This is a genomic window from Sphingopyxis indica, assembly GCF_032879645.1.
Taxonomy (GTDB): Bacteria; Pseudomonadota; Alphaproteobacteria; order Sphingomonadales; family Sphingomonadaceae; genus Sphingopyxis; species Sphingopyxis indica.
Window position 1 is genome coordinate 2,463,766 of sequence record NZ_CP076394.1, and the last position, 228,470, is coordinate 2,692,235.

At 66.6% G+C, this 228,470-nt stretch carries 197 protein-coding genes, 3 tRNA genes, 1 other RNA gene and 1 riboswitch (1 of these 202 running past the window's edge); of the genes, 92 read left to right on the forward strand and 109 right to left on the reverse strand.

Annotated features, from left to right (window positions below):
- Positions 1–98: 98 nt before the first annotated feature.
- The 5 genes from KNJ79_RS11760 to KNJ79_RS11780 all read right to left on the reverse strand — a co-directional run bounded on the left by KNJ79_RS11760 (position 99) and on the right by KNJ79_RS11780 (position 4,340).
- On the reverse strand, positions 99–434 hold the full coding sequence (locus KNJ79_RS11760) for a YbaB/EbfC family nucleoid-associated protein (protein WP_089217494.1): 336 nt from the start codon (positions 432–434) through the stop codon (positions 99–101).
- On the reverse strand, positions 431–2,146 hold the full coding sequence (locus KNJ79_RS11765) for a DNA polymerase III subunit gamma/tau (RefSeq protein ID WP_317151190.1): 1,716 nt from the start codon (positions 2,144–2,146) through the stop codon (positions 431–433). Before KNJ79_RS11765 ends, KNJ79_RS11760 begins: the two co-directional genes overlap by 4 nt.
- A gap of 43 nt (positions 2,147–2,189) precedes the next feature.
- Positions 2,190–2,287, reverse strand: an RNA gene (gene ffs / locus KNJ79_RS11770) — signal recognition particle sRNA small type.
- Between the two features lie 632 nt (positions 2,288–2,919).
- A complete protein-coding gene (locus KNJ79_RS11775) occupies positions 2,920–3,252 on the reverse strand; it encodes a 2Fe-2S iron-sulfur cluster-binding protein (RefSeq protein ID WP_317151191.1) in 333 nt (110 codons plus the stop codon).
- Positions 3,249–4,340, reverse strand: coding sequence for a cysteine desulfurase family protein (locus tag KNJ79_RS11780; RefSeq protein ID WP_317151192.1), 1,092 nt, complete (start codon positions 4,338–4,340; stop codon positions 3,249–3,251). Before KNJ79_RS11780 ends, KNJ79_RS11775 begins: the two co-directional genes overlap by 4 nt.
- Before the next feature lie 278 nt (positions 4,341–4,618).
- On the opposite strand from KNJ79_RS11780, the gene KNJ79_RS11785 reads away from it, so the two are divergent.
- Positions 4,619–5,275, forward strand: a complete 657-nt coding sequence (locus KNJ79_RS11785; protein WP_089217171.1) for an alpha/beta hydrolase — start codon at positions 4,619–4,621, stop codon at positions 5,273–5,275.
- Between the two features lie 136 nt (positions 5,276–5,411).
- Here the strand turns inward: KNJ79_RS11785 and KNJ79_RS11790 are convergent, their stop codons facing one another.
- On the reverse strand, positions 5,412–5,576 hold the full coding sequence (locus tag KNJ79_RS11790; protein WP_170935624.1) for a hypothetical protein: 165 nt from the start codon (positions 5,574–5,576) through the stop codon (positions 5,412–5,414).
- A gap of 148 nt (positions 5,577–5,724) precedes the next feature.
- Between KNJ79_RS11790 and rpiB the strand changes: the two genes are divergently transcribed.
- The 5 genes from rpiB (at position 5,725) to KNJ79_RS11815 (ending at position 9,348) form a co-directional block, all read left to right on the forward strand.
- The gene (rpiB, locus tag KNJ79_RS11795) at positions 5,725–6,177 is read left to right on the forward strand and encodes a ribose 5-phosphate isomerase B (protein WP_089217170.1); all 453 of its coding nucleotides are present in this window, start codon (positions 5,725–5,727) and stop codon (positions 6,175–6,177) included.
- Positions 6,174–7,481 carry a serine hydroxymethyltransferase gene (glyA, locus tag KNJ79_RS11800; protein ID WP_317151193.1) on the forward strand — a complete coding sequence of 436 codons (1,308 nt, stop codon included), beginning with the start codon at positions 6,174–6,176 and terminating at the stop codon, positions 7,479–7,481. Before rpiB ends, glyA begins: the two co-directional genes overlap by 4 nt.
- Before the next feature lies 1 nt (position 7,482).
- Entirely contained in the window at positions 7,483–7,695 is a 213-nt protein-coding gene (locus KNJ79_RS11805; protein ID WP_317151194.1) for a hypothetical protein, read from the forward strand.
- A 3-nt stretch (positions 7,696–7,698) separates the two neighbouring features.
- On the forward strand, positions 7,699–8,178 hold the full coding sequence (nrdR, locus tag KNJ79_RS11810; RefSeq protein WP_317151195.1) for a transcriptional regulator NrdR: 480 nt from the start codon (positions 7,699–7,701) through the stop codon (positions 8,176–8,178).
- Positions 8,179–8,247: 69 nt separating this feature from the next.
- On the forward strand, positions 8,248–9,348 hold the full coding sequence (locus KNJ79_RS11815; RefSeq protein WP_317151196.1) for a TrmH family RNA methyltransferase: 1,101 nt from the start codon (positions 8,248–8,250) through the stop codon (positions 9,346–9,348).
- A gap of 135 nt (positions 9,349–9,483) precedes the next feature.
- Here KNJ79_RS11815 and KNJ79_RS11820 read toward each other — a convergent pair whose 3' ends face one another.
- The gene (locus tag KNJ79_RS11820; RefSeq protein ID WP_089217165.1) at positions 9,484–9,792 is read right to left on the reverse strand and encodes a chorismate mutase; all 309 of its coding nucleotides are present in this window, start codon (positions 9,790–9,792) and stop codon (positions 9,484–9,486) included.
- A gap of 199 nt (positions 9,793–9,991) precedes the next feature.
- Between KNJ79_RS11820 and rpsD the strand changes: the two genes are divergently transcribed.
- The 7 genes from rpsD to KNJ79_RS11855 all read left to right on the forward strand — a co-directional run bounded on the left by rpsD (position 9,992) and on the right by KNJ79_RS11855 (position 15,735).
- Positions 9,992–10,603 carry a 30S ribosomal protein S4 gene (gene rpsD, locus KNJ79_RS11825; protein WP_089217164.1) on the forward strand — a complete coding sequence of 204 codons (612 nt, stop codon included), beginning with the start codon at positions 9,992–9,994 and terminating at the stop codon, positions 10,601–10,603.
- 112 nt (positions 10,604–10,715) lie between these two features.
- Positions 10,716–12,404 carry a M28 family metallopeptidase gene (locus KNJ79_RS11830; RefSeq protein WP_317151197.1) on the forward strand — a complete coding sequence of 563 codons (1,689 nt, stop codon included), beginning with the start codon at positions 10,716–10,718 and terminating at the stop codon, positions 12,402–12,404.
- Positions 12,405–12,414: 10 nt separating this feature from the next.
- A complete protein-coding gene (locus KNJ79_RS11835; RefSeq protein ID WP_317151198.1) occupies positions 12,415–13,398 on the forward strand; it encodes an agmatine deiminase family protein in 984 nt (327 codons plus the stop codon).
- Complete coding sequence (locus KNJ79_RS11840) at positions 13,392–13,748, forward strand: DUF3147 family protein (protein ID WP_245836919.1); 357 nt, start codon at positions 13,392–13,394, stop codon at positions 13,746–13,748. Before KNJ79_RS11835 ends, KNJ79_RS11840 begins: the two co-directional genes overlap by 7 nt.
- 10 nt (positions 13,749–13,758) lie before the next feature.
- Positions 13,759–14,610 carry an N-carbamoylputrescine amidase gene (gene aguB, locus KNJ79_RS11845; RefSeq protein WP_089217161.1) on the forward strand — a complete coding sequence of 284 codons (852 nt, stop codon included), beginning with the start codon at positions 13,759–13,761 and terminating at the stop codon, positions 14,608–14,610.
- A gap of 23 nt (positions 14,611–14,633) precedes the next feature.
- Positions 14,634–15,296, forward strand: coding sequence for an FABP family protein (locus KNJ79_RS11850; protein ID WP_317151199.1), 663 nt, complete (start codon positions 14,634–14,636; stop codon positions 15,294–15,296).
- Between the two features lie 100 nt (positions 15,297–15,396).
- Positions 15,397–15,735, forward strand: coding sequence for a hypothetical protein (locus tag KNJ79_RS11855; protein WP_089217159.1), 339 nt, complete (start codon positions 15,397–15,399; stop codon positions 15,733–15,735).
- 20 nt (positions 15,736–15,755) lie between these two features.
- Here KNJ79_RS11855 and KNJ79_RS11860 read toward each other — a convergent pair whose 3' ends face one another.
- Positions 15,756–16,016, reverse strand: a complete 261-nt coding sequence (locus tag KNJ79_RS11860) for a hypothetical protein (protein ID WP_317151200.1) — start codon at positions 16,014–16,016, stop codon at positions 15,756–15,758.
- A 252-nt stretch (positions 16,017–16,268) separates the two neighbouring features.
- Here KNJ79_RS11860 and KNJ79_RS11865 point away from each other — a divergent pair, with 252 nt between their 5' ends.
- Positions 16,269–17,744 carry an ATP-binding protein gene (locus tag KNJ79_RS11865; protein WP_317151201.1) on the forward strand — a complete coding sequence of 492 codons (1,476 nt, stop codon included), beginning with the start codon at positions 16,269–16,271 and terminating at the stop codon, positions 17,742–17,744.
- 6 nt (positions 17,745–17,750) lie between these two features.
- Here the strand turns inward: KNJ79_RS11865 and KNJ79_RS11870 are convergent, their stop codons facing one another.
- The 5 genes from KNJ79_RS11870 to plsY all read right to left on the reverse strand — a co-directional run bounded on the left by KNJ79_RS11870 (position 17,751) and on the right by plsY (position 22,285).
- Positions 17,751–18,146 (reverse strand): response regulator, encoded by a 396-nt coding sequence (locus KNJ79_RS11870; RefSeq protein WP_317151202.1) that lies wholly within the window; start codon positions 18,144–18,146, stop codon positions 17,751–17,753.
- Between the two features lie 183 nt (positions 18,147–18,329).
- On the reverse strand, positions 18,330–19,319 hold the full coding sequence (locus KNJ79_RS11875) for an acyl-CoA dehydrogenase family protein (RefSeq protein ID WP_317151203.1): 990 nt from the start codon (positions 19,317–19,319) through the stop codon (positions 18,330–18,332).
- On the reverse strand, positions 19,319–20,470 hold the full coding sequence (locus KNJ79_RS11880; protein ID WP_317151204.1) for an acyl-CoA dehydrogenase family protein: 1,152 nt from the start codon (positions 20,468–20,470) through the stop codon (positions 19,319–19,321). The genes KNJ79_RS11875 and KNJ79_RS11880 overlap by 1 nt, the downstream gene beginning before the upstream one ends.
- 130 nt (positions 20,471–20,600) lie before the next feature.
- Positions 20,601–21,686, reverse strand: a complete 1,086-nt coding sequence (dprA, locus tag KNJ79_RS11885) for a DNA-processing protein DprA (RefSeq protein WP_317151205.1) — start codon at positions 21,684–21,686, stop codon at positions 20,601–20,603.
- Positions 21,683–22,285, reverse strand: coding sequence for a glycerol-3-phosphate 1-O-acyltransferase PlsY (gene plsY / locus KNJ79_RS11890; RefSeq protein WP_089217154.1), 603 nt, complete (start codon positions 22,283–22,285; stop codon positions 21,683–21,685). The genes dprA and plsY overlap by 4 nt, the downstream gene beginning before the upstream one ends.
- Before the next feature lie 414 nt (positions 22,286–22,699).
- Between plsY and murI the strand changes: the two genes are divergently transcribed.
- Both murI and hemA read left to right on the forward strand, forming a co-directional pair.
- The gene (murI, locus tag KNJ79_RS11895; RefSeq protein WP_317151206.1) at positions 22,700–23,506 is read left to right on the forward strand and encodes a glutamate racemase; all 807 of its coding nucleotides are present in this window, start codon (positions 22,700–22,702) and stop codon (positions 23,504–23,506) included.
- 114 nt (positions 23,507–23,620) lie between these two features.
- Positions 23,621–24,841: a 5-aminolevulinate synthase gene (gene hemA, locus KNJ79_RS11900; protein WP_089217179.1), complete on the forward strand. Its 1,221-nt coding sequence runs from the start codon at positions 23,621–23,623 to the stop codon at positions 24,839–24,841.
- A 28-nt stretch (positions 24,842–24,869) separates the two neighbouring features.
- Here hemA and KNJ79_RS11905 read toward each other — a convergent pair whose 3' ends face one another.
- The 3 genes from KNJ79_RS11905 to KNJ79_RS11915 are packed head-to-tail and all read right to left on the reverse strand — an operon-like array spanning position 24,870 to position 27,395.
- Positions 24,870–25,469: a GNAT family N-acetyltransferase gene (locus KNJ79_RS11905; RefSeq protein ID WP_317151207.1), complete on the reverse strand. Its 600-nt coding sequence runs from the start codon at positions 25,467–25,469 to the stop codon at positions 24,870–24,872.
- 40 nt (positions 25,470–25,509) lie between these two features.
- Entirely contained in the window at positions 25,510–26,172 is a 663-nt protein-coding gene (locus KNJ79_RS11910) for a class I SAM-dependent methyltransferase (protein WP_317151208.1), read from the reverse strand.
- A 2-nt stretch (positions 26,173–26,174) separates the two neighbouring features.
- Positions 26,175–27,395, reverse strand: coding sequence for a DUF3419 family protein (locus tag KNJ79_RS11915; protein ID WP_317151209.1), 1,221 nt, complete (start codon positions 27,393–27,395; stop codon positions 26,175–26,177).
- Positions 27,396–27,497: 102 nt separating this feature from the next.
- Here KNJ79_RS11915 and KNJ79_RS11920 point away from each other — a divergent pair, with 102 nt between their 5' ends.
- Positions 27,498–27,638, forward strand: a complete 141-nt coding sequence (locus KNJ79_RS11920) for a hypothetical protein (protein WP_317151210.1) — start codon at positions 27,498–27,500, stop codon at positions 27,636–27,638.
- Positions 27,639–27,922: 284 nt separating this feature from the next.
- On the opposite strand, the gene KNJ79_RS11925 is transcribed toward KNJ79_RS11920, so the two are convergent.
- Complete coding sequence (locus tag KNJ79_RS11925; protein ID WP_317151211.1) at positions 27,923–28,387, reverse strand: hypothetical protein; 465 nt, start codon at positions 28,385–28,387, stop codon at positions 27,923–27,925.
- Between the two features lie 46 nt (positions 28,388–28,433).
- Positions 28,434–29,423, reverse strand: a complete 990-nt coding sequence (locus tag KNJ79_RS11930; protein ID WP_317151212.1) for a threonine ammonia-lyase — start codon at positions 29,421–29,423, stop codon at positions 28,434–28,436.
- 64 nt (positions 29,424–29,487) lie between these two features.
- On the opposite strand from KNJ79_RS11930, the gene KNJ79_RS11935 reads away from it, so the two are divergent.
- The 3 genes from KNJ79_RS11935 to KNJ79_RS11945 all read left to right on the forward strand — a co-directional run bounded on the left by KNJ79_RS11935 (position 29,488) and on the right by KNJ79_RS11945 (position 34,461).
- On the forward strand, positions 29,488–30,696 hold the full coding sequence (locus KNJ79_RS11935; RefSeq protein WP_317151213.1) for a saccharopine dehydrogenase family protein: 1,209 nt from the start codon (positions 29,488–29,490) through the stop codon (positions 30,694–30,696).
- A gap of 437 nt (positions 30,697–31,133) precedes the next feature.
- The gene (locus KNJ79_RS11940) at positions 31,134–33,869 is read left to right on the forward strand and encodes an ATP-dependent DNA helicase (RefSeq protein WP_317151214.1); all 2,736 of its coding nucleotides are present in this window, start codon (positions 31,134–31,136) and stop codon (positions 33,867–33,869) included.
- 46 nt (positions 33,870–33,915) lie between these two features.
- The gene (locus tag KNJ79_RS11945) at positions 33,916–34,461 is read left to right on the forward strand and encodes a SixA phosphatase family protein (protein ID WP_089217147.1); all 546 of its coding nucleotides are present in this window, start codon (positions 33,916–33,918) and stop codon (positions 34,459–34,461) included.
- Between the two features lie 186 nt (positions 34,462–34,647).
- On the opposite strand, the gene KNJ79_RS11950 is transcribed toward KNJ79_RS11945, so the two are convergent.
- The 5 genes from KNJ79_RS11950 to rpmF form a co-directional block, all read right to left on the reverse strand.
- A complete protein-coding gene (locus KNJ79_RS11950; RefSeq protein ID WP_317151215.1) occupies positions 34,648–35,034 on the reverse strand; it encodes a MerR family transcriptional regulator in 387 nt (128 codons plus the stop codon).
- 14 nt (positions 35,035–35,048) lie between these two features.
- Positions 35,049–35,342 (reverse strand): integration host factor subunit alpha, encoded by a 294-nt coding sequence (locus KNJ79_RS11955; protein ID WP_089217145.1) that lies wholly within the window; start codon positions 35,340–35,342, stop codon positions 35,049–35,051.
- Positions 35,343–35,524: 182 nt separating this feature from the next.
- Positions 35,525–36,490, reverse strand: a complete 966-nt coding sequence (locus KNJ79_RS11960) for a beta-ketoacyl-ACP synthase III (RefSeq protein ID WP_317151216.1) — start codon at positions 36,488–36,490, stop codon at positions 35,525–35,527.
- Positions 36,487–37,521, reverse strand: a complete 1,035-nt coding sequence (gene plsX, locus KNJ79_RS11965; RefSeq protein WP_089217143.1) for a phosphate acyltransferase PlsX — start codon at positions 37,519–37,521, stop codon at positions 36,487–36,489. Before plsX ends, KNJ79_RS11960 begins: the two co-directional genes overlap by 4 nt.
- A 22-nt stretch (positions 37,522–37,543) precedes the next feature.
- Positions 37,544–37,720, reverse strand: a complete 177-nt coding sequence (gene rpmF, locus KNJ79_RS11970; RefSeq protein ID WP_089217142.1) for a 50S ribosomal protein L32 — start codon at positions 37,718–37,720, stop codon at positions 37,544–37,546.
- 306 nt (positions 37,721–38,026) lie between these two features.
- On the opposite strand from rpmF, the gene KNJ79_RS11975 reads away from it, so the two are divergent.
- Complete coding sequence (locus tag KNJ79_RS11975) at positions 38,027–38,467, forward strand: MAPEG family protein (protein ID WP_317151217.1); 441 nt, start codon at positions 38,027–38,029, stop codon at positions 38,465–38,467.
- A gap of 11 nt (positions 38,468–38,478) precedes the next feature.
- Here KNJ79_RS11975 and KNJ79_RS11980 read toward each other — a convergent pair whose 3' ends face one another.
- From KNJ79_RS11980 to ygfZ, 4 genes are all read right to left on the reverse strand, one after another.
- Positions 38,479–39,141 carry an MBL fold metallo-hydrolase gene (locus KNJ79_RS11980; protein WP_317151218.1) on the reverse strand — a complete coding sequence of 221 codons (663 nt, stop codon included), beginning with the start codon at positions 39,139–39,141 and terminating at the stop codon, positions 38,479–38,481.
- A 234-nt stretch (positions 39,142–39,375) separates the two neighbouring features.
- Positions 39,376–39,936, reverse strand: a complete 561-nt coding sequence (locus KNJ79_RS11985) for a retropepsin-like aspartic protease family protein (protein ID WP_317151219.1) — start codon at positions 39,934–39,936, stop codon at positions 39,376–39,378.
- Positions 39,937–39,971: 35 nt separating this feature from the next.
- Complete coding sequence (locus tag KNJ79_RS11990) at positions 39,972–40,589, reverse strand: hypothetical protein (RefSeq protein ID WP_317151220.1); 618 nt, start codon at positions 40,587–40,589, stop codon at positions 39,972–39,974.
- Between the two features lie 31 nt (positions 40,590–40,620).
- On the reverse strand, positions 40,621–41,349 hold the full coding sequence (gene ygfZ, locus KNJ79_RS11995; protein ID WP_317151221.1) for a CAF17-like 4Fe-4S cluster assembly/insertion protein YgfZ: 729 nt from the start codon (positions 41,347–41,349) through the stop codon (positions 40,621–40,623).
- Between the two features lie 59 nt (positions 41,350–41,408).
- On the opposite strand from ygfZ, the gene pyrC reads away from it, so the two are divergent.
- From pyrC to KNJ79_RS12040, 9 genes are all read left to right on the forward strand, one after another.
- The gene (pyrC, locus tag KNJ79_RS12000; RefSeq protein ID WP_317151222.1) at positions 41,409–42,434 is read left to right on the forward strand and encodes a dihydroorotase; all 1,026 of its coding nucleotides are present in this window, start codon (positions 41,409–41,411) and stop codon (positions 42,432–42,434) included.
- Positions 42,435–42,707: 273 nt separating this feature from the next.
- The gene (gene hslV, locus KNJ79_RS12005; RefSeq protein ID WP_089217135.1) at positions 42,708–43,268 is read left to right on the forward strand and encodes an ATP-dependent protease subunit HslV; all 561 of its coding nucleotides are present in this window, start codon (positions 42,708–42,710) and stop codon (positions 43,266–43,268) included.
- Between the two features lie 5 nt (positions 43,269–43,273).
- Entirely contained in the window at positions 43,274–44,575 is a 1,302-nt protein-coding gene (gene hslU, locus KNJ79_RS12010; protein WP_089217134.1) for an ATP-dependent protease ATPase subunit HslU, read from the forward strand.
- 145 nt (positions 44,576–44,720) lie between these two features.
- Complete coding sequence (locus KNJ79_RS12015; RefSeq protein ID WP_089217133.1) at positions 44,721–45,563, forward strand: helix-turn-helix domain-containing protein; 843 nt, start codon at positions 44,721–44,723, stop codon at positions 45,561–45,563.
- Between the two features lie 115 nt (positions 45,564–45,678).
- Positions 45,679–46,593 (forward strand): tetratricopeptide repeat protein, encoded by a 915-nt coding sequence (locus tag KNJ79_RS12020; RefSeq protein ID WP_317151223.1) that lies wholly within the window; start codon positions 45,679–45,681, stop codon positions 46,591–46,593.
- On the forward strand, positions 46,556–47,554 hold the full coding sequence (gene tilS / locus KNJ79_RS12025) for a tRNA lysidine(34) synthetase TilS (RefSeq protein WP_245836910.1): 999 nt from the start codon (positions 46,556–46,558) through the stop codon (positions 47,552–47,554). Before KNJ79_RS12020 ends, tilS begins: the two co-directional genes overlap by 38 nt.
- 79 nt (positions 47,555–47,633) lie before the next feature.
- Positions 47,634–49,577 carry an ATP-dependent zinc metalloprotease FtsH gene (ftsH, locus tag KNJ79_RS12030; protein WP_317151224.1) on the forward strand — a complete coding sequence of 648 codons (1,944 nt, stop codon included), beginning with the start codon at positions 47,634–47,636 and terminating at the stop codon, positions 49,575–49,577.
- 79 nt (positions 49,578–49,656) lie between these two features.
- Positions 49,657–49,980: a hypothetical protein gene (locus KNJ79_RS12035; RefSeq protein ID WP_317151225.1), complete on the forward strand. Its 324-nt coding sequence runs from the start codon at positions 49,657–49,659 to the stop codon at positions 49,978–49,980.
- A gap of 19 nt (positions 49,981–49,999) precedes the next feature.
- Positions 50,000–50,605, forward strand: coding sequence for a DUF3800 domain-containing protein (locus KNJ79_RS12040; RefSeq protein ID WP_317151226.1), 606 nt, complete (start codon positions 50,000–50,002; stop codon positions 50,603–50,605).
- A 54-nt stretch (positions 50,606–50,659) separates the two neighbouring features.
- Here the strand turns inward: KNJ79_RS12040 and rpoZ are convergent, their stop codons facing one another.
- Positions 50,660–51,004: a DNA-directed RNA polymerase subunit omega gene (gene rpoZ / locus KNJ79_RS12045; protein ID WP_089217127.1), complete on the reverse strand. Its 345-nt coding sequence runs from the start codon at positions 51,002–51,004 to the stop codon at positions 50,660–50,662.
- Positions 51,005–51,138: 134 nt separating this feature from the next.
- On the opposite strand from rpoZ, the gene KNJ79_RS12050 reads away from it, so the two are divergent.
- Positions 51,139–52,332: a phospholipase D-like domain-containing protein gene (locus tag KNJ79_RS12050; protein ID WP_317151227.1), complete on the forward strand. Its 1,194-nt coding sequence runs from the start codon at positions 51,139–51,141 to the stop codon at positions 52,330–52,332.
- Here the strand turns inward: KNJ79_RS12050 and KNJ79_RS12055 are convergent, their stop codons facing one another.
- Positions 52,333–52,971: a class I SAM-dependent methyltransferase gene (locus KNJ79_RS12055; RefSeq protein ID WP_170935620.1), complete on the reverse strand. Its 639-nt coding sequence runs from the start codon at positions 52,969–52,971 to the stop codon at positions 52,333–52,335.
- A gap of 187 nt (positions 52,972–53,158) precedes the next feature.
- Between KNJ79_RS12055 and KNJ79_RS12060 the strand changes: the two genes are divergently transcribed.
- The gene (locus tag KNJ79_RS12060) at positions 53,159–54,421 is read left to right on the forward strand and encodes an MFS transporter (protein ID WP_089217174.1); all 1,263 of its coding nucleotides are present in this window, start codon (positions 53,159–53,161) and stop codon (positions 54,419–54,421) included.
- 148 nt (positions 54,422–54,569) lie between these two features.
- Here the strand turns inward: KNJ79_RS12060 and KNJ79_RS12065 are convergent, their stop codons facing one another.
- Positions 54,570–56,894 carry a CDC48 family AAA ATPase gene (locus KNJ79_RS12065; protein WP_317151228.1) on the reverse strand — a complete coding sequence of 775 codons (2,325 nt, stop codon included), beginning with the start codon at positions 56,892–56,894 and terminating at the stop codon, positions 54,570–54,572.
- 148 nt (positions 56,895–57,042) lie between these two features.
- On the opposite strand from KNJ79_RS12065, the gene KNJ79_RS12070 reads away from it, so the two are divergent.
- Positions 57,043–57,921, forward strand: a complete 879-nt coding sequence (locus tag KNJ79_RS12070) for a LysR substrate-binding domain-containing protein (protein ID WP_317151229.1) — start codon at positions 57,043–57,045, stop codon at positions 57,919–57,921.
- 6 nt (positions 57,922–57,927) lie between these two features.
- On the opposite strand, the gene KNJ79_RS12075 is transcribed toward KNJ79_RS12070, so the two are convergent.
- Together KNJ79_RS12075 and KNJ79_RS12080 are read right to left on the reverse strand one after the other, a co-directional pair.
- The gene (locus KNJ79_RS12075) at positions 57,928–59,016 is read right to left on the reverse strand and encodes an AI-2E family transporter (protein ID WP_089217124.1); all 1,089 of its coding nucleotides are present in this window, start codon (positions 59,014–59,016) and stop codon (positions 57,928–57,930) included.
- A gap of 137 nt (positions 59,017–59,153) precedes the next feature.
- Positions 59,154–59,228 (reverse strand) — tRNA-Thr (locus KNJ79_RS12080).
- A gap of 45 nt (positions 59,229–59,273) precedes the next feature.
- Between KNJ79_RS12080 and KNJ79_RS12085 the strand changes: the two genes are divergently transcribed.
- On the forward strand, positions 59,274–59,474 hold the full coding sequence (locus tag KNJ79_RS12085; RefSeq protein WP_317151230.1) for a hypothetical protein: 201 nt from the start codon (positions 59,274–59,276) through the stop codon (positions 59,472–59,474).
- Here KNJ79_RS12085 and KNJ79_RS12090 read toward each other — a convergent pair.
- Complete coding sequence (locus tag KNJ79_RS12090; protein ID WP_317151231.1) at positions 59,464–59,778, reverse strand: DUF1905 domain-containing protein; 315 nt, start codon at positions 59,776–59,778, stop codon at positions 59,464–59,466. The genes KNJ79_RS12085 and KNJ79_RS12090 overlap by 11 nt on opposite strands.
- Positions 59,778–60,773: a peptidylprolyl isomerase gene (locus KNJ79_RS12095; protein WP_317151232.1), complete on the reverse strand. Its 996-nt coding sequence runs from the start codon at positions 60,771–60,773 to the stop codon at positions 59,778–59,780. Before KNJ79_RS12095 ends, KNJ79_RS12090 begins: the two co-directional genes overlap by 1 nt.
- Before the next feature lie 76 nt (positions 60,774–60,849).
- Here KNJ79_RS12095 and KNJ79_RS12100 point away from each other — a divergent pair.
- Positions 60,850–60,940: transfer RNA gene (locus KNJ79_RS12100), tRNA-Ser, on the forward strand.
- Between the two features lie 126 nt (positions 60,941–61,066).
- Here KNJ79_RS12100 and KNJ79_RS12105 read toward each other — a convergent pair.
- Complete coding sequence (locus tag KNJ79_RS12105; protein ID WP_317151233.1) at positions 61,067–61,810, reverse strand: polysaccharide deacetylase family protein; 744 nt, start codon at positions 61,808–61,810, stop codon at positions 61,067–61,069.
- A 282-nt stretch (positions 61,811–62,092) separates the two neighbouring features.
- Between KNJ79_RS12105 and KNJ79_RS12110 the strand changes: the two genes are divergently transcribed.
- The 4 genes from KNJ79_RS12110 (at position 62,093) to KNJ79_RS12125 (ending at position 66,252) form a co-directional block, all read left to right on the forward strand.
- The gene (locus KNJ79_RS12110) at positions 62,093–63,064 is read left to right on the forward strand and encodes an alpha/beta hydrolase (RefSeq protein WP_317151234.1); all 972 of its coding nucleotides are present in this window, start codon (positions 62,093–62,095) and stop codon (positions 63,062–63,064) included.
- 313 nt (positions 63,065–63,377) lie between these two features.
- On the forward strand, positions 63,378–64,730 hold the full coding sequence (locus KNJ79_RS12115; RefSeq protein ID WP_317151235.1) for a sugar MFS transporter: 1,353 nt from the start codon (positions 63,378–63,380) through the stop codon (positions 64,728–64,730).
- 18 nt (positions 64,731–64,748) lie between these two features.
- Positions 64,749–65,642 carry a 2-dehydro-3-deoxygalactonokinase gene (locus KNJ79_RS12120; RefSeq protein WP_317151236.1) on the forward strand — a complete coding sequence of 298 codons (894 nt, stop codon included), beginning with the start codon at positions 64,749–64,751 and terminating at the stop codon, positions 65,640–65,642.
- Positions 65,629–66,252 (forward strand): 2-dehydro-3-deoxy-6-phosphogalactonate aldolase, encoded by a 624-nt coding sequence (locus tag KNJ79_RS12125; RefSeq protein ID WP_317151237.1) that lies wholly within the window; start codon positions 65,629–65,631, stop codon positions 66,250–66,252. Before KNJ79_RS12120 ends, KNJ79_RS12125 begins: the two co-directional genes overlap by 14 nt.
- Before the next feature lie 274 nt (positions 66,253–66,526).
- Here the strand turns inward: KNJ79_RS12125 and KNJ79_RS12130 are convergent, their stop codons facing one another.
- Positions 66,527–67,279: a FadR/GntR family transcriptional regulator gene (locus tag KNJ79_RS12130; protein WP_317151238.1), complete on the reverse strand. Its 753-nt coding sequence runs from the start codon at positions 67,277–67,279 to the stop codon at positions 66,527–66,529.
- A 630-nt stretch (positions 67,280–67,909) separates the two neighbouring features.
- Between KNJ79_RS12130 and KNJ79_RS12135 the strand changes: the two genes are divergently transcribed.
- Positions 67,910–69,793, forward strand: coding sequence for a glycoside hydrolase family 97 protein (locus KNJ79_RS12135; protein ID WP_317151239.1), 1,884 nt, complete (start codon positions 67,910–67,912; stop codon positions 69,791–69,793).
- 69 nt (positions 69,794–69,862) lie between these two features.
- Here KNJ79_RS12135 and KNJ79_RS12140 read toward each other — a convergent pair whose 3' ends face one another.
- On the reverse strand, positions 69,863–71,998 hold the full coding sequence (locus KNJ79_RS12140; protein WP_317151240.1) for a glycoside hydrolase family 2 protein: 2,136 nt from the start codon (positions 71,996–71,998) through the stop codon (positions 69,863–69,865).
- 472 nt (positions 71,999–72,470) lie between these two features.
- Here KNJ79_RS12140 and KNJ79_RS12145 point away from each other — a divergent pair, with 472 nt between their 5' ends.
- From KNJ79_RS12145 to KNJ79_RS12165, 5 genes are all read left to right on the forward strand, one after another.
- Positions 72,471–73,475, forward strand: coding sequence for a glycoside hydrolase family 5 protein (locus tag KNJ79_RS12145; RefSeq protein ID WP_317151241.1), 1,005 nt, complete (start codon positions 72,471–72,473; stop codon positions 73,473–73,475).
- A 189-nt stretch (positions 73,476–73,664) separates the two neighbouring features.
- Complete coding sequence (locus tag KNJ79_RS12150; RefSeq protein ID WP_394357122.1) at positions 73,665–76,121, forward strand: glycoside hydrolase family 3 protein; 2,457 nt, start codon at positions 73,665–73,667, stop codon at positions 76,119–76,121.
- A 46-nt stretch (positions 76,122–76,167) separates the two neighbouring features.
- The gene (locus KNJ79_RS12155; RefSeq protein ID WP_317151243.1) at positions 76,168–77,790 is read left to right on the forward strand and encodes a DUF5597 domain-containing protein; all 1,623 of its coding nucleotides are present in this window, start codon (positions 76,168–76,170) and stop codon (positions 77,788–77,790) included.
- Positions 77,791–77,807: 17 nt separating this feature from the next.
- On the forward strand, positions 77,808–80,729 hold the full coding sequence (locus KNJ79_RS12160) for a TIM-barrel domain-containing protein (protein WP_317151244.1): 2,922 nt from the start codon (positions 77,808–77,810) through the stop codon (positions 80,727–80,729).
- 124 nt (positions 80,730–80,853) lie between these two features.
- Complete coding sequence (locus KNJ79_RS12165; RefSeq protein ID WP_317151245.1) at positions 80,854–82,191, forward strand: glycoside hydrolase family 27 protein; 1,338 nt, start codon at positions 80,854–80,856, stop codon at positions 82,189–82,191.
- A gap of 18 nt (positions 82,192–82,209) precedes the next feature.
- On the opposite strand, the gene KNJ79_RS12170 is transcribed toward KNJ79_RS12165, so the two are convergent.
- The gene (locus KNJ79_RS12170; RefSeq protein WP_317151246.1) at positions 82,210–83,808 is read right to left on the reverse strand and encodes an alpha-L-fucosidase; all 1,599 of its coding nucleotides are present in this window, start codon (positions 83,806–83,808) and stop codon (positions 82,210–82,212) included.
- Between the two features lie 188 nt (positions 83,809–83,996).
- Between KNJ79_RS12170 and KNJ79_RS12175 the strand changes: the two genes are divergently transcribed.
- The 10 genes from KNJ79_RS12175 (at position 83,997) to KNJ79_RS12220 (ending at position 103,362) form a co-directional block, all read left to right on the forward strand.
- The gene (locus KNJ79_RS12175; protein ID WP_317151247.1) at positions 83,997–85,886 is read left to right on the forward strand and encodes a sialate O-acetylesterase; all 1,890 of its coding nucleotides are present in this window, start codon (positions 83,997–83,999) and stop codon (positions 85,884–85,886) included.
- Between the two features lie 131 nt (positions 85,887–86,017).
- Positions 86,018–88,243, forward strand: coding sequence for a hypothetical protein (locus KNJ79_RS12180; protein WP_317151248.1), 2,226 nt, complete (start codon positions 86,018–86,020; stop codon positions 88,241–88,243).
- Positions 88,244–88,662: 419 nt separating this feature from the next.
- Positions 88,663–92,082: a TonB-dependent receptor gene (locus KNJ79_RS12185; RefSeq protein WP_317151249.1), complete on the forward strand. Its 3,420-nt coding sequence runs from the start codon at positions 88,663–88,665 to the stop codon at positions 92,080–92,082.
- Positions 92,083–92,201: 119 nt separating this feature from the next.
- The gene (locus KNJ79_RS12190; RefSeq protein WP_317151250.1) at positions 92,202–93,713 is read left to right on the forward strand and encodes a tryptophan halogenase family protein; all 1,512 of its coding nucleotides are present in this window, start codon (positions 92,202–92,204) and stop codon (positions 93,711–93,713) included.
- Between the two features lie 87 nt (positions 93,714–93,800).
- Positions 93,801–94,370, forward strand: a complete 570-nt coding sequence (locus KNJ79_RS12195) for a hypothetical protein (RefSeq protein WP_317151251.1) — start codon at positions 93,801–93,803, stop codon at positions 94,368–94,370.
- Between the two features lie 81 nt (positions 94,371–94,451).
- Positions 94,452–97,079, forward strand: coding sequence for a glycoside hydrolase family 2 protein (locus KNJ79_RS12200; protein WP_317151252.1), 2,628 nt, complete (start codon positions 94,452–94,454; stop codon positions 97,077–97,079).
- A gap of 61 nt (positions 97,080–97,140) precedes the next feature.
- Entirely contained in the window at positions 97,141–98,718 is a 1,578-nt protein-coding gene (locus KNJ79_RS12205; RefSeq protein ID WP_317151253.1) for a GH39 family glycosyl hydrolase, read from the forward strand.
- A 231-nt stretch (positions 98,719–98,949) separates the two neighbouring features.
- Positions 98,950–100,377, forward strand: coding sequence for a sugar porter family MFS transporter (locus tag KNJ79_RS12210; RefSeq protein WP_317151254.1), 1,428 nt, complete (start codon positions 98,950–98,952; stop codon positions 100,375–100,377).
- A 10-nt stretch (positions 100,378–100,387) separates the two neighbouring features.
- Positions 100,388–101,905: a tryptophan halogenase family protein gene (locus tag KNJ79_RS12215; protein WP_317151255.1), complete on the forward strand. Its 1,518-nt coding sequence runs from the start codon at positions 100,388–100,390 to the stop codon at positions 101,903–101,905.
- Complete coding sequence (locus tag KNJ79_RS12220) at positions 101,902–103,362, forward strand: tryptophan 7-halogenase (protein ID WP_317151256.1); 1,461 nt, start codon at positions 101,902–101,904, stop codon at positions 103,360–103,362. Before KNJ79_RS12215 ends, KNJ79_RS12220 begins: the two co-directional genes overlap by 4 nt.
- Positions 103,363–103,365: 3 nt before the next feature.
- On the opposite strand, the gene KNJ79_RS12225 is transcribed toward KNJ79_RS12220, so the two are convergent.
- The 3 genes from KNJ79_RS12225 to KNJ79_RS12235 are packed head-to-tail and all read right to left on the reverse strand — an operon-like array spanning position 103,366 to position 107,437.
- The gene (locus tag KNJ79_RS12225) at positions 103,366–104,388 is read right to left on the reverse strand and encodes a cupin-like domain-containing protein (RefSeq protein ID WP_317151257.1); all 1,023 of its coding nucleotides are present in this window, start codon (positions 104,386–104,388) and stop codon (positions 103,366–103,368) included.
- Entirely contained in the window at positions 104,385–105,857 is a 1,473-nt protein-coding gene (locus KNJ79_RS12230) for a tryptophan halogenase family protein (RefSeq protein ID WP_394357179.1), read from the reverse strand. Before KNJ79_RS12230 ends, KNJ79_RS12225 begins: the two co-directional genes overlap by 4 nt.
- A gap of 53 nt (positions 105,858–105,910) precedes the next feature.
- Positions 105,911–107,437 (reverse strand): tryptophan halogenase family protein, encoded by a 1,527-nt coding sequence (locus KNJ79_RS12235; RefSeq protein ID WP_317151259.1) that lies wholly within the window; start codon positions 107,435–107,437, stop codon positions 105,911–105,913.
- A 174-nt stretch (positions 107,438–107,611) separates the two neighbouring features.
- Here KNJ79_RS12235 and KNJ79_RS12240 point away from each other — a divergent pair, with 174 nt between their 5' ends.
- Entirely contained in the window at positions 107,612–110,971 is a 3,360-nt protein-coding gene (locus tag KNJ79_RS12240) for a TonB-dependent receptor (protein ID WP_317151260.1), read from the forward strand.
- A gap of 847 nt (positions 110,972–111,818) precedes the next feature.
- Here KNJ79_RS12240 and KNJ79_RS12245 read toward each other — a convergent pair.
- From KNJ79_RS12245 to KNJ79_RS12260, 4 genes are read right to left on the reverse strand one after another with little or no spacing between them, the layout of a single operon-like run.
- The gene (locus KNJ79_RS12245; RefSeq protein WP_317151261.1) at positions 111,819–112,958 is read right to left on the reverse strand and encodes an endo-1,4-beta-xylanase; all 1,140 of its coding nucleotides are present in this window, start codon (positions 112,956–112,958) and stop codon (positions 111,819–111,821) included.
- Complete coding sequence (locus tag KNJ79_RS12250; RefSeq protein ID WP_317151262.1) at positions 112,955–114,292, reverse strand: MFS transporter; 1,338 nt, start codon at positions 114,290–114,292, stop codon at positions 112,955–112,957. The genes KNJ79_RS12245 and KNJ79_RS12250 overlap by 4 nt, the downstream gene beginning before the upstream one ends.
- Positions 114,282–115,499: a D-mannonate dehydratase ManD gene (manD, locus tag KNJ79_RS12255; RefSeq protein ID WP_317151263.1), complete on the reverse strand. Its 1,218-nt coding sequence runs from the start codon at positions 115,497–115,499 to the stop codon at positions 114,282–114,284. The genes KNJ79_RS12250 and manD overlap by 11 nt, the downstream gene beginning before the upstream one ends.
- 3 nt (positions 115,500–115,502) lie before the next feature.
- On the reverse strand, positions 115,503–117,884 hold the full coding sequence (locus KNJ79_RS12260; RefSeq protein WP_317151264.1) for a glycoside hydrolase family 3 N-terminal domain-containing protein: 2,382 nt from the start codon (positions 117,882–117,884) through the stop codon (positions 115,503–115,505).
- Between the two features lie 97 nt (positions 117,885–117,981).
- On the opposite strand from KNJ79_RS12260, the gene KNJ79_RS12265 reads away from it, so the two are divergent.
- The 3 genes from KNJ79_RS12265 to KNJ79_RS12275 are packed head-to-tail and all read left to right on the forward strand — an operon-like array spanning position 117,982 to position 123,000.
- On the forward strand, positions 117,982–120,063 hold the full coding sequence (locus KNJ79_RS12265; RefSeq protein ID WP_317151265.1) for an alpha-glucuronidase: 2,082 nt from the start codon (positions 117,982–117,984) through the stop codon (positions 120,061–120,063).
- Between the two features lie 58 nt (positions 120,064–120,121).
- Positions 120,122–121,219 (forward strand): LacI family DNA-binding transcriptional regulator, encoded by a 1,098-nt coding sequence (locus tag KNJ79_RS12270; protein ID WP_317151266.1) that lies wholly within the window; start codon positions 120,122–120,124, stop codon positions 121,217–121,219.
- Entirely contained in the window at positions 121,216–123,000 is a 1,785-nt protein-coding gene (locus KNJ79_RS12275; protein ID WP_317151267.1) for an IlvD/Edd family dehydratase, read from the forward strand. Before KNJ79_RS12270 ends, KNJ79_RS12275 begins: the two co-directional genes overlap by 4 nt.
- 152 nt (positions 123,001–123,152) lie before the next feature.
- Here KNJ79_RS12275 and KNJ79_RS12280 read toward each other — a convergent pair whose 3' ends face one another.
- Genes KNJ79_RS12280 through KNJ79_RS12300 form a run of 5 tightly spaced genes read right to left on the reverse strand, consistent with a single transcriptional unit; the run spans position 123,153 to position 129,294 of the window.
- A complete protein-coding gene (locus KNJ79_RS12280; RefSeq protein ID WP_317151268.1) occupies positions 123,153–125,060 on the reverse strand; it encodes a sialate O-acetylesterase in 1,908 nt (635 codons plus the stop codon).
- On the reverse strand, positions 125,057–125,944 hold the full coding sequence (locus tag KNJ79_RS12285; RefSeq protein WP_317151269.1) for an SMP-30/gluconolactonase/LRE family protein: 888 nt from the start codon (positions 125,942–125,944) through the stop codon (positions 125,057–125,059). Before KNJ79_RS12285 ends, KNJ79_RS12280 begins: the two co-directional genes overlap by 4 nt.
- Positions 125,935–126,720 (reverse strand): SDR family NAD(P)-dependent oxidoreductase, encoded by a 786-nt coding sequence (locus KNJ79_RS12290; protein WP_089216448.1) that lies wholly within the window; start codon positions 126,718–126,720, stop codon positions 125,935–125,937. The genes KNJ79_RS12285 and KNJ79_RS12290 overlap by 10 nt, the downstream gene beginning before the upstream one ends.
- A gap of 5 nt (positions 126,721–126,725) precedes the next feature.
- Positions 126,726–128,162: an aldehyde dehydrogenase family protein gene (locus KNJ79_RS12295; RefSeq protein WP_317151270.1), complete on the reverse strand. Its 1,437-nt coding sequence runs from the start codon at positions 128,160–128,162 to the stop codon at positions 126,726–126,728.
- Between the two features lie 7 nt (positions 128,163–128,169).
- The gene (locus KNJ79_RS12300) at positions 128,170–129,294 is read right to left on the reverse strand and encodes a fumarylacetoacetate hydrolase family protein (protein ID WP_317153915.1); all 1,125 of its coding nucleotides are present in this window, start codon (positions 129,292–129,294) and stop codon (positions 128,170–128,172) included.
- Between the two features lie 87 nt (positions 129,295–129,381).
- Here KNJ79_RS12300 and KNJ79_RS12305 point away from each other — a divergent pair, with 87 nt between their 5' ends.
- Positions 129,382–131,034: a glycoside hydrolase family 43 protein gene (locus tag KNJ79_RS12305; protein ID WP_317151271.1), complete on the forward strand. Its 1,653-nt coding sequence runs from the start codon at positions 129,382–129,384 to the stop codon at positions 131,032–131,034.
- 264 nt (positions 131,035–131,298) lie between these two features.
- On the opposite strand, the gene KNJ79_RS12310 is transcribed toward KNJ79_RS12305, so the two are convergent.
- From KNJ79_RS12310 to KNJ79_RS12330, 5 genes are all read right to left on the reverse strand, one after another.
- Positions 131,299–131,751 carry a hypothetical protein gene (locus tag KNJ79_RS12310; RefSeq protein WP_317151272.1) on the reverse strand — a complete coding sequence of 151 codons (453 nt, stop codon included), beginning with the start codon at positions 131,749–131,751 and terminating at the stop codon, positions 131,299–131,301.
- 69 nt (positions 131,752–131,820) lie between these two features.
- Positions 131,821–132,399 (reverse strand): carbohydrate binding domain-containing protein, encoded by a 579-nt coding sequence (locus tag KNJ79_RS12315; protein WP_317151273.1) that lies wholly within the window; start codon positions 132,397–132,399, stop codon positions 131,821–131,823.
- A 19-nt stretch (positions 132,400–132,418) separates the two neighbouring features.
- Positions 132,419–133,414 (reverse strand): glycoside hydrolase family 5 protein, encoded by a 996-nt coding sequence (locus tag KNJ79_RS12320; protein WP_317151274.1) that lies wholly within the window; start codon positions 133,412–133,414, stop codon positions 132,419–132,421.
- A 7-nt stretch (positions 133,415–133,421) separates the two neighbouring features.
- On the reverse strand, positions 133,422–134,429 hold the full coding sequence (locus KNJ79_RS12325; RefSeq protein ID WP_317151275.1) for a cupin-like domain-containing protein: 1,008 nt from the start codon (positions 134,427–134,429) through the stop codon (positions 133,422–133,424).
- 121 nt (positions 134,430–134,550) lie between these two features.
- Positions 134,551–135,015 (reverse strand): Lrp/AsnC family transcriptional regulator, encoded by a 465-nt coding sequence (locus KNJ79_RS12330; RefSeq protein ID WP_317151276.1) that lies wholly within the window; start codon positions 135,013–135,015, stop codon positions 134,551–134,553.
- A gap of 124 nt (positions 135,016–135,139) precedes the next feature.
- On the opposite strand from KNJ79_RS12330, the gene KNJ79_RS12335 reads away from it, so the two are divergent.
- Both KNJ79_RS12335 and KNJ79_RS12340 read left to right on the forward strand, forming a co-directional pair.
- On the forward strand, positions 135,140–136,192 hold the full coding sequence (locus KNJ79_RS12335; RefSeq protein ID WP_317151277.1) for a Leu/Phe/Val dehydrogenase: 1,053 nt from the start codon (positions 135,140–135,142) through the stop codon (positions 136,190–136,192).
- Position 136,193: 1 nt separating this feature from the next.
- The gene (locus tag KNJ79_RS12340; RefSeq protein WP_317151278.1) at positions 136,194–136,439 is read left to right on the forward strand and encodes a hypothetical protein; all 246 of its coding nucleotides are present in this window, start codon (positions 136,194–136,196) and stop codon (positions 136,437–136,439) included.
- A 190-nt stretch (positions 136,440–136,629) separates the two neighbouring features.
- Here KNJ79_RS12340 and KNJ79_RS12345 read toward each other — a convergent pair whose 3' ends face one another.
- The 7 genes from KNJ79_RS12345 to KNJ79_RS12375 all read right to left on the reverse strand — a co-directional run bounded on the left by KNJ79_RS12345 (position 136,630) and on the right by KNJ79_RS12375 (position 146,920).
- Entirely contained in the window at positions 136,630–137,808 is a 1,179-nt protein-coding gene (locus tag KNJ79_RS12345; protein WP_317151279.1) for a dipeptidase, read from the reverse strand.
- Positions 137,805–139,382: a serine hydrolase gene (locus KNJ79_RS12350; protein ID WP_317151280.1), complete on the reverse strand. Its 1,578-nt coding sequence runs from the start codon at positions 139,380–139,382 to the stop codon at positions 137,805–137,807. The genes KNJ79_RS12345 and KNJ79_RS12350 overlap by 4 nt, the downstream gene beginning before the upstream one ends.
- Positions 139,379–140,518 carry a YkvI family membrane protein gene (locus KNJ79_RS12355; protein ID WP_317151281.1) on the reverse strand — a complete coding sequence of 380 codons (1,140 nt, stop codon included), beginning with the start codon at positions 140,516–140,518 and terminating at the stop codon, positions 139,379–139,381. Before KNJ79_RS12355 ends, KNJ79_RS12350 begins: the two co-directional genes overlap by 4 nt.
- Complete coding sequence (locus tag KNJ79_RS12360; RefSeq protein ID WP_317151282.1) at positions 140,515–141,555, reverse strand: DUF1611 domain-containing protein; 1,041 nt, start codon at positions 141,553–141,555, stop codon at positions 140,515–140,517. Before KNJ79_RS12360 ends, KNJ79_RS12355 begins: the two co-directional genes overlap by 4 nt.
- A 21-nt stretch (positions 141,556–141,576) precedes the next feature.
- The gene (locus tag KNJ79_RS12365) at positions 141,577–143,766 is read right to left on the reverse strand and encodes a TonB-dependent receptor (protein WP_317151283.1); all 2,190 of its coding nucleotides are present in this window, start codon (positions 143,764–143,766) and stop codon (positions 141,577–141,579) included.
- Between the two features lie 161 nt (positions 143,767–143,927).
- Positions 143,928–144,935, reverse strand: a complete 1,008-nt coding sequence (locus KNJ79_RS12370) for a dipeptide epimerase (RefSeq protein ID WP_317151284.1) — start codon at positions 144,933–144,935, stop codon at positions 143,928–143,930.
- A complete protein-coding gene (locus KNJ79_RS12375) occupies positions 144,935–146,920 on the reverse strand; it encodes a serine hydrolase domain-containing protein (RefSeq protein ID WP_317151285.1) in 1,986 nt (661 codons plus the stop codon). The genes KNJ79_RS12370 and KNJ79_RS12375 overlap by 1 nt, the downstream gene beginning before the upstream one ends.
- A gap of 143 nt (positions 146,921–147,063) precedes the next feature.
- Between KNJ79_RS12375 and KNJ79_RS12380 the strand changes: the two genes are divergently transcribed.
- Positions 147,064–147,687 (forward strand): helix-turn-helix domain-containing protein, encoded by a 624-nt coding sequence (locus tag KNJ79_RS12380; RefSeq protein WP_317151286.1) that lies wholly within the window; start codon positions 147,064–147,066, stop codon positions 147,685–147,687.
- Positions 147,688–147,696: 9 nt separating this feature from the next.
- On the opposite strand, the gene KNJ79_RS12385 is transcribed toward KNJ79_RS12380, so the two are convergent.
- The 4 genes from KNJ79_RS12385 to KNJ79_RS12400 are packed head-to-tail and all read right to left on the reverse strand — an operon-like array spanning position 147,697 to position 152,517.
- A complete protein-coding gene (locus KNJ79_RS12385) occupies positions 147,697–149,022 on the reverse strand; it encodes a mannitol dehydrogenase family protein (RefSeq protein WP_317151287.1) in 1,326 nt (441 codons plus the stop codon).
- Entirely contained in the window at positions 149,019–150,431 is a 1,413-nt protein-coding gene (gene uxaC, locus KNJ79_RS12390) for a glucuronate isomerase (protein WP_317151288.1), read from the reverse strand. The genes KNJ79_RS12385 and uxaC overlap by 4 nt, the downstream gene beginning before the upstream one ends.
- 10 nt (positions 150,432–150,441) lie before the next feature.
- Entirely contained in the window at positions 150,442–151,731 is a 1,290-nt protein-coding gene (locus KNJ79_RS12395) for an MFS transporter (RefSeq protein WP_317151289.1), read from the reverse strand.
- Between the two features lie 24 nt (positions 151,732–151,755).
- Positions 151,756–152,517: a 2-keto-4-pentenoate hydratase gene (locus KNJ79_RS12400; protein ID WP_317151290.1), complete on the reverse strand. Its 762-nt coding sequence runs from the start codon at positions 152,515–152,517 to the stop codon at positions 151,756–151,758.
- A 204-nt stretch (positions 152,518–152,721) separates the two neighbouring features.
- Between KNJ79_RS12400 and KNJ79_RS12405 the strand changes: the two genes are divergently transcribed.
- Together KNJ79_RS12405 and KNJ79_RS12410 are read left to right on the forward strand one after the other, a co-directional pair.
- On the forward strand, positions 152,722–153,777 hold the full coding sequence (locus tag KNJ79_RS12405; protein WP_089216430.1) for a LacI family DNA-binding transcriptional regulator: 1,056 nt from the start codon (positions 152,722–152,724) through the stop codon (positions 153,775–153,777).
- A 35-nt stretch (positions 153,778–153,812) separates the two neighbouring features.
- Complete coding sequence (locus KNJ79_RS12410) at positions 153,813–155,300, forward strand: UxaA family hydrolase (protein WP_317151291.1); 1,488 nt, start codon at positions 153,813–153,815, stop codon at positions 155,298–155,300.
- A 136-nt stretch (positions 155,301–155,436) separates the two neighbouring features.
- On the opposite strand, the gene KNJ79_RS12415 is transcribed toward KNJ79_RS12410, so the two are convergent.
- Together KNJ79_RS12415 and KNJ79_RS12420 are read right to left on the reverse strand one after the other, a co-directional pair.
- Positions 155,437–157,044 carry a family 43 glycosylhydrolase gene (locus tag KNJ79_RS12415; protein ID WP_317151292.1) on the reverse strand — a complete coding sequence of 536 codons (1,608 nt, stop codon included), beginning with the start codon at positions 157,042–157,044 and terminating at the stop codon, positions 155,437–155,439.
- A gap of 339 nt (positions 157,045–157,383) precedes the next feature.
- On the reverse strand, positions 157,384–160,179 hold the full coding sequence (locus KNJ79_RS12420) for a TonB-dependent receptor (RefSeq protein ID WP_394357180.1): 2,796 nt from the start codon (positions 160,177–160,179) through the stop codon (positions 157,384–157,386).
- Between the two features lie 252 nt (positions 160,180–160,431).
- Between KNJ79_RS12420 and KNJ79_RS12425 the strand changes: the two genes are divergently transcribed.
- Genes KNJ79_RS12425 through KNJ79_RS12435 form a run of 3 tightly spaced genes read left to right on the forward strand, consistent with a single transcriptional unit; the run spans position 160,432 to position 163,192 of the window.
- Complete coding sequence (locus tag KNJ79_RS12425) at positions 160,432–161,811, forward strand: pectate lyase family protein (protein ID WP_317151294.1); 1,380 nt, start codon at positions 160,432–160,434, stop codon at positions 161,809–161,811.
- Positions 161,808–162,221, forward strand: a complete 414-nt coding sequence (locus KNJ79_RS12430) for a cupin domain-containing protein (protein ID WP_089216428.1) — start codon at positions 161,808–161,810, stop codon at positions 162,219–162,221. The genes KNJ79_RS12425 and KNJ79_RS12430 overlap by 4 nt, the downstream gene beginning before the upstream one ends.
- Complete coding sequence (locus KNJ79_RS12435; protein ID WP_317151295.1) at positions 162,218–163,192, forward strand: alpha/beta hydrolase; 975 nt, start codon at positions 162,218–162,220, stop codon at positions 163,190–163,192. Before KNJ79_RS12430 ends, KNJ79_RS12435 begins: the two co-directional genes overlap by 4 nt.
- Positions 163,193–163,298: 106 nt before the next feature.
- On the opposite strand, the gene KNJ79_RS12440 is transcribed toward KNJ79_RS12435, so the two are convergent.
- The 4 genes from KNJ79_RS12440 to kduI form a co-directional block, all read right to left on the reverse strand.
- Positions 163,299–164,744, reverse strand: coding sequence for a carboxylesterase/lipase family protein (locus KNJ79_RS12440; protein WP_317151296.1), 1,446 nt, complete (start codon positions 164,742–164,744; stop codon positions 163,299–163,301).
- Positions 164,731–165,744, reverse strand: a complete 1,014-nt coding sequence (locus KNJ79_RS12445; RefSeq protein ID WP_317151297.1) for a sugar kinase — start codon at positions 165,742–165,744, stop codon at positions 164,731–164,733. The genes KNJ79_RS12440 and KNJ79_RS12445 overlap by 14 nt, the downstream gene beginning before the upstream one ends.
- A gap of 51 nt (positions 165,745–165,795) precedes the next feature.
- Entirely contained in the window at positions 165,796–166,548 is a 753-nt protein-coding gene (gene kduD / locus KNJ79_RS12450; protein ID WP_317151298.1) for a 2-dehydro-3-deoxy-D-gluconate 5-dehydrogenase KduD, read from the reverse strand.
- Positions 166,549–166,642: 94 nt separating this feature from the next.
- Positions 166,643–167,479 (reverse strand): 5-dehydro-4-deoxy-D-glucuronate isomerase, encoded by an 837-nt coding sequence (kduI, locus tag KNJ79_RS12455; protein WP_317151299.1) that lies wholly within the window; start codon positions 167,477–167,479, stop codon positions 166,643–166,645.
- 169 nt (positions 167,480–167,648) lie between these two features.
- Positions 167,649–167,873: riboswitch (cobalamin riboswitch) on the forward strand.
- Positions 167,874–168,052: 179 nt separating this feature from the next.
- Here kduI and KNJ79_RS12460 point away from each other — a divergent pair.
- The 4 genes from KNJ79_RS12460 to KNJ79_RS12475 are packed head-to-tail and all read left to right on the forward strand — an operon-like array spanning position 168,053 to position 172,623.
- Positions 168,053–169,987, forward strand: a complete 1,935-nt coding sequence (locus KNJ79_RS12460) for a TonB-dependent receptor plug domain-containing protein (protein WP_317151300.1) — start codon at positions 168,053–168,055, stop codon at positions 169,985–169,987.
- A gap of 10 nt (positions 169,988–169,997) precedes the next feature.
- The gene (locus tag KNJ79_RS12465) at positions 169,998–170,855 is read left to right on the forward strand and encodes an ABC transporter substrate-binding protein (RefSeq protein WP_317151301.1); all 858 of its coding nucleotides are present in this window, start codon (positions 169,998–170,000) and stop codon (positions 170,853–170,855) included.
- Positions 170,855–171,853 (forward strand): FecCD family ABC transporter permease, encoded by a 999-nt coding sequence (locus KNJ79_RS12470; protein WP_317153916.1) that lies wholly within the window; start codon positions 170,855–170,857, stop codon positions 171,851–171,853. Before KNJ79_RS12465 ends, KNJ79_RS12470 begins: the two co-directional genes overlap by 1 nt.
- Positions 171,847–172,623 (forward strand): ABC transporter ATP-binding protein, encoded by a 777-nt coding sequence (locus KNJ79_RS12475; RefSeq protein ID WP_317151302.1) that lies wholly within the window; start codon positions 171,847–171,849, stop codon positions 172,621–172,623. The genes KNJ79_RS12470 and KNJ79_RS12475 overlap by 7 nt, the downstream gene beginning before the upstream one ends.
- A 4-nt stretch (positions 172,624–172,627) precedes the next feature.
- Here the strand turns inward: KNJ79_RS12475 and KNJ79_RS12480 are convergent, their stop codons facing one another.
- The 4 genes from KNJ79_RS12480 to KNJ79_RS12495 are packed head-to-tail and all read right to left on the reverse strand — an operon-like array spanning position 172,628 to position 177,067.
- Positions 172,628–173,386, reverse strand: coding sequence for a crotonase/enoyl-CoA hydratase family protein (locus tag KNJ79_RS12480; RefSeq protein WP_317151303.1), 759 nt, complete (start codon positions 173,384–173,386; stop codon positions 172,628–172,630).
- Complete coding sequence (locus tag KNJ79_RS12485) at positions 173,383–175,005, reverse strand: acyl-CoA dehydrogenase family protein (RefSeq protein ID WP_317151304.1); 1,623 nt, start codon at positions 175,003–175,005, stop codon at positions 173,383–173,385. The genes KNJ79_RS12480 and KNJ79_RS12485 overlap by 4 nt, the downstream gene beginning before the upstream one ends.
- A gap of 11 nt (positions 175,006–175,016) precedes the next feature.
- Positions 175,017–175,883 (reverse strand): crotonase/enoyl-CoA hydratase family protein, encoded by an 867-nt coding sequence (locus tag KNJ79_RS12490; RefSeq protein WP_089216416.1) that lies wholly within the window; start codon positions 175,881–175,883, stop codon positions 175,017–175,019.
- A complete protein-coding gene (locus KNJ79_RS12495; protein ID WP_317151305.1) occupies positions 175,883–177,067 on the reverse strand; it encodes a CaiB/BaiF CoA transferase family protein in 1,185 nt (394 codons plus the stop codon). Before KNJ79_RS12495 ends, KNJ79_RS12490 begins: the two co-directional genes overlap by 1 nt.
- A 39-nt stretch (positions 177,068–177,106) precedes the next feature.
- On the opposite strand from KNJ79_RS12495, the gene KNJ79_RS12500 reads away from it, so the two are divergent.
- The gene (locus tag KNJ79_RS12500) at positions 177,107–177,922 is read left to right on the forward strand and encodes a hypothetical protein (RefSeq protein ID WP_317151306.1); all 816 of its coding nucleotides are present in this window, start codon (positions 177,107–177,109) and stop codon (positions 177,920–177,922) included.
- 10 nt (positions 177,923–177,932) lie between these two features.
- Here KNJ79_RS12500 and KNJ79_RS12505 read toward each other — a convergent pair whose 3' ends face one another.
- Both KNJ79_RS12505 and KNJ79_RS12510 read right to left on the reverse strand, forming a co-directional pair.
- Positions 177,933–178,475, reverse strand: coding sequence for a hypothetical protein (locus KNJ79_RS12505; protein ID WP_089216414.1), 543 nt, complete (start codon positions 178,473–178,475; stop codon positions 177,933–177,935).
- Between the two features lie 160 nt (positions 178,476–178,635).
- Positions 178,636–181,047 carry a BTAD domain-containing putative transcriptional regulator gene (locus tag KNJ79_RS12510; protein WP_317151307.1) on the reverse strand — a complete coding sequence of 804 codons (2,412 nt, stop codon included), beginning with the start codon at positions 181,045–181,047 and terminating at the stop codon, positions 178,636–178,638.
- Positions 181,048–181,282: 235 nt separating this feature from the next.
- Here KNJ79_RS12510 and KNJ79_RS12515 point away from each other — a divergent pair, with 235 nt between their 5' ends.
- Both KNJ79_RS12515 and KNJ79_RS12520 read left to right on the forward strand, forming a co-directional pair.
- On the forward strand, positions 181,283–181,636 hold the full coding sequence (locus tag KNJ79_RS12515; RefSeq protein ID WP_089216412.1) for a UrcA family protein: 354 nt from the start codon (positions 181,283–181,285) through the stop codon (positions 181,634–181,636).
- A gap of 477 nt (positions 181,637–182,113) precedes the next feature.
- A complete protein-coding gene (locus KNJ79_RS12520) occupies positions 182,114–183,907 on the forward strand; it encodes a glycoside hydrolase family 127 protein (RefSeq protein ID WP_317153917.1) in 1,794 nt (597 codons plus the stop codon).
- Between the two features lie 147 nt (positions 183,908–184,054).
- On the opposite strand, the gene KNJ79_RS12525 is transcribed toward KNJ79_RS12520, so the two are convergent.
- The gene (locus KNJ79_RS12525) at positions 184,055–184,180 is read right to left on the reverse strand and encodes a hypothetical protein (RefSeq protein WP_317151308.1); all 126 of its coding nucleotides are present in this window, start codon (positions 184,178–184,180) and stop codon (positions 184,055–184,057) included.
- 90 nt (positions 184,181–184,270) lie between these two features.
- Between KNJ79_RS12525 and KNJ79_RS12530 the strand changes: the two genes are divergently transcribed.
- Both KNJ79_RS12530 and KNJ79_RS12535 read left to right on the forward strand, forming a co-directional pair.
- The gene (locus tag KNJ79_RS12530; protein WP_317151309.1) at positions 184,271–185,596 is read left to right on the forward strand and encodes a flavin monoamine oxidase family protein; all 1,326 of its coding nucleotides are present in this window, start codon (positions 184,271–184,273) and stop codon (positions 185,594–185,596) included.
- 159 nt (positions 185,597–185,755) lie between these two features.
- A complete protein-coding gene (locus tag KNJ79_RS12535; protein WP_317151310.1) occupies positions 185,756–186,184 on the forward strand; it encodes a hypothetical protein in 429 nt (142 codons plus the stop codon).
- Positions 186,185–186,446: 262 nt separating this feature from the next.
- On the opposite strand, the gene KNJ79_RS12540 is transcribed toward KNJ79_RS12535, so the two are convergent.
- The 4 genes from KNJ79_RS12540 to KNJ79_RS12555 all read right to left on the reverse strand — a co-directional run bounded on the left by KNJ79_RS12540 (position 186,447) and on the right by KNJ79_RS12555 (position 188,149).
- Positions 186,447–186,523: transfer RNA gene (locus tag KNJ79_RS12540), tRNA-Arg, on the reverse strand.
- Between the two features lie 47 nt (positions 186,524–186,570).
- Positions 186,571–187,041 carry a DUF1178 family protein gene (locus KNJ79_RS12545; protein WP_317151311.1) on the reverse strand — a complete coding sequence of 157 codons (471 nt, stop codon included), beginning with the start codon at positions 187,039–187,041 and terminating at the stop codon, positions 186,571–186,573.
- A 3-nt stretch (positions 187,042–187,044) separates the two neighbouring features.
- Positions 187,045–187,305: a glutaredoxin 3 gene (gene grxC / locus KNJ79_RS12550; RefSeq protein WP_089216408.1), complete on the reverse strand. Its 261-nt coding sequence runs from the start codon at positions 187,303–187,305 to the stop codon at positions 187,045–187,047.
- 4 nt (positions 187,306–187,309) lie between these two features.
- Positions 187,310–188,149 (reverse strand): double zinc ribbon domain-containing protein, encoded by an 840-nt coding sequence (locus KNJ79_RS12555; protein WP_089216407.1) that lies wholly within the window; start codon positions 188,147–188,149, stop codon positions 187,310–187,312.
- A gap of 69 nt (positions 188,150–188,218) precedes the next feature.
- Between KNJ79_RS12555 and KNJ79_RS12560 the strand changes: the two genes are divergently transcribed.
- Positions 188,219–189,070, forward strand: coding sequence for a methyltransferase domain-containing protein (locus tag KNJ79_RS12560; protein ID WP_317151312.1), 852 nt, complete (start codon positions 188,219–188,221; stop codon positions 189,068–189,070).
- Between the two features lie 84 nt (positions 189,071–189,154).
- Here the strand turns inward: KNJ79_RS12560 and KNJ79_RS12565 are convergent, their stop codons facing one another.
- Complete coding sequence (locus KNJ79_RS12565) at positions 189,155–189,583, reverse strand: (deoxy)nucleoside triphosphate pyrophosphohydrolase (protein ID WP_317151313.1); 429 nt, start codon at positions 189,581–189,583, stop codon at positions 189,155–189,157.
- 64 nt (positions 189,584–189,647) lie between these two features.
- Between KNJ79_RS12565 and KNJ79_RS12570 the strand changes: the two genes are divergently transcribed.
- Positions 189,648–189,827, forward strand: coding sequence for a Flp family type IVb pilin (locus KNJ79_RS12570; RefSeq protein WP_317151314.1), 180 nt, complete (start codon positions 189,648–189,650; stop codon positions 189,825–189,827).
- Positions 189,828–189,963: 136 nt separating this feature from the next.
- Positions 189,964–190,146 carry a Flp family type IVb pilin gene (locus KNJ79_RS12575; protein ID WP_317151315.1) on the forward strand — a complete coding sequence of 61 codons (183 nt, stop codon included), beginning with the start codon at positions 189,964–189,966 and terminating at the stop codon, positions 190,144–190,146.
- 104 nt (positions 190,147–190,250) lie between these two features.
- Here KNJ79_RS12575 and KNJ79_RS12580 read toward each other — a convergent pair whose 3' ends face one another.
- The 4 genes from KNJ79_RS12580 to KNJ79_RS12595 all read right to left on the reverse strand — a co-directional run bounded on the left by KNJ79_RS12580 (position 190,251) and on the right by KNJ79_RS12595 (position 195,660).
- On the reverse strand, positions 190,251–191,756 hold the full coding sequence (locus tag KNJ79_RS12580) for a M48 family metalloprotease (protein ID WP_394357123.1): 1,506 nt from the start codon (positions 191,754–191,756) through the stop codon (positions 190,251–190,253).
- Between the two features lie 225 nt (positions 191,757–191,981).
- On the reverse strand, positions 191,982–192,929 hold the full coding sequence (locus KNJ79_RS12585; protein ID WP_317151316.1) for an acetyl-CoA carboxylase carboxyltransferase subunit alpha: 948 nt from the start codon (positions 192,927–192,929) through the stop codon (positions 191,982–191,984).
- A gap of 9 nt (positions 192,930–192,938) precedes the next feature.
- On the reverse strand, positions 192,939–193,850 hold the full coding sequence (locus KNJ79_RS12590) for a tyrosine recombinase (RefSeq protein WP_317151317.1): 912 nt from the start codon (positions 193,848–193,850) through the stop codon (positions 192,939–192,941).
- Entirely contained in the window at positions 193,843–195,660 is a 1,818-nt protein-coding gene (locus KNJ79_RS12595; protein WP_317151318.1) for a hypothetical protein, read from the reverse strand. The genes KNJ79_RS12590 and KNJ79_RS12595 overlap by 8 nt, the downstream gene beginning before the upstream one ends.
- A gap of 246 nt (positions 195,661–195,906) precedes the next feature.
- Between KNJ79_RS12595 and KNJ79_RS12600 the strand changes: the two genes are divergently transcribed.
- Together KNJ79_RS12600 and aroB are read left to right on the forward strand one after the other, a co-directional pair.
- A complete protein-coding gene (locus KNJ79_RS12600) occupies positions 195,907–196,485 on the forward strand; it encodes a shikimate kinase (RefSeq protein WP_317151319.1) in 579 nt (192 codons plus the stop codon).
- On the forward strand, positions 196,473–197,573 hold the full coding sequence (aroB, locus tag KNJ79_RS12605) for a 3-dehydroquinate synthase (protein ID WP_317151320.1): 1,101 nt from the start codon (positions 196,473–196,475) through the stop codon (positions 197,571–197,573). Before KNJ79_RS12600 ends, aroB begins: the two co-directional genes overlap by 13 nt.
- A gap of 31 nt (positions 197,574–197,604) precedes the next feature.
- On the opposite strand, the gene KNJ79_RS12610 is transcribed toward aroB, so the two are convergent.
- The 4 genes from KNJ79_RS12610 to radA are packed head-to-tail and all read right to left on the reverse strand — an operon-like array spanning position 197,605 to position 201,844.
- Positions 197,605–199,503: a cation:proton antiporter domain-containing protein gene (locus KNJ79_RS12610; RefSeq protein WP_317151321.1), complete on the reverse strand. Its 1,899-nt coding sequence runs from the start codon at positions 199,501–199,503 to the stop codon at positions 197,605–197,607.
- On the reverse strand, positions 199,500–199,925 hold the full coding sequence (locus tag KNJ79_RS12615; protein ID WP_317151322.1) for an iron-sulfur cluster assembly scaffold protein: 426 nt from the start codon (positions 199,923–199,925) through the stop codon (positions 199,500–199,502). Before KNJ79_RS12615 ends, KNJ79_RS12610 begins: the two co-directional genes overlap by 4 nt.
- Positions 199,922–200,473, reverse strand: a complete 552-nt coding sequence (locus KNJ79_RS12620) for a CvpA family protein (RefSeq protein ID WP_170935550.1) — start codon at positions 200,471–200,473, stop codon at positions 199,922–199,924. Before KNJ79_RS12620 ends, KNJ79_RS12615 begins: the two co-directional genes overlap by 4 nt.
- A 9-nt stretch (positions 200,474–200,482) precedes the next feature.
- On the reverse strand, positions 200,483–201,844 hold the full coding sequence (gene radA, locus KNJ79_RS12625; RefSeq protein ID WP_317151323.1) for a DNA repair protein RadA: 1,362 nt from the start codon (positions 201,842–201,844) through the stop codon (positions 200,483–200,485).
- A 189-nt stretch (positions 201,845–202,033) separates the two neighbouring features.
- Here radA and fsa point away from each other — a divergent pair, with 189 nt between their 5' ends.
- The 4 genes from fsa to acs all read left to right on the forward strand — a co-directional run bounded on the left by fsa (position 202,034) and on the right by acs (position 207,445).
- Entirely contained in the window at positions 202,034–202,684 is a 651-nt protein-coding gene (gene fsa / locus KNJ79_RS12630) for a fructose-6-phosphate aldolase (protein WP_317151324.1), read from the forward strand.
- 146 nt (positions 202,685–202,830) lie between these two features.
- Positions 202,831–203,625 carry an enoyl-CoA hydratase-related protein gene (locus KNJ79_RS12635; protein WP_317151325.1) on the forward strand — a complete coding sequence of 265 codons (795 nt, stop codon included), beginning with the start codon at positions 202,831–202,833 and terminating at the stop codon, positions 203,623–203,625.
- A gap of 114 nt (positions 203,626–203,739) precedes the next feature.
- Complete coding sequence (locus KNJ79_RS12640; RefSeq protein WP_317151326.1) at positions 203,740–205,233, forward strand: acetyl-CoA acetyltransferase; 1,494 nt, start codon at positions 203,740–203,742, stop codon at positions 205,231–205,233.
- Between the two features lie 247 nt (positions 205,234–205,480).
- Positions 205,481–207,445 (forward strand): acetate--CoA ligase, encoded by a 1,965-nt coding sequence (gene acs, locus KNJ79_RS12645; RefSeq protein ID WP_317151327.1) that lies wholly within the window; start codon positions 205,481–205,483, stop codon positions 207,443–207,445.
- Between the two features lie 146 nt (positions 207,446–207,591).
- On the opposite strand, the gene KNJ79_RS12650 is transcribed toward acs, so the two are convergent.
- The 8 genes from KNJ79_RS12650 to KNJ79_RS12685 all read right to left on the reverse strand — a co-directional run bounded on the left by KNJ79_RS12650 (position 207,592) and on the right by KNJ79_RS12685 (position 216,620).
- Positions 207,592–208,323: a peptidase gene (locus KNJ79_RS12650; RefSeq protein WP_317151328.1), complete on the reverse strand. Its 732-nt coding sequence runs from the start codon at positions 208,321–208,323 to the stop codon at positions 207,592–207,594.
- A 32-nt stretch (positions 208,324–208,355) separates the two neighbouring features.
- On the reverse strand, positions 208,356–209,159 hold the full coding sequence (locus KNJ79_RS12655; RefSeq protein WP_317153919.1) for a transglutaminase family protein: 804 nt from the start codon (positions 209,157–209,159) through the stop codon (positions 208,356–208,358).
- Positions 209,160–209,161: 2 nt separating this feature from the next.
- Entirely contained in the window at positions 209,162–210,103 is a 942-nt protein-coding gene (locus KNJ79_RS12660) for an alpha-E domain-containing protein (RefSeq protein ID WP_089216391.1), read from the reverse strand.
- Positions 210,104–210,233: 130 nt separating this feature from the next.
- A complete protein-coding gene (locus KNJ79_RS12665; RefSeq protein ID WP_317151329.1) occupies positions 210,234–211,631 on the reverse strand; it encodes a circularly permuted type 2 ATP-grasp protein in 1,398 nt (465 codons plus the stop codon).
- 266 nt (positions 211,632–211,897) lie between these two features.
- Positions 211,898–214,630, reverse strand: coding sequence for a preprotein translocase subunit SecA (secA, locus tag KNJ79_RS12670; protein WP_317151330.1), 2,733 nt, complete (start codon positions 214,628–214,630; stop codon positions 211,898–211,900).
- Between the two features lie 111 nt (positions 214,631–214,741).
- Positions 214,742–215,008: a hypothetical protein gene (locus KNJ79_RS12675; protein WP_089216388.1), complete on the reverse strand. Its 267-nt coding sequence runs from the start codon at positions 215,006–215,008 to the stop codon at positions 214,742–214,744.
- A gap of 89 nt (positions 215,009–215,097) precedes the next feature.
- The gene (locus KNJ79_RS12680) at positions 215,098–216,096 is read right to left on the reverse strand and encodes a TonB family protein (RefSeq protein WP_170935549.1); all 999 of its coding nucleotides are present in this window, start codon (positions 216,094–216,096) and stop codon (positions 215,098–215,100) included.
- 11 nt (positions 216,097–216,107) lie between these two features.
- Positions 216,108–216,620 carry a hypothetical protein gene (locus KNJ79_RS12685; protein WP_317151331.1) on the reverse strand — a complete coding sequence of 171 codons (513 nt, stop codon included), beginning with the start codon at positions 216,618–216,620 and terminating at the stop codon, positions 216,108–216,110.
- Between the two features lie 111 nt (positions 216,621–216,731).
- Here KNJ79_RS12685 and KNJ79_RS12690 point away from each other — a divergent pair, with 111 nt between their 5' ends.
- Complete coding sequence (locus KNJ79_RS12690; RefSeq protein WP_317151332.1) at positions 216,732–217,535, forward strand: SDR family oxidoreductase; 804 nt, start codon at positions 216,732–216,734, stop codon at positions 217,533–217,535.
- A 149-nt stretch (positions 217,536–217,684) separates the two neighbouring features.
- On the opposite strand, the gene KNJ79_RS12695 is transcribed toward KNJ79_RS12690, so the two are convergent.
- The 4 genes from KNJ79_RS12695 to KNJ79_RS12710 form a co-directional block, all read right to left on the reverse strand.
- Positions 217,685–218,395, reverse strand: a complete 711-nt coding sequence (locus KNJ79_RS12695; RefSeq protein WP_317151333.1) for a head GIN domain-containing protein — start codon at positions 218,393–218,395, stop codon at positions 217,685–217,687.
- Positions 218,396–218,437: 42 nt separating this feature from the next.
- The gene (locus KNJ79_RS12700) at positions 218,438–219,175 is read right to left on the reverse strand and encodes a head GIN domain-containing protein (RefSeq protein WP_317151334.1); all 738 of its coding nucleotides are present in this window, start codon (positions 219,173–219,175) and stop codon (positions 218,438–218,440) included.
- A 64-nt stretch (positions 219,176–219,239) separates the two neighbouring features.
- A complete protein-coding gene (locus KNJ79_RS12705) occupies positions 219,240–219,875 on the reverse strand; it encodes a DUF1109 domain-containing protein (RefSeq protein ID WP_317151335.1) in 636 nt (211 codons plus the stop codon).
- 1 nt (position 219,876) lies between these two features.
- Complete coding sequence (locus tag KNJ79_RS12710; RefSeq protein WP_089216382.1) at positions 219,877–220,398, reverse strand: sigma-70 family RNA polymerase sigma factor; 522 nt, start codon at positions 220,396–220,398, stop codon at positions 219,877–219,879.
- A gap of 160 nt (positions 220,399–220,558) precedes the next feature.
- On the opposite strand from KNJ79_RS12710, the gene KNJ79_RS12715 reads away from it, so the two are divergent.
- From KNJ79_RS12715 to KNJ79_RS12735, 5 genes are all read left to right on the forward strand, one after another.
- Entirely contained in the window at positions 220,559–221,035 is a 477-nt protein-coding gene (locus tag KNJ79_RS12715) for a GreA/GreB family elongation factor (RefSeq protein WP_317151336.1), read from the forward strand.
- Positions 221,032–221,211, forward strand: a complete 180-nt coding sequence (locus KNJ79_RS12720; RefSeq protein ID WP_089216381.1) for a hypothetical protein — start codon at positions 221,032–221,034, stop codon at positions 221,209–221,211. Before KNJ79_RS12715 ends, KNJ79_RS12720 begins: the two co-directional genes overlap by 4 nt.
- A 7-nt stretch (positions 221,212–221,218) precedes the next feature.
- On the forward strand, positions 221,219–222,397 hold the full coding sequence (locus KNJ79_RS12725; protein WP_317151337.1) for a BaiN/RdsA family NAD(P)/FAD-dependent oxidoreductase: 1,179 nt from the start codon (positions 221,219–221,221) through the stop codon (positions 222,395–222,397).
- A 144-nt stretch (positions 222,398–222,541) separates the two neighbouring features.
- Positions 222,542–224,311, forward strand: coding sequence for a DEAD/DEAH box helicase (locus KNJ79_RS12730; RefSeq protein WP_317151338.1), 1,770 nt, complete (start codon positions 222,542–222,544; stop codon positions 224,309–224,311).
- Positions 224,312–224,492: 181 nt separating this feature from the next.
- Positions 224,493–225,470 (forward strand): quinone oxidoreductase family protein, encoded by a 978-nt coding sequence (locus KNJ79_RS12735; RefSeq protein ID WP_317151339.1) that lies wholly within the window; start codon positions 224,493–224,495, stop codon positions 225,468–225,470.
- Positions 225,471–225,603: 133 nt separating this feature from the next.
- On the opposite strand, the gene fghA is transcribed toward KNJ79_RS12735, so the two are convergent.
- The 5 genes in view from fghA to KNJ79_RS12760 are tightly spaced (at most 54 nt apart) and all read right to left on the reverse strand, a layout consistent with a single transcriptional unit that may run on beyond the window.
- On the reverse strand, positions 225,604–226,452 hold the full coding sequence (gene fghA / locus KNJ79_RS12740; protein WP_317151340.1) for an S-formylglutathione hydrolase: 849 nt from the start codon (positions 226,450–226,452) through the stop codon (positions 225,604–225,606).
- Positions 226,449–226,955, reverse strand: coding sequence for a prolyl-tRNA synthetase associated domain-containing protein (locus tag KNJ79_RS12745; RefSeq protein WP_394357124.1), 507 nt, complete (start codon positions 226,953–226,955; stop codon positions 226,449–226,451). The genes fghA and KNJ79_RS12745 overlap by 4 nt, the downstream gene beginning before the upstream one ends.
- Positions 226,956–226,968: 13 nt before the next feature.
- A complete protein-coding gene (locus KNJ79_RS12750; protein ID WP_089216376.1) occupies positions 226,969–227,349 on the reverse strand; it encodes a VOC family protein in 381 nt (126 codons plus the stop codon).
- 54 nt (positions 227,350–227,403) lie between these two features.
- Positions 227,404–228,276, reverse strand: a complete 873-nt coding sequence (purU, locus tag KNJ79_RS12755; RefSeq protein ID WP_317151341.1) for a formyltetrahydrofolate deformylase — start codon at positions 228,274–228,276, stop codon at positions 227,404–227,406.
- A 1-nt stretch (position 228,277) separates the two neighbouring features.
- Positions 228,278–228,470, reverse strand: partial view of a VOC family protein gene (locus tag KNJ79_RS12760; protein ID WP_317151342.1) — the end only. The gene runs 194 nt beyond the window's last position; the window shows 193 of its 387 coding nt (coding positions 195–387); the start codon falls outside the window, past its right edge; the stop codon is at positions 228,278–228,280.

Genomic DNA, 228,470 nt, shown 5'->3' on the forward strand with positions numbered 1-228,470 from the left:
AATCGCCGCCCCGGCAAAAACCGGGGCCGCTACCGGCCTGACACGTCGGCGCTGCGTGACCCTCCAGCGGCCCCGGCTTTCGCTGGGGCGACGAGCATTCAAAACGGCAGCTTGAACCCCGGAGGGAGCGGCAGGCCGCTGGTCATCTTGCCCATTTCCTCGTTGCTGACCCGATCGGCCTTTTCGCGCGCATCGTTGAATGCGGCGGCGAGCAAGTCCTCGAGCATCTGCTTTTCGGACGCAACGATCAGGCTGTCGTCGATGTCGATCGCCTTGATCCGGCCCTTCGCGCTCGCGCGAATCCTGACGAGTCCTCCGCCCGAGACGCCTTCGACCTCGATGCTGTCGAGCTTCGCCTGCGCCTCCTGCATCTGCGCCTGCACCGTTGCGGCGGCTTCCTGCGCCGCCTTCATCATTTCCTCGATCGATTTCATGGATTCGACCTATGCCGGTTGTCGCCCGGCGGTTCAAGCTCGGCATCGGGAAAAGCCGCCAAAGCGGCCCTGACGACGGGCAGCTCGCGGATTCGCGCGTCGTTGTCGGCCAGTTTCGCCGCGCGCATCTGGCCCAGACTCGGCCGGCCTTCGCCCTCGCCGGCGCGCACCTGCCAGCGATTGCCGGTCGCCGCGAGCAGCGCGTCGGCCAGATCGCGCGCGAAACCGTCCGCCAGCCGCGCGGTCGGCGCAAAAACGAGCGTCCCCGGCTCGAGTTCGATCACGCGGAGATGGTCGTAGAGATCGACCGCGAGACGGTGATTTCCGGTCGATTCGAGAAGCTGATGGATTTGCGCGACCGTCAGTGCCGCAACGGGAGGCTCCGCAGCGGCTTCGACCGGAGCCGCTGGCGCCGACGCGGCGCTGGCCCGATCGGCCGCCGGCGCCGGCGAGGATGCGACTTGCGGCACCGCCGGAACCGCACCCGACGCGAGCAGCTTCGCGAGTTCGCCGGGGTCGGGCATCGACGCGGCATAAATCACGCGCAGCAGCAGCATCTCCAGATGCTCGAGCGGATTGTTCGCGCGCAGCACCTCTTCATGCCCCTTGAGCAGCAGCTGCCACAGCCGGTTGAGCGGCGCGAAACCCAGCTTCTGCGCCCAGTCGCCGATGCGCTCGCGGTCGGCTTCGGCGAGCGCGGGGTCTTCGTGCCGCGACACTTTGGCGAGCGTGATCGCGTGGGTCAGGTCCATCAGCCCGCGCACCATCGCGACGGGCTCGATCCCCAGCGCATATTGCGCGCGGGCAAGGTCGATCGCGCCGCCGCTATTGCCTTCGAGGATCGCGCCCATCAACCCGGCGATCGCCGAGCGATCGGACAGGCCCAGCATCGCGCGCACCTGTTCGGCGCTGACCTTGCCGCCGCCATCGAGGTCGGCGTGGGCGATCGCCTGATCGAGGATAGAAAGGCCGTCGCGCACCGACCCTTCGGCGGCGCTCGCGATCAGCCAGATCGCCGGCGCCTCGGCCTCGACGCCTTCCTTTTGCAGGATCGAACTGAAATGCGCGAAGAGCATGTCGGGGGTGATACGGCGCAGGTCGAAGCGCTGGCAGCGCGAGAGTACCGTCACCGGCACCTTGTTCACCTCGGTCGTCGCAAACAGGAATTTGACGTGCGGCGGCGGCTCTTCCAAGGTTTTTAGGAGCGCATTGAAGGCGTTGCGCGACAACATATGCACTTCGTCGACGATGTAGATCTTGTAGCGCGCCGACACCGCGGCATAGCGCACCGCCTCGATGATCTCGCGCACGTCGTCGACGCCGGTGTTCGACGCAGCGTCCATCTCGATCACGTCGATATGGCGCCCCTCGGTGATCGCGCGGCACGGCTCGCACACGCCGCACGGGTCGATCGTCGGCCCGCCCTGCCCGTCGGGGCCGATGCAGTTCAGCGCCTTGGCGATCAGCCGCGCCGTGGAGGTCTTGCCGACCCCGCGCACCCCGGTCATCAGAAAGGCATGGGCCAGCCGGTCGCGCGCGATCGCATTGCCCAGCGTCTTGACCATCGCATCCTGGCCGATCAGTTCGGCAAAGGTCTGCGGGCGATATTTGCGGGCGAGGACGCGGTAGGGACCGCTCGAGGCGGGCGCGGGCGGCGCCTCTGGCAAGTCCATGCCCAGCATCGGCGTATCGTCGTCGGCGGAATCGTCCATGTGCCCGTCTTAGGGACGTGGCGCGATCTTGTCGAAGGGGGAAATGGGTGGGAGCCGGAACGACCCGCAGCGAATTCGTTGCGGCTGCTTCCTTCCGGACCTGACCGGGTTGGCGAAGACTGCGTCCGCCCGACTCCCGGCGCGCATATGGCGGGGGTGGCTGGGAAATGCAAGACCGCCCATGCCGCGAGCGGTGGGCCGGCAACTGGGCGGCGCTGGGGTGGCCAGTTTCCATCGCCGTCTTAGGTAATCAGGGGCTGGGTTCGCCTCGTCGCTTCAAAGTTCAGCAAAGTTCAGCCTTGTGCGGTTGCCACTGGCTCGCGTTAGGCGAACCTGCCGCGCAGGCTCTCGCCCGCATCCGTAAGCCGGGCCGTGACCGCTGTTATCTACCTGTCGAAAGAGCCGAGACGAAGGCTGGCACAGCCGGATAATGTAGGACAGCGGTTTTTTTTGGCGGATGTCCGACTTGGGGTGGGGAGCAGCCGTTCCCGCGGTGGCGTCATAAGGTGATCCCCGGCGAAGGCCGGGGTCCAGCGCGCAAGCGCCGCGCCTGACGCATGGACCCCGGCCTTCGCCGGGGATCACCCAGATATACAGATAGTCCTTTCGTCATCCCGGGCTTGATCCGGGATCCATAGCAGCGCCGAAGTCATGGACCCCGGATCAAGTCCGGGATGACGAGAAGAGGGAGGTCGGCCTCCGGTCGAAAGCCGTCGTGTAGAAGGCCGCCGCCTCCGTAACCGCAGGGCTCCACCACGATTCCGAGACTCCTCCTACCCCTGCATATTCCGGCTCTCGGCGGGAATATGCACCGTCAGCCCGTCCATATCCTCGGTCAGCACGATCTGGCACGACAGGCGGCTCGTCCGGCGCACCCCGGTAGCCAGATCGAGCATATCCTCTTCCTCCTCGCTCGCGGGGGGCAGGCGATCGAAATCCTCTTTCGCGACGATGACGTGGCAGGTCGAGCAGGCCATCTGGCCCTCGCACGTCCCTTCGAGCGGCATCAGGTGCGCCTGCGCGACGTCGAGCAGGATGTCGCCGGGATCGGCCTCGACCTCGGTGCGCCCCTTGCCGTCGGCGTGGATGAAGGTAACGCGCATCAATTGACCCCCTGCAGCCGCGCCGCGGCCTTGATCGCGTTCAGCCCGTCGCGCAATTCCGCTTCGCTCGTATAGCGCCCCCAGCCGAGCCGGATCGAGGCGCGGGCGTCGGCTTCGCTCACGCCCATCGCGCGCAGCACATGGCTGACCTTGCCCGACCCGCTGCCGCACGCGCTGCCGAGCGAGAAGGCTACCTCGCGCGCGTCGGACATCAGGCGCAACCCGTTGACGCCTTCGCGCCGGACGTTGAGATTGCCGTGATAGCGCGCATCCGCCGCGCCGTTGAGCGTCCATTCGGGGAGCATATCCATCGCGAGCGACCAGAGGCGCTCGACATGGCTTGCGTCCTTGTCCATCCGTTCGGCCGCAAGCGCCGCCGCAGCCCCGAAACCTGCGCACAGCGCGGGCGAAACCGTGCCCGAGCGCATCCCCTGTTCCTGCGCGCCGCCGAACATCAGCGGTTCCAGATCGACGCCATCCTTCACCCATAGCGCACCGATCCCCTTGGGTCCGTGGATCTTGTGCGCCGATATGGCGATCAGGTCCGGGCCATCGGGGATCGCGACGCGCCCGAAACCCTGCACCGCGTCGCACAGCAGCAGGCTGTTCTTCGCATGGGCAGCGGCGACGAAATCAGCGACCGGCTGGATCGTCCCGACCTCGTTGTTGACAAGCATCGTCGCGACGATCCCGTCCTCGGGGATCAGCGCGTCGTCGGGCGGCAGCGCGAGCCCGGCGCCATCGACCGGAAGGATCGCGGCATTCAGCCGTTCGAGGCACTGGAGCGAAGCCGCATGTTCGATACTGAGCCCGGCGACGCCGCCCGGTTTCGCCTGCGTGCCGCGAAACAGCGCCCAGTTGAGCGCCTCGGTCGCGCCCGAGGTGAAAAAGACGCGCCCGCCCTTCGGCAGCAGCGCCGCGACCTGATCGCGCGCGACCTCGACCGCGGCGGCGGCAGCGCGCCCCGCCTTGTGCGTGCTGGAGGGGTTCGCGAAACCGTCGCCCCCACCCGGCCCCTCAAGCCAGCGCAGCATCGCCTCGCGCGCCTCGGGAGCGAGCGGGGTGGTGGCCTGGTAATCGAGGTAGATCATTGCGGGCATCTGCCTTCTAATCCTGCCAGTGTCGAGCCGGTTCCATTCCTCGTCACCCCGGACTTGATCCGGGGTCCATTCTTCCGGTGCTGTGTGAATGGACCCCGGATCAAGTCCGGGGTGACGAGGAGAAAAATGGGCTCTCCCAGCTCCTTATTGCGAACCATTCGCAAAAGTTGCAACTTGCTACCCAATTTCTATATAGGCGCCGCTTCCGCTCCGCCACCCCGCCCCTCGGCGAATCACTGGCAAGCCCAAGACATATAGAAGGTGCGCCTATGCCCGACGTCATTTTCCCCGGCCCCGAGGGCCGCATCGAAGGCCGTTTTTCGCCCCCCCCGCGCCCGCGCGCGCCGGTCGCGCTGATCCTGCATCCGCATCCGCAGGGCGGCGGCACGATGAACGATCGCATCACCCAGGCGATGTACAAGAGCTTCGTCGCGCGCGGCTTTGCGACCTTGCGCTTCAACTTCCGCGGCGTCGGGCGCAGCCAGGGCACCTTCGACAACGGCGTCGGCGAGCTGAGCGATGCAGCGTCGGCGCTCGACTGGGTTCAGTCGATCCATCCCGAAGCGCAGACGACGTGGGTTGCCGGCTTCAGCTTCGGCGCGTGGATCGGGATGCAGCTCCTGATGCGCCGCCCCGAGATTCGCGGTTTCCTGTCGGTTGCGCCGCCGGCGAACATGTACGACTTCAGCTTCCTCGCCCCCTGCCCTTCGTCGGGCATCATCGTCGCGGGCGGGCAGGACGAGATCGTCCCGCCGTCGGCGATCCAGAAGCTGGTCGACAAGCTGCGCACGCAAAAGGGCATCACCATCCATCATGACGAGATCCCGCGCGCGAACCATTTCTTCGAGCATGAGCTCGACCAGCTGATGAAGTCGCTCGATAACTATCTGGATATGCGGCTCGCCCCGGACTCGCCGATTCGGTGATGAAAAGATCCTCCCCACTTGTGGGGAGGTGGCAGCGCGCAGCGCTGACGGAGGGGGTTCGCGTCATTGCGCCTCGCGCCAGGCCGATAGCCCCCTCCACCGCCTTCGGCGGTCCCCCTCCCCGTTCCGGGGAGGATTATTTCACCGGCACCAGCCAGATCGCGACATTGGCGAAGAGCACGAGCGCCGCGATCAGCATCAGCAGCGCGCGGCGGCGGTCGCCATTGCGGAACACCAGCACGGCGCCGCCGAGCAGTGCGAGCGCGCCGAGCATCACGATCGAAAGCAGAAGGTCGCCCATGGGCGGGCTCTATGCCGCGCCGCGATGTCCGTCAAACGCGCTTCGTGACAAAATCGCGTCAAAAGCGGCTGCCGCTTATGGCCAATCGCGGCGGCTTGGCTTAAAGCGCGCTCATCGATTCCGTCCAAGCCTTTCCGGGAGACGCGCCATGCGCATCGCCATCGCCTCCGACCACGCCGCCTGGGAGCTGAAGGCCGCGCTCGCCGACTGGCTGCGCGACGCAGGCCATGAGGTCGCCGACCTCGGCACCAACGGGCCCGAGAGCGTCGATTATCCCGACTATGGCTACGCCCTCGCCGAAGCGGTCGCGAACGGCCGAGCCGAGCGCGGGGTCGCGCTCTGCGGCTCGGGCATTGGCATCTCGATTTCGGTCAACCGCAACCCCGCGTGCCGCTGCGCACTCGTTTCCGAACCGCTGTCGGCGAAACTCGCGCGCGAACATAACGACGCCAACGTCGTCGCCATGGGCGCGCGGCTGACCGGCATCGACATGGCAAAGGCGTGTCTCGATGCCTTCCTGACCACCGACTTCGCCGGCGACCGCCACGTTCGCCGCGTCGACAAACTTTCCCACCCTCCCGTTCTGGAGACCAGCCGATGACCACCGAAACGCTCGCCAAACCCATCAAATCGGCCGGCTATTTCACCGACGGCGTCGGCACCGTCGACCCCGCCGTCGCCGCGGCGATGAAGCATGAGCTCGAGCGCGAGCAATATCAGATCGAGCTGATCGCTTCGGAGAATATCGTTTCGAAAGCAGTGCTCGAGGCGCAGGGATCGGTCTTCACGAACAAATATGCCGAGGGCTATCCGGGCCGCCGCTATTATCAGGGCTGCGCGCCGTCGGACGAGGTCGAAAGCCTGGCGATCGACCGGGCCAAGGCGCTGTTCGACTGCGGCTTTGCCAATGTCCAGCCGCATTCGGGCGCACAGGCGAACGGCGCGGTGATGCTCGCGCTGACCAAGCCCGGTGCGACGATCCTGGGCATGAGCCTCGACGCGGGCGGCCACCTGACCCACGGCGCGCCGCCGGCGATGTCGGGGAAATGGTTCAACGCCGTGCAATATGGCGTGCGCGCCGATGACCATCTCGTCGATTTCGACCAGGTCGAGGCGCTGGCGAAGGAGCATCGCCCCGCGCTGATCATCGCGGGCGGTTCGGCCTATCCGCGCACGCTCGATTTCGCACGCTTCCGTGCGATAGCCGACGACGTCGGCGCGCTGCTGATGGTCGATATGGCGCATTTCGCGGGGCTCGTCGCCGGCGGCGCGCATCCCTCGCCGCTTCCGCACGCGCATGTCGTGACCACGACGACGCACAAGACGCTGCGCGGCCCGCGCGGCGGCATGATCCTGACCAATGACGAAGCGATCGCCAAGCGCATCAACTCGGCCGTTTTCCCCGGCCTGCAGGGCGGTCCGCTGATGCACGTCATCGCGGCGAAGGCGGTCGCGTTCGGCGAAGCGCTGCGCCCGGAGTTCAAGGCCTATGCGAAAGCGACGATCGCCAACGCGCAGGCGCTCGCCAACCGGCTGAAGGCGCGCGGCGCCGACATCGTCGCGGGCGGCACCGACACGCACCTCGCGCTGATCGACCTCCGCCCGCTCGGCGTCACCGGGCGCGACGCCGACGAAGCGCTCGAGCGCAGCGCGATCACCTGCAACAAGAATGGCGTGCCCTTCGACCCGCTGCCCCCGGTGAAGACCAGCGGCATCCGCGTCGGATCGCCCGCGGGCACGACGCGCGGTTTCGGCATCGCGGAATTCGAGGAAATCGGCGATATGGTGGCCGATGTGCTCGAAGCGCTGCGCGACAAGGGCGAGCATGGCGACGCCGACGTCGAAGCCGACGTGCGCCGCCGCGTCCGCGTGCTGTGCGAGCGCTTCCCCATCTATGGAGGCTGAGATGACGAAGCCGAAGATCGAAACCCTGCTCGGCGACACGGTCGAGGAAATCAAGGCGATGGGCAAGGAGGGGCTCGACCACCCCTCGACCAAGCCGGTGCTGATCGGCGGCGGCATCGGCGCGGTCGCCGGCGCGGTGCTGCCCGTGATCAGCTGGCCCGTCGGCCTGCTCGCGGGCGCTGCGATCGCGCTTTACAACCGGGTCCGACCCTGACCGATGCGCTGCCCCTATTGCGGCCATGAAGACAGCCAGGTGAAGGACAGTCGTCCCACCGAGGACGGCGCGGCGATCCGGCGGCGGCGGCAATGCGAGGATTGCGGGGCGCGCTTCACGACCTTCGAGCGCATTCAGCTGCGCGAAGTCGGGGTGCTCAAGGCCGACGGCCGCCGCGAGCCGTTCGATCGCGAAAAGCTGATGCGCAGCGTCCAGATCGCGTGCCGCAAGCGGCCGATCGACGGCGCGCGGATCGAGCGGCTCGTTTCGGGCATCCAGCGCCAGCTCGAAACCTCGGGCGACAGCGAGGTGCAGGCGCAGCAGATCGGCGCGATGGTGATGGAGGCGCTGAAGGGCTTCGACAATGTCGCCTATATCCGCTTCGCCAGCGTCTATCGCGACTTCACCGAAGCCAAGGATTTCGAGGAATTCGCCTCGACGATCAACGAGGCGGCGCAGAAGAATGGCTCGCAAGCAAAATAAGGTCCGTATCCCCGAGCGAAGACGAGGGGCCATTTCGAGCGAAGCGAGAAACGCGGTGGCAAACAATATATGACCTTCTGGGCCTACCTTCTCCATTGTGCCGACCGCAGCTATTACACCGGCCACACCGACGACCTCGAAAAACGTATCTATCAGCATCAGGAAGGCATCCTCGGCGGCTACACCTCTACCCGCCGACCCGTCGAGCTGGTCTGGGCCGAAGCCTTCGCTACCCGCGAAGAAGCGAAAGCCGTCGAACTCAAGATCAAGAACTGGTCGCGCGCCAAAAAGGAAGCGTTGATAGCTCAGGATTGGGACCGCCTGAAACGCGCGTCGGTACCGCCAGCCGAACGCCAAGCCCGCGCCTCGACTTCGCTCGGCGGAACCCCTCGTCTTCGCTCGGGGATGCGGAAAGAGGGAGGCGCAGAAGGAGTTAGCAGTGCCCCTCCCCCCGTCATCGTTCTCGTTCGTCCGCAACTGGGTGAAAATATCGGCAAGGCGGCACGCGCCATGCTCAATTTCGGGCTGACCGAGATGCGCCTCGTCGCGCCGCGCGACGGCTGGCCCAATCCCGACGCGGGACCAGCGGCGTCGGGCGCCGACATCGTGCTCGCCAATGCCGAAGTGTTCGAGACGCTCGCCGACGCGGTCACCGATTGCACCACCATCTATGCTACCACGGTCCGCAAGCGCGGGGTGACCAAGCCGGTGCTGACCCCCGAAGCCGCGGCAACCGAGGTCCATGCCAACGCCGGGCGCGCGGCCTATGTCTTCGGCCCCGAACGCTCGGGGCTCGAAACCGACGATGTCGCTCTCGCGCACAAGATCGTCACCGTGCCGATCAACCCCGAATTCGGCTCGCTGAACCTCGCGCAGGCGGTGATCCTGCTCGCCTATGAATGGTCGAAGGGACAGGCGCTCGCCCAGCCGCCCGCGGTCGATCTAGACCCGCCCGCACCGCACGGCGAGATGGAGGAGCTGATCCGCCATCTCGTCCGCGACCTGGACGCCGCGGGCTATTTCTTCCCCGCCGATCGTACTGAAGCGACGCTGCGGACCTTGCGCACCACGCTGACCAAGACCGGCTGGTCCTATAATGATATCAAGATGATGCACGGCATCATTGCGACATTGGGTAAAGTTCGCAAATCGGCGCGCAGCGAAGATTAGGCCAGCCAGTTTGGCTTGTCCGGTCTGGATAGGCTGTAGCCTTGGGCTTGTCGAAGGGCGCCCATCGACGAGAAGCGCCCTTCGACAAGCCCAGGGCTACGGTGAGGAACGCTCTCGCCTGAACGGGCTGGCTCGCTAGGCGCGCAGATCGTCCCAGCGATCCAGTTCGTGCGCGATCGACTGTTCGACCAGCTCGTTCCAGACCGAACGGATGCGCTGCGGATCGAGGCCCGCCGCTTCGGCCGCGCGTGCGGCATTATCGAGCACCTCGGCCTTGCGCGCCTCGTCGCGCACCGCGCCGCGATCGGCCTTGATGCGCGCCGCGGCATCCATATAGCCGAAACGGCGGACGAGCAGCGCGACGAGTTCGCGGTCGACCTGATCGACCCCTTCGCGCACCTCGATCATCGTTTCGCATTGCTCGGGCAGTTTGGCGAACGTCATGCGCGCTGCCTTTAGCGGCTTTTTCGCCGCTGTCGAGCCGCGGGCTTGATGCTTGACTTTCCGCCTCTCCCCGTCTAACCGCGCGCCTTCGCAATGGACCCCGCACCCCGGTGAAGCGGTGGTCGCATATGGACATCTCCATGTGGTGCGACCCGGGAAACGCCGAAATCCCTCGGCACACAGCAAATTGGAGACGATCATGTCGAAGCGCCAGAGCGCCAAGTATAAACTCGACCGCCGGATGGGCGAAAACATCTGGGGTCGCCCGAAGAGCCCGGTCAACCGCCGCGAATATGGCCCCGGCCAGCACGGCCAGCGCCGCAAGGGCAAGATGTCCGACTATGGCATCCAGCTGCGCGCGAAGCAGAAGCTGAAGGGCTATTACGGCGACATCACCGAAAAGCAGTTCAAGAAGAACTATATCGAAGCGTCGCGCATGAAGGGTGACACGAGCCAGAATCTGATCGGCCTGCTCGAACGCCGCCTCGACGCGATCGTCTATCGCTCGAAGTTCGCGCCGACGATCTTCTCGGCACGCCAGCTCGTCAGCCACGGTCACGTCTATGTGAACGGCGTGAAGTGCAACATCGCCAGCCGCCTCGTGAAGCCCGGCGACGAAGTCACGCTTGGCAAGAAGGCGCAGGAAATGGCGCTCGTCGCCGAAGCGCAGAGCCTGCCCGAGCGCGACCTGCCCGAATATGTCGCGGTGGACGGCACCAAGGCGACCTTCGTGCGCGTTCCGACGCTCGACGAAGTCCCCTATCCGGTGAAGATGGAACCCAATCTGGTCGTCGAATTCTATTCGCGCTGATCGGTTCGCACAGCGAAATTATCGGGGGGCGGTCCGCAAGGGCCGCCCTTCTTGCATCTGCCCGGCGTGACTGGCACAAGGCCGCATCCATCACACAAAGCGGGACTAATCGATGTATCGCATCCTGAAAGCTGCGCCGGCCGCGGCGATTCTCCTTTCACTGGCCGCCTGCAACGGCTCTGCCGACAAGTCGGCGGCGGCCGGGGCGACCGCGCTCCCCGACGTCGAGGTGCCCGACCTTTCGCTGGCGACCTTGCAGGACGTGACCAGGGAATTGTCGTCCGATGCCTATGAAGGACGCGCGCCGGGGACGCCGGGCGAACAGAAGACGGTCGATTATCTGATCAAGAAATTCACCGAGGCCGGCCTGAAGCCCGGCAACAACGGCAGCTGGACGCAGGATGTGCCGCTGGTCGAAATTACGGCCAAGAATCCGACGCCGCTGACCTTCACCGGCGGCAAGTCGCCGGTCACGCTGCAATATGCCAAGGATTATGTGGCTTTCAGCTATCGCGTGCAGCCGAAGACCGAAATCAAGGACAGCGACGTCGTCTTTGTCGGCTATGGCATCAACGCGCCCGAAAAGGGCTGGAACGACTATGCCGGCCTCGATGTGAAGGGCAAGACGGTCATCATCCTGGTCAACGACCCCGACTGGCAGACCGCCGAAGCGAAGGGCGAGTTCAACGGCCGCGCGATGACCTATTACGGCCGCTGGACCTATAAATATGAAGAGGCGGCCCGGCAGGGCGCCGCGGCGGCCTTGATCGTCCACGACACCGAACCCGCCGCTTATGGCTGGAACGTCGTCGAATCGAGCAACACCGGCACGCAATACCTCGCCGACAGCGAAAATGGCGGCGCCGACCAGACCAAGGCGAACGGCTGGATCCAGCTCGACAAGGCGAAGCAGCTCTTCGCGAGCGCGGGCAAGGATTTCGACGCGCTGCGTGAAGCGGCGAAGAAAAAGGGCTTCAAGGCGGTGCCGCTGACCGGCGTGAAAGCCTCGCTCAGCTTCGATAACGAGATTTCCAAGAAGATGTCGCGCAACATCGTCGGCGTGCTGCCGGGCGCCAAGCGGCCCGACGAATATGTGCTTTACACCGCACACTGGGATCACCTCGGCCACTGCACGCCGGTCGACGGCGACGACATCTGCAACGGCGCCGTCGACAATGCGAGCGGCGTCGGCGGACTGGTGACGCTGGCGCAGGCCTATCAGCAGGCGGGCGCCCCCGATCGCAGCGTCGTATTTCTCGCCGTGACGGCCGAGGAATCGGGCCTGCTCGGTTCGGAATATTATGCGAAGAACCCCATCTTCCCGCTCGCCAGGACGGTCGGCGGCGTGAACATGGATGCGCTCAACAGCGCCGGCCCGGCCAGGGACATCGTCGTGGTCGGCCGCGGCAAGTCGGATCTCGATGCCTATCTCGAAAAGGTAGCGGCCGCAGAGAAGCGCACGCTGGTCGACGAACCCACTCCCGAAAAGGGCTTCTACTATCGTTCGGATCACTTCAGCCTCGCCAAGCGCGGCGTTCCGATGATCGACTTCGGCAGCGGCCAGGACCTCGTCGAGGGCGGCAAGGAAGCCGGCAAAAAGGCGGCCGAAGATTATGAGGCCAATCGCTATCACGCGCCCGGCGACGAATATGATGCGATCAAGAATTGGGACGGCATGCTCGCCGACCTGCGGCTCTACTATGCCGTCGGGCGGATGATGGCGATGACCGACAAATGGCCGAACTGGTCGGAGGGCGACGAGTTCCGCGCCGCCCGCGACAAGTCGCGCGCCGGCCAATAAGAGAGCGCATATGACGCTGCGCATGGCGGCCGAATGGGCGCCGCACGAGGCCGTGTGGATCGGTTTCCCGCACCTCGCGGAGGAGTGGGCGGGCCGGATCGACGCGGCGCGGCGCGACGTCGCCGCCTTTGCCAACGCCGTCCACGACGGCGGGCGCGGCGAAGAGGTGCGGCTGGTCGTCAACGATGAGGCGCAGGCAGAAATCGCCGCAAAGCTCGTCGATCCGGGCGTACGCATTCTCGTCGAGCCGCTCGGCGACATCTGGCTGCGCGATACCGGGCCGGTCGTCGCGGGCACCGGCGCCGCGCGGCGCGCGCGCAACTTCCGGTTCAACTGGTGGGGCGAAAAATTCGTCATGCCCGGCGATCAGGAGGTCGGCGCGGCGCTGGCTGCTGCAAGCGGGCTCCCGGTCGACGAACAGGATTGGGTGCTCGAAGGCGGCGCGATCGACGTCGACGGCACCGGCCTGTGCGTCACCACCGAGGAATGCCTGCTCAACCGGAACCGCAACCCGTCCCTGACCCGCGAGGACATCGCGGTGCGGCTGCACCAGTCGCTCGGGATCGAGCGTCTGCTGTGGCTCGGCGACGGGCTGGTCGGTGATCATACCGACGGCCATGTCGACAATCTCGCGCGCTTCGTCGGCGAAGGGCGGCTGGCAATTCCCGTCGCGGCGGGCGACGACGACCCCAATGCCGCTATCTATGCCGACGCGCGCGCGCGCGCCGCGGCGTTCGGCGACGTCGAAATCGTCGACCTGCCCTCGCCCGGCCGGGTCGAGATCGACGGCGAGATTGCCGCCGCGAGCTATATGAACTTCTACATCGGCAACAGCACGGTGGTCGTACCGACCTATGGGAGCCCCAACGACGCAGCGGCAGTCGAGGCGCTTGCGGGGCTGTTTCCGGGCCGCCGCGCGGTCGGTATTCCCGCCCGCGCGATCATCGTCGGCGGCGGCAGCTTTCATTGCTCGAGCCAGCAATTGCCGTGCTGACCGCCAGTTTCATCTTTCGCGCGCTCCTGTCGGGCGTAATCATAGCGGCCATCGCCTGGATCGGTCGCCGCAACGCGGCCGCAGCAGCGCTCGTCGCATCACTCCCCCTGGTTTCGTTACTGGGGATCGTCTGGCTTTGGCATGATACGGGCGATCGCGGCCGGCTCGCCGACCATATGCAGGCGACCTTCTGGTATGTCCTGCCCAGCCTGCCGATGTTTCTGGTCACCCCGATGATGCTTCGGAGCGGGGTCAATTTCTGGGTCGCGCTGATGGCGGGTTGCGCACTTACGGTCCTGCTCTATCTCCTTACGATACCGCTCGCCGCGAAGTTCGGCATCAAACTGTAAGAAATCGCCCATGACCCGTACCCTCACCGTCGCCGCGCTGCAGCTTCCCCTGCCCGGCCCCGTTCAGCCGAACATCGACGCGGTGTCGGCACTCGTCGAGGAAGCGGCGGCAAAAGGCGCGCAGATCATCCTGCCGCCCGAACTCTTCGAAGGCCCCTATTTCTGCCAGGTCGAGGAGGAAGAGCTGTTTGCGAATGCGCGGCCGACCGCCGAACATCCGAGCGTCACCGCGATGCAGGCGCTCGCCGCGAAGCACGGGATCGCGATCCCGACGAGCTATTTCGAAAAGGACGGGCCGCATTATTACAACACGCTCGCGATGATCGGCCCCGACGGCGGGATCATGGGCACCTATCGCAAGAGCCACATTCCCGACGGCCCGGGTTATGAAGAGAAATATTATTTCCGCCCCGGCAACAGCGGCTTCAAGGTGTGGGATGTCTTCGGGACGCGGATCGGCGTCGGGGTGTGCTGGGATCAATGGTATCCCGAATGCGCGCGCGCGATGGCGCTGATGGGCGCCGAACTGCTCTTCTACCCCACCGCGATCGGTTCCGAGCCCTATGACGCCGACCTCGACACCAGCCGCATGTGGCGCCGCGCGATGCAGGGCCATGCCGTGTCGAACTGCATGCCGGTGATCGCCGCGAACCGCATCGGTGCCGAGGGCGATGCGACCTTCTATGGCCACAGCTTCATCACCGACGAATGGGGCGACATGACGCAGGCGTTCGGCGGGCATGAAACCGGCGTGCTCGTCGAGACGATCGACCTCGACCGCGCGGCGAAACACCGCGCGGGCATGGGCTTTTTCCGCGACCGCCGTCCGCAGCTTTATGGCCGGCTGGTCGAAGACATCTGACGCACGAAGCAGGGGGCGACGCGATGGATATACCCGACGATATTTTCACCGAACCCGACGACGTCGATCCCGAGACGCTGGGCCGGCTCGGCCCGCTCCGCCGCCTCGCCGGCATCTGGGAGGGGCAGCGCGGCATCGACATCAATCCGAAGGCCGACGGCCCCGAAACGCGCCACTATTACGAACGCATCGAGATGCAGCCGATCGACGCGCAGGCGAACGGTCCGCAGCTCTTTTATGGGCTGCGCTATCACCTCCACATCAACACGCCCGAAGAGGAAATCACCTTCCACGACCAGGTCGGCTATTGGCTCTACGAGCCCGCGACCGGCCTGATCCTCCAGACGCTGGCGATTCCGCGCGGCCAGATCGCGATCGCGGCGGGCCACGCCGAGCCCGACGCCAAGCGGCTGGTGCTGACGGCCGAGCGCGGGCAAACCGAATATGGCATTTGCTCGACCACCTTCCTCGACCTCGCCTTTCGCACCGACAGCTACCAGATCACCGTCGATTTCCACGACGACGGGACGTGGAGCTATGTTTCCGACACCATGCTGATGGTCAAAGGCCGCAACGAACCCTTTCTCCACCGCGATCGCAACCGCCTCACGAAGATCGCCGAGCCCGACCTCAATCCCTGGGCGAAGATCGCGCGCGGGACAGCAAAGCCGCAAAGCGCCGTTTGACAGCGCCCCGCCGCTACCCTTAAACTCCTAAGCACCGACCTGCGGGACACGAGCCGGCCAACCGAGCCGGCGCCGCGGCCGGGTGGTGAGGGAGAGTGATATGAGCAGCATGGAGCAGCGCGCGGCCGGCGCGCGCGAATTGCATCGCACCATTGATTTTCTGGGTCTGCGCGCGCACGCCACTACGGTTGGCCTGATCCAGCTGTGCGAAGAATTGTTGAAGGTCGGCATCCTCGACGCGCCGGCGCTCGAACGGATCAAGGATTCGATCCGCATGGAGTTGACGCTGTCGCAAGCGCGGATTTCGAACCAGACCCTGTTCGACGAGACGCTACGCCGCCGCTTGGATGCTATTTTCCCGCATTGCGGCAGCCCCAAGGAGCCGGTGGGCGAGATCCACGACCTCGAAGAAGCGCTCGATCCCGACGCGACGCACTGAACCAAGCGCGAGTCAGCGCTTCAATCCTTCGCCGCGCGATCGACCATATCCATGAAATCGCGCGCCGCGTCGCGCTCCTCCGCGTCCTCGAATGCGACGTCGAGATCGGGCGCAACGCCGAGCATATACATCAGCGCCCACAGGCCGAAGCGGCGCCCGCGGTTGGTTTCGAGCCCGAAATCGACGAGCATCCGCTCGGTTCCCGCTTCGAAGGCGGCCGGCGGAATCGCGGCGATGTCGGCGGTCCCGAAATAGCGGAAGAGCTGATCGTCGAAATCCATTCCGCTTTCCTAGCGCATGATGACTTTATAGGAACCCGTTTGTCCTGAGGAGCCATTGAGCTTGCCGAAATGGCGTCTCGAAGGGCGGCAAGGCTGCGGTCCTTCGAGACGAGCCCTCGGCAAGCTCGGTCTCTCCTCAGGACGAACGGAACGCGGGTCCGCATAAGGCTATCGCTCCCTGGCCTATCTCCGACCACCTGTTCACGGCCCTGCCGGTTGTCAGCACCGCCCCGCGCCGATAGGGCGGAGGGCGTGAATCACAGCATCGAAATCGGGACCGATACGGCGGGCAAGGCGGTGCGCGTCGATATTCAGGAACTGCTCGCGACCCGCCTGCTCGTGCAGGGCAATTCGGGGTCGGGCAAGTCGCACCTGCTCCGCCGCCTGCTCGAACAGAGTGCGGGCCTCGTCCAGCAGATCGTGATCGACCCCGAAGGCGATTTCGTCACCCTCGCCGACGCCTGCAACCATGTCGTGATCAATGCGGGTGACTATAACGAGCGCGAAATCGCGACGATGGGCGCGCGTATCCGCGAACATCGCGCCTCGGTGATCCTCAGCCTCGACACGCTTGAGATCGAGGCGCAGATGAGCTGCGCCGCCGCCTTCCTGAACGCGCTGTTCGACGCCCCGCGCGAGCATTGGTTTCCCGCGCTCGTCGTCATCGACGAGGCCCAGATGTTCGCGCCGAGCGCCTCGGGCGACGTCACCGACGCGGTGCGCCGCGCGAGCCTGTCGGCGATGACCAATTTGATGTGCCGCGGCCGCAAGCGCGGCCTCGCCGGCGCGATCGCGACGCAGCGGCTCGCCAAGCTCGCGAAGAATGTCGCGGCGGAGGCGAGCAATTTCCTGATGGGCCGCACCTTCCTCGACATCGACATGGCGCGCGCCGCCGACCTGCTCGGCATGGAGCGGCGCCAGGCAGAGCAGATCCGCGACCTCGAGCGTGGCTGTTTCCTCGGCCTCGGCCCCGCGATCGCGCGGCGACCGGTCGCGATCCGTATCGGGGCGACGAGCACCAGCTCGCGCAACGGCTCGCACAGCCTGCTGCCGCTTCCCGACGCCGAACCCGAAGATATGCAATCGGTGCTGTTCGCGACGCTCGACGAGGCCCCGCCGCGCCCGACCTTCGCGCCCGAGCCCGCGCCGCTCGCCGCCGGCGAACTGATGGAGCGCATCGCGGCAAGCGATGCGGACGAAGATGACCACGCCGCTCCCGGCGATATGCCCCCTGCGGAACGCGTCGATGTCCCCGCGATCGACGCCGAGGCAGTGGTCGTCGGTGCGCTGCGTGACATGCTCGCCGATCCCGACACGGCTTTTCAGGCGGAATCGGTGCTCTATCAGGATTTTTCGGTGCGCTGCCGGATGCAGCGGCTTGCGCGCCCGCCGCTCGACCTCACCGCCTTCCGCCGCCGCTTCGCGCTCGCCAAGGGCGGGGTCTTCGATCCCGCCGAGCCGCGCTGGAGGGATTTGCTCGGCGCCGCCGCCGCACTCCCCGACGACATGCTCGCGCCTTTCGTGCTGATCGCGCGCGCCGCGATCGACGGCGAGCCCTGCCCCGACGACGACGCGCTCGGCCGCACCTATGGCACGCGCTCGCCCGGACGCGTCCGCCGGCTGATCGACTATATGGAGCGGCAGGGCGCAATCGTCGTGCGCTCGGATTTCGGCGGTCGCCGGTCGATCGGCATCCCCGAGCTCGGCCTCAGCACCGAAGCCGAATAATAACCTTCATTTGCCGCCAGCGGTCAGGCGGCGGACGGCATCGACCAGCGCATGTTCGCGCAGAGGCTTGTCGAATATCATCGCAAAGCCCGCCGCACGGGCGCGCCGCGACAATTCGGGCGAGGCAAAGGCCGAAATCAGGATCGCCGGCCCACCCCACCCGCCGCGGCGGAGCCTGGCGAGCAAATCGACGCCATCCTCTCCGTACAACCGGTAATCGGCCACCAGACAGTCGGGCGGACGGGCGGCCGCCGCCGCGAGCGCCTGTGGCACTGTCGAATAGGCCACCACATCGAACCCGCGCCCGTTGAGCAGGAGGAGGAGCGAACGGCGAGCGCCGGCATCGTCTTCGACGACCAGCACATGCGGCCGGACGACCGGACTGGAATGACTGCGGCTCATCGACATCCGGTGACATTCGTTGCGACGGAGGGTTCGAACTATCGGGCGCCGCAGTCCTAGAGCAGATCGACCGGGCACAATATGCGCAATCATACGAATGAGAGCCGCGGTCACGGTCGGCACTTACCCGAAGGCGGCGGCTGATGGGCGAGTCTTACCGGGTGCTGGACCGGTCGCCTGTCCTCAAACCGCAGGCCGCTTCGCATCGAGTTCGGCGCGCACGAAGTCGACCGACCCGGCATCGCTGGCCAGCCGCGCCGTGCCGAGCAGGCGGTTCCACCAGCTTTCGGACCCGTCGGCGAGGCGCCATTCGTGGAGGCGGCGGGTGAAAAGTTGCAGGTCGTGCTCCTCACTGATCCCGATCGCGCCGTGAACGGCGTGCGCACTCGCCGCGATCCGCGCGGCCGTGCTGCTCGCCACTGATTTGGCCGTCGCGGCGGCGGCGAGCGGCGGCGGAAAGCCGGCTGCACAACCAAGCTGCGAAGCGATGCGCGCGGCGACGGCGTCCTCTGCCATTACCGCCATATTCTGTTGAAGCGCCTGCTGGCGGCCGATCGGCTTGCCGAACTGCACCCGCTCGTTCGCATAGCTGGCGGTCATCGTCACAACCCGGTCCGCCGCACCCGCGATCAGCGCCGCGCGCAATATGGCGGCGAGAGGACGCAGACCGCCCGGCGGCGCGCCGAACGCCTCGCCCAGCGGCGGGCAGGCGATCCGCGCGGCGAGGCTGGCGGCGACGCCGGTTACGGCGGTCTCGTCGAGCGCGATCTCGACGAGGCCGATCCTGTCCCCCTGCTCGACCAGCGCATGATGCGCAATGCGCCCCAGCGGCACGACCACCGGCCGCCCCGGTTCGGCGACTGTCAGGACGATCGGCCCGCCGGGCGCCGCCACGCCGGCGCCCGCGAGCAGTGCCCGCGCGATCATCGTCTCGCCAACCGGCAGCGGCACCGCATGGCGCCCGAGCGCCTGCCACAGCGGCTGCACTGCTGCTGCGGGAAGGCCGAAGCCGCCCGCCGCCTCCGGCACCAGCGCATCGAGAAAGCCCGACGTGGCGACCGCACCCCACATCGCATCGGCCGCCCCGCCCCGCTCGATCGCGCGCACCGCTTCAGGCGCGGCGATGGCGGCGAGCATCCGGTCGAAGGGTTCGAGAAGATCGCTATGATCCATCACCGCAATCCCATTCCACGCGCGATGATGCCGCGCAGGATTTCGCGTGTGCCCCCGCGCAGCGAAAAACTCGGCGCGATATGCGTGACATAGAGCAAGGTCCGGTAGAGTTCGGGATCGACCGGCTCGTCGGGATGGCTCGCGAGGTCGTCGCCGATGCTGGCCGGCAGCTCCTGCTCGAAACTCGTCCCCAGATCCTTGACCAGCGACGCCTCGACGACCGGGCTTTCGCCGAGCGCGAGCCGCGCGGTGCAGGCGATCGACATCGCGCGCAAGGTTCCGAGCCGCGCGGCGAAATCGCCGACGCGCGCGAGCGTCGCCGGGTCGTCGCGGCCGATGCTGCGCAGATGCGCGATCCACGCGTCGAGCAGCACGACGCTCGAATAGATGCGTTCGGGGCCGCTGCGCTCGAACGCGAGTTCGGCGGTGACCTGTTTCCACCCCTCCCCCTCTTCGCCGATCAGCGCGTCGGCGGGCAGCTCGACATCCTCGAAGAAGACTTCGGCGAAATGGGCATCGCCGGTCAGGTCGACGATCGGCCGCACGGTAACGCCGGGCGCCTTGAGGTCGACGATCAGCTGCGACAGGCCGCGGTGACGGTCCTCGCTGGTGCCCGAGGTGCGGACGAGCGCGATCATATAGTCGCCGTGCGCTGCATTGGTGGTCCATATCTTCTGGCCGCCCACCCGCCAGCCCGCCTCGGTCCGCTCGGCGCGCGTGCGCACGCTCGCAAGGTCCGACCCCGACCCCGGCTCGCTCATCCCGATGCAGAAAACGAGCTCGCCGCGGCAGATGCGCGGGATGAAGCGCTCCTTCTGCTCCTCGGTGCCATAGTTCAGGATCAGCGGCGCGCTCTGACGGTCGGCGATCCAGTGCGCCGCGACCGGCGCCCCCGCCGACAGCAGCTCCTCGACGACGACAAAGCGCGCGAAAGCCCCTTTCTCGCCGCCGCCGTAGCGCCTGGGCAACGTCAGCCCCAGAAAGCCCGCTTCGCCGAGCCGGCGCGAAAAGGCGCGGTCGAAACCCGACCAGGAGCGCGCGCGGACATCGGCGGGCGCGGCGGCTCTCGCCTCATCGGCGATCGCGCGGATCGCAGGCCGCAGCGCCTCGTCCGCAGCGGGAAGCGCCGCAAGGGTCAAGGTATCGAACAAACCGGCTCTCCCTCTCTCGGTCCCGCAATCGCATATTCCCAATGCAATGCCGGCCTCACTTGATCAAATATTCAGGGTCAGGACCCATCAACGGCCTTGCCCGTCCCGAAATCGACCCGCGCACGCCGTTCTAGCGGGTAGAAACCCTTGCCCCCGCATGACGCTCGACGCGACCGGCGAGTTCGAGTTCGAGCAGGACGAGCTGGACGACTGCGGCGGGGCGGCCCGACTGGCGCACCACCTCATCGACGAGAACCGGGGTCGGGCCGAGCAGATCGGCGATACCGGCGCGGTCGCCGTCGGCGGCCTCGATCGGGAGCGGCGCCGGCACCGGAGCCGACGCGGGTTCGCGCAGCATCCGGCGGTCGATCGGCCCGACGGCTTCGAGCACGTCGGCGGCGGTCTGGATCAGCGTTGCGCCTTCGCGGATCAACAGGTTGCAGCCCTGCGCGCGCGGGTCGAGCGGCGACCCCGGCACCGCCATCACCTCGCGCCCATAGTCGCCCGCCCGGCGCGCGGTGATCAGCGAGCCCGACTTGGGCACCGCCTCGATCACCACCGTGCCCGCCGCGAGCCCGGCGATGATGCGGTTGCGCGAGGGGAAATGGCGCGCGAGCGGTTCGGTGCCCGGCGGCTGTTCGGCGATCAGCAGCTGGTCGTTCGCGATCTTTTCCTGCAGCGCGGCATTTTCGGGCGGAAAGGCGATGTCGATGCCGCTCGCGATCACCGCCGCGGTCGCCCCGTCGAGCGCGCCGACATGCGCCGCGGTATCGACCCCGCGCGCGAGCCCGCTCGCCACGGTCATTCCCTCGGCTGCAAGATCGACGGCCAATTGGCGCGCGAAGCGGCACGCCGCCGCCGACGCATTGCGCGCGCCGACGATCGCGACACACGGCCGCTGCAGCATCGCGGTGTCGCCGCGCACGATCAGCACCGGCGGCGCGCCGTCGATTTCGCGCAGCAGCGGCGAATAATCGGCCTCGTCGCTGAAGATATGCCGCGCGCCGAGTTCGGCGACCCGGGCGATTTCACGTTCGGCGAGGTCGGCCGGGGCGATGCGGATTTTTCCCCCGCCGCCGCGACCGGCAAGGTCGGGGAGCGCCGCGAGCGCCGCTTCGCCCGATCCGAAACGCTGCATCAGCTGGTGCCAGCTCACCGGACCGACGCGCGGCGTGCGGAGCAGCCGCAGCCGCGCCAGCCGCTCGGATTGCCTCACGCGGCGTCCTTCCTGGCGCCGATGCGCGGTTCGGTGCCGGCGCGCAGCCGCGCGATATTCTCGCGATGCCGCCACAGGGCGACAAGCGCGAGCCCGGCAAGCCCGAGCGCGTAGACGGGATAGCCGAAGGCGAAGGCTGCGATCGGCGCCGCCACGACGCCCGTCATCCCGCCGAGCGAAGAGATGCGCGTGATCGCGACCATCGCGAGCCAGACGATCGCGAACACCAGCGCGATCGGCCACGCCAGCGCGAGATAAAGGCCGAGCAGCGTCGCGACGCCCTTGCCGCCGCGGAACTTGAGCCACATGGGGTAGCAATGGCCGATCACCGCCGCGGCCCCCGCTGCGATCGCCCCGACGTCGCCTGCCTCGGGAGCGAAATGACGCGCGAGCAGCACCGCAACCGCTCCTTTCGCGCCGTCGAGCAGCACCGTCGCCGCAGCGAGGCCCTTGCGCCCCGTACGCAGCACATTGGTCGCGCCGATGCTGCCCGATCCGATCTGCCGCAGGTCGCCGGCGCCGAAGGCGCGCGTCAGGATCACCCCGAACGGGATCGAGCCGAGCAGATAGCCGGCGGCGATCAACAAAAGGACGGTCATGGCACTCCCCGGCTGGTTCGGCGGCACTGTGGCGATGTTGCGGCGGGCAATCAATGGATTCGGATCAAGTGCCTGCCGAAATGGACAGAAAGCGCGAAACGATCCCGCCTCCTTCATCATACTGAACTCGATTCCGCTTCCATGGCCGGCGCTATGCGGCCAAGCCGGTGCCAGTTGATTTTCGCACGAAGACACGAAGCCACGAAGAAAAGGGCCTGGGCCGACAGGTCCCTTTTTCCTTTCGACGATGCGGTCGCAAAGGAAAACCGCTTCGCGGCCGGCGCGACATCTTCGTGGCTTTGTGGCTTTGTGCGAAACAAAAAGGTGCGGCGCCGAAGAGCAAGTTCAGGCGGACGCGAAAAACCCCTGTCCACCCGGATTGAGCGCCGTGCAATGCCCTGCTAGGCGACGCATATGCAGCCCCCATCGGCCGACGCCCCCATCCTCTTTTTCGACAGCGGCCTCGGCGGGCTGACCGTGCTCGGGCCGACGCGCGCGCTGCTGCCCACGGCTCGAATCGTCTATGCGGCCGACTATGCCGGCCTCCCCTATGGGCAAAAGAGCGATGCCGAACTCGCGGCGCGCGTTCCCGCACTGCTCGGGCGGCTCGTCGAGCGCTATCAGCCACGCCTGGCGGTGATCGCGTGCAATACGGCCTCGACGATCGCGCTCGCGCATGTCCGCGCCGCGCTCGACCTGCCGATCGTCGGCACCGTGCCCGCGATCAAGCCCGCTGCGGCGCTGACGAACAGCGGGGTCATCGGCGTGCTCGGCACCGAAGCGACCGTGCGCCAGCCCTATGTCGACGATCTGAGCGCCAAGTTCGCTGCCGACAAAATCGTCCTGCGCCACGGCAGCCCCGGCCTCGTCACCGGCGCCGAGGCGAAGCTGCGCGGCGAACCGGTCGACCCAGAGGTCATCGAGCGCGCCGTTGCCGGCCTGCGCGATCAGCGCGGCGGCGACGCAATGGACGTGATCGTCCTTGCCTGCACCCACTTCCCCCTGCTTCAGGCCGAACTTCAGGCCGCGGCGGGCCCGGACGTGCGGTTTATCGACGGCGCCGAGGGCATCGCGCGCCGCATCGCCTACCTCACCGAGGGGCAGGACTGGCCCGCCGTGGCATCGCGCGGAACCGCGGTCTTCACGCGCAGCGACGAGCGCCCGCCGCCGCCGCTCGCGGCGCTCGAGCCCTTCGGCATCGGGCGCATTGAGACAATTTGACCTACCCTTGCGAATCGTTCGCACTGGATTCGGGCGGATTTCAGCGTTATGGCCCCGCCAAACATCGTCGCCGAAGGGGCGGCGCGCGCCGGAACAATCCGCGGGGCTGCATACGTGAACTACAACGATATTTTCGCCCGGGCTATCGACCGCCTCCACGAAGAAGGCCGCTACCGCGTCTTCATCGACATTTTGCGCAACAAGGGAAATTTTCCGAATGCGCGCTGCTTTGCGGGGCACAACGGGCCGAAACCGATCACCGTCTGGTGCTCGAACGACTATCTCGCGATGGGCCAGCATCCAAAGGTCATCGCCGCGATGGAAGAGGCACTGCACGACGTCGGCGCCGGATCGGGCGGCACGCGCAACATCGGCGGCAACACGCACTACCACATCGACCTCGAGGCCGAGCTTGCCGACCTGCACGGCAAGGAAGGCGCCTTGCTCTTCACCTCGGGCTATATCTCGAACGAGGCGACGCTCGGCACGCTCGGCAAGCTGCTCCCCAACTGCATCATCTATTCGGACGAATTGAACCACGCCTCGATGATCGCGGGTATCCGCAACTCGGGCTGCGAAAAGCGGGTGTTCCGCCACAACGACCTCGATCATCTCGAAGAGCTGCTCGCCGCCGACGATCCGCAAGCGGCCAAGCTGATCGCGTTCGAGGGCGTCTATTCGATGGACGGCGACGTCGCCCCGATCCACGCGATCTGCGACCTCGCCGACAAATATAACGCGCTCACCTATTGCGACGAGGTCCATGCGGTCGGCATGTACGGCCCGCGCGGCGGCGGCATCACCGAACGCGACGAGGCCGCGCACCGCGTGACGATCATCGAAGGCACGCTGGGCAAGGCGTTCGGCGTGATGGGCGGCTATATCGCCGCCGACAGGAATATCGTCGACGTGATCCGCTCTTACGCGCCGGGCTTCATCTTCACGACCAGCCTGTCGCCGGTGCTCGTCGCGGGCGTGCTCGCGAGCGTCCGCCACCTCAAATCATCGAGCGAGGAACGCGACGCGCAGCAGGCGGCCGCCGCCTATCTCAAGCAATGCTTCCGCGACGCCGGCCTGCCGGTGATGGATTCGGTGACGCACATCGTCCCGCTGATGGTCGGCGATCCGGTGCGCGCCAAGAAGATCAGCGACATATTGCTCGCCGAATATGGCGTCTATGTGCAGCCGATCAATTTCCCCACCGTTCCGCGCGGCACCGAACGCCTGCGCTTCACGCCCGGCCCGGCGCACGACGAGGCGATGATGCGCGAACTGACGCAGGCGCTCGTCGAAATCTGGGACCGGCTCGACCTGCAGCTTCAGAAGGCGGCGTGATCCGGCGCATCGGGGTTCGACTGACGCTTCAACTCGCGACCGGCTCGCGCATCATCCCCCAGAAATGCGGGCCGCCGCCGGGCACGTCCCATTCGACCTGCGCCCGAAAGCCCAGCCGTTCGTAGAGCGGCACATTCGCCGGCGTCGCGGTTTCGAGCCAGCAGGACAGTCCTTCGGCGTCGGCGGCCGCGGTCTGGGCGCGGATGATGCGCCCGCCATGGCCCTTGCCCTGTTCGGCCGGGCGAACGCCGACATAGTGGAGATACCAGAAGCGTCCCTTTGGCCGGTGCGCGTCGATGCTGCCCTGCACCTTCAGCCCGCGCGGCAGGGCGGTGCCGAAGGTCGCGACGAGCGGGAGCACGGTTCGCAGGAACTCGAGGGTTCCGCTTTCCGCCTGCCCGGGAGCACGCCACAGCGAGGCCGCTTCGCCGCCGGCCGAGCGCAGCACCCTGCCCGCGCGCGCATCGGACGGCACGAGCACATGGAACAATCCGCGCAGCGCCCGGGCGCGGTGGGCGGGATCGGGCAATATCCACGACAGGGCGGGGTCGGTCTGGAATGCCTGCGCGAGCGTTTCCATCACCTCGTCGAGCTGGTCGCCCCGCGCCGCCGCTATGCCGTCATTCATGCCCTCTTCCCCCATTCTTCCGGGGCAAGATAACAGCAATTCAGCCGCGCGCGAGACCCCCGCGAATGGCATAGCCGCGATAGAGGCTGCGGCAATAGCCGGCGGTGCCCGTCTCCTTTGCGAGCGCGGCGATCACGCGCCCCAGTTCGGCGCGCGGGGCGACGTGAAAACGGGCGAGCCAGCCGAAGAGCGCGCGGCGCCAAAGCGACGGCAGGCCGTCCTGCTGTCCGAAATCGACGAATTCGAGCCGGCCGCCCGGCGCGACGCAGCGCGCCGCCTGGGCGAGCGCACCCCGCCATTCGGGGATCATCGACAGCGCATAGCTGATGAAGACGCGATCGAAGGCCGCACGCCCGAACAGCGCGGAGGCGTCGAAATCGCATGCGTCGCCCTGCGCGAGCGCCACGCGATGCGCAAGCCCGGCCTTCGCCACCGCGCCGCGCGCGGTTTCGAGCATCGCTTCGGAAATATCGACGCCATAGAGAAAGGCGTCGGGCCACGCCCTGCCGACCGCGACCAGATTGCGTCCCGTCCCGCAGCCGATTTCGAGCACCGCGCCTCCCGGCGGCGGCGCGAGATCGGCGATCAGCCCGTCGCGGCCGAGAAGATAATATTTGCGGCTGAGATCATAGATATGCCGCTGGGTGCGATAGACGCTGTCCATCAGCTCGCCGTGCCCGCCGCCCGCTGCGCCCCGAGCCATGGTCAGGCGTCTTTCAGCACATAGAGATGGACCCCGCCATAGATCGCCGAGCGGTCGCGGCGCGTAAAGCCGCGCGACTCTTCGGCGCGATAGTCCCACCGGCCGAGCAGGTCGTCGGGCAACCGCCCCGGAAGCAGGCTCGGCTCGGCGGCGGTACGGAACAGCACCCGCGCGCCCGGCCGCGCGGTGCGGGTGACCTCGGCCCACAATGCGGTCAGCTGCGCGTCGCTCATCCAGTCCTGCGCGTCGAGGAAGACATAGCGGTCGAAGCTCGCCGCTTCGGACGCCGCGAGCATGTCGGTCATATTCGCATGGAGCATCGAAACGCGCGCGGCGCGATCCCGGACCGCTTCATAATTCGCCGCTTGCAGATAGGGCGGCAGCGGCGCCGCAACGCCCTTGCCATAGCCGCGTCCGAACGCCTGCCATGCGAAATAATTCTCCTCGAGCGGGAAGTCGCACGCGAGCTTTTCGAGCCGCGCGCGCAGCACGTCGGCCATCGGCTTGCCGCCCGCGAGCGCGTCATATTGCGCGGGCGGAATGCCGAGCCCGAACAGCGACGAGCGCTGGTCGGTGATCCAGCGGATAAACTTGCGGTCGAAGAAGGGCGCGAATTTCGCCTCAAAGATCGCGCGCTGTTCCTCGACCGTCGTCGCGGTCAGGAACTGGCGCGGATCGACGCGGTGCAACCGGGCGATCAGATGCGCGAGCCCGATGAAATTTCCGAGCAGCCCGCGCTTGTAGAGACCCCGCGCGAAACCGTTGATACGCCGCCGCCCGACCAGGTCGCGGCCTTCCCAATAGCGGATGCTCAGCTCGTCGAGATGCGGGCGGACATGCGCGCGATAGGCGGCGACGTTGGCCTTGTCGTCGGCGGCGGCGAAAAAGCGGCGGACGCTGTCGTAATCGGGCAGGCGTTCGATCGCGACGCGCTTCAGATTATTGAGCGCGACATGCGCAGTGTTGAGGTCGACCGCGACGATCTCGGCCGGGTCGGCGGTCAGATAGGAAAAGACGTTGCAGCCGCCGCTCGCGATCGTCGCGATTCGGTTACCCGGCGCGATCGCGAGTGCCTCCATGTCGACCACCGGGTCTTCCCAGATCTGGGCATAGACAAGTCCCTTGAACGCCAGCGCAAAGGCGCGATCGAGCAAGCGCTGCTTCTGTTCGGCGTCGTGGCGCACGACGGCGGCGGCGATCTTGTGGTTGGGGCGACTGGCCATGAGCGATGCTTTCCGGACAAGGGAGATCCGGGGTCGCCCATGACAGGCTTTGATGCGATTTCGCGGTCAGATCGGTGACAAAATGAGGACAAGGCAGGAATAATGATGCGCCAGCCCACTCCCCTTCTGGCAGAGCAATCGCCTATTGCTTTGGTCAGCTTGCAAAGCTTCGTCATGCTGGCTGCGGCGATGGCCTCGCTGTTTCAGCATCCATGGCCTGCGCTTGAGGCAGGGGCTGCGTAGCCGGAAAAGGACGGGCCATGGACCCTGAAACAAGTTGGCGATTATCCCTATTGCATCCGTATGCTCCGTCATTGCGAGCGAAGCGAAGCAATCCAGAGTGTGCGTAAACCGCTCTGGATTGCTTCGCTTCGCTCGCAATGACGAAATCCGGAATACGGATGCGAAGGGAATAATCGCCAAACAAGTTCAGGGTGACGAGGAAGAGGGGGCAGGGAGCCAATATGCGATTGCCCTGCCCCGCCATGGGAGAAAGCGAGGCCTCTCACTCAATCCCTGCAATTCGCTCAATCCCGGCAATAGCCCTCGCCGGTCTTGACGATCAGGCACTCTTTCTTGCCCGCGAGATATTTGAGGCCGGTCTCGTCGCCATTGCCGCGATGGAGGCTCAGCTCCTCGCCGCCGCGCCTGAACCTGATGCCATGCTCGCTGTCCCGGCCCTCATAGCTGCCCTTGGTGTCGAGGTCCGATTGCATTTCGAGTGTGTAGTGCCCGGGCTCGGTCGGGGTGATCGTCACATACATGCCCTCGACCCCCGTCCATTTGCCTGCCCAGCTCGCAAAGCGGTGCGGCGCGGTTGCCGGGTTCGCCTCGGCATCGACCGGCGGCGTCATTCCGGTCGGGGCTTCCGCAGCCGGAACTTCGGCCGTCGTGTCCGCGCTGCGGTCGGGCGCCGGCGCTTCGGCCTTTTCGCAGCCGGCGAGCAGCACGAGCGCGGTCGAGGCTGCGAGGATCATGCTCATCTTCATCATGCGTCTCCTTCCTGCGCCAAACGCATCGTCGCGAATAAGTTTCCCCCTATCCCGCGAGAATTTCGGCATAGCGCGCGGCATCGACATTGCCGCCCGACAGGGTAACGAGCGTCGTCTTGCCCGGCGCCACCTTGCCCGCGAGGATCGCCGCGAGCGCCGCCGCGCCGCCGGGTTCGACGACCAGGTGCAGCTTTTCGAACGCGACGCGCATCGCGTGTCGCACCTCCTCGCGCGTCACCGCGACCCCGCGCACGCCGCGCGCCTGCAACACCGCGAAGTTGATCGGCCAGGTCTGCGGCGTCTGGAGCGCGTCGCACTCGGTCGGATAGGACAGATCCTCTACCGTCAGGATTTCGCCCGCCTCGAGGCTGCGCGTCACGTCGTCCCATCCCTCGGGCTCGACCGCGACGATTTCGGCGTCGGGGCAGGCGAGCGCAAGGCCCGCCGACAGGCCGCCACCGCCGCAGCAGGCGACGACCTTGTCGGGGCCGTCGATCCCGCGGACCGCGAGCTGCGCGCGCGCCTCGATCCCCGCGGTCCCCTGCCCCTCGATGATCCACGGATCGCCATAGGCATGAACGAGCGTGCCGCCGCGCTCGTCGAGCAGCTTCGCCGCCACCGCGTCGCGCGACTCGGTGACGCGGTCATAGAGCACCACTTCGGCGCCGAGCGCGCGCGTCGCGGCGAGTTTCATCGCCGGCGCATTGCCCGGCATGACGATCGTCGCCCTGATCCCCAGTCGTCTGGCCGCCCAGGCGACCCCCTGCGCATGGTTGCCGCTCGACACGCCGACAACGCCTGCCGCGGCCTGTTCGGGCGTCAGGTCGGTGAGCCGGTGCCACGCGCCGCGAATCTTGAACGCGCCGACGGGCTGGAGGCATTCGGCCTTGCACCAGAGCGTCGCGCCGTCGATTTCGAGCGGCAACAGCGGTGTCGGCGGAAGCAGGGCAGCGACTTTGGCGGCGGCGCGTTCGACTCCGGCAAGACTCGGCGCGCGGTCGGGGTTCCGAAGGGGATCGGGGCTTTGCTGTGTCATGGCTTCGTCCTATAGGGCGCGGCATAGAGAGCAAGCCGCATAGCTTCGCGGACAGGAGATTTTCATGAGCAAGGTTCTGGTGATCGGCGCAGGCGGCGTCGGTTCGGTCGCGGTGCACAAGATGGCGATGAACCCCGACATCTTCCCCGACATCACCCTCGCGAGCCGCCGCAAGTTCAAATGCGACGCGATCGCCGAATCGGTGAAGGCGCGCACCGGCGTCACGATCAGGACCGCCGAGGTCGATGCCGACCATATCGACGCCACTGCGGCGCTGATCCGCGAAGTCGGCGCGACGCACGTCGTCAACCTCGCCCTGCCCTATCAGGACCTCACGATCATGGAGGCGTGCCTGTCGACCGGCGCGCATTATCTCGACACCGCCAATTACGAACCGCGCGACGAGGCGAAGTTCGAATATCACTGGCAATGGGCCTATGATGATCGCTTCAAGGAGGCCGGGCTGATGGCGCTGCTCGGTTCGGGCTTCGACCCCGGCGTGACGAGCGTCTTCACCACCTGGCTGAAAAAGCATCATTTCGAGCGGATCGACACGCTCGACATCCTCGACTGTAACGGCGGCGACCACGGCCAGCATTTTGCGACCAATTTCAATCCCGAAATCAACATCCGCGAAGTCACCGCGGTCGCGCGGCACTGGGAAAATGGCGAATGGGTCGAAACCCCGCCGATGTCGGTGAAGCAGGCGTTCGACTTCGAGGAAGTCGGGACGAAGAATATGTACCTCATGTATCATGAGGAAATCGAAAGCCTGAAAACGCACCTGCCCGAAATCCGGCGAATCCGTTTCTGGATGACCTTCGGCGATGCCTATATCCAGCATCTGACCGTGCTCCAGAACGTCGGGATGACGCGGATCGACCCGGTGATCTACGAGGGCAAGGAGATCATTCCGCTGCAGTTCCTGAAGGCGGTGCTGCCCGAACCGTCGAGTCTCGGCGAAACGACCAAGGGCAAGACCAATATCGGCGTCATCGCGACGGGGCTTGGCAAGGACAGCACGGAAAAGACGCTCTACCTCTACAATATCTGCGACCATGAAGACGCCTATGCCGAGACGGGCAATCAGGCGGTCAGCTACACCACCGGCGTCCCCGCGATGATCGGCGCGGCGATGATGGTCACGGGCACCTGGGCCGGCAAGGGCGTGTTCAACATGGAACAGATGGACCCCGACCCCTTCATGGACATGCTGATGAAGCACGGCCTGCCGTGGCAGGTGAAGGAACTGGACGGTCCGCTGGATTTTTGACCTTTCGACGCTTCTGCAAAGGCAATCACACGCAGAAGCCGGACGATCCAGTTTGCAACCAAGAACCGATGTGGCCACTTGCGGGTAGAATCCGACGCCCGCCTCTTTCGCCTTCGTCATTTCTGCGAAAGCGGAAATGACGAAGAAGGGAAACGGCGGTTCACCACCCCGGAACGGTCACGGATCTCGGGTCTGCGAATGGATTCCTAGAGCCCGATCATCTTTGAATGAAGCGCTTGAGAAAGCGCGTGTGTCCCCGCGCAGGCGGGGACCCATCTCCGGCGGGTTCAAGATGGAGCGGTCGGGAGATGGGCTCCCGCCTGCGCGGGAGCACACAGCTTATTCAGTCAAAGCTGATCTTGCTCTAGCCAGCGGATCGAGCGAATTTTGGTCGCGCCCGCCTTGCCGCGTTCCTCTTTTGTCCCTAGCGTGGCGCGATGGCGCCCGCCCCCCTCTCCCTGCCCGCCATTCACGCGAGCCATGTCGGCATCTGGCTGTGCGACGCGAACGGCCGCACGCAGCGCGTCGGACGCGGCGAGGCGATCGCCGCGGTGGCGGCAACCCCGCACCTGCTGCTCGGGGCGCCGCTGACTGGCGACCGGCTCGGCTATCCCGAGCTGTCGGGGCTCGACCTGCTCGAACTCTTTGCCTTTCTCTATCCCGCGCGCTTCGCGGTGCCGACCCCGGCGGGCCTTGCCGCCGCGCTCGGGCTCGCGCCGCCACCGACCGAGGACGCGGTCGCCGCCTTTCTGCCGCAGGCCGCCGCCGCGATGCTCGCGAGCCTCGAAGACCCCGGCTGGCCCGAGCGCGAGGGCGCGTGGCACAGCCTTCAGGCGCTCGTGCGCCAGCGCTGGCCGTGGGCGCCGCTGGTCCAGCCGCGGCTCGACGCCCCCGAAAAATCGGACCGCTGGCTTTTCGCGCGGCTCCCCGAATGGGAGGAAGCGCCGCCGCGCCCGCAGCCGCGACAGGTGTGTGTCAATGCGGAAGCGGTCGCCGCGCGGCTCGACCGGTTGACCGGCGACGGCGCCGAGCGGCGGCCCGGGCAGCGCGATTATGCGCGGTCGGCGGCGGCGGTCTTTGCGCCGCGCGAGCGCAAGGATGCGCCGCATCTGCTCGTCGCCGAAGCGGGAACGGGGATCGGCAAGACATTGGGCTATCTGGCGCCCGCCAAGCAATGGATTGACGAGGCGGCGGGCAGCATCTGCATCTCGACCTTCACCAAGGCGCTGCAACGCCAATTGGCGCGCGAGACCGAACGGCTCTATCCCGACCCCGAGGTGCATCGCGAAAAGGTCGTCGTGCGCAAAGGGCGCGAAAATTACCTCTGTCTGCTCAACCTCGAGGATGCGTTGCAGGGCGGATTTTCGGGGCGCGCCGCGATCCTCGCGCAGCTCGTCGCGCGCTGGGCCGCCTATAGCCGCGACGGCGACATGATCGGCGGCGACCTGCCCGGCTGGCTTCCCGCCCTCTTTCGCCGCAACGGCACGACCGCGCTCACCGACCGCCGCGGCGAATGCATCTATGCCGGCTGCCCGCATTTCCGCAAATGCTTCATCGAGCGTTCGACGCGCGCCGCGGCGCAGGCCGACATCGTCATCGCCAACCATGCGCTGACGATGGTGCAGGCGGCGCGCCCGCGTGACGGCGGCGCGCCCGCAACGCGGCTGATCTTCGACGAGGGGCATCATCTGTGGGACGCCGCCGACTCGATGTTCGCCGCCGCGCTGACGGGGCAGGAAGCGATCGAGATCCGCCGCTGGGTGCTCGGTCCCGAGGGCAAGGCGCGCGGGCGGCGGCGCGGGCTCGCGGCGCGGCTCGCCGACGTCGCGAGCTATGATGAAGCGGGCGACAAGGCGATTCAGGCGGCGATACAGGCGGCGGGCGAGCTACCCGGCGACGGTTGGCTCGGCCGCCTTGCCGAGAACCAGCCGTGGGGGGCGATCGAGCGGCTGCTCGCCGCGGCGCGCGCCATGGTCTATGCGCGCGGCGCCGATCCGAAGAGCGCCGACAGCGGCTATGGCCTCGAAACCGAGCTTGCCGATCCCGATCCCGAGCTGGTCGCCGCGGCGGCGGGCGCGAGCGACGCGATCGAGGCGCTGCTGCGCCCGCTGATGGCGCTCGGCAAGCGGCTCGACGCGCTGATCGAGGACCCGCCCGACTGGCTCGACGGTCAGGCGCGCGCGCGCGTCGACGGCGCGCGGCACAGCCTTGGCACGCGGATCGACACGCTCGGCGGCTGGCTGTCGCTGCTCGGGCGCGTCGGCGGCCCCGCCGATCCCGATTTCGTCGACTGGCTCGCGATCGACCGCTACGACGGGCGCGAATTCGACTGCGGGCTGCACCGCCACTGGCTCGACCCCGCGCGCCCCGTCGCCGAAGCTGTCTACCGCCCCGCGCAGGGCGTGCTCGTCACCTCGGCGACATTGCGTAACGGCGCACGCGGTGCGGATGATTGGGAGGATGCCGACATCCGCACCGGCGCGCGCCATATCGGCGCCAGCGTGCGGCATTTCGCGGTGCCGAGCCCCTTCGACTATGCGCGCCAGTCGGAGGTACTGATCGTCACCGACATCGCGCGCGGCGATTTGCCGGCGCTTGCCGGAGCCTATAGCCGGCTGATCGAGGCATCGGGGGGCGGCGCGCTCGGGCTGTTCAGCGCGATCCGGCGGCTGCGCATCGTTCACGCGCGCATCGCCGATCGGCTCGCGCGCGCCGGCTTGCCGCTCTATGCCCAGCATGTCGATCCGCTCGACACCGGCACGCTCGTCGACATCTTCCGCGCCGACCCGCACGCCTCGCTGCTCGGCACCGATGCGTTGCGCGACGGCGTCGACGTGCCCGGCGAATCGCTGCGTCTCGTGGTCATGGAGGGCGTGCCGTGGCCGCGGCCGACGATCCTCCACGCCGCGCGCCGTGCCGCACAGGGCGGCTCGCGCTACGACGATATGGTCATCCGCGGGCGCATCGGCCAGGCTTTCGGCCGCCTGATCCGCCGCGCCGACGATTTCGGCCAGTTCGTGATGCTCTCACCCAGCGTCCCGTCGCGGCTGCTCAGCGCCTTTCCCGAGGGAACCCCGATCCGCCGCCTGCCGCTCGACGAGGCGGTGAACCACGTCGCCGCCGCCAATGTCCGCCACCGCGAAAGCGCATATGCTGCCTTTTCACCGTCATGAGATTACGGCACAAGGCGAGCAATTCAGGGGACGATGGGGAGCGGTTTTGAAGAATTTGTCGATCCTGCGCCATGCGAAATCGGGTTGGGACGCCGCCGTCGAACGCGATTTCGACCGTCCGATCAACAAAAGGGGTGAGCGCGGGGCCGAACTGATCGGCCAATATGCGCGGCGCAAGGGCTATGCGGTCGATCGCATCGTCGCCTCGCCCGCGCTGCGCGTGACCGGGACGCTCGACATTTTCCAGCCGGCTGCGGGGATCGAGGCGATCGAGCCGCATTGGGACCGGCGCATCTACCTTGCCTCGGCGGCGACCCTGCTCGACGTCCTGCGCGATGCCGGCGACGACGCGCAGCATCTGCTGATCTCGGGGCATAATCCGGGGCTCGAGGATCTGATCCTGATGCTGGTTCCCGAGACGACCGACGATCGCTATCGCGCGATGGTCGAGGAGAAATTCCCGACCTCGGCGCTCGCGCGGCTCGAACTCGACATCGCCGACTGGCGCGACCTCGACGCCGGACAGGCGCGCATTGCCGACTTCATCCGCCCGCGCGACCTCGACCCCGCGCTGTCGCCCGCGATGGATTGAGCGCGGTCTTCTTTGATTGAACACGCCGTCAAAAACCGCGTGTCCCCGCGGAGCCGAAGGCGGCACGTAGCGCCAACGCGGGGACCCATCTCCGGCCGGCTCAATATCGCACCGGTCGGAGATGGGCTCCCGCCTTCGCGGGAGCACACTGCTTGTTCTTTGGTGCGCAAGATCGTTTTGTTGCGTTCAGGCGGCGTCGAGCGCGGCCGCCAGACGGCGGCGCAGGGACTCGAGCGCCTGAATCGACACGCCCGCCGGCGCCGCCGCCGGCGGGCTCGCGGTGTCGAGCGGCGGCACCGGGTCGCTCGCTTGCTGCCCGCCGGTCAGCGCCTTGCGCGCGCCCTCGACGGTAAAGCCCTGGACATGCAGAAGATGGTGGATGCGCTCGGCGAGCGCGACGTCGTCGGCGCGATAATAGCGGCGGCGGCCCGAGCGCTGGAGCGGCTTGAGTTGCGGAAAGCGCGTTTCCCAGTAACGCAGGACGTGCGTCGGAACGCCGATGCGATCCGCCAGTTCGCCGATAGCGAGCATCGCTCCCGCCGCCTTGCCGTCACCCTCTCGCGTGCCGGACATGGGCCGCTATCCCGTCAACTGCCGGCCACCCGCGCGCGCATCGCCTGGCTGGCGCGAAAGGTCATCACGCGGCGCGGCAGGATCGGCACTTCGATGCCGGTCTTCGGATTGCGGCCGATCCGCTGCGCCTTGTCGCGCAGCACGAAGGTTCCGAAACCCGAAATCTTCACATTCTCACCCTCGGCCAACGCATTGCACATGTGCGACAGGATCGATTCGACGATCGTTGCCGATTCGTTGCGCGATAGCCCCACCTGCTGGTTGATCCGCGCCGCTATATCGGCGCGGGTAAGCGTTCCGGCAGCCATGATAGTCTCTTCCCCTCCTGAAGCGAAAGCCAAAACCGGGCCGTGGCCGGTCCCCCACCGTCACGAGTCCCTGTTCCATTTGTAACAAAGGCGAAGAAATCCACCAAACTGAAATGGATGGACGGAAGAGTTGAAGCGACGGCCTGCCCGTTACCGCCAAATTGGTGCTATCTTGAGCGGATTCAGACGCGCAAGACCGCCGCGCCCCAGGTGAAACCGCCGCCCATCGCTTCGAGCACGACCAGGTCGCCGCGCTTGATCCGCCCGTCGCGCACCGCAAGATCGAGCGCGAGCGGCACCGATGCTGCCGACGTATTGGCGTGCTGGTCGACGGTCAGCACGACGCGATCGGCGGGCAGGCCCAGCTTCTTTGCGGTCGCGTCGATGATCCGCTTGTTCGCCTGATGCGGAACGACCCAGTCGATGTCGCTCGCCGACAGTCCGACGTCACCCAGCACCTCGCCCAGCACCGCGGCCAGATTGGTGACGGCATGGCGGAACACTTCGCGTCCCTGCATTCGGACATGACCGACGGTGCCCGTGGTCGACGGACCGCCGTCGACATAGAGCATGTCCGAATATTGTCCTTCGGCGTGCAGGCGGGTCGCAAGGATGCCGCGATCGTCCTCGACGTCTTCGGCCGAGAGCACCACCGCACCGGCGCCATCGCCGAACAGCACGCAGGTCGTGCGGTCGTCCCAGTCGAGGATGCGGCTGAAGGTCTCGCTGCCGATCACCAGTGCATGATCCGCAGCGCCGGTGCGGAGCATCGAGTCGGCAACCGAGACCGCATAGAGAAAGCCCGAGCACACCGCCGCGACGTCGAAGGCGATGCAATCGGGTGCGCCGATCAGCGCCTGCACCTTGGTCGCCGTCGCCGGGAACGTATTGTCGGGGGTCGCGGTGGCGACGATGATCAATCCAATGTCTGAAGGTTCGAGCCCCGCAGCCTTTAGCGCTTCCTTCGCCGCCGCCGCGCCGAGGGTGCCGGTCGTCTCGTCGGCCTCGGCGATATGGCGAAAGCGGATGCCCGTGCGCTCGACGATCCATTCGTCGCTGGTATCGACGCGCTCGGCGAGCTCGGCGTTCGACACGCGCTTGCGCGGCAGGGCGGAGCCGGTGCCCTTCAGGATCGCGCGCCGCGTCATGCCGCGTCCTCGTGGCGGAAATTGGCGAGATCCTCGGTCACCTGGCGCGTGATGTCCTTTTCGATCAGTTCGGCGCACAGATGGACGGCGTTGGCGACGCCCTTCGCATCGGCGCTGCCGTGGCTCTTGAGCACCACGCCGTTGAGGCCGAGAAACACCGCGCCATTGTGATTGTTCGGATCGAGATGATGGCGCAGCAGCTCGGTCGCGGGGCGCGAGATCAGAAAGCCGATCTTCGAGCGCGTCGACGAGGTGAAGGCGCGGCGCAACAGGTCGGTCACGAAGCGCGCGGTGCCCTCGATCGTCTTCAAGGCGATATTGCCTGAAAAACCGTCGTGGACGATCACATCGACATGGCCGCGCGACAGCTTGTCGCCTTCGATGAAGCCGGTGAACTCCATCGGCAGCCCTTCGGCGCCGCGGAGCATCGCCGCCGCGTCGCGGATCTGGTCGGTGCCCTTCAATTCCTCGGTGCCGATGTTGAGCAGCGCGACGCGCGGCCGCTCCAGCCCCATTGCGGTGCGCGCATAGGCGGCGCCCATCACCGCGAACTGGACGAGATTGTTGGCATCGCAGTCGGTATTGGCGCCGAGGTCGAGCATCACGACGTCATTGTCGCCGAGCGACGGCAGCAGCGCCGCGAGCGCCGGCCGGTCGATCCCCGGCATCGTGCGCAGCGCGAGCTTCGACATCGCCATCAGCGCGCCGGTGTTGCCCGCCGAGACGGCGCCGCCGGCATCGCCGCGCTTCACTGCGTCGATCGCGAGCCCCATCGAACTGCCGCGTCCGGACCGCAGCGCCTGGCTCGGTTTTGCCTCGCCCGAAACGACCTTGTCGGTGTGGATGATCTCCGACGCCGCGCGCAGGTTCGGGTGATTTTCGAGCGCGGCCTTGATCCGCGTCTCGTCGCCGACGAGCAGGAAGCGAAGGCGCTCGTGCTGGTGACGCGCCATCGCCGCGCCCGCGCACATCACGCGGACGCCGACGTCACCGCCCATCGCATCAATCGCGATTCGCGGTGTCAGGCTCATCGGTACGCCCTCCGGCTAAGGTTCAGGCGACCGACACCACTTCGCGGCCGTTGTAGTGGCCACAGGCATTGCAGAGGTTATGCGGGCGCTTCAGTTCGCCGCAATTCGGGCATTCCTGATAGGCTTCGACCTTCAGGGCGTCGTGGCTGCGACGCATGCCGCGCTTCGAGGGCGATGTTTTTCGCTTGGGGACGGCCATGATATATCCTGTATTCTCAACTGTTTATCACAAATCGGCGAACCCGGACTTGTCATCCCCGCTTGTGGAGAACGACTGGCCCGCCCGCCGCGCCGAAGGCTGTTCCCGCTCATTTTGCAGGAAAATCTTCCGCCGGAAGGTGCCTCAACGCCTGATGGTGTCGGGTGCCGGATCGGGCGCGGCTATAGCGTTTTTGCTCGCAAAGGCAAGCCCCACCGGATCGCTTGCCCTGCCTCGATGACAATGCCACACACGCCGGAGCCCGGCGCCCGTTATAGCGCCGCAGAGCATTGGAGGGGAAGCGAAATGACGATGTTGCCGATCAGCCTGACCATCGCCGCGGGGGCCGCGCTGCTCAACATCTGGCTCGCGATGCGCGTCGGGCGCGTGCGCGGGCAAGAAAAAGTGTCGGTCGGCGACGGCGGCAACGAGCGCGTGATCCGGCGGATGCGCGCGCACAGCAATTATGTCGAAAACACCGCTTTCGTGCTGATCCTGCTCTTCCTCGTCGAACTCGGCCTCGGTTCGTCGATCTGGCTGTGGGCGACGGGCGCAATCTATCTCGTCGCGCGGATTTTCCACGCGATCGGCATGGACGGAAAGACCTGGGCGCGCGCCGCCGGCACGCTCGTGACGATGCTCGTCCAGGCGGGCCTCGCCATCACCGCGTTGCTCGCAGTCTATCTGACCCCGACGACGATCGTCGCGACCGAGGTGCAGGAAACCGAAGTTGTCGCGCCGAAATAGCGGCTACTTCGCTACGCGAGCGCTTCGTCGCTGACGAAGGGATTGGTCTGGCGCTCGGCCCCGAAATTGCTGTGCGGGCCGTGGCCGGGCAGGAAGACCGTATCGTCGCCGAGCGGCCACAGCTTTTGCGTGATCGACGCAAGCAGCTGCCCGTGGTCGCCGCGCGGAAAATCGGTACGCCCGATCGACCCCTGAAACAGCACGTCGCCGACGATCGCGAGCTTCGAGGGCTTGTGATAAAAAACGACGTGCCCCGGCGTGTGGCCCGGGCAATGGATGACGTCGATGCTGAGGTTGCCGACGGTGACCGTGTCGCCGTCGCTCAGCCAGCGGTCGGGCTCGAACACCTCGCCCGACAGGCCGAAGCGCGCGCCATCTTCGCCGAGCCGCTCGATCCAGAAGCGGTCGTCCTCGTGCGGCCCCTCGATCGGCACGCCCAGTTCCTTCGCGAGCACGCCCGCCTGTCCGCAATGGTCCATATGGCCGTGGGTGACGAGGATCTTCTCGACCTCGACCCCGGTCTGCCTGACCGCCTCCTTCAGCTTGTCGAGATCGCCGCCGGGATCGACGAAGGCCGCCTTGTTGGTCTCGGTACACCAGAGCAGCGTGCAATTCTGCTGAAAAGCGGTGACGGGCACGATCGCGGCGCGCAGCGGGGGGTTGGGAGCGTTCATGGCGGGTGATGTGGGGAAAAGCCGCCGGGATGGCAAGGGCGGGTTGGAGGAGGGGCGGTCCGGTGGATGCGGGCGAGCGGCGGGGATCGACCCCGATTGCGGGCCTTCATTTCATCGTCATCCCGGACTTGATCCGGGATCCATAGCAGCGCCGAAGTCATGGATCCCGGATCAAGTCCGGGATGACGAAGATCGGGGGTAGCGACGTCCGCTCCCCACCCCCAATCCAGCCAATCACCGCAGCGTCATCGTATCGCCTTCGACGTTCACTGCATCGAGCTTCGACAAATAGCTCTGCCCGAGCAGCGAAACGCCCATGTCGGCGTCGAGCACCGCCGCCTCCACGCCGCGCACTTCGATGCCCTCGACATCGACGCTGTCGAGCGTCACCGGGCGCACCGGCACCAGCCCGCCCGCGGTGTTCGCGCTGCCCGCGATCGGCAGCGAATCGACGTCGATCCCGATCGCCTCGGCATCGCGGCGGGTGAGCGCGACGATCGAGGCGCCGCTGTCGACCATCATGCGGATATTGGTGCCGTCGACATTGGCGTCGGCATAGAAATGCGAATCGCCCGCCCGCCCGAGCCTTACTTCGCCGGGCGAACCGCGCGCGCCGCGCGGCGATGCCGACCAGCCGCCATGCTGGCGCTTTTCGGTCGTCCAGTTGCCGGTGTCGCCGCCGCCCGCATCGGCGGCTCCGGCCGCATTCATGCTCGTCGTGCGGCCGGCGATCCCCGCCACGCCGACCGATACCACCGCGATCACCGCGGCAAGCCCCAGGAAACGCCCGATCATGGTTGCAGGCTTAGGCGATCAATATTGGCTTTTGGTTAAGCGGGCGCCTCGATGAAGGCGCGCCATTGCGGTGGGCTCTCGCGCACCGAATAGACGATCCGTGCGCAGGCATAGGTGCGGCCGCGCGCATTGTCCGCTTCCACCGCCGTCTGCGGCCAGCTCGCTTCGCCCGGCGGCTGCGCCGACCAGCAGACGAGCGCCTCGGCCTCGGGCCGCGCGGCGATCTCGGCGCGGTCGGCGGGCGAATAGGTGCTCGGCACCGACCAGCCGAATATCCGGCGGGCGGGCGGGCGCGTCGCCTGAACGAGCGGAATGAAGGGGCCGCATTGATCGGCGAGCAAGGCGGAGACCTTGGCGCGGTCGGCCTCGTTCAGCCACGGCCCGCCGAGCAAGGGCTGCCAGCGCGCAGCGTCGCCCGACAGCAGCGCGGGCAGCAATTCGTCGGCCGCCGCGGCGAAGCGCGCGCGCCAGAGCGAATCGGCGGCGAGTTCGACGAGCGGCGACGGCGGCGTTTCGGGGCCGGGCTCATAGCCGGGGACGATCGGCGCACCCTCGCCGCCCTTGGCAGGCGGCGGCGCGCTGTCGCAGGCCGCGTGCGCGGGCACCGCGAGCATCGCGGCGCCTAGCGCGGCAAGGGTGTGAAATCGGCGCATGACCGCACCCTATCACGGCACGCACCGCGCGTCATGACCCCGTTATGGCAAGGCCCTCGCGCAGCCAGGCTGGCGCCTTTGCAGGGTCGATCGCCTCGACGCGGCGGTGCTCGATCGACCAGCCGAGGCCGGTATAGGCGATCACCTGCCGTTTCTCGTCGGCATCGGCAATCGGCACGACGACGAGCCGGCGATTGACCTTCTGCCGCCAGTTCATCCGCGCCGTATTCTCCTGTCCGACATAGCAGCCCTTCGAAAAGCTGACGCCGTTCAGTTCGATCGCATTGCATTCGAGCCACAGCGTCGTGCCGTCGCCGAGTTCGGCGCGGCCTTCGGTCACCCCCTGCTCCAGCCGGTGCGCGCGCCACGCGGCCTCGACGCCCTCGCTTTCATCGGCCGGGGCGAGCCAGCGCTGCCCAAGCGCCGCGAGTCGCGGGTCGGGTTCGCCGAGGTCGCCTTCGGGCGCCCAATGCACGGCAATTCCGTCGTCGCGTGCGATGGTGATCGCGCGGCGCAGCCGATAGAGCGTCAGCCGCTTGACCAGATCGTCGGCGGCCGCCCGCTCGCAGTCGATCAGCAGATCCGCCTCGTCCCCCCAGACGAGGAAGTCGAACAAGACTTTCCCCTGCGCGGTGAGCAGCGCCGCCCATAACGGCAGGTTGCCCGACACATCGTTGGTGACGAGTCCCTGCAGAAAGCCGCGGACGTCCTCGCCCGACAGGCGGACAAGAGCACGATCGTTGAGGGTGGTATTGGCCATGACGATAATCTAGGGACGCCCCAGCCAAAGCCAAGCCACGATCTGCCCAAAGGCCCGCCATGACCGACCGCCTGACCATCCGCCGCCCCGACGACTGGCACGTCCATCTGCGCGACGGCGCGATGCTCACGCATGTCGCACCTTATACGGCACGGCAGTTCGCGCGCGCGATCGTGATGCCGAACCTGTCGCCGCCGGTCACGAGCGTCGCCGAGGGCATCGCCTATCGCGAGCGGATCGTCGCGGCGGTGCCTGCCGAACTCGACTTCACCCCGCTGATCGTCGCCTATCTGACCGACCATAGCGACGCCGACGAGCTGGCGCGCGGGCATCAGGAAGGCGTGTTCACCGCGGCGAAGCTCTATCCCGCGCACGCGACGACGGGCAGCGCGCACGGCGTCACCGACGTCGCGAACATCATGGGCGTGCTCGAGCGCATGGCCGACATCGGCATGCCGCTGTTGATCCACGGCGAAGTCACCGACACGCACGTCGACATCTTCGACCGCGAGGCTGTGTTCATCGACCGCACACTCACGCCGCTCGTCGCGCGCCTCCCCGAACTCAAGATCGTCTTCGAGCATATCACCACGGCGGAGGCCGCGCAGTTCGTCGCCGATGCGCCCGCGACCGTCGCGGCAACGATCACGCCGCAGCATCTGCATATCAACCGCAATGCGATGCTCGTCGGCGGCATCCGCCCGCACGCCTATTGCCTGCCCGTCGCCAAGCGCGAGGAGCACCGTCTGGCGGTCCGCGCCGCCGCGACCTCGGGCTCGCCCAAATATTTCCTCGGCACCGACAGCGCGCCGCACGCGGTCCATACCAAGGAGGCTTCGTGCGGCTGCGCCGGCATCTTCAATGCGCCCTATGCGCTCGAATCCTATGTCGCGGCGTTCGACGCGGACGGCGCGCTCGACAGGTTCGAGGGCTTCGCGAGCGAGCATGGCCCGCGCTTCTATGGCCTGCCGCTCAACGAGGGCACGATCACTCTCGAACGCGGCGAGACGCAGGTTCCCGACCGCATCGGCGAGGTCGTTCCCTTCCACGCGGGCGAAACGCTGGGGTGGAAGCTGGTGATCTAAAGGCGTTCCTGCCCCTTGATACAATCGCACGTGAAATTGCTGCGCGTCGATATTTCCCCTCCCGCTTGCGGGAGGGGTAGCGAGACTTGCGAGCTTGCTCGCTAGTCGCAGCGGGGTGGGCCGTTGCGACGTCGCTGCCCACCCCCAACCCCTCCCGCAAGCGGGAGGGGAGAAGTCCCGTCGCTCGCATATGCGATTGCCCTGCCCCATGAATGGGGAAGGGATGAAGCCCCACCCTTGCGGCGCCAAGCCCCCTGCCCCATATCGCGCGGCATGAGCGAACAGACCAGCGCCGCGCCGTGGCACGGCACCACCATCTTATCCGCCCGCACCGCCGAAAAGGTCGTCGTCATCGGCGACGGACAGGTTTCGATGGGCCAGACCGTGATGAAGGCCAATGCCCGCAAGGTGCGCCGCCTGCACGACGGCAGCGTCATCGGCGGCTTTGCCGGCGCAACCGCCGACGCCTTCACCCTCTTCGAGCGGCTCGAAGCGAAGCTCGAACGCCATGGCGGCCAGCTTTTGCGCGCCGCGGTCGAACTGGCGAAGGACTGGCGCACCGACAAATATCTGCGCAATCTGGAGGCGATGATGATCGTCGCCGACAAGGATGTAACGCTGGTCATCACCGGCAATGGCGACGTGCTCGAACCGCAGGGCGGCATCGCCGCGATCGGATCGGGCGGCAATTATGCGCTGTCGGCGGCGCGCGCGCTCGCCGACTATGAAAAGGACCCCGAGGTGCTGGCGAAGAAGGCGATGGCGATCGCCGCCGACATCTGCGTCTATACCAACGATCAGACCACCCTCGAAACCATCGACATTCAGGCTTGACCCCCATGAACAAGGATTTGACCCCGAAGGCGATCGTCGCCGCGCTCGACACGCATATCATCGGCCAGGACGCGGCGAAGCGCGCGGTCGCGGTCGCACTCCGCAACCGCTGGCGCCGCCAGCAGCTTTCGCCCGATCTGCGCGACGAGGTGAGCCCCAAGAATATTCTGATGATCGGCCCCACGGGCTGCGGCAAGACCGAGATTTCGCGCCGCCTCGCCAAGCTCGCCGACGCGCCCTTCATCAAGGTCGAGGCCACCAAATTCACCGAAGTCGGCTATGTCGGCCGCGACGTCGAACAGATCGCGCGCGACCTGGTCGAAGAGGCGGTGCGCCTCGAAAAGGACCGCCGGCGCGAGGCGGTGCGCGGTGCCGCCGAGGAGGCGGCGATGGACCGCCTGCTCGACGCGCTGACCGGCAAGGGCGCGAGCGAGGCGACCCGCGAGAGCTTTCGCCAGCGCATCCGCGAGGGCCATCTCGACGACAAGGAAGTCGAGATCGAGGTCGCCGACGCGCCGAGCATGAGCTTCGAGCTGCCCGGCCAGCCGGGTCAGATGAGCATGATCAACCTGTCGGACATGCTCGGCAAGGCGATGGGCGGCCCGCCCAGGAAGCGCCGCAAGCTGACCGTCCACGAAGCCGCGACGCGGCTGATCGAGGAGGAACAGGACAAGCGCCTCGACCAGGACGATGTCGCGCGCGTCGCACTCGCCGATGCCGAGGCGAACGGGATCGTCTTCCTCGACGAGATCGACAAGATCGCGGTCAGCGACGTGCGCGGCGGGTCGGTGAGCCGCGAGGGCGTGCAGCGCGACCTGTTGCCGCTGATCGAGGGCACGACCGTTGCGACCAAATATGGCCCGATGAAGACCGATCACGTCCTCTTCATCGCGAGCGGCGCCTTCCACGTCGCCAAGCCCTCCGACCTGCTGCCCGAACTGCAGGGCCGCCTGCCGATCCGCGTCGAATTGGGGGCGCTGACCGAAGAAGATTTCGTGCGCATCCTGACCGAGACGAAGGCGGGGCTTCCCGAACAATATGCCGCGCTGCTCGGCACCGAAGGCGTCACGGTCGACTTCCGGCCCGACGCGATCGCACGCGTCGCGAAGCTAGCGGCCGAGGTCAATGAAACGGTGGAGAATATCGGCGCCCGCCGATTGCAGACGATGATGGAGCGGCTGGTCGAGGACATCAGCTTCACCGCCGAGGATCGCAGCGGCGAAACGCTGACCGTCGATGCCGCCTATGTCGACCGCCAGCTCGCCGACGTCGTGGGCGACACCGACCTCAGCAAATATGTGCTCTGAACGCGCGTCGGACCGTCGCTGGCGATCCGGCACCTTTTCAATCCGTCATTTGCCGAACTTCATTTGACTCGGCCGCACCGTCGGTGCGAAGAATAGTCCGGCACGGTCGCACCAAGGGTTGCACGCGGCTGGTACGGAGACAGGAATGGCAGACGAAGAGGTCGCCGAGCAGGGCGAACTGGCGATTACGCGCACCGGTGACAAATTGCGGCTGGCGCGCGAGGCCGCCGGCTTGTCGCTCGCCGACGTCGCGTCGCGGACACGGATCACCCAGCGCCACCTCGAAGCGATCGAAAAGTCCGATTTCTCCGAATTGCCGGGACGCACCTATGTCACCGGCTTCGCGCGCGCCTATGCCCGCGCGGTCGACCTGCCCGAGGCCGAGATCGGCGCCGCCGTCCGCCGCGAGCTCGAAGAAGACGAATATGCAGCGCGTCCGGCTTATGAAGCCTATGAACCGACCGACCCCGCGCGTCTGCCGACCGCCCGCCTCGCCTGGACGCTGGCGATCGTCGCCGCGCTGCTCGTTTCGGCCTATGGTGTCTGGCGCTTTCTGTCGGTCGAGCCCGACGACGCGCTGATCGCGGCGCAGAACCGCGACGCCGATGCCTCCGAAGCGCCGGCGACCGTTGCGGATGATGCGGCGACCAAGCCCGCGCCCGGCCCGGTGGCGGCGGACGCGCCGGTCGTGCTGACCGGCCTGTCCGAAGTGTGGATCGGCTTCGACGACGCGACGGGCAAGACCGAGAATTGGCGGACGCTCGATCCCGGCGAAACCTATGAAGTGCCGCCCGCCTATATCGAACAGTTCACGCTGCGCACCAGCATCCCGCAGGCGATCAAGGTGACGGTCGGGGGCCGCGACGTCGGTCAGATCGGCCCCGCCGACACGCTGGTCAAGAATATATCGCTGAAGCCCGCCGACCTGCTCGCGCGGGCCGAGGGCAACGACAGCGCCGGCGCCCCGGCGGCAACCCCGGCGCGCTGATCCTTCCACAATCGACCTTTTTGTCGAGGCAAGGCGCCGAAAGGGGTTTGGCTCGCGCCCTCGCCCGCGTTATGAACCGGATATGGTTAATGGGTGGGACTGACAAAGGATAAAGATGCGACAGATTTTGGTGCGGGGAGCCGCCGCGGCGGCATTGATGGCGGTCGCTTCGCCGGCGCAGGCGCAGGATGGCGCGCTCGACAAGCGCGTCGAGCGGCTCGAAAAGGAAATGCGCGCGGTTCAGCGCAGCGTGTTCCCGGGCGGAAACCCGGCCTTTTTCGAAGGCGAGATCGCCCCCGACAACACGCCCGGCGTGCGCGCGCAGGGCACCGCTCCGGTGATCGACCTGACCGCGCGCGTCGATGCGCTCGAAGCGCAGCTTCGGACGCTGACCGGCCAGACCGAGCAGAATGCCTATCAGCTGCGCGAACTCGAAAAGCAGTTCACCGCCTACAAGGCCGAAATGGAGAAGAGATTTGCGCCCGCGGCAACTGGTGCGGAGCCCGCGAGTCTCGCGCCTGCGGTGAAGCCCACCGTCGCCGCCGCGACGCCGGCAAGCAAGCCGGCCGCGAAGCCCGCGGCCTCGGGGAGCGACGCCGACCGGCTCGCGCTCGTCAAGAAGGTCGAGATCCCCTCGACCGGCAACGCGGTCGAGGACGCCTATACCTATGGCTACCGACTGTGGGACGCGAAACTCTATCCCGAGGCCGAAGCGCAGCTCAAGCAGGTCGTCGCCAAATGGCCGAAGGACAATTGGGCGAGCTATGCGCAGAATCTGCTCGGCCGCGCCTATCTGGACGAGGGCAAGCCGAGCCTGGCGGCGGTCGCCTTCTATAATAATTACAAGGACCGGCCGAGCGGGCCGCGTGCTCCGCACAGCCTGATGTATATGGGTGTCGCGCTCGACAGGCTCGGGCGCAAGGCCGACGCGTGCAAGGCCTTCCGCGAGCTCGACGATGTTTACGGCGACAAGGCCCCGCAGGATGTCCGCAATGATGCCGCCGCGGCAAAAGCAAAAGCCGGCTGCTGAGCGCGACGCGGTCGAGCGCTTCGCCGCCGGCCTCGCCGCCGTCGCCGGCCCCGGCTGGCAGCGGGCGCATTACGGCGTTGCGGTGTCGGGCGGTCCCGACAGCATGGCGCTGCTCTGGTTGATGATCTCGCTGCTGCCCGGCCAGGTCCGGGCGGCGACGGTCGATCACGGCCTGCGCGCCGAATCGGCCGATGAAGCGCGCATGGTCGCGGGCTTCTGCGCGCGCGAGCATATTCCGCACAGCATCCTGCATCCCGCCCGGCCAATCTCGGGCTCGCTCCAGGCCGCGGCGCGAACCGAACGCTATCGGCTGCTCGACCAGTGGCGCGCGGCCCATGCGCTCGATCATATCGTCACCGCACACCACGCCGACGACCAGCTCGAAACGATGATCATGCGCCTGAACCGCAGCAGCGGGGTCGGCGGGCTCGCCGGAGTGCGTGCGCGCAACGGCGCGGTGCTCCGCCCCTTGCTCGGCTGGCGGCGCGACGAGCTGGTCGCGCTCGCGCTCGACGCCGACCTGCCGATCGTCGACGATCCGTCGAACAGCGACACCCGCTTCGATCGGGCACGGCTTCGCAAGGCTTTGAAATCGCAGGCGATCATCGACCCGCAAGCCGCCGCGCGGGCGGCCGTCAATCTCGCCGAAGCCGACGCCGCGATCGACTGGGCGGTCGAGGCCGCGATCGCCAGCTGGCCCGACGCGCGCGACCGGGCCGTGATCCGGGACCACGGCTATCCCGCCGAACTCTTCCGCCGCATCGTCGTGCGGCGGCTTCAGGCGAACGATCAGCGGCTCGCACTGCGCGGCCACACGCTCGACGGGGTGATCGCGGCGATGAAGAGCGGGCGGCGCGCGATGGTCGGGGCGCTGCTGATCGACGCGGCGCAAGGCGGCGGAAACGGGTCGATGTGGCGCATTTCGGCCGCACCTCGGCGAAAAAGGGCGCCTGGGCCATAAGGCCTCATTGTCATTTAACCCCGACCCCCTATCTTGAGACTAGGAGTCGCGACTTTGCGCGACGATTGGAAAGATTCGCATGCAGGACGACAAGGAACCGCAGGGCAACCCCTGGATGAAGAGCGTGATGATCTGGAGCGGCATTTTGCTTGCCATGCTCCTCGTCGCCTCGATGTTCGGCGGCGCCGCGCAGCCGGCGGGGAATGCGCTCGCCTATTCCGAGTTCCGGCAAAAGGTCGAGGAAGGCAGCGTCAAGCAGGTCGTGCTTTCCGATGATCGCGTCACCGGCGAGTTGTCCAACGGCGATCATTTCACCGCCAATGTCGTCCGCGATCCCGAGCTTTTGAAGCTGCTCAACGAAAATGGCGTCAAATATGACGGCAAGCCCGCCGAAGTGCCCAATTTCTGGATGTATCTGCTCGTCCAGTCGCTGCCCTTCCTGCTGATCCTCGGTATTGCCTTCTTCGTCTTCCGCCAGGTGCAGAAGAACAATGGTTCGGGCGCGATGGGCTTCGGCAAGTCGCGCGCGAAGATGCTCACCGAAAAGCAGGGCCGCGTGACCTTCGACGATGTCGCGGGTATCGACGAGGCGCGCGAGGAATTGCAGGAAATCGTCGAATTCCTGAAGGACCCCAGCAAATTCTCGAAGCTCGGCGGCCAGATTCCGAAGGGCGCGCTGCTCGTCGGCTCGCCCGGCACCGGCAAGACGTTGCTCGCGCGCGCGATCGCGGGCGAGGCGGGCGTGCCCTTCTTCACCATTTCAGGCTCGGATTTCGTCGAAATGTTCGTCGGTGTCGGCGCCAGCCGCGTCCGCGACATGTTCGAACAGGCGAAGCGCAACGCGCCGTGCATCGTCTTCATCGACGAGATCGACGCGGTCGGCCGTCACCGCGGCGCGGGCCTCGGCAACGGCAACGACGAGCGCGAACAGACGCTCAACCAGCTGCTCGTCGAAATGGACGGGTTCGAGGCCAATGAGGGGATCATCATCGTCGCGGCGACCAACCGCCCCGACGTGCTCGACCCGGCGCTTCTGCGTCCGGGCCGCTTCGACCGCCAGGTCGTCGTGCCGCGCCCCGACATCGAGGGCCGCCAGAAGATCCTCGAGGTGCATACGCGCAAGAAGCCGCTCGCGCCCGACGTCGACCTCCGCCGTATCGCGCGCGGCACGCCGGGCTTCTCGGGCGCCGACCTCGCCAACCTGGCGAACGAGGCGGCGCTGCTCGCCGCGCGCAAGGGCAAGCGCCTGATCGCCTCGAACGAGTTCGAGGAAGCCAAGGACAAGGTGCTGATGGGCGCCGAACGCCGCTCGATGGTGATGACCGAGGACGAGAAGAAGGCGACCGCCTATCACGAAGCCGGCCATGCGCTCGTCTCGCTTCACGTCGAAGGCAACGACCCCTTGCACAAGGTCACGATCATTCCGCGCGGGCGCGCGCTGGGCGTGACGTGGAACCTGCCCGAGCGCGACCGCTATTCGATGAGCATGAAGCAGATGAAGGCGCGGCTCGCGCTCTGCTTCGGCGGCCGCATCGCCGAACAGCTCATCTATGGCCAGGACGAACTCAACACCGGCGCGTCGAACGACATCCAGCAGGCGACCGACATGGCGCGCTCGATGGTCATGGAATATGGCATGTCGGAAAAACTGGGCTGGCTGCGCTATCGCGACAATCAGGACGAGGTGTTTCTCGGCCACAGCGTCTCGCGCGCGCAGAATATGTCCGAAGAGACGGCCAAGCTGATCGACGCCGAGGTCCGCCGCCTCGTCGAGGAAGGCGAAGCGACCGCGCGCAAGGTGCTCACCGACCATCTCGACGAACTGCACCTGCTCGCCGGCGCGCTGCTCGAATATGAGACGCTGTCGGGCGAGGAAGCAAAGCGCGCGATCGCCGGCGAGGACATCGGCCGCGACGACGATCATGGCAAGGCCGCGAACCCCGTTCAGGGCCACGCCGGCGGCCTGCCGCAGATCAAGCGCAAGCCGCGTCCCTTCGGCGGCGCCAACCCGCAGGGCGCCTGACATTTTGCATAGGGGGGCAGGTCCGGGCGGCCGCGCACGGATTGCCCCTGCCCTGCTGGCGGGCCTCCTGCTCTGCGGCATGGCACCCGGCGACATGAGCGTCGCCACCTTTCTTGCGCGCGCGAACAATATCATGCGGCTCGGCCCGCTCGCGGCGGCGACCCCCGAAGCCTATCGGCTGAAGAATGAAGTGATCGCGACCGCGAAACGCTACAAGGCGCGGATCGACGCGCAGCGCAGCGCCGGACGCCCGACGACGAGCTGCCCGCCCGAAACGGGAAGCCTCACTCCCGAGGAATGGCTCGCACATCTCAACAGCTACCCCGCACGCGTCCGCAGCAAATTGTCGCTCTATGCCGCCTTTGATGCGCTGATGAAGAAACGCTATCCCTGCCCGTCCTGATGCCCGATAAGCGCATATAATGACGATCTATTGCGACGAATCGGGCGGACTCAACGCCGGCGCGATGACCTTTGCCGCGGTGATGCTCACGCCGGAGACCGCCGCCTCGATCCACGCGCGATTCCGCGCCGTGACCGGCCTTCGCGGCGAACTCAAGGGCAGCCGGATCAGCTTGACCGAACGCGCCTATCTGCTCGAACTCTTCGATCGCGCCGGCGGCCGCGCCTGGGTGGCAAGCGCCGAGACCGCGAAGCTGATGCCGCCCGCCGACGGTTCGACGATCACCGACCTCGAACTCTATGCTGCGCTGCTCGACAGCGCGGTCGGCCATTGGCTTCCCGAAACCGGAGGTGTGTGCTCGGACGTCGTGATCGACGACGGGCGCTATGATCCGGTGATCCTCGCGCGGGTGCGCGACGCGATCCAGGCCGGGCTCGCGGGCTGGGGCACCGCCTCGCTCGCCGACAGCCGGCGCAGCGAGGGTGTGCAGATCGCCGATGTCGTTGCGAACAGCCTCTACAACATCACCGCCCATTCGCCGCGCGCGCGGCGGATCGGTATCATCCTCGAACCGATGCTCGCGTCGCGCGCGATCCGCGTCGCCGAACTCACCCGGGTCGCCTGACACAAAAAGGGCCGCGGTTTACCACGGCCCTTTGGTGATGACTTGTGCCAGCGATCAGTCGAAATCGGGACCGGCGCTCGCCGGGCTGCGCGGCGGCGCCGCGGCGGTAAGGCGGAGCGCTTCGGCCGAGCGGCTGATCGAGCTGATTTCGTCGGGCGTATCGTCGTCGTCGACGACCACCTTTTGCAGCGAACCAACGAGCGAATCGCCCAGATCCTGCGGCTTCACCGTCTGCTCGGCGATCTCGCGCAGCGCGACGACGGGATTTTTGTCGCGGTCGCGGTCGATCGTCAGCTCCGATCCGCCCGAAATTTCGCGGGCGCGGTGCGCGGACAGCAGGACCAGATCGAAGCGGTTGGGAACTTTGTCGACACAATCTTCGACGGTAACGCGGGCCATGGTAATTCCTTGTTGCGGGAGAGGCCGGCCAAGGCGGCGGCTTGCAAGCGCTGCGCGCTAGCAGCGGAGGCCGGGATTGTCAATGTAAGTGCCACCCTTGCCCCGCGCAAGCCGCGCGGCCTATGCAGGGCGCGATGACGAACCCAGCGGCTTCGGCCTGCCCGCACGACCCGATACAGGCGAGCGTTGCCGGTCACGATCTCGAGCTGATCTTCGACGGCGCCGCCCGGCTCGACCGCCTTCGCGCGCTGATCGACGGCGCGGCACGCAGCATCGACATCGTGATGTATATTTTCGACGACGACAGCGCGGGGCGCGAGATCGTCGCGCGCCTGCTCGCCGCCGCGCAGCGCGGGGTGCGCGTCCGCGCCGTGATCGACAGCTTCGGCTCGTCGGACACGCCCGACGCGCTGTTCGCGCCGCTCCGCTCCGCCGGCGGCGAAATCCTTTTCTTTTCGCGGCGCTGGCGATCGAGCTATCTGATCCGCAATCACCAGAAGCTGGTCCTGATCGACGAGCGGATCGCGATCACGGGCGGCTTCAACATTTCCGAACAATATCTCAGTCCGCCGCGCCGCGACTGCTGGTTCGACCTCGGCCTGATCGTCGAAGGGCCGAGCGTCGCGCAGGCGGTGCGCTGGTTCGCCGAACTTCACGCCTATACGACCGGCGATGACGGCAAACTGTTGATTCTGCGCCGGCTGATCCGCGAATGGCCGGTCGAGAACGGGGCGCTCACCTGGCTCGTCGGCGGCCCGACGCAGCGGCTTTCCCCCTGGGCGCGCGCGGTGCGCCGCGACCTCGACCGCGCGCGCCGGCTCGACATGGCGATGGCTTATTTCTCGCCCGGTCAGGGGATGCTGCGCCGCCTGGGCCGCGTCGCCCGCCGCGGCCGCGCGCGCTTCGTGATGGCGGCGCAGTCGGACAATGCCGCGACGATCGGCGCCTCGCGCCTCCTCTATGGCTATCTGCTCAGGAAACAGGCCGATGTGTGGGAATATCGGCCGTGCAAGCTGCATATGAAGCTGATCGTCATCGACGATGTCACCTATGTCGGCTCGGCCAATTTCGATGCGCGCAGCCTGTTCGTGAACGTCGAGATCATGCTGCGGATCGCCGACGCCGAATTCGCCGCGCGGATGCGCGACTTCGTCGCCAGCCTGGAAGGCGAATGCGAGATCGTGACGAAGGAGTCGCACAAGGCGCGCGCGGGCCTGCTCACCCGGCTGCGCTGGACGCTCGCCTGGTTCGTGGTCGGCGTCGCCGATTATACGGTGTCGCGGCGGCTCAATTTCGGCCTCGCCGAACCCGATCTCGAAGCCGTCTGATCAGTCCTTCCAGCCCCAGAAGAGGAAACAGGGCGGGACGTTGACCCATTCGAACGCATTGTCGATGCGCTTGAAATGCCTGGCGAGGAAATCGCGCGCTCGAGCGCGGAACTGATAGACCAGAAAGGCACCGCCGGGGCGCAGCACGCGGTGCGTCGCGGCGGCGATCGCCGGGCCGACGCCGGCGGGGAGCGTCGAAAAGGGCAGGCCCGACAGCACATAATCGGCATGTTCGAAACCATGTGCGGCGATGATCGATTCGACGTCGGTGGCCGATCCGTGGACCGCGATGAAGCGGCTGTCGCGGATATCCTTGTTCAGATAGTCGATGAAATCCGCGTTGGTGTCGATCGCGATCAGCGTCGCGTCGCCCGGCAGATGTTCGAGCACCGGGCGGCAGAAAGTACCGACGCCGGGGCCATATTCGACGAACAGCTTCGTCCTTTTCCAGTCCACCGGCCCCAGCATGTGGCGGATCAGTGTCGGCGACGAGGGGACGATCGACCCCACCATGACCGGGTGCTTGATAAAGCCGCGGACGAACATGCCCCACGGTCCGAAAAAGCGCTTCAACCGCTCGCGCATCCGGCGGGATGTCGCGATCTTCGATTCTTGGGCCTGCGCCCGCGGATTGGTCATGATGGCTTTCGCGTTGTTGCGGTTCGGGATGGCGTGGCAAAAAGCAGGCTGTCGCGCAAGAAAAGATATGGGCTTGACGCTGGACAGCGGCGCCCCCGGCTGTAGGGAGAGGCAGGTCCGCGATGGCCGGTGGCAAAAGGGGGAAGCGAATTTGTCGACGATATCGCGCTCGATTCCCGCCGACCGCATGGCCGTTCTCTTTGCGATCATGCTGGTCGCCGCGGCGGGCAACACCGCGATGCAGTCGATCCTGCCCGCGATCGGCGCCAAGCTGCACATTCCCGACGTCTGGGTCAGCCTGGCGTTCAGTTGGTCGGCGCTGCTCTGGGTGCTCACCGCGCCGCACTGGGCGCGCCAGTCGGACAAGCGCGGACGCAAGGCGCTGATGGCGCTCGGCATCGTCGGCTTCCTCGCCTCGATGGCCTTGTGCGGATTGACGCTATGGGCCGGCCTGTCGGGATGGGTCGCCGCGGGGCCGACCTTCATCCTCTTCGCGCTTTTCCGCAGCCTCTATGGCTCGCTCGGTTCGGCGGCGCCGCCCGCGGTACAGGCCTATGTCGCCGCGCGCACCGACCCCGACGAGCGCACGCAGGCGCTGTCGCTCGTCTCCTCCTCCTTCGGCCTCGGCACGGTGATCGGTCCCGCGGTCGCGCCCTTTTTCATCCTGCCGATCCTCGGCCTGTCGGGACCGCTGATCGTCTTTGCGCTGATCGGCCTCTTCGTGCTCGTGATGCTGCGCTGGCGGCTGCCCAACGACACGCCGCGCTTTGCCGCGCGCGGCTCGATCGCTCCCTACCCCACCTCGGGCACCACCGACCCGGCGCGCAGCGACGACGAGGAAGAAGCCGACGACGCGCCGCACGCGCCGCTGCGCTGGTCGGACCAGCGCGCGCGGCCGTGGCTGCTAGCCGGCCTCCTCGGCGGCCAGGCGCAGGCGATGATGCTCGGCGTGATCGGCTTTCTGATCCTCGACCGGCTGCACCTCCGATCCAATCCCGACGAGGGCGCCGCGATCACCGGCATCGTGCTGATGGCGGGCGCCTTTGCCACCCTGCTCGCGCAATGGGGCCTCATTCCGCTGCTCAAGCTGACGCCGCGCACGACGGTGCTCGTCGGCGCCGCGCTCGGCGCGATCGGCACGGTGATGACGGGGCTGTCGCAGGACCTGCACGCGATCGTCATCGGCTTTGCCACCGCGTCGCTCGGCTTCGGCCTGTTCCGCCCCGGCTTCACCGCGGGCGCATCGCTGTCGGTGCCGCGGCGCGACCAGGGCGCGGTCGCGGGGATGACCGCCTCGATCAACGGATCGGCCTATATCGTCTCGCCGGCGATCGGAGTGCTGCTCTATAACTGGCACGCGATGGTCGCCTATGGACTGATGGCGGGCTTTTGCGTCTGGCTCGTGCTGTGGGGCTGGTCGGCGCTGCGGCAGAGTCCGCTCGCAAGCTAGAGGCGGAATCAAGCCCCTCCCCTTCAGGGGAGGGGTTGGGGTGGGGCCTCACAGCCAAGCGCAAGGCCGATAGGCCCCAGCCGCTGCGACTAGGCAGCAAGCTGCCAAGTCTCGCTGCCCTCCCCTGACGGGGAGGGATTGGATTCGCTCAGTCCTTCGCCTCATCCTCGCCATGCTTCTGGTCGCGGACGGGTTTGAGCATCCCCGGCGCGAAGAAGCCGATCGGATTGACACTCATCGCGTTCTGCTTGATCTCGCCCTGAATCTTTTCATAGTCGCGCTCCATCGCTTCGGTCACCGAGGCGCGGGTATCCTTCAGCGCGGCTTCGAAATCGGCCATCGTCACACTGTCGCTCTGCATCGAGCGCTTGAGCGCCGCGAGCCCCGCGCGGCGAACCAGATCTTCCAGATCCGCGCCGGTGAAGCGGTCGGTCCGCGTCGCGAGCGCATCGAGATCGACATCCTCCGCCAGCGGCATCTTGCCGGTGTGGATTTCCAAAATGCGCTTGCGCCCGCCCGCGTCGGGCACGGTGACATAGATCAGCTCGTCGAGCCGCCCCGGACGCAGCAGCGCGGGGTCGATCAGATTCGGCCGGTTGGTCGCGCCGATCACCACGACCGACTGCATCTCCTCGATCCCGTCCATCTCGGCGAGAATCGTGTTGACGACGCGCTCGGTCACCTGCGGCTCGCCCGCCGAGCCGCCGCGCGCCGGGACCAGGCTGTCGAGTTCGTCGATGAAGACGATCGTCGGCGCCACCGCCCGTGCCCGCGCGAACAGCCGGGCGATCTGTTGCTCGCTCTCGCCATACCATTTCGAGAGCAGGTCCGACGATTTGATCGCAATGAAATTGGCGTCGGACTCGCGCGCCGCCGCCTTCGCCAGCAGGGTCTTCCCGGTTCCCGGCGGGCCATAGAGCAGAAACCCCTTGGCCGGCCGGATGCCGAGCCGCCGGAACGCCTCGGGATGCTTCAAGGGCAGCTCGATGCCCTCGACCATCTTGTCGCGCGCCGCGTCGAGGCCGCCGATGTCGCTCCAGCGTGTCGTCGGCGCCTGCACCATCACCTCGCGCATCGCCGAAGGCTGGACGCGCTTCAGCGCGTTCAGGAAATCGTCGCGCGTGACGCTCAACTCTTCGAGCACTTCGGGCGGTATCGTTCCCTCTTCGAGGTTGAGCTTGGGCATGATCCGCCGCACCGCCTCGATCGCCGCCTCGCGCGTCAGCGCCGCGACGTCGGCCCCGACGAAGCCGAAGGTCGTCCGCGCAAGTTCGTCCAGATCGACATCGGCGCCGAGCGGCATGCCGCGCGTATGGATGCCGAGTATCTCGCGCCGCCCCTTTTCGTCGGGAACGCCGATCACGATCTCGCGGTCGAAGCGGCCCGGACGCCGCAGCGCCTCGTCAACCGCGTCGGGACGGTTGGTCGCGGCGATGACCACCAGGTTGGTGCGCGGCTCGAGCCCGTCCATCAATGTCAGAAGCTGCGCAACGAGGCGCTTTTCGGCCTCACCCGTCACCTGTCCGCGCTTGGGCGCGATCGAATCGATCTCGTCGATGAACAGGATCGACGGCGCCGCCTTCGCCGCCTGCTCGAAGATTTCGCGCAAGCGCTTTTCGGACTCGCCATAGGCGCTGCCCATGATTTCCGGCCCGTTGATCAGGAAGAATTGCGCGTCGCTTTCGTTCGCGACCGCGCGCGCGAGCCGCGTCTTGCCGGTTCCCGGCGGGCCGTGCAGCAGCACGCCGCGCGGCGGATCGACGCCGAGGCGGCGGAACAGTTCGGGGTAGCGCAGCGGCAACTCGACCATCTCGCGCAGCTGGTCGATCGTCTCGCCGAGCCCGCCGAGATCGTCATAGGTGACGTCGGTGCGCCGCGCGTCGTGCGGTTCCTGATATTCGGAAAGCAGCTCGACCTCGGTATTTTCGTCGATGAAGACGGCACCCTTCGGCGCCGCCGACACGACGATCAGGCGCACTTCGGCGAGCGCATAGGCCGGCGCATTGAGCATCTGGCGGAGCTGCGGCGGCATGTCGCCCGCAGGCAGCCGCTGCTGTCCCGCGGTCGCCACCGTGTCGCCGGCGAGCAGCGGGCGGCCGAAAAAGCTGCGCTTCAATGCCATCGCCGAGCCCTGGAGGCGCAGATTCTGCTGCGCCGGGGCAAAGACGACGCGCGTCGCGGGGCGCGTTTCGACGCGGCTCAGCGCCACCATGTCACCCGCGCCCGCCCCGGCATTGGCGCGCAGCAACCCGTCGAGGCGAACGACGTTCAGCCCCTCATCCTCGGCATAGGGCGCCATCACGCGCGACACGGTCTCGCGCTTGCCGGTGATCTGGATCGCGTCGCCCTCGGTCACGCCGAGTTCGGCCATCGCCGCGCGCGGGATGCGCGCAATGCCGCCGCCGCTTTCCTCGGCCCTGGCATTCGCAACCTGCAGCTTGACTTGCTTTTCTTTCACCGGTGCATCGGCCAAGGCGTGTCTCCCGCAAAATAGTCAGAATGCCGAAGATAGGGAACGCGTTCCCTCTTTTCGAGACCCCGGCGTAAGCGCAATCCATGCCGCACTGCACAAAAGTATCTGGCGCGGCGCGCGGTGTCATGTCATCATTGGCGCAACGATCATGGCACGCCTCCCTCCCCTCAGCAGCATGGAAGCCTTTCTGGAAGTCGCGCGCCACGGTACGGTGAAGGCGGCGGCGAGCGAGCTCGGCCTGTCGATGCCCGCGCTGTCGCGGCGCATCCAGACGCTCGAACATGCCGTCGGGCGCCCGCTGTTCAACCGCCACCACCACGGACTGCGGCTGACCGAAGCGGGACGCGCGCTGCAGGATCAGCTCGCGCCGATCCTCGACGAACTGCGCAGCGTGATCGCCAATGTCGGCAGCCCCGACGCCTCGCTGCGCCTGCATTTGAACGTATTGCCGCTGTTCGCACAGCAGCGGCTCTTCCCGCGTCTGCCTGCGCTGCGGCGCCAGCATCCCGAACTGCATATCGACATCGACACCTTGTCGCACGGCGAGGCGCGGCTCGGCGAAGGGATCGACGCCGCGATCGCGCTCGCGCGCGCGATCGACCCCGCACTCTATGCGGCGCGGCTCGACCAGGACAAGGTCTTCCCGATCGCGTCGAAGGACCTCACCGACGGCGACCGGCCGATTACCGTGCCCGAACAGCTCCAGCGGATGACGATCCTGCTCCACCGCGAGATGCCCGAAACCTTCGCCGAATGGAAAAATGCCGTCGGTATGCCCTATCTCGAGCCCGCGGGGATCGACTTCTTCGATTCGGGGCCGCTGATGCTCGAAGCCGCGGCGCAGGGGATCGGCGTCGCCTTCATGCACGGCCATCATTTCGACGACGCGCAGGACGGCCGCCTCGTCCGCCTGTTCGATTTCGACGTCGACAGCCCGTACAGCTATTGGTTCGTCTGCCGCCCGCGCGCGCTGCGCCAGCCGGCGGTGAAGCTGTTCCACGACTGGCTGCTCGACGCGCGCATCTGACCGGTTTCAGACGGGCGGCGGCGCCCCCAGCGCCTCGCTGCGCATATCGGTCGCAATATCCCACACCGCGATGAACATCGCCGCGACCACCGGGCCGATAACGATGCCGTGAAAGCCGAACAGCTGCAGCCCGCCCAGCGTCGTGATCAGCACCACATAGTCGGGAATACGCGTCTCGCGGCCGACGAGGACCGGGCGCAGCACATTGTCGACCATGCCGATCACGAACAGCCCGCAGAACACGAGCACCGCCCCCTGCCAGAAGCTGCCGGTAAAGAAGAGATAGAGCGCCATCGGCACCCAGACGAGCCCGGTGCCCACCGCCGGGATCAGCGACGCCGCGCCCATCAGCACGCCCCACAGCAGCGGCGCTTCGATACCGAGCGCCCACAGGATGAGGCCTCCGAGCAGGCCCTGCAGAATCGCGACCACGATCGTGCCCTTGATCGTCGCGCGCACGACGACAATGAAGCGCTCGACGAGGCGGTGGAGATGGTCGCTGCGCAGCGGCACCGCGGCCGCGACGCGCCGTTTCAGGCCTTCCCCGTCGCGGATCAGGAAAAAGGCGAGATAGAGCATCACGCTGAGCTTGAGGAGCAGGCCGAACAGGCTCTGCCCGATTTGCAGCGCCTGGCCGAGAACCGCGCGGACGCCGTCTGCAGCGCCTGCGCCGAAGCTCGTGCGGACCTCCGCAAGATTGTCGATGCCCAGATTGTGCAGGAAGCCGGTCACCCACGAAGGCATGGCCGCACGAAAGGTCGCGACGATCTGCGCCGGGTCGATGTCGCCCGACTGGATACGGTCATAGATGGCGGTGGCTTCGCCGACGAGCGCCATGGTCAGGATCGCGGCGGGCACGATCACCAGCGCGACGATCAGCAACAGCGTCAGCAGCGCCGCCGAACTCGGGCGCCGCGGCATTTTTCCGAGCAGCCGCGTATAGATGGGCGTGAAAAGGATCGCGGCGATGACCGCCCACAGGATCGCGGCGAGAAACGGCAGCAAAATCCAGGCGAAGGCTGCCGATACCGCGATCAATATCGCCATGAAGGCCCAGCGATCGTTGGTTACCGGCGGATAGCCGCTGTCCTTCATGCCCCTGCTTTCCCTGCCCGGCGCATGAGGCGCCCGCCCCCGTCCTTAACCCGGCGCGCGGCGCGCCGTAAAGCGCGCAAATCACCGCCGCGAAACGCGCGCCATGCCGGCGCTTTCGAAGGAGGGGTGTGGATAGATGGTGCTGCTGGAGAGGATTGAACTCTCGACCTCACCCTTACCAAGGGTGCGCTCTACCACTGAGCTACAGCAGCGTTCCGGCCGGCCGCAGGCGGATCGCCGCGGGGCAGGCGCGGCCTATGGCGGCGCGCCTTGCCGCTGTCAAGGTGCGAGGCTTGACGAAGCCGAGATTTCGCGAGAATGACGGCGGCGTGAGCAAGCCGCCTTCCCCCGCCGACCTCGAACGCGAACGCCGCCTTGCCGAAGCGCTGCGCGCCAATCTGCGCAAACGCAAAGCGCAGGCGCGCGAAGCCAAGGCCGAGGCGCCGTCTAAAGACTGACGGTTACCGCCACCGCATCGCCCTCGGCCAACCCCTCGGCCTTGCGCACCGCCGCCTTGACCGGCAGCAGCCAGCCGCCGCTCTCGCGATGCGGAAACACCGAGGTCTTCCAAACGGTATCGCCGATCTGCGCCTCGACCCGCGCCGATCCGAAGCCGCGCCGCCCGTCGAGCCATTGCCCGGAGATCGCCGCAAGCCGAATCGCGTCGGCCGCTTCGCCCGCAATGGTCAGGAAATACCACGCCGCCGGGCCAGCGCTGGATGTCCAGCGCCACAGCGGGGTGGTGATGGCGACGCTCTCCACTATTTTCCCCCCACCGCGCGCACCGGCACCGGGATATTGCAGATGTCGGCGCCGCCGGCGGGGCGGATGAAGAAGGGGTCGCGGCGGTTGGCGCGCGCGTCGGCATAGCGCGCGAAGCTGTCGCTCTCGGTCGACAGATATTCGAACGCCGGCCGCCCGACTTCGGGGAGGTCGCTCGCGAGCCGGACCGAGGCGATCGGCACGCGCTGCGCGGGGTCGGCATAGAAGCCGAGCGGACCGGTGCCGCGCGGCAGGCTCGACAGATGTTCGATCCCGCTCACGACGCGCCCGATCAGCGCGATATTGCGGTCGAGATGGCGCGGCGCGTGACCGATGACCGCGTAGAGCTCCGCCCCCGAACCGGTGTCGGGCGACAGGTTGCGGCCGACGCCGACCATGCCGTAGCAGTGGACAGGCCATTCATAGTCTTCATCAGTCGCCAGCGGCCAGCCACGGTCGAACAAATATGCAGCAGCATAATTATCGGGGCCAACATCGGCCGATCGCGGCCCGGTCTCGGCCGATCCGCCTTCACTCCACTTTTCAAGCAACGGCTTCATGGACTTGTCGTATTTCAACTCGATCCATTGTGTCCGATACTCGCTCTCCGGCACCGTCGCCAAGCCGTCCGGCAGCGGCTTCGCTTTCACCGCATCCTCACCATCGGGATCGCCCCATTGCGCGACATAATTGTCCTGCACCCGCGTGATCGCGGTGCCGTCCCACCAATGCGCCGCGGCGAGCTTGCGGATATTGCCGATCCAGCCCTGGCTGAACGGCGGCGGCATCAGCTGGATGACGACGCGCCGCGGCTTGCCCGCCGCGTCGGGGGCGAGATCCATCACCAGCAGGTCCGAAGGCGCGATGCGCACCCACTCCCCCGCCGCTGCGGCTTCGACAATTTCCCCCGGTGACGGCGCGGGCGCCGCCTCTTCGGCATGGACGGGAAGCAAAAGCGCGGCGGCCGCGGTCGCGGCGAGGAGCAGTTGTCTCATCGCGCCTGTCTGCCACGCCCAACCGGCTTGCGAAACCCCCGCCAAGCGATTAGGGCGCCCCTTCCAGAGCAGATGCGGAGCGGTGGCCGAGTGGTCGAAGGCGCTCGCCTGGAAAGTGAGTATACGGCAAAACCGTATCGAGGGTTCGAATCCCTCCCGCTCCGCCACGCTCCAATGCCGCATGGCCCCATCGGTTTTCCGTGACCCGGCGCGCAGCGTGCTTTCTGCACATGAGCACCGGAAGCGCGGAAAGACGCCATTTGCAGGCCGCCAGAGCTGAATGTCGATCCGCCCTAGCCTTCGGGGTGGCTGGTGACGTAATCCATGACCGTCGAAAACGGCGCAACCCAGATGGTGTCGGAATGGTCCTTTAGATAAGCGAGGAGCTGCGCGTGCGCCTCGGCGGATACCTTCAAATAATCGCCGCCGACTCCGTGAAAGCCGAGAACCAACAGGTCGCCGGCCTCTTCGGCACTTTTGACCGCAGCGATCATATCGGCGCCTGTCGCCTTTTCGTCGAACCAGCGGCACGGCACATCCATGGGATCCTCGCCGCCCGGCCAGCCCGCGCTGCGGGTATAGCGCACCAGTCCGCTGGCGCGCAGTTCGGAGAGGTAGTCCACACCGCCAGCCAGATGCTGACCGCAAGGCGTGGCGAAGCTGTGTTGCAACTTCCCGTCGATCGCCGTCAGCATGGTGTTCATCGTCCGGATTTCGGCAAGCATCATCGGGACATCATAGGCCTCGCTGGTGTCGAGCTTCCTCGCCGGCGGATAATTGGTCTGCGGGCAGGCGTGGCGAATAGTGTGGTTTCCAAGCTCGTGGCCTTCGGCCGCAGCGGCCCGCCAGCGCGCGATCTGTTCCGGTAGCAGTGCATTGCCGATCAGGAAAAACGTCCCTTTCAGGCCGGCCGCATCCAGCGCGGGAATGGCAATATCGAGATCGGAGGGCAAGGCATCGTCATAGGTCAGCACCACGGCCGCCCGTCGGCCCTCGGGCCATTGCCGCGCCTCTGCCGGGGCCGCCGTCAGCGCCATCCCGATCAGAATTGAAGCGACCCGCGATAGTAGTGTTGCCGACCGCACCGATGCCTCCCCCGATGTCCTGCTTTGAGAGCCCCTCTAGCGGATGGAAAAAACTAAGACAATATACGCGATCGGTGGCTGCGTTCGGCGCGATTCACGGCTCGGCAAACCCTTGCCGCCGGCCACCGACGCCGATCTATTGACGACCGGCGGGTTCAAGATATACTCATACAAATCATTCGGCCATTGACGAAGCCGACAAAGTCAATGTTTGCAGCGGGAGAATTGGGGGGAATGTCGAACGTCAGCCGTCGTGCGGTCCTGGGGGCCGGACTCGCCATCGCCGCGGCGCCGCGTCCAGCGCTGTCGACGCCGAACGACGAAGTGATCGAATTGTGGCCCGGTACGCCGCCCGGCGCAACCGGCGCGCCCATCGTCCGCAAGATCGACGATCAGTCGCACGACCCGAGCAATCCCGACCGCTGGATCAGGGGGATCGACCGGCCGACGCTGGTGGTCCGGCGGCCCGCGAAGCCCAACGGTGCCGCGGTTCTGCTGATTCCCGGCGGAAGCTATTGGTTCGAGGCCTATGACAATGAGGGAACCAGTCAGGCCGACTGGCTCAACGCGCGCGGCATCACCGCGTTCATTCTCCTCTATCGCCTGCCGCACGAAGGATGGCAGCATCGCGAGGACGTGCCGCTGCAGGACGCCCAGCGCGCGATGCGGCTGATCCGGTCCCGGGCACGCCAGTTCGGGATCCTGCCGGATCGCGTCGCGGTGCTCGGCTTTTCGGCCGGCGGCCATCTGGCCGGGTCGCTGGCGGCGCGTCATGCCGAATCCGTCTATGCGCGGGTTGACGAAGCCGACCGCCTTTCGGCGCGGCCCGATATTGCCGGACTAATCTATCCGGTGGTCAGCCTCGACGCGTCGTTCACCCACGCGGGTTCGCGCGACGCGCTGCTCGGCCCCGGCGCGACGGAGGCGGCCCGGCGGGCACGATCGGTAGAGCTTCGGGTCACGGAGGATATGCCGCCCACATTCCTTGTACATGCGGCCGACGACCAGGTGGTGCCGCCCGCCAACAGCATCGCCTTGTTCGGGGCAATGCAGGCCAAGGCGCGCCCTGTCGCGCTCCACATCTTCGACCGGGGCGGCCACGGCTTCGGTGTACACCCGCCTGCGAGCGAACCCGTATCTGCATGGCCCGGGCTCTTCGCCGCTTTCGGCGCCCGTCACGGAGTTTTTCCGCAATCGCTGGGCTGACCGCCTGACGCGGCGGCAGGTTGGAGCTCGGCGGGATCGTCGGCCGCGCGGAGATGTGGCTCGAATGGCAGGCAGGTCGTGGACGGGCATGGCTGCGGCGAAGCCGCGCGGGACGTTCCCTGCCTGCGGGCAATGCCGAACGGATCATGGCCCTTGGGATGGAAAATGAGCCCGGAAGCCCGGCGGATTGACAGGGTCGGTCGTGGTGACGGATCAACGTGTCGGCTGGTGCAGTCCGCATGGATCGGACACAATCCGAATATTGACCGATCGACACGGGGTATATACTCATACAAATAAGATTCGAGAGAGGATGAGCCGCTTGCCCCCAGTTTCCCACGCAACCCCTGTCGCCGCTCCGCCGCACCGTAAATCCGGCGGCTACGGAAGGCCGCTTGCTCTGCTTGCGAGCCTCTTTTTCATGTGGGGGTTCATCACGGTCATCAACAACACGCTGCTTCCTCATCTGCGCAGCGTGTTCGAGCTTGATTATACACAGACGACGCTGATCGAATCGGTGTGGTTCATCGCTTATGCGGTCGCCTCCATGCCGTCGGCCTTTTTGATCGAGCGCGTCGGCTATAAGAGGGCGATCATCATCGGGCTCCTGATCATGGCGGCCGGTGCGCTGGGCATGGTCCCGGCGGCCCGCATCCCGTCATACGAGATCACCTTGCTCGCGCTGTTCGTGATCGCGTGCGGCATCGCGCTCTTGCAGGTTGCGGCCAACCCCTATGTCGCGGTGATCGGACCGCCGGAATCGTCGGAATCGCGCCTCACGCTGGTGCAGGCGTTCAATTCGATGGGGACCTTCTTCGCGCCCTATTTCGGCGGCTATCTCATTCTCAGCCGGACGACCGGGGGCAATTCGCTCGAGGGCGCGCAGCTCACCGCGGCGGAGCGGCTGGCCGACGCGCAGGCGACGCAGCTGCCCTATGTCATGGTCGCGGCGGTGCTCGTCATCATCGCCCTGGTCTTCTGGCGCGCGAAGCTGCCCGCTCTGGGAGCGGCAACCCGCCGCGCCCATGCCTCCGAGCGCACGACCGTCCCGCTGTGGAAGCTTTGGGCGCACCCGATCTACAAGCATCGCAATCTGGCCTTCGGCATCCCTGCGATCTTCATTTACCTGATCGCCGAAATCGGCGTCGCGAACCTCTTCATCAATTTCGCCATCCTGCCCGAGATCGCGGGCATCACCCCCGCCAAGGCAGCCAATTATCTCGTGCTGCTGTGGGGCGGAATGATGGTCGGCCGCTTTGCCGGGGCCTTCATCATGCGCGCCTTTCCCGCCAACAAGGTGCTCGCCGTCTATGCCTCGGCCGCCTTTCTGGTGATGATCGGCGCCGCCACCCTGCATGGGCCGGTCGCGATGTGGTGCCTGATCCTCGTCGGACTGTGCCATTCCATCATGTTCCCGGCGATCTTCGCAATGGGGATCAAGGGCCTCGGTCCGCTGACCGAGGAAGGATCGGGCCTGCTGATCATGGCGATCGCCGGCGGTGCGCTCGTCGTCGTGCAGGGCTGGCTCGCCGACACCGTCGGCCTCCAGAACAGCTTCTGGCTCACCGTCGCCTGCGAACTCTACGTCCTCTTCTACGCCTTGTGGGGCTCAAAACCCACCAACGCCCTGCCGCCGGAAGAACTGCGTGAACCGGCGCAGCCATAACCGGCCGGGTTTCAGGCGATGACCGGCCTTCGCCTATTGGGGGATTGGGGCAGCACGCGCCTCAGGCTCTGGCGCCTGGAGGACGGCCAGATCACGGACAGACGCGAAGGTCCCGGCGTGATCGGCCTCCAACAACCGGCGGCCGATATTCTGCTGGACGCCATCGCTCCATGGCGCACCGCCGGCGCCAGCCGCGTCACCCTGTGCGGCATGGCGGGCGCGCGCGGCGGCCTGCACGAGGCCGGCTATGCCCCCTGCCCTCTCGACGCCGCGCAATGGACACAGCGGACGGCCGCCTTCGCGCTTGACGGCCTTGCCATCCGTATCGCCGCCGGATGCGCCTGCGACCGCGACGGCGGCCTTCGCGACCTGATGCGCGGAGAAGAAACGCAGCTGTTCGGTGCAATGACGCTGGACCCTGCGCTGGCGGAGGGGCGGCATATGCTGGTGCTTCCGGGCACGCACAGCAAGTGGGCCGTCGTCGAAAGCGGGCGCATCGTGAGCTTTCGCACCTTCCTGACCGGCGAACTGTTCGCCCGGCTAAGGGGGTCGAGCCTTCTGCCGGCCCTTGCCGGTGAAGCCGCCGGTGACGCAGCGGCCTTCGCCGCCGGTGTCGAAGCGGCGCGAGACGGGGGATTGCTCGGAAGCCTGTTTCTCGCCCGTTCTGCGCAGGTCGATGCGGGTCGGTCGGCCGAATGGGCATCGGCGTTTCTCTCCGGCCTTCTGATCGGCAGCGAATGCGCCGAAATGGCCGGCGCGGTCCCTTCCCCGTCACCCGTTCGGATCATTGGCGCGCCCGGTCTTGCCGAGCGCTATGCGGTGGCGCTGACCCGTTTCGGAACCGGTGCCGAGCCGAATGATGCGGAAGCCTGCACCCTTGCTGGATTGAGGATAGTCGATGCCGATGATTGACGAACTGCTGGCGGCGGGCACACCGCCCATTGTCGCAATATTACGAGGAATCCAGCCGGACGAAGCAGTACCGGTGGCCGCGTCGTTGATCGACGCCGGTATCCGCATGATCGAGGTGCCGCTGAACTCGCCCGAGCCGCTGAAGAGCATCGCCGCCATGCAGGCCGGCTTTGGCGAGACGGCCCTTATCGGCGCGGGCACGGTGCTGACGGTCGACGCGGTGAACGCCGTTGCCGAGACGGGCGCGCGCCTGATCGTCGCGCCCAATGTCGATCCCCCGGTGATCGCACGCGCAGTGAAAAGCGGTCTGGAGGTCATGCCTGGCTGCATGACGCCGACCGAAGCCTTCGCGGCTCTTTCGGCAGGGGCAAAGCAGCTCAAGCTGTTTCCCGCCGCGGCTCTCGGCACCGGCCATTTGAAGGCGATGTGCGAAGTGTTGCCGAAATCTGTCGGGATCTGGGCCGTTGGCGGCGTCGACGAGACCAACGCCAGCGCGTGGCTCGGCGCCGGCGCCGCAGGGGTGGCCGCGGGGGGCAGCCTCTACCGTCCGGGCCGGCCGGCCGAGGAGATTGGCCGAATTGCACGGAGGCTGGTTACCGCGCTCTCCTGATCCTGACCCTAGGTCGTAAACTCATAAATGGCGCCGTCGAGGCGCCCAAATGGCGAACAGGTCGGGGGGAAAGACGCGCCGGGAAGGCTGGTTGCCTTTCCAAGCGGCTTTCGCCCCGAGATGGAAGCCATTTGGGCGTCCCGAAGGGATTTGACCAAAATGGCCCATTGCTTCGCCGAGAAGTCTTGAAATATCGACATATTTCTGTGCCTTCTCTTCTCGCACTGGGCCATTTTGCCTCAAACCTCGATGGCGCCATTTACGAGTTTACGACCTAAGGCGTCGGCGTCCCAAGCATGGCGCCCCGCGTGTCGAGGAAAGCCATGTTGACAAGGTCGGTCATGGCGGCACGAGCCGCTTCGACATCCTCCGCCTCCACCGCATCGAATACCCGGCGATGGTCGGGCGTCGGATCGCGCAGAACGGGCGCTTCGCGGAGCTTGTACATCGTCGTCCAGTGGACCGCCGCGCCCACACTGCTCGTCAGGGTGATCAGGAAGGGGTTTCCGGACGCCTCGAGCAGGACGGCATGAAAATCCTGGTCGGCCTGGCGTCCTGCTTCGGTCGCCAGCGTATGCTCCTGCATCGCGTCCAGCGCCCTGCCCATTCGGACAACCTGATCGTCGGTTCGCCGCGTCGCGGCCAGCGCCGCCGCCTCCGGTTCGACGACCCGGCGCAGTTCGAACAGGCTTTCCAGCAGGCAATCATTGGGTTGGAACTCGAAAATCCATTGCAGCACGTCAGGATCGAGCATGTGCCATTTCACGCGGGCACTGACCTTGGTTCCTGTTTTGGGACGCGATTCGACCAATCCTTTTGCAGATAATATCCGCAGCGCCTCACGATAGGCCGTGCGCGAGATGTTCAATCGCTCGCTCGCCTCGATTTCGCCGCGCAGCGAGTCGCCCGGCGCATATCGACCCGATACGATAGCGATACCAAGGTCGCGCGCTACCGAACCGTGGATACGCAGGCGCTTTCCGGCTGTGGCCGAATGAAAATTTTGTGCTGGGGTCGGATCATCCATACGCATAGTTTAGCGCCCTTCCCCCCAGAGGCAATGCACGCGCGGTCCAAACGAAAAGGCTGATAACATTCAAGCGATCAACTTTGTGCGACAAATGGCGAGCCGCTTCCAGGTCAAAGGGTCGGGCCGCCCATCCGGAGGGCCCTTGCGCCGGACCTGATCGAGGGAATCGCACCGCGTTGTTGCAGTCTTCACCGCTGGCGCGCTCCGCCTCAGGCGGCACGTATCGCGCGGCACGGGAATCCCCTTGACAAAAGCCCCTCTCCCGCGAAATGGTAGCGGTATCATAAGGGGGGAGGGAAGAGCAGGTGAACGACGCCGCTGCAACAGCAGATTTGTTGGTCGCCCCTTGGCGGCCGGCGGCATTCGTCGAGCGACTTGTCGTGCTCGCCTCCCCGTCGATCCGCGGCGCAGCCGTCCCGGCGCGCCTTTCACCGATGCCGAAAGCTGCGTTCGGACCGGCATTTCCGACGGCAGAAAAGCCCGTCGCTGCGCCCCTGCGACCGAGTTTCTCGATACGGTGATCTTCCCCGCAACCAATATTTTCAAGACCGCCACCACGCCCCCCGTCAACTGCGTGTTGGCGACACGGCGAAAAATACCCGCCGCATAACCGGAAAGGAATTTGAAATGCTCTCTCTCTTGCTGGCGGCCACCGCACCGGTGACCGTTGTGTCGCCCGACAACAGCATCGTCATCAGTGTGGCCCCCGACGGCCAGTCCTATTCGGTGACCCGCAAGGGCGAAACCATTGTCAAGGATGCACCGCTGGGTCTGGATATCGCGAACGAGTCCGATTTTTCGAAATTGCAGCTTGTCGATGTAAGGACGCAGACGGTCGACCGCACGATCCCCCTCACCGCCACCAAGGCCAGCCAGGCCAAGGATCACTATAATGGCGCCGTCATCCGCTTTCGCGAAGACGGGGCGAGCGGCCGGACCATGTCGATCGAGGCGCGCGCCTATGACGAGGGCGTTGCGTTCCGCTATGTCCTGCCCGGCGGCAAGCCGGTGGAAGTCGCCAGCGAGAAAACCGGATTCCGCCTGGCCGGCGATCCGCAATGCGAAGTCTCGGAATTTACGGCTCCGCATGAAAACGCGTGGCAACTGAAAGCGATCTCGGCGCTGGACGCCTCGAAACTTTACGACCTTCCGATGGTCTGCGCGTCGCCGTCGGGCAAGACGCACTTCGCGCTGACTCAGGCCGGAATCGACGGCTATGCCGGGGCCGCACTGCGGCCTGTCGCCGGCGGCGTCGACGTCCATATATTTCCGCGCAAGGGCCGCCCCTATGTGGCAGTCGAATCGCCCGACGGCCTGCAGAGCGCATGGCGCGTCATCATGGCGGGCGATCGCGCGGGCGATCTGATCGCCTCGCCGCTCGTCGGCAATCTTTCGCGGCAGGCCGCCGGCGACTTCTCGTGGGTCAAGCCCGGCAAGGCGGCGTGGGACTGGTGGTCCGACCCGCTGGAAACCCCGCCTCCGACCATGGAGCGCTACCGCCACTTCATTGATTTCGCCTCTCAATCGGGCTTTCCCTATTTCCTGATCGACGCGGGCTGGGCCTACAAGACCGGCCAATGCTGCGACCTGTGGCCCGATCCCCGGAACGACATCACGCGACCGGAGGCCGGGATCGATATCCCCGCCCTCGTGCAATATGCCAGCGACAAGGGCGTGGGCCTGATCCTCTGGCTGCATTGGCTGCCGCTCGACGCTCGCCTCGACGAGGCGCTCGATCTTTACCAGAGCTGGGGCATCAAGGGCATCAAGGTCGATTTCATGGACCGCGACGATCAGGAAATGATCGACTTCTATGTGCGCGTCGCCGAAGCGACGGCAAAGCGGCACATGCTGCTCGACATGCACGGCGCCTTCCCGCCTTCCGGCCTTCAGCGCACCTATCCCAACTACATTACGCAGGAAGGTGTGATGGGCGCGGAGCATGACAAGTTCCACTGGGGCGCCGTCACGCCCGCCCACAATGTGAAACTTGCCTATACCCGCATGTTGCTGGGCCCGATGGACTATACGCCCGGCGGTTTTCGCAACGGCGCCAAAGCGGCGGGACCGGGCGACGGGTCGCTGCCGACATCGCAGCACACGCGGGGTCAGGCACTGGCGATGTATGTGGTCTATGACAGTCCGCTTCAGATGGTGTCGGACGCGCCGGAAGCCTATGCGGACGCCAGCGGCTTCGACTTCATCAAACAGGTGCCGACCGCGTGGGACGAAACCCGCTTCATCGACGGCACGCCGGAAAGCCACATCGTCCTCGCCCGCCGCAAGGGGAAGGATTGGTATATCGGGGCGATGACCAACGGAACCGCCCGCAAGGTCCGGATTCCGCTCTCCCTGCTCGGATCGGGACGCTTCGAAGCGACGATCTGGCAGGACGGAGCCTCCGGCAACGAGGTGAACCGCACCGTGCGGCAGGTGACAAGCCGCGACAGCCTGTCCATCCAGATGAGCGCCGGCGGCGGCGGCGCGATCCATCTGACGCCGATCAACTAAAGCAATTTTCGAACCCGACAAGGAAGGCCGCCGCGCCCTTGGAGAGCGGCGGCCTTCATTTCGTCTGGTTCATTGCTCGGTCCGAGGTCCGGCACGCCCGGCCGGCCTGCGAACGAGCGGGGCGTTGGGATCATAGGTCCAGACCGCCTCGTCCCGCAGGTCGCCCGAAGACACCGCGATCCGGTTGCGTCCCGGCGTCAGCTGCACCCCGGTCCAGGTCGCCACATGGTCGACCACGGGCATTTCGGGAAGCGCGCGGCCGTTCACCGTCAGGCGAACCGCCGGCTGATTGCTGTAAACGCGGACCGTTACCCGGGCCTGCGTGCGATAATCATGGCGGCGCTCGGTCAGGTGCAGCATCGGCCGGTCGGACCAGTTGGCCTGATACCAATAATAGGCGTCCTTCCGAACGGCCCGGTCATAGGTCACGAGGCCCTTGTCGTTGATGCCGTTGCGGTCCCCTTCGCTCCGCCCATCGGAGGCAAGGTCGAAGGCGACCCAGACGAACGAGCCCCATAGATAGGGAAGGTCCCTGATCCCCCGCCAATTCTGTTCGTGATAGAGCACCTGATATTGTTCGGGATGCCAGGCGCTCGTCGTCACCGGCGGGGCGGGGTTGCTCTCCTGCGCGCGGATGCCGGCGCCCGCGCCATATTCGCCAACCGCGAAGGCGCGCTCTGGGAAGCGCTCGTGAAAGGTCCGCGCCCATTCGCCAAGCGTGCCCTTCTGGTCGGGATACCAGCCGAAATAGCGGTTGAAAGCGCTGAGATCGGCGACGAGCGCCTTGGGGTGATCGTCGTTCTGGCAGCAATGGGCATAGGTGGTGGGACGGCTCGGATCGGCGGCGCGGGCCGTCGCCTGAGCGGTGCGGAGCACGCGCAGCACCTCGTCGCTTGTCTCATAGACCTCATTGCCCAGCCCCCAGACCGCCACCGAGGGATGATTCATATTCTGGGCGATCAATTCGCGCATCTGCCGGGCGACATTGCGCTCGAACGCCTCGCCCGGGTCGATCGCGCCGTTGAGGGGAATTTCCGTCCACACCAGCAAGCCCAGACGATCTGCTTCGTCATAGGCACGCTGCGGATGCTGATAGTGAACGAACCGCACCGCGGTCGCGCCCATGTCGGCGATGATCCGCATGTCTTCGGATATTTCCTCATCGGTCACCGCGGTCCCCCGGCCGGGCCGTTGAGCGTGGAAATAGTTTACGCCGCGCAGGCGATAGGACCGGCCGTTCAGCAGCAGCCCCTTGTCGGCGGTCACTTCGATCGAACGAATGCCCAGCGGCAGTTCGACGCGGTCACGCACCCTTCCCTTGGTGTCGAAGAGCGTCGCGACGACCTTGTAGAGATAGGGATCGGCAATGCCGTTCCACAGGTGCGGGTTCGACAGGGCCAATTCGGCGGTCGCTTCGCTCGTTCCGCCGGAAGCCACGCTGCCCAGCCCCTCGGCCGCGGCGACGGCCTGCCCCGCCGCGTCGTAAAGGTCGATCCGATAGCGCACGCCGGTATCGGCTTTCGTGTCGTTCGAAAAGCGCAGACGGGCGCGAATCGAAGCTGCGTCGGCGGTCGCCTTGGGCGTGGAAACATAGACACCGGGGCCGCCGTCATCCTCCATGTCGAAATGCAGCGCATCCACCGACACCAGCCAGACGCGGCGGTACAGCCCCCCGAAAACCGTGAAATCCCCGCCCAGCGGTGCAATGTCAGGAAGGCGGCTGTTGTCGACGCGGACGGCGACGCTGTTGGGGCCGGCTTGCAAGGCGTCCGTTACATCGAAGCGGAAACGGGCATAGCCTCCTTCGTGGCGGCCGATCTTGCGCCCGTTGACCCACAGATCGGTCGCCAGCGCGGCCCCATCGAATTCCAGAAAATACCGGCGATCGGGCGCCTTTGCCGGCAGCGTTACATGCGTTCGATACCAGGCGGGGCCCCGATAATAGCCTCCGCCGTCGTCGCCGTCGCTGCCATTGAAGCTGTGGGGCAGCGTGACCCGGGGCCATTCTGCATCGTCATAATCGGACGCTCCGGCACCGGGTGGGTCCGCGCGCTTGAAAGTCCACACGCCGTCGATCGGTGTCCTGCCGCGGTCTGTGGCCAGAGCCGGGCCCGCAGCCCATAGCCCGACAATGAGCAGAAAGAGCGACAGCGCGGCTTTGACCTTCCGCTGCATGGAATTGGCGCCGCCGCAGGGCATGGCCATAAATTATCTCCCCCAAAAATCGCTCTCCGGTCCTTCTTCGCCCGGAATCGAGCGACGGCAAAGCGACCGGCGGCCGATCGCCGCATTCCCGTTGACCTTCGCCGAGCCTTTGGTATCGCTATCATCAGACAATTGAAATGTCCACTCGGGCAGGCGGCCGGCCGGGCGGCACCGCTACTGTCCGACAATGCGGACTTCGGGAAGGGGGGAATAGGACATGGCCGACGCAGATAGCGCCCGACAAGCCGGAAGGCTTGTCATCCGGGGCCTGGCGCTACCGATCCTTGGCCTCATGTCGGCTTGCGGCGGCGGGGGCGGCTCATCGCCGGCAGCTCCGTCGGTCGTTTTACCGGCCCCGACACCCGCGCCGGCCCCGACGCCGACACCGGCTCCGTCAATGCCCGCCATCCCCGCACCAACCCCGGCCCCCGCCCCGACAGCAACATCGCCAGCCGTCGCCTTCTCCCAGCACATGTCGCCCGGCATCAATCTCGGCAACACGCTCGAGGCGATCGCCGACTGGATGCCAAGGCCCGCGACCAGCTCCGAAGAAGGGGCGTGGGGACAGCCGGACGTCAATCAGGCGATCATGAACGGCTACAAGGCCGCAGGCTTCAGAAGCGTGCGCATTCCGGTCTCGTGGAGCCAGTATCTCGATGGCAATGGAAGGATCCCCGACTTCTGGATGAACCGCGTGAAGCAGGTCGTTGACTATGCCCGCAACGCCGACCTGTACGTCATCGTCAATATCCATTGGGACGGCGGCTGGATGAATCCGGTCCCCGAGGAAAAGGACGCGGTCAATGCGAAATTGACCAGCCTGTGGACGCAGATTGCCGAAGCGTTCAAGGGCTATGACGATCATCTGCTGTTTGCCGGAACCAACGAGATCGCGCTCGACTGGAGGCAGCCGCCGCCCGAAAACTGCCCGATACAGCACAGCTTCAACCAAAGCTTCGTCAACGCCGTGCGAGCGACGGGGGGCAACAATACCAATCGCTATCTGGTCGTCCAGGCATGGGCGACGAATATCGACGCCAGCCTGACGTGCAACGCCACGATGCCGACCGATACGGTGTCAAACAAGTTGATGATGGAGGTCCACTATTACGATCCCTACAATTTCACGATCAACAGCGACAGCGGCATCTGGCAATGGGGATCGATGATCGAGGACCCGGCCTTTGGCGAAAGCTGGGCGAACGAAGCCTATACCGACACCCAGTTCCAGAAGATGAAAGCGAATTTCTTCGACAAGGGCGTGCCGGTGATCCTCGGCGAATATGGCGCTTATAACAAAGCCGATTTTCCCGGCATGGACCCCTATCGGCTTTACTGGATTCAATATGTGACCGAATCGGCGTTCGAGCACGGGTTGATACCGATATATTGGGATACCGGCGATTTTCTGGACCGGACCACCGGGGCAGTGAAAGACGCCGCGGCGGTCGACCGGATCATGGCGGTGACGAAATGACATGCCGTGCGCGGCCCGCGTGCAGCGAAAGATCGCCTGATGTCGGCAGCGTTCGCGCTCGAAGCCGGGAAGGAGCGCCGGGAGCAACCCTGATGGAGGCCTGGTTCGATTTGGACTTGATAGCGCTCCCATTTGATATGTATGAGTATTGGAAACTGAAGACGAAACGACTGGGGGAGAGCGAGTGAAATGTGGTTGAATCGTGCGCAAACGGCCTTTCTCGGCGCCTCTCTGTCCGCCGCGACTCTCGCGTTCGCGGCCTCTGCGGGCGCAGAACAGACACCGCCGGGAGTGGCCAATCCCGCGCTTTGGCCCACGGCGAAAAGCCAGGGCCTGATCGATTCGAAAACCGAAGCGCGGGTCACCGCCCTGTTGCGGCGAATGTCGATCGAGGAAAAGGTCGGGCAGATGATCCAGGCCGACACGGCGTCGGTCACACCGGAGGACCTGCGCAAATATCCGCTGGGCTCGATCCTTGCGGGGGGCAGTTCGCCGCCGATGGGGGCGCCCGACCGGTCGCCGGCCGGACCCTGGATCGAAACCGCGCGCGCTTTCAATGCCGTCGCGATGGAACGGCGGCCCGGCCATGTCCCGATCCCGATCATGTTCGGGATCGACGCGGTGCATGGCAACAACAATGTCGTCGGCGCGACCCTCTTCCCTCATAACAGCGCGCTTGGTGCGGCTCATGACCCCGACCTGATCCGGCGGATCGGCGAAGCTACCGCACGGGAAACCGCCGCGGCCGGGATCGACTGGGCCTTTGCGCCGACGTTGGCGGTGCCCCGCAACGACCGCTGGGGCCGGACCTACGAAGGCTATTCCGAGGACCCAGAGCTCGTTCGCGCTTATGCCGCGAAGATGATCGAGGGTCTTCAGGGAGCCCCCGGAAAAGGCACGCTGCAGCAAGGTCATGTCTCGGCGAGCGCGAAGCATTTTCTGGGCGACGGCGGCACGACAAACGGCATCGACCAGGGCAATACCGAGATTCCCGAAAGCGAGTTGATCGCCATTCATTCCGCGGGCTACCCACCCGCGATCAACGCCGGGACGCGCACGATCATGGCCAGCTTCAACAGCTGGCAAGGCGTCAAGATGCACGGCAACAAGAGCCTGCTGACCGACGTGCTCAAGGGACGCATGGGGTTTGACGGATTCATCGTCGGCGACTGGAACGGTCATGGACAGGTGCCGGGCTGCACCACCACCGACTGTCCGGTCGCGTTCAACGCCGGTCTCGACATGGCAATGGCACCCGACAGCTGGAAAGGCCTGTTCGAAAACACGGTAAAGCAGGTCCGCGAGGGCGTGATCCCGATGGCGCGGGTGGACGACGCCGTGCGCCGCATTCTGCGCGTGAAATTCAAGGCCGGGCTGTTCGATCCCGCCCGTCCGTTTGAGAGCCGCATTGACGTAATCGGTTCGCCGGCGCACCGGGCCTTGGCACGCGAAGCCGTGCGCAAGTCGCTCGTCCTGCTGAAAAACAACGGCGCTTTGCCCGTGAAGAGTTCGGCGCATATTCTGGTTGCCGGCAACGCGGCCGACAATATTTCGCAGCAGTCGGGCGGTTGGACCCTGTCCTGGCAGGGCGACGGCAACACAAACGCCGATTTTCCGAATGCCCAGTCCATCTACGCAGGCATCGCGGAGGCGATGAAGGCCGGAGGCGGCAGCGCAACCCTGAGCGTCGACGGGAGCTTCACCGAAAAGCCCGACCTCGCCATCGTCGTATTCGGCGAGCAGCCCTATGCCGAGGGCCTCGGCGATCTTCGCACGCTGGAGTTCGAGGCAGGCGACAAGAAATCGCTCGCGCTGCTCAAGAAGCTGAAATCGGCAGGAATCCCGGTCGTGTCGGTATTCCTGTCGGGACGTCCGGTGTGGGTCAATCCCGAGCTCAACCAGTCGGACGCCTTCGTCGCGGCCTGGCTTCCCGGAAGTGAAGGCGGCGGCATTGCCGACGTCCTGATCGGCGACGCGCAGGGCCGGCCCGGAAAGGATTTCACGGGCCGCCTGTCGTTCAGCTGGCCAAAGACCGCCGCCCAGTTCACCCTCAACAAGGGACAGACCGGCTATGACCCGCTCTTCGCGCTCGGCTATGGTCTTGGCTACGCCGCGCCAGGCGTCGTCGGCCGGTTGAGCGAAGTGGCGGGAATCGACGCCACGGCTACCAACAAGAGCCGCTATTTCACCGACGGCCGGATTCAAGCCCCCTTTTCGTTGACGCTCGGTGCGGGCGTCACCCGGCGCCCGGTCGATTCACCGAGCCGTCAGGAAGGCGCGATCCAGCTCGGCTGGACAGCGGGTCAAGCCGCCAAGGCGAGCATCGAGGGCGACAAGGTCGACCTGCGTTTCGAAACCAACGCGGAAATGATGCTGCAAATGACCTATCGTGTCGACACGCCGGCAACCGGCCGCGTGAATCTGTCGATGGGCGGCGGCACGGTCGACGCCACGGACCTCTTCCAGCGCAGCGCAGGCTGGCGGACGGTGCGCATTCCGCTGAAATGCTTTGCCGACAAGGGCGCGGACATGACGGGACTCTATCCGCTATGGACGCTGTCCGCGACCGACTCCTTGACGGTTTCCTTCGCAGACATCGGCCTCGCGACGCAAGCGCCCGGCGGCATCTGTCCGCCCACCCCTTAGCTGCGTCCGTCCGCCCGGACCATCATTGCAGCACTGGAGATTTTCCATGCACCGACTGACTCGCTGGCTACTGCCCATCGCCGCGCTGTGCCTCAGCGGCGTGGCCACCGCCAAGGACACTTCGCTCCCACGCCTCGAAAGCCGCGACGGGCGGCACGCCCTGATCGTCGATGGCGAGCCCTTCCTGATCCTTGGCGGTCAGGCGAACAATTCCAGCAACTATCCCGCGATGCTGCCCGAGGTCTGGCCGACGATCCGCGCCCTGCACGCCAATACCCTCGAAATTCCGGTCGCGTGGGAACAGATAGAGCCGGTGGAGGGCCAGTTCGATTTCTCGTGGGTCGATGCACTGGTCCCCGAGGCGCGCGAGAACGGCGTCCGCCTGGTCCTGCTGTGGTTCGGCACCTGGAAAAACACCGGCCCGAGCTACATGCCCGAATGGGTCAAGCGCGACACCAGGCGCTTCCCGCGGATGATGACAAAGGACGGCAAGACGCATTATGTGCCGAGCCCGCACGGACGCGCCACGCTGGAGGCCGACAAGCGTGCCTTCGTCGCCCTCATGCGTCATCTTCGCGAGATCGACCCGCAGCACACGGTGATCATGGTCCAGCCGGAGAACGAAGTCGGGAGCTACGGCTCGCCGCGCGATTTCTCGCCCGAGGCCAACAGGCTGTTCGCCGGCCCGATCCCGGCAGAGCTTGCCCGCAAAGTCGGCAGGCGCGGCACCTGGAGCGAAGTGTTCGGCCGCAAGGCGGATAGTTCATTCAACGCCTGGTATACCGCGCGCTACATCGACGAGATCGCCGCCGCGGGGCAGGCCGAACTCAACCTGCCGATGTACGTCAATGTCGTCACCAGCGACCCGTTCGATCCCAGGGCAGGCGAAGGCGATGGCGCCAGCGGCGGCGCCGACTGGCCTGTCCTTGACGTGTGGAAGGCAGCTGCGCCGCACATCGCGATCGCCGCGCCCGATCTCTATGATCGTGGCTACAAGATCTATGCCGGCAAGCTCGACAAGATGGCCCGGCCCGATAATCCGCTGTTCGTCCCCGAGACCGGCAACGACCTCGAATTCGCCCGCTATTTCTGGCTTGCGCTCGGCAAGGGCGCGATCGGATGGTCGCCGTTCGGGATGGACACCACCTATGCCAACTTCCCGCTCGGCGCGAAACGGCTCGATGCCGGGACGCTCGGCGCCTTTGCCTCGAAATTCGCGCTGATGCGCCCGATCGCGCGCGATTGGGCGCGGCTCGCCTTCGAACATCCGACGGTCGGCTTCGCCAGGGGCGATGACGCATCCGACCAGTCGGCGGTGAGCGGGCGCTGGAAGATCACCGCACGCTATGGCCTGTGGGCTTTCGGCGAGCCGAGTTGGACCTGGATGGAGATCCCGCCCAATCCCAAGAAGGATCAGCCGATCGGCGGCGCGGCGCTGATCCAACTCGGCCCCGACGAGTTCCTGCTGGCCGGTTCGGACGCGCGAATCGGCTTCGAACTCGCCGCGCCCAAGCCGGGAGAGAATGTCCATTACCTCAGCGTCGAAGAAGGCACTTTCGAAAACGGCCGCTGGATGATGAAGCGTCGCTGGAACGGCGACCAGACCGACTATGGCCTCAACCTCGCCGAGCCGACGCTGCTGCGCGTGCGGCTCGGAACCTACCGCTGATCAGGGGAGCACCCGACGTGTCAATCCGTCATTCTTCAATCCGCCTCGTCCTCGCCGGGTTGCTCGCGTGCAGCGCGACCTCCGCACTGGCCGAAGGAACTTATCGCGCTACCGGCACGGGCGTCATCGTCAACCCCGACCAGGGTTCCGAACGCACGGTGCGGCTGCAGGTCTACGGCGACGGGCTGATCCGGGTCACCGCGGCTCCAACCGAGACGATCGACCTGCCCTCCAGCCTGATGGTGACTGCCGTGCCGCAGACGGACGGTTTTACTCTGAGCGAGGGCCCCGGATCAGTGACGCTGGCAACCGGGAGCGTCTCCGCCGAGGTGCAGCTGTCCGATGGCCAGGTCACTTTCCGCGACTCCGGAGGCAAAATTCTGCTCACCGAAGGCGGTCCGGCGTCGTTCACGCCCGTGACTGTCGAGGGGCAGCGTCAGTACACCGTCAGCCAGCAGTTCAACCGCGGCACCGATGAAGGCCTTTACGGTCTCGGCCAACATCAGAACGGCCAGATGAACTACAATGGCGAGGACGTCGAACTCGCTCAGCACAATATGGACATTGCGGTGCCGTTCGTCGTTTCGACGCGCAACTACGGGCTGCTGTGGGACAACAACTCGATCACCCGCTTCGGCAACCCCAAACCCTATGCTCTTGCGGGCAGCGACGGCGATGGCCTGACTGTCACCGGAAGCGACGGCAAGCCCGGCTGGACCGCGCAATATTATCTGGGCGACAAGCTGGCCGTCACGCAGAACGAACAGGTCATCAACTACCAGTATATTCGCGACAATATGCGCTGGCCCGAAGCGGCAAAGGCGCAGACGGTCGCCTCGACCGCGGGGCAGAACACGGCCGGCAACGCGGTCCAGACGCAGCGCGTGATCTGGACCGGCAAGGTGACGCCGGGCAAAAGCGGATTGCACCGTTTCCGCCTCTATTCGTCGAGCTATGTCAAGGTATTCGTCAACGGGAAAGAGGTGCTGGAGCGCTGGCGTCAGAACTGGAATCCCTGGTATCACAATTTCGACGTGCCGATGAAGGCCGGCAAGGCCACCGATATCCGCATCGAGTGGGAACCCAATGCGGGCTATATCGCGCTCGTCCACAACGCCCCCCTCCCCGATGCGGATCGCCATTCGCTCTCCTTCACCTCCGATCTGGGTCAGGCGGTCGATTATTATGTGACGGTGGGCAAGGACATGGACGGTGCGATCGCCGGCTATCGCAAACTCACCGGCAAGTCGGCGATGCTGCCGCAATGGGCCTATGGATTCTGGCAAAGCCGCCAGCGCTACGACACGCAGGAAGAGCTGCTCGGCGTCGTGCGCGAATATCGCCGTCGCAACCTGCCGCTCGACAATATCGTGCTGGACTGGCGTTATTGGGAGGATGACAGCTGGGGCTGCCATTGTTTCGATGCCAAGCGCTTCCCCGACCCCAAGGGCATGGTGGACGAGGTCCACGCCCTTAATGCGCGGATCATGATTTCGGTCTGGCCCAAATTCTATCCGGCCACCGACAATTACAAGGAGCTCGACAAGGTCGGCGGCATCTATCGTCGCATGGTCGAGCCGCGCCCCGGCGAACCGACGGACCCGCAATATATTTCCAAAATGTACCGCGACTGGGTGGGGCCTGGCTATGCGAACGCCTTTTACGACCCCTATAATCCGAAGGCGCAGGACATCTATTGGCGGCAAATCCGCGAGAATCTGGGCGACCTCGGCATTGATGCCTGGTGGCTCGACGCGGACGAGCCCGATTTCCACTCGAACCTTTCGGTCGAGGAACGCGCCTATCGCATGGGTCCGACGGCGCGCGGTCCCGGCGCGGCCTTCTTCAACAGCTACCCGCTGGTGCATAGCGAAGGCGTGTATCAGCGCCAGCTGGCGACGAAGCCGAATGTCCGCCCCTTCATCCTTTCGCGGTCGGGCTTTGGCGGCACGCAGCGCGCGGGAACGGCGCTCTGGTCCGGCGACGTCGTGTCGCGCTGGGACGACCTCAAGGATCAAATCTCGGCGGGCGTAAATCTTTCCATGTCGGGCATTCCCAACTGGACGCACGATATCGGCGGTTTCGCGCTCGAGGATCGCTACACGAAACAGGACCCCGCGCATATCGACGAATGGCGCGAGCTCAACCTGCGCTGGTTCCAGTTCGGCGCCTTCTCGCCGCTGTTCCGCAGCCATGGCGAGACCCCGAAGCGCGAAATCTATGAGATCGCGCCCGAAGGCTCGCCCATGTACGCCTCGATGGAATGGTATCTGAAGCTGCGGTACCGCCTGATGCCCTATATCTATACGCTGGCGGGCGATACGTGGCAGAAGGACGGCACGATCATGCGCGGCCTGGTTATGGATTTCCCGGCCGATCCCCGCGTCCGCAATGTCAACGACCAATATATGTTCGGCAGCGCCTTCCTCGTGGCTCCGGTCACCGAGTTCAAGGCGCGTAGCCGCAAAGTGTATCTGCCGGCCGGCGCAGGCTGGTATGATTTCAACAACGGCGCATATTACAAGGGCGGCCAGGAGATTGTCGCCGAAGCGCCCTATGAACGCATGCCGCTGTTCGTGCGCTCGGGTTCCATCGTGCCGACGGGGCCGGAGATCGAGCACACCCGCGCGGAGCCCGACGGCCCCATCGTGCTGCATATATTCACCGGCGCCGACGGCAGTTTTTCGCTCTATGAGGACGATGGGACAAGCGAAGGCTATAAGCGCGGCGAATTCGTCCGCATTCCCGTCCAGTGGAATGATGCCAGGGGCGAGCTGACCATCGGCAAGCGCGAAGGCGGCTACGGCGGGATGCCCTTCAAGCGAGCCATCTCCGTTCGCTTCTATGACAAGGACAGCGCGCGCGCGATCGACTTCGCGGAAAATGGTGAGACCTCGATCGTCTATGACGGGACCGCCGTCGCCGTGCGCAAACCCTGACGGAGCCGATTGGCGGGAGGCAGGCGACCGCGCCCGTCCCCCGCCGCGGCCTGACCCGCTGGCGGCGGGTCGCTCTGGTTCGGGTAAGAATGGAGTAAGAGTTTTGGCAAGCAGCAGGCGCGAAATGATGAGCATCGGCGGTGCAGCGGCATTGGCCGCGCTGTGGCCACGCCACCTTGGCGCTGTCGCGCCGGCCGGCAACGGCCCGCTGCTTGCACCAACTCCGCCGATGGGCTGGAACAGCTGGAACAGCTTTGCGACGACGATCACCGAGGCCCAGGCACTCGACGTCGCGCGCATCATGCAGGAAAAGCTGCTGCCCTTCGGCTACGACATCTTCACCGTCGACATTCAGTGGTACGAGCCGGACGCCAAAAGCTATACCTATAATAGCAATCCCGTGCCCGAAATGGACGGCTTTGGCCGTTTGCTTCCCGCGCCGAACCGCTTTCCCTCGGCAGCGGGGGGACGGGGCTTCGCGCCGCTGGCTGCGAAGATTCACGCCATGGGGATGAAATTCGGCATCCATCTGATGCGCGGCATTCCCCGGCTGGCGGTGGAACGGAACCTGCCGGTATTGGGCACGCCTTACCGCGCGCGCGACATTGCCGATACGGGAAGCATTTGCGCCTGGAACCCGGACATGTACGGCGTCGATATGCGAAAGCCCGGCGCGCAGGCCTATTATGACAGCGTCTTCGCCCTCTATGCGTCCTGGGGCATCGACTTCGTCAAGATGGACGACATGAGCCGCCCGTACGACGCGGTTCAACGGCTGGAAATCGAAGCGGCGCATCATGCGATCCAGGCGACGGGCCGGCCGATCATCCTCAGCCTCTCCCCGGGTGAGACGCCTTTGGCGCAGGCCGGGCATGTCGGCCGCTACGCGCAAATGTGGCGGATCAGCGACGATTTCTGGGATTCCTGGGCGTTGCTCCGCGATCAGTTCGCGCGACTGGAGGCGTGGAATCCCCATCGGCGCCCCGGAGCGTGGCCGGATGCGGACATGCTTCCCCTGGGCCGGCTCGCGCTGGGGGAACGGGACTCCCGGTTCACCCCCGACGAGCAGCAGACGCTGATGACGCTCTGGTCGATCGCGCGGTCTCCCCTGATCATGGGCGGCGACCTTCGCCATCTGGACAGCAAGACGCTGACCCTTTTGACCAACAAGGAGGTGATTGCGGTCAACCAGTCCTCGCGCGAAAACCGGCCCCATCAGGCGGGGCAGGATGCGCGCATCTGGTCGGCGCGGACGGCATCGGGAGACGACCGCTATGTCGCGTTGTTCAACATCGGCGACAGCCCGCGCGAGGTGAGTATCGCCTTGCCGGACCTGGGCGTGAAGGGCGCGGTCCGGGTTCGCGACCTTTGGACGGGTACCGACCAGGAAACGCTTACCCGCCGATTGGTGCGTCCCCTCCCCCCGCACGGCTCGGCGCTGCTCCGCCTTCGCGACGCGTGAGGGGACGCGGGTCCGAGATCAGGTCCCGCCGACCAGCCCCGCCCCGTGCAACCGGACGACCGGAACCATCTGGCCCGGCTTTGCGGGCGGCAGCGTCAGCACCAGCGCGTCGTCCTCCTGTTTCCAGGCGAGCTTGCCGCCGCCCACCACTTCAGCCTTGGCGATCGACGCGCCGCCCAGGGCACGGCGTCCCAATGACGCGATGCGCAGCGTGCTCTTGGGCCAGAGCATCAGAACCGTGTAAAGCGCGCCGTCCTTGACGGTGAAGCGCACGTCCTGTTCGGTAAAGTCGCTCGCCTTGTCTTCCTCCATCTTGCCGCCGGGCAGATCGGTCGGCCCTTCGCCGAACATCCGCCAGGGACGGCTGCCGAAAATCGCGGCGTCGCCGTTGACGCGCAGCCAGGCCGCGATGCCGTCAAGAATCCTTTCCTCCTCGCTATCGAGCGTGCCGTCGCCCCGAAGCGGGACCGACAGGAGAAGATTTCCGTTCTTCGACACGATGTCGCAAAGGCGCTGAATGACTTTTTGCGCCGGGACATAATATTTGTGGTCGTAGCGGGCCCGGTTGTAGTGCCAATCGCCGATACAGGTGCAGGTTTGCCAGGGCTGATCGCGCATCACCGGCGAAAAACCGCGCTCGACATCGTTCATCAGCCCGCACTGCATATAGTCGGTCAGCAGCTTCGACGTCAGGACGACATCGGGGCTGCCGTGCCATTCGACCGCGCGGTTGTAATAGTGCGCGATGGCTTCCAACCCGACCGTCCCGAACGGGATTTGCGTGTCATCAAAATAGACGATGTCCGGTCGATATTTGTCGACCAGATCATTCTGGCGGAGGAGCCATTTCCGGACAAACGCCGGATTCCTCGATGCGGCATGTTCCAGCCAGCGCCCATCATGCACCTGATGCCATGCGTCCATCGAATCATTGCCGGCAATTCCATCGGGAGCGACAAAGCTGGGGCCGGTATAAAGTTCTTGCGGATCGAGCCCGTCCCACCATTTGCCGTGCCCCTGCTCGCGGCGCAGCTTGAAGGCGTCATAGCGCTCACCCGCCCTGGCCCCCTCGGGATCATAGCCATAGGCTGTCTGATACCAGTGCCAGGCATGGCTGACATGGTTGCTGACACCGAAAGGCAGCCCCTCGGCCCTGGCCGCCTTTTCCCAACCGGCCACAATGTCGCGCCTGGGTCCCACCCGGGTCGAATTCCAGGGATGATATGCGCTGTCGTACAGATCGAAATTGTCGTGGTGGCCTGCCATGGCCATGAAATATTTCGCGCCGACCTGCTTGTAGCGGTGCAGCAGCGCGGCCGGGTCCCACGCCTCGGCCTTCCATTTGCCGATGATCTCCATGAAGCCGGTATCGGCCGGATGCCCATAGTTGGCGAGGTGGTGCTTGTAGGCATCGCTTCCGGGCACGTACATGAGCCGGCCATACCAGTCGCCCGCTTCGGGCTGGCATTGCGGGCCCCAATGCGCCCAGATGCCGAACTTCGCATCGCGAAACCACTCGGGCGTTTCCCAACCGGCGACGAGCGAGGACCAGTCCGGCGTGAACATCGAGGCGTTCGCCGATGCTGCGCCGCCCATCGCCAGAGCGCCCGCGATCATACCACGGCGACCAATTTTCAACATTCAATCCCCCCCTTTGCATTTCCGCTTGCGCGCGGACGAGCCTTGTTGGTAGCGCTACCAGATACGATTGTGAAGAGGGAAGAGGATGGGGGACGCAAGCGAGCCGTACGGGAACGGCGGGCCGCGCGATCGCCTGCAGACGCTCTCCGGGTGAAAGGCGCGACATGAAAATCATTCCGGCACTTTTTCTGGCGGCGATGCCGGCCGCCGCCGATGCGGCACCGCTTGTTCTGGACCCGGCCTATACCTCCCACGCCGTCCTGCAGCGCGGCCGGGAAATCCCGGTCGGCGGCACTGCGGAACCGGGAAGCATGGTCAGCGTCGTTTTCGACGGCGAATCGCACACCGCCAAAGCCGACAGCAAGGGCCGATGGCAGGTGACCCTGTCCGGCCGCGAAGCCGGTGGCCCCTATGTCATGAAGGTCAGCAGCAGCGGCAAGGAGCAGCAGCTCGAGGATATCATGGTCGGCGACGTCTGGCTCTGCTCGGGCCAGTCGAACATGGAGTTCACGCTGCGCTATGCCACCAATGCCGCCTTCGAGGTTCCCTACTCCACCCATCCGAATCTGCGACTGCTCAATGTTCCCCGCCAGTCGAGCACGACGCCCCGGCAGCGTTTCTCATCGCCGGCCGCGTGGCAGCGTTCGGCGCCGGAAAGCGCGGCGGACTTCTCCGCTGCCTGCTACATCATGGGCCGCGAACTTCAGGCACAGCAGAAAATCCCCATCGGGCTGATCGCGGCAAGCTGGGGCGGATCGCCGATCGAGGAATGGATCAGCCGCGACGCGCTGCAGACGCTGCCGCGCTACGGCAAGGATTTTACGCTGCTGGACGAGTATATCCGCGATCCAGCCGGCGCCTATGCCACCTGGACCAGGCTCTTCCGCCAATGGCTGGGCGCCGACGCCACCGCGCCCGCCGAGGCGGCGTGGCGCACCGTCCCGAACCTGCAACCGTGGGAGCAATGGGGCGACCCGGCGCTCGCGACCTTCGACGGCGTCGGCCATTATCGCGCCCGCGTGAAGCTGACCGCCGCGCAAGCCCGGCAATCCGCGCGTATCGCCATTGGAACCGTGGACGACATGGATGTCACGCGCGTCAACGGCAAGACCGTGGGCTCTGAGCAGGGCTGGCAAAAGAACCGCGTCTATGACGTGCCGGAGGGCGTGCTGAAGGCCGGTGAGAACAGCATCGAAATTACGGTCGTCGACACAGGCGGCGGTGGCGGTCTGTGGGGCGAGGCGGCGCGCACGCTCACCCTCGACGACGGCACGTCCCTGCCGCTTTCCGGCTGGCGCTTCGCCAAGGGACGGACACTGCGGAACGGCGAGGCGCCGCCCAGCTTTCCGTGGACCGGCGGCAGCGGCCGGACCACGCTTTTCAACGGCATGATCGCGCCGCTGCACGGCTATCCCCTGAAGGGCTTCGCCTGGTATCAGGGCGAGGCCAATGCGCATGATGCCAAGGGATATGCCGAACTTATGCCGTTGCTGATCGCCGACTGGCGCAAGCGATTCGGCGCCTCGCCCTTTCTGATGGTCCAGCTTGCCAATTTCGGACCGCTTGCCTCTGCCCCGTCGAACGACTCCTGGGCACAATTGCGCGATGTCCAACGCCGGGTCGCGGATGCCGATCCGCAGGTCGGCATGGCGAGCGCCGTCGACATCGGCCAGGTCGCCGACATACATCCGACCAACAAGCAGGACGTCGGCAAGCGGCTTGCCCTGGCGGCCCGGCACATCGCCCTTGGCGAGGACGTCGAAGACCGCGGACCGGCGCCGGTTTCGGTGACGCGCACGGCAAAGGGCATCGCCGTTCGTTTCACCCATGGCCCGCTCAAGCTGGTCGGCGGCGGGTCCGCGATCGGATTCGAGCTGTGCGACGCGGCGGGCAACTGCCGATTTGTGAACGGCGAACTCAACGGCGAAACCATCCTGTTGCCGGCGGATCCCGGCGCCCGCGAGGTCCGCTATCTGTGGCAGGCGAGCCCGATCGTGAACCTCTATAATGCCGCCGAGCTGCCGGCGACCGGCTTTTCAATGCCGATAGAGTGATCGGCGCGATACTGCGAAGCGTCGAAGGGCGTCCGCGTCGTTGGGGGCCCGCGCCGAGGCGAAGGCTCGACGCCCCGCCAGCATGATGCCGAACGAGCCAAGCGACGATAGAATAAGGGGGGAAGAATGTCATGAATATCCGACGTGCCGGCCGCTGGACCGCCGCCGCTTTGCTGGGATGCGGCCTCCTCTTCGTCGGCCCCGTCTGGACCGCCTCCCCTTCGCTGGCACAGCAGCCCGCCCCCTATGTGTGGCAATCGGTGCCCTTCGGCGGGGGCGGCTATGTCGACGGTTTCGCCTATCACCCCCGCACGCGCGGCATTCTCTATACGCGAACCGACATCGGCGGCCTTTACCGCTATGACTATGAGGCAAAGCGGTGGCTCCCGCTGCTCGATCATCTGAGCCGGCAGGATGGCGATCTCATGGGGGTGCTCGGCATCGCGCTCGATCCCGCAAATCCGGACAGGGTTTATGCCGCGTGCGGCCTCTATCTCAACCCATGGTCGCGGAAGGGCGCGATACTGCGTTCGGACGATCGCGGGCGGAGCTGGCAGGTCACCGAACTGCCCATCCATGTCGGTGGCAACGCCGACGGGCGCGGCAGCGGCGAGCGCCTGATGGTCGACCCGCACAATCCCATGATCCTCTATTATGGCTCGAACGAAGACGGCTTGTGGAAGAGCACGGACGGCGGCCAGAGCTTCGCGCGCACCGGCGCGGCCGAGCGCTCGTTCAGCCTGGTTGCGGCCGATCCTTCCGACGCTTCGTCGCTCTGGGCCGGCGCCGCCGATGGCGGGGGCGGCCTTTTCCTCAGCCGCGATGGCGGCCAGTCCTTCCAGCGCATCGAAGCGCTTCCTGCGATGATACCACAGCGTCTGGCCTTCGCGCCCGACGGGTCGTTGTATGTCACGTTCGCGAAAGGCGATGGAAAAGCCGCCGTCAACCCCAATCATGCGACCAGCGGTGCGGTGTGGAAGCGCGACGCCAAAAGCGGCAAGTGGCGCGATATAACGCCTGCAGGCCCGATCCCCGGCGTGACGGGGGGCTTTTCCGGAGTTGACGTGTCGCGCGACGGGACCGTCGCGGTGTCGACGCTCGATCGCTGGCATCCGGGTGACGACATCTACGTGTCGCGCGACGGCGGCGAGAGCTGGACCGGCTTGCAGGGCAGAGCGCGGCATCTGCCGGGGGCCTATCCTTGGCTCGTCGATTATCTGAAGGGCGAAGACCGGATGGGGCACTGGATTTCAGACCTGAAATTCAATCCGTTCGATCCCGACGAAATGATCTATGGCACGGGTTATGGGGTGTGGATGAGCCGCAACCTCGCCTCCGTGAAGGGTGACCAAAAGGTCGATTTCGACTTTGCTGTCGACAATCTGGAGGAGACGGCGACCTTGCAACTCGTGTCGCCCACCGGCGGCGCCCGCGTGATGGCCGCGATGGGCGATATTGCGGGCGCTGCCTGGGACGATCTGACCCGCTCGCCGTCGGCGGGCCTGTTCACGCCGAACAGCGAGAATAATTTCAGTGTCGACTATGCCGGCCGCAAGCCCGAATTGGTCGTGCGCACCGCCGCCCATTCGCCGAACAACGGATATTATTCGCGCGACGGCGGTGCGAGCTGGGAGCCCTTTGCATCCACGCCGTACCGGAAACCCGCCCAAGGTGAAGGCCGGCGCGGCCCCGGCACGATCGCGATCTCGGCGGCCGGAAGCACGCTCGTCTGGGCACCGGAAAGGGACGGTGCCTATTATTCCGTCGACGGCGGAAAGAGCTGGCAGCGATCGTCCGGATGGCCCGTCGATACCGAGCAGACGCTGCGTCCCGTTTCCGACAAGGCGGACGACCGCATCTTCTATGTATTCGACCGGTCCACCTCGCGCATTCTGGCAAGCGGCGACGGTGGCGCGCAATTCCATGTCCTGGTCGACGGACTGCCAAAGCTGGAGCCGTGGCAGAATGCGCAACTCGCGGTGGTGCCGGGGCGAACGCGCGACCTGTGGCTGGTGACTTCGTTCGGCCTGTTTCATTCGCCCGACAGCAAATCGAAAATGATTCAGATCCGCGGCGTGGACGAGCCTTGGCTCATTTCATTCGGAGCCCCCATGCCAAAGAGTGGCTATCCCGCCATTTTCCTGTGGGGCAAAGTCAGCGGGATCGAAGGATTGTGGCGGTCGGACGACAAGGCCGCAAGTTGGACGCGGATCGACGACGAGGCGCACCGTTACGGCGAACTGCGCGCGATCGCGGGCGATATGGTCGAGGCGGGCACGCTCTATCTTGCGCCGCATGGCCGCGGAGTAATCGTGGGGCGACCGGCGAACCAGGGTCAGAAGGGCGATCCGTTCTGAAGTGATTTCGGGTGAAATGGATCATTTCACGGCCCGGGCATCACGCCAAAACAAGAAACCAGAGTGCAGGTTTCGATTCCACCAAAACCGAACGCACTCTGGCCGCCCCGCGGCAGCCGCCGGGCCGGCCGCCACAGGCATCGGACATCCTTTGTCGAAGGCGACATGAAAGCCGAACTGCGCCGTCCGATAGCGGCAGGCCAAAGGTCTTGCCCACGTCCCTGCCCTGATTCCGAATGTGCCGCGCCTGGATGGTTTCCCCGGCCGATTCGCGCGAGCGTCAAGCATTGCAGCGAGCGAGTCGGCAATTGGATTTGACAACTTGTCCGACAAATATGTGATTGTTCCAATCGTTTAGCGCGCCCCTCTGTTACCGCTATCAGTTTGCCCTTGACTAGTCAGACAAATAGCGGAAAGACATGGTCGTTCCACGCAAAAAGGAACGGATAAGCAACGATCTGGGAGGGGCAGACGCAATGTTTGCAAAGAAATTTTCGACGGGAGTCAGCGGTTTTGCCCTCGTCGTGAGTGGTGCCGGGCTGACGGCGCCCGCTTATGCGCAAGACGCCCAGACCAACACCGCATCCGATGCAGAAAACGAAGCTCAAAATGTCGATGGCGCCATCATCGTCACGGCTCGTCGAAAGGCATTGAAAGATGCGATAAGCATCAAGAGAGACTCCGACACGATCGTCGACTCCGTCGTTGCCGACGAAGCGGGCCAGCTGCCCGACAATTCGATCACCGAAGTTCTTCAGCGCGTGCCGGGCGTCTCGATCTCGCGTTTCGCCGGGGCAAACGGCGGCAGTTCCGCCTTCCAGATCGAGGGCACGGGGATCACCGTGCGCGGCCTTCCCTTCAATTCGAGCATGCTCAACGGCCGGCAGGTGTTCAGCGCCAATGGTGCAAGCTCCATTAGCTGGAACGAAGTCACGCCCGAGTTGATGGCCGGGGTCGACGTTTACAAGGCGTCGCGTGCCGACATGATCGAGGGCGGCACATCCTCGATCAATCTTCGCACGGCTGTGCCGTTTGATTTCAGCGACACCCAGTTCAATGTCACCGTGGGCGGCAGCTATGGTAGCCAGGTCAAAAAGGCTTCACCCAGCGCTTCGGCCATGTTCTCCAAGCGTTTCGATACCGGCATCGGCGAGATCGGCGTCTTGTGGGATCTGGCCTTCAGCCGCCTGTATCAGCAGAGCAGCAATCTGCAGGTCGGCGCCATGTTCGGCCAATATGTGCCGACCTCTGTACGTGATGACGGGCTTGCCTTTGTTCCCGGTTCCTTCAACTGGAACTACAACGAGAGCAAGCGCGACCGCTACGGTGCCTATCAGGCCGTTCAGTGGAGGCCGTCTTCGGACCTCACGCTGACCAGCACCATATTCTTCTCGCAATATATTGCGGACAGCTTCGGGAACAGCGGCACCGTGGGCCGGACCCCGAGCGCATCATCTGCCGTTATGCCCATGGTCGGCAGTCCCGTCGAATATGATGCCGATGGCGCTTTCCAGAAGGGAACTCTCGCGGTCGCATCCACGGGCAAGTCGGTGCCGTTCGAGAACACGACCTCCGGCATCGGCGACTGGTTCCCTTCCTATTATCAGACGGATTGTGGCGCCACCTATGGCACACCTGCGTCGTCGCTCCTGTGGGACTGGACGGTAGATTCGGGGATAGATCCGACGAATCCTCCCGCAGGATGGGATGGTCGCCTTCTCGTTCAATGCACCCCTCCCGCCGCACTGAACCCCAACAGCACCGCGTCTGCATCGCACAGCAAGAATTCCACGCTGGATATTTCGCAGAGCTTCGTCTGGACGCCCAGCGACCGGGTGGCCCTGCGCGGCGCCGTGCAATATGTCGATTCCCGCGCAACCGGGAAGCAGATGGCCATCGGCCTCAACCAGGACAGTACGGCGGTGCGCTCGATGGACGTCGACCTGACGGGGTCGCTACCGGCCGTTTCCGGCTTGTCTCCTGACGCCTTGCTCGATCCATCGACGGCCTATCTTTCCCGGTTGGCCTATCACGAACCGGATAACAAGGGGACGATGCTGGCCGGCAACCTCGACCTTGAATACCGGGCCAGCGACGATGGGTTCCTGCGCAAGATCACGGTCGGCGCCCGTGCCGCCAAGCGCAAGCAACATGACAATTTCGCGGGAACCTGGTATGCGCCGCTGGGTGTGACGTGGCTGCCGAAACCGGCGGGGCCGGAATGGGCCGCGGCGGGGCCGGGGACCATTCAATTTCTGACCAACCCCCATGTCCGGCCGTCGGATTATGAGGTTTCCACCTTCCCCAACTTCTTCGGCGGCGATGTTGCCGTACCCGCGCAGCTGTTTGTCGCAAGTCAGTCTCTCTTGAAGAGTTACGACTGGTATCATGTGCTTCAGACCTATAACGGGCAAATCCCGGACGGGACGGCGGATGAATATTGGGCGGAATATATCGACCAGGGTCTGAACGAAACCCGGACCCGCATCAGCTCGATGGCTGCTTATGTCCAGGCCAGTTTCGCGCACGACCGTATCGGCATTATCCCGCCTTTCTCGGGCAATATCGGCGTTCGTGTGTTCAACGACGAGGTGCGGGCCACCGGTCTGCTGCGCACGCCTACCGCGGAAGATCTTGCTCTGAGTGTTGAAGACAGCAACGCCTATTTCAACGCGGAACAGGGTTTGCCGGGGGCGACATTCCCGACGCTCTATTCGCTTCAGGAAGCCTTCTCTACACAGACCCGCAAATATGAATACACGCGGTTTCTGCCTTCGTTCAACATCAAGTTCGACGTGACGGACGAGTTCATCGTTCGCGGCGCGGCGTCGATCTCGACTGCTCCGCCAAATTTCAATGACGTTCGTGCAGGCGGTACGATCAGCGCCAGGTCGCTCCCCAATCCGACCAATCCCCAGGCGCCCTCGATTCTTACGGGTGTTCGGGTCGACGGCGGTGGCGCAAATCTGAAGCCGACGATGATAACCAGCCAGGATATAACGTTCGAATATTATCCGTCGTCATCCAGCTTCATCTACATTGATCTGTTCGCCAAGCAGATCAAGGACCATCCGCAATTCTATTCGTTCATCGCCGACAATCTTCCCATTCCGGCGATCGCAGTGGATGACGATGGCGTGAATCCCCCAGTGGAGACGGAGACGACCCTCGATCTGCCGTGGCTCTATCTGCAGAACAGAACGGCGACGGAAAAGGCCCATATCAAGGGCTTCGAGATCGGCGGCCGCAAATTCTTCGACAAGTTGCCGGGATGGCTCAGCGGGTTCGGCATCGAAGGCAACCTGACCTTCATCGACAGCAGCAACCCTGCCCAGCAAGCCAACAGCGTGCTTGGCAATGGCCCCGGTGGCGGCCTCAATCCGGACGGCACGATTCCGCAGACCTATCCGAACCTGCCCTATGTCGGATTGTCGAAATGGGCCTACAACATCCAGCTGTTGTACAGCCGCGACAAGGTGAATGTCCGCCTCGCGTACAACTGGCGTGACAAGGCGTTGCTGTCGACCAATGTCAATCCGCTGTCCTATGCGACGAGCGGCGGCAATCCCTACACGCTCAACACCAGCCCGACCAACTTCGACGCGGATCATTCCTATCCGGTATACTGGATGGTTCCGGCGTGGACCGCGGCGGCCGGCTACCTCGATCTGGGCGTGGACTACAAGGTGAGCGAGAAGATTTCCGTCTCGTTCAGGGCGAACAACATTCTCAACACGGTTTCGAAAACATATCAGGAGCCTGTGCCGGGCGTGTTCCAGCCGTACGACTATAACGTCAGCGATCGGCGCTTCGACCTCTCCGTGCGGGCGCGCTTCTGATGAACGGAATGGGCAGGGCGCTTCGTCCAGGAGCGTCCTCCTCATTTTTCGGACGTTCCGACGGCGCCATGGCTGACACCTGGGTGACGGGTGCGGCATCGGGTGGTTCACGGTGAAACATGGTTATGAATAGCGGTCATAGGCAGGATATCGTCATTGTGGGCGGCGGTGCGGCAGGGTGGATAGCAGCCGCGCTGCTGGCCAAGAGGATCGGCCGCCACCAAGCACGCATCACATTGGTCGAATCGGAAGAAATCGGCATCATCGGCGTCGGAGAGGCAACGGTCCCCTTGCTGGCGCAGTGCAATGCCTTGCTCGGCATCGACGAATTCGACTTCATCCGCAAAACGCAGGGCACGTTCAAGCTGGGCATCGAGTTTTGCGACTGGGGAACAGCCGGGAACCGGCATTTCCACGCATTCAGCGACTATGGCCACCCGGTCGAAGGGGTTCAGACCCACCATTATTGGCTAAGATTGCGGCAGTCCGGCGACGATACGCCGATCGACGATTATTCCTTTGCCTATGCCGTCGCGAAAAACAATAATTTCGCACCGAGCGATCCGAACGACGCGCGCTATCACCACGCCTATCATTTCGATGCCGCGCTATACGCCCGCTATCTGCGCGATGTCGCAACCGACCTGGGGGTGCAGCGCATCGAAGGCAAGATGACACACGTCGATCTGGACAGCGAATCCGGTGACATTGCAGCCATTCATCTTGCCGATGGCCAGACGGTTCCCGGCAACCTCTTCCTCGATTGTACCGGTTTCGCGTCCGAATTGCTGGGAAAGGCGCTGGATACGCCTTTCGTCGACTGGTCACACTGGCTCCTTTGCAACCGCGCCATCGCAGCGCCATCGGGACCCGCCGGCGCGCCCGCGCCTTTTACGCGGTCCACGGCGCACGCCGGTGGCTGGCGCTGGACCATCCCGCTGCAACATCGCACCGGCAACGGAATGGTCTATAATTCGGATTTCTGGAGCGACGACGCAGCGCGCGGCGCTTTACTGGACAGTATCGACGGCGAACCGCTGGCCGAGCCGCGGGTATTCCGCTTTACTTCCGGGCATCGCAGGGAATTCTGGAGGCGCAATTGTGTCGGGATCGGTTTTTCGTCCAACTTTCTTGAACCTTTGGAATCAACCGGAATACAATTGATCGTCATGGGGGTTCTGAAGTTGCTCAAATGCTTCCCCCAAGGGACCATCGACCCCGTTCTGCGCGATGAATATAACAGACTTTCCACACGCGAGATCGAACGCATACGCGACTTCATCATTGCGCACTATTATCTTTCGCGCCGTCCCGAGCCATTGTGGTCGGCGTGCCGCAATATGGAGATACCCGACAGCCTTCGGCACAAACTCGATGTCTGGAAGGCAAGTGGGCAAATCGCGCTGGGAGATTCGGAATCCTATATGGAGCCGAGCTGGATCGCCATCCTGCTGGGAAACGGTGTCGTTCCACGGCGCTACGCCGTGTCGGCCGATCTATATCCGCTGGAGCAGATCCGTGACGGCATGAAATTGCGCCGCGAAGAAATCATGCGCTCGGCGCAGGCGGTCACGTCCCATCGGGATTTCATCAATAGCCACTGCAAGGCCGCTCAAATGGCGCTTGCCTGATACAGCCCGTGGCGATGCCTGCCTTGTTGAGCCGTTCAGCAATATTGTCATCGCCCCGCGGGACTCTTCGAACATTATGGAGATGTCGTGAGCCATTACCTGAAAAATCGCCACAGATTTCTTGACTGGAGGTTCCTGGCCTGCGTCGCTGCCTTGAGCTTTCCGTCCGTAGATGCCAATGCCAAAGTATCGGCGCCGCAGACCATCTGGGCGAAAGCCGGCGTCAGCCGGGAGCAATTCGGCGCCGAAGCGCTGGAATGCGGCTTGCAGGGACTGGCGCTGAAAATCGACAATAGCGAGGAAGTGAAGACATTGGCGCGGGCGTCCGAGCAACTTGATGCGCTCGACACGTCGGCCCGGGTTGCCCTGATTCAGGATAATGCGCCGAATGCTGCCGCACGCAACGCGGCCGAACAGCAGACCGTTATCGCGGCAACCCGGCCGGACGAGCAGTATGCGCGGATCAAGGAGAAGATGTTCAAGGTCGTGCGCAAGTGCATGCTCGATCACGGCTATACCAAGATCGTCCTGACCGAGGATCAGCGCAACGAATATAGCGAAATCAAGGGCGGCGCGGAGGCGCGGCGCAGCTTTATCTACGAACTGGCCAGCAATCCCCATCTGATCGAGGCCCAACGGGAAGCGGCCCCCCGGTAACGTCGGTCCAATCCTGCAGAGTGGCGCCCCTTCCCCCTCCCCCGGCGCTGACATGGACAGTTCGAGTGCCCGGAGAAGAGAATGAACCAACTGGTGAAGTGGTTGACGGTGCCGGCAGCAGCGATGCTCGGCATTGCCGCGATCATGCCCGCACAGGCCGGTGCGCGGGCGGGCGAGGAGCGTGCAGCGACGATTGCGCGCGAACGACGCAACTTCAATGCCGATTGGCTGTTCCACCTCGGCGATGCGCCCGGAGCCCAGCAGGCGGCATATGACGACGGCGCGTGGCAGCCGGCTGGTCTGCCGCACAGCTTTGGCATCCCCTATTTTCAGGCATCGCAATTCTACACCGGCTATGGATGGTACAGGAAACGCCTGACCGTGCCCGAAGCATGGCGCGGCCGGCGGATCGCGCTCGAGTTCGAGGGTGCATTCCAGGATGCCGAAATCTTCGTCAACGGCTCCCCCGTCGGGCGCCATCGCGGCGGTTATACGGGTTTCTCCATTGACATTAGCGCGGCCGCCAAGGTGGGCGAGAATGTCATCGCGGTGCGCGTCAACAATCTCTGGGAGCCCGCGCTGGCCCCGCGCGCGGGTGAGCATGTGTTCCAGGGCGGACTCTATCGCGACGTCTGGCTGGTGACGACGGATCAGGTTCACGTCCCCTGGTACGGCACAAGGGCGACGACGCCCGAACTTTCGGAAAGGAGCGGCCGGGTCGCGTTGGAAACCGAGGTCCGCAACGACAGCTCCAAGCCTGTCAGCGTCTCTCTGCGCACGGAAATCCGCGATCCGGCCGGTAAGATCGTCGCCGTGATGGACGACGGCGCCAGGCGGCTCGGGGCGGGTGGCCTGGCGACAATAAGTCAGCTGTCCAACCCGATCGTCAGCCCCTCGCTCTGGAGCCCGGAAACGCCGGTGCTCTACAGGGCTGTGACAACGGTCCTGGCCAACGGGCGAGCCGTCGATCGTTACGAGACACCTTTCGGCTTCCGCTGGTTCGAATGGACCGCCGATCGGGGCTTCTTCCTCAACGGCAAGCATCGCTATTTCAAAGGCGCCAATGTCCATCAGGACCAGGCGGGCTGGGGCGATGCCGTGTCCAATCGCGCGATGGAACGCGACGTGCAGATGATGAAGGACGCGGGCTTCGACTTCATCCGCGGTTCGCACTACCCGCACGATCCGCACTTCGTCGAAGCGACCGACAGGATCGGCATGTTGTTCTGGTCCGAAACGCCCTTCTGGGGGATCGGCGGCTTTGGCCCCGACGGCAGCTGGATGTCGAGCGCCTATCCGGTCGATCCCGCGCACAGGGCCGGTTTCGAGGAGGGCGTCAAGCAGCAGTTGACCGAGATGATCCGCATCGCGCGCAATCATCCTTCGGTCATCGTCTGGAGCATGAGCAACGAACCCTTCTTCTCGGCTGGCGAGGTCATGCCGGAGGTCCGCCGTTTTCTGAAGGAGCTGGTCGAGCTCAGCCACCGGCTCGACCCCACGCGCCCTGCCGCCATCGGCGGCGCACAGCGGGGCGAGATCGACAAGCTCGGCGACATAGCAGGCTATAATGGCGACGGCGCGGCGCTTTTCCCCGATCCCGGCATTCCCAACGTGGTTTCGGAACATGGATCGCCGATGTTCGACCGCCCTGGCCCCTATAAAGCGCCGTGGGGCGACCTGGTGAACACGCCCGGCGCGGAGAAGGGTGTCGATTATTCGTGGCGGCTTCCGTGGCGCTCGGGCGAAGCCGTCTGGGCAGGATTCGATCATGGTTCGATCGTCGGACGGCGGTTCGGGTCGATGGGCATCGTCGACTATGCCCGCCTGCCAAAGCGCAGCTATTACTGGTTCCGCAACGCCTATCGCGGGGTGGCGCCGCCCGAATGGCCAAAGCCGGGCAAGCCGGCCGGACTGCGCCTGACATCGAGCAGCGCGGCGATCGATCGGGCCGACGGGACCGACGACGTGCATCTGGTGGTGACCGTCGTCGATGCCGAGGGCCGCGCGCTGAGCAACAGTCCGCCCGTGACGCTTTCCATCGAATCCGGGCCGGGTGAACTCCCCACCGGCCGGACGATCCGCTTTGCGCCGGACAGCGACATCCCGATCCGCGATGGACAGGCAGCGATTGCGATGCGCAGCTGGCAATCGGGCGAGACCGTCCTGCGCGCCCGTTCGCCCGGCCTGAAAGACGCCGTTCTGGTCATAGAAACGACCAGCGGGCCGGCGTTCGTGCCCGGCGTGACCGCACTCGCGCCCGACCGGCCTTATACCGAGGCCAAGCGAACCGACGCCGAATTCCTATACTTCCCCGACGCCGTTTTCGGGAAAGACAACCCGACGGGCGCGAGTTCGAGCGCGCACGGTCACTCATCCCGACTGGTCAACGACGGTGACCCCGGCACCTGGTGGATGGCCAAGAGTAGCGATGACGCGCCGTGGGTTTCAATCAGCCCGGAGAAGATATTGCAGTTCCGCAGGCTGGAAATCACCTTCCCGCAGTCCGGCAATTATCGCTTTGTCGCCGAAGTAGAAGGCCAGAACGGAAATTGGGCCGTTGTGGCCGATCAATCGGCAACGGCCGACACCGCGCAGACCCGAAACATCGACGTGAAACGCGTGGTCGGGTCGCGCCTGCGGGTCAGGATCGTGGCGCCGGCCGGCGCGCCAGCGGGCGTCGCCGAAATCCGCATCATCGGCGCGATGTGAACCAAATGACAGGAAGTGCGGCCCGCTGCACGGGTTCGAGATGGATGAAAGGCACCTTCAGATGCAATCTCTCACTGGAAAATTGACGGTCGCGGCGATGGCGGCGATCTTCTCGCTGACAACCGTTCAGGCGTCGGCGAAGGATGCGCGCACGATCGCCGCCGACATGAACGCGATCGCGGGCCCCATGAGCAAGGCGTGGCAGGATTGCGTGGGCTCGGGTCATGCCGGCCTGTTGCTGCGCAAGGAAAACCAGGATCAGATGCGGCTGGTGCATGACGAAACGGGATTCAAATATATCCGCTTCCACGGCATTTTCACCGACTATACCGACGCCTATCGGGAGATCGACGGGCGGCCCTATTATAATTTCGACCGGGTGAATCAGGTGTACCGCGAAGTGCTGAAGGCCGGTTTCAAGCCGATGATCGAAGTCAGCTTCATGCCGAAGGATCTGGCATCGACAGACCAGACCATCTTTTACTGGCAGGGCAATGTGTCGCCGCCCAAGGATTGGGCGAAATGGTCCGGTTTCATCACCGCCTTCGTCCAGAATCTGGAGGCCAATTTCGGCAGGGAAGAAGTCGAAAGCTGGCGCTTCGAAATCTGGAACGAGCCCAATCTCGACGGCTTCTGGGTCGATGCGGACCAGCAGGGCTATTTCCGGCTCTATGAGAGCACGGTAAAGGCCATCCGCGGCGTCAATCCGGCGTTGAAGGTCGGCGGCCCCGCCACCGCAGGGGCGGGATGGGTTCCCGAATTCATCGCCTATGCCGAAGCAAACGACCTGCCCGTCGATTTCATCGCCACCCATAGCTATGGCGTGGCCGGAGGCTTTCTCGACGAAAAGGGCCAGGGCGACAACAAGCTGGTGCCTGATCGCGACGCGGTGATCGGCGACATCCGGAAGGTGCGCGGCGAGATCGAGGCGTCGCCCAGGCCGGGCCTTCCGCTCTATATCACGGAATGGAGCACGAGCTACAATCCGCGCGACCCCATTCACGACGCCTATCTGAGCGCCCCTTTCATCCTCAACAAGCTGAAGGGCACCGAAAAGGACGCCCAGTCGATGAGCTATTGGGTCTATTCCGACCTGTTCGAGGAGCCGGGTCCGCCACCCACGCCCTTCCATGGCGGCTTCGGTCTCGTCAACCGGGAAGGCATCCGCAAATCCGCCTTTTTCGCATATAAATATCTGAACGCCCTTGGTTCGCAGGAACTGCGCAACAGCGACGCAGAATCCTGGTTGACGCGCGAGGGGGACAATTTCGTGGGGCTGATCTGGAATTATACGATCCCCGACCAGAATGAGAGCAACCGCCCCTATTTCACCAAAATCCACCCCGCCGCGAAACTGGCGCCGATCGAGTTGAACCTGTCATCGCTCGAGCCAGGCAGCTATCGGCTGCGGGTCTATCGCACCGGCTACAAGGCCAATGATCCCTATACCCGCTATATGGAATGGGGCCGCCCCGAAAAGCTGACACCCGAACAGATCGCCGTCCTGCAGGACCTCACGAGGGACGCGCCGGAACTCGACCGGAACGTGAGGGTCGGCGCCGACGGAAGCTTGCGCCGCGACATCCCGCTTCGGACCAACGATGTGCTGCTGGTCAGGATCGAGAAGATCGCACGATAAGTCGCTCCGTTTCGGGTTCTGGCCGGGTGGCGATCCGCGCTCGCGCGTCCGATGCCGGCGTGCGCGTCGCCTTCCTGGCCTTGATCTCGCCGCCGGAGCGGGAATAGAAGGCAGGATGGAGCGAATTTCCACTTATCGATCGAATATTTGCACTTGCCGGCGCCGCTCCGCCGGATATAGTTAGCGCTAACATCGCTGCCCGGAAAAACGGGCCTTGGTTGGGGAGGATTTATGACGGGTGCGCGCACGAGCGTGAATATGGCGCTGATTTCGGCCATTGTCGCGGTGGCGACGATCGGCGGCCTGCTCTTCGGATATGACAGCGGCGCAGTGAACGGCACGCAGGAGGGGCTCAAGACCGCCTTCGCGCTCGACGACGCCGCGCTCGGCTTCACCGTCGGTTCGCTGCTTCTTGGCTGCGCGGCGGGCGCCTTTTTCGCGGGCCGGCTCGCCGACCTGATGGGGCGGCGCAAGGTGATGCTGATCGCCGCCGCGCTGTTCGTCGTCGGCGCGCTGATCCAGGGACTGACCACGGTGCATGCGCTGTTCGTCGTCGCGCGCTTCGCAGGGGGCATGGCGGTCGGCGCGGCGAGCGTGCTGTCGCCGCTCTACATCTCCGAAGTCGCGCCCGCGAACATCCGCGGGCGGCTGACCACAGTGCAGCAGGTGATGATCATCACCGGCCTGACCGCTGCCTTCGTGGTCAATTATATGCTGCAACAGGCGGCGGGCAGCTCGCTCGGCGACATCGCCGGCCGCCCCGCGTGGCGCTGGATGTATCTCGCGCAGGCGATCCCCGCGGTCGTCTTTCTGGTCGCGCTCTTCTTCATTCCCGAAAGCCCGCGCCACCTCGTCGGCACCGGCCGCGACGAACAGGCGCGCGGCGTCCTGACCCGCCTGTTCGGTTCCGCCGAGGCCGACCGCAAGATCGGCGAAATCCGTGCCAGCTTCTCGGAAGACCATCGCCCGCGCCTCGCCGACGTCACCGCGCCGGGCACCATCTTCCGGCCGATCGTCTGGGCGGGGCTGCTGCTCGCGACTTTCCAGCAATTCGTCGGGATCAACGTCATCTTCTATTATGGCGAGACGCTGTGGAAGCTCGCGGGCGTCTCCGAAGCGGTAGCGCTCGAACGCAACATCATTTCGGGCGTCGTGTCGATCGCGGCCTGTTTCGTCACGATCCTGGTGATCGACAAGATCGGCCGCAAGCCGCTGCTGCTGATCGGGTCGGTCGGCATGGCGGTGACGCTCGGCGCGATGACCTGGGCCTTTTCGGGCGCGGCGCAGGACGCCGCAGGCAACCTCGCGCTCGCGCCGGGCGCCGGCTGGGTCGCGCTCGTTTCGGCGAACCTCTATGTCATCTTCTTCAACGTCAGCTGGGGGCCGGTGATGTGGGTGATGCTGGGCGAGATGTTCCCGAACCAGATCCGCGGCTCGGCGCTCGCGGTCGCGGGGCTCGCGCAATGGGGCGCCAACTTCCTGGTCGTGCAGAGCTTCCCGCTGATGGCGAGCGGCCTCGGCCTGTCGAACACCTATCTGCTCTATACGATCAGCGCGGTGATCAGCTTCTTCCTCGTCAAGAGCTTCATCAAGGAAACCAAGGGCAAGGAACTCGAAGAGATGGAAGGCTGGACCGCCCCGACGACGCGCGTCGGCTGACCGGCGCGCGATGAGCGGGCGCGACAAAATCCGCATCGTCGTGCTGGGGGGCGGCACGGCGGGGTGGATGAGCGCGAGCGCGCTCGCGAAACTGCTCGGCCCACGCGTCGCGGTCACGCTGATCGAGAGCGAGGACATCGGGATCGTCGGGGTGGGAGAGGCGACGCTGCCGCACATTCGCGGCTTCGTCGAGCGGCTCGGCATCGACGAAGCCGACTTCATGCGCGCGACGCATGCGACCTACAAGCTCGGGATCGACTTTCGCGATTTCGGGCGGATCGGCGAAAGCTATATCCATCCCTTCGGCACCTTCGGCGAAAAGGTCGCGGGCGTCCCCTTTCACCATTATTGGCTCGAACTCGCCGCGCGCGGCATGGCGGGGACGATCGGCGACTATTCGCTTGCCGTGGAAGCCGCAAAAGCGAACCGCTTCGCGCCGCCGGCCGAGGACAACAGCCTGCGCTCGACCTATGGCTATGCCTATCAGTTCGACGCGACCCTGTTCGGTCCCTATCTGCGCGATTTTGCTCTGCCGCTCGGCGTGACGCGCATCGAGGGGCTGGTGACCGAGGTGCTGCAGGATACCGAAAGCGGCGATGTCACCGCGCTCAAGCTCGCCGACGGGCGCGAGATCGCGGGCGACATCTTCGTCGACTGCTCGGGCTTCCGCTCGCTGATGCTGGGACAGGCGCTCGGCGAGGATTGGGAGGACTGGTCGCACTGGCTGCCGTGCGATCGCGCCGCCGCGATGCCCACGGCGCATGTTGACCAGGAAATCGCGCCCTATACCACCGCGGTCGCGATGGCCGCGGGGTGGCGCTGGCGTATCCCGCTCCAGTATCGCATGGGCAATGGCTATGTCTTTGCGAGCGCTTTCGTTTCCGAGGACGAGGCGTGCGAGGCGATCCGCGCCGCGGCGGCGGGGGACCGGCTCGCCGAGCCGCGCGTGCTGCGCTTTCGCCCGGGCCGGCGAAAGCAATCGTGGAGCCGCAACGTCGTCGGCGTCGGGCTGGCGAGCGGTTTCCTCGAACCGCTCGAATCGACCTCGCTCTATCTCGCGCAGATCGCGATCACCTATCTGATCGAACTGTTCCCGGCGGACGGGCGGATCGACGCCCGCGACCGCGACGAATTCAACCGCCTGATCGACATGGAATATGATCGCATCCGCGACTTCCTGATCCTCCATTATCACGCGACGACCCGCGACGACGCGCCCTTCTGGGATCATGTCCGCACGATGACGGTGCCCGATACGCTGGAGCGCAAGCTGGAGCTGTGGCGCGAGGCGGGGCGCGTCGAGCTTTACAGCGAAGGGCTGTTCTACGACGCGAGCTGGATCGCGGTCTATCTGGGCCAGGGCGTCGTGCCCGAACGCCACGATCCGCGCGCGGCGATCCCCGATCCGGGGCGGATGCGCGGCGCAATGGACGCGCTCAAGGCCGCGATTGCCGGCGAGGTCGCGGCGATGCCCGGCCACCGCGCCTATCTGACCGCGCGTGCCGAACGCCTGGCGGCCGCGCCATGAGCGCCGCGCGCGAACCGCTGCGCCGCGTCGCCGTCGTCGGCGCTGGCCAGGTCGGCGTGCTTGCGGCGATCGCAATCAAGCGCGCGAGCCCCGCGACCGACGTGCTGGTCGTCGGCACGCCGATCGACCCCGTCGCCTTTGCCGACCATATCGGCACCGCCCTGCCCTTCACCAACCGGCTGCACGACCGGCTGGGGGTGGGCGAAGAGGCGCTCGTCCGCCGCGCCGGGGCAAGCCACCGCCTCGCGATGCGCTACACCGGCTGGGCGGGGCCCGGAAGCATTGGACTCACCGCTTATGGCGGCGCGGTCGATCCCAAGCTCAACAGCGCCTTCGCGCGCGAATGGGGCGGCGGCGCGCACAAGGCGGCCAGCGGCGCACCCGCGGGCTCGGTCGGCGCCGCGTTGGCCGAAGCCGGCCGCTTCATGCCGCCGGGCGGCGAAGCGCCCTCGCCGCTCGCCGAGGTCGATTACGCGCTGCGCTGGAACGCCCCCGCCTATCGCGACCTGTTGATCGGCATCGCGGCGCAACTCGGCGTGCGCCATCATCCGGGGCCGGTGAGCGCGGTGCAAACGACGCTCGACGGCGGCATCGCCGCGATCCAGCTCGCCGGTTCGGATGCGGTCGCGGCGGACCTGCTCGTCGACGCCTCGGGAACCGCCGCGCTGCTCTCGGCGGCGCAGCCCGACCGGCGCTGGATCGACTGGCGCGGCGCGCTCCCGGCGCGCAGCCTTGCCGTCGCACCGCCAGCAGCGCCGCGGCTCGACCTCGCCGATACGATCGCCTTTACCGACGCGGGCTGGTGCTGGGAGCAAGCCGGGCGCGACGGCGTGACGCGCTTCCTCGCCGTGCCCGACGATATCTCCGACGCAGCGGTCGAGGCGGCGCTCGGCGCGCCGCCCGCCGACCGTTTCCCGATCGACGCGGGGCGGCAGGAACAGCCATGGACGGGCAATGTCGTCGCGATCGGCGACGCGGCGGCGCGTTTCGAGCCGCTTGCCGGGGTCGCGCTCGACCTCGCGCACCGGCAGATCGACCTGCTGCTCGACTTGTTCCCTGGCCGCGCGATCGACCCGCGCGAGCGCGCCGAATATAATCGCCGCTTCGCGCTGATGGCCGATGGCGCGCGCGACTGGATCGCCTCGCACTATGCCGCCCCCGCCGCGGCGCACCGGCTCGCCGCGCTCGAACGGTCGCCGGCGCTCGATCGGATGCTCGACCAGTTCGCGCGGCGCCAGCGGCTGCCGATCACCGAGGAAGCGACGGTATCGACGAGCGAATGGGCGGCGCTGCTCCACGCGCTCGGCGTGCCGGCGCAGCGCAGCGCGCTGTCGCTCGCCGAGGGCGACGCGCCCGGACGCCGCGCGGCGGCGGCGCTCGACCGCAAGGTCGCCGCCGCGCTCGACGCCGCCCCGCCCTATGGCGCGTGGGTTGCGCATGTCCTGCGCGAGGGCTGAAGCCTAACGTTCGCTACCCCCGAAGATCCGCCGCAACATCGTCCGCATCGCGCCAAGACGCTGCGGCGAGGCGGGACCCAATATGCCCTGCGCGTGGGGCGGCAAATGCGCGGCGGGGTCGCCGTTCGCCTCGAACACATAATGGTCGAGCAGGTCGCGCCAGATCGCCCGGTCCGCGGGCGGAAGGTGGCGAAAAGCGAAGAGATTGTGAAGCAGCGCGTCATAGGGCGCCCCCAGCGCCGCATCATGATCGGTCCACCAATAGTTGACGAGGATGCTCACCGCTTCGAGCGATTCGACGCCGTGCCACCACATATAGGGAATATAGAGCGCGTCGCCGGGCTCAAGCGTCGCTTCGCTCGCGCTGTCCCACGCGATTGCGAACTTCGGATAGCGCTCCAGGTCGGGGTCGGCCGGATCGACCATACTGATCGGCGTCCCCGCCGGGGTAAGCTCGAACGGACCGGGATAGAGGTTCGCGAGCTGGTCGGGCGGAAACAGCGTGAAGCGCCGGCGCCCGGCGACGCAGCAGGCGACATTCTCCATCAGATCATAGTGCGGCGCGACGCGGATGCGGTTGCCGATCCAGATGCGCGGGGCGACGTGCGGCAACAGGTCGAGCCGGTTCGCGCGCGCAAAGGGCGGCAGCAGTTCGGCGATCGCCTCCGACTGCACCGCCATCGCGGGCGGTGCCTCGGCTCCGGCGATGCGCAGCAGTTCGCGCAGGAAATCCTCGAGCCGCCCGTTCAGGCGCCGGAAATTGAGGCCGGTCAGGTCGTCGTTGTAAAAGAAGCGCCCGTGCGCCTCGGCGGGCGCCATAATCCCCGAGACGGGGCGCGTCGGCGCGCAATCGACCAGATAGTCGACGATCCCGGCGTCGCCGCGCCGCGCGGCGGCGACCGCGGGCCAGCCAGCGACGAGCCCGCGCAGCACCGCCGGGCGCCGTTCGGCGCGCAGCGCCGCGAAGGATGCGGTATCGCCAGCTTCGACTTCGGCGATGCTCGGGAGCGGGCCCAGCGCGCTCACATCACTGCCTCGGCCGCGATCGCGCTGCCATGATCGCGCAGGAACTGCTCCTGCGTCGGCATCGCCTCGGCCGTTTCGGCGACGATCCGGCGGATATGCGCCAGGCGGCGCAGCGTCTCCGCGTCGGACAGCAGGTCGGCGGCGGGGTGATAGCCGCCCGCTTCGATCCCCTGCCCGACGAGCACCGCGAGCCAGCTCGTTTCGGTGAACAGCTCGTTATGCTCGCGAAACACGCGCCCCGACGAGCGGAACATCGCGATCTTTTCGGCCAGCCCCGCGGGCGGTTCGAGCGTGCGGCAATAGGTCCAGAAGTCCGTGTCGTCGCGCGTCGTCGCCTTGTAGTGGAGGACGAGGAAATCGCGAATATCGACATATTCGCGCACCGTCTCGCGATTGTAGCGCTCGCGCTCGGCGTCGCCAAAGGCGCGCGTCGGGAACAAGGTCATCAGCCGCGCAATCCCCGACTGGACGAGGTGGATCGCGGTCGATTCGAGCGGTTCGAGGAAGCCACCGGCAAGCCCCAGCGCGACGACATTCTTTTCCCACGCGCGCGCGCGGTGCCCGCCGGTGAAGCGCAGCATATTGGGCTCGGCGAGCGGTTCGCCGTCGAGATTGGCGAGCAGCAGCGCCACCGCCTCGTCGTCGCTCATATGGCGCGACGAATAGACATGGCCGTTGCCGATGCGGTGCTGGAGCGGAATGCGCCATTGCCAGCCGGCTGGGCGCGCGGTCGAGCGCGTGATCGGCTGGCGATCGCCGCCGAGCGTGCAGGGAATGGCGACCGCGCGGTCGCACGGCAGCCAGTCGGTCCAGTCGACGAAATCGACCCCGAGGGTCTGCCCGAGCAGCAGCGAACGGAAGCCCGAACAGTCGATGAAGAAATCGCCCTCGACCCGCGCCCCGCTGTCCAGCGTCACGCCGGTGACGAAACCGCTCTCCCCGTCCTGCTCGACCGAGACGATGCGCCCCTCGGTGCGCGTCACCCCCTGCCGCTCGGCGCGGGCACGCAGGTAACGCGCGTAGCGGCCGGCATCGAACTGAAAGGCATAACCGAGCTTCGACAGCGGCGATTTGGGCTGGTCGGGACGCGGGCGCAGGAAGCGGTTCGCCGCCGCAGCGACCGCCGCGATCGCATAATCGTCAAGGCGGCTCGTATCGCCGAGCCGCTGCCCCTTCAGCCAGTGGTGGTGAAATTCGATCCCCATCATGTCGAGCCCGTAAAAGCCGAAGGGATGGACATAGCGATAGCCGATGCGCGTCCAGTCGACGAATTCGATCCCCAGCTTGTAGGTCGCGTGGGTTTCGCGGACGAACTCATCCTCGTCGATGCCGAGCATCGCGTTGAACAGGCAGATTTGCGGGATCGTCGCCTCGCCGACGCCGACCGTGCCGATCGCCTCGCTCTCGATCAGCTCGATTTCGAGCCCCGGCAGCGCGCCCATGATGCGCGAGATGGCGGCGGCCGCCATCCAGCCCGCGGTGCCGCCGCCGACGATGACGATGCGGCGCACGGGATCGGCGATCACGCCGCCGCCTCGGCGGCCCAGGCGCCCGCGACTTTCAGAAACTCGTCTTGCGCCGGCAGCCGTTCGGCGGCGCGGGCGTAGGCGGCGCGCATCTCGGCCATCGCGGCGGCGACCTTCGCCTCGTCGAGCGTGTCGGCGACGGGGTCGTAGCGTTCGGGCCGGATATTCTGGCCGAGCAGCACCGCAACCCAGCTCGTCACGCCGAACAGCTCGGCATTTTCACGAAAGATGCGGCCGTGCAGCCGCCACAACTCGATCTTGCGCGCCAGGCTGTCGGGAATGTCCATGTCGCGGACGTGGCGCCAGAAGGGCGTGTCATCGCGCTGCGTCGCCTTGTAATGGAGGATGATGAAGTCGCGGACATCCTCGTAAAGATCGCGCATCCCGCGATTATATTCGTCGCGCTCGACCGGGCTGACCGGCTTGTCTGGAAAGAGTGCGAGAAGGCGCTGGATACCGTTTTGAATCAGATGGATGCTCGTTGATTCGATCGGTTCCAAGAAGCCCGACGAGAGGCCGAGCGCGATAACATTGTGGCTCCAGCTGAGCTTGCGGCGACCGGTGCGAAAGGGGATGGTGCGCGGATCGGCGAGCGGTTCGCCTTCGAGATTGGCGAGCAGGATGCGACGCGCCTCATCCTCGTCCATGAAAGCGCTCGAAAAGACATGGCCGTTGCCGGTGCGGTGCTGGAGCGGGATGCGCCACTGCCAGCCCGCGCCGTGCGCGGTCGAACGGGTGAAGGGATCGGGCGGCCCGACATTGGCGGTCGGCACCGCGATCGCGCGGTCGGCGGGCAGCCAGCGCGACCAGTCCTCATAGCCCGCGCCAAGCTGTTCCTCGATCAGCAGGCCGCGAAAGCCCGAACAGTCGATGAACAGGTCGCCCGCGATGCGCTCGCCGCTTTCGAGCCGGACCGCGGCGACGTCGCCGCTCTCGCCGTCGCGTTCGACCCCGGTGATCCGCCCTTCGCGCCGGATCGTCCCCTGCCGCTCGGCAAGGCCGCGCAGGAAGCGTGCATAGAGGCTCGCGTCGAAGTGAAAGGCATAGAAAAGCTCAGAGAGCGGCGGCTTCGCCTCGCGCCCCGGCCGGCCGAAGCGCCCGCGCGCGGCGGCGGCGGCGCTCATCGAATAATCGGCGATGTCCCCGGCTTCTCCGCGCACGCGCTCGCGCAGCCAGAGCTGATGAAAGGCGATGCCGTGCAGGTCGTGGCCGAAGCTGCCGAAGGGATGGATATAGCGGTCGCCGGCGCGTCCCCAGTTCACAAATTCGATGCCGAGCTTGAAGGTGCCGCGCGTCGCGCGGAGGAAATCATTCTCGTTGATATCGAGCATGCGGTTGAAGTTCAGGATCGGCGGAATCGTTGCCTCGCCCACCCCGACCGTGCCGATCGCGTCCGATTCGACAAGGGTGATCCGCCGGCGCCCATTGGCGAGGAATCGCGAAAGCGCAGCCGCGGCCATCCATCCCGCGGTGCCGCCGCCGACGATCACGACGTCGGCAATTTCGGTAACGCTATCCTTCATTATCGCTTCAGCCCCTCCCAATGGCCCCGATCCGCGGTTTTTCGCGGTAATCGCACATTCCTTATGCCCGCGTAAAGCGCACTTGCCAATGGATGACAGGCCATATATGACAGCCGGTAACGGGGACGCAAAGATTCCCGTTACATTGTGATAGCGCTACCATGGGAGGGGAGTGTGACCAAATTTTCTGCCGAGTCCGGGCTTGATTCGTCGCGGCGCCGGGGTGCGATGCGCGCGGGAGCCTCGATACTCGCGGTGAGCGCCCTGCTCGCCGCCGCCGCGCCTGCCGCGGCCCAGGACGACACCGCCACCGCCGACGAGGCGCCCGCCTCCGACGAAGCGATCGTCGTCACCGGCATCCGCGCCAGCCTCGCCAATGCGCAGGAGATCAAGCGCAACGCCGACACCGTCGTCGACGCGATCACCGCACAGGACATCGGCGCGCTGCCCGACCGTTCGGTCACCGAAGCGCTGCAGCGCGTTCCGGGCATCTCGATCAACCGCTTCGCCGGCACCAACGACCCCGACCATTTCTCGGTCGAGGGCTCGGGCGTCGTCATCCGCGGCCTCAACTTCGTGCGCTCGGAATTCAACGGCCGCGACGCCTTTTCCGCCGGTGTCGGCGGACAGGCGATCAACTTCGCCGACGTGCCGTCCGAACTGCTCGGCTCGGTCGAGGTCTACAAGAACGCCACCGCCGACCTGATCGAGGGCGGCCTTGCAGGCACGGTCAACCTCAACACGCGCAAGCCCTTCGACAATCGCGGCTTCCACGTCGCTTTCTCGGCCGAGGCCAATTACGGCGATTTCCGCAAGGAATGGACGCCGACTGCTTCCTTCCTGATCAGCAACACCTGGGATACCGGCATCGGCACGATCGGCCTGCTCGGCAGCGTGTCCTATTCGCGGATCAAGAGCCGCGCCGACGGCATCCAGGTCACCAATTTCCAGACCCGCGATAATCAGCAGGTCCGCTTCCAGAACGGCAATGGCGTTCTGGTCTGCCGCAATCCCCTGCCCGGCGACAGCGACACGACGACCGCTCCGCCCGTTGGCGCCGACGGTTTCGGCGCGCCGTGCGGCACCGCCCAGCTCCCCGGCGCCGATGGTCTCGCCGATCCGCTTGGCGTCGCCTATGCGCCGGTCGGCGGTCAGTATCGCAGTCAGGATTTCGACCGCAAGCGCAACGGCATCGCGCTCGCCGCGCAGTGGGAGTCGCTCGACGGCGACACCAAGCTGACCGCGCAATTCCTGCGCTCGCATTCGACCAATGCGTGGGGCGAGCACACGTTCGAAACCGCACCCGATCTGTCGGAATATAACACCTATCCGGTCGGATGCCGCCAGAACACCAACGGTCCGGCCTATAACGGCAACAACACGACGCGCGCCGAATGTCCGGTCGGCAGCTTCACCAACTATCAATATGACGAAAACGGGCTGTTCGAGAGCGGTTATATCACCCTGCCCGGCACCGGTTGGCGCAGCGCGGGTAGCGGCAGCGCCGACAGCTTCGTGCCGACGGGCGGCATGCAGCAGAGCCTGTCGCGCCGCCAGGTCTATGAGCGCAACACGATCGCCGACTATGGGCTGAACCTGCAGCACAAGTTCAGCGATCGCGTCGAGATGGAACTCGACGCCAACTGGACCGATTCGAGCCACGACGTCGACGATATGAGCACCTTCGGCTCGACCTTCGCCGACCAGGAACTCGACATCACCGGCAGCCTGCCGGTGCTGATCTCGCACAAGCCCAATACGCTCAACGCCGACTGGGCGACGCCGAACCCCGATCTGGTGAATGCGACCGACGAGCAATATTTCGCCGACCAGCGCGTCCAGTTCTGGCGCGCGGCGATGGACCATTTCGAGGAGAGCGACGGGCAGGAATTCGCCTTCCGCGGCGACCTGACCTATCATTTCGACGACGACAGCTTCATCCGCAAGATCAAGACCGGCGCGCGCTATGCCGACCGCGACCAAACGATCCGCTACACCACCTACAACTGGGGTGTGCTCAGCGAGGTCTGGTCGGGAAGCGCGCCGGTGTCGCTCGACCAGGCGGGAGGCGACCAGGCCGAGTTCTATACCTTCCCCAACTTCTTCCGCGGCCAGACTCCGGGACCGATCGGCGGCTATTATTACACTGGCGACCTGATCGACGGTTATGACGATGCCGCGGGCTTCCTGACCGGTATCAACGACATCTGGCATACCGAAAATGGTGCCGGCGGCGCGAACGATTGGGAACGCGCGCAGGATCGCCCGCTGACGGTCGAAGGCACGCATTATCTGCCGAGCGAAATCCAGCGCGTGAAGCAGCGCGACTTCAACGCCTATGTCATGCTCAACTTCGAAACGCCAAGCGACAGCGGACTGCGCGCGGCCGGCAATATCGGCGTGCGCTTTGTCGAGACGCGTCTCGCGACGCAGGGTGCGACGCTGATACCGTCGCAATCGGACTTCGGCATCACAGATCCCTATGACGTGCGCTGCGCGCCCAGCATTCCGGCGGGTGCACCCCCCGGCACGCCTGCGCGCCGGCCGGGTGGCGTCTGCAACGGCGGCGCCGAAAATTACGCGCTGCTTCAGCAGTTTGCGGGAACCACCGGCACGGTCGTCCCCAATTCGGCGAAGAATAATTATCGCTATCTGTTGCCAAGCCTGAACCTGCGCTTCGGCGTGACCGACGATCTGCTGTTCCGCCTCGCGATTTCGCGGGTGCTGACGCGGCCCGATACGGCCTATGTCCGGCCCTATCTGACCACCGGCGTCGACGGCAATGGGCAGCTCACCGCATCGGTCGGCAACCCCTATCTCAAGCCCGCGACGGCGTGGCAGTTCGATGCGACCGCCGAATATTATTTCTCACGCGTCGGGTCGATCACCGCGAACATCTTTTTCAAGGATGTGAAGAACTTCTTCTATCAGTCGACGGTCGATCTGCCGATCACCAACAATGGCGTCACCTTCCCCTTCGCGACCCGGGGACCGGCAAATTATGACGGCCACGGCAAGATCAAGGGCTTCGAGCTTGCCTATCAGCAGACGTTCGACTTCCTTCCCGGCTTGTTGAGCGGCTTCGGCGCCAGCGCCAACTACAGCTATATCAAGAGCTCGGGCCTGCCGAACAGCTTCCTCAACACGGGCAGTCCGGTGAACACCTCGACGACCCCGGCGGGGAACCTGCCGCTCGAAGGCCTGTCGAAGCATAATGTCAACGCGACCGCCTTTTACGAAAAGGGCCCGGTGTCGATCCGCGTCGCCTATAACTGGCGCTCGCGCTTCCTGCTCACCGCGGCGGACGTGATCTTCCCCTATACGTCGATCTTCAACGACGACACGGGCCAGCTCGACGCCTCGATCTTCTTCAACATCACCGACAATCTCAAGATCGGCGTGCAGGGCGTGAACCTGACCAACGAGGTCACCAAGACGCTGCAGGCCTATACCAGCGATCCGAAAGCGCTCGTCCCGCGGTCCTATTTCATGAACGACCGGCGCTTCTCCTTCATCCTCCGCGGCAATTTCTAGCACCCTTTCGCAAATTGCCGCCTTCCTGTGCCGCTGCTCGCAAGAGCGGCGGCACCTTGTTTTCGGGGATAACCGGTTTGGGACCAGTTGCCATCGCCGTCTTCGGTTATCGCGGGCTGGGTTCGCCTCGTCGTTCCAAAGTTCAGTAAAGTTCAGCCTTTTGCGGCCGCCGCTGGGTTGTGTTCAGCGATCATGCCGCGCCGACTCCCGCCCGCGTCCGTAAATCGGGCCGTGACCGCCTTTATCCACATATCGAAAGAGCCGAGACGAAGGCTGGCACAGTCGAATGATGTAGGACAGCGGTTTTTTCGCGGCGAATGTCCGGCTTGGGGTCGGGGACGGACGTTCCGGCGGCGGCGTCATAAGGTGATCCCCGGCGAAGGCCGGGGTCCAGCGCGCAAGCGCCGCGCCTGATGCATGGCCCCCGGCCTTCGCCGGGGATCACCCAGATATGCACATATTCCTTTCGTCATCCCGGACTCGATCCGGGATCCATGGCAGCGCCGAAGTCATGGACCCCGGATCGAGTCCGGGGTGACGAGGATGGAAAGGTCCGCAACCGGTCGGATGCCGCCTTTCCAAATATTTCGCGCAGAGACGCAGAGAACGCAGAGATTTTCAAGCTTGCCCTCTGCGTTCTCGGCGTCTCTGCGCGAATCTGGCGATGGCTTGACGGCAGCTTGCGGTCGTTTCCGGACACCTCCATTCCCGTTCGCGTCGAGCGAAGTCGAGACACCCATCTCGATGGCGCGACGCCGAGGGGCATCTCGACTGCGCTCGATGCGAACGGGTCAGGATAGGCCAGAACGTCCCCTTACGGTCGAAAAGCCGCCAGACGCCGGGGTGGTCAGCCCGTCGCGGCGAAGCTCGCCGCGATCGCCGCGCGCATCGGCTTCGCCGCATAGGCGTCGTCATAGGGACAGGCGCGCACCTCGCGCCCGTCGTCGCGCGGCGCAAAACCCTGCAGCCAGCTATATTTGTCGACCATCCCCCAGGCGAGAATGTCGCCGAGCTGCTCGTAACCCAGCATCAGGTCGAAATAGCGCCGCGTATAATCGGCGATTTTCGCGTCGCGCACCGCGACGTCGCTGGGGAGCGCCTTGTCCTTGACGTCGAATTCGGTGATCAGCAGCCGGTATCCCATGCCGACGACCTCGTCGAGGAAGGCGCGCCATTCGCGCTCGCGATAGGGGCCGACGCCGGTCGCGGGATCGAGGCTGAACATTTCGATATGCGACTGGATACCGAGCGCATCGACCGGCGTGCCGCGCTTGCGAAAGCCTTCGAGCAGGCGGAGCACATCGGCGCAATGCTTCGCGTGCGCCGGCTCCCAGCTCATATAGTCGTTATAGACAAGCTCGGCCCCCGGCGCCGCCTCGCGCGCGGTGTGAAAGGCCAGGTCGAGCACCGCCTCGGGGCTGCCCATCGCGCGCGACAGGCTCGTTTCGATCGGCGCATTACGGTCGTGGTCGATCGCCTCGTTCACCACGTCCCAGCTCTTGATGATGGCCCCATAACGCGCGGTCACCGTGCGGATATGGGTGGTCAGCAAGCGCTCGGCCTCGGTCGCCGGGTTCGCGCCAAAATCATATTTGTTGAGCCAGCCGGGAAACCATTTGGGCCGATGCCACAGCAGCGTGTGGCCGCGCACCGCAAGGCCGCTCGCCTTCGCCCAGCCGACGATGCCGTCCATGGCCGAAAAGTCGAAGCTGTCCGGCGATTTGCGCAGCCACTGCCACTTCATCTCATTCTCGGGGACGACGAGGCCGCATTCGCGCCGCACCAGCGCGGCATAGGCGGGGTTCTGGACCGATCCCGAATCCATGCTCCGCGGATTCCACGCGATCGCGCTGCCGAAGCGGCGGCCGCCTTTACGCGCCAGCGCGTCGAGCGAGGCGGGAGCCGGCGGCGCGGCACGCACGGATGCGGGAAGCGCAGCAAGCGCAGCGAGGCCGCCGAGCGTCTGGCGGCGGGTCGGTTCGATCATCGAAAAGGCTCCGGTTGAAGGGGGGTGAGCGGCGCGGGCTCCATGCGCGGGACGAGCAGTTGGATCGCCGCGAGCGCGATCAGATAGGCGAGCCCGGCATAGAGCAGGATCGGCAGATAGGAACCGGTGAGCTGAAGCGTCCAGCCGGTCGCCTGCGCGATCAATATGCCGCCGATCGCCCCCGCCATGCCGCCCATGCCCGCGACCGTCGCGACCGCGCGGCGCGGATAGAGATCCCCGATCATCGCGAAGATATTCGACGAAAAGGCCTGATGCCCGGCGGTGCCGAGTCCGATCAGCGCGACCGCGACCCCCGCGTTCGGCGCATTGGTCACCCCGACGAGCGGCAACGCGCAGAGCGCGGCGACGAGCAAGGTCGTCTTGCGCGCCGCATTGACGCTCCAGCCGCGGTGGATCAACCGCGACGAGAGCCAGCCGCCCGCGACCGAGCCGATGTCGGCGAGCAGATAGACGGCGATGAGCGCCGGGCCGATCGTCGCGAGGATGCCGGTATCGCCCTTCGGAAACAGCTCGAGCCCCTGCGTCTTCGCAAAGAAATCGGGAAGCCAGAAGAGGAAGAGATACCAGACGGGGTCGGTGAAGAATTTGGCGGCGATGAAATACCAGGCCTGGCGCTGGCGGAGCGCCTGCCCCCAGCCGAGCGGCGCGCAATCGGGGTCTTCGCCATCCTGCTCGATATGCGCGCGCTCGGCGGCGGTGAGGCGCGGATGATCGGCGGGGGTGCGATAGAAGCGCAGCCATGCGGCGAGCAGGACGAGGCCGAGCAGCCCGGTGACGAGGAAGGCGGCGCGCCAGCCGAAAGCGCCAGCGACCGCGATGCCGACGATCGGCGTCAGCAGCACGCCGACATTGGCCCCGGCGTTGAGGATGCCGACCCCCAGCGCGCGCTCGCGGCGCGGGAACCATTCGGCGACCGACTTGACCGCGCCGGGATAGGCCGCGCTTTCGGCGATGCCGAGCGCCGCGCGCGCGAGGATGAAGTGGAGCACGCTGCGCGCGCCGGCATGGAAAGCGGCGGCGATGCTCCACAGGGCGATCGCGATCGCCAGCCCGCGCCGCGTCCCGACGCGGTCGAGCCAGCGCCCGACGACCAGCAGCCCGACGCCATAGCTCGCCTGAAAGGCGGTGACGATATTGCCGTAATCGACCTCGCTCCACCCCATGTCACTCTCGATCACCGGCTTGAGCACGCCGATCACCTGGCGGTCGACATAGTTGACCGTGATCACGAAAAAGAGCAGCGCGCAGATCGCCCAGCGGAAGCGGCCGGGCGATGGCGCCGGAGCGGCGGCGGGGGCCGCGCTACCAGTCATGCATCGACCCGTCTTCGAGCCGGTTCACCGGCAGATAGGCGCGGCGATAAGGATGGGTTTCCGCCAGCGCCTCGTCGATGTCGACGCCGAGGCCGGGGGCGTCGCCGGGATGCATCATCCCGCGTTCGAAGCGATAGGCGTGCGGAAAGACCGCATCGGTCGCCTCGGTGTGGCGCATATATTCCTGCACCCCGAAATTGGGGATCGAAAGCCCGAAATGGAGCGCCGCGGCCATGCTCACCGGCGACAGGTCGGTCGCGCCATGGCAGCCGGTGCGGATGCGATAAAGGTCGGCGAGCGCGGTGATGCGGCGCAGATGCGTGATCCCGCCGGCGTGGACGACGGTGGCGCGGATATAGTCGATCAGCTGCTCCTCGATCAGCTGCTTCGCATCCCAGATGCTGTTGAACACCTCGCCGACCGCGATCGGGGTCGTCGTATGCTGGCGGATCAGGCGAAAGCCCTGCTGGTTCTCGGCCGGCACCGGATCCTCGATCCAGAAGGGACGAAAGGGCTCCAGATCCTTGCCGAGCCGCGCCGCCTCGATCGGGGTCAGCCGGTGGTGGACGTCGTGGAGCAGATGGACGTCCCACCCCAGCGCGTCGCGCGCCGCGGCAAAGAGCGGCGCGACGCTCGGCAGATATTTGTGCGTCGCCCAGGCGGCTTCGGACGGCAGGTCGGCGTCGGCGGGCTCGTAGAAATAGCGGTCGGACGACACGCCATAGGTCTTGGCGAGGCCCGGGACGCCGGCCTGGAGGCGGATCGCGCGATAGCCCTGCGCGGCATAGTCGCGCGCCGCCTCGATCGTCTCGTCGATCGTCTCGCCATTGGCGTGGCCATAGACCATGCAGCCCTCGCGCGCCGCGCCGCCGAGCAGCTGATAGAGCGGCATCCCGGCACGCTTCGCCTTGATGTCCCACAGCGCCATGTCGACCGCGGCGATCGCGCTCATCGTCACCGGCCCGCGCCGCCAATAGGCGCCGCGATAGAGATATTGCCAGATATCCTCGATGCGGTGCGCGTCGCGGCCGATCAGGCACGGCGCGACATGGTCGGCGAGATAGGAGGCGACCGCGAGCTCGCGCCCGTTGAGCGTCGCGTCGCCCACGCCATAGGTGCCGTCCTCGCAGACGATCTTGAGCGTGACGAAATTGCGCCCCGGCGAACAGGTGATCGTCCGAATATCGGCAATGGTCGAAGCAGGCATGGGCTATCCGATCGTGAAAGCGGCGCGGCGCAGCTCCGCCGAGCTGGCGCCGGCCCCGACCTCGATGCGGCCGGGCTCGACGCGCTCGCGCATCGCGGCGTCCCAGATCGCGAGTTCGCGCGGGCCGAGGGTGAAGGTCAAGCGCTCGCTGGCGCCGGGCGCCAGCGTCACGCGGCGAAAACCCTTCAATTCGAGGATCGGCTGGGTCACCGACGCCCCGGTGCGCGTGATATAGAGTTGCACCACCTCGTCGCCCGCGCGATCGCCGATATTCTTTACCTCGACCGCGACCTCAACCACCCCGTCGGGCGCGATGCGGGTGGCCGAGAGGCGCGGCGCCGAAATCTCGAAGCGGGTGTAACTGAGCCCATGGCCAAAGGGGAACAGCGGCGCGGCATCGTCGAACAGATAGCCGCGGCGCGCGCTCGGCTTGCGGTTGTAAAAGAGCGGAATCTGCCCCGCGTTGCGCACCACACTCACCGGCAGCTTGGCGCCCGGATTGATGTCGCCGAGCAAAGCTTCGGCGATCGCGGTGCCCCCCTCCTGCCCCGCATACCAGCATTCGAGGATCGCGTCGGCCTTTTGCACGACATTGGGCCAGCTCGGCGGACGGCCGTTGATCGCGCAGACGATCAGCGGCTTGCCGAGCGCCGCGAGCGCATCGACGAGTTCATTCTGTTCGCCGACGATGTCGATGTCGGTGCGATCGCCGAGATGGTTGGCGGCGAAGCCCTCGCGGCTCGTCTGTTCGGTATCGCCGATCGCGAGGATGATGCGGTCGGCGCCGCGCGCGACCTCGACCGCTTCGGCGATCAGCGCGAGATTGCGGTCGCGCGGCGCGAGTTCGACCAGATCGGCCGAGCGATCCTCGCTCGTCGTGATGAACACGCCCTGCGCGGTGACGAAATCGGCCTCGGGCGCGAGCGCGCGCAGCCCGTCGATCAGGCTGACCGCCTGCTTCGGCACGCTCGAATAGCCGCCGAGCCGCGCGATCGCATGATTCGGCCCGATCACCGCGACGCGGCCCATGCGGCGGCGGTCGAGCGGCAGCGCGCCGCCCTTGTTGGTCAGCAGACAGAGCGACTTGCGCGCCGCCTCGAGCGCGAGCGCGCGCGCCTCGGCATTGCCGGTGATCGCGCGCGCCTTCGCCTTGTCGCCATAGGGATTTTCGAACAATCCGGCGCGGAATTTGAAGGTCAGGATGCGCGCGCAGGCGCGGTCGATCAGCGCCATTGGCACCCGCCCCGCCGCGACGCTGTCGGCCAGCGTCGCAAAGGCCTGCCCCTCGGGCAATTCGCTGTCGACCCCGGCTTCGAGCGCGAGGCGCGCCGCCTCGGCCTCGTCGGCGGCCAGATGGTGGAGCGTCGCAAGCTCGTGGACGCCGCCATAATCGCTGACGATCAGCCCGTCGAAGCCCCATTCGCCGCGCAGCACGTCGCCGAGCAGCCATGTGTTCGCGTGGCTCGGCACGCCGTCGATCTCGTTATAGCTCGGCATCACCGCGCCGACCGAGGTGCGGCGGACGACCTCGCGGAAGGGCGGAAAGAAATTCTCGCGCAGCTCGCGCTCCGCAATCGGCGCGGGGCCGATATTATTGCCGCTCTCTGGCTGGCCGTGGCCGGTCATATGCTTGAGCGTCGCGAACACCTTGTCCGGGCCGAGCCGCTCGAACTTGCCCGCGCCTTGCAGCCCTTCGACCGCGGCGACACCCATCTCGGCGCAGAGGAACGGGTCTTCGCCCCAGCATTCCTCGATCCGGCCCCAGCGCGGGTCGCGGACGATGTCGACGACGGGCGAAAGGACCAGCGGCACGCCGCGCGCGCGTACCTCGCGCGCGATCACCGACTGGACGCGCCGCATCAGGTCGGTGTCGAACGTCCCCGCGAGCGCGATCGCCTGCGGAAACATCGTCGCCTCGGTCGCCATATAGCCGTGGAGCGATTCCTCGTGGAGCAGCACCGGAATGCCGAGCCGTATATCCTCCACCGCCCAGCGCTGGAGCGCGTTGATGAAATCGACCGTCTGCTCGGGCGTGCGCCAGCGCGCCGCCGTGCCGCCCGCGGCACCGGTGATGCCGGGCACCCCGCGCTTGTCCGACGGGCGCGTGACATGGCCGATGCCGTCGGGAAAGGCGGCGCTCGCCTTGGCGGGGTCGAAGGCGAGCCCGTCGATCATCGCGCCCTTCGCCGCCCAGGCGGCGCGGATCTGCGCGATCTTCTCCGCCAGGGTCATCCGCGCCATCAGGTCGGCGACGCGCACCGGGATCGGCGCCGCGGCATCCTTGTAGCGCGGCGGCGCGAGCGCGGCGGCGACCGGCGCGCGCGCAAGCGCCAGCGCGCCGAGACTGCCGCCCGCGAGCAGGCGCAGGGCCGCGCGGCGCCTCACGGAGCCACCGCCAGCAGAACCGCTTTGAAACGCCCCGTCATCGCCTCTCCCCAATGCCGGCGGGCTTGACTGCCGCGCCATTTTTGATAGCGCTACCATGATGAATGGGAGAGGGCTTGTCAATCGCCTCGCGGCGGCGCTCCTTGCGCTGACCCTGCTACCGGCGACCGCCGCACATGCCGAGGACGGCTATGCGCTGTGGCTGCGCTATGCGCCGCTCGGCGGCGACGCGCTGGCGCGGCTTCAAGGCTTTGCCCCGCGCGTCGAGCGGGCGAGCGGGACCACTGGCGGCCCGATGCTCGCCGTGGCCGAGGCCGAACTCGCGCGCGGCCTCACGTCGCTCGGCGCGCCCGCGAAGACCAAAGGCACGATCCGGCTCGACTGCCCGCGCGCCGGCGGCGACGGCGACGGGTCTTTCCATATCCGCGCCGCCGATGCGCGCACGCTGGTGATCGCGGGCGCCGACCATCGCGCCTGCCTGTACGGCGCCTTCGCGCTGCTCCGCGAGCTGTCGCTCGGGCGCGATCCGCGCGCGATCGAACTCGACGAGCGGCCGGCGATGCCGCTCAGGATGCTCGACCATTGGGACAATGTCGACGGCAGCGTCGAGCGCGGCTATGCCGGGCGCTCGATCTTCGACTGGTGGCGCCTGCCCGATCACCTCGACCGGCGGCTGATCGACTATGCGCGCGCCAACGCCTCGATCGGCATCGACGCGGTCGCGGTGAACAATGTCAACGCGCCTGCGATCTTCCTCGAGCCGCGCTTCATCGCGAAGCTTCGACGCATCGCCGATGCGTGGCGGCCCTATGGCATCCGCGTCTTCCTGTCGGCGCGGTTCAGCGCCCCGCGCGACATCGGCGGGCTTGCCACCGCCGACCCGCTCGACCCCGCGGTGCGCCACTGGTGGAAGGCGAAGGCCGACGAAATTTACGCCGCCATTCCCGACTTCGGCGGCTTTCTGGTCAAGGCCAATTCGGAAGGTCAGCCGGGACCGCAGGATTATGGCCGCAGCCACGCCGACGGCGCGAACATGCTCGCGGCGGCGCTGGGGACGCGCGGCACCGTGATCTGGCGCGCCTTCGTCTATTCGGCCGAGGATGCGAGCGACCGTGCGAAACAGGCCTATGCCGACTTCGTGCCGCTCGACGGGCAATTTGCGGACAATGTGATCGTGCAGGTCAAGAACGGCCCGATCGACTTCCAGCCGCGCGAACCCTTTCACCCGATCTTCGGCGCGATGCCGAAAACGCGGCTGATGTTCGAGGGACAGATTACCAAGGAATATCTGGGCTTTTCGACCCACCTCGCCTTCCTCGCGCCCTTGTGGAAAGAGGCGCTGGACGCCGACACCGGACGCGGCGGGACAGTCGCCGGCATGGTGCGCCGCGGCGGCATGGCGGGGGTCGCCAATGTCGGGTCGGATCGCAACTGGACCGGCGGCCATTTCGATCAGGCGAACTGGTATGCCTTCGGCCGCCTTGCCTGGAACCCGTCGCTGGCGAGCGAAGCGGTCGCACGCGAATGGGCGGCGCAGACCTTGGGCCGCGACGCGGGCTTCCTCGATGCGGTGACCGCCATGATGCTCGGCAGCCGGCAGGCGGTGGTCGATTATATGACCCCGCTCGGCCTCGCGCATCAGATGGGGACGAACCATCATTACGGCCCTGCGCCGTGGGTGTGCGACCTTGCGCGCCCCGAGTGGAACCCCTGCTATTACAGCCGCGCCGACGCGCACGGAATCGGCTTCGACCGGACGGCGAGCGGCAGCGACGCGCTCGCCCAATATGCGCCCTCGGTCGCGGACGAATGGCGCGATCCAAAAGCGATGGATGAGGATTATCTGTTGTGGTTCCACCATCTGCCGTGGGACTGGCGCACGCGGTCGGGGCGCAGCCTGTGGGCCGAACTCGTCCACCGCTACGACCGCGGCGTCGCGGCGGTCGATGCGATGGCGGCGACGTGGGATGCGCAGCGCGGCCACGTCGATGCCGAGCGTTTCGCCGACGTCGCGGAGGACCTGAAGGTGCAGCAGCGCGAGGCGCGTTGGTGGCGCGACGCCTCGATCGCCTGGTGGCAATCGCTGAACGGGCTGCCGCTGCCCGCAGGCGTCGCGCCGCCCGCGCACGACATCGACCATTATCGCGCGCTCGCCTTCCCCGAAGCGCCGGGAATCTGATGGTGGGAGCGATAACCCAATGCTTGCCCGCCCCTCGCCGCTGGATTAGGAGCCGCACATGACCAGCGACATCAAGGACAGCGCGCGCCGGACGCGCGTGCGCCATCAGGGGCAGCCGACGATCAACGACGTCGCGCGGCTCGCCAACTGCTCGCCGATGACGGTGAGCCGCGTGATCAACAGCAAGGAAAGCGTGCGCGAGGAAACGCGCCAGCAGGTGCTCGCCGCGATCGCCGAACTCAACTACACGCCGAACCGCGCGGCGCGCAGCCTTGCGGGCGGCGAACAATTGCGCGTCGCGCTGCTCTTCGACAACCCGTCCGCCTCCTATCTCAGCGAGTTTCTGATGGGGGCGCTCGCCGAAGCGACGCGCGGCGACGTGCATCTGGTGGTGCAGAGCTGCCCGACGCTCGCCGATGCGCCGCCGATCATGCGCAACCTGGCCGACGGCGGGATTCAGGGCTTCATCCTGCCGCCGCCGCTGTGCGACGACCAGAGCGTGCTCGACCTCGTCAGCGAACTCGGCGCGGTGGCGGTCGCGGTCGGTCCGGGCAAGGCGACAGGAACGCAGGCGTCGGTGATGATCGACGATTTCCAGGCCGCCTATGACATGACCCGGCATATCATCGACCTGGGCCATAAGAGGATCGGCTTCATCATCGGCAACCCCGAACAGGTCGCGAGCCTGCGCCGCCTGAACGGCTATCGCGCCGCGATGGAGGATGCGGGGCTCGACCTGCCCGCCGAGCTGGTCGTCCAGGGGCGCTTCACCTATCGCTCGGGGCTCGACGGCGCGGAAAAGCTCCTGTCGGTGAAGCCGCGGCCGACCGCGATCTTCGCTTCGAACGACGATATGGCGGCGGCGACGGTCGCGGTCGCGCACCGCCGCCACCTCGACGTGCCGAACGACATCACCGTCTGCGGCTTCGACGACACCGCGATGGCGAGCACGATCTGGCCCGAGTTGACGACGGTGCGCCAGCCGATCCGCGAGATGACCGCCTGGGCGGTGTCGGCGATCGCGACGATCATCCGCAAGAAGCGCGCGGGCGAACGCTTCAAATATGAGCAGAAGACGCTGCCCTACACGCTGGTGCGGCGCGAATCCGATGCGGCGCCCAGCCTTGTGACGCGCGAAGGCATCGAGAAGAAATGACCGAAGCGGCTCCACGTCCCCGGCTGCGCTCGCGCGACTGGTTCGACAATGTGGAGCGAATGGACATGACCGCGCTCTATCTCGAGCGCTTCATGAATTACGGCGTCACGCCCGAGGAACTCCGCTCGGGCAAGCCGATCATCGGCATCGCGCAATCGGGGAGCGACCTTTCCCCCTGCAACCGCATCCACCTCGACCTCGCGAAGCGCACCCGCGACGGCATCCGCGACGCGGGCGGCATCCCGATCGAGTTTCCGGTCCACCCGATCTTCGAGAACTGCCGCCGCCCGACCGCGGCGATCGACCGCAACCTGCTCTACCTCGGGCTCGTCGAGCTTCTGAACGGCTATCCGATCGACGGCGTGGTGCTGACCACCGGCTGCGACAAGACGACGCCGAGCCAGATCATGGCGGCGAGCACCGTCGACATCCCCGCGATCGTGCTCTCGGGCGGGCCGATGCTCGACGGCTGGCACGAGGGCGAGCTCGTCGGGTCGGGCACGGTGATCTGGCGCAGCCGCCGCCTGCTCGCGGCTGGCGAGATCGACGAGGAGGAGTTCCTCCACCGCGCGTGCAGCAGCGCGCCCTCGGCGGGACATTGCAATTCGATGGGCACCGCTTCGACGATGAATGCGGTCGCCGAGGCGCTGGGCATGTCGCTGACCGGCTGCGCGGCGATCCCAGCCCCCTATCGCGAGCGCGGCCAATATGCCTATCGCACCGGTCAGCGCATCGTCGAAATGGTCCGCGAGGATCTGCGCCCCTCGCGCATCCTGACCCGCGACGCCTTCCTCAACGCGATCGCGACGGTCAGCGTGATCGGCGGCTCGTCGAACGCGCAGCCGCATATCGTCGCGATGGCGCGCCACGCCGGGGTCGAGCTAGAACCCGAGGTCTGGCAGGATCATGGCTATGACCTGCCCCTGCTCGTCAATATGCAGCCCGCGGGCCGCTATCTCGGCGAGCGCTTCCACCGCGCCGGCGGCGTCCCCGCGGCGATGTGGGAGCTGCTGCACGCGGGCAAGCTCCGGGGCGAGGCGCTCACCTGCACCGGACGCCGCATCGCGGACAATCTCGACGGCTGCGAAAGCCGCGACCGCGAGATGATCCGCCCCTTCGCCGACCCGCTGATGGAGCGCGCCGGCTTTCTGGTGCTCAAAGGCAATTTGTTCGATTTCGCGATCCTCAAGACCTCGGTGATCTCCGACGCCTTTCGCGCGCGCTACCTGTCGCGGCCGGGCCACGAAGGCGTGTTCGAGGCGCGCGCGATCGTCTTCGACGGCTCGGACGATTATCATCACCGGATCAACGACCCCGCGCTCGCCATCGACGACGACTGCATCCTCGTCATCCGCGGCGCCGGGGTGATCGGCTGGCCCGGATCGGCCGAAGTGGTCAATATGCAGCCCCCCGACGCGATGATCCGTGAAGGAAAGATGTGGCTCCCGACGCTCGGCGACGGGCGCCAGTCGGGCACGTCGGACAGCCCCTCGATCCTCAACGCCTCGCCCGAAAGCGCGGCGGGCGGCGGGCTCGCCTGGCTGCGCACCGGCGACATCATCCGCGTCGACCTCAATGCCGGCACCTGCGACGCGCTGGTCGACGAGGGCGAGATTACGCGGCGCCTCGCCGAAGAGCCCGCGCCGCCGATTCCGGCAAGCGCGACGCCGTGGGAAGAACTCTACCGCGAAAAGACCGGCCAACTCGCGGGCGGCGCGGTGATGGACTTCGCGCTCAAATATCGTGGCACCTCGCGCAAGCTGCCGCGGCACAATCACTGAATTTCAGCGGCCATTATTTCTTCGGCGTTCGTTTCCCGTCATTGCGAGCGAAGCGAAGCAATCCAGTGCTGCGTAAACCGCTCTGGATTGCTTCGCTTCGCTCGCAATGACGAAACCGGGAATGGAACCGCAAGGGGATCAGTGCGCGAACGTCATCGCTCGATCGCGAGCTCGAACCCCGGCACCGGCAGGCCGCGCCCGTCGTGCAGATTGACCACCGGCGCGTCGGCCCAGGCGTGGCGCACGCGCGTCACGGGCTCGCCGTCGGTCGCTATGCGCATCGTATCGCCCGCAAGCGTCGCGAGCGCCCAGCGGCAGCTCTCCTGCGTATCGCCGCACAGCTCGACACCCAGCGGATAGGGCCCGCCATAGGCAACCAGCCCGCCCTCGATCCCGTCGAAGCTCACCATCACCGCGTCGCCCACCAGCCGCGCGCTCTGCGGCATCGGCATCGGCTGGCCCTCGGCGGCCATGGCGAGCCGCTTTCCGAGTATGTTCTTGTTCGCGGGATGGATGTCGCTCGGCTCGCCGATGTCGATCGCGCTGACCAGCGCGGCATTGGCATCGGCGGCGACGCCGTCGAGCTGGGCCTGACGAATTTCCGCCCATCCCGACGCCGCGGGCTGCGCGAGCAATTTGCCATAGTCGGCGAGCTGCACGATCAGCATCCGCGCCTGCGCTCCGAACTGGCGCCGCCAGCCGGCGAACAGCGCTTGCAGCTTCTTGTCGTAACCGGGGTGCCCGACGTCGCTCTCGCCCTGATACCAGGCGACCCCGGCAAGGCGGATGGGGCCGAAGGGCGCGATCATCGCATTATGCATCACGCCGATGCCGGCATTCACGTCCCACGGCGCGCGCGGCGGCTCGCCGGTGACCGCGCCGATCGAATATTGCCAGCCGGTTCCGAGCGGGATGGCCGCCCCCCCGTTGCCCGGCGTGAAGAACAGCCGGTCGGGTCCGGCGAAAAAGCCGCCCGTGTCCCACAAATTGCTCGCCGCGATCAGAATCTCATTGTCGCCGGCGTGCAGATAATCGGCGGGAATGCGATAGGTCCGCTCGACCCCCCAGCCAAAGGTATAGCCGACGGGATGCCCGTTGACGAAGGTCAGGTCGAGGTCGTCGATCGCCCCGATCGACAGGCTTCCGCCCTGCGATGCCTGCTCGGCGGTGAGCGTCACCTTGTTGCGCAGCCACACATTCGCGACCGGCCGGGTGTCGAGCCCGCTCCCCTTCCACGCGTTCCAGAAGGAAATTTCGGGAACCGGCTTCCAGTCGAGCATCGCCGTGTCGGTCCACGGTTCGCGGCCGCCGTCGTGCGTGCGCCACCAGTCGAACCATTGCGGCACGAACGCCTGCGTCGCGGCGAGCGGGTCGCTCGAATAGAGCTTGAGCAGGTCGAGCGCCTTGTCGCCATAGAGCGTCCGCCCGCCCTCGGGAGTCAGCCAGGCGCGCGCCGCGCTGCCGCCCCAGTTCGAATTGATGAGGCCCAGCGGGACGCCGGGGCGATCGGCGCGAAGCTGCTTGCCCATATAGAAGCAGGCGGCCGAAAAATCGCCGACCGTCTCGCTCGTCGCCGCGGTCCACGCCGCCGGCTCGCCAAAGCGCGCCTGCGGCACCGGCGCGGTCACCTTGGGGATCGTCAGCAGCCGGATGCCGTCGTCGGCGGCGCGGTGGCGCTGGTTGAAACTGTCGAGCGCGCGGTCGAACGGCAGTTCCATATTCGACTGCCCCGAACAGAGCCACACGTCGCCGACGAGCAGGTCCGAAGCCGATGCCCCCTCACCCGCCGCATTGGCGACGCGCAGCGTCAGCGGCGCAGCGCTCGCCTTCCGCGCCGGAAAGGTCGCACGGAAATGGCCGTCGGCGTCGGCGCGCACCGACTGCTTCGCGGTGCCCAAGGTGACGGTCAGCGCTTCCTTCGGCGCCGCGCTGCCCTCGATCGCGATCGGCTGATCGCGCTGGATCACCGCATGGTCGGTCCACACCGGCGCGAGTGCCGGCGCGGCGATGGCGGGGGTCGCAAACAGCGCCGCGGCGGCGAGCAGCGACGCGCGGGTCACGCGAGCTTCACCGGCGGCGGCGCGACTCCCGCGACGGGGGCGTCGAACGCGAGCAGGCTGCCCGCCCGCGGCTGCGCCGCCAGTTGCTCGGCGCTCAGGCCTTTTTGCGCCGTCGTGACAAAGATGGTTCGCAAATCCTTCCCTCCAAACGCCAATTTCGTCAGATTCTGCGCGGGCAGCTTGACCGACAGCGTCAGCTCGCCATCGGGCGCGAAGCGCGCGAGATGCCAGCCGTTGTAGAGGCCGGTCCACACATGCCCCTCGGCATCGACCACGGGGCCGTCGGGATAGGCGTCGGCGAAATGCGCCTTCACATCAACGAACAGCCGCGCCTCGCCGACCCCTTCGGGGCCGAGGTCGGCGACGAGGATGCGCTGGCCGACGGTGTCGGTGAAATAGATTTTGCTGCCGTCGGCATTCACCGCCGGTCCGTTGGTAATCGAAATGGCCGACGGCCCCGCGGGCACGATCCGGCCGCGATCGAAGACATAAAAGCGTCCCGACGCCGCATTTTCGGCATCGTCCATCGACCCGAACCACACCCGCCCCCACGGATCGGTGCAGGCATCGTTCAGGCGGTTGTGCGCGGGCTCGCCCGGAACCGCCGCCAGCTTTTCAAAGGTTCGCGCTTCGGGATCAAAGAGATAGAGGCCGTCCTTCAGGCCGCAGAGCAAGCGCCCGTCCTCGGCGGGCAGCGCCCAGCCGATCTGCCCGGGCGCTTCGGCGAAGCTGTTGCTGCCCGTCGCCGGGTCATAATGCCACAGGCGATGGCGCTTGATGTCGACGAACCACAGCACGCCGCGCGCCGCATCCCAGCACGGCCCCTCGCCAAGCAGGCTTTCGGCATCGAGCAGCCGGCGAACCTCGGGCACGATCACCGCCATCCCGCATCGACCCAATAATTATGCGCGGTGCAAAAGCGCGCATCGTCGGACGCGAGGAACAGCGCCATGGCGGCGATGTCGGCGGGCTGGATGCGGCCGTTCAGGCATTGCGACGCGACGATCTCGGCCTCGCCCTCGGGCGAATACCAGCGCTTCTGCCGCTCGGTCTGGACGTTGCCGGGAACGATCGCGTTGACGCGGATATTGTCGCGCCCCAGCTCGCGCGCCAGGCTGCGCGTCAGCCCTTCGATCGCGGCCTTCGCGGTCTGATAGACGATCAGGTCCTCCAGCCCCAGATGCCAGCTGATCGACCCCAGATTGATGATCGACCCGCCGCCCGCGGCCTTCATGTGCGGCACCACCGCCTTCGCCGCAAAGAAATGATGCTTCAGGTTCACCGCCATGCGTTCGTCCCAATAGGCGGGCGTTACCTTTTCGAACTCGTGCCGGTCGTCGTTGCCTGCATTGTTGACCAGCACGTCGCAGCCGCCAAGCTCGCCGATCAGCGCTTCGAGGCACGCGGTATAGCCGTCGAGATCGGTGATGTCGCACGGCGCGAAGCGCGGCGGCATCGCCGCGTCGGCGAACCGCGCGACCAGCGCCTCGCTCGCCGCCGTCTGGACGTCGACGAAGGCGACCGCGGCCCCCTGCGCGACGAAACCCTCGACGATCCCCTCGCCGATTCCCGACCCGCCGCCGCTGACAACCACCCGCTTTCCCGACAGGCTCGGGTAGCGGGCGCCGGCCGGCGGCGCGTCTACAAGCAATTCCGCCATGCCGTTCAATCCCCCTGATAGACGGTTTTGATCTGGGTGTAATATTCGACCGCCGCAAATCCCTGCTCGCGCGGGCCATAGCTCGACGAGCGCGTTCCGCCGAAGGGGACGTGGTAATCGACCCCCGCGGTCGGCAGGTTGATCATCACCATACCGGCGCGGACATTCTTGCGAAAGTCGCGGATATGCTTCGCGCTGTTGGTGACGATCCCCGCCGAGAGGCCGAAATCGCCGCGGTTCGCGACCGCGAGCGCCTCGTCATAATCCCTGACCCGGATCGTCGAGACGACGGGACCGAACACCTCTTCATTGTTGATCCGCATGTCGGGCGCGGTGTCGGCGATCACCGTCGGCTGCATATAATAGCCCGGGCTCGCCGCCTCGACGCGCTCGCCCCCCGCCGCGATCCGCCCGCCCTCGCCGCGCGCGACATCGACATAGCGGAAATTCTGCTCGAGCTGCGCCTCGCTGCTCGCGGGCCCGACCTGCGTATCATCGGAAAGTGCGGGTCCGACCTTCAGCGTCTTCGCGCGCTCGGCGAGCGCGGCGACGAAGCGGTCATGGATGGCGTCCTCGACGATCACCCGGCTCGACGCGGTGCAGCGCTGCCCGGTCTGGAAGAAGCCGCCGTCGGCAGCAATCGCGACCGCCTTGTCGAGATCGGCGTCGGCGAGGACGACGAGCGGATTCTTGCCGCCCATCTCCATCTGCACGCGCTTCTGCTTCGCCATCGCGGCGCTGCCGACCTGCGCGCCCACCGCCTGCGATCCGGTGAAGCTGATCGCCGCAACATCGTCATGGTCGACGAGCGCCCGCCCGACGTCTCCGCGCCCCAGCACGAGATTGAACACGCCCGCCGGCGCCCCCGCCTCGGCGATGATCTCGGTCAGCGCGGTCGCGATCGCGGGCGTGATGTTCGCGGGCTTGAGCACCACACTGTTGCCAAAGGCGAGCGCAGGCGCAGCTTTCCACGCGGGAATCGCGATCGGGAAATTCCACGGCGTGATCAGCCCGACGACGCCGAGCGGCTCGCGATAGGTCGCGACGTCGAGCCCGGGCCGCGTCGATTCGAGCGTCAGCCCGTGGCGGCGCAGCGCCTCTCCCGCGAAATAGCGAAAGATGCGCGCGGCGCGCAGCGTTTCGCCGATCCCCTCGGCGCGCGTCTTGCCTTCCTCGCGCGCCAGCAATTCGCCGATCTCGGCCGAGCGCGCGAACAGCGCTTCGCCGACCTTGTGGAGCAGGTCGGCGCGAACCTCGGGCGATGCCGCCGCCCATCCGGCGAAGGCGTCCGACGCCGCGGCGACCGCACGGTCGACCTCGGCCGCCCCGCCGTCGGGGAAGCGCGCCACGATGTCACCGGTGTCGGAGGGGTTCAGGCTGTCGAGCGAGGCGTCGGCCTTTACCCATTCGCCGCCGATATAATGTCCTAAACTTCGGGTCATAAACTCCTCAAATCCTGTCGATCAATCCGCGCGAGGCGAGATTGCGAATGAAGCCGGCGATGCCCATCTCCCATGCGGGCGCATCGCGCGACGTGGTGACGCTGTTGGTCAGCCGGCCGAGCCGCGGCGCGCTGATGCTCACGCGGTCGCCGACCTTGTGGGTGAACCCCTTGCCCGGCACGTCGCGATCCTGCGTCGGCGCAAAAAGCGTTCCGCAGAACAGCGCGAAGCCGTCGGGGAAATGATGCTCGCTCATCGTCTGGCGTACCAGATCGGCGGGGTCGCGGCTGATCTCGGCCATCTCGTTGGTGCCCTCGAGCAGATAGCCCTCGGGACCTTCGATCGACAATTCCACGGTCGTTCGCCGCACGTCGTCGAGCGTGAATCCATCGTCGAAGAGGCGGATGAACGGGCCGATCGCGCACGACGCATTATTGTCCTTCGCCTTCGACAGAAGCAGCGCCGAGCGCCCCTCGAAATCGCGCAGATTGACGTCGTTGCCCAGCGTCGCGCCGACGATCGCGCCCGCCGGATCGACGATCAGCACGACCTCGGGCTCGGGGTTGTTCCACGTCGAGTCCGACCGCACGCCGATCTCGGCGCCCGCACCGACGGTCGAGAGCACCGGCGATTTGGAGAAGACCTCGGCATCGGGGCCGATCGCAACCTCCAGATATTGCGACCACATATCTTCGGTGATCAGCGCTTCCTTGAGCGCCGCCGCCGCCGCGCTTCCCGGCACCACCGTGCGGATTGCCGAGCCGACCTTTTCCTCGAGCATCGCGCGAATGTCGCCGGCGCGCGCCGAATCGCCGCGCGCGCGCTCCTCGATCACCCGTTCGATCGCCGACAGCGCAAAGGTCACGCCGCACGCCTTCACGCATTGCAGGTCGATCGGCGACAGCAGCCGCCACCCCTCGGGAAGCCCGTCCGCGACGGGGCCGATTTCGCGCCCGCCGGCAAAATGCCTGCGCTCGACCGCGCCGGCGGCCGTCGCCGCCACTTGGGTCAGATCATAGAGATTTCCGTTTCGAATCAACAGCACGACTGGCCCCTCGGGCGCCATCGCTCGGCCGAGGAACAGCCCCTCGGCATAATCGGCCGGCAAGATTTCGACGAGCCCTTGCTGCATATCCTGTCCCAAATCGCTTCTCTTGATAGCGCTACCATAGTAAAGGGGGTGACACGAAGCAAGGGTCCAAAACATGGGGAGAGAGAAATGAAAACATGGTCCGTCCGCTGGGCGCTGTCGGTCGCGGTGCTCGCCGCGGCTCCGGCGATGGCGCAGCCCGAGGCGCGGTTCGAGGACGCGCATTATCGCGCCGCCGCCCTTCCCGCGCCTGCGCCGCAGGGCCAGTTCCGCAACCCGGTCCTCCCCGGCTTTCACCCCGACCCGTCGATCGTCCGCGTCGGCGCCGATTTCTATCTGGTCAATTCGACCTTCGCCTGGTTTCCCGGGGTGCCGGTGTTCCACAGCCGCGACCTCGTCAACTGGCGGCTGATCGGCCATGCGATCGACCGCCCCGCGATGCTCGATTTCAAGGGGATCGGCACCAACCGCGGCATCTTCGCCCCCGCGATCAGCTATCACGACGGCCTCTTTTACATCGTCACGACCTGCATCGAATGCGGCGGCAATTTCTATGTCACCGCGCGCGATCCCGCCGGTCCGTGGTCCGATCCGCACTGGCTCGATTTCGACGGCATCGACCCGTCCTTCTTTTTCGACGATGACGGCAGCGCGTGGCTCGTCAACAACGGCCCGCCCGAAGGGACGCCGCGCTACGAAGGGCATCGCGCGATCTGGATCCAGCGCTTCGACGCAAAGGCGGGGACGCTCACCGGTCCGCGCAAGCTGCTCGTCGATGGCGGCGTCCACCCCGAGGACAATCCGATCTGGGCCGAAGGGCCGCATATCTACAAGGCCGGCGGCGCCTATTATCTGACCGCGGCCGAAGGCGGCACCGCCGATCGTCATTCCCAGACCATCTACCGCGCCGCGCGCCCCGACGGCCCCTATACGCCCGGCCCGGTCAACCCGATCCTCACCCAGCGCGACCTGCCCCCGGACCGCCCCGACCGCGTCGAGGCCACCGGCCACGCCGATCTCGTCGAGCTTCCCGACGGCCGCTGGTGGGGCGCGTTTCTGGCGACGCGCCCCTTTGCCGGGCAATCGACCCTGATGGGGCGCGAGACCTTCCTGCTGCCCGTGCGCTGGGCGGACGGCTGGCCGCGCTTCCTCGATCCAGGCGAAGCCATCCCGCCGCTGGTCGAGCGCCCCGCGCTGCCCGCCGACCCGCCGATCGACCGCAGCGCATGGGACGACGCTTTCGATGCCGCGACGCTTTCGCCCGAATGGATCTGGCTGCGCGGCGCCGACCGCGGCGGCTGGTCGAAGCTGGACGGCGGTGCGCTCGTCCTGCAAGCCCGCCCCGACCCCGCCGGAAGCCTTGGCCAGCCCGCCTTCGTCGGCCGCCGCCTGCGCCACCACGACGCCAGCTTCGAGACCCGACTGCGCTTCACGCCCGAGCGCGACGGCGATTTCGCCGGCTTGCTCGCCTATATGGACGAGGCGCATTTCCTCGCTTTCGGGGTCGAGAAAATCGCGGGCCAGCGCAGGATCGTCGCGCGTCGCCGCATCGCCGAGCGCGAGGACTTGCGCGGCGAAATCGTCGCGTCACGGCCGCTCGGCAGCGGCGACGTCGCGCTGCGGATGACGTTCGAAGACGGCAACGCCGCGCTTGCCTGGCGCACCGGCGACGCATGGCAAACCCTCGCGCCCGCGATCGACGTCGAACCGCTCGCGTCGGTCCATGCCGGGCTGTTCACCGGGCTGGTCGCCGGCCCCTATGCGGTGGCGGCAGCGCGCTGATCCGACGTGCAGTGACGGGGAGCAGAACCATCCGCACGATGGCGAAGCGGCCCAGCGCAGCGCTCGCCAGCGCGTGGCCATCTTTGACCAAACAAGCTGTGTGCTCCCGCGAAGGCGGGAGCCCATCTCCGAACGGCTCTATGTTGAATCGTCGGGAGATGGGTCCCCGCCTTCGCGGGGACACACGATCTTCAACCCCAGGCTCGCTGCCCCTCCGTCAGCGCTTCGCGCTCCCCACGCCTTCGCCGCAGGGAGGATCAGACCTCACTCCACCCTGAACAGATAAACCGGCCCGATATCGACCGCCTGCACCGCCCCCGCGAACTGCAGCGCGACCGTCGCCTGATCCGCCGCCATGTCCTGCGCGACGGTCAGCGGCACGCGGATCAGCTGCCAGCTCGGCCCGACCTTGAACGCCGCGTCACCGAAGCCGTCATAGGGCGGCGCGTTCGTCTGGATGCGGATGCCGACCAGCGCCTTGCCGTCCTCGGTGGCGGCGCTCTCGGTCCGCGCGGCGATCGCGACGAGCAATTTCTCGCCCGCCTTCAGCGCCTCGCCGATCGGGATCGCCGTGCCGACGTCCCAGCGGTTCGCGCCGGCCGCGCGCGTGGTAAAGCGCGTCGCCTTGCCCAGCCAGATCGTCTTGTCGTCGCGCGGCGCCATGCCGCCGTCGGGACCATTATAACCCCAGCGGCGATCGGCGGGATCGTTGATCAACCGCCCGGCCCCTTTCAACAGGTCGGGAACCTCGACCGCCGCCGCCTTGGCCGCTGCCGGCGCCGCCGTTTAGCCGACGATCCGCGGCGCGCCCTTGACCACGATCGCCTGTCCGATCTCCACCAGCTGTTTCGCACCGCCCAGTTGGAGCACCACCTGTCCGGCGCCCTTGCCCAGCTTCACCGTCGCCACGCCGCTCGCTTCGTACCAGCTCCAGTCGGGACCGACCGCGACGGTGCGATCGGCAAAGCCGTCATAGGGGCTCGCATTCTGCTGGACGCGCACGGTGACGACGCCCTTGCCGTCCGGCGTATCGGCCGAAATGGTGCGCGCCCAGAAGCCCACCGTGACCTGCTCGCCCTTCGCGACCGCGGCGGTCAGCGGAAAGCTCGCCGCGATCTCATAGGGATGCGCCGACTTCGCACCGACGCTGAAGCGGATCGCCGCGCCGCCCGCCACCTCGGCCTCGACCCCCTCGCGCTTCAACCCCGCCCCATAACTCGCCCAGTCGAGGCTCGACGGATCGTTGATCAGCTCGCCCGGCAATTGCGCGTCGAGCGCCGCGAGGTCGGCATTCTGCTCCGCCGCCGCGGCCGGAACCGCAGCACAGGCCAGCGCGGCAAGCGCCGGCAGCTTCCAATGACTCATTCCTCTCCTCCCCCAGTTGCTACTCCGCTTCGGGCAATCCCATCGCCGCACGCAGCCCCGGCAGCCATTGCCCCCTCTTCTGATCCCAGAAAGGAAAAGTGTTGGTATAGGCCCAGGCGCAGATGCCGAGGTCGAGCGGCGCGAAGGCGTCGTGGACCGCGCGGTGATATTGGACGCGCTCGGTCAGCGGGATCACCTCATAGGCGCCGGTTTCGCCGATGAAGGGCTTCTTGCCCGTCCGCGCCATATAGCGCTTCACCTTCTCGACATCGGCCGCGAGCCGCTCGGCGTCGGCCTCGGTGCCATATTGGCGGCCCAGCGGCGGCGACGGATCGACCCAGCCCGCGCCCTGATGCGTGAAGTCGAACGGCTCGTAATAATGAAAGGTCGGATAGACGTTGGGGTCATCGGGCAGGTCGAGCGTCGCGAGCGAGTCGATCCCGCTCCAATTCTCGCCGCCGATCACCACCGCGCGCGTCGGGTTCGTCGCGCGGATCGCCGCGAGCGAGGGGGTCAGCGTCGCGAGGAGGTTCGCATTGGTCAGCTTGTCGTGCGGCTCGTTGCTGATCTCGAACCACAGCTTCGCCTCGGGCTTATCGGCAAAGCGCGCCGCGACCTGCTTCCACACCCCGGCAAGCCACGGCGCCGTCCCCGCAGGCTCCTTGTCGAGCGCGTCGAAATGATGGCTGTTGAGAATGACGTTCAGGTCGGCGGCGAGCGCCTGATCGACCACCGCTTCGACGCGGTCCATGAATTTGGGATCGACCGTATAGGGCGGCTTGGCGTCGCTGCGGTGCATCCAGCGCACCGGGATGCGCACGGTGGTGAAGCCCGCGGCGCGGATGCGCTGGAAATCGGCGGCGTCGATGCGCTTGCCATGCGCGCCCTCGCGCATCGTCTCCAGGCTGTTGCCCATGTTGATGCAGGTGCCGACGGGCAGGCCCTTGGCATCCTCAGCGGTCGCGGGCGCGGCGAGCGCGAAGGCGGAAGCAAACAGAAACGCGGATCGAAGCATATTTACCTCATGAGCTGGACAGAACGGTGAGCAGATAGCGGCGGATCATCTCGTCGCGTTCGGCGCTCGCCGGGCCCGCTACGCCCTGCGCGGACGGCGGCAGGTGCGCGGCGGCCTCCCCGGCTTCGTCGCCGAAGACGAAATGGTCGAACCAGGCGCGCCAGCCCTCGCGCTGCGCCGCGGGCAGGTCGCGGATGCTCAGCAGCGCGTGGATCAGCGCGGTGAAGCCGCCGCCGCGTGCGACGTCATTGTGCCAATAGTTGATCAAGATATTCGCGGGCTCGGTCGCCTCGACATGATGCCACCACAAAGTCGGGATATAGATGGCGTCGCCGGGCTCGAGCTCGGCGGTCAGCGCCTGCGCCTCGGCGCGGGCATAGCGCGGATAGCGGTCGTGATCGGGCGCGAGCGGGTCGACCATGCTCACCGGCTGGCCCGCCAGCGTATGGTTGAGCGGGCCGACATAGAGGTCGGGGGTCGCGTCCGGCGGAAACAGGGTGAAGCGCCGCCGGCCGAGCGCGACGGCGGCGAAATTGTCGGAGAGATCGAAATGCGTCGCGACGCGCGTCGCATTGCCCAGCCAGATGCGCGCGGTCACCACCGCATCGTCGCCCAGCAGCGGAAAGCGATGCTCGGCGGCGAAACCCGGCAGATGCGCATCGAGCGCCGCGGCGCCGGCGTAGATCGCAACCGGATCGGCCTGATCGGCGATCTCGATCAAATGCCGCGCGAGCCGCGCGAGCGGTCCCTTGTCGCGCTGAAAATTGAAGCCGCGCAGGTCGGGGCCATAGAAAAAGCGCCCCTTCTCGCTCGCGGGCGCGATCATGATGTCGGCGGGTGCGCCGCTGTCGCGCGCGGCGATCGCGTTCAGCGCGGCGCGCCAGTCGCGGCGGCCGAGCGCGACGATCGGCCAGTCGGCGACGATGCCGCGGATCACCACCGGGCGCCCCGCGGCGCGATAGTCGCGTTCGAAGCGGTCGCGCTCGGCGGCGTCGAGGCTGTCCAGCGGCGTCATGGGCACGCGGCAGCCAACCCGACCAAATTGCGCATCGCGCCTCTCCCCCGGCCCTCATTTCTTGTTGGTAACGCTATCATACGCAGCCGCGTCGGGCTTGCAAGAGGGGGCCGTGAAATGCTCAGCGCAGCGGCAATTCGGTCGTCGACTTGATCTCCGACAGCGCGACCGTCGAGTTGATTTCCTGCACCCCGGGCAGCTTGCTCAGCTGGTCGAAGAAAAAGCGTTCATAGGCGTCGATGTCCTTCGCGACGATACGCAGCATGAAGTCCATCGAGCCCATCAGCACATAGGCGTCGAGCACCTCGGGGAAGGCGCGGATCGCCTCGCTGAACTCGTCGAGGTTGGCGCGGCCGTGCGCGTTCAATTTCACCTGCGCAAAGACATGCGCGTTCAGCCCGACCTTGCGGCGGTCGACCACCGCGACGCGCTTGCGGATATAGCCCTCGCGCTGCAGCCGGTCGATGCGCCGCCAGCACGGCGACTGCGACAGCCCGACCCGCTCGGCGATCTCCGCCGTCGTCAGCCCCGCGTCGCGCTGCAACTCGCGAAGGATCTTCACTTCAAAAGGATCGAGGCCGGTCATTCTGACCTCATATACTTAAATATGTGAAAAATATATCCCCAAACCTTCGCGATATGCGTGAAGTTGAAAAAGATTGTCCTCCCTCCCGGTGCGATAGTGCGCCCACGATCCAAAGGAGGACAATATGGTATCCCGCCCCACCCGCCTGACCCCGCCCGTCGAATGCATTCGCCTGTTCGACGCCGACGCCGGGCTCGACGGTTTCATTGCGATCCACTCGACCGCGCTCGGCCCCGGCGCCGGTGGCTGCCGCTTCTGGACCTATGCCGACACCGACCTCGCGCTCGCCGACGCGCTGCGCCTCGCCGAGGGGATGAGCTACAAGAACGCCCTCGCCGGCCTGCCCTTCGGCGGCGCCAAGGCCGTGCTGCGCAAACCCGCGGGCGGTTTCGACCGCGCCGCGCTGTTCCAGGCTTTCGGTCGCGCGGTCGAAGCGCTCGGCGGGCTCTACGTCACCGCCGAGGATGTCGGCACCTCGGTCGCCGACATGCAGGAGGTCGCGAGCACGACGCGCCACGTCGCGGGCCTGCCCCGCGCCGACGGCCGCGCCGGCGGCGATCCGTCGCCGTGGACCGCGAAGGGCGTGTTCGAAGCGATGCAGGCCGCGGCACATTTCGCGCTCGGCCGCGAGCTTCGGGGGCTGATCGTTGCGGTGCAGGGAACCGGCAACGTCGGCGCCGACCTCTGCCGCCGCCTCGCCGAAGCCGGCGCGAAGCTGGTGATCGCCGATCCCAATCCGGCGCGGCGCGACCGGCTCGCGCATATCCACGGCGCCACCGTCGTGGACGTCGACGACATTGCTGCGGTCGATGCCGACATTTTCGCACCCTGCGCGCTCGGCGGCGCGCTCACCGCCGAAACGGTCCGCGCGATGAAGGCGAAGCTGGTCTGCGGCGCTGCGAACAACCAGCTCGCCAGCCCCGAGGTTGCCGACCTGCTGCTCGCGCGCGGCGTCGTCTATGCGCCCGACTATGTCGTCAACGCCGGCGGCATCATCAACGTGTCGGCCGAATATCTGGGCGAGGACGAACGCGAGGTCGGCGCCCGCGTCTGCGCGATCGCTCCGCGCGTCGTCGCCCTGCTCGACCGCGCCGCCCGCGAAGGCCGCTCGCCCGCGGTCGTCGCCGACGAGATGGCCGAAGAGGTCATCGCGGCCGGTCAGCGCGCGGCGGCCTGAAATGCACCTGTTTCGCATCGACGCGCTCGCCGATCCGCAATCGCTCGCGCGCGTCGCGGGATTCTTCGCCCAGCGATCGATCATTCCGTCAGCCATGACGGCCGCGCGCGACCGCGGCTGGATGCGGATCGAGGTCGCAGTCGCGGGGCTCGCTTCGCATCAGGCGTCGATGATCGCCGCCAAGCTGGGCGAGGCGGTCGCCGTCGCGGCGGTCGAACTCGAAGAGACGATGGAACTCGCCGCCTGAAGCCTCTCCCCTCGATGGGGGAAAGGATAAGCAGCCTTGTCGCAGCGCGGTTAGGCGAGTTGGACGGGGGTGACACCGCGGCCTTGCGCACCGGCGAAACCGCACCCCCCCGCCGCTGCGACTAGCGAACAAGTTCGCAAGTCTCGCTGCCTCCCCCATCGAGGGGGAGGATCAAAACAGCGCCTAGCCCCTATTTCCCCTGCGCCGCCAGAACGCGCAGGATGTTCCCGCTCCACATCTTTTCGAGGTCGGCGTCCGAATAGCCGGCCTGCTTCAGCCGCTCGGTGACCTTGGGCAGCGCGCTGATGTCTTCGATGCCTTTCAGGCCGCCGCCGCCGTCCCAGTCGGCGCCGAAGCAGATATGATCGACGCCGCCGACCTCGATCGCGCGCAGCACCATCTTCATATAATCCTCGAAATCGGCCGCCCACATCTGCTCGCTCTTGTCGAGTTCGCGCCACTGGCGCACCAAATCGGCCTGCTGCGCCTCGGTAAGGTCGCCGATATGCTCATATTCGCCGAACAGCTTCGCGCGCGCGGGCGACATGTTCATCTCGGACATATAGATGGTCGAGATGCACATCGCCCCGCCCTTTTCGGCGAGCTTTTTGAGACGCCCCTCGTCGAGGTTGCGCGGGTGGTCGTGCGCCGAACGCAGGCTCGAGTGCGACAGCAGGATCGGATATTTCGACAGCGCGAGCAGCTGCTCGAACGTCGCGTCGGACGCATGGCTCGCGTCGATGACGATACCGAGCCGGTTCATCTCGGCGACCCATTGCTTGCCGAACGGGCTGAGGCCGTTCCATTTCGGCGTGTCGGTCGCGCTGTCGGCGAACTGGTTGTTGAGCCCGTGGACCGGACCCGCGAGCCGCACCCCCTTGTCGTAGAATTCCTTCAGCAGCGAGAGGTCTTCGCCCAGCGGATAGCTGTTCTCCATCGACTTGAAGGCGATGAGCTTGCCTTCGCGGTTCAGCCGCCGCGCATCCTCGGCAGTGCGCGCGGCGCCGATAACATCGCTATTGTCGGCGATCATCCTGTCGATCTCGTCCGATCGCTTGCGCGCATGCGCAAGCGCGTCGGCATAGCCCTTTGCGGTCAGCGGCCCCTGATCGGTGTAGATGGCGAAGAAACCCCCATCGAGATTGCCGTCCTTCATGCGCGGAATGTCGAGCTGCGACAGGTCGGTCGCGAGTTCGTGGCGATCGGCGAAACTCCAGCCGGCGCGCGAGAAGTTCATCGGCGAATCGAGGTGCGTGTCGAGCGTCAGCAACCGGCTGTGCAGCGGCTCGGCCGGGGCTGGCGCCTTGTCGTTCGCGCTCGAACAGGAGGCGAGCGCTGTCGCGGCGAGCAAAGTCGCGAGCGTCTTCATTTCTTGTCCTCCACGGGCTTCAGGTCGAGGTCCTGATAATCCCAGCTGAAATCGGCGATCTTGCTGACCGGCTTCATCGTCACGCCGGTCACCTTGCCGTCGGCGCCAAGCGCGAAGGTGACATAGGCGGGCTCGATCGCCGGATCGTCGAAGTCGGTGACGAAGCTGTCATATTGCCAGTGCTTGAGCCGTCCGGCCATGCGCGGCGTGGAGGTGAAGTCGATCGTCAGCCCCTTTGCGCCCTCGGCAATTACCACATCGCCGTACCAGGGATCGCGATAGCGCCCCGCATAACCGGCGAGCTTCAGCGACGGACCGGCCTTCGCCGGCGACGCCTTCGCCTGTTTCAGAAACTCGACGCCTCCCGCGAGCCGTGCCTGATACCAATCCTCCCACTTGGTCGTCCAATCGAAGTCGGGCTGGTCCAGATAATGGTCGAGCAGCTCGTAGGTCAGGCCGAGCAACATACCGCTGTCCTCGCTGTTCATCATGATCGCAAAACCCACATTCTTGTCGGGGATCATCACGACGCGGGTGATCGACCCGAAAACGCCGCCGCCATGCTGGATGATGCGGTGACCGCGATAGTCCTGCACCTGCCAGCCGAGCGCATAGGCCTGCTGCGTCGGCTGCGCAGGTTTGAGCGCCTCGGGCAATTCGGTGATCGGCATCGGCGTCACCGGGGTCCACATCTCTTTCGCCTGCTCTTCGCTGAACAGGCGCCCGCCGCCGGGCAGCGCACCGTGCGCGAGCTGGATCTTGAGCCACGCCGCCATGTCGTCGGCGCTGAGCGCCAGCCCGCCCGCGGGCGCGCCATTGCGACCGAGTTCGTCGCGCTCGTCGAGCAGCTGCTGCGGCCCGAGCCCACGCAAGGCGCCCGACAGCCGCGCGTGCGGCCACGAGCGATCGGGGGTGCGGAAGCGGTCTTCGCTGTCGCTCGTCGCATATTGCATCCCGCCGGGGCGCAGCACGCGCTCGCGGATGAAATCCTCCCAGCGCTGGCCGGTGACCTCCTCGATGAGCTGCCCCGCGACCGCATAGAGGATATTGTCATAGGCATAGGCCGAGCGGAAACTCGTCTTGGGCTTGAGATAAGCGACGCGCTCGACCGTCTGCCTGCGCGTCAGATAAGTGCGCGGCACGAACATCAGGTCGCCCTGCCCGAGTCCCAGCCCGCTGCGATGGACGAGCAGATCGCGGATGGTGATCTCCCGCGTCACCCACGGATCGTACATGCGGAACCACGGCATATGCTCGATCACGGGATCGTCCCACGCGATCCTCCCTTCGTCGACGAGCACCGCGAGCGCGGCTGCCGTCATCGCCTTGCCGGTCGATCCGGTCTGGAACAATGTCTGCGCGTCAACCGGCGCGGGATCGCCGAGCTTGCGCACACCCCAGCCGCGCGACAGCGTCGTTTTGCCGTCCTCGACGATCGCGATCGACACGCCGACCGCGCCGATCTTCTGCCGCAGCACTTCGACGCTTTCGCCGATGTCGGCGGGCGGTTCGGCCCAGGCGGGCGTCGACACTGCAAAGAGCAGCGATGCGGCGAGCAGGCGAACGGGTTTCATGAGCGAACCTCCTGTGGTGCGGGCGCGCCTCTCCTGAAGAGGCGCCAGGTGCCGATGCCGAGCAGCGGCACGACGAAGACGGCAAGGAACAGCCAGGCGAGGAAGCGGTAGCCGCTCGCGATCAGCTCGACGAGGCCGACGCGCGCGGCAACGAACATGCAGCCCGCGAGAATTGCGGCCCCGATCAGCGCGCGCGCCGCCGGACCCGGCGCCGCGCGCCCGCGTGCCTCCATCGCCCCTGCGATCCTTTCGTTGATCGCGTGGATCGCGCCCACCCCGCTTTCGAGCAGGGCGGTGAAGATCATCAGCTGGAAGACAAGGTGGAAGCCCGGAACCGCCATTTGGCGCAGCAGGAAGTCTGAGGGCAGCACCTCGTCGCCGATCTCGGGGTAGAAGGCCATCATCGCGACGAAGAACAGGATCGCGGGGAGCATCGTCAGCGGCCCGGCGATTACCCCGGCGATCACGGCGTCGCGCTGGCTGGTCAAGTGACGCAAAACCGGGAGGATCACGACTGCGCCGACGATATTGTAGCTCGCATAGGTGATGCCGCCGGCCATCCAGCCGGCCGGCGGCGGCGGCGCGGCGGCGAAGCCCTGTTCGATCAGGCCGCCGAAGCTGATCAGCGCCAAGATGACGAACATCGCGTATATCGCGTAGATCAGCATCGAGGCATATTGGAACAGACGCTCGACCGCGGCGGTGCCGAAGGCGGTGGTGACGAGGATCGCCGCGGCGAGCAGGATAGAGCCCGCCACCTCGGGCCAGCCGAAGGTCGCGGCGCCGATCGCTCCCGCCGCGGCGCCGAACACGGCGAGAATCAGGATGACGAAGATCAGGTAGGCGCCCTCGAAAAGCACCCAGGCTTGGCCGAGCAAGCCTTTGAAGAAGCTGCGATAATCATAGGCGCCCATCGCGCGTGCGAGCGCGAAGGTCAGCGCGGCGACGATGCTCCAGATCAAGGTCGCGAGCAGCATCCCGGCGAGGCCGCCCCATGGGCCGACGGGCACGAAATATTCGGCGAGCTCGCGCCCCGTCGCATAGCCGCCGCCGATGATGACGGCCTTGAGCGCGAAGCCGGGGAGCAGGAAGCGCTGGAACCAGCTTCCCCCGCCGACGGCTTCGCCGACGCTCATGCGAGGCAGCTGTCGACAAGCGCCGCGAAGGCCTCGCCGCCGCGGATCGGGTCGGCGACGGGCAGGCCCAGTCGCCGGCTCTCGGCGCCGAGCAGCGCTTCGGCCTCGCCCGCGCCCATGCTGGAGGTGTTGAGGCTGACGCCGCCGCAGCGGATCGCCGGATTGGTGCGGCTGCCGAGGCGGATCGTCAGGTCGATCACCTCTTCGATCGTCGGCAGGACGAAATCCTCGAGCCCCAGGATGACCTTGCGCGACGGGTCGTGGCAGACGACGAAGACGTCGGGCTGGCTGCCGTGGAGCAGCCCGAGCGACACGGCGGCATAGGCGGGGTTGAAGAGCGACCCCTGCCCCTCGATCACGTCCCAATGGCCGGGCGCGGCATCGGGGCTGAGGATTTCCGCAGCGCCGGCTTCAAAGTCGGATACGACCGCATCCATCGGAATGCCGCCGCCCGCGATCATGATGCCCGTCTGTCCGGTCGCGCGGAAATCGGCGTCGAGGCCGCGATCGAGGAAGGCGCGGTGCAGCGCCAGTGCGGTATATTTCTTGCCGAGCGCGCAGTCGGTGCCAACGGTCAGGAGCCGCTTGCCGCTGCGCTTGCGCCCGGTGCCGACCGGGATGTCCGGCGGCGGGGTGCGGACGTCGATCAGCCGCCGTCCGGTGCGCCGCGCCGCCTCGGCGAGCGCCGGAACGCTCGCGAGGCGGACGTGGAGGCCGCTGACGATGTCGAGCCCCGCCTCCATCGCCCCGGTCAGCGCCGCGACCCAATTGTCGCCGATCACCCCGCCCTGGTTCGCGACGCCGATCACCAGCGACCGCGCGCCCGCCGCATAGGCCTCGGCGGGCGTCAGCCGCGGCAGTCCCGTGGTGACGGTGCAGCCCGCCACGCCCATCTCCCCCACGCAGCGGTCGGCCGCCCAGTCGGCAAGCCCGAACGCGGTCTTGGCAAAGCTGGGCTCGGTCGTATCGCCGAGGAACAAGAGATAGGGCTGCGGCAGCACCATGGCGTCGGCAAGGCTGCCGATGGGGGCATTCATATCGTCCACTCCTTGCGGTCGTCAAAAGGCCATGTCGAGCGCAACGCCGACCGTGCGCGGTTGCAGCGGCGAAATGGCAAGGAAGCTCGGCTGGTTGAGGCCGTCGGCGAGCGTCGTGCGCGCCAGCTCGCCCTTGTTGTCGAGCAGATTGCGCGCATAGGCGCGCACGGTCCAGTGATCGTTGAAGGTCACCGACGCGTTGAGATCGACCGACGTATAGGGCCTGGCGCGCGCCACGAGCGGGTCGCTTTCGACGAGCGAAAGGCGGCTGCTCGCGTGACGGACGCCGGCGCCGAAGCTGCCCTTGCTGCCGCCGCCCAGTTCGAATTCATAGTCGGCGCGCAGCGCACCGCTGAACCTGGGCACCGCGGGCAGGCGATCGCCATCGACGCCGCTGATTTCGGGCACATCCTCGCTGAGCGAAGCGTCGGTGTAGCTGCCCGTCGCGGTCAGGGTCAGCCCCGTCGCCGGACGCAGGGCAACCGTGCCTTCGAAGCCCTTGCTCGTCGCCTTGCCGCCGTTGGCGCCGCCCGACACGCCGCCGAAGGCGCGCGTCACCTGAATGTCGGTCCAGTCCATCCAGAAGCCCGCGACATCGAAAGAGACCATGCCATCGGCAAGGTCGCCCTTGAAGCCGATTTCATAGTTGGTCATGCGGTCGGCATCGACGCTGGGCGGCACATTGGGAACGATGACGTTCGGCCCGCCGGGGCGATAGCCGGTCGCGACGCGGCCATAGAGCATGGCGTGATCGTTGAGATGGACCTGCGGGCTGACCGAGAAGGTCCAGACGCTTTCAGCCGACTTGCCCGGATCGTTCGCGCTCGGCACGATCGCGCCCTCGCTGATCTGGCGGAAGGTCTGTTCGTTGCGCGCCCAACGGAGCCCCGCCGTCAGCTCGAACATCTCATTGAACTTGAAGCTGCCGTTCCCGAAAACGGCATATTCCTTGTAGGTCGCCGGCAGCCCGACGATCGCGAGCGGATCGAGCGGCGCGATGACGTTGCCGTCCATGTCGTAGGAACGAACCAGTTGCGCATTGCTCGTCGTCTCGTCGGTGTAGAAGCCGCCGATCAGCCATTCGAAGCGCCCGCCGCCGGGCGAAGCGAGCCGCACTTCCTGAGTCCACTTCTTGAGCCCCAAATCGAGCGCGAAGGGCGTGATGCCGGGCCCGATCGCGCCGCCGGTGAGCAGCGGGAAGAGCACACCGAACGCATAGCTCGCGTCCTGCACCTGCGCACTCTTCGTCTTGCTGTAGGTCGTCGCCGAGGTCAGCGTCGCGGGACCGAAATCATAGTCGATCGTCGCCGAATAATAGTCGAGATCGAAATCATAGGATTCGGGCACATAATTGTTGAACGAGCGACCGTCGCCGAGACGATTGCCGTCGAGATCGGCCGCATAGAGGCCGTTGCCGTCCGAATCGAGCGATTGCCAGATGCCGGCGAGCTTGACGCTGAGCTGCGGCGTCGGCTCCCACAAAAGCGCGACGCGGCCGCCCCGTTGTTCATAGGAGTTCTGATCGTCGAGATCGGCATTGTTGACGCTGTCGACCCAGCCCGGCGTGCTGCGCCACGCGAAGCTCGCGCTGATCGCGAGTCGATCCTCGACGATCGGCACATTGACCATCGTCTGCGCGCCCCAACCGAGCCCGTCGCCGCCCTTGATCGCAAAGCCTTCGGCGCCGGCCTTCACGCGAAATTCGCGCGTGTCGGGCTGGACGGTAACATATTTGACGAGCCCGCCGATCGAGCTTGCGCCATAGAGGGTGCCTTGCGGTCCTTTCAGCACCTCGATCCGCTGGATGTCATAGGGCATCAGGTCGATCGTGAACTGGCCGGCACGATTATAGATCGCACTCGATCCGACGGGCGCGTCGTCCAGATAGATGCCGACGGTCTGGCTGCCGTTGAGCGGCGCGACGCCGCGCAGCGTGATCGTCGTCTGGCCGGGCGTGCCGGTGTTGCTCGCCTGCATTCCCGGAACATAGCCCGCATAGTCGACAAGCGACGCCGAACCCTGTTCCTGAATATCCTCGCCGCCGACAACGCTGATCGCGATCGGCACGTCCTGGACATTCTGGACGCGCTTCTGGGCGGTCACGACGATTTCGCCCTCGCGCGTGCCGATCGTCGATTCCTGCGCCAGCGCCGGAGCGGCGGCGAGCGCCGCGATCAGGCTGCTTGCAACCAATAATGCTCGCTTCGTCATTGTTCGTCCCCCACTTGGCGGCCGCCGCCATACGCTGCAGCGCCCTTCGCCGGCCGGTCGTCGCCGCAAGGCCGTCGGATCGACCGGCGATCTCAACAAAATTTCATTTTCAAGATTATTGTCCTAATCAGAAAATTGTCAACCGATTTAGGACAAATCATCTACCCGCCCCAGACGCTGTCCGGGCAGTGGATCATCCCCTCGCGATAGGCGACGCCGGGCTGGCGGTCGCGCGCGAGGAAGGTCGGGCCGTCGAGGTCGACGATGTCGCAAAGCTGGCCGACGAGGTAAGAGGGCGCCATCGACAGGCTGGTGCCCATCATATTGCCGACCATGACGTCGAGCCCGAGCCGCCGCGCCTGCCGGGCGATCGCCAGCCCCTCGGTCAGGCCGCCGCACTTGTCGAGCTTGATATTGACGACGTCGAAACGCCCGACGAGCGACGGGGTATCGGCGAGCGACAGTGCGCTTTCGTCCGCGACGAAGGGCAGCGGCCGCTTCATCCCGTCGAGATCGGCCTCGCGCCCGCGCGGCAGCGGCTGTTCGAGCTGCGCGACGCCATGTTCGATCAGCGCCGGCAGCAGGCCGGCGAGCGTCTGTCGGTTGTAACCCTGATTGGCGTCGACCCCGATCCACGCCCGCGGTCGCGCGGCGCGGATCGCAGCGACACGCAATATATCCGCGTCGAGATCGCCGGTCAGCTTGACCTTCACCGGCGCCTGCGGGTCGATCGCCAGCGCGGCGCTGGCCATCGCCTCGGGCGCGTCGGCCCCCAGGGTCAGGGTCGAACGGAGCGCACGCGGCATGTCGAGCCCGGCAAGATCCCAGACCGGACGCCCCGCGCGCTTCGCCTCGAGCTCCCAGAAGGCGCAGTCGAGCGCGTTGCGCGCGCCGCCCGGCGGCAGCAGCGCCTGCAAGTCCTGCCGCGTCGCGCCGCCTTCGATCGCCGCGCGCACGCCTTGCGCCGCGGCGAGCATATGGTCGATGTCGTCGCCGAGATAATAGACCCCCGCCCCTTCGCCGCGCCCCCGATGCTCGCCGTCGGACAGTTCGGCGACGAGCAGCGCGGTTTCGGTGAAGACGTGCCCCGAAATGCGGAACGGCTGGTGGTAGGGAAAGCGCTCGACGCGAAGGTCGAGCGCCAGTGTGTGCTTGCTCTGCGTGGCCATCAGTAAACCATCGAGAAGCCATAGAGGTTGAACGCGATCGTCACCCAGACAAGCACCAGTGCCGACAGCAGCAGCAGCACCGCGCCGAGCTTCATCGTCCAGCGGCGCTTGTCCCGGAAGCAGAGCCACAGGTGCCACGCCGACGTGGCGAGCAGGCCGAAGGCGGCCACCGGCGTCAGGATGCGCAGCAGGATGATGAGCCAGTCGAGCGGACCGCCGACGCTGCCGATGTCGCCCGCGAAGGTCGCGATCAGCAGCGCCCATCCGGCGACCGCGACGATCACCAGCCACGCGAAGAGGCGCGACAGGCGCCAGGCGCGGCGCGCCTGCCCCTCGAGCGCGAACTTCGCCCCGAAGTTGCGGCGCACCAGCGCGCGCACCGGCCAGGCGAGCGCCGCGAGGGCGACGAGGCCGAGCGCGACGAGCAGCGCGGGCATCAGCCATGCGGTATTCGTTCCTGCCGGCGCGGGTTCGAACACCATGAAGGGCGAACCGGCGTCGATGCTCATGCGCACGACGCGCCCGTCCTTCACCTCGGCGGCGAGGCGTTCGCCGGTCGCGCGATCGTACCAGACGAAGGGTTCGACCTCGACCCAGTCGCGCGCGCCGGCGCTGAGGCCGTCGAGCGCCGGCATCGCGATCTTGCCATCCTCGGTCACCACGACCTGCGCCTGGCCGAGCAGGCCGAACAGGCTCATGAAATTGGTGAACGAACCGCGGCTCGACACATAATGCCCAGCCATCATCGCGGCATGGTCGCGCGCGGTCTTTTCGTCGACGCGCTTCGCGGGCACACCCTCGCCGGGCAGGTAGCGGTCGGCGAATTCGTGGAACAGCGCGCTGCGGATCGCGCCCGCCGCACCTTCCTTGCCGGCGCTGTTCACCGAGACGAACAGGCCGATGCCGGCGTCGGGGAAGAGCCACAGATAGGAGTGGAACCATTCGGTGTCGCCGCCATGCGCGATCGCGCGGTGGCCGTTGACCCATTGTTCATAGAAGCCGAGCGCCATGCTGTTGAGCGGGCCGACGCCGGGCGCATGGAAATTATGCATCATCCGTGCGGTTTCGGGCTTGAGCAGGACGCCGCCGTTATTGAGGTGCGCGATCATGAACTTGCCCATTGCATCGCCCGACGCCGACAGCGCGCCCGCGGGTCCGGGAACGACGATCTCGAAGGGCTTCGCCTTGCCGGTCGAGGTCGCATAGCCGCTCGACATATAGGGCTGGAGCGCCTTTGGCAGCGGCTGGCGGAAGCTCGCATATGTCATGCCGAGCGGCGTGAAGATATGCCGGTCGACATAGGAATCGAAGTCCTCGCCGCTGACCCGCTGGACGATATATCCCGCGAGCGCGGTGGCGTAGTTGGAATAGGCCGGGGTGCTGCCGGGCGCGAAGACGCGCTCGGGCAAGGCTTTGCGCGCATAATCCTGTAGCGGCATCACCGCCTTGGGATCGCTGCTGATCAGATAGCGGATCGATTCCTCGAACCCCGGCGTGTGCGTCATGATGTTGCGCAGCGTGATCGGCTTGCCCTCATAGGGCGGGATTTTGAAGTCGAGATATTGGTTGATGTCGGCGTCGAGGTCGAGCTTGCCCGCCTCCACCTGCTGCATCACCGCGGTCCAGGTGAAGAGCTTCGACACCGAACCCGGGCGGAAGAGCGTCGTCGCCGGATCGACGGGCTTGCGCGACGCGACGTCGGCGAAGCCATAGCCCTTTTCCAGCACCACGCCGTCGCCGCGCACGACAGTGACCACCGCGCCCGCGACCTGTCCGCGCGCGAGGGCATAGGGCATGAAGCCGTCGAGCCATGCCTCGACATCCTTGGCGTCCAGAGTAACCGGCGTCGTCGGCGCAGCGGCGCCCGGCAGCACCGGTCCCGCTTCCTGCTTTGCCGGTTTTTGCGGCACCGGCCCTTGCGCCGATGCGAGCGGCAAGGCCGCGAAGGCCGCCAGCCCGACCATCAGCTTGCGAAGAAGACGCATCGCTTCACTCCCCTCTTTGAACGCGGCGCTTCCGAGCTTGCGGCGAGCGGCGCGACCCCTTAACTAGTTACCAATGGATATTGGCCCGATAGGGACATAATGATCCTGATTGGAAAATTGTCAAATATGGAATGGAATTTTTAATGGGGGAGCCCAACAAGCCGCCGACGCTCGGGGCGGTGATGCGCGGCATCCGTGCCCGGAACGACTGGACGCTCAAGGAAATGAGCGCGAAATCGGGCATCCCCGTGTCGACGCTGTCGAAGGTCGAGCACGACCGGTTGACGCTCAGCTACGACAAGCTCCAGCAGCTCAGCCGGCGGCTCAACATCCGCATGGCCGATCTGTTCGCCGAGGGCGAAGAGGAAAGCGTCCCCCGCGTCACCGGACGGCGCAGCATCGGGACGCTCGAGTCGGCGGTGCGCGTGACCACCGACAATTACGACTATCATTATCTGTGTACCGACCTGCGCCAGAAGCGCATGATCCCGATCCTGACACGCATCCGCGCCCACAGCGCGCGCGAGTTCGGCGATCTGGTCCGGCATCAGGGTGAGGAGTTCATCTATGTCCTCGAAGGCCGGATCGAGGTGCATAGCGAATTTTACGACCCCGTGACGCTCGACGCCGGCCAGGGCATCTATCTCGATTCGTCGATGGGGCACGCCTATGTCGTCGCCGAAGGCTGCGACGAAGCGCTGGTGCTCGGCGTCTGTTCGAGCGCCGACGAAGGGCTGATGGATTCGCTGATGAGCCTGCGCGGCTGACGCCGCGCGTTAAGCGGCGGGGGTCCAGTCCGAGCGGACGATCCCCTGCGCGCCGAACAGGCGCTGCGCCGCATCGGGCGCGGCCGCCGCCGCGCGCAGGCGGTCCGCCAGCGGATCGTCGACCGGAAAGCGGCCGCTGCGCAGGAAGTCGATCCACGCCGCGACCGCGCGTTCGAGCGACGGGCAGCGCGCGCCGCGGCGCTGGTGCCACGCGAGCGTTTCGAGCCAGCGCTGGGGGATTTTCTGGCTGCCGTCCATCGCGATCTGGATCAGCCGGTGGTCGAGCGCCGGATTGGCGAAGCGGTCGAGCAGTGCCGCCGCATAGGCGCCAAGGTCCTGCCCCGGCGCGGCGGCGATCGTCGGGGCCGCCTCATCGCGCATCAACCGCTCGATCAGCGGGCGGATCGCGGGATCGGCGATCGCCTGATGCACATAGTCGTGCCCGTTGAGCAGCCCGATATAGGCGAGCGCCGAATGGGCGCCGTTGAGCATCCTCAGCTTCGCGGTTTCATAGGGTGCGACGTCGGCGACAAGCTCGGCGCCGACCGCCTCCCAGCGCGGCCGCGGGCCGGCGAAATCGTCCGCGATCACCCACTGGCTGAACGCCTCGGTCACGACCGCCCCTTCGTCGCGCGCGCCGAGTTCGGCCGCGACCGCGGCGCGGTCGGCGTCGGTGGTCGCGGGAACGATGCGGTCGATCATCGTCGCGGGGCAGCGGCATTCGCTTTCGAACCAGCCCAGCAAATCGGGTTGCTCGGCATCCAGCCAGGCGGAGATCAGGCCGCGCAACACCGCGCCATTGTTCGCCAGATTGTCGCAGCTGAGCAAGGTCAGTCCGGCGAGACCCGCCGCCTTGCGCGCCGCAAACGCCGCGCCGAGATAGCGATAGAGGCTCGCCGGTCCCGCCGCGGCTGCCAGATCGAGCTCCCCGCCCGCGCCGCGCAAATAGCCCTTTTCGGTCACGGTCAGGCTGACGATATGCGTCGTCGGCGCGGCGAGCGCGTCGATCACCGCCCGCGGATTTTCGGGCGCGACCAGCACCCGCTGCACCGCGCCGACGAGGCTGAGCTCGCATCCCGCCGCGCCACGGCTGCTGACGGTGTAGAGCCCGTCCTGCGGGTTGAGCTGTGCCGCCACATCGGGCGAGCGGAGCGACACGCCGACGATCCCCCAATCGCGGTCGCCGCCGGACATCGCCGCGTCGGTATAGACCGCCTGATGCGCGCGGTGAAAGGCGCCGATGCCGAGGTGAACGATACCCGCCGCCTGCGCCGCGCGGTCATAGGCCGGGCGCCGCACGGACGCCGGCAGCGGCGTAGCGGGCGACAGCCTCACAGGCGATACGCCGCCTTGGCGAGATTATAGGCAAGATCGACGGCAAGCTCGGCGGCTTCCTCCTCCTCCAGCCGGTGCTCGGCGACGAGCTGCGCGAGGAAGCCGCAGTCGATCCGCCGCGCGACATCGTGCCGCGCCGGGATCGACAGAAAGGCGCGCGTATCGTCGTTGAAGCCGACCGTGTTGTAGAAGCCCGCCGTCTCGGTCGTCTGCGCGCGAAAGCGCCGCATCCCTTCGGGACTGTCGTGGAACCACCACGCAGGCCCGAGCCTTAGCGCCGGATAATGGCCCGCGAGCGGTGCGAGTTCGCGCGCGTAGCTCGTTTCGTCGAGCGTGAAGACGATGATCGTCAGCCCCGCGTCATTGCCATAGCGCGCGAGCAGCGGCCGCAGCGCGTGGACATAGTCGGTCGCGGTCGGGATGTCGGCGCCCTTGTCGCGCCCATAGCGCGCGAACAGCCACGGATTATGATTGCGGAAGCTGCCGGGATGGATTTGCATGACGAGCCCGTCGTCGACGCTCATCCCCGCCATCACCGTCAGCATATGCGCGCGGAAAAGTTCGGCGTCGGCGGCGCTCACGCCGTCACCGGTAACCCGCGCGAACAGCGCTTCGGCCTCGGCGTGCGACAGGTCGGCCGTCGCCGCGGTCGGGTGGCCGTGATCGGTGGAGGTCGCCCCCATTTCGGCAAAGAAAGCGCGCCGCTCCCGATGCGCGGCGAGATAGCCCGTGTAGCCGAAGGCGTCCTCGCCGGTCAGTTCGGACAGGCGCACCAGATTGTCGCGAAACCCCTCATAGTCGGGATCGACCACCGGGTCGGGACGATAGGCGGTGATCACCCGTCCGCCCCATTCGCCGCTGTCGTTGGCGGCGCGGATCGCGGCGTGATGCGCGAGGTCGTCGAGCGGGCTTTCGGTCGTCGCGATCACCTCGATCCGGTAGCGGTCGAACAGCGCGCGCGGGCGAAAGGCGTCGGTCGCGAGGCTTTCGGTGATCCGGTCATAATAGAGGTCCGACGTCTCGGCGCCGAATTGCACGTCCATCCCGAAGGCTTCGGCGAACACCCAGTCGAGCCACATGCGGCTGGGGGTGCCGCGGAACAGATGATAATTCTGCGCGAACAGCCGCCAGCTTTCGCGCGGGTCGGCCGCCGGGTTGCCGATGCCGAGCGCGTCGAGCGATACGCCCTGCGAATAGAGCATCCGAAAGACATAATGGTCGGGGTGAAGCAGCAGCTCGGCGGCGTTGCCGAAGGGGGCGTCGGTCGCGAACCAGGCCGGATCGGTGTGCCCGTGCGGGCTGACGATCGGCAGGTCCGCGACCAGCGCATAGAGCCGCCGCGCGATGCTCCGCTGCGCCGGATCGGACGGAAACAGCCGGTCGGGATGCAGGGAGAGCGGACGGGGCATGGCAATTTTCCTAGACTTCGACGCGCGCGAGTTTCGGCGATAACAGGTGAACCGCCAGCAATGCGACGAAATAGGCGCTCGCGCAAATCGCAAACAGGATTTGATAATTATTGCTCGTCGTTTCGAGGATGTAACCAGTGAAGAGCGCCATGCTCATCCCCCCGATCGCGCCGAGCGTGCCGCCGATGCCGACCACCGACCCGACCGCACCGCGCGGGAAGATGTCCGACGGCAGCGTGTAGAGATTCGCCGAGAAAGCCTGATGCGCGGCGGTCGCGAGCCCGATGACCAGCACGGCGGTCCACACATTGTCGATATCCTGCGCGAACCACACCGGCACGACGCAGCAGGCGCAGACGAACATCGTGAACTTGCGCGCGAAATTGGGCGTGCGGCCGGCCTTGATCAGCTTTGACGACATCCATCCGCCGGCAATGCTGCCGAGGTCGGAGATCAGATAGATCGCCGCGAGCGGCAGGCCGAAGGTCTTGAGATCCATGTCGTAGCGCTCGAACAGATAGCCGGGCAGCCAGAAGAGGAAGAACCACCAGATCGGGTCGATGAAGAATTTGCCGAGCGCATAGGACCAGGTTTCCTTGACCCCGAGCAGCCGCCCCCAGCCGATCGGCGTTACCGGATCGGCGGGGTCCTGCTGAATCCACGCGCGCTCGCCCGCCGACAGTTTCGGATGCTCGTCGGGGTGGCGATAGAGCGCCCACCACGCGATCAGCCAGAGGATACCGAACAGGCCGGTGACGTAAAAGGCGACCCGCCAGTCGAACATCAGCACGAGGAAGGGCACGAGCAGCGGGGTGACGATCGCACCGACGTTCGCGCCGGCGTTGAACAGGCCGATCGCGAAGGCGCGCTCCTTTTGCGGGAACCAGTCGGTCACCGCACGGATGCCCGCCGGGAAATTGCCCGATTCGCCGATCCCGAGGCCGAAGCGCGCGAGCGCGAACTGGGTGACGCTGGTCGCGAGCCCGTGCGCCATATGGCTGACCGTCCAGATGACGATGGCGACGGTATAGCCGATGCGCGCACCGAACATGTCGACGAAGCGGCCGAAGCCGATATAGCCGACCGCATAGGCGACCTGGAACCAGAAGACGATGGTCGCGAAGTCGGTCTCGGTCCAGCCCATCTCGCTCTGCAGCGTCGGCTTGAGCACCCCGATCATCTGCCGGTCGACGTAATTGATCGCGGTTGCGAGGAAGAGCAGGCCGACGATCAGCCAGCGATAGCGCCCCACATTGGGCACCGGCGCCGCCACCGCTCCCGCTTCGATTGCCTGCGCCATATATCTCTCCCGTTTCTTTATTTCCTAAAGATGCGTCACCGTGCAGGCGACCGCGAACCGGCCGTCGAACAGCGCATCGGCGCGCTGCCCGGCGACGATTTCATGCACGCCGGTGATCGCACCCGCCGAAACCCAGGTCCCCGGCGGTATCGCGACCCCGCGTTCGCGCAAGGTGCGGATCAGGAACAGCGCCGATCCGAACGGACCGTCGAGCATGGTTTCCATCGTCGCCGATCCGACGCGCTCGCCGTCGATCCGGAATTCGACCGGCATGGCCAGCAGGTCGCGGCTTTGCCAGTCGGGGATCGCCGGGCCGAGCACCAGCCCCTTGTTGTTGCCATAGTCCGACGCGGTCACCGCGGGCCCGTGCCGGTTGATTCCGGCAAAGGGCGAGCTTGCGATCTCGATTCCCGTGCGCACCTCGTCGATGCAGTCCTTCACCGTTTCGATGTCGTAGTCACGCGCGCCGACATCGCCGAGACGCAGCAGCACTTCGGCCTCGGCCGCCGCGAAGCCGCCGGCATAGACCCCCATCGCCGGCACCTCGCCCGCCGTCCCGTCCATGATTTCGTCGGTGAAGATCGGCCCCGTCAGCCGGTTTCCGCCAAAGCGGTCGACGAGATCGGGGGCGATCCGCCCGACCTTCCACCCGCCGACGCGGCGGCCGTCGAGGGCGATTGCGGCATCCTGCACCGCATAGGCCTCCGCCATCGTTTGCGGCATCGCGCCGGGATAGTCGGTAAGCGGTGTCATTTCGGCGCGTGCTGCAAGAAACGCGCGTGCCACTTTTTGCTGTTCGTCGGTCGCCCGCATTTTTGTCATTTCCCTCTCTGCCGGCTTGCTGTAAAAGACACCGGTGTCAAAAGCAAGCGATTAGCCTTCGGCGCAGTTGATTTCGCACCGTCGAGCGCGCATCAGATCGAAATGGGGCAGAGATCGGGGCGCCGACGGCGCTTCCGCCGACCGCCTCGCCCACGGAAAGCGGACCAAATGGCGACACGGACGAACGGCAAGAGCGGAAAGCAACCGACGATCAACGATGTCGCAGCGCTGGCGGGCGTGTCGAAAAAGACGGTGAGCCGCGTCATCAACCGCTCCGAATTCATCACCGAAAAGACGCGCAAAGCGGTGCAGCAGGCGATCGAGACGCTGGGCTTCGTTCCCAATCCGCAGGCGCGCGCCCTCGCCTTTCGGCGCAATTTCCTGATTGCGTTGCTCCACGACAACCCGAACCCGCAGATGGTGCTCAATTTCCAGCAGGGCGTGCTCGATGCGATCAAGGACAGCGACCTCGCGATGATCGTCCGCCCGGTCGATCGCGGGTCGGACCGGCTGCTCGACGACATGCGCACCTTCCTCGAAAAGCAGCGGCCGATCGGCGCAATGCTGCTGCCACCGATTTCGGAGAATGACGAGCTGGCTGCGCTCTGCGACGAACTCGGCGTGCGTTATGTCCGCATCGGGTCGGCGCTGCTCGACGATGCCCGACATTGCGTGTCTTCGAACGATCGCGAAGTCGTGGCCGAAGCGGTGGGCAAGCTGATCGACCTCGGCCATCGCCGCATCGGTTTCGTTCGCGGCCCCGCCGGCTTCCGCTCGGCCGCCGAGCGCGAGAAGGGCTTTCACGAAGCGCTCGCCCAAGCGGGGCTGTCGCTGGCCGACGAGAATTTCGCCGCGGGCAATTACCGCTTCGCGACGGGCGTCGAGGCGGGCAGGAAAATCCTGTCGCAGCCCGCGCCGCCGACCGCGATCTTCTGCTCGAACGACGAGATGGCGGCGGGCGTGATCAGCGTCGCGCACGACAAGGGGATCCGCGTGCCCGGCGATCTGTCGATCATCGGCTTCGACGATTCGCCGACCGCGACGCATATCTGGCCGGCGCTGAGCACCGTGCGCTGGCCGATCCGCGAGATGGGAATGCGCGCGGCGCGCACGCTGGTCGCCGAATTTCTGGGGCCGGAGGCAAAGATCGCCGAAAGCGACAGCCCGGTGCTGCCGTCGACCTTCATCGAACGCCAGTCGGTTGCGGCGCCCGCCAGGAACTAGAACGTTGCCTCCGCGCGCATATGGGACAAGCAGCAATGATACCGGTAACCTCCCTTCGCACCCACCCCGCCGACACGGTTGCGACGGCGCTCGTCGACCTGGACGCGGGGGCTTTCATATCCGTCGATGGCGCGTCGGTGCGGCTGGTCGAAGCGGTGGCGCGCGGGCACAAGGTGGCGCTGGCGCCGATCGCGAAGGGCGAGGCGGTGATCAAATACGGCTTTCCGATCGGCGTCGCGACCGCGCCGATTGCGGCGGGCGCGCATGTTCACAGCCATAATCTGGCGACCGCGCTGAGCGGATCGGGCGAGTATCGCTATGCGCCCGCAGGCGCCGCCGAAGCGCGCGCTGTCGCCCCCCGCAGCTTCCGCGGCTATGCCCGCGCCGACGGCCGGGCCGGGACGCGCAACGAAATCTGGATTCTCCCGACCGTCGGCTGCGTCGGCAATCTCGCCGCGCGCGTCGCGCGGATCGCCGGCGCGCGCCATGCCGGCCGCGTCGATGGCATCCATGCGTTCAAGCATCCGTTCGGCTGCTCGCAGCTCGGCGACGACCTGGGCCATACGCGCGGGCTGCTCGCCGCGCTCGCGCAGCATCCCAACGCCGGCGGGGTGCTGATCGTCGGTTTGGGGTGCGAGAGCAACCAGCTCGATGCGCTGATCGCTGACATCCCGCCCGAACGCCGCGCCTCCATTCGCACGCTTTCGGCGCAGGCGGTCGCGGACGACGAGGCGGCGTGCCTCGCGCTGGTCGACGAACTGGTCGAGGGCGCCGCCGCGGTCCGGCGCAGCGACATGCCCTTGTCGGCGCTGACGCTCGGCGTCAAATGCGGCGGGTCCGACGGGCTTTCGGGGCTGACCGCCAATCCGCTCGTCGGGCGCATGGCCGACGCGGTCGCAGGCGCTGGCGGCAAGGTGATCCTTACCGAAATCCCCGAGATTTTCGGGGCCGAGCAATTGCTGATGGACCGTGCCGCCTCGCGCGAGGTCTTCGACGAAACGGTCGCGCTGGTGCGCGATTTCAAGGACTATTTCCTCCGCCACGGCGAGCCGGTGAGCGAGAACCCCTCGCCCGGCAATATCGCGGGCGGGATCACGACGCTCGAGGAAAAATCGCTCGGCGCGGTGCAAAAGGGCGGGCAGGTGCCGCTGGCCGACGTCCGGCGCTATGGCGGCGAGGCGGCGCGGCCGGGGCTGACGCTGCTCGAGGCGCCGGGGAATGATGCGGTGTCCTCGACAGCGCTCACCGCGGCGGGGGCGACGATCATCCTGTTCACGACGGGCCGCGGAACGCCGCTCGGCTTTCCCGCGCCAACACTCAAGATCGCGTCGAACAGCGCGCTTGCGGAGCGAAAGGCGGGGTGGATCGACTTCGATGCGGGGCGGGTGCTCGAGGATGGCTTCGACGCCGCATCGGACGCGCTGCTCGACCTGATCGTCGCGGCCGCTTCGGGCGAGGAAACGAAGGCGGAACTGAATGAAGAGCGCGATATCGCGATCTGGAAATCGGGTGTGACGCTTTAAGGGTAGCCATCGCGAAAGATTGTGTGTCCCCGCGAAGGCGGGGACCCATCTCCGGTGGGCGCAAAATGGAGCGGCCGGGAGATGGGCTCCCGCCTTCGCGGGAGCACACGGTCTGTTCGGCAAAGATGATCGCGCTTTAATCGAGCGCGCGGAAGGTGAAGTTCGAGAAGCGCGCCTCCCCTTCCCCCGCCGAATAGAGGCCGGGGCGCAGCATCAGGAAGCCGCCGCGGACATTGTGGTGGTATCCCGACACCTCCATGCCGCGGTCGAAGCGGGTCCAGGTCCTGCCGCCGTCGCCGCTGGTGTCGAAGGTCACGATGTGCCGGTCGTTGGTCACGCGCATCCGCATCCGCGCCCCATGCGGATTGGCGGGCCGCGCGCGCTCGATCCCATATTGATGCGTGACGAAGCGCTCCGCGTCGAAGCCGAGGCCGCAATAGAGCTTGTCGTCATAGAAGAGGATCAGTCCCGCGGTCCCGCCCGGCGCGATCTCGACATCGCATTCGAAGCGATAGGCCTGATCGCCCGCGATCAGCAGCAGCGGCGAACTGTCGGCGGGCGCGGTCCCGCGCGCCGCGAGCAGCAGCGCGCCATCCTCGACGCGCGCGCGGTCGCGCTCATCGGGTGCGGGGCGGAAGAAATTCCACTTCGCGCCGAGCGCGAGCGCGCTGAAATCGTCCGACAGCGCCATGCCGTGCGGCCCGGCCGCGCCCCCCGCCGGCTTGGCGATCGGCTGCGACAGATCGCCGCCTTTCATGCGGAACCAGCCGTCGGCGGTCCACTCGACCGGATCGAGCAAGGTCTGCCGCCCCAGCGTCCAATAGCCGTTCTCATAACCGTGATAGACGCTCCACCAGTCGTCCGCCGGTCCCTCGACGAGCGTCGCATGGCCGCGCGACCACCATTTTTCGTCCTGCGACACGGTGCGGACGATCGGGTTGTGCGGACAATTTTCCCACGGGCCGTGGATCGAGCGTGCGCGCGCGGCGATCACCATATGCCCGGTTGGCGGGCCTGCGGTGCCGCCGACCGCGGTGACGAGATAATAATAGCCGCCGTGCCGCACGATCTTCGGCCCCTCGGGCGAGAAGCCTTCGACCACCCAGTCGGCGGGATAGTGCCAGGGATCATAGACATGCTCGGGCTCGCCGATCCGCGACAAGCCGTCGTCCGACAGCCGCACGCGGTCGCCGCCCGACAGGAAGAGCCAGCGCGATCCGTCCTCGCCGACCGCATGGCCGGGGTCGATATGGTGCGGCAGGTCGAGGTCGATCGGCTCGCTCCACGGCCCCTCGATCCGGTCGGCCCAGATCACCCAGCTCGTGTTCGGCCCCTTGGTCGGGATGTAGAGGAAATAGCGCCCATCATGCTTGCACAATTCGGGCGCCCAGACCGCGCCGATATTCTTGCGTAACGCAGGGCCGACGGGGCGCCAGTTCACCAGGTCGCGCGAATGCCAGATGACCAGACCCGGATAGCTGTCGAAGGTCGAGAAGGTCATATAATAATCGCGCCCGTCCTTGAGGATCGACGGGTCGGGATGGTCGCCGGCCATGATCGGGTTCAAATAACGGCCATCGCCGAGATCGGCCTTGCGCTGGCCGTCGAGCCCGCGGCCCCAGCGCAGCGGCTCCGGGATCGTGCAACCGGCGCCGGGTTCGCCCGCGCGCGCCGAGGCGGCGGGAATGCCCGAGGTCAGCAGCCCGGCACCGGCCAGTTTGAGCATGTCGCGGCGACCGGTCATGTTTTCCTCCATCGCTTGAAAAATCGGCGATCATATCATTTGCGAACCCGGACCAATGGCGGCTTTGGGGTGGGGAGCGGACGGTCCTCCCCCCTTGGGGGAGGGGGACCGCCGCAAAGCGGCGGTGAAGGGGCACAGGCGGTTTACCTTTCCCTCTTTGAACGCAGCGTAAGCCGAGGGTGCCCCTCCACCATGCTTCGCATGGTCCCCCTCCCCGTGCCGGGGAGGACCCTTATGACCGCTCCCGCCCGAAAGCGGATGCGCTTGCAAACGATCCAAAAATCAGCCCGGTCTTCGGGGTCGAAGACCGGGCCATGAGGGGGGACTGCCCCAGGGAGATCAGATTTTGAACCGCGCCCCGAACAGGAAGGTGCGGCCATAATGGTTGTTCTCGTAATTGCGGTTCGCCTCGAGGTCGGTGAAGCGATAGCGATAATCGTCGGTCAGGTTCGTGCCCTCGATCGACAGTTCGATATTGTCGGTCAGCGCATAGCGGATCGACGCATCGACGTTGAACGAGCTGCCATAGCCTTCGAACACATTGCTGTTGCCGCTGGTGCTGTCGTTATATCCGGCGCGCCATGCCGCCGAAGCACGGACCGAGAATTTGCCGTCGTCATAATAGACGGTCGCATTCCACGCGCGCTTGGCGACGCCGAGCAGCGGCTGGACATAATCGCCGTTCGGCTGCGCCACCAGATCATTCTCGTCGGGATCGTAGACCAGCGGTCCGCGGATGCTGTAATCGACGTCGCTGTCGACGAAGGTCGCATTGCCGAGCACGCCGAAATGGCGCAGCGAGTCCGAAAAGACCGAGAAGGGCAGCTGCAGCGCCAGTTCGATGCCCTTCAGGCTCGCGCCGGGGCCGTTGCCGGTGGTGCGGAACTCAAACTCGCGGTCGGGGTCCTCGCCGAGCACCACGGCATCATAGGCGGGGGTGCCGGGTGTCAGCAGCGACAGCGGCAGACCGCTGTCGGCATAGGTGCCCTGGAGCGAGGTCGAGATCGGGAAGCTGACGATATCCTTTGCGAACAGCGCGACCGACGCGATCGCTCCCGGCGCGAAATACCATTCGGCCGCAAGGTCGTAGGTCGTCGCGCGATAGGGATCGAGGAAGGGATTGCCCGAACTGATGCGGAAGTTGAACTGATCGACCGACCCGCCGGGCGTCAGGCTGCCTAGCGTCGGACGGGTCATCACCTTTGCGATCGCACCGCGCAGGATAATATTGTCGGTCGGATGCAGGTTCAGGTTGAACGACGGCAGCCAGTCTTCATAGCTGCGATCGACGGTCACGAACGACCCGCTGTTGAACCCCGACGAGCTCTGGTCGGTCCTGGCGAAGCGGATGCCGGCGTTGCCGGTGACGCGCATACCGAACAGCTCGGTTTCGATCTCGGTCATCAGCCAGCCGCCATAGGTCTTTTCGGTGACCGCGCGCTGCTCGCCTTCCTGAAGCACCGCAGGGCGGCCATAAAGGTCGATCAGCGCGGTTCCCGCGTCGAGGTCGGGCACGACCCAGGCATTGGTGTTGCCCGACGGCTGGCCCGCCTTGCCGAGTTCGAAGATGTCGGCGATGTCCGAGGTGACCGGCAGGCCGTTGGTTCCCGGCGCGCACTCGAACGCCGCGCAATAGGTGCTGTCGCGGCGATAGCCGACGGTATCGAAGTCGAACTGGCGGAAGAAGCCGCCGCCGAGCAGGTTGAAGCCGTCGGCGACATCCCAGTCGAAATCGCCCGACACCGTCTTGAACTTGTTGGTCAGGCTCGACGGACGGTCGCGGAATTCGGCAAATTCGAACGCCGTCGGATCGTCGATTCCCGCACCGAAGCTGAGGAGCGGCGATTTCATGTCCGAATAGTCGTAATGATAGCCGGTCGCGTCGGTGTCGTCGAAGGCCAGCGTCGTTTCGACCGGAATATCGGCCTTCGACTTCGAAAAGCCGCCGAGCAGGCCGAGCTTGAAAGTATCGGTCAGCCGCTGTTCGAGCCGCGCCGAAACCTGATAGAATTTGGTTTCGCTCTGGCGCGAATAGCGTTCGGTACGGACATAGGCATTGTCGAGATCGGCCGAGATCAGATTATTGTCGCCGTCGATCGTATAGTTCGACACATCGACGCCGGATTCGTTGCTGCGCAACAGCACTTCGCCCCAATATTCGTCGCGCGTTTCCTTGAACTGCGAATAAAGGCCGTCGATCGAGATTTTGGTGTTCTCGGTCGGTTCGAACTGAATCGAAGCGGTCGCGCCGAGCCTTTCGCGATCGTGGCGGACCAGACCATAGCGCGGGATGCGCGGGTGGAAGGCTTCGGCGACCGCAATGCATTCTTCGGACGGGTCATCGACGAAATCCGACCCGTCCAGACAGGTCACGCCATCGACGCTGCGGAACGGCGCCTGCGCCCAGCGCACGCTGTTGTTGCCAAGCTCGTCGGTCGTATATTCGGACCAGGCGACCGAGGCCGACACGCCGAATGTCTTGTCGGCATTGGTCCAGGCGACGAGCCCGGCAAGCCGCGGATCGACGTCCTTGGTCAGATCATTATAGCGCCCCTGCACCGACGCGACGGCGGTGAGCCCTTCCTTGCCGCCCAGCGGATTGCCGGTGTTGAGATCGACGACGGCGCCGAGCGAGCCTTCGTCGAGCGACGCCGACGCGGTCTTGTGGACGACGAGCGAGGTGAAGAGTTCGGAGGCAAAGACGTTGAAGTCGAATGCGCGGTCGCGGTTCGCCGATGCGCCGTCGGTCGAGGTGGCAAGCGTTTCCATGCCGTTCAGGCGAACGCGGGTGAACTGCGCGCCGAGGCCGCGGACGGTGATCGCGCGGCCTTCGCCGGCGTCGCGCTGGATCGAGATGCCGGGGATACGCTGCAGCGATTCGGCGAGGTTCTGATCGGGGAATTTGGCGATGTCCTCGGCAACGATCACGTCGACTGCGCCGATCGAATCGCGCTTCTGGTCGAGCGCCTTGTCGAGCGAGGCGCGGAAGCCGGTAACAACGATCTCGTCAGCGCTCACCGCGCCTTCATCGACCGCTTGCGCATAAGCCGGCGCCGCCGCCATCGCGACGAGCGACGCGCCGCACGCCAGCCTGATCCCGGCGCGAACGCCCCATGCGTGTGAAATAGCCATCATCATCCTCCCTTTTCGCAGCGCTTCCCCGCTCCTGGCAAGGAATGACACCGGTTACTTTGCTGGACGAACCGATATGAGCCATGGGGCTCGTCCAAAATGTCAGAGAGTTCGCGAGGAAGGCCGTCGGTTCAGCGACGGTCCGGGGCGCCCTCTCCCCCAATTCTTGTCTCGGCCGGTTTTGGTAACCGGTGTCAAAAGTGATTGAAGGATTGCGGCCTCTATGTCAAGACCCCTTTCGCAAGGAGAGTGAACATGCCCAAAATGCTATGGATTTCTGCCCTGATTCTCGCGGCTTCGTTGCCCGCGACTCCCGCCGCGGCGGCCGCGCCCGAGCTACTCGCCTTCCCCGGCGCGGTCGGATCGGCAGCGACGACTCCGGGCGGACGCGGGGGCAGGATCATCCGCGTGACGACGCTCGCTCCCGACGGTCCGGGCTCGTTGAAGGCGGCGATCGAGGCGAAAGGTCCGCGCATCATCGTGTTCGAAGTCGGCGGGGTCATCGACATGGGCCGCACCACGCTGACGATCACCGAGCCTTATCTGACGATCGCCGGCCAGACGGCGCCGGGTCCGGGCATCACACTGATCCGCACCGGAATCGACGTGAAGACGCACGATGTCGTGATGCGCCACCTGCGCGTCTATACCGGGGTCGACGGCCAGCCGAAGCGCAGCGGCTGGGAAGCCGACGCTTTCTCGACCGTCGCAGCGCATGACGTGATCGTCGACCATTGCACTTTTTTGTGGGCGATCGACGAGAATATGTCGGCGTCGGGGCCGCGCTTCGCGGGCAAGGATGTGACCGAATGGCGCCGGAACACGAGCCACGACATCACTTTCTCGAACAATCTCGCCGCCGAGGGACTCGCCGACGCGAGCCATCCGAAGGGCGAGCATAGCAAGGGCTCGCTCGTCCACGACAATACGACCGGCATCCTCTTCTACCGCAACATCTGGGCGCATAATGTCGAGCGCAGCCCGCTGGTGAAGGGCGGCGCGCAGGCAGCGCTGGTCAACAATCTGATTTATGACCCGCAGCACCGCGCGGTCCATTATAATCTGATGAACCTCGAATGGGTCGGCCATCCCTATGTCACGGGGCAGATCACCGCGGTCGGCAACGTCTTTCGCGGCGGCAACGACACCGACGAGGGGCTGCCCTTCCTGATGCTCGGCGGCGATGGCGACCTTCAATATTATGGCAAGGACAATATCGCGGTCGACCGGCACGGCAACGCGCTGCCCGAATTCGGGCGCTATGGCGAGACCCGCGCGCAGCTGATCCGCGCCGAGGCGCCGCTCGCCTCGCTCGACGGCCTGCAGATCCTGCCGTCGCGCGACGTCGAAACCTCGGTGCTCGCGACCGCCGGCGCCCGTCCCTGGGCGCGCGACGCCGAGGAGATTCGTATCCTCTTCTTCATCGCCGAGGGACGCGGCGACATCATCGACGATGAGAAGGAAGTCAGCGCCTATCCGAAGGTCGAGGCTCCGGTGCGCGCGCCCTTCGTCGAGAGCGAGTGGGATCTGGCAACGATGGAACCCAGATCGGGCCGCTATCCCGGCCAGACTGCACCGATGCCGCAGGAGCATCTGTCGGCGCGCGACCGCGATTCGCGCGGGGGCGTGAAATGAGCGCGCTCGTCGCCGCGCTGCTGCTCGCGGGCGCCGGGGCCGCGCCGCCGATGGTGGTGATCGACGAGGCCGACACGGTGCGCGAAGAGCCGCCGCCGCACGGCGCGATCGGCCTATCGACCGCGTGGCGGATCAGCGACAGCGTCCCCGCGCCGCGCAGCTTCGAATTTCGCAAGCGCGCGCTGCACGTCGGGGCGGAGATCGGTGTGCATCCCATCGCACACGACGAAATCTATTATGTCGTCTCGGGCACCGGCATCGTCCATTCGGACGGCGAGGAAAAGGCGCTGACGCCCGGCATGGCGGCGTGGCTCTATACGGGCGCGAAGGTCGGTATTCGCCAGACGGGAAGCGAGCCGCTGGTGCTGATCATCGCCTATCCCAACCCGCCGCAGGAGGAGCAGCCATGACGCTGGACCGCCGCCACCTGCTCGCCGCGGGGTTGGCGCTTCCCCTCGCCGGGCGCGCCGCACAGGCGGCAGTGCCGACCCGCCCCGCCGATGTGGCGCCGGACGCGAGCATCGCGCTGTGGCCCGAGGGTCATCTCGCCGTCCCGCCCGGCCTCGTCGAGCGCGTCGTCCAGCGCAGCGACGATGCACAGGCGAGCGACCGGATGCTCGAGCATATCACCCGGCCGCGGCTCGACATCTTCCGGCCGGCAAAACCTAATGGCGCGGCGGTCGTCCTCGCCCCCGGCGGCGGCTATCGCTATGTGGTGATCGACAAGGAGGGCTATGAGCTTGCGCGCTGGCTGGCGGCGCGCGGGGTCACCGCCTATGTCCTCTTCTATCGCTTGCCCGGCGACGGCTGGGCGGACCGCGCCGACGTGCCGCTCGCCGACGCGCAGCGCGCGATGCGGCTGGTACGCAGCCGGGCGGCGGTCGATGGCATCGACCCGGAGCGCGTCGCTTTCGGTGGCTTTTCAGCGGGCGGCCATGTCGCGACGAGCCTGCTCACGCGGTTCGATGCGCAGGTTTACGCCCCCGTCGACGCCGCCGATACGCTTTCGGCGCGTCCCGATGCGCTTGCCGGCATCTATCCGGTGGTGTCGATGGACGCCGCGATCGCTCACCCCGGAAGCCGCGGCAATCTGCTCGGCCCCGAACCGAGCGCCGCGGCCGAAGCGCTGCATTCGCCCGAACGGCGGGTGCGCCGGGACATGCCGCCGCTCTGGCTGCTCCATGCCGAAGACGACAGCGTCGTGCCGGTCGCGAACAGCGTCCGGCTGCGCGCGGCGGCGCGTGCGATCGGCAACCCGTGCGAGTGCCATTTCTTCGAGCGCGGCGAACATGGGTTCGGGTTGATGAAGGCGGCGGGCCTGCCGGTCGCGATCTGGCCCGAGCTGCTGTGGAACTGGCTCGATTCCCACCAAATCGTTTAAACTCTCGTCATTGCGAGGAGCCGAAGGCGACGCGGCAATCCAGGGACGGCACAAACCCGCTCTGGATTGCTTCCCCCGGCTTTCGCCGGGGTCGCAATGACGCGCTTCAGGTCCCCGGCTGGATATAGGGCACCCGCGCGAACAGCTCGCGCTCCCAGCGGCGCGGGTCGCTCGCCACGCGGCTTTGCGTATCGAAGATCATCGTCTCGCGCCGCTCCAGCGTATAGGCGGGCCACCCCGGATCGCCGGTGCGTGCGAAGCGGACATAGGCGTCCATCACGGTATCGCTCATCGCGCGCTGCGCCGGAGTGGAATCGGGCATCGTGCCGAAGCTGAGGCCGATGTCGTCGGTGTGCTTCGCCTGTTCGAAATCGAGCTGATAGACGAAGGCGGGCGCGCCGGCGCGGGCGCGTGCCTCGGCCTCCTCCACCTGCCCGCGCCAGCTGCGCGCGGCGGTGACGATGCGGTGGAACAGCTCGAGCGGCGGGACGTCGGGATAGCGCGCGCGGAACTCGGCGACGACCCATTCGGGATGGATGTCGATCCGCATCTCGGGCGCGATCCGCGCCGCCAGATTGCCGAAATCGAGCCCCGCGAGCGCCTTGCCATCGGGGGCGTAGAAAGCACGCGTCTCCATCACCGTATTGCCGAGCATCATCGGGATGCCGAGCGACTGCGGCGCGGCGTCGGGCCAGAAGGGGTGCCGCGTCAGATGCACCATGTCGAGCACCGGTCCCATATAGACACCGCCGCCGAGGTAGGGATCGGGGGCGGACAGCGCGGCGATCAGCCGCTCGACGGGTGCAGTCGCGGGATCGACGCCGTCGCCGAGCTGCGCGAGGAACGCCTCGGCGCGCGCGGTCGCGTGGAGCGGCCCCGAGGCGGTAACCTGTTGGCCGCTCATCGTGATCGCCTTGTGGAATAGCCCCTTTGCCTCCGGCATCGCCATCAAGGTCGCGATCTTCGCGCCGCCGCCCGACTGGCCGAAGACGGTGACATTGCCGGGATCACCGCCGAAGGCCGCGATATGCCGTTGAACCCATTGCAACGCCGCGATCAGGTCGAGCTGCCCGGCGTTGCCGCTGTCCGGAAAGCGCGGGTCGAGGCGTGCGAGATAGAGGTAGCCGAGCGCGTTGAGCCGGTGGTTCACCGTGACCACGACGACATCGCCGCGCACCGCCAGATGCGCGCCGTCGTTGACCGGATCGGTGACACTGCCCGCCGAATAGGCGCCGCCGTGGATATAGACCATCACCGGGCGCGGTTCGGCGGCCTCGGCGGGCGCCCATATGTTCAGATAGAGACAATCCTCCGACTGCGGCCGGTAGCGGTCGCCGCGCTGCGGACAGACGGGACCGAAGCGGCCGCCGGGGCCCGGCATCGCGTCGTCCGCCGCCATCGCCGGCGCCTGAAAGCGGGTGGCGGTGGCGTAGCGTATGCCCTTCCACGCCTTCACCGGCCGCTCGGCGCCCTGGGCCCACAAAGGGGCTGCGGCGAGCGCGAGACCGCCGGCGAGGACGGTGCGGCGGCCGATCGCGTCAGCGCCGGACATCGAGCCCGCCGCCGTGAAAGGCGTCGATGTCGGCCCGGGTAAAGCGGCTCGCGTCGCCCGGCAGCGAATGTTTGAGGCAGGTGAGCGCGAGGCCCGTTTCGGCCATCGCGCGCGCATCGCCGCCCGCGAGATGCGCGTGGAGCACCCCCGCAGCAAAGGCGTCGCCCGCGCCGATCCGATCGACGATGCCGGTGACGTCGACCTCGCCGGTCTGGTGACCGCGCTCGCGCAGATCGACCCGCGCCGCTATGCGATGATGGTCGGCGGTCAGCGTATGGCGCGCCGTCGATGCGATCAGCTGGAGCTGGGGAAAGGCCGCGAAGCCGGCTTCGGCGGCTTCGCGGCGCCGGTCTTCGCCGTCGCCGCTGAACGTCTGTCCAAGCACAAGCGACAGGTCGCGGTGGTTGCCGAACAGGATGTCGGCGAGGCCGATCAGCCCGGACAGCACGGCGCGCGGGTCGCTGTCCCATGCCTCCCACAGCATCGCCCGGTAATTGCCGTCGAAACTGACTGGGACGCCAAGCCGCTTTGCCGCACGGGCCGCGGCGAGCGCCGCTTCGGCCGAGCGCAGCCCGAGCGCCGGGGTGATTCCCGAAAGATGCAACAGCCGCGCACCGGCGAGCAGGGAGTCGAAGTCATAGTCGCCGGGGCCTGTCGCCGCGAAGCTCGATCCCGCGCGGTCATAGACGATCTCCGACGCGCGCAGTCCGGCGCCGACGCTGAGGAAATACAGCCCCATGCGCCCCGGCCCGGTCGTGACGGCGGCGCAGTCGACGCCCGCGCCGCGCACCGCCGCCACTGCGCCGCGACCCAGCGCATTGTCCGGAACCTTGCTCACCATCGCGCAGTCGTGCCCCAGATGCGCGAGCCCGACCGCGACATTGGCCTCGGCGCCGCCGACGTGCAGCTTGAGCGATGGCGACTGCATCAGCAATTCATTGCCCGGCGCGGTCAGCCGGATCAGCAGTTCGCCGAAGAAAACCAGTCTGCCTTGCGCCATCCCCGCCTCCGTTCGCCCGCGACCGCAAGCTTCTTTTCCACTGTCTCGATGCTAACGCGCCAGCCAGCCGCCGTCGACGGCGAGAATATGCCCCTGCACATAGTCCGACGCCTGCGAGGCCAGAAAGACCGCAGCGCCGCCGATGTCTGCCGGGTCGCCCCAGCGGCCTGCCGGGATGCGTTCCATGATCTGCCGGTTGCGCGTCTCGTCGGCCTGCAGCGCGGCGGTGTTGTTCGTCGCGATATAGCCGGGCGCGATCGCGTTGACCTGCACCCCCTTCGCCGCCCATTCGTTCGCGAGCAGCTTGGTGAGCCCGCCGACCCCCGATTTCGACGCGGTATAGCTGGGCACGCGGATGCCGCCCTGAAAGGTCAGCATCGAGGCGATGTTGATGATCTTGCCCGAACCCCGTTCGATCATATGGCGGCCGACCGCCTGGCAGAGAAAGAAGAGCGTCTTCAAATTGGTGTCGATCACCGCGTCCCAATCGTCCTCGGTGAAATCGACCGCATCGGCGCGGCGGATGATACCGGCGTTGTTGACCAGGATGTCGATGCGCCCGAAGCGGCCGAGCACCGCATCGACGAGCGGCTGGACCGCGGCAACGCTCGACAGGTCGGCGGCGAAATTTTCGGCCTTGCGCCCGAGCGCGCGCGCCTTCTCCACCGTCTCGGTCGCGGGCGAGCGGCCCGCGGCGGCGATGTCGGCGCCCGCCTCGGCAAGCGCGAGCGCGATTCCCTGCCCGATGCCGGTGTTGGCGCCGGTGACCAGCGCGACTTTTCCTGTGAGGTCGAACAATTGCATCCTCTCCACTCCCTCGTCATGCCGGACTTGCTCCGGCATCCATGTCTTCGGCGCCGCCTGGACCCCGGATCAAGTCCGGGGTGACGAGGGAAGGTTATTTCAGCTGGCAGATGTCGAGGACATTCATGTCGGTATAGTCGAGATTCTCGCCGCCCATCGCCCAGATGAAGGCATATTTCTTGGTCCCCGATCCCATGTGGATCGACCAGGGCGGGCTGATTACCGCTTCCTCGTTGGCGATCACGATGTGCCGCATCGAATCGGGTTCGCCCATATAGTGAAAGACGCGGTCGCTTTCTTCGGGCAGGTCGAAATAGAGATAGATTTCGCTGCGCCGGTCGTGGAGATGCGGCGGCATCGTGTTCCATACGCTCCCCTCTTCGAGCACGGTGAGCCCGAGCAGCAGTTGCGCGCTTTCGCAGACGCCGGGGATGACGAGCTGATAGATAGTGCGCTGGTTCGAATTGGCGAGGTCGCCGCGCGCGAGCGGGTTCGCCTGATCGAGCGTGATATGCTTGATCGGGCAGACCTTGTGCGCGGGCAGCGACGCCAGATAGAAGCGCGCACCGTCGCCTTCGAACGCGACATCTTTCGACCCCATCGGAATGTAGAGACATTCCTTGTTCTTCATCTCGAAGCGCCGGCCGTCGACGGTGATCGCCCCGGGGCCGCCGATGTTCACCGCCGCCATCTCGCGCCGCTCGAGAAAAGGATGCCCCGCCGCTGATGCGGGCTCGCTCTGCTCGGGGAGCTTGAGCGCTCCGCCCTTCGGCACCGCGCCGCCGATGACGAAGCGTTCGTTGTGCGAATAGTTGAGGGTGATCTTGCCATCCACGAACATGCCCGAAACGAGATAGCGGTCGCGCAGATCGTCGTTGTCGACGCAGTCCATCATGTCGGGATGGGTGGCGTGATAGGTCTTGGCGAACATGGCATCCTCGCTTTTCGATTGGAATAAGCTGCCTCGATACAGAGCATGGTAACCGGTGTCAATCATCGAAGGGCGGCAGGCGGCTGCCGGGACCGCGGTAGCGGTCGGACGCAAAAGCCGATTGCACCGGACCGCCATTTCGCTATGGGCGGCGGCGCGGGGGTTTGCCCCCCGCAAGATCGCGCCGGTGCCCCGCAAGGGGCTTAAAAGGGAACGCGGTGAGATCGACCGGCAACGGGCGATCGAATCCGCGGCTGTCCCTGCAACTGTAAGCGGAGAGCGCGATGCACCGTTCCGGCCCCGCCGGAACAGCCACTGGGATGAATATCCCGGGAAGGCGTGCATCGAGCGACGACCCGCGAGCCAGGAGACCTGCCGGCGTGGGTCGCTCAATGCTCGGGTCCAGGGAATGGCCAGGGCACGGAGGTTTCCGTCGAGCGACGACCAGGCGGCCGGAGCCGCCTCGGCGCGGGGGATGCGGGCGACGACGCCAGCCTTGCTTCACCGCACCGGTCGATCGCCCCGCGCGCATCGGCAGGCTCCAGCCTTCGTTGCCGGCGTGCGGAGCCTTTTATGTTCAGACATTCGCTTGTTTCCTCGGTCGCGCTGATCGCCGCGACCCCTGCCCTTGCCCAGACGCCCGACACGTCGCCGGACGCGCCGGGCGACCAGATCGTCGTCACCGCCTCGCGCTCGGGCGAAGGCGTGCGCGCGGGTCAGCTCGGCGCGTCGGTGACGGTGCTCGACGCCGAAGCGCTCGAAACGCGACAGACGCGGATCGTTTCCGACGTGCTGCGCGACGTCCCGGGCGTCGCGGTGAACCGCTCGGGCGGGGTCGGCGGGCTGACCCAGATCCGCATCCGCGGCAGCGAGAGCAATCATGTGCTCGTGCTGATCGACGGGATCGAAGTGTCCGATCCCTATCAGGGCGAATATGATTTCGGCACGCTGATCGCCGATCCGGCCGCGCGGATCGAGGTGCTGCGCGGGCAGCAAAGCTCGCTCTACGGCTCCGACGCGATCGGCGGGGTGATCAACTATATCACTCTGTCGGGCCACGAAGCGCCGGGCTATGCGGCGCGGATCGAGGGCGGCAGCTTCGGCACGATCAGCGGCGGCGCGCGCGCCGCCGGCGCGTCGGGCGACTTCGACTATGCGCTGTCGGCGAGCTATTATGGCACGCAGGGCTATGCGACCGCCCGCGGCGGCACGCGCGACATCGGTTCGGACAGCGTCGGCGCCACCGCCAAGCTGAACTGGACGCCCAGCGATGCATTCAAGCTCAGCGGCGTTCTGCGCTACAGCTATACCGACGCCGAAACCAATCAGACCGACAATGACCCTGCGAGCCCCGCGTTCGGCTTCATCATCGACAGCCCCGGCGTTCATTCGCGCAACGAGGCCTTCTACGGCTTGCTCTCGGCCCAGTTCAGTGCCCTCGACGGACGCTGGGTGAGCACATTGTCGGGGCAGTTCGCCGATACGACGCGCAAGAGTTTCACGCCCGCGGGACTCGACTATGGCGACAAGGGGCAGCGCTACAAGGGCAGCTTCACCTCGAGCCTAAGCCTCGGCACCGAAGCCGTGACCCATCGCCTGACCGGCGCGGTCGATGTCGAGCGCGAGAATTTCCAGAATATCACGCCCTCGGCCTTCGCCTTTCAGGGCAAGCGCCACACCGACAATGTCGGCTTCGTCGGCCAATATGAATTGCTCGCGGGAGACCTCTCGCTCGGCGCGTCGGTGCGTTACGACGACAATGACCGCTTCGACGATGCGACGACGTGGCGCCTGCAGGGCAGCTATCGCCTGCCCACCGGCACGCGGCTGCGCGCCGCCTATGGCACCGGTGTGAAGAATCCGGGCTATTTCGAACTCTATGGCTATTCGGACGGGCGCTACATCGGCAATCCGGACCTGAAGCCCGAAAAATCGAAGGGGTGGGAAGCCGGGATCGAGCAGAGCTTTGGCACGGACGAGTGGGGGACGATCGGCGCGACATATTTCGATGCCAAGCTGACCGACGAGATTTTCACCGACTATCCAGCGCCCGACTATGTCGCGACCCCCGCCAACCGCACGACCGACAGCAAGCAGCACGGGATCGAGGCCTTTGCCAGCGCGCGGCCGATTCCGCAGATCCGCTTCGATCTCGCCTATACGTGGCTGAAGTCGGAGGAAAATGGCGTGCGCGAAGTGCGGCGTCCGCGCCATATGGGCAGCCTCAACACGACGATCTTCAGCGCCGACCAGCGCTTCTCGGGAACGCTGACCCTGCGCTACAACGGGGCAATGACCGACGCGGCCTATATCGATCCGAGTTATGTTCCGATCACGGTGACGCTGCGCGACTATGTGCTCGTCAATCTCGGCGCCGATTATCGCCTGTCGCCGCGCGTCGCACTGTTCGGGCGCGTCGAGAATCTGCTCGACACCGACTATGAGGAAATCTTCTCCTATCGCGGCGCCGGCCGCGCCGCCTATGGCGGCGTGCGGGTCAATTTCTGATGGCCGGTCGGTGAACAGGCGCCCGCTCCTTCTCGCCCTGTCGCTGCTTGGCGGCGCGGGCGCGTTGTGGGCGGCGACGGGGACGGGACGGCCGGCAACGGCGCCCGCCACCCCGCAGCGCATCGTGTCGATCAACCTGTGCACCGACCAGCTCGTCCTCGCGCTCGCCGATCGGCGCCAGATCGCGGGACTGACGATCAACGCCGCCGACCCCGGCATGTCGGCCGAAGCCGCGCGCGCGCGCGGCCTGCCGATCCTGCGCAATTCGGCCGAGCAGATATTGGCGATCGACCCCGATCTGATCGTCGGTATGCCGGCGACCGGCAGCCCGGCGCTCGCCGCGCTGCCCCATGAAAATCACCGGCTGCTCGATGTCGCCATCGCGAACGGTCCCGCGCAGATTTACGCGACGATCCGCCAGACGGCGGCGGCGGTCGGCCACCCTGCGCGCGGCGAATCGCTCGTCGCGCAGATGGAAAGCGACCTCGCCGCCCTGCCCCGCCCCGGGCGCGGGCGCGTCGCGGCCTATTATCAGCGGCGCGGTTATATGACCGGCGCGGGAACGCTGGTCGATGCGATGATGCGGCGGCTTGGCCTCGTCAATCTGGCGACGAAGCTCGGCAAGCCGCCCTTGTCGCAGGTCAGCCTCGAGGAAATGGTCGCGGCGCAGCCCGATTTCCTGATCGTCGAGCGCGCGACCGACCGGATTGACGACCAGGGCAGCGAAATGCTGCACCATCCCGCGCTCGCCGGCATCCCGCGCATCGGTGTCGCGCAGGCGTCGACCGTGTGCGGCGGCCCCGCCTATGTCGAGGCGGCGCGGAGTATCGCGGCGCAGATCGCGCGCATCGACGGAGCGCGGCATTGATGCGCGCCGCGCCGCCTCGATCGGTTCTGCTCGCCGCGCTCATGGCGCTGATGCTCGCGGCCGCGATCGCATCGCTGCGCTTCGGCCCGGTCGAGCTTTCGGCCGGGCGGCTGCTCGCCGCGACGCTGGGGAACGGCGATCATGTGTCGCAAGTCATCCTGTTCGAGCTGCGCCTGCCGCGCACCTTGCTCGCGCTTGGCGTCGGCGCGATGCTCGGGCTGTCGGGCGCCGCACTGCAGGGCTATTTGCGCAATCCGCTCGCCGAACCGTCGGTGCTCGGCGCCTCGAACGCCGCGGCGCTCGGCGCGGTCGCGGCGCTCTATTTCGGGCTTGCGGCGCTCCACCCGCTGATGCTGCCGCTGCTTTCGATCGGCAGCACGATCATTGCCCTCACCCTGCTGTTCCTGCTCGCCGGACGCTCGGAAAGCCCGCTGACGCTCATCCTCGCCGGGATCGCCATCGCGACGCTCGCGGGGGCGGGGATCAGCCTGGCGCTCAACCTCGCGCCCAATCCCTTCGCAGCGATGGAGATCATGACCTGGCTGCTCGGAAGCCTCGAAAACCGGTCCTTCGCGCATCTGTGGATCGCCCTCCCCTGCATCGCCGTCGGCGGCGGCCTGCTGCTGTGGGGCGGGCGCGACCTCGACGCGCTGACGCTCGGCGAGGACGGCGCGCAGGCGCTCGGCGTCGATCTGCGGCGCACGCGGCTGCGCCTGCTGCTCGGCACCGCGATCGGGGTCGGCGGCGCGGTCGCGGTGTCGGGCGCGATCGGCTTCGTCGGACTGATCGTCCCGCATCTCGTCCGCCCCTTCACCGACCGCAGCCCCTCGGCGATCCTCCTCCCTTCGGCGCTTGGCGGCGCCGCGCTGCTCACGTTCGCCGACATCGGCGTGCGCACCATCGCATCGACCAACGAGCTCAAGCTGGGCGTCGTCACCGCCTTTCTGGGCGTGCCGGTGTTTCTGATCCACCTGATGCGCGAGCGCCGGCTATGGTGATGCTGACCCTTTCGGATGTCGGCGTGACGCTCGGCCGGCGCCGCGTCCTCAGCGGAATCGACGCGCAATTCGCCCCCGGCTCGCTGATCGGCATCGTCGGGCCGAACGGCGCGGGCAAGTCGACGCTCGCGCGCGCGATGCTCGCGCTCGTTCCGACAGAGGGCCGGATCGAGATCGACGGCGTGGCGCCCGCCACCCTGCCCCGCCGCGAACTCGCGAAGCGCATCGCCTATCTGCCGCAGGGGCAGTCGCTGCACTGGCCGCTCACCGTCGAGCGGCTGGTCGAGCTGGGGCGGCTGCCGCACCTTGCGCCGATGTCGCGCGTCGGCGCCGCCGACCGGCGCGCGATCGAACGGGCAATGGCGCGCGCCGACGTCCTCGATCTGCGCCATCGCGACGCCACCGAATTGTCGGGCGGCGAACGCGCCCGCGCACTGCTGGCGCGCGCGCTTGCTGTCGAGGCGCCGGCGCTGATCGCCGACGAGCCGCTTGCCAGCCTCGACCCCGGGCACCAGATCGACGTGATGGAGCTGCTGCACGCCGAAGCCTCGGCGGGCGCACTGGTGATCGCGGTGCTCCACGATTTGACGATGGCGGCGCGCTATTGCGACCGGCTGCTCATCGTCGATGCGGGCCGCATCGCCGCCGACGGGCCGCCCGCCGCAGTGCTGACCCCGGCGCTGTTGCGCACCGTCTATGGCGTCGAGGCAAGCGTCGAGACCGGCGGCGTCTGGCCCGCCGTCACGATCCTGGGCCGAGCCCCCGATTGACGTCCTATTCGAACCGCCCGCCGCGCCCGGCGCCTTCGGCAAAGCGGCCCGCACCCGCCGACGCTTCGGCTTTGAGCGGCTTCGCGCCCTCGCGCCCCTCGAAGCGCAGCGCTTCGGCGAGATCGAAATCCCACTGGCGATAGGCCGACATGCGATCGGTCTTCATGCAGAGCGCGGGGAAGCGCGCGATTTCGGCGGCGAGCGCCTGCGCCGCCGCGAGCGCACCGCCTTCGGGCGCGAGGCGGCTCGCGAGCCCGATCGCCATCGCCTCGGCGGCATCGACCGGCCGCCCGGTCAATATCATGTCGAGCGCGCGGCCCTGTCCGACAATGCGCGGCAGGCGGACGGTGCCGCCGTCGATCAGCGGCACCCCCCAGCGGCGGCAGAAGACGCCGAAGATCGCGCTGCGCGAGGCGACGCGCAGGTCGCACCACAGCGCGAGTTCGAGCCCGCCCGCGACCGCATAGCCCTCGACCGCGGCGATCACCGGTTTCGACAGCAGCATCCGCGTCGGCCCCATCGGCCCGACGCCCTCGGGCTCATAGCGGTCCTCGCCCGATCCGACGGCCTTGAGGTCGAAACCGGCGCAGAAATGGCCCCCCGCGCCGGTGAGCACCGCGACCGCGGCGCTGTCGTCGGCCTCGAAATCGGCGAAGGCCTGCCGCAAGGCATCGGCGGTCGCCGGATCGACGGCATTGCGGCATTCGGGCCGGTCGATGGTGACGGTGCGGACCGCGCCGTCGTTCGCGACATGGACGCTCATGCCGCGGGCATCGCGCGGTCGATGATCGCGCGCGTATCGACCGCCGCGTCGAAGGCGCCATAGGCGCTGCCGCGTGGGGCGAGCCGCAGACGGCAGAAGGCTTCGGCGAGCGGATTGTCCTGCGCGAGCAGCACCGCCGCCTGCGCCGCCAGCGCGACGCGCTCGACGAACAGCCGTGCGGTGCTTTCCTGTACGCGCGCCGGGTCGATACCCTCGATCCACGCATCATAGGCGGCGTCGCGGCCGCGTTGCGCGGCGAGGAAGGCCTGCAAAGCCTCCACCCCCTCGGGCTCGCGCGCGATCGCACGCAGCACGTCGAGCGCGATGACATTGCCCGACCCTTCCCAGATCGCATTGAGCGGCGACTGGCGGAACAGCCGCGGCATCGGCCCCGCCTCGACATAGCCCGCGCCGCCATGCGCCTCCATCGCCTCGTAGACGAGGCCCGGCGCGCGCTTGCACACCCAATATTTGGCGACCGGGGTGAGCAGCCGCGCGAGCGGCTCGCCTTCGTCGAACGCCTGCGCGAGCCGGAAGCCGAGCGCGGTCGCCGCCTCGCTTTCGACCGCCAGGTCGGCGAGCACCGCCGCCATCGCCGGCTGGTCGACCAGCCGCTTCTGGAACGCCGAGCGATGCGCCGTATGCCATAGCGCCTGCGCGAGCGCGCCGCGCATCTGCTGCGCCGATCCGATCACGCAATCGAGCCGCGTGTGCTGCACCATCTGGATGATCGTCGCGACCCCGCGCCCCTCCGGCCCCAGCCGCTGCGCGAGCGCGCCATGATATTCGATTTCCGATGAGGCGTTCGAGCGGTCGCCCATCTTGTCCTTCAAACGCATCACGCGGAACCCCGCGTTGCGCGTCCCGTCGGGGAGCCAGCGCGGCACGAGGAAACAGGTGAGGCCGCCCTCGGCATAGGCGAGCGTCAGGAACGCATCGCACATCGGCGCCGAGCAGAACCATTTATGCCCGGTCAGGCTGTACCAGCCCTCCTCGCCAGTCGGCACCGCGCGCGTGGTGTTGGCGCGCACGTCGCTGCCGCCCTGTTTCTCGGTCATCGCCATGCCGATGGTGACGCCGGCCTTTTCCGCCGCCGGGCGGAATGCGGGATCGTAGCGGCCGCTCGTGATGCGCGGCACCCAGACATCGGCGACCGCCGCCTCGGCGCGCAGCGCGGGCACCGCGGCATAGGTCATCGTCATCGGACAGCTCGTGCCCGAGTCGGCCTGCCCGGTAAGGAAGAGGATCGCGGCGTGGAGGGCATGGCCGCGCGCGCTGCCGTCCCACGCCGACGCCGCGAAGCCGCTGCCCAGCCCCAGCCGCATCAATTCGTGATAGGCGGGGTGAAAGCGCACCTCGTCGACGCGGTGGCCATAGCGGTCGAAGGTTTCGAGCACCGGCACCTGCCGGTTCGCCTCGACGCCCCATTCGATCACTTCGGCCGAGCCGCAGCGCTGCCCGAGCGCGGTCAGCCGCCCGCCATGCTCGCCCGCGCCCGCGTGCGTCACCGCATCGACGAGCGCGCGGTCGCCGGTGAACAGATTCACATTTTCGAACGGCGGCGGCTGGTTGAACACCTCATGCGTGTCGAGGCGGTCGATCGGCTGGATCGCGGTCATATTCTCTCTCCTCAATCGTCGGCGGGCAGGCGCTTCGACACCTGGCTCGCGATCGGGTCGCCGCTGTCGCGCTCGGCGACCGCCTGTTTGAAGCCGACCTCCTGCGCGCGTTCGCGGAACCAGATGCCCTCGGGCGAATGGCGCGAAACGCCGTCGAACAGCGTCGCGAACATCTGCGTATTGTTGAGGCCCATATTGTCATAGGCCTGATTGACCACGGTCTTGGTCATCATCAGCTGGTTCCTCGGCACCCCGCGCAGCCGCCCGGCAAGCCGCTCGACCGCATCGTCGAGTTCGGCCTCGGGCACCGCTTCGAGTGCAAGGCCGATACGCTCCGCCTCGCGCCCGTCGATCAGATCGCCGGTCATCATCATCCGCTTCGCCATCTGCGGCCCCAGCCGATAGACCCACATCGCCGGAGTCGGCACGCCCCAGACGCGCGCGGGAGGATAGCCGATGCGCGCATCCTCGGCCATGATCAGGAAATCGCAGCACAGCGCGATGTCCGACCCGCCCGCGACGGCGGCACCGTGAACGCGCGCGATTGTCGGCTTGGTCGCGCGCCACAGCGCCATGAAATCCTGCGTGTTGCGCCACATCATCTGGAAATCGAGCGTCGGGTCCCACGGCATGTCCTGCGACCCGCTGATCTCGCCCTTGCGCTCGGCATAATGTTTGAGGTCGTATCCGCCGCAAAAGCCCGGCCCCGCCCCGCGCACGACGATGACATGGACATCGGGATCGGCCTCCGCCTTCTCGACCGCGGCGCGGATTTCGCGCGGCATACCATGCGCGATCGCGTTGAAATGGCCGGGGCGGTCGAGCGTGATCGTCGCGACGCGGTTTTCGGTAGCATAGGACAGCGTTTCGAAGGGCATCAGTCGGTCTCCTGCGGCGCGTGGACGGCGCCGGTTTGAAAGGCAGCAGCGATCTCGTCGGGGTCGAGCCCGGCGTCGGCGAGGACGGCGCGGCTGTGTTCGCCGACGCGCGGCGCATGGGCGTCGAGTCCCGGCCTTGCGCCGTCGAAGCGCGCGACCGCACGGGTGCGGCGCACCGTCCCCGCCTGCGGATGATCGGTCAGCGCGACGAAATCGTCATGAACGAGCTGCGCATGGCCGGGCAGCGCGCCCGAGCGGTTGGCGACCCCGTACGGCACGCCCTCGGCGACCAGCCGCGCCACCGCTTTTTCGGTCGTCAGCGCGGCGATGCGCGGCGCCGAAATCGCCCGCAGGTCGTCCCAGTTCAAAAAGCGCGCGGTCATATCCGCAAAGCGCGGGTCGGCGAGCAGCTCGGGCGCGTCGATCGCGCGCGCCCAGCCTTCGAACTCGGACTGCGAGAGCATCACGACGACCACCCAGCCGTCGGCGGTCGCCCAGGGGCGGTAGACGGCCGCGATATTCGGCATCCGCGACGGGCTATCGGGAAAGGCCTGATCGCCGTGGAGGTCGATCCAGCCATAGGCGACCGCCGCCTCGAGCATCGAGATGTCGACCACCGCCCCCTTTCCGCTGCGCTCGCGCGCGACGAGCGCAGCAGTCGCCGCCTGCGCCGCATAAAGCCCTGCGGTCTTGTCGCAGATCCATTGCGGCGCGAGCACGGGGCCGTCTTCGCCCCAGCTCACCATGCCCGATTCGGCCTGCACGATCGGATCATAGGCGCGCGCACCCGCCATCGGTCCCTCCTGCCCGAAACCGCTGATCCGCGCGATCACGAGGTCTGCGCGAAGCGCGTGGAGCGCGTCGGTGCCGAGTCCCAGCCGCCCCATCACCCCCGGGCGGAAATTGTGGATGAGCAGGTCGGCGTGCGGCACGAGGCGGCGGAGCAGCGCCTGCCCCTCCGCGCGCGCGAGGTCGATCGCGACCGACTGCTTGCCGGCATTGAGCGCGACATGCGCCGAACTGAACCCCGGCGCCGCGACCGCGCCGAGCAGCCGGGCGCGGTCGCCCTCGGGCGGCTCGACCTTCCACACGCGCGCGCCCTGCTGCGCCATGATCTGCGTCGCGAGCGGACCGGCGACGACGCTGGTGAGATCGATCACCGTGATGCCTTTTAGCGGCAGCATCTTCCTCTCCATGAAAATTTATTGCATATATTGTCTGATATGGACGAAATACGCAATATAGCAAAATCCGCCGATGCGCCGATGAGCGCGCGGATGCTGATCCTCGACCTGCTCGACACCGGCGATCCGCCCTCCTTCTCCGCCGCCGAGCTTGTCCGCGCCGGCGCCGCCTTCGGGATCGAAGCGCCCGGAATCCGCACCGCGCTCACGCGGCTCAAGGCCGAAGGGCGCGTGCGCACGCTCGCGCGCGGGCGCTACACGATCGGCGCACGCGCCGAGCCGCTCAAGGCGCGCATTCTCGGATGGCGAACGCGGCTCGACAGCCGCCGCGAATGGGACGGCCGCTGGCTGCTGGCGTTCGCGGGGCCGCAGGAACGCGCCGACCGCACCGCGTGGCGCCGCACGCTCCGCGCGCTCGAGCTCGAAGGATTCGCCGAAGCCGAGGTCAATCTGTGGGTCCGCCCCAACAATCTCGACGGCGGCGCCCCCGGGCTGCGCGACCGCCTCGCGCTGCTCGACGCGGCACGATCCCTGCTCGTCGTCGAAGCGGGCGGACTGGACCGCGACCGCGAAGACCGGTTCCGGCGGCTGTGGGACGGCGCCGGCCTGTCCGCAGCGCACGAACAACTCGGTACGATGCTCGAACGCAGCGCCGGGCGGATCGACACGATGCCGATCGAGGCCGCGGCAGCCGAGACGCTGACGCTCGGGCGCCAGGCGATCCGCAGCATCATGCGCGACCCGCTGTTGCCCGAGGCGCTGTGCGCGACCGGCTCGCTCGCCCGCCTGATCGCGGCGATGACCGGTTACGACCGGATCGGCAAAACCGTGTGGCGCGATTATCTGCGCGGGTAGCGCGGGCGACCTATAGCGCCAGCGTCACGGCCGCGAGGGTCGCGGCGACGATCGCGGCGAGAAGCAGGATGCGCGGCACATGACGGCGCAACAGGCGCGCCATTCGCGATTCGGGCGGCGGCCATTCGCCGAGGCCGGCGGGCGGGCTGTCGCGCGGCGGCGCGTCGACACCCGGCGCCGCCGACGACCGGGCGGTCAGCTTGGGCCCGCTGATCCCGCTCGCCAGCGCGAGCTTTTCAAAAGCGATCGCCATCTTCTCTTCCTTGAGATGTCCGCCGATCGCCTCCGGCCATGCCACAGGCGCGGGCAGAGCCAGCGCCTCGACCGCGCGCTCCATTTCCAGATCGAGCGCGTGCAGATGGTCGATGGCGGCCATCGCCTGCACCCGGTCGCCGCGCTCGAGCGCCAGTTGCAGCCGGGTGAGCGACAACAGGCCAGCGCGGCAATATTGCAGGTTCAACGCGAGGCCGGCGGCCGGCGGCCGGCCATCTTCGTGCGGCGCAGCGGGACGAGGCGCGGCGTCGCTTCCCTCCGGCATCGATAGCGCGCCCATGGTCCCGTCTCCTTCCTGCTGAACGACCCCAAAGGCGTAGGACGATCGGGCAGGACGCAGGAGTCCCGGTCGGGTCCGCCGTGCCCGGGACGCGGCGGACAGATTCCGCGGGAGAAAAGAGCCATCGGAAGGCGCTGGTGGGAAATGCCGGGCGTGTGACCTAGGATGGAGCGCGCCGCGGGCCTTGCGACTGTCTTCGCCGGTTCAAGGCGATCCCGTCGCCGAGGGCGCGCCCGAGCGCAACGAGCCGCGCAGCCTCCTGCCTGCAGTCATAGCGCAGCCCCGGTTCGCGGCAGAAATCGGGCCAACGGTTGGTGCGGCGCCAATAATCGACCAGGCCGATCTGCGCCATCTTGACGAAAAAGCGGGGGTCGCGGCGTAGCGGCGCCACCGACGGCCAATAGAGCAACGACCATTGCATTGCCGTATCGCGCACCGGCGCGCGATGAAGCCAGGCCAGGGCCTTCGCCATGTCGCCAGCCCGGCTATAATGCGCCGCGAGGTAATAAGCGATGTAGGGATGGCGTGCGAACTCCTCTTCGGCGATCGCGTCCAGCGCGCTGTGGTCGGCGGCCGGGTCGGCGATATGGTGCAGCAGGAGCATCTCGAAAGTCCGCCGCTCGTCGGGCTTCGCTGCCCGATAAAGCGCGACCGCGGCTGTCCGGCCATATTCTTCGGCCAGCCGGCGGCGATGTTCGGCAAGATCGGGGTGCCCCGGCCACAAGCGCTCCACTTCGGCGAAACGATCCGAGGCGTCCTTCAGCCGCCCGGCCGCCGCCAATCGCCGCACCACTCCAAGTGCCTTGGCGATCGAGGTTGGATCGGCCTCTGCCGCCCGTATCGCCGGATCGACGCTGGCACCGACAAAGCCGGCCTGGAACAGTCCGATCGCGCCCGCCATCAGCGCCGGCGGAAAATCGGGGTCGATCGCCAGCGCCCGGTCGATCTTCGGCAACCCCTCGACCGCAAACAGTTCGCCCCTGCCGGTCCACGACCAGGCGACGAGCGCCAGCACATTGGCAGGATCGAGGGCAAGGGCACGATGCACGTCGCGAATTGCGGCCTGTCGCCGCTGTTCCCGTTCGCCCCGCTTGTCGCTCTCGCCGATATACATCGCGCGCGCGAGGGCCAGCCACGCCCATGCCGATGCGTCACCGGGCCAACGCCGTGTCATCTCTTCAAGAAGGCCGGTCATGCGGGCGATTTCCCCACGCCGATTGGCATCGCAAATCGCGAACACCAGGACGCGGCGGTCGGCATTGGTAGTGAGCGCGCGATCGCGGCCGTTCATCGACAGTCCGCAATCGACCATGTTGGCAACCGATACCGCCGTCCGTTCGCGAAGGAGCGTCAGATTGCCCCTCGTCTCGTACAGCCGGTTCGACCACAATAGCGATCCGCCGACCGCGTCGACGACGCGCGATTCGCTGCTCAGCGCGTTTCCTTCGCGATCAATCGCGACGCGAACGATGAAATCCTCGCCATCGCCCCGCGTCCGGCCGTCCAACACCCGCACCACCCCGCCCGACGCGGTGGCTAGCCGGACGAAATCCGCTGCCAGCGCGTCGGCGAACTGTTGTTCCAGCGCATCTCCACCGCGCGGGACGACCGGTTCGATCCGCACGACCGGCGCGGCAAATGCCGCGGCGCGCGGCGCGCCTCGCGGCGCATCCGCTCCCACAAGCGACAAGGCGACAATCCCGGCGGCGAGCACCCCCACCCTTCCGGCAAACGGCCTTCCAGCCGGCCGCGCGGTCTGCTGATTGCGGGAGCGCAAGGGCACAATGGAGGCAGGAACCAAGGGCGCGGGACGTGGCGGGCGGCTCGCCGTCAGATTCTTGTAGAGCGTCCTGGTTTCAGGAGACGGCTTGCCGTCGAGCCCGCGTGCTACCGCGTCCTCGATCCGTTGCCAGGCGTGGCGCACCCCATCGTCGTCGCCCGCCTGCCACCGTGCGCGCATCACCAGCCGCGCCGCATGTTCGCTACACGGATCGAAGCGCGTCATTCGCTCGGCCACCGCCAGCGTCTGGTCGATTGCGCCGGCGTCGAACAGCCGATCGGCCATCGCCAGCACCTCGCGGACGATCCCCTCATGCCGGCGCGCACGTTCGGCGGCCAGCCAGTCGTCCCACACCTCGTCGATGCCGCCGAGGTCGGCCAGCAGGGCGGCGCCCTCGCCCGGCAACCAGCGAAGCGCCTTTTCGGTGTCGTCCGCGGCGCAAGCCGCCAGAAGAAACGACATGTCATCGGCGACCTGCGCCCGGTCTATCCTCACAGTGTCGCGATCGGCATGGATGAGCGGGGGCGAGGCGCGCGTCCACGCCTTCAATTCCATCAGGCACTGGCGCAGGCTGGCGTGCGCCTGGGTCTCGGCGCGGCGGCTCCAGAACAGCGTGCTCAGCCGGTCCCGTGTAAGCGGACCGTCCGCCAGCGCCAGACGCGCGAGCAGCGCCCTGGCCTTGCGGCCGTGCGGAACGAAGGCGGGGGGATCGACGGTAAAGTCCCCGAGCAACCGGAATGTCGGTGTCGGGGCCGCATCACTCTGCGCGCCGATAGCGCGAATCGCATGCACGGGCGTGCCTCCTCCAACGGGGATCGGCGCGCCCAGATATTGCTTTCGACAAACGGAATACCACCGATTTCACGCGAAATGAACGAAAAATTGCCCGACATCGCCGACTGACGAACTTTTAATATAGTTTTGACGCTGCTTTCACGGCCGCCGCCATGGCCCTGCCGCATAGTCCTTCTCGTCCACCGCCGCGCGACGACTGCGGGCGGCGCGGCCTTTGAAAAGGAGGAAGCCCATGAATCGCCTTATTTGCCTGACCGTCCTGTCGCTCGCCGCCACGCCGGCGGCCGCCCAGCCCATCATCGCCACCGCGGCGAGAGGCGAAGGCCAAACCGTCCTCGTCCACTATAGCGATCTGAACCTGAGCTCGGAAAGCGGGATGGCCCGTCTCGACAGCCGCCTGCGGGCCGCCGCCCGTCAGGTGTGCGACGTGCGTCTGGACAAGGAGTCGCTCCGCACCATGACCGCGGAATCGCGCTGCTTCGACACCGCGCTCGAACAGGGCCGGCAAGCGGGGCGCGAAATCATGGCCGCGCGCCAGTCCGGTCAGCAACTCGCAGCGCAGACCATTACCGTCGCCCGGCCCTGAACGCCGCGACAGCCGCAAATTTGCTCCCTATGTCCCTTGCGGGAGCAACGCCGGAACCGTTCGCGAACGGTTCCGGCGATTTGCTCTGCTCGCCGTCTGCGTGGTCGGCGCCAGCCTCATTCGGGGGCCGGTCGGCTTTTCCAGTATCGGATAGCGGTTTTCGCCGGCCCCGGCAGGCATCGGATCGAGCGTCGGGAGCGGAAGGCGGACAGGCCATCTTCCAAATCACCTCAGCAAGGGGCTTGCAAATTGTAGGAGTATATAGCTACCATCGGGGCTGATCGAATTGGCTCCCTCATGGCGAAGGAAGATTCCTTGCCCCACATTCTTCCTTGTACCCGGCCGTCGCGACGGGATCTCCTTGCGAGCGTCGGCATCGCCGCTGTGACGATCGGCCTCGGCCCGCTGCGTGCGGATGCGGCGGTCGTCGGACCCGCGGCGGCCGAAGCGAAGCCAGCGCGCCTCAGGCCTTTCGATATGGCGGACGTAACATTGGCCGAGGGCCCGTTTCTGCACGCCCAGCGCATGACCGAAGCCTATCTGCTGCGGCTTGAGCCCGACCGGATGCTGCATAATTTCCGCGTCAATGCCGGATTGCAGCCGAAAGCGCCGGTCTATGGCGGCTGGGAATCGGAGCCGACCTGGGCGGACATCAACTGCCACGGCCATACACTGGGCCACTATCTCTCCGCCTGCGCATTTGCCTATCGTTCCACCAAGGACGCGCGCTTCAAGCAGCGGATCGACTATATCGCCGGGGAGTTGGCCGCGTGCCAGAAGGCCTCGGGTTCGGGGCTGGTCTGTGCCTTTCCCGACGGGCCGGCGCTGGTGGCGGCGCATATCAGGGGGGACAGGATCACCGGCGTTCCCTGGTACACGCTGCACAAGCTCTATGCGGGGCTGCGCGACGCCGCGCAGCTCGCCGACAGCGCCGCCTCGCGCGAAGTGCTGATACGCCTCGCCGACTGGGGCGTCGTGGCAACCAAGGCTTTGACCGATGCGCAGTTCGAAGCGATGCTGGCGACCGAACATGGCGGAATGAACGAAATCTATGCCGATCTCTATGCGATGACCGGCAAGGAAGAGTATCGCACGCTCGCCGGGCGTTTTTCCCACAAGGCGGTGATGGAACCACTGGTGAAAGGGCGCGACCTGCTCGACGGGCTGCACGCCAACACGCAGGTGCCCAAGATCGTCGGGTTTCAGCGCGTCTATGAAGAGACCGGCGACGAACGCTATGCGCAGGCGGCGGCCTTCTTTTTCCGCACCGTGGCGCATACCCGCTCGTTCGCCACCGGCGGGTTTGGCGACAACGAGCATTTCTTTGCGATGGCCGATTTCGACCGGCATGTCTTCTCGGCCAAGGGGTCCGAAACCTGCTGCCAATATAATATGCTCAAGCTGGCGCGGCTGTTGTTCATGCAGGACCCGCAGGCCGACTACGCCGACTATTATGAGCGCACGCTCTACAACGGCATCCTCGCCTCGCAGGACCCGGATAGCGGGATGGCCACCTATTTTCAGGGCGCTCGGCCGGGCTATATGAAGCTGTATCACACGCCGGAGGACAGCTTCTGGTGCTGCACCGGCACGGGGATGGAAAACCACGTCAAATATCGGGATTCCATCTACTTCCACGACGACCGGTCGCTCTATGTGAACCTCTTCATCCCCTCGGCGGTGGCGTGGAAGGAGAAGGGAGCGCAGCTGGTCCAGCGCACCAGCTTCCCCGACGTGCCGGCGACCAGCCTGCAATGGACGCTGCGCGCGCCGGCCGAGATCGCGCTCCAGCTGCGCCATCCGCGCTGGAGCCGGACGGCCATTGTCCTCGTGAACGGGCGGGAGGTGGCCCGGTCTTTGGTGCCCGGCCGCTATATCGAGGTCGCGCGGCGGTGGCAGGATGACGACCGCGTTGAACTGCATCTCGAAATGGAGGCGGCCGTCGCAAGCGCGCCGGCCGCGCCCGACATCGTCGCCTTCACCTACGGGCCGATCGTGCTCGCCGGCGCGCTCGGCCGGCAGGGGCTGGAACCCGGCGGCGACATCGTCGTCAACGAGCGCAAATATGGCGAATATAACGGAGGAGAGGTGGCGGTGCCGGCGATCGCCGGCGATCCCGAAACGCTCGCGGCGCAGTTGACGCCGGGCAGCGCTCCGCTGGAGTTCAGCATGGCGGCCGAGGACGGGACGCCGGTGCGCCTGATACCCTATCACCGCATCGCGCACGAACGCTATGCGACCTATTGGAAGGTCAAGCCCGGCATCGCCTGAATCGCGAGCCGCAACAGCCGGCGGGCTCTCCGTTCCCCATCAGGACCCGCCAGCATCAGTTCGAGTTCGGCGCCCAAAATCCGCGACCTAGGGATATTGATCAGCGTGCGGGAAGGTGATCGACACCGGAACGCTCTGCAAATTCTCCTACCGGCGCTGTTCGGTGACGACAATGTCGTCCGCCGCATCGCCGCCACCGTCCTGCGCCAGCGCCGTTATCGCCCCGGCAAAGACGCCGGGCGCCGCGACCAAACCGGCGTCCAGTCCCTTCATATCCCAATCCCCTTCCTCGCCGGCGGCGTGGCGCTGGGGAACGAAGCCGCCGCGCGCGCACCCAAAGGCGGGAGCGACTAGGTTCTCGACGTGGCGATCGTCGGCGCCGGCCTTTCGGGCCTGACGACGGGGCGCGAGCTTCGCCGGGCCGGGCTCGATTCCTTCGTGATCCTCGAAGCGCGCGACCGCATCGGCGGCCGAACGGTCAACCACGAGATTGGCCACGGCGTAATCTCTGAGGGCGGCGGCCAGTGGATCGGTCCGGGTCAGACCGAAATCTACAACCTCGCCGCCGAGCTGGGGGTCGAAACCTTCGACAGCTATCACAAGGGGAAAACGGTCTATTTCGTCGGCGATCAGAGCTTTACGCAGGAGGATGGCGAAGGCGGCATCGTCGGCGACAGCCCGATCGTCGAGAGGATCAACGCGATGGCGCGGCAGGTGCCGAGCGCGGCGCCCTGGACCGCGCGCCACGCCGCCGAGTGGGACCGCTTGTCGCTCGCCGACTGGCTCGCCTCGCAGGATGCGAGCGAAGAGGAAAAGGTCAATTTCTTCCTGTCGGCGACGCTGACCTATGGCGCCCCGCCCGAAGCGCTGGGGCTGCTCCACTATCTGACGCTGATCAATTCCTTCGGGTCGAGCCTTCAGAAGCTCGAAGCGATGGAAGGCGGCGCGCAGGAAAAGCGGCTCGTCGGCGGCTCGTGGATTCTCAGCAAGAAGATGGCCGAGGGATTGCAGGACAAGATCCGCCTCTCCTCGCCGGTGCGAAAGATCGTCGGCTGGGACCGCGACATCGTCGAACTGCACACCGACACGGGCATCGTTCGCGCGCGGCAGCTGGCCTTTTCCGCGAGCCAGGGGGTCGCGAGCAGGATCGTCTTCGCCCCCGCCCTCCCCGCCGCGCGCGCCGCGATGCACCGGGCGTGGCCGGTCACCGCGAAGATGCGCAAGGCGGTGCATGTCTATGCGCGGCCCTTCTGGCGCGATGCCGGGTTCAACGGCCAGGTGCTCGACATCGGCGGCGCTTTGCTCTGGTCCGCCGACAATTCGCCGCCCGATGCGTCGGTCGGCATCCTCACCTGCTTCGTGCGCGAAGGCGCGCTGCCCGCCGATCCGGCCAAGGCGGGGCCGATGCTCGCCGCGACCTATGCCCGGGCGCTCGGCGAGGCGGCACTCCACCCGCTCAAATATCACGAGATCGACTGGGGCAGCGTCGACGAATGGACGCGGTCGTGCGTCTCGCCCTATCCGCCGGGCTTTCTGACCCGATGGGGCGCGGCGTCGCGCGAGCCGATGGGGCGCGTCATCTGGTCGGGAACCGACATGGCCGAGCTTCACCCGAGCTCGATGGACGGAGCGATCCGGGCCGGGCGCAAGGCGGCGCTGCAGGCGCTCGCCGCGCGAGTGCGGGCGTGACCCGCGCGGCGTGGCGCTCGATCGGCGGCTGGTTAGAAGAACCCGCCGACCTTCGCCCGCCGCTCGAAGGCCCCGCCGGCGCCGGTGTCGTCATCGTCGGCGGGGGGTTTCGCCGGACTGTCGACCGCTCTCGAACTTCGCGCAGGCGGCGCCGATGTCGTGCTGATCGAGGCCGTGTTCGCAGGCTTTGGCGCGAGCGGGCGCAACGCGGGCCTATTCGGCGCCCGATCCCGCGACCGCGACGACGCGCACCTCGACCTTATATTCGGGTGCCGCCAGATCCGTGACACCGACGCGCGTCGCGGGGGCGAAATGATAGCTGTCGTAGAGAAATTGGGTGCCCGCGGGCACGATCTGCTGTCGCTTCGCGCTCATCGCCGCCTCCCCCTCAATGGACCTTCCGGAACACCGGCGAACGATAGGGTTCGCCTTCAGATGCCCGGTTTCCTTCTGAAACAGGAAGCCATGCTGCGTGAAGCGGCTCTACGACGCTATCGAGAACGGAATTGCCGACGTGGACGACCCAGCTCTCAAGGAGCGCATAGCGACGCTCAAGGCGACGCGCGATCAGGCAAAGGCCGACGCTGAGCGCGTGGCGGCTTCGCTCAGCGCTGAGGGCCGGAAGGCGGTCGCGCCCGCCATGCTGGCGAACTTCGCCAGCGCCGCGCGCAAGCGGATGCGAAATGCGAACGGCGGCTATCGCCGCAATCACCTCCGCGCGCTGGCGCAAAGGGTGGAAGTCGCTGCCCATGAAGTTCGGATTCTCGGCTCGAAAAGCAATCTGCTGCAAGCGCTGATCGCAGGGGTCGCCGAAACAAAGCCGGGCGCAGTGCCCAGCTTTGTTCCGAAATGGTGCGCCCGACAGGATTCGAACCTGTGGCCCCCAGATTAGGAATCTGATGCTCTATCCTGCTGAGCTACGGGCGCGCCGCGGTTCGTGTAGCGGCGTCGGGCGTCGCGCGTCAATCGGCGGATCAGTTCACCGCGTCGGGCGGGACAAAGGGCACCAGCAGCGGGATTGCGGCGATGCCGTCGTCATGCAGCGCCTGCGCCTCTTCGGGCGAAGTCTGGCCGTGGATCATATCCTCGGGCGCCCGGCCCTCGTGCATCGCGCGCGCTGCCGCCGCAAAGTCGCGGCCGACCCAGCGCGAGCGCGGCAGCATTTCGGCCTGCTTCGACGCAATCGCCGCGAGTGCGGCGCGGATCGCCTCGGGCACCGGAGCGTTCGGCGTTTCGGCGGACACGGGCGCGGGAGCCGCGGACGCTTGCCGGTTCGACTTCGCGCCAACGCGCGGCGCCATCACCGCCTTGCGCACATCGTCGTCGCCGCAGACGGGGCAGGCGATCAGCCCGCGCGCCTGCTGATCGGCAAAGCTTTCGCTGCTCGCGAACCACGCCTCGAAACGGTGGTCGCCCGCGCCGCAGCAAAGATCGAAGACGATCAAGCGTCAAGCCTTTCCGAGCAGCGGATCGAGTCCGCCCTTCGCATCGAGCGCGGCAAGCTCGTCGCTGCCCCCGATATGCCGGCCGTCGATGAAGATCTGCGGGACCGTGCGGCGGCCGCCCGCGCGCTCGACCATCGCGTCGAATCCGGCGCGGTCCATCGTCACGTCGATTTCCTCGACATTCACCCCCTTGCGGTCGAGCAGCGCCTTGGCGCGCGTGCAATAGGGGCAGAGAAATTTGGTATAGACTTCGATTTTGGCCATGCGGCTATCCTGTCATCCTTTCGTCACCCATATCGGAATCCAGCGTGGCAAAGTCAAATGGCGCGCCCGCCGTCATGGCTTCGGGGACCACGCGCGCCCAGGTCAGCGCCGACACGCGCGCGGCGCCGCTGCGGCGTAGCAGGCGCGCGGCTGCGCGCAGCGTGGCCCCGCTCGCGTGGACATCGTCGATGAGGATCAGGTGGCGCCCCCGACAGCGCGTCTTGGCACCCGCCCCCAGCGAAAAAGCACCCGCGACGATGCGTTCGCGCTCGCGGCGCCCCTTGCCGCGCAGCGACGGAGTCGCCTTGCGCCGCATCAGCAGATGGGGATCGTGCGCGACGCCGCTCAGCCGCGCCAGCTCGCCTGCGATCAGGGCGGCTTGATTGAAGCCGCGCGACCAAAGCCGCCAACGGTGAAGCGGCACCGGAACCAGCAAAGCCTTTTCCGTCGCCTCCTCTCCGGCAAGCGCGCGAAGCGGGCGCAGCATCAGTCCCGCCATCAATCGCGCATGGCCGAGGCGGCGGCCATATTTGAGGCGAAGCGCCACCGTTCGTGCAGCGCTGCCATAGGCCACTGCCGCCGGCGCGCCTTCGAACGGCGGGAGAGCCGCAAGGCAGGCGCCGCATTGCAGGTCCGCACCCGCCGCGGCGCCGGGCAATGGAATCGAGCAAAGCGCGCAGGCGGGACCGTCCAGAAAATGCAGCCCCGACCAGCAGTCGAGGCAGAATTGCCGGTCGGCGGCTACGATGGTGCCGCACGCCGGACAGCGCGGCGGCAGCGCATAGTCGACGACCGCGCGCGCCGCTTCACGCAGGCCGTCGATCAGCCGCGCGGGCTTGCCCATGGCGGAAAATCCCCCTTCCCTGGCCATGAGACCCTTGTGAAGCAGGATGCGGGACGGCACAAGCGCGCGATGGCCGCTTCCCCCGCCCCGCTCTTCTCGTCCGCGCGCCACCGCGCCCAGCGCGATCGCCTTGCACGGCAGCCCGCCGGCGCCGACTTTCTAGCGCCGATCGTCGCCGAAACCCTGCTCGACCGGCTGTCGATGGTGACGCGCGACTTCGCGCGCACGCTGCTGATCGGCGGGCATGACGCGTCGCTCGCCGGCGCATTGCAGGCGACCGGAACCTGCCTAACGATCCTCGAAGCCGGGCCGCGGCTCGCGGCGCGAACCGGCGCGATCGAGGCCGAAGCCGACACGGTGGACCTGCCGTTCGCCAGCTTCGACCTGATCGTCTGGCCCGGCGGCCTCGACAGCGTCAACGACGTTCCCGGCGCGCTCGTCCGCCTGCGCGCGCTGCTTGCCCCCGACGGCCTGTTGCTCGGCAGCTTCGTCGGCGACGGCAGCCTGCCGCGGCACCGCCGTGCGATCATGGCCGACGGCGTGCGCCCGATCGCGCGTATGCACCCGCAGATCGACCTTTCCGCGATGGGCAACCTGCTCCAGCGCATCGGCTTCACCATGCCGGTGGTCGATGTCGAGGCGCTGACCGTGCGCTACGGCGACTGGTTCGCACTGGTGCGCGACCTGCGCGCGACGGGGCTCGCAAGCCGCCTCACCCCCGCACCGCCGCCGCTGACGCGCGAAGAGGTGGCGCGGATCGCCGCCGCCTTTGCCGCGCAGGCCGACCCCGACGGGCGTGTCGCCGAAAGCTGGCGGCTGATCCATTTCAGCGGCTGGGCGCCGCACCCCGACCAGCCGCGCCCGGCCCGGCGCGGCAGCGGCACCGCCTCGCTTGCCGAGGCGCTGAAACCGAAACAATAATCTTTGCCCCGGCGAAGGCTGGGGCCGTTATCGGTATAGCGCAAGCTTGCCGGCGGCCCCGGCTTTCGCTGGGGCGACGACGCTTCAAATCAGCGCCTCGAGCAGACCGATCAGCGGCCGGTCGGCGGGCGGCATGTCGAGCGCGTAGAGATCGACGGGGCGCACCCAGCGCAACGCCGTCGCATGGATCGGCTGCGGGGTGCCGCGCCATTTGCGGCACGCATAGACGAGCAGCAGCAGGTGCCGATCGCCAATCCGGTCGCTGGCGAAGCAGGCGGGGGCAAGGCAGGCGGTCTCGACGTCGATCCCGAGCTCCTCGTGCAGTTCGCGCACGAGCGCCGCTTCGGGCGTCTCGCCCGCCTCCAGCTTGCCGCCGGGAAATTCCCACAGCCCCGCCATCGCCTTGCCCTCGGGACGTTGCTGGACGAGCAGCCGCCCATCGCCGTCGACGAGCGCGGCGGCGACCACGATCAGGCCGTTTTCTGCGGGTTTCGCGGGGGGCGGGGCGATCAAATTGTTAACTTTCCTGTGCGACCATGGACGCCTCGGGAACTATAAGTTTGTTAGGGGTGGAACAATGTCTATCTTTTTCAGGCTGCTGCGGTCGACCAGGGCCGCAACGGCCATCGAATATGGGCTGATTATCGCGCTGATCTTTCTGGCCGCCGTATCGGCGATGACGTCGGTCGGCAAGTCGACCGCGGGCATGTGGAATCGTGTTTCCACGACCACGACGAACGCGGTGAACAAAAACTGAGCGTCCGGTCCCGGCACATCAGCGCCGATTTATCGCTTCGGTCCATTAAACTTTTCAAAACCAATTCGCCTTAGACCCGCAGCGTTGACCACGACCAGACCGTCAACAGGGTAAGTGACTTATCAGGAGACCAGACATGAAGTTCATCAAGAAGTTCGTTCGCGACACCAAGGCCGCGACCGCCATCGAATATGGCCTGATCGCCGCGCTCATCGCCGTTGCCGCGATCACCGCGCTCAGCAATGTCGGCAACAGTGTCAGCAACACCTTCACCAAGGTCGACACCAAGATGTCGGAAGCCAACAACAAGGTCCAATAATAAGACACACAAATCACGCCAGTCAGCGCCTCGACTTGATAGTCGAAGGCGTTCACCAGCGAAGGGCGGCGAATATTTATTCGTCGCCCTCTTGATTAGCAAGATCACCGCCCCGCGTACACAACCAGCTTTACCTTCTGCCCCGGCATCAAACGCGCGTTGGCGGCACGCCGGTTGAGCACCTGAAAGCGCTCGACCTGATAGTTGCTGTACGCCATGCGGCGCGACAGGTTCGCAGCCGTGTCGCCGCTCTTCACCGTTACCACATCGACGCGCCGCGGCTTGATCGCCGCCGCTTCGCTGGCGCTCAGGCGGCGCAGGCTGCCGAACATCGAGTTGAAGGTCCCCGCTCCGCCCGCCTTGGTCAGCGCGACGAAATGAAACGCGCTGCTGCGCGAAAATTCATAGGCGAAGACGGTGACATCGACCTGCCCCGACTGGCTGTTGGCGCGGACGGTGGTGTAATAGGCGGGAATAGCGTTCACCGTCGTGCGCTGGATCGTGCCGGGCGTCAGATTGGCGTCGCCGCCGATCGCCTTCAGCACCGATGCGATATAGGCGTTCATGTCGCCATTGTAGCGCCCGGTCGAAAATTGCGCCTGTCCGCCGTTGCCGCTGATGTCGACCGCGGTCGTTCCGTTCTGCATGCCAAAGCCATTGGGCACCGTGAATGCCAGCCGCAAGTCGGGATGCAGGAACTGCCGTCCCTCGACGACACCCTGCGCGGGATCGTCGCCATAGAGCACGCCGTCCACCGAGGCCATGAACGCATCGGCGTTGCGAACGCCGCCGGCTCCATAGCGGCTCGCGAGTTGCTGCGCGTTGCGCACGCGCGAAGCCGGGTCGGGGTGCGTGCTCGCCCATTCGGGGATCGAGCGCGCATCGCCGGCGATCCGCGCTTCGAGATCGGTCTGGTTCGCGAGGCTCGCGAGCATCGTCGACAGCGCCAGCGGATCATAGCCCGCGCTCTTCAGATATTGCACGCCGAGCTGGTCGGCCTCGAGTTCCTGGCTCCGCGAAAAGCCGAGCGTCGCGAGCTGCGCAACCTGCATCGCATTATTCTGAAGCAGCCCGCCGAGCGAGCCGAGCAGCCCGCCTTCGCCGCCGATCGCGCTGCCGAGCACGGCGCCGAGCACGCCGAGGATGCTGTTGCGCGTCGCGGCCGACTGGCGCTTTTTGCTGTGCTGCGCGGCGACATGGCCGACCTCGTGCCCCAGCACGCCCGCCAGCTCGGCCTCGTCGTTCATCAGCGCCATCAGCTGGCGCGTGACATAGACATAGCCGCCGGGAATCGCGAAGGCGTTGTTCACCGGCGAATTGAGCAGGGTAACGGTGAAGTCGCCGCGCGCGTTCGACATGCCCGACTGGACGGCGATAGTCTGGCCGACGCGCGTGACATAGGCGGTCTGCGGCCCGGCATAGGCGCCGCCGAATTCCTGGAGCAGCTGGGGGTGCGCCTCGGCGCCCTGCTGGCGTTCGGCGGGAGTGATGCTGGTCGCGGTGCGGATCGTCTTGGTCCTGGCGTCGGCGGGACCGCTTACCCCGCTCCCCGCCATCGCACATCCCGCCAGCGCCATTGCCAGCGCCGTCGTCATCGTCGTTCGGGCCATGAAATGCGTCTCCCTTTTCCTTTTCAAGCCCCTCCCCTTCAGGGGAGGGGCTTGAAAAGGAACGCCATCGCAAGCGATCGGGTTCCCGTCCGCACCATGATCGTCTTCGATCACATCATTGTGTGTCCCCGCAAAGGCGGGGACCCATCTCCGGTCGGTTTGAAATAGCACCGGCGGGAGATGGACTCCCGCCTTCGCGGGAGCACGCAGGTTTCGAATCGCAGTCTAACCGCGCCCCATCGCGAGGAATTTCTCTTCGCGCGCCGACAGCAGCGCATCGCGGGGGAGATCCGAAAGCCCGTCGAGTTCCTCGGCGATCGCATCGCCCAGCGCCTTGATCGCGACGTCGGGCGCGCGGTGGGCACCGCCCACCGGCTCGGGCACGATCCGGTCGATCACCTTGAGCGCGAGCAGATCCTGCGCCGCCATCTTCATCGCCGCCGCGGCTTCGGGCGCCTTGTCGGAGGTGCGCCACAGGATCGAGGCGCAGCCTTCGGGCGAGATCACCGAATAGACGGCATTTTCGAACATCAGCACGCGGTTCGCCGCGGCGAGCGCGATCGCCCCGCCCGATCCGCCCTCGCCGACCACCGCCGCGACCATCGGCACGCCGAGCGCGAGGCATTGTTCGGTCGAGCGCGCGATCGCCTCGGCCTGTCCGCGCTCCTCGGCCTGGATGCCGGGAAAAGCGCCCGAGGTGTCGACGAGCGTCACGACGGGCAAGCCGAAGCGGTCGGCCAGCTGCATCAGGCGGATCGCCTTGCGATAGCCTTCGGGCTTCGCCATGCCGAAATTATGCTTCATGCGCGACGGGATATCGTCGCCCTTTTCGTGGCCGATCACCATCACGCGGCGGCCGCGAAAGCGCGCGAGGCCGCCGAGGATCGCCTGATCGTCGCCGAAATTGCGATCGCCGGCGAGCGGCATCCAGTCATCGAACAGGCCCGCGACATAATGTTTGAAATGCGGCCGGTCGGGATGGCGCGCGACCTGCGTCTTCTGCCATGGCGTCAGCCTGGCATAGATGTCGCGCAGCATCTTCGCGGACTTGGCCTCGAGCCGCGCGATGTCGCCGTCGATGTCGAGCGTGGGATCGCTCCCCATCTCGCGCAGTTCGGTGATCTGGCGATCGAGGGCGGCGACCGGTTTTTCGAAATCCAGAAAGGCTGTCATGCGGAATCGCTAGGCGGAAGGCGTCGTCAGGTCAACGTCCTCCATCCGCGCCAGCGGATGACGGCGATTGACCAGTTCGACGAGGCGGCGGCTGTCGACATGGGTATAGATTTCGGTGGTCGCGATGTCGGCATGGCCGAGCATCAGCTGCAGCGCACGCAGGTCGGCGCCGCCCTCGAGCAGGTGGGTCGCAAAGGCGTGGCGCAGCACATGCGGGCTGATCGCGGCCGGATCGAGCCCGGTGCGCGCCGCGAGTTCACGCAGCAGCTGGAACAGCCGCACTCGTGTCAGATGTCCCTTGCCCGACGGAAAAAGCCACGGCGAGCCGTCGCCGGCGAGCGGCAGCCACTGGTCGAGCGCCCCGCGCGCGCGATCGGACAGCGGCACGAGCCGTTCCTTGTCGCCCTTGCCGCGCACGATCAGAAAGGCGCGTTCGCCCGTAATGGCGCGGCGCGGTAGCGACACGAGCTCGCTCGCGCGCAGGCCCGAGCCATAGAGAAGTTCGAGGAGGAGCAGCTGGCGAACCGCGGCGGCGGGCGGCGCCTCCCCCGCCGCTTCGTCGCCGGCCTGCGCGAAGAGGCGTTCGACGTCGGCGTGCGTCAGCACGCGGGGCAGCGGCCGCCGGGTCGCGGGCCGCGCGACGTCGAGCGCCGGATTGTCGGCGCGCTCGCCTTCGTCCGCCAGAAAGGCAAAGAACTGCCGCAGCGCCGACAGCTTGCGCGCCGCGCTGCTCGCCGCGAGCGAGCGATAATCGGCCATGATCTTGCGCAGCATCGCCGCATCGGCTTCGGCGAGCCGGCCCTTTGCGAAACGCGACGCCTGTTCGAGATCGCGGCGATAGGCGGCGAGCGTGTTGCGCGCGGCGCCGCGCTCGGCCGCCATCATCTCCAGAAAGCGGTCGATCGGCGCCGCGTCAGACACGCACCAGCGCTTCGGCGGCGATCATCCGCGCCTCCGCCTCCAGTCCGACGTCGCGCAGCGCGCGGACGATGTGATAGAGGTGATAAGCGGGCACTTTCGACCAATCGCCCTGCATCCCCGTCGCCGCAAGCAGCGCCACCATGCCGGGTTCGCGGCGCCGTGCCGCGGTTTCGATCGCCTGCGTCCAGCGCGTCTGCTTGCCGAGATCGACGCCAAGATCCTGCGCCGCCGACGAGGCCGCCCCCGCGTCGATCCGGCCGAGCCCGGCGAGCCCCGCGAGCAACAGCTTCGAGCGCAGTTGTCCGGCGCTATCGTCGCCTTCGGCGAACTGGCCGATCCGGCCCGTGCTCGTCCCGCCGAGCGGCTGCGGCAACCCCACGGCGAGCACGCCCCAAGCGTGGCTTCCCGCATCGACGCGCGCCGCCCAGTTCGCGGCGTTGCGGTCGTACCCGCCGGCGAGCATCGAGCCGATCAGCTGCCACGGATCATCCGCCACGGCGGTCGCCGTCGGCAAGGCGGCCGCGGCGCGCGCGGTCGAGACGATCGCCGCATAGCGCGCGATCGCATTCCCCTCGCCGCCCCAGATCTCCTGCATCGCGGCGTAGCGATCGGCCGCGGCTGGCGCGGCAAAGGCGTTGCGCAACGTGTCGGTTTCGGCCGCGAGCGGCGCGGCCGGTTCGGCCTCGCTCGCCGCCGCACTCAGCAACGACAGATAGGCTTCGCTCGACAGCACGCCGCGCGCCGCCGCTTCGGGCGCCGCGGCGATGCGGTCGGGCATGTCGGTCATCGGCGCGAGGACCGTCCAGCCGCGCATGTAGAAAGGTTCGGATGCGCGCAATTCGGCGGGAATCCCTATTCCGGTCGCCGTGGCCATGCCGAAACGCCAACTCGTCAGGCGCTCGACATTGTCCCATTCGATCGTCGTCGAGCGCCGCCCCGCGCCCGTCGCGCCCAGCACGCGCTCGGCGAGCAATATGTCGAAATTGGCAATCTGGCCGCGCGACCGCACGCGGCCGATCGCCCAGCCGGCGGGGCCGGCGTCACCGGTCAGGCCCGAGCAGATCGCCGAGGCCAGCCGCCACGTCTGCTGGTCGCCATGCGCGAGGCCCGCAGGAACATAGGGGCACATTCCCGCTGGATCGGCGTTGGCGAGATAGGTTTGCTGCGCGACGGCAACGAGCCGCCTGCTCGCGCGGTCGTGATCGACCGACTGGACGATCCAGCGCGCGCCGACCGATTCGCCCATGCGCAACAGCAGCGCGGCGCGGTCGGCGGCAAGATCGGCACCGTTGATCGTCTCGGGCGTGTCGATCGCCGAGAGCAGCGCGCGGCGGAGCAGAATCTGCACCCAGCGCGAGGCGATCCGGCCGTTCGTATTGCGCATGATTGCCGCGGCATATTGGCCGCGCACACCGAACGCATCGGGCGCCATGCCGCCCGTTTCGGGGGTCAGCGGGCCGATGCGGGTGAGCAGGCGCCGTGCGCCCGGCGGCAGGTCGTATTTGAGGCGGCTCGAGATTGCGCCCTCGACTTCCTCTTCTTCCTCGTCGGCCGCCTCATCCTCCGCGTCCGCGGCGTCCTCGACGGTCGGCTTTGCCCCCGGAGTCGCCGGAACGCCCGGCTTGGGCGCCGACGGCGCCGAAGGCGTGGGGGTCGGACCGGGCGCGGGCGTGGGTGCCGGCGTCGGCGCGGGCGGGCTACCGAAACCTTCGGGCAGCAGCGATTCCTGCGCGGTCACGGGCAGGATCAGCGCCGCGGCGAGCGCGCTTCCCGACAGGCCGAGCGTCAGGGCGAGCAGTTTCTTCTTCATTGCGGCGCCCCCGCGGCAATCGTGTCGGTCACATCCACCTCAATCCATTTCGGCTCGGCGGGCCGGCCGAGGAACCACAACAGAGCTGCAAAGGCGACCAGCAACAACGCCAGCACGAGCAGCCGCCCGATCCACCGGCCTTTTCCCGATCTTTCCTCTGTGTGCAATATCCCGGCGACCCTTGGCTATACATATGCGCCGAAAACCATTGTCCCGCGCGGTCCGGGCGGTATAGCCGCGCGCATCATGGCGCGAAACCCGAAAAGCCCGGCCCTGGCCATCGACCCCGCGATCCGCGCGCGGCCGATCGTGCTCGTCGGCTTGATGGGCGCGGGGAAATCGACCGTCGGCCGCCGCCTCGCGCAGCGCCTCGGCATGGCCTTCGCCGACGCCGACGACGAAATCGAGCGCGCCGCGGGCATGACGATCTCCGACATTTTCGCGAAATTCGGCGAAGCGCATTTCCGCGATGGCGAGCGCCGCGTGATCGCGCGACTGCTCGCCGGAAAGCCGCTCGTCCTCGCGACCGGCGGCGGTGCCTTCATCAACGACGAGACGCGCGCGCTGATCCTGAAGGACAGCCTTTGCATCTGGCTCGACGCCGACATTCCAACGCTCGTCGAGCGCGTCGGACGCCGCAGCCATCGCCCGCTGCTCAAGGACCGCGACCCCGGCCAAGTGCTGCGCGAACTCGCGGCGGTGCGCAATCCGATCTATGCCGAGGCGCATCTGCGCGTCGGATCGGCGAGCGACCCCCACGACCATACGGTGCGCGCGATATTGGAGGCCCTGTCAACATGGGAAGATCCGGCATGCAAAAGCTGACCGTCGAACTGGGGAGCCGCAGCTATCCCATATTGATCGGCGACGGATTGCTCGAAAAGATCGGCGCACATGTCGCGCCGCTGCTCAGGCGTCCGCGGACGATGATCGTGACCGACGAGCATGTCGCCGACCTCTATCTAGCGCGCGTCGGCACCTCGCTCGCGCAGGCGAATATCTCCTTCTCGTCGCTCGCGCTGCCCGCCGGCGAAGGCACGAAAAGCTGGGAGGGGCTGTCGCGCCTCACCGAATGGCTGATCGACCAGGGCATCGAGCGCAGCGATCATGTGATCGCACTCGGCGGCGGCGTGATCGGCGATCTCGTCGGCTTTGCGTGCAGCATCGTCAAGCGCGGCTGCGCCTTTGTCCAGGTGCCGACGACATTGCTCGCGCAGGTAGACAGCAGCGTCGGCGGCAAGACCGCGATCAACGTGCCGGCGGGCAAGAATCTGATCGGTGCCTTTCACCAGCCAGCGCTCGTCGTGATCGACCCGGCAACGCTCGCGAGCCTGCCGCCGCGCGAGCTGCGCGCGGGCTATGCCGAGGTCGTCAAATATGGGCTCATCGACGATGCGGACTTCTTCGCATGGTGCGAGGCGAACGGCGCAGCGCTGCTCGCGGGCGATACGGGCGCGCGGCATCGGGCGATCGCGCATAGCGTCGCCGCGAAGGCGCGCATCGTCGCCGCCGACGAGCGCGAAACGCAGGATGTCCGCGCCTTGCTCAATCTCGGCCACAGCTTCGGCCACGCGCTCGAGGCCGAAACCGGCTATTCGGACCGGCTGCTCCACGGCGAAGCGGTCGCCGCCGGCATGGCGCTCGCGCATCAATTTTCGGCCGCGCAGGGCCTCTGCCCCGCCGCCGACGCGGCGCGCGTGCGCGATCATCTCGCGAGCGTCGGCCTGCCGCACAGTCTGGCGAGCGCCGGAGTGGGCACCGGCGGCACGGCGCTCGCGGCGCATATGGCGCACGACAAGAAGGTGCGCGGCGGCAAGCTACCGCTGATCCTGACCCGCGGCATCGGACAGAGCTTCGTGACCGAGGAGTATGGGCTCGATGCGGTGGCGGCGTTTCTGGACGGGGCGGGCTGATCCCACTCCCCTGAAGGGGAGAGGGCAAAGGCTACGCCGTCTCAGGATCAGCCACCTGCATCGTTTCCTCTTCGCGCGCTGCTTTCGCTGCCTGCCGCCGCTGGCGCAGATTTTCGAGCACGCTCGCCGCCTCGCGGCCGCCGCCCGGCTTGAAGCGATGGTCGCGACCCGCCGCCAGATCGCCTTCGTCCATCTGCGCGGCGAGCCGCGTTTCGTCGAGCTGCCGCAGCGCCGTCTCGACATCCTCCACCTCGCGCGGATCGACATCGAGTTCGGCGAGTGCGAGGCGCCCGAGCGCAATCGAGCTTTCGAACACTTCGCGCACCGCGCCGGCCGCCCCCGCGCCGTCGATCGCCATCAGCTGGCGCCGGTCGAATACGCGGATCAGCACCTTCGCCTGCGGAAAGGCTTCGACGATCGGGCGCAGCGCCTCGGCGTCGACCGAAGCGTCGTCGATGCAATAGATAATCAGCCGCGCCTCGTCGGCGCCCGCGCGGCGAAGCAGGTCGAGGCGCAGCCCGTCGCCATAATAGACTTTGGTGTCATAACGGCCCGACTGTTCGATCTGGCTCGGCTTCTTGTCGATCAACGTGACCGAGCAATCGACCGCGTGCAGCATCTGCGCGACGGTCTGGCCAAAGCGGCCATAGCCGATGACCAGCGCCGACCCGCGCGGCGCCGCGTCGGGGCCTTCGGGCATCGGACCGTCGCGATCGGGCGCGAATTCGAGGTTGCGGGCGAACAGCATCAGGAACGGCGTCGAGACCATCGACAAGGTCACGACCGCGCTGAACAGGCTCGCCGCCTCGGGCGCGATCAGCAGCGCCTGCTGTGCCTGGGTGAAGAGCAGAAAGCCGAACTCGCCGCCCTGGCTGAGCAGCAGCGCAAGCCCGAGCGCGGTTTTCCACGACTTGCCGAACGCACGCACGAGCAGCGTCAGCACGACGACTTTCGTGACGACCAACCCCGCCGCGAGCCCGAGCACGCGCAGCGGATCGGCAAGCACCACGCCGACATCGAGCACCATCCCGACCGCGAGGAAGAAGAGGCCGAGCAGGATCAGGCGGAAGGGCTCGACGTCAGCCTCTATCTCGTGGCGATAGGGCGAGTCGGCGAGCATCACCCCCGCGACAAAGGCGCCAAGCGCGGTCGACAGGTGCAGGCTGTGCATCAGCGCCGCGCTCGCGAGTACGACGAGCAGCCCGACGACGACGAACAGCTCGCGCTCGCCATAGCGGCCGATGACCTTGAGCAGCGGATTGACCACGAAGCGCCCCGCCAGCACCAGCCCGATGATCGCCAGCACCGTATAGAGCGCGAGCATAGCGCCGGGCGGGGTCGACGGGTCGGCAGGCGCGCGCGACAGCGCCGCGACGATCGTGATCATCGGCACGATCGCCAAATCCTGAAACAGCAGGATCGAGAAGGCCTTTTCGCCGAAGGGCGAGTTGATGCGCCCCGAGCTTTTGAGGCTCGGCAGCACCTGTGCGGTCGACGAGAGCGCGAGCGGCAGGCCGAGAACGAGCGCCGCCTGCCAGCTGAAGCCCTGCGTCAGCAGAATCAGCGCGGTGAGGACGAGCCCCGTGACGACCACCTGCGCGAGCCCGAGGCCGAAGATCGCCTTGCGCAAATCCCATAATCGGCGCGGATGCAGTTCGAGTCCGACGAGAAACAGCAGGAAGGCGATGCCGATCTCGGCGATCGCGAGCTTCGATTCGCCGCCGCCCACGAGACCCAGCCCGTGCGGCCCGACGAGCGCGCCGGCGATCAGATAACCGAGCACCGCACCGAGCCCGAGGCGGCGGAAGATCATCACGAACAAGGTCGCGACGCCGAGCAGGATCGCGCCTTCGAACAGCAAGGTATCGGTCGGCGTTTCGGCCGCCTGTTCGACCGCGGCGGTTCCCGCGGCGAGCAGCGTGGCGATCATGCGCGCACCTCTGCGCTCTCCAGCGCCGCGACCGCGGCATTGAAGGGGAGCAGGATCGCGCCGTGGCGCGCCGGATAGTCGCGCGCGGGCGCGAGCAGGTCGAACCCCGGCCAGTCGGGCCGTTCGCCCTCACCCGCGAACCAGCTCGCGATCGCATCGCGCGCGGCGTGGAGGTCGGCAGCGCTGCGCCCCGCAGCGTGGCGCGCGAGTAATGCAGCCGAGGCCTGACCGAGTGCGCACGCCTCGACGTGCAGGCCGACGCCCCTGACCAGCCCGTCCTCATCGGCGTCGACATCGACGATGATGCGGCTGCCGCACAGCGGCGCGCGCAGCGAGGCGCGGCGCGCATCGGTGAGCAGCGGAAAATCGGCGGTCGCCACAGCCAGCGCCAATATGTCGCGATTGTAGAGCGGCGCACTCATCGGGCCTTGTCCGTTTCTTCTCTCGCCGCGACGTCGGCGTCGCGCGATTCGGCACGGCGTTCGGCGATCACCTTGCTCAACGCCGCGCTCGTCGCATTGAGCGCCGGATAGGTCCGGCTGTCTGTCATCCAGACGGGGCGTGCCGCACTGCCATAGCCGATATCGTAGAGCAGCGTCGCGCCCATGAACAGCACGGTCGCGAGCGCCAGTCCCTTGACCGCGCCGAAGCCCGCGCCAAGCCCGCGATCGAAGCCGCCGACGAGCGACGCGCGGCTGCGCTGCCCCATCGCGCGCGACGCCCATTTGGTCACCGCGAACACACCGCCGAACAGCAAAACGAAGGCGAGCATCGCCGCGGCGCCGGGCGCGCTGACATAGTCCGCGAGCAGCCCGGTCAGCGTCGCGTGAAAGAAGCGCACCGCGAGGATCGCGAGCAGCCAGGCGAGAAGCGAGGTCACTTCCTGCACCAACCCGCGCGAAAAACCGAGAACCGTGCCGCCGCCAACGAGCAGCAGCACGACGATATCCATAGCCGTCAGACTTCCCATAGAGGCGAGCTAGTCGCGCCCGAGCATCAGGTCAACGAGTTCGCCGAGCCGGCCGAATCCGTTGACCCCGATCCCCTTCACGGCCTTCATCCCCTTCGGCCCCCAGCCCTTTGAAAAACCGAGCTTTGCCGCTTCGCGCAGGCGCAGGGCGTCGTGCGCCACCGGGCGCACTTCGCCCGACAGCGACAGCTCGCCGAAAACGATCGCGTCCGACGGCACCGGCCGCTCGCTGAAGGCCGAGATCAGCGCCGCGGCGACGGCAAGATCGGCCGCCGGATCGGTGAGCCGATAGCCGCCGGCGATGTTGAGATAGACTTCGGCTGCGCCCATCTGCAGCCCGCAGCGCGCCTCCAGGACCGCGAGCACCATCGCGAGCCGCCCGCCGTCCCACCCGACCACGGCGCGACGCGGCGTCGCCCCGCTCGCCAGCCGCACGGTGAGCGCCTGCACCTCGACGAGCACCGGGCGCGTGCCTTCCAGGGCAGGAAAGACGACCGATCCGGGTACGTCGCGGCTACGATCGGTCAGGAACAGGCTCGAGGGGTTGGCGACCTCACCCAGCCCCTCCTCGCCCATCGCGAAGACACCGATCTCGTCGGTGCCGCCGAAGCGGTTCTTGACCGCGCGCAATATGCGATAAAGATGGCTGCGCTCGCCCTCGAACGACAGCACCGTATCGACCATATGTTCGAGCACGCGCGGCCCGGCGATCGTGCCGTCCTTGGTGACATGGCCGACGAGTACGACCGCCGCGCCGCTGTCCTTGGCATAGCGGATCAGCTCCTGCGCGCTCGCGCGGACCTGGCTCACCGTGCCCGGTGCGCTGTCGATCAGGTCGCTGTGCATCGTCTGGATCGAATCGATGACGACGAAGTCGGCCGCGCGGCCTTCGAGCGTCGCGAGGATGTCGCGCACCGAGGTCGCACTCGCGAGCGCGACGGGCGCCTCGCCGAGCCCCAGGCGCTGCGCACGCAGCCGCACCTGCCCCGCCGCTTCCTCGCCGCTGATATAGACGACCGACCTGCCCGCCTTCGCAAGCCGCCCCGCGGCCTGAAGCAGCAGCGTCGACTTGCCGATCCCCGGATCGCCGCCGATCAGCGTCGCCGACCCCGCGACGAAACCGCCGCCCAGCGCGCGGTCGAACTCGGCGATTCCACACAGCATCCGTTCGGGCATCGGGCTGTGTTCGCCGAGCGTTTCGAGCGCGAGGGCGCGCCCGCCCTTCGACAGGTCGTGCTTCGCCGAAAAGACGGTTTCCGGCGCCTCTTCGACGAGCGTGTTCCACTCGCCGCAATCGCCGCACTGCCCCTGCCAGCGATAGGAGACGCCCCCGCAATTCTGGCAGACATATTGTCGTTTCGCTTTGGCCATGCGGCTCGCTTAACTGGAACAAAGGCGGAACGCCAGCATTTTCCCGTCATCGTCATTGCGAGCGAAGCGAAGCAATCCAGAGCCTGCGCAAACCGCTCTGGATTGCTTCGCTTCGCTCGCAATGACGCAGAAAGAGCAGTAGGGGGTATCGCAATCCCGAATCACCGTCCCCAAAGGAAAGCGCACCCCATGAAATTCTTCGTCGACACCGCCGAAATCGCCGCCATCGAGGAGCTTGCCGCGACCGGCCTGCTCGACGGCGTGACCACCAACCCGTCGCTGATCGCCAAGTCAGGCCGCGACTTCAAGGAAGTGACGAAGGAAATCTGCGCCATCGTCGACGGTCCGGTGTCCGCCGAGGTGGTGGCGCTCGACCATGAAACGATGATGAAGGAGGCCGAAGTCCTCCGCAAGATTGCCGACAATGTCTGCATCAAGGTGCCGCTGACGATCGACGGCCTCAAGACCTGCAAGGCGCTGACCGGCGACGGCACCATGGTCAATGTCACGCTCTGCTTCTCGGCGACGCAGGCGCTGCTCGCGGCAAAAGCCGGCGCGACCTTTGTCTCGCCCTTCGTCGGCCGCCACGACGACAATGGCTTCGACGGGATGCAGCTGATCGCCGACATCCGCCTGATCTATGACAATTACGACTATGGCACCGAAATCCTGGTCGCGAGCGTGCGCCACGGCATCCATGTGCTCGAGGCGGCAAAGATCGGCGCCGACGTGATGACCGCGCCGCCCGCGGTCATCAAGGGGCTGTTCAAGCATGTCCTGACCGAAAAGGGCATCGAGGGCTTCCTCGCCGACTGGGCGAAGACCGGCCAGTCGATCTGACGAACCTCGTCATTGCGAGCGGAGCGAAGCAATCCAGAGCGGTTTACGCGACTCTGGATTGCTTCGCTCCGCTCGCAATGACGATCAGCAGTTGACGTAAACGTCAACCTCCCGCGATACTCGCCCGAAAGGGAGAGAGATTCGCGATGACCGACACCACCATCCTCACTGAACGCCGCGGGCACCTCCTGATCGTGACGATCAACCGGCCCGAGGCGCGCAATGCGGTCAACGCCGCGGTGCATGTCGGCATCGGGACCGCGCTCGAGGCCGCCGAGGCCGATCCCAGGATCCGCGCCGTGATCATCACCGGCGCGGGCGACAAGAGCTTTTGCGCGGGCGCCGACCTGGTCGCGCTGTCGCGCGGCGAAAGCCTGGCGCCCGACAATGCCGAGCAGCAGGCGTGGGGCTTTGCGGGCATGGTGTCGCACCCGATCTCGAAACCGATCATCGCCGCGGTCAACGGCTTCGCCTTTGGCGGCGGATGCGAGATCGCGCTGATGAGCGACATCATCGTCGCCGCCGATCATGCGCAGTTTGGCCTGCCCGAGGTCAAGGTCGGGCTGTTCGCCGCAGCGGGCGGCGCCTTTCGCCTCGCGCAGCAGATGCCGCGCAAGCTCGCGATGGAGCATATGCTGACCGGCGACCCGATCCCCGCCGCGCGCGCCGCGGCGTTCGGCCTCGTCAACCATGTCGTCCCGCTCGCCGATCTGATGCCCACCGCGATCGCGCTCGCCGAAAAGATCGCCGCCAATGCCCCGCTCTCGGTGCAGGCGACGAAGCGCGTCGCGCTCGGCATCCAGCACGGCCATATCGCCGCCGACGCGCCCTATTGGGAGCACAACACGATCGAACGCGCCGCGCTGATGCGCAGCGAGGACGCGCGCGAAGGCCCGCGCGCCTTCGCCGAAAAGCGCAAGCCCGAGTGGAAGGCGCGCTGATACAATGACGGTTGACGCTATTTCCGTTCGCATCGAGCGAAGTCGAGATGTCCATCGACTTGGCGTTTGCCCTCAGCGTGTCTCGACTTCGCTCGACACGAACGGAGACATCGAATGACCGATCCCGAGCGCATCCCCGTCATCATCGGGGTCGGGCAGCTGAACGACCGCCCCGACGATCCCGACGAAGGGCGCGATTCGCTCGGCCTGATGGTCGCGGCGCTGCGGCTCGCCGCTGAGGATGCGGGCGTGCCGCTCGCGGAGATCGACAGCCTCGCGATCGTCGACCAGATCAGCTTTCGCCACCTTGGCCAGCTCTGCGAGCCGCTCGCCGCCGCGATCGGCGCCGCCCCGGCGATCAATTACCAGTCCGCCGCCCCGCACGGCGACACGCCGGTCCGGCTGCTCAACGAAGCCGCGAACCGCATCGGCGCGGGCGAGGTCAAACTCGCCGCGGTGGTCGGCGGCGAAGCGCTACGCACCGCCGCTGGGCGCGCCGCCAAGGCCGCGAGCGGCGAGGACAAGAGCTATAATGCGATCCGCAAGGTCGCGACCCGCCGCGAGCCCGATTATGCGCAGAAGCACGGCCTTGCCGCGCCGGTCGACGTCTATCCGCTCTATGAAAATGCGACGCGCGCCGCGTGGGGCCAGAGCCTCGCCGAAGCGCAGGCCGAGAGCGCCGAAATCTGGTCGCGCTTTTCGCAAGTCGCCGCCGCGAACGACGGCGCGTGGATTCGAAAGGCTGCCGCGCCCGCCGAGATACTCGACGTCAACGAGCGCAACCGGCCGATCGCCTTTCCCTATTCGAAGCTGATGGTCGCCAATTCCTCGGTGAACCAGGGCGCGGGCTTCCTGGTCGCGAGCCTCGCCGAGGCGCGGCGGCGCGGGATTGCCGAGGACCGCCTGATCTATGTCGGCATGGGCGCCGCAGCGAAGGAGCCGCCGAGCATCCTCGCGCGCGACCGATACGACGGCAGCGTCAGCATGGAAACGTCGATCCGCCGCACCCTCGACCTGAACGGCATGACCGTCGAGGATTTCGATTGCGTCGAGCTTTACAGTTGTTTCCCCTGCGTCCCCAAGATGGCGCGCCGCATCCTCGGCTGGCCCGCGGACCGGCCAGCGACCGTGTTCGGCGGGCTGACCTTCGGCGGCGGGCCGATCGCCAATTATATGAGCCACGCGATCGTTTCGATGGTCGAGCGGCTCCGCGACGCGGGCCGCTATGGCTTCCTCTTCGCCAACGGCGGCTTCGCAACCGACAATCATTGCATCGTGCTCGGCAGCGCGCCGATCGCGGCGGCGCGCTTCCCGCAGGATTTCGACTATCAGGCCGAGGCCGAGGCAAAGCGCGGGCACGTCCCGGCGCTGGTCGAGGATTATGCGGGGCCGGCGACGATCGAAAGCTACACCATCTTCTATGCCCGCGACGGTGCGCCGCGCGCCGGCGTCGTCGTCGCGCGGACGCCCGAAGGCGCGCGCACGCTCGCGCATGTCGACGTCGGCGACGCGGCGATGCTCGCGTTCCTGACCGACGGCGCGGCCGAGCCGGTCGGGACGTCCGGGCGGGTTGTGGCGCTCGACGAGGGCTTTGGCTGGCGGGCTTAGAGCATGATCATATTTCTTGGACGCATGAGTGCTCCCGCGAAGGCGGGAGCCCATCTCCTGCCGGCGCCATCTTGAACCGGTAGGAGATGGGTCCCCGCCTTCGCGGGGACACACGAACCTTTGCAAGCGTTTCACTCAAAGTTGATCGCGCTCTAACTTCATCCTCCCTGCCCCCGCCCTTGAAACTTGCGGGCCGCAGAGTATCGCAGGGGCGACGAGATTGAAACCGAAAGCGGGAGAAGCTGACGTGTCCGACCTACCCCCATCCGAACCGCTGGTCCCCGTCCCCGCCGACGCCGCCGCGAACACGCACTGCACGGCCGCCGATTATGATCGGCTCTATGCCGAGAGCATCGCCGATCCCGACGCTTTCTGGGCCGAGCAGGCGAAGCGGCTCGACTGGGTGCGCGCGCCGACGAAGATTGCGAACTGGTCCTTCGACCCGGTCAGCATCAAATGGTATGAGGACGGCGTCCTCAACCTCTGTCACAATGCGCTCGACCGCCATGTCGCCGCGGGGCATGGCGAGCGGACCGCGATCATCTTCGAACCCGACGCCCCCGACGGCGAGACGCGCCATATCAGCTATGCCGCGCTGCTCGCCGACACGATCCGCATGGCGAATACGCTGAAAAAGCTGGGCGTGAAGAAAGGCGACCGCGTCACCATCTATATGCCGATGGTGCCCGAAGGGGCGGTCGCGATGCTCGCCTGCGCGCGCATCGGCGCTATCCACAGCGTCATCTTCGGCGGCTTCTCGCCGGAGGCGATCCACGGCCGCATCGAGGATTGCGCAAGCGACTGGGTGATCTGCGCCGACGAGGGGCTGCGCGGCGGCAAGACCATCCCGCTCAAGGCCAATGTCGACAAGGCGCTCGAAAAGGTCGCGGTGAAGGGGGTGCTCGTCATCGCGCACACCGGCGGCGACGTCGCGATGAAGGAAGGGCGCGACCATTGGTACGACGCACTCTCCGCCGACGTCGACGCCGACTGCCCGTGCGAGCCGATGAACGCCGAAGATCCGCTGTTCATCCTCTACACCTCGGGCTCGACCGGCAAGCCCAAGGGCGTGCTGCATACCGTCGGCGGCTACAGCGTGTGGACCGCGACGACCTTTTGGTACGGCTTCGACTATCGCCCCGGCGAGATTTTCTGGTGCACCGCCGACATCGGCTGGGTCACGGGGCACAGCTATGTCGTCTATGGCCCGCTGCAGAATGGCGCGACGACCTTGATGTTCGAAGGCATCCCCAACTATCCCGACCATGACCGTTTCTGGCGGGTCGTCGACAAGCATCGGGTCAATATCCTCTACACCGCACCCACCGCGATCCGCGCGCTGATGCGCGAGGGCGACGATTATGTGACGCGCCACGACCTTTCGTCGATCCGCCTGCTCGGCACCGTCGGCGAACCGATCAACCCGGAGGCGTGGCGCTGGTATCACGATATCGTCGGCAAGGGCCGCGTTCCGGTCATCGATACCTGGTGGCAGACCGAGACCGGCGGAATCATGATCACCACCCTGCCCGGCGCGCATCCGATGCAGCCGGGGAGCGCCGGACGTCCCTTTTTCGGCATCCGTCCGCAGCTGGTCGATGCCGAGGGCGGCGTCCTCGCCGACGAACGGACCGGCGGCGCCGCCGAAGGCAATCTGTGCATCACGCACAGCTGGCCGGGGCAGGCGCGCACAGTCTATGGCGATCACGACCGCTTCGTTCAGACCTATTTTTCGACCTATATGGGAAAATATTTCACCGGCGACGGCTGCCGCCGCGACGCGGACGGCTATTGGCGGATCACCGGGCGCGTCGACGACGTCATCAACGTCTCGGGGCACCGCATGGGCACCGCCGAGGTCGAAAGCGCGCTGGTGCTGCACGAAATGGTCGCCGAGGCCGCGGTGGTCGGCTTTCCCCACGACATCAAGGGCCAGGGCATCTATGCCTATGTCACGGTGAACGCCGGGATCGACCCGAGCGACGAACTGCTCGCCGAACTCAGGCAACAGGTGCGCACCGAAATCGGCCCGATCGCGACCCCCGACCATATCCATTTCACCCCCGCCCTGCCCAAAACGCGCTCGGGCAAGATCATGCGCCGCATCCTGCGCAAGATCGCGGAGAATGACTTCGGATCGCTGGGCGACACCTCGACCCTCGCCGATCCGAGCCTGGTCGACGGGCTGATCGAGGGACGGAAGAATCGGTAGCATCGCGCGCTGGGGCGGCGAGGCTGAAAATGCCGTGCCCCCCGCGAAGGCGGGAGTGCATCTCCGAACGGCGCCACGATGAACCGGTTGGAGATGGGTCCCCGCCTTCGCGGGGACACACGCTTCCATCGGAGCGGCGTTGCGCTCTAAAAATGAAAGTCTGGCAGTTCGGCGAGCGCGATCCCCAGCGCCTCGGCCCACCCCTCCGACACGCGGCGGAAATAGGGATCGTCGCGCTCGAAGCGGCGCTCGCGCACGGTGGTGAAATCGTCGCGTTCGTGGATCTTCAGATCGATCGGCAGATCGACCCCGGCATTGGCGCGGATCGTCGAATCGAACGAGACGCAGAGCAGCTTCACCGCATCCTCGAACGACATGGCGGGGTCGTAACTGCGCACGATGATCGGGCGGCCATATTTGGTTTCGCCGATCTGGAAAAAGGGATTGTCCTCGCCCGCCTCGATGAAATTGCCTTCGGGATAGATCAGGAAGAGCCGCGGTTCCTGCCCCTTGATCTGCCCGCCGACGATCAGCGAGGCGCGAAAGATCGATTCGGCGACCGGCCCCTCGTCATTGTGGCGCATCACGATGCCGCGCAGCACTTCGCCGATCGTCGTTGCGATCTGGAACATCGACGGTGCTTCGAGGATCGAAGGATGGCGTTCTTCGGGCGCCTTGGTGCGCTCGTCGATCAGACTGACCACCGCCTGCGTCGTCGCCAGATTGCCCGCCGACATCAAGGTGATGACACGCTCCCCGGGCACATGCCAGCTGCGCATCTTGCGGACCTGCGAAATATCGTCGACGCCGGCGTTGGTACGGGTGTCCGACATGAACACCAGCCCCTTGTTGAGCCGCATACCTACGCAATAGGTCATCGAATCCCGTCCGCCCCGCTGTCCAAACCCGATTATTGCTGGACCTGCAATTGGACAACCAGATTTTCCTGCGCCGCACCATAGCGCATCCCGCGAACCGGGGCGGCGTCGCGATAATCGAGTCCCGTCGCCACGCGAATATAGCGCTGGTCGGGCGAATGTCCGTTACTGATGTCGAAGCCAACCCAGCCGATGTGGTCGAAATGCGCCTCTGCCCAGGCGTGGGTCGCATCCTGTTCGGTGCGGTCGTCCATGCGCAGATAGCCCGAGACATAGCGCGCCGGATGGCCAAGATGGCGCATCGCGGCGATGAAGATATGGGTGTGGTCCTGGCACACCCCGCCCTCGCCGCCCAGTGCCTGTTCGGCGCTCGTTTCGGCGTCGGTCACGCCGACCTTGTATGCGAGCCGATCGAGGATCAGCGCCGACAGCGCATGTGCCTGTTCGATATCCGAAGCGAAGTCGCGCCCCAGCGCCGCGGTCAGCGAGCGCACATGCCGCCCCGCGCGTGTCAGCGCGGTCGGCTGAAGGAAACTCCACAGCGGCATTGCGCCGCGGTGCGCGCCGATCACGCCGTCCCATGTGTGCAGTTCGACCTCGCCGCGGCAGCGGACAACGAGTTCGCGCGCGCCGCTGCCCACCGCGATCAGGTCGACGCCATTGCCATGATGGTCGGTATAGTGAAGCTGCTTCTCGCCGCCCTCGACCTCGATCGTCCAGCCGTGGACGCTCTGCTGTCCCGGACGGTCCTTGGGTGTCAGCCGCACCTGCTGCAATGCATAGCCGACCGGGGCATCATATTGATAATGGGTGATATGGTCGACCAGCAGCTTCATCGTCATTCCACGAACCGGTAATCGCGCTCGATCTGTTGCGCGAGCATGGCGTTGGCCGTCAGAAAGCCGCGCAGATATTCGTGCAGGCCGCCGTCGAAGATCGACTGGATCGGCGCCGACAGCTTGTCGCGGCAGATCGTGCGCGCCATCCGCCCTGCCTCGGTTTCTTCCCCATAGCCGCGCTGCAGCCAGTCGAGATTATCCTGCATCTTGTCGCAGCAGAAGGCGAGGCTGCGCGGCATCTGGCGATAGAGGATCAGAAATTCGGCGATCTTGAGCGCGCTGATTTCCGCCCCGTAAAGCCAGCGATAGGCGCGGTGCGCCGACACCGAGCGCAGGATCGTCTCCCACTGCACATTGTCGATCGAGCTGCCGATATGCGCAACCGAGGGGAGCAGCAGATAATATTTGACGTCGAGGATGCGCGCGGTGTTGTCGGCGCGCTCCAGGAAGGTGCCGAGCCGCGCGAAATTATAGCCGTCGTCGCGCAGCATCGTCCCCGCAAGCACGCCGCGCACCTGCGCATTCTGCTGCCGGATCGCCGCGAGCACGTCGGGCAGGTCGTCCTCGCGCACCTGCCGCCTGAGCAGGCCGGTGAGCGTCATCCAGCTCGTGTTCACCGCTTCCCACACCTCGCGCGTCAGCGCCGTCCGCGCGGTGCGCGCATTGTCGCGCGCGCGTTTCAGGAGCGACACGATACTCGACGGATTGGCCGGATCGCGAAGCAGAAAATCGACGACGCGTGCCGAGCTATAATCGTCGTGCGCCGCCATGAAGGCCTGATCGACGCCTGCGGTGCCGAGGATCGACTTCCATTCGGACGGCGCGGTCTGCCAGCGCGTCAGCGCGATGCGGAAACCGGCGTCGATCAGTCGCGCATTATTCTCGCTACGCTCAAGATAGCGCGCCATCCAGAACAGGGCTCCGGCGGTCTTGCCTAGCATGGGACGACGCCCTCGAAAGCATCGTCATTGCGAGGAGCCGAAGACGACGCGGCAATCCAGAGCGAGCGCAAACCGCCCTGGATTGCTTCGCTTCGCTCGCAATGACGAAGAAGATCGACACTCGCCGCCATCAATCCTCCAGCACCCACGTATCCTTGGTCCCGCCGCCCTGGCTCGAATTGACCACCAGCGAGCCCCGCTTCATCGCGACGCGCGTCAGCCCGCCCGGCGTGATCGTCAGCCCCTGGGGCGACATCAGGACGAAGGGCCGCAGGTCGACGTGACGCGGGGCAAGGCCGGCCTTGGTGAAGATCGGCACGGTCGACAGCGAGAGCGTCGGCTGGGCGATATAATTGGCGGGGTTCGCCTCCAGCTTCTTGCGAAACGCCGCGATCTCGCGCTTGCTCGCCGCGGGGCCGACGAGCATACCGTAGCCGCCCGACCCGTGAACCTCTTTCACCACCAGCTCGGGCAGGCGGTCGAGCACTTCGCGGCAATGCTCCTCTTCGGAGCAGCGCCACGTCGGCACATTGGGCAACAGTGCCTTTTCGCCCGTATAAAATTCGATGATGTCGGGCATATAGCTATAGAGCGCCTTGTCGTCGGCGATGCCGGTGCCCGGCGCATTGGCAATGGTGATGCCGCCGGCGCGATAGACATCCCAGATCCCGGGCACCCCGAGCAGCGAGTCGGGCCGAAAGTTCAGTGGATCGAGGAAATCATCGTCGACGCGGCGATAGAGGACGTCGATCGCCCTATACCCCTGCGTCGTGCGCATCGCGATGCGCCCGTCGACGACGCGCAGATCATGCCCTTCGACCAGTTCGGCGCCCATCTGGTCGGCGAGGAAGCTGTGCTCGAAATAGGCGCTGTTGTGGATGCCCGGGGTGAGCACCGCCACGGTGGGCGTCCCCCCGCACATCGGAGGCGCGCAGGCCGACAGCGATTTCAAAAGGTTGATCGGATAGTCGCCGACCTCGCGCACCGCGACCTTCGCGAACAGCTCGGGAAACATCTGGAGCATCGTTTCGCGATTTTCGAGCATATAGGAAACGCCCGAGGGTGTGCGGGCATTGTCCTCGAGCACATAGAATTCGTCGGGGCCGGTGCGGACGATGTCGATGCCGCTGATATGCGTATAGATGCCGCCGGGCGGGTCCATCCCCATCATCATCGGCAGAAAGGCGTCATTGCGCGCGATCAGATCGACCGGCACGCGGCCCGCGCGCAGGATTTCCTGCCGGTGATAGATGTCGTGGAGGAAGGCGTTGAGCGCGCGCACGCGCTGCTCGATCCCGCGCGACAGCCGCCGCCATTCGCGCGCCGCGATGATCCGCGGCACGACGTCGAACGGGATCAGCCGCTCGTCGGCGTCGGCGTCGCCATAGACGTTGAAGGTGATGCCGATCGTGCGAAAAAAAGCCTCGGCCTGCTGCGCCTTGCGGTGGATGCGATGCGCATCCTCGCGGTCGAACCAGTCGAAATAGTCGCGATAGGACGGCCGGACGCCGCCGCCTTCATCCGTCATTTCGTCGAAGAAGCTGATACTCCGACCCTTTCCACGCAGACATGCCGTCCATCGCCGTGCAAGAGGCACGGCGCCGATGTCCCTGCTGCTGCGCGCCCGCCGGCTTCGTGGCCGCCAAGCTTATGGAAGGGATGCTAATCGGCGCCGCTTGCCTTGGCAAGCGAGTGTGTTCGTCGCCCCCGCGACGGCGGGGGCCGCTGGCGGTTTACACGGCGGGGCAGGAAAAGGTGGCCAACGGCCCCCGCCTTCGCGGGGGCGACGCGCGACTACATCGCGCCGTGGCAATGCTTGTATTTGCGGCCCGACCCGCACGGGCAGGGCGCGTTGCGGCTGATGTCCATTCCCGCATAGGGATTTTCGCCGCGCGCCGACGGCTTCGGCACCTGCATCGGGGGCAGCGTGTCGGCGATAACGCCCAGCGCGCCGCCGTCGATGTCGGCGCTATTGTCCTCGCCGGTAAAGGGGTCGATGTGCGTCGTCAGAAAGTCGGGCAGCTCGGGGAGCGGCATCGGTTCGGGTTCCTGGAACTGGAAATCGATCCGCGCGACGGTGCGCGTCACATCCTCCCGGATATTCTGCAACATGCGTTCGAACAGCGCGAACGCCTCGGCCTTATATTCGTTGATCGGCTGCTTCTGCGCATAGGCGCGCAGGAAGACGACCTGACGCAGCGCGTCGAGCGTCGAGAGATGTTCTTTCCAATGATGGTCGAGCGTCTGGAGGAGGATCGACTTTTCGATGCCGCGCCAGGTTTCGGGATCGACCTGCGCCGCCTTTTCGGCAGCGGCCGCATCGGCGAGCGCCTGGATGCGCTCCTCGAAGATTTCGGGATCGACCGCATCTTCCTGCATCCAGTCGTCGATCGGCGGATCGAGCTGGAGAATGTCGGCGACGCGCGCCTTCATCCCCTCGATGTCCCACTGTTCGGGATAGCTTCCCGGCGGGCAGGCGTCGGCGACGATCGCATTGACCGTCTCGGCACGCATACCGAGCATCGCTTCGTCGACCGTCTCGCTGTCGATGATCTCGCCGCGCTGGTCATAGATGACCTTGCGCTGGTCGTTCATCACATCGTCATATTCGACGACCTGTTTGCGGATGTCATAGTTGCGCGCCTCGACCTTCTTCTGCGCGGTCTCGATCGCCTTCGACAGCCACTTCGATCCGATCGCCTCGCCATCCTCGAGATTCTTGTTCATCATCTTGGCGAACAGCGTGTCGGGACCGAAGATGCGCAAGAGGTCGTCGTCGAGGCAGAGGTAGAATTTCGACAGGCCGGGGTCGCCCTGGCGCCCCGAACGGCCGCGCAGCTGATTGTCGATGCGGCGGCTTTCGTGGCGTTCGGTCGCGAGTACGAACAGCCCGCCCGCGGCCTTCACCGCCTCGCGTTCGGCGGCGACTTCGGCGCGGATGCGCGCAATCGCGGCGTCGCGCTCGGGGCCTTCGGGCATGTCGCGAAGCTCGTCCTCGATGCGGAATTCCTCGCTGCCGCCCAGTTTGATGTCGGTGCCGCGCCCCGCCATGTTGGTCGCGATCGTCACCGCGCCCGAGCGGCCGGCCTGCGCGACGATATGCGCCTCGCTCTCGTGGAAACGGGCGTTCAGAACGCTGTGCGGCACGCCTTCCTTTTCGAGATAGGAGGAGAGCAGCTCCGACTTCTCGATCGAAACGGTGCCGACGAGCACCGGCTGGCCGCGCTCGTTCGCCTCGCGGATCGTGCGCGCGATCGCACCGAACTTGTCGGTGATATTCTTGTAGAACTCGTCCTCCTCGTCGATCCGCGCGATCGGACGGTTGGTCGGGATGGTGACGACGTTCATCTTGTAGATTTCGAAAAATTCCGCCGCCTCGGTCGCCGCGGTGCCGGTCATGCCCGAAAGTTTGGGATACATGCGAAAATAATTCTGGAAGGTGATCGACGCGAGCGTCTGGTTCTCGGGCTCGATCTTGACGCCTTCCTTGGCCTCGACCGCCTGGTGCAGACCGTCGGACCAGCGCCGCCCGTCCATCATGCGGCCGGTGAATTCGTCGATGATCACGACCTTGTCGTCCTTGACGATATAGTCGGTGTCGCGGCGGAACATCACGATCGCCTTCAGCGCCTGGTTGACGTGATGGACGACCTGCGTGTTCTCGATGTCATAGAGGTTGCTGCCCTGGAGCAGCCCCGCGGCCTCGAGCAGCCGCTCGACATGCTCGGTACCCTCTTCGGTCAGGCTGATCGACTTCGCCTTCTCGTCCTTTTCATAATCCTCTTCGCCGAGCTGGTGCACCACCTCGTTGACGCGAATGTAGAGTTCGGACTTGTCGTCGGTCGGTCCGGAGATGATCAGCGGCGTGCGCGCTTCGTCGATCAGGATCGAATCGACTTCGTCGACGATGCCGAAGTTGAACGGGCGGTGCACCATCTGCGACCGCTCGAACTTCATATTGTCGCGCAGATAATCAAAGCCCAGCTCGTTGTTCGTCGCATAGGTGATGTCGCTGTTATACGCCTCGCGCCGCTGCATCTCGTTGAGGTTGGGGACGATCACCCCGGTGGTGAGGCCAAGGAAGCTGTACACCTCGCCCATCCATTCGGCGTCGCGGCGGGCGAGATAGTCGTTCACCGTGACAACGTGAACGCCCTTCCCTTCGAGCGCATTCAGATAGACAGGGAGCGTCGCCATCAGCGTCTTGCCCTCACCCGTCGCCATTTCGGCGATTTCGCCGCGGTGGAGGACGATGCCGCCGATCATCTGCACGTCGAAATGGCGCATGCCGAGCGTGCGCCGCGCCGCCTCGCGCACCGTCGCAAAGGCTTCGGGCAACAGGTCGTCGAGTGTTTCGCCCGCGGCGAGCCGCTCGCGGAATTTCGGCGTCTGCGCCTGCAGCGCCGCGTCGTCGAACGCTTCCATCTGCGGCTCGAAAGCGTTGATCCTGTCGACGATCTTGCGGATCGAATTGACGTAGCGGTCGTTGGACGAGCCGAAAAGGCTTTTGGCAATGCTGCCGAACATACTGGTTTCCTTGATTTTTCTATGCTGAAGGCGGCAACGCGACGGGCTGCCCGGCCGCACGCGATGCAGCCGCGAAGAGACGGTCAGGCGAGGATCGCCCGGCCGAAAGAGCTATTCGAGGGCGCGGTCCGACCGGCCGAGGATGCCCGGCAGATAGGGTGGCGCCGGAGGCACCGGCTTGCGGCAACCGCATGAGGCGCGGCGCGAGGGCGGCGGATCGGCCGGCCGGCGCGCCTTGTCGGCATTGTCCGACTGCGCGGCGCTTTCGGCGAGCATAACGAGCGTCCCCATCGCCGCCGGCGTAACCGGCGCCGCCTGCGCGCGATCCGCGCCGGCAAGGCCGGTCAGCAGCGCGAGCAGGGTCAGGAATAAACGCAAGTAAGGCCCCTCTTTCGTTCCAGCGAACGGCTTAGTGTCCGCTGGACGCTGAATATAGGATGAAAGCGGCGCCACGTCCAGCGCTCCAGCTACTGGATCGCGGCGGGCGCATCCTCGATTGTCAGGTCGCTGCGCAGGATCACGCGTTTTGCGACTGGCCTGCCGTCCGCGTCGGTGAAGGGCGTATAGCGCGTCTGCCGCCCGAACATGTCGCACGGCGTCATGCCGTTCGGCGCGGCTCCGAACTTGCCCGTGTTCGAAAAGCGGCAATCCTGAACACGGCCGTCGGCGCCGACCAGCACGGTCATCGTCGCGCTGCCTGGTTCGCCCATCGGAAAGTCAGGGTCGGGCGCCACTGATACGCCTTCGCCGCCTTCGCGCACCTGATCCGGCAGCGCCCAGCGGAATTTCGCCGCAAGGACGCCCTTGGTCGGCTTGCCGTCGCTGTCGAGAGCTGGGGAGAATTTGCCTTCGCTGTGCATCAGCGCGCACGCCGCGTCGTCGAGCGCTGCCGACAGGCTGCTCTCATTGACCTTGCACGCTGAAACCCGTCCGGCGCTATCGACGGCTAACTCCATATGGACGGTGCCTTGCTCGCGCGCGGCGAGCGCGGCCGGTGGATAATGAGCGGCGGGATCGATCCGCGTGAAGGCGTCGTCGGGAATCGCGCCGCGCGGCCAGCTTTCCTGTACCGTATCGAGTCCGAAGCCCGCGACCTCCACCGCATGATCGCTTCCTTCGGGAATCTGCCAACGTATCCGGTTGCTATAGGTTCCGCCGACCGCTTCGCCGCGCGCGTTGCGCCCCGGCGTGAAGCGCGCACGTTCCATAATCAATCGGCAGGTTTCGGCGTCGAGGTCGGCATGGCCGCTCGGCGCGGTGATTTCGCAGCGGGTGGGCAGGCCGTCGGTTCCGATCGTCAACCGGAACCCCGCCGTCCCTTCACGCTCCTCGCGCATCGCGCTCGCCGGATAATCGTAACTCGTGACCCAACTTCCGGGGTTGGTCGCGGGCGCGGGCCCCGTTTCGGTCTCGTCCCCCCGGGCCGGCGCGCCTTGCATCGCCAGCAACAACATCATCGTCAGCATCGTCCCCCACCTTATTCAAGCCCCGGATTCAGTCGCTTGACCTCCAAGAGGAAGCTCTTGGGCTTTTTAAAATACTCGCTGTTGCGATTGACCTTCAGCCCCGCGGCCGCCGCCATTTCCATCAGGAAATGAACGCAGTTGCGCGTGCCGAGGTCATAGCTCGGCTGTTCACGGTCCTGCCATTCGCGAACCTTGGTCAGCAGCCGGCCATAGGTCGCGTCGTCGACGGTCACGCTGAACTGCCGGTCGCTTTTCGTCACATATTTCTCTTCCTTGCTCTGCACATAACCCTTCACCGCGCCGAGCAGGATCGCCGGCGTCACCGAGCGCGCGGTGAAGCCATAGTTGTAATCGACTATCTGGCCGGTCGAATCGACGCGCCCCTTGAGCGTCACGAAGCCGTGCGGAAAGCGCTCACCGAAGTCATGGCTGTAAAAGCTGACGACGACCTTCGCCTGTGCCGGAGCGGCAGCGGCGAGGACGATGGCGACAAGGGCGGCGAGCAGCGAACGCAGACGATTCATGCGGCGTTGATAGCCAGCCTTCGCGGGCCTTGCCAAGCCGCGATTGCCGCTTGACCTTTGACGCGCCATCGCATTTTGTCTCGCTGACACGAATGTAAGGGAGGATGCAGCATGGCGCGCAAGGCGATTTTCATCACCGGTGGCGGATCGGGAATCGGGCGCGCCACCGCACGCCATTTCGCGGGCCAGGGCTGGTTCGTCGGCGTCGCCGACGTCAACGCGCAGGGGATCGACGAAACCGCCGCGCTGCTTCCCGAAGGCGCCTCGTCGCGTCATGTCATGGACGTGCGCGACCGCGACCAGTGGCAGGCGGCGCTCGCCGAATTTGCGAAGGCGAGCGGCGGGCGGCTCGACGTGCTGTTCAACAACGCGGGGATCGGGTCGGGCGGCCAGTTCGTCGATATGCCGCCTGCCGACGCCGACCGGCTGATCGCGATCAACTTCGGCGGCGTGGTCAACGGCATCTACATGGCGCTGCCGCTGCTGCGCGCGACGCCGGGTTCGGCGATCCTCAACACCGGGTCGGCGTCGGGTTTTTATGGCGTCGGCGGGCTCGCGGTCTATTCGGCGACCAAATTCGCGGTGCGCGGGCTGACCGAAGCGCTGGAAATCGAATTCGCCAAATATGGCATCAAGGTCCGCTCGCTGATGCCGGGCTTCATCGACACGCCGCTGCTCGATCAGGTCAGCGCCGACAGCAACGAGCCCGCGCGGAGCCGTCTGGCGGCCAGCGGGTTCGAGATTTCGCCCGTCGAGGACGTCGCCAAAGCGGCGTGGGACGCGGTCCATGGCGACAAGGTGCATGTGCCCGTCGGCAAGATGGCGAAGCGCCTGTCGCGCCTCGCGCGCTTCTTCCCGGGACTGGTCGCGAAACAGTCCAAGAAGGTCGATGGATTGGGGACCGCGGCGCACTGAACCAGAGGTATGACTGTCTTCGAACAAAGTGAGTTCGTGTGTCCCCGCGAAGGCGGGGATCCATCTCCGGCCGGTTCAAAATGGCACCCGCAGGAGATGGGCTCCCGCCTTCGCGGGAGCACGCACGCTGCAATGAAAGAGGACAGCCGCTAGCGTTCGATCCCGCACTCCACGGTGCCGCTGCCGACGTTGCGCACAGTGCAGGTCGGCCGGCCGAGCACGACGGTCTTTCCGGCCCCGCGCGCGGTGATGTTCGCGCTCTTGACCGCGCGGAAGCGATGGTCGCCCGCGCCTTCGCTGTCGCTCGTCAGATTGTCGATGGCGAGCCCGCCCGCATCGACCGCGCCCGCGCCCGACAGCAATATTTCGCCGCGCTTGGCCGCCCCGCCGAGCGTCATCGTGCCGTTGCCGATCATCGCCACCGAAAGCCGGTCGGCGTCGATCTTTCCGACCACCAGCCGCCCCGGTCCGTGCAGCCCGATATCGACGCGGTCGCCGCGCAACGTGTCGATTTCGAGCGACCCCGCACCCGCGACCATCGCCGCGCGCAGATTGGCGGCGTTGACGCGCACGGTCGCCGAGCGGTCGCCCTTCGCGCGCTCGTCGTCACCGGCAAATCGGCGCATCTTGATCACCAGCTTGCCGCCCTGCGATTCGACGCTCAACCGGTCGAGGGCATCCTGCGATCCCGTCGCGACCGCGCTGACCGGCGCGCGCGCAGTCACGATCACCGCGACATCGGCATCGACCTCGATCGTTTCGAAGCTGGTCAGCCCGTAGCGCTTCTCGGCCGCCGAAGCGGGTGCGGCGCCGAGTGCGAAGGCCACCGCGAGCGCGGCGTATCGGTGGAGCATGGTCATGCCCTGTCCTAGCCCGCCTGCCGCGCCTGCGCCAGCGCGCGATCAGCCGCAGACGATGTCGCCCGAACCGGTCTTGCTCGTCGAGCAGCTCGCGCCGCCGCCGATCTTGACGTCGCCCGATCCGAGCACCCGGACGTCGGCCGTCCTGATTGCCTGCGCCTCGACATTGCCCGAGCCGGTCACCGAAACGTCGAGCGTATCGGCAACGAGCCCGCCGGCGTCGATGTCACCCGATCCGGTGACGCCGACGTCGCCCGAACCGATCTTGCCGCCGGACACTTCCAGATCGCCCGATCCCGACATGGTGAGTTTGGCGCTGGCTGCGGTCAGCTTCGCGATCTTGAGGTCGCCCGATCCGGTGACCGCCGCCTCGGCCGCATCGCCCTCCACGCTGTCGGCGTCGATCGAGCCCGATCCGGTGAGCTTCAGCTTTTCGACCTTGGGCATGGTGATGGCGATCGAAACCTCGTCATGATCGCCGAAGCTCCAGCTGCTCCGCTTGCGGCCGATCGACAGCGTCGCGCCGTCGCGTTCGATTTCGAGCTGATCGAGTTCGGCCTGCGGCCCCTTCGCCTGGATCGAGAAGGCATCGCCGTGGCGGATGGTGACGTCATAGGGGCCCGCCATCTCGACCCCGGTGAAACCGTCGAGCGCATATGCTTTCGTCGTCGCCGGGCCCATGTCGGCGGGGCGCGTCGCGCCGCTATTGTCCTTGCCGCTGCAACCGGCCGCGCTCGCCAGCACCAGCGGTAAAATCGCCATTGTCGTCCAGATTCGCATCGTCGATCTCCTTGTGTGTTAGATAGATAACACACAATCGGAATCTGTCCAGCGCGAAGCGGTCCTACCAGCGCAGCCATCGCGGCAGCACGAGGCGGCCGGCCAGCGTCGCGATCAGCACCGCGCCGCCGTGCCACAATGCGATATGGACGATATTGTCGACCGGGCAATGCAGCGCCGTGACGGTCGCGCCCGACGCGCCCGCGGCGAGCCCGATGACCCAGCCGGCACGGGCCGGCGAGGTCGGTGCCCCCGCGCGCAGCCACGCAAAGAGTGCGCCGCCGACGCCGAGCCCGGCGAGCAAGCCGACGAACAGGCAGCGCCCGTCGTCATGCATCGCCTGCGCCGCCGCACGGCCATCGCCCATCGCGACGAACAGCGCCGCGACCGGCAACGCGAGCGCCGCGAGCCCCGCCCAGCGCCAGCCGCTATAGTCGCGCCCGACGCCGGGCAGTCCCATGCGCAGCGCGCTGCCGATCGCCGCGACCGCGACCGCGGCGATGAGCCAGAAGCACAGCATCGACATTTCGGGCATCGCGGCGACATCGTGGCGCATCCCGAAGGCCCGGAGGAGCAGCACCGCGGCCGCGAGCCAACCCGCGCCGACGAGCAGCCAGCCGCGCGCGATCCGGCGCGGGCGCACCGGGCCCAGGTCGTCGGCCAGCCCCTCGATCAGCTCGTCGATCGACGCATTCTTCATCTCATTCGCTTTCCACCAGCCCCGCGAGCTTCCTGAGCCCGCGATGGATATTCACCTTGACGAGCGATTCGCTCTGCCCCGTGATCCGCGACGCCTCGGCGATCGAGGCACCCTCGATCTTGACCAGTGTGATCGCCTGCGCCTGCCCCGCCGGCAGCAGGCCGAGCAGCCGTTCGAGGCTGAGCCGCGCGTTGACCGCCTCGTCCCCGGCCGCGACCGCGGCGTCGCCTTCGCCGAGTTCGGCTTCGTCCTTCTGCCGCCGCAGCATGTCGATCCAGCGATAGCGCGCGATCGCCGCGAGCCACGGCAGGAAGGCGCGGCCGCTGTCCCATGTCGCGCGCTTGCGGTGCAGCGAGACGAGCGTTTCCTGCACCAGATCGTCGACCGCGTGCGGCGCGATGCGGCGCGCGAAATAGCGCGTCAGCCAGCGGCGGCAATCGGCGAGCAGCGCGCGATAGGCGGCGCGGTCGCCGCGCTGCGCCGCCGCCATCAGCCGCGCCAGCGAAGGCTCGTCGATGCTCATCGGACGCGCACCCTAGCGGGGGCGGCGGCGGAGCGCGAGAGGCAGGATGAGGGTGGCATCGTCCGTCATTCGGCGCCGCGGCGGCAAAGGTTACGCGCGCCATCTTGTCGCCACCTTCGGCTGGCACAAGGCGGCTCCCCTCCCCGAAAGCGAGAGAATAGTGAGCGTAGCGTTCCGCCGCGAAAGCGATGACGAGCATATGGAGCCGGTCTTCGAATGGCCGATCCCGCCGGGTGCGAATCTGGTCACGCCGCGCGGCCTCCGCCTGCTTGGCGAAGACCTTGCCGCGCTCGAAGCCGCGATCGCCGCCGAAGCCGATGTCGAGGCGCGCAAGAAATTACAGCGCCGCCAGCGCTATGTCGCGACGCGCCACGCGACCGCAGAGGTGCAGGCCGCGCCGGAAAACGGCGTCGTCGGGGTCGGCAGCGCGGTGCGCTATGCGCTGAACGGCGCCGAGCGCGCGGCGACGATCGTCGGACACGACGAGGCCGATCCCGCCGCCGGACTGATCGCCTTCACCGCGCCGCTCGGCCGCGCGCTGATGCGCGCCGAGGCAGGCGATATGGTGGCATTTCAGGGCCGCGAGGATGCGATCGAAATTCTCGCCGCTGTGGCCGATGCGAAGGTGCAGGCATGAAGGACCGGTTCGAACGCCACAAGCAGCCTTGGACGCCCGCCGAGGTGCAGAAGCTGCACATGCTCGCGAAAAAGGGCATGGCGCTCAAAGCGATCGCCAAGGCGCTGACCCGCAGCGAGGAATCGGTGAAGGTGCGCGCCAAGCAGGACGGCCTGTCGATCGCGAAGCTGCACTGACGATACGATGACGACGAACGACTACGACGCCATCGTGCTGGGTGCCGGCGCGGCCGGGTTGATGTGCGCGGCCGTCGCCGGGCAGCGCGGGCGGCGCGTGCTGCTGCTCGACCATGCCGAGCAGGTGGGCAAGAAGATATTGATCTCGGGCGGCGGGCGCTGCAACTTCACGAACATCCACACCGTTCCCGAGCGCTATCTGTCGGCGAACCCGCATTTCGCCAAATCGGCGCTCGCGCGCTACACGCCGGCCGATTTCATCGCGCTCGTCGACGCCTATGGCATCGCGTGGCACGAAAAGACGCTGGGGCAGCTGTTCTGCGACCGATCGGCGAAGGCGGTCGTCGCGATGCTGCTCGACGAAGCGGCGAAGGGCGGGGTCGACGTGCGCTGCGGCGCGCCGGTGCGCGGCGTCGAACATGGCGATGGCCTGTTCCGCGTGACCTTTGGCGATCGCGCCTTCGCCGCGCCCAATCTGGTGATCGCAACCGGCGGGCCGTCGATCCCCAAGATGGGCGCGAGCGGCTTCGCCTATGACCTCGCGCGGCAATTCGGGCTGAAAGTCGTCGAGCCGCGCCCCGCGCTGGTGCCGCTGACGCTCGGCGGTGAGGATGTGCTCTTTCGTGAGCTGTCAGGGGTCGCGACGCCGGTCGAGGCGCGCGCGGGCAAGGCGGCGTTTCGCGAGGCGGCGCTGTTCACCCACCGCGGGCTTTCCGGCCCCGCGATCCTGCAGGCGAGCAGCTATTGGCGCCACGGCGAGCCGGTGACGATCGACTTCCTGCCCGATGCCGCGCCCGGCTGGCTGGTCGAAGCGAAGCGGTCGCGGCCGCGCGCGACACTTGCCGCCGCGCTCGGCGGCGTCCTGCCCGACCGGCTCGCGCAGACGCTCGCCGAGCGCCTGGCGCTGCCCGGCGAACTCGGCGCGCAGGCGGACCGCAAGCTCGCCGGCGCCGAGACGCGGCTGAAGCGCTGGACCTTTCATCCGAACGGCACCGAAGGCTTTGCCAAGGCGGAGGTCACCGCGGGCGGCATTTCGACCGCCGGCCTGTCATCGCAAACAATGATGGCCAAAAGCGTCGCAGGCCTCTATGCGGTCGGCGAAGCCGTGGACGTCACCGGGTGGCTGGGCGGCTATAATTTTCAATGGGCCTGGGCCAGCGGATATGCGGCGGGACGGGCGCTTTAGGAAAATGGGTTAACCGATCGTCATGCCGGACTTGATCCGGCATCCATGCGCCAATGCTCTCCCTTTGGATTATGGACCCCGGATCAAGTCCGGGTGACGAACAGAAATTGGCGGGCATAATCCGCCACGGAAAAGAAGAACAAAATGACTTTCGACCATCTTTCACCCGTCCTTTCGGACGCCCTCACCGCGCGCGGCTATGAAGCGCTTACCCCCGTGCAGGCGCAGGTCACCGAGGCCGAGGCGCACGGTCGCGACCTGCTCGTGTCGGCGCAGACCGGGTCGGGCAAGACCGTCGCCTTCGGTCTCGCGATGGCGGACGAACTGCTCGCGGACGGGCGCCTGCCCTTTGCGAGCGCTCCGCTGGCGCTGATCGTCGCGCCGACGCGCGAGCTGGCCTTGCAGGTCAGCCGCGAACTCGGCTGGCTCTATGCGCAAGCCGGCGCGCGCATCGCGACCTGCGTCGGCGGCATGGACGCCAGCCGCGAGCGACGCGCGCTCAATCAGGGCGTGCATATCGTCGTCGGAACGCCCGGACGTCTGCGCGACCATCTGGAGCGCGGCGCGCTCGACCTTGCGGCGCTGCGCGTCGCGGTGCTCGACGAGGCCGACGAGATGCTCGACATGGGCTTTCGCGAGGACCTCGAAGAAATCCTCGACGCGACCCCCGCAACGCGCCGCACCCTGTTGTTTTCGGCAACGATTCCCAAGCCGATCGCCCAGCTCGCCAAACGCTATCAGAAGGACGCGCTGCGCATTTCGACCGTCGGCGACACGCGCGGGCATGGCGACATCGCCTATCAGCTCGTCACCGTCGCACCCGCCGATATCGAAGGCGCGGTGATCAACCTGCTTCGCCTGCACGAAGCCGATACCGCGATGCTGTTCTGTGCGACGCGCGATAATGTCCGCCGCCTGCACGCGCGGCTGGTCAACCGCGGCTTCGCGGCGGTCGCGCTGTCGGGCGAGCATAGCCAGAACGAGCGCAACCATGCGTTGCAGGCGCTGCGCGATCGCCGCGCCCGCGTGTGCGTGGCAACCGACGTCGCGGCGCGCGGGATCGACCTGCCGAGTCTGAGCCTCGTCGTCCATGTCGAAATTCCGCGCGATGCCGAAACGCTCCAGCACCGCTCGGGCCGCACCGGGCGCGCGGGGAAAAAAGGGACGGCGGTGCTGATCGTCCCCTATCCGCGCCGTCGCCGCGTCGATGCGATGCTGCGCGGCGCGAAGATCGAAGCGCAATGGATGCCGGCGCCGACCGCCGCCGATGTGCGCGCGCGCGATCAGGAGCGGCTGATCGAAGCGCTGCTCGCGCCCGTCGAGCATGAGGCCGACGACCTCGAACTCGCGCAGCGGCTGCTCGCCGAGCGCTCGCCCGAGGACATCGCCGCGAGCCTCGTCCGCGCGCACCGCGCGACCATGCCGCCCCCCGAGGAACTGATCGACAATGGCCCGCCGGCACGCGGCGAACGCGGCGAGCGTCCCGACCGGACCCCGCGCCGCGAAGGCTTCGACGACAGCGTCTGGTTCCGGCTCGACGTGGGGCGGCGCCAGAATGCCGATCCGCGCTGGATCCTGCCTTTGCTCTGCCGCCGCGGCCATGTGACGAAAAACGAGATCGGGGCGATCCGCATCGGGCCGAACGAGACGCTGTTCAACATCCCGCTCGCCATCGCCGACCGCTTCGCCGAGGCGGTCGAGCGCACCGCGGGCCGCGACGGCGGCGAAGACGACAGCGGCGTCACCATCACCCCCGCGCCCGAGGGCAGCAGCTATCCGCCGCGGCGCGACAAGCGGCCGTTCAAGGGCGGCCCGCGCGGCGACGGCCCGCGCAAACCCCATGGACAGGGCAAGCCCGGCGGCGGTTTCAAGCCGAAGCCCTATGCCAAGGGAAAGAAGAGCCGGCAGGGGTAAAGGGAATAGCATTGGCTTGAACCGTCATTGCGAGCGGAGCGAAGCAATCCAGGGCGGTTCAAGCTGGCTTCTGGATTGCCGCGTCGCCTTCGGCTCCTCGCAATGACATCCCATACAGGCCGCAATCGCCCTTGCACCGCCCCGCCCCACGCTCCAGATTGGCGGCGGCAGGAGACGGCAGATGCAGGCGATCCAGGCATATATCGAAAAGCAGGGCGGTCCCGAGGTCATCGAATGGCGCGAGGTTGCGCTCGGCACCCCCGGCCCCGGGCAGGTGCTCGTCCGCCAGACCGCGGTGGGGCTCAACTATATCGACACCTATCACCGCGACGGCACCTATCCCGTCGAGCTGCCGGGCGGGCTCGGGATGGAGGCCGCGGGCGAGGTCCTGTCGGTCGGCGAAGGCGTCCATGCACTCGAGCCCGGCGACCGCGTCGCGACCTTCGGCCCCGAGCGCAGCGCCTATGCGAGCGCGCGCTTCGTCAAGGCGTCCTCGCTGTTCAAGCTCCCCGCCGACATCGAGGACGAGACCGCCGCCGCGGCGCTGCTCAAGGGATGCACCGTCGAGGCGCTCGTCGAGCGCTGTGCGAAGGTCGAGGCGGGCTGGCCGGTGCTCGTCCATGCCGCCGCGGGCGGGGTCGGGCTGATCCTCGTCCAGTGGCTGAAGGCGGTCGGCGCGACGGTGATCGGCACCGTCAGCACCGAAGCCAAGGAACATGCCGCGCGCGAAGCCGGCGCCGACCATGTCATCCGCTACAAGGAGGAGGATGTCGCTGCGCATGTCCGCGAAATCACCGACGGCCAGGGCGTGCCGGTGACCTTCGACGGCATCGGCATGGCGACGTGGGAGGTTTCGCTGAAGGCCACCGCAAGGCGCGGGCTGATCGTCAGCTATGGCAACGCCGGCGGCCCGGTAAGCGGCGTCAACCTGGGCATACTCGCGCAGCACGGATCGCAGTTCGTCACGCGCCCGACATTGTTCGACTATTATCTCGACCCCGGCGAGCGCGCGGCGGGCGCGGCGCGGGTGTTCGAAATGATCGGCAGCGGCGCGGTCGAGGTGACGATCGGCCAGCGCTATCCGCTGCGCGAGGCGGCGCGGGCGCACGAAGATCTGGAGGCGGGGCGGACGACGGGATCGACGTTGCTGGTGCCGTAAGGCTCCAAGCCCCTCCTCTTCAGAGGAGGGGACGGGGGTGGTGAAGCTCGGTCGGGCTCGATGCCCGAACGAGCTTGTTCCAAGCTCGCCACCACCCCAAACCCCTCCTCTGAAGAGGAGGGGCTTTTTCTGGTCAAGCCTTCAACCGCTCGGCGTGCCAGCCGACATGCTCGGCCATGAAGGTCGAGATGAAATAATAGCTGTGGTCATATCCGGGCTGCATCCGGATCGTCGCTTTCTGCCCGGCCTTTTCGCAAGCCTCGGCCAGCAGATGCGTCTTGAGCTGTTCTTCGAGGAAGTTATCGGCCTCGCCTTGATCGACGAGCAGGTCGGGCAACCGTGCGCCGCCTTCGATCAGCGCGCAGGCGTCGTACACCGCCCACGCCTCGCGATCCTCGCCGAGATAGTTCGACAGCGCCTTTTCGCCCCACGGGCAGTGCATCGGCGCGACGATCGGCGCAAAGGCCGAGACCGAGCGGAAGCGGTCGGGGGTGCGCAGCGCGACGGTGAGCGCACCATGGCCGCCCATCGAATGGCCGCTGATCCCCTGCCGCGTCATGTCGGCCGCGGGAAAGTCGCGCAGGATCAGCGACGGCAGCTCGTCCTCGATATAGGAGCGCATACGGTAGTTCGCCGCCCATGGCTCCGCGGTCGCATCGACGTAGAAGCCCGCGCCGAGCCCGAAATCCCACGCGCCGTCGGGATCGTCGGGAACGCCCTCGCCGCGCGGGCTGGTGTCGGGTGCGACGAAGATGACGCCATGCTGCGCACAGGCGGCGCGATATTCGCCCTTTTCCATGACATTGGCGTGGGTGCAGGTCAGCCCCGACAGATACCAGAGCACGGGCAGCTTCGCGCCCGCGTCATGGTCGGGGACGAAGACCGCGAAGCTCATGTCGGTGCCGGTCGTCGCGCTCTTGTGCCGATAGACGCCCTGGGTGCCGCCGTGGCTGCGGTTGGTCGAAAGGGTTTCGAGGGTCATGCGCTGTCCTGCATCGGAATGGGGGCGGTCCTGGGATCATGGCCCCAATGGCGCAGCAGGTCCAGTATCGCGGCGCCGGGCAGGCCGAGTGTGCCGGTATTGCGCAGCGGATGGACGTTGACGCGCGGCGCCGCGGCGAGCGCGGCGTCGAGCACCACCGTGATGCTTCCCGGCGCGGCGTTGATCGCGGCGAGCGGCGTCACCGACCCCGGCGCGATGCCGAGCAGCCGCTGCATGTCGTCGGCCCTGCCGAAGCTCACGCGCTTGCAGCCGATCGCGGCGGGCAGCGCCTTCAGGTCGACGCGGCTTTCGCCCGGCACGGTGACGAGCCAGAAGGCGCCGCCCGCGTCCTTGAGGAACAGATTCTTGGTATGCGCGCCGGGGATCGCGGCGTTCACCGCGTCGCTCTCGGCAACGGTGAACACCGCGACATGCTCGTGCGCGGCGAAGGGGATGGCGAGCGCATCGAGGTCCGCCAGCAATCCGTCTTCGCCGCGCATCATCCCGCTGGCGCGCTCAGACGACGCGGTGCAGCGCGCAAAGCTTGTTGCCCGACGGATCGCGCAGATAGGCGAGATAGAGCTGGCCGAAACCGCCTTCGCGAATACCCGGCGGATCTTCGATCGCGGTGCCGCCATTCTCGACGCCCGCCTTGTGCCATGCGTCGGCCTGCTCGGGGCCGTCCATCGCAAAGCCGATCGTGCAGCCGTTGCCGACCGTCGCCGGCTGGCCGTCGATCGGCGCGGTGACGAGGAACAGCCCGCCATTGTGCATGTAGATCAGGCGTCCCTTGTCGTCGACGATCCCCGGCTTGCCGCCGATCGCCTGAAAGGTCGCGTCATAGAATTTCTTCGATGCGTCGAGGTCGTTCGACCCGACCATATTGTGACTGTACATCGCCTCTGCCTCCTCCTGATTCGTTGCAATTCGGGACTTATATTGTTCGATAGCCTAGCGAAAGACCACCGTCTTGCGTCCGTCGATCAGCACCCGCTGTTCGGCGACCCAGCGCACCGCGCGCGCGAGCACCTGTGCCTCGATGTCGCGCCCGGTGCGGATCAGATCCTCGACCGAGTCGCGATGATCGACGCGCTCGACCGCCTGTTCGATGATCGGCCCTTCGTCGAGATCGCTGGTGACGAAATGCGCGGTCGCGCCGATCAGCTTGACCCCGCGCTCGTGCGCGCGGTGATAGGGCCGCGCGCCCTTGAAACCCGGCAGAAAGCTGTGGTGGATATTGATGCAGCGGCCCGCAAGACTCGCCGACAGCTCCTCCGACAATATCTGCATATAGCGCGCGAGCACCAGATAGTCGGCCGCTCCATCGGCCATCACCTTCAGGATCGCGGCTTCCTGGCTCTCGCGATTGTCCTTGTCGACGGGCAGATAGTGGAACGGCAGCCCGTGCCATTCGGTCAGGCGGCGCAGATGCTGATGGTTCGACACGACGCCGACGATGTCGATCGCAAGGTTGCCGGTCGACCAGCGATGGAGCAGGTCGTTGAGGCAGTGGCTGCCCTGCGACACCGCGATGACGAAGCGCGGCTTGGCGCCCGCGTCGCTGATCCGTGCGTCCATATGGAAGCGCGCGACGATCGGGGCAAAGGCGGCGCGCACCGCGTCCAGCCCTTCGGGGAAGCGCGGCCCCGCACCGCGAAACGCGACGCGCATGAAGAAGCGCCCCGAATCGAGGTCGGCATATTGCTGGCTATCGAGGATGAAGCCGTCGCGCTGTGCGAGCAGCCCCGTCACCGCCGCGACGATACCCACGGCATCGACGCAGCTGAAGGTCAGCACATAGGCGGGCCCGCGATCTTCGGCCATGTCAGCCCGAAATCTTGTGGAAGCCGCAGAGCTTGTTGCCATCGGGATCGCGCAGATAGGCGAGATAGACGACCCGCCCCTCGGTCGCGTTGCGGACGCCCGGCGGGTCTTCGGCGGTGGTGCCGCCGTTCGCGACCCCCGCGGCGTGCCACGCATCGACCGCCGCGGGCGTCGATGCCAGAAAGCCGAGCGTG

What these genes read in the sequence shown, in the direction of transcription:
- KNJ79_RS11760 (WP_089217494.1), bottom strand. Translation starts at nt 434, where the DNA reads ATGAAATCGATCGAGGAAATGATGAAGGCGGCGCAGGAAGCCGCCGCA.
- KNJ79_RS11765 (WP_317151190.1), bottom strand. Translation starts at nt 2,146, where the DNA reads ATGGACGATTCCGCCGACGACGATACGCCGATGCTGGGCATGGACTTG.
- KNJ79_RS11780 (WP_317151192.1), bottom strand. Translation starts at nt 4,340, where the DNA reads ATGATCTACCTCGATTACCAGGCCACCACCCCGCTCGCTCCCGAGGCG.
- KNJ79_RS11785 (WP_089217171.1), top strand. Translation starts at nt 4,619, where the DNA reads ATGCCCGACGTCATTTTCCCCGGCCCCGAGGGCCGCATCGAAGGCCGT.
- KNJ79_RS11790 (WP_170935624.1), bottom strand. Translation starts at nt 5,576, where the DNA reads ATGGGCGACCTTCTGCTTTCGATCGTGATGCTCGGCGCGCTCGCACTG.
- rpiB (WP_089217170.1), top strand. Translation starts at nt 5,725, where the DNA reads ATGCGCATCGCCATCGCCTCCGACCACGCCGCCTGGGAGCTGAAGGCC.
- glyA (WP_317151193.1), top strand. Translation starts at nt 6,174, where the DNA reads ATGACCACCGAAACGCTCGCCAAACCCATCAAATCGGCCGGCTATTTC.
- KNJ79_RS11805 (WP_317151194.1), top strand. Translation starts at nt 7,483, where the DNA reads ATGACGAAGCCGAAGATCGAAACCCTGCTCGGCGACACGGTCGAGGAA.
- nrdR (WP_317151195.1), top strand. Translation starts at nt 7,699, where the DNA reads ATGCGCTGCCCCTATTGCGGCCATGAAGACAGCCAGGTGAAGGACAGT.
- KNJ79_RS11815 (WP_317151196.1), top strand. Translation starts at nt 8,248, where the DNA reads ATGACCTTCTGGGCCTACCTTCTCCATTGTGCCGACCGCAGCTATTAC.
- KNJ79_RS11820 (WP_089217165.1), bottom strand. Translation starts at nt 9,792, where the DNA reads ATGACGTTCGCCAAACTGCCCGAGCAATGCGAAACGATGATCGAGGTG.
- rpsD (WP_089217164.1), top strand. Translation starts at nt 9,992, where the DNA reads ATGTCGAAGCGCCAGAGCGCCAAGTATAAACTCGACCGCCGGATGGGC.
- KNJ79_RS11830 (WP_317151197.1), top strand. Translation starts at nt 10,716, where the DNA reads ATGTATCGCATCCTGAAAGCTGCGCCGGCCGCGGCGATTCTCCTTTCA.
- KNJ79_RS11835 (WP_317151198.1), top strand. Translation starts at nt 12,415, where the DNA reads ATGACGCTGCGCATGGCGGCCGAATGGGCGCCGCACGAGGCCGTGTGG.
- aguB (WP_089217161.1), top strand. Translation starts at nt 13,759, where the DNA reads ATGACCCGTACCCTCACCGTCGCCGCGCTGCAGCTTCCCCTGCCCGGC.
- KNJ79_RS11850 (WP_317151199.1), top strand. Translation starts at nt 14,634, where the DNA reads ATGGATATACCCGACGATATTTTCACCGAACCCGACGACGTCGATCCC.
- KNJ79_RS11855 (WP_089217159.1), top strand. Translation starts at nt 15,397, where the DNA reads ATGAGCAGCATGGAGCAGCGCGCGGCCGGCGCGCGCGAATTGCATCGC.
- KNJ79_RS11860 (WP_317151200.1), bottom strand. Translation starts at nt 16,016, where the DNA reads ATGGATTTCGACGATCAGCTCTTCCGCTATTTCGGGACCGCCGACATC.
- KNJ79_RS11870 (WP_317151202.1), bottom strand. Translation starts at nt 18,146, where the DNA reads ATGAGCCGCAGTCATTCCAGTCCGGTCGTCCGGCCGCATGTGCTGGTC.
- KNJ79_RS11875 (WP_317151203.1), bottom strand. Translation starts at nt 19,319, where the DNA reads ATGGATCATAGCGATCTTCTCGAACCCTTCGACCGGATGCTCGCCGCC.
- plsY (WP_089217154.1), bottom strand. Translation starts at nt 22,285, where the DNA reads ATGACCGTCCTTTTGTTGATCGCCGCCGGCTATCTGCTCGGCTCGATC.
- murI (WP_317151206.1), top strand. Translation starts at nt 22,700, where the DNA reads ATGCAGCCCCCATCGGCCGACGCCCCCATCCTCTTTTTCGACAGCGGC.
- KNJ79_RS11905 (WP_317151207.1), bottom strand. Translation starts at nt 25,469, where the DNA reads ATGAATGACGGCATAGCGGCGGCGCGGGGCGACCAGCTCGACGAGGTG.
- KNJ79_RS11910 (WP_317151208.1), bottom strand. Translation starts at nt 26,172, where the DNA reads ATGGCTCGGGGCGCAGCGGGCGGCGGGCACGGCGAGCTGATGGACAGC.
- KNJ79_RS11915 (WP_317151209.1), bottom strand. Translation starts at nt 27,395, where the DNA reads ATGGCCAGTCGCCCCAACCACAAGATCGCCGCCGCCGTCGTGCGCCAC.
- KNJ79_RS11920 (WP_317151210.1), top strand. Translation starts at nt 27,498, where the DNA reads ATGATGCGCCAGCCCACTCCCCTTCTGGCAGAGCAATCGCCTATTGCT.
- KNJ79_RS11925 (WP_317151211.1), bottom strand. Translation starts at nt 28,387, where the DNA reads ATGATGAAGATGAGCATGATCCTCGCAGCCTCGACCGCGCTCGTGCTG.
- KNJ79_RS11930 (WP_317151212.1), bottom strand. Translation starts at nt 29,423, where the DNA reads ATGACACAGCAAAGCCCCGATCCCCTTCGGAACCCCGACCGCGCGCCG.
- KNJ79_RS11935 (WP_317151213.1), top strand. Translation starts at nt 29,488, where the DNA reads ATGAGCAAGGTTCTGGTGATCGGCGCAGGCGGCGTCGGTTCGGTCGCG.
- KNJ79_RS11940 (WP_317151214.1), top strand. Translation starts at nt 31,134, where the DNA reads ATGGCGCCCGCCCCCCTCTCCCTGCCCGCCATTCACGCGAGCCATGTC.
- KNJ79_RS11950 (WP_317151215.1), bottom strand. Translation starts at nt 35,034, where the DNA reads ATGTCCGGCACGCGAGAGGGTGACGGCAAGGCGGCGGGAGCGATGCTC.
- KNJ79_RS11955 (WP_089217145.1), bottom strand. Translation starts at nt 35,342, where the DNA reads ATGGCTGCCGGAACGCTTACCCGCGCCGATATAGCGGCGCGGATCAAC.
- KNJ79_RS11960 (WP_317151216.1), bottom strand. Translation starts at nt 36,490, where the DNA reads ATGACGCGGCGCGCGATCCTGAAGGGCACCGGCTCCGCCCTGCCGCGC.
- plsX (WP_089217143.1), bottom strand. Translation starts at nt 37,521, where the DNA reads ATGAGCCTGACACCGCGAATCGCGATTGATGCGATGGGCGGTGACGTC.
- rpmF (WP_089217142.1), bottom strand. Translation starts at nt 37,720, where the DNA reads ATGGCCGTCCCCAAGCGAAAAACATCGCCCTCGAAGCGCGGCATGCGT.
- KNJ79_RS11975 (WP_317151217.1), top strand. Translation starts at nt 38,027, where the DNA reads ATGACGATGTTGCCGATCAGCCTGACCATCGCCGCGGGGGCCGCGCTG.
- KNJ79_RS11980 (WP_317151218.1), bottom strand. Translation starts at nt 39,141, where the DNA reads ATGAACGCTCCCAACCCCCCGCTGCGCGCCGCGATCGTGCCCGTCACC.
- KNJ79_RS11985 (WP_317151219.1), bottom strand. Translation starts at nt 39,936, where the DNA reads ATGATCGGGCGTTTCCTGGGGCTTGCCGCGGTGATCGCGGTGGTATCG.
- KNJ79_RS11990 (WP_317151220.1), bottom strand. Translation starts at nt 40,589, where the DNA reads ATGCGCCGATTTCACACCCTTGCCGCGCTAGGCGCCGCGATGCTCGCG.
- ygfZ (WP_317151221.1), bottom strand. Translation starts at nt 41,349, where the DNA reads ATGGCCAATACCACCCTCAACGATCGTGCTCTTGTCCGCCTGTCGGGC.
- pyrC (WP_317151222.1), top strand. Translation starts at nt 41,409, where the DNA reads ATGACCGACCGCCTGACCATCCGCCGCCCCGACGACTGGCACGTCCAT.
- hslV (WP_089217135.1), top strand. Translation starts at nt 42,708, where the DNA reads ATGAGCGAACAGACCAGCGCCGCGCCGTGGCACGGCACCACCATCTTA.
- hslU (WP_089217134.1), top strand. Translation starts at nt 43,274, where the DNA reads ATGAACAAGGATTTGACCCCGAAGGCGATCGTCGCCGCGCTCGACACG.
- KNJ79_RS12015 (WP_089217133.1), top strand. Translation starts at nt 44,721, where the DNA reads ATGGCAGACGAAGAGGTCGCCGAGCAGGGCGAACTGGCGATTACGCGC.
- KNJ79_RS12020 (WP_317151223.1), top strand. Translation starts at nt 45,679, where the DNA reads ATGCGACAGATTTTGGTGCGGGGAGCCGCCGCGGCGGCATTGATGGCG.
- tilS (WP_245836910.1), top strand. Translation starts at nt 46,556, where the DNA reads ATGATGCCGCCGCGGCAAAAGCAAAAGCCGGCTGCTGAGCGCGACGCG.
- ftsH (WP_317151224.1), top strand. Translation starts at nt 47,634, where the DNA reads ATGCAGGACGACAAGGAACCGCAGGGCAACCCCTGGATGAAGAGCGTG.
- KNJ79_RS12035 (WP_317151225.1), top strand. Translation starts at nt 49,657, where the DNA reads ATGGCACCCGGCGACATGAGCGTCGCCACCTTTCTTGCGCGCGCGAAC.
- KNJ79_RS12040 (WP_317151226.1), top strand. Translation starts at nt 50,000, where the DNA reads ATGACGATCTATTGCGACGAATCGGGCGGACTCAACGCCGGCGCGATG.
- rpoZ (WP_089217127.1), bottom strand. Translation starts at nt 51,004, where the DNA reads ATGGCCCGCGTTACCGTCGAAGATTGTGTCGACAAAGTTCCCAACCGC.
- KNJ79_RS12050 (WP_317151227.1), top strand. Translation starts at nt 51,139, where the DNA reads ATGACGAACCCAGCGGCTTCGGCCTGCCCGCACGACCCGATACAGGCG.
- KNJ79_RS12055 (WP_170935620.1), bottom strand. Translation starts at nt 52,971, where the DNA reads ATGACCAATCCGCGGGCGCAGGCCCAAGAATCGAAGATCGCGACATCC.
- KNJ79_RS12060 (WP_089217174.1), top strand. Translation starts at nt 53,159, where the DNA reads ATGGCCGTTCTCTTTGCGATCATGCTGGTCGCCGCGGCGGGCAACACC.
- KNJ79_RS12070 (WP_317151229.1), top strand. Translation starts at nt 57,043, where the DNA reads ATGGCACGCCTCCCTCCCCTCAGCAGCATGGAAGCCTTTCTGGAAGTC.
- KNJ79_RS12075 (WP_089217124.1), bottom strand. Translation starts at nt 59,016, where the DNA reads ATGAAGGACAGCGGCTATCCGCCGGTAACCAACGATCGCTGGGCCTTC.
- KNJ79_RS12085 (WP_317151230.1), top strand. Translation starts at nt 59,274, where the DNA reads ATGGCGGCGCGCCTTGCCGCTGTCAAGGTGCGAGGCTTGACGAAGCCG.
- KNJ79_RS12095 (WP_317151232.1), bottom strand. Translation starts at nt 60,773, where the DNA reads ATGAGACAACTGCTCCTCGCCGCGACCGCGGCCGCCGCGCTTTTGCTT.
- KNJ79_RS12105 (WP_317151233.1), bottom strand. Translation starts at nt 61,810, where the DNA reads ATGGCGCTGACGGCGGCCCCGGCAGAGGCGCGGCAATGGCCCGAGGGC.
- KNJ79_RS12110 (WP_317151234.1), top strand. Translation starts at nt 62,093, where the DNA reads ATGTCGAACGTCAGCCGTCGTGCGGTCCTGGGGGCCGGACTCGCCATC.
- KNJ79_RS12115 (WP_317151235.1), top strand. Translation starts at nt 63,378, where the DNA reads ATGAGCCGCTTGCCCCCAGTTTCCCACGCAACCCCTGTCGCCGCTCCG.
- KNJ79_RS12120 (WP_317151236.1), top strand. Translation starts at nt 64,749, where the DNA reads ATGACCGGCCTTCGCCTATTGGGGGATTGGGGCAGCACGCGCCTCAGG.
- KNJ79_RS12125 (WP_317151237.1), top strand. Translation starts at nt 65,629, where the DNA reads ATGCCGATGATTGACGAACTGCTGGCGGCGGGCACACCGCCCATTGTC.
- KNJ79_RS12130 (WP_317151238.1), bottom strand. Translation starts at nt 67,279, where the DNA reads ATGGATGATCCGACCCCAGCACAAAATTTTCATTCGGCCACAGCCGGA.
- KNJ79_RS12135 (WP_317151239.1), top strand. Translation starts at nt 67,910, where the DNA reads ATGCTCTCTCTCTTGCTGGCGGCCACCGCACCGGTGACCGTTGTGTCG.
- KNJ79_RS12140 (WP_317151240.1), bottom strand. Translation starts at nt 71,998, where the DNA reads ATGGCCATGCCCTGCGGCGGCGCCAATTCCATGCAGCGGAAGGTCAAA.
- KNJ79_RS12145 (WP_317151241.1), top strand. Translation starts at nt 72,471, where the DNA reads ATGTCGCCCGGCATCAATCTCGGCAACACGCTCGAGGCGATCGCCGAC.
- KNJ79_RS12150 (WP_394357122.1), top strand. Translation starts at nt 73,665, where the DNA reads ATGTGGTTGAATCGTGCGCAAACGGCCTTTCTCGGCGCCTCTCTGTCC.
- KNJ79_RS12155 (WP_317151243.1), top strand. Translation starts at nt 76,168, where the DNA reads ATGCACCGACTGACTCGCTGGCTACTGCCCATCGCCGCGCTGTGCCTC.
- KNJ79_RS12165 (WP_317151245.1), top strand. Translation starts at nt 80,854, where the DNA reads ATGATGAGCATCGGCGGTGCAGCGGCATTGGCCGCGCTGTGGCCACGC.
- KNJ79_RS12170 (WP_317151246.1), bottom strand. Translation starts at nt 83,808, where the DNA reads ATGATCGCGGGCGCTCTGGCGATGGGCGGCGCAGCATCGGCGAACGCC.
- KNJ79_RS12175 (WP_317151247.1), top strand. Translation starts at nt 83,997, where the DNA reads ATGAAAATCATTCCGGCACTTTTTCTGGCGGCGATGCCGGCCGCCGCC.
- KNJ79_RS12180 (WP_317151248.1), top strand. Translation starts at nt 86,018, where the DNA reads ATGAATATCCGACGTGCCGGCCGCTGGACCGCCGCCGCTTTGCTGGGA.
- KNJ79_RS12185 (WP_317151249.1), top strand. Translation starts at nt 88,663, where the DNA reads ATGGTCGTTCCACGCAAAAAGGAACGGATAAGCAACGATCTGGGAGGG.
- KNJ79_RS12190 (WP_317151250.1), top strand. Translation starts at nt 92,202, where the DNA reads ATGGTTATGAATAGCGGTCATAGGCAGGATATCGTCATTGTGGGCGGC.
- KNJ79_RS12200 (WP_317151252.1), top strand. Translation starts at nt 94,452, where the DNA reads ATGAACCAACTGGTGAAGTGGTTGACGGTGCCGGCAGCAGCGATGCTC.
- KNJ79_RS12205 (WP_317151253.1), top strand. Translation starts at nt 97,141, where the DNA reads ATGCAATCTCTCACTGGAAAATTGACGGTCGCGGCGATGGCGGCGATC.
- KNJ79_RS12210 (WP_317151254.1), top strand. Translation starts at nt 98,950, where the DNA reads ATGACGGGTGCGCGCACGAGCGTGAATATGGCGCTGATTTCGGCCATT.
- KNJ79_RS12215 (WP_317151255.1), top strand. Translation starts at nt 100,388, where the DNA reads ATGAGCGGGCGCGACAAAATCCGCATCGTCGTGCTGGGGGGCGGCACG.
- KNJ79_RS12220 (WP_317151256.1), top strand. Translation starts at nt 101,902, where the DNA reads ATGAGCGCCGCGCGCGAACCGCTGCGCCGCGTCGCCGTCGTCGGCGCT.
- KNJ79_RS12230 (WP_394357179.1), bottom strand. Translation starts at nt 105,857, where the DNA reads ATGGCGGCCGCCGCCATCTCGCGCATCATGGGCGCGCTGCCGGGGCTC.
- KNJ79_RS12235 (WP_317151259.1), bottom strand. Translation starts at nt 107,437, where the DNA reads ATGAAGGATAGCGTTACCGAAATTGCCGACGTCGTGATCGTCGGCGGC.
- KNJ79_RS12245 (WP_317151261.1), bottom strand. Translation starts at nt 112,958, where the DNA reads ATGATCGAACCGACCCGCCGCCAGACGCTCGGCGGCCTCGCTGCGCTT.
- KNJ79_RS12250 (WP_317151262.1), bottom strand. Translation starts at nt 114,292, where the DNA reads ATGACTGGTAGCGCGGCCCCCGCCGCCGCTCCGGCGCCATCGCCCGGC.
- manD (WP_317151263.1), bottom strand. Translation starts at nt 115,499, where the DNA reads ATGCCTGCTTCGACCATTGCCGATATTCGGACGATCACCTGTTCGCCG.
- KNJ79_RS12265 (WP_317151265.1), top strand. Translation starts at nt 117,982, where the DNA reads ATGATGAATGGGAGAGGGCTTGTCAATCGCCTCGCGGCGGCGCTCCTT.
- KNJ79_RS12270 (WP_317151266.1), top strand. Translation starts at nt 120,122, where the DNA reads ATGACCAGCGACATCAAGGACAGCGCGCGCCGGACGCGCGTGCGCCAT.
- KNJ79_RS12275 (WP_317151267.1), top strand. Translation starts at nt 121,216, where the DNA reads ATGACCGAAGCGGCTCCACGTCCCCGGCTGCGCTCGCGCGACTGGTTC.
- KNJ79_RS12285 (WP_317151269.1), bottom strand. Translation starts at nt 125,944, where the DNA reads ATGGCGGTGATCGTGCCCGAGGTTCGCCGGCTGCTCGATGCCGAAAGC.
- KNJ79_RS12290 (WP_089216448.1), bottom strand. Translation starts at nt 126,720, where the DNA reads ATGGCGGAATTGCTTGTAGACGCGCCGCCGGCCGGCGCCCGCTACCCG.
- KNJ79_RS12295 (WP_317151270.1), bottom strand. Translation starts at nt 128,162, where the DNA reads ATGACCCGAAGTTTAGGACATTATATCGGCGGCGAATGGGTAAAGGCC.
- KNJ79_RS12300 (WP_317153915.1), bottom strand. Translation starts at nt 129,294, where the DNA reads ATGCAGCAAGGGCTCGTCGAAATCTTGCCGGCCGATTATGCCGAGGGG.
- KNJ79_RS12305 (WP_317151271.1), top strand. Translation starts at nt 129,382, where the DNA reads ATGAAAACATGGTCCGTCCGCTGGGCGCTGTCGGTCGCGGTGCTCGCC.
- KNJ79_RS12315 (WP_317151273.1), bottom strand. Translation starts at nt 132,399, where the DNA reads ATGAGTCATTGGAAGCTGCCGGCGCTTGCCGCGCTGGCCTGTGCTGCG.
- KNJ79_RS12320 (WP_317151274.1), bottom strand. Translation starts at nt 133,414, where the DNA reads ATGCTTCGATCCGCGTTTCTGTTTGCTTCCGCCTTCGCGCTCGCCGCG.
- KNJ79_RS12325 (WP_317151275.1), bottom strand. Translation starts at nt 134,429, where the DNA reads ATGACGCCGCTGGACAGCCTCGACGCCGCCGAGCGCGACCGCTTCGAA.
- KNJ79_RS12330 (WP_317151276.1), bottom strand. Translation starts at nt 135,015, where the DNA reads ATGACCGGCCTCGATCCTTTTGAAGTGAAGATCCTTCGCGAGTTGCAG.
- KNJ79_RS12335 (WP_317151277.1), top strand. Translation starts at nt 135,140, where the DNA reads ATGGTATCCCGCCCCACCCGCCTGACCCCGCCCGTCGAATGCATTCGC.
- KNJ79_RS12340 (WP_317151278.1), top strand. Translation starts at nt 136,194, where the DNA reads ATGCACCTGTTTCGCATCGACGCGCTCGCCGATCCGCAATCGCTCGCG.
- KNJ79_RS12345 (WP_317151279.1), bottom strand. Translation starts at nt 137,808, where the DNA reads ATGAAGACGCTCGCGACTTTGCTCGCCGCGACAGCGCTCGCCTCCTGT.
- KNJ79_RS12350 (WP_317151280.1), bottom strand. Translation starts at nt 139,382, where the DNA reads ATGAAACCCGTTCGCCTGCTCGCCGCATCGCTGCTCTTTGCAGTGTCG.
- KNJ79_RS12355 (WP_317151281.1), bottom strand. Translation starts at nt 140,518, where the DNA reads ATGAGCGTCGGCGAAGCCGTCGGCGGGGGAAGCTGGTTCCAGCGCTTC.
- KNJ79_RS12360 (WP_317151282.1), bottom strand. Translation starts at nt 141,555, where the DNA reads ATGAATGCCCCCATCGGCAGCCTTGCCGACGCCATGGTGCTGCCGCAG.
- KNJ79_RS12365 (WP_317151283.1), bottom strand. Translation starts at nt 143,766, where the DNA reads ATGACGAAGCGAGCATTATTGGTTGCAAGCAGCCTGATCGCGGCGCTC.
- KNJ79_RS12370 (WP_317151284.1), bottom strand. Translation starts at nt 144,935, where the DNA reads ATGGCCACGCAGAGCAAGCACACACTGGCGCTCGACCTTCGCGTCGAG.
- KNJ79_RS12375 (WP_317151285.1), bottom strand. Translation starts at nt 146,920, where the DNA reads ATGCGTCTTCTTCGCAAGCTGATGGTCGGGCTGGCGGCCTTCGCGGCC.
- KNJ79_RS12380 (WP_317151286.1), top strand. Translation starts at nt 147,064, where the DNA reads ATGGGGGAGCCCAACAAGCCGCCGACGCTCGGGGCGGTGATGCGCGGC.
- uxaC (WP_317151288.1), bottom strand. Translation starts at nt 150,431, where the DNA reads ATGCCCCGTCCGCTCTCCCTGCATCCCGACCGGCTGTTTCCGTCCGAT.
- KNJ79_RS12395 (WP_317151289.1), bottom strand. Translation starts at nt 151,731, where the DNA reads ATGGCGCAGGCAATCGAAGCGGGAGCGGTGGCGGCGCCGGTGCCCAAT.
- KNJ79_RS12405 (WP_089216430.1), top strand. Translation starts at nt 152,722, where the DNA reads ATGGCGACACGGACGAACGGCAAGAGCGGAAAGCAACCGACGATCAAC.
- KNJ79_RS12410 (WP_317151291.1), top strand. Translation starts at nt 153,813, where the DNA reads ATGATACCGGTAACCTCCCTTCGCACCCACCCCGCCGACACGGTTGCG.
- KNJ79_RS12415 (WP_317151292.1), bottom strand. Translation starts at nt 157,044, where the DNA reads ATGACCGGTCGCCGCGACATGCTCAAACTGGCCGGTGCCGGGCTGCTG.
- KNJ79_RS12420 (WP_394357180.1), bottom strand. Translation starts at nt 160,179, where the DNA reads ATGATGGCTATTTCACACGCATGGGGCGTTCGCGCCGGGATCAGGCTG.
- KNJ79_RS12425 (WP_317151294.1), top strand. Translation starts at nt 160,432, where the DNA reads ATGCCCAAAATGCTATGGATTTCTGCCCTGATTCTCGCGGCTTCGTTG.
- KNJ79_RS12430 (WP_089216428.1), top strand. Translation starts at nt 161,808, where the DNA reads ATGAGCGCGCTCGTCGCCGCGCTGCTGCTCGCGGGCGCCGGGGCCGCG.
- KNJ79_RS12435 (WP_317151295.1), top strand. Translation starts at nt 162,218, where the DNA reads ATGACGCTGGACCGCCGCCACCTGCTCGCCGCGGGGTTGGCGCTTCCC.
- KNJ79_RS12440 (WP_317151296.1), bottom strand. Translation starts at nt 164,744, where the DNA reads ATGTCCGGCGCTGACGCGATCGGCCGCCGCACCGTCCTCGCCGGCGGT.
- KNJ79_RS12445 (WP_317151297.1), bottom strand. Translation starts at nt 165,744, where the DNA reads ATGGCGCAAGGCAGACTGGTTTTCTTCGGCGAACTGCTGATCCGGCTG.
- kduD (WP_317151298.1), bottom strand. Translation starts at nt 166,548, where the DNA reads ATGCAATTGTTCGACCTCACAGGAAAAGTCGCGCTGGTCACCGGCGCC.
- kduI (WP_317151299.1), bottom strand. Translation starts at nt 167,479, where the DNA reads ATGTTCGCCAAGACCTATCACGCCACCCATCCCGACATGATGGACTGC.
- KNJ79_RS12460 (WP_317151300.1), top strand. Translation starts at nt 168,053, where the DNA reads ATGTTCAGACATTCGCTTGTTTCCTCGGTCGCGCTGATCGCCGCGACC.
- KNJ79_RS12470 (WP_317153916.1), top strand. Translation starts at nt 170,855, where the DNA reads ATGCGCGCCGCGCCGCCTCGATCGGTTCTGCTCGCCGCGCTCATGGCG.
- KNJ79_RS12475 (WP_317151302.1), top strand. Translation starts at nt 171,847, where the DNA reads ATGGTGATGCTGACCCTTTCGGATGTCGGCGTGACGCTCGGCCGGCGC.
- KNJ79_RS12480 (WP_317151303.1), bottom strand. Translation starts at nt 173,386, where the DNA reads ATGAGCGTCCATGTCGCGAACGACGGCGCGGTCCGCACCGTCACCATC.
- KNJ79_RS12485 (WP_317151304.1), bottom strand. Translation starts at nt 175,005, where the DNA reads ATGACCGCGATCCAGCCGATCGACCGCCTCGACACGCATGAGGTGTTC.
- KNJ79_RS12490 (WP_089216416.1), bottom strand. Translation starts at nt 175,883, where the DNA reads ATGCCCTTCGAAACGCTGTCCTATGCTACCGAAAACCGCGTCGCGACG.
- KNJ79_RS12495 (WP_317151305.1), bottom strand. Translation starts at nt 177,067, where the DNA reads ATGCTGCCGCTAAAAGGCATCACGGTGATCGATCTCACCAGCGTCGTC.
- KNJ79_RS12500 (WP_317151306.1), top strand. Translation starts at nt 177,107, where the DNA reads ATGGACGAAATACGCAATATAGCAAAATCCGCCGATGCGCCGATGAGC.
- KNJ79_RS12505 (WP_089216414.1), bottom strand. Translation starts at nt 178,475, where the DNA reads ATGGGCGCGCTATCGATGCCGGAGGGAAGCGACGCCGCGCCTCGTCCC.
- KNJ79_RS12515 (WP_089216412.1), top strand. Translation starts at nt 181,283, where the DNA reads ATGAATCGCCTTATTTGCCTGACCGTCCTGTCGCTCGCCGCCACGCCG.
- KNJ79_RS12520 (WP_317153917.1), top strand. Translation starts at nt 182,114, where the DNA reads ATGGCGGACGTAACATTGGCCGAGGGCCCGTTTCTGCACGCCCAGCGC.
- KNJ79_RS12525 (WP_317151308.1), bottom strand. Translation starts at nt 184,180, where the DNA reads ATGAAGGGACTGGACGCCGGTTTGGTCGCGGCGCCCGGCGTCTTTGCC.
- grxC (WP_089216408.1), bottom strand. Translation starts at nt 187,305, where the DNA reads ATGGCCAAAATCGAAGTCTATACCAAATTTCTCTGCCCCTATTGCACG.
- KNJ79_RS12555 (WP_089216407.1), bottom strand. Translation starts at nt 188,149, where the DNA reads ATGGGCAAGCCCGCGCGGCTGATCGACGGCCTGCGTGAAGCGGCGCGC.
- KNJ79_RS12560 (WP_317151312.1), top strand. Translation starts at nt 188,219, where the DNA reads ATGGCCGCTTCCCCCGCCCCGCTCTTCTCGTCCGCGCGCCACCGCGCC.
- KNJ79_RS12570 (WP_317151314.1), top strand. Translation starts at nt 189,648, where the DNA reads ATGTCTATCTTTTTCAGGCTGCTGCGGTCGACCAGGGCCGCAACGGCC.
- KNJ79_RS12575 (WP_317151315.1), top strand. Translation starts at nt 189,964, where the DNA reads ATGAAGTTCATCAAGAAGTTCGTTCGCGACACCAAGGCCGCGACCGCC.
- KNJ79_RS12580 (WP_394357123.1), bottom strand. Translation starts at nt 191,756, where the DNA reads ATGGCCCGAACGACGATGACGACGGCGCTGGCAATGGCGCTGGCGGGA.
- KNJ79_RS12585 (WP_317151316.1), bottom strand. Translation starts at nt 192,929, where the DNA reads ATGACAGCCTTTCTGGATTTCGAAAAACCGGTCGCCGCCCTCGATCGC.
- KNJ79_RS12595 (WP_317151318.1), bottom strand. Translation starts at nt 195,660, where the DNA reads ATGAAGAAGAAACTGCTCGCCCTGACGCTCGGCCTGTCGGGAAGCGCG.
- KNJ79_RS12600 (WP_317151319.1), top strand. Translation starts at nt 195,907, where the DNA reads ATGGCGCGAAACCCGAAAAGCCCGGCCCTGGCCATCGACCCCGCGATC.
- aroB (WP_317151320.1), top strand. Translation starts at nt 196,473, where the DNA reads ATGCAAAAGCTGACCGTCGAACTGGGGAGCCGCAGCTATCCCATATTG.
- KNJ79_RS12610 (WP_317151321.1), bottom strand. Translation starts at nt 199,503, where the DNA reads ATGATCGCCACGCTGCTCGCCGCGGGAACCGCCGCGGTCGAACAGGCG.
- KNJ79_RS12615 (WP_317151322.1), bottom strand. Translation starts at nt 199,925, where the DNA reads ATGAGTGCGCCGCTCTACAATCGCGACATATTGGCGCTGGCTGTGGCG.
- KNJ79_RS12620 (WP_170935550.1), bottom strand. Translation starts at nt 200,473, where the DNA reads ATGGGAAGTCTGACGGCTATGGATATCGTCGTGCTGCTGCTCGTTGGC.
- radA (WP_317151323.1), bottom strand. Translation starts at nt 201,844, where the DNA reads ATGGCCAAAGCGAAACGACAATATGTCTGCCAGAATTGCGGGGGCGTC.
- fsa (WP_317151324.1), top strand. Translation starts at nt 202,034, where the DNA reads ATGAAATTCTTCGTCGACACCGCCGAAATCGCCGCCATCGAGGAGCTT.
- KNJ79_RS12635 (WP_317151325.1), top strand. Translation starts at nt 202,831, where the DNA reads ATGACCGACACCACCATCCTCACTGAACGCCGCGGGCACCTCCTGATC.
- KNJ79_RS12640 (WP_317151326.1), top strand. Translation starts at nt 203,740, where the DNA reads ATGACCGATCCCGAGCGCATCCCCGTCATCATCGGGGTCGGGCAGCTG.
- KNJ79_RS12650 (WP_317151328.1), bottom strand. Translation starts at nt 208,323, where the DNA reads ATGACCTATTGCGTAGGTATGCGGCTCAACAAGGGGCTGGTGTTCATG.
- KNJ79_RS12655 (WP_317153919.1), bottom strand. Translation starts at nt 209,159, where the DNA reads ATGAAGCTGCTGGTCGACCATATCACCCATTATCAATATGATGCCCCG.
- KNJ79_RS12660 (WP_089216391.1), bottom strand. Translation starts at nt 210,103, where the DNA reads ATGCTAGGCAAGACCGCCGGAGCCCTGTTCTGGATGGCGCGCTATCTT.
- KNJ79_RS12665 (WP_317151329.1), bottom strand. Translation starts at nt 211,631, where the DNA reads ATGACGGATGAAGGCGGCGGCGTCCGGCCGTCCTATCGCGACTATTTC.
- secA (WP_317151330.1), bottom strand. Translation starts at nt 214,630, where the DNA reads ATGTTCGGCAGCATTGCCAAAAGCCTTTTCGGCTCGTCCAACGACCGC.
- KNJ79_RS12680 (WP_170935549.1), bottom strand. Translation starts at nt 216,096, where the DNA reads ATGCTGACGATGATGTTGTTGCTGGCGATGCAAGGCGCGCCGGCCCGG.
- KNJ79_RS12685 (WP_317151331.1), bottom strand. Translation starts at nt 216,620, where the DNA reads ATGAATCGTCTGCGTTCGCTGCTCGCCGCCCTTGTCGCCATCGTCCTC.
- KNJ79_RS12690 (WP_317151332.1), top strand. Translation starts at nt 216,732, where the DNA reads ATGGCGCGCAAGGCGATTTTCATCACCGGTGGCGGATCGGGAATCGGG.
- KNJ79_RS12695 (WP_317151333.1), bottom strand. Translation starts at nt 218,395, where the DNA reads ATGACCATGCTCCACCGATACGCCGCGCTCGCGGTGGCCTTCGCACTC.
- KNJ79_RS12700 (WP_317151334.1), bottom strand. Translation starts at nt 219,175, where the DNA reads ATGCGAATCTGGACGACAATGGCGATTTTACCGCTGGTGCTGGCGAGC.
- KNJ79_RS12705 (WP_317151335.1), bottom strand. Translation starts at nt 219,875, where the DNA reads ATGAAGAATGCGTCGATCGACGAGCTGATCGAGGGGCTGGCCGACGAC.
- KNJ79_RS12710 (WP_089216382.1), bottom strand. Translation starts at nt 220,398, where the DNA reads ATGAGCATCGACGAGCCTTCGCTGGCGCGGCTGATGGCGGCGGCGCAG.
- KNJ79_RS12720 (WP_089216381.1), top strand. Translation starts at nt 221,032, where the DNA reads ATGAAGGACCGGTTCGAACGCCACAAGCAGCCTTGGACGCCCGCCGAG.
- KNJ79_RS12725 (WP_317151337.1), top strand. Translation starts at nt 221,219, where the DNA reads ATGACGACGAACGACTACGACGCCATCGTGCTGGGTGCCGGCGCGGCC.
- KNJ79_RS12730 (WP_317151338.1), top strand. Translation starts at nt 222,542, where the DNA reads ATGACTTTCGACCATCTTTCACCCGTCCTTTCGGACGCCCTCACCGCG.
- KNJ79_RS12735 (WP_317151339.1), top strand. Translation starts at nt 224,493, where the DNA reads ATGCAGGCGATCCAGGCATATATCGAAAAGCAGGGCGGTCCCGAGGTC.
- fghA (WP_317151340.1), bottom strand. Translation starts at nt 226,452, where the DNA reads ATGACCCTCGAAACCCTTTCGACCAACCGCAGCCACGGCGGCACCCAG.
- KNJ79_RS12745 (WP_394357124.1), bottom strand. Translation starts at nt 226,955, where the DNA reads ATGATGCGCGGCGAAGACGGATTGCTGGCGGACCTCGATGCGCTCGCC.
- KNJ79_RS12750 (WP_089216376.1), bottom strand. Translation starts at nt 227,349, where the DNA reads ATGTACAGTCACAATATGGTCGGGTCGAACGACCTCGACGCATCGAAG.
- purU (WP_317151341.1), bottom strand. Translation starts at nt 228,276, where the DNA reads ATGGCCGAAGATCGCGGGCCCGCCTATGTGCTGACCTTCAGCTGCGTC.